The sequence below is a fragment of the Pontibacter sp. MBLB2868 genome (genome assembly GCF_051904785.1).
Lineage (GTDB): Bacteria > Bacteroidota > Bacteroidia > Cytophagales > Hymenobacteraceae > Pontibacter.
Window position 1 is genome coordinate 748,813 of the sequence record NZ_CP196710.1, and the last position, 230,686, is coordinate 979,498.

At 45.0% G+C, this 230,686-nt stretch carries 217 protein-coding genes, 2 tRNA genes and 1 pseudogene (2 of these 220 running past the window's edge); 103 read left to right on the forward strand and 117 right to left on the reverse strand.

The features are described from left to right. The 3 genes in view from pglX to brxL are tightly spaced (at most 2 nt apart) and all read left to right on the forward strand, a layout consistent with a single transcriptional unit that may run on beyond the window. Positions 1-2,605: the 3' portion of a BREX-1 system adenine-specific DNA-methyltransferase PglX gene (pglX, locus tag ACSX1A_RS03240; protein WP_439882179.1), read on the forward strand. The gene continues 893 nt to the left of window position 1, outside the view; 2,605 of the gene's 3,498 nt are visible here — the last part of the coding sequence; its start codon lies beyond the left edge, outside the window; its stop codon occupies positions 2,603-2,605. Next, positions 2,602-5,097, forward strand: coding sequence for a BREX-1 system phosphatase PglZ type A (gene pglZ, locus ACSX1A_RS03245; protein ID WP_439882180.1), 2,496 nt, complete (start codon positions 2,602-2,604; stop codon positions 5,095-5,097). The genes pglX and pglZ overlap by 4 nt, the downstream gene beginning before the upstream one ends. 2 nt (positions 5,098-5,099) lie before the next feature. Beyond that, positions 5,100-7,127, forward strand: a complete 2,028-nt coding sequence (gene brxL, locus ACSX1A_RS03250; RefSeq protein WP_439882181.1) for a BREX system Lon protease-like protein BrxL — start codon at positions 5,100-5,102, stop codon at positions 7,125-7,127. A 522-nt stretch (positions 7,128-7,649) separates the two neighbouring features. On the opposite strand, the gene ACSX1A_RS03255 is transcribed toward brxL, so the two are convergent. The 13 genes and pseudogenes from ACSX1A_RS03255 to ACSX1A_RS03315 form a co-directional block, all read right to left on the reverse strand. Next, complete coding sequence (locus ACSX1A_RS03255) at positions 7,650-8,129, reverse strand: DUF1643 domain-containing protein (protein ID WP_439882182.1); 480 nt, start codon at positions 8,127-8,129, stop codon at positions 7,650-7,652. 46 nt (positions 8,130-8,175) lie between these two features. Beyond that, a complete protein-coding gene (locus ACSX1A_RS03260; protein WP_439882183.1) occupies positions 8,176-8,613 on the reverse strand; it encodes a hypothetical protein in 438 nt (145 codons plus the stop codon). 22 nt (positions 8,614-8,635) lie between these two features. Beyond that, positions 8,636-9,133, reverse strand: coding sequence for a hypothetical protein (locus ACSX1A_RS03265; RefSeq protein WP_439882184.1), 498 nt, complete (start codon positions 9,131-9,133; stop codon positions 8,636-8,638). A 15-nt stretch (positions 9,134-9,148) separates the two neighbouring features. Then, positions 9,149-10,969, reverse strand: coding sequence for an AAA family ATPase (locus ACSX1A_RS03270; RefSeq protein WP_439882185.1), 1,821 nt, complete (start codon positions 10,967-10,969; stop codon positions 9,149-9,151). Position 10,970: 1 nt separating this feature from the next. Next, positions 10,971-11,297: a hypothetical protein gene (locus tag ACSX1A_RS03275; RefSeq protein ID WP_439882186.1), complete on the reverse strand. Its 327-nt coding sequence runs from the start codon at positions 11,295-11,297 to the stop codon at positions 10,971-10,973. After that, complete coding sequence (locus ACSX1A_RS03280; RefSeq protein ID WP_439882187.1) at positions 11,297-11,737, reverse strand: hypothetical protein; 441 nt, start codon at positions 11,735-11,737, stop codon at positions 11,297-11,299. The genes ACSX1A_RS03275 and ACSX1A_RS03280 overlap by 1 nt, the downstream gene beginning before the upstream one ends. 11 nt (positions 11,738-11,748) lie before the next feature. After that, positions 11,749-12,288, reverse strand: coding sequence for an SH3 domain-containing protein (locus tag ACSX1A_RS03285; RefSeq protein WP_439882188.1), 540 nt, complete (start codon positions 12,286-12,288; stop codon positions 11,749-11,751). A gap of 13 nt (positions 12,289-12,301) precedes the next feature. Further along, positions 12,302-14,833 carry an Hsp70 family protein gene (locus ACSX1A_RS03290; RefSeq protein ID WP_439882189.1) on the reverse strand — a complete coding sequence of 844 codons (2,532 nt, stop codon included), beginning with the start codon at positions 14,831-14,833 and terminating at the stop codon, positions 12,302-12,304. Positions 14,834-14,840: 7 nt separating this feature from the next. Continuing rightward, positions 14,841-15,788, reverse strand: a complete 948-nt coding sequence (locus tag ACSX1A_RS03295) for a hypothetical protein (RefSeq protein ID WP_439882190.1) — start codon at positions 15,786-15,788, stop codon at positions 14,841-14,843. A gap of 2 nt (positions 15,789-15,790) precedes the next feature. Beyond that, positions 15,791-17,524, reverse strand: coding sequence for a CFI-box-CTERM domain-containing protein (locus ACSX1A_RS03300; RefSeq protein ID WP_439882191.1), 1,734 nt, complete (start codon positions 17,522-17,524; stop codon positions 15,791-15,793). 161 nt (positions 17,525-17,685) lie between these two features. Further along, the gene (locus ACSX1A_RS03305; protein ID WP_439882192.1) at positions 17,686-18,333 is read right to left on the reverse strand and encodes an SIMPL domain-containing protein; all 648 of its coding nucleotides are present in this window, start codon (positions 18,331-18,333) and stop codon (positions 17,686-17,688) included. 38 nt (positions 18,334-18,371) lie between these two features. After that, positions 18,372-18,815, reverse strand: a pseudogene (locus ACSX1A_RS03310) (DUF3293 domain-containing protein). A 216-nt stretch (positions 18,816-19,031) separates the two neighbouring features. Next, positions 19,032-20,147, reverse strand: coding sequence for a hypothetical protein (locus tag ACSX1A_RS03315; RefSeq protein ID WP_439882193.1), 1,116 nt, complete (start codon positions 20,145-20,147; stop codon positions 19,032-19,034). Between the two features lie 587 nt (positions 20,148-20,734). Here ACSX1A_RS03315 and ACSX1A_RS03320 point away from each other — a divergent pair. The 4 genes from ACSX1A_RS03320 to qatD all read left to right on the forward strand — a co-directional run bounded on the left by ACSX1A_RS03320 (position 20,735) and on the right by qatD (position 25,546). Then, the gene (locus ACSX1A_RS03320) at positions 20,735-22,651 is read left to right on the forward strand and encodes a KAP family P-loop NTPase fold protein (RefSeq protein ID WP_439882194.1); all 1,917 of its coding nucleotides are present in this window, start codon (positions 20,735-20,737) and stop codon (positions 22,649-22,651) included. Positions 22,652-22,728: 77 nt separating this feature from the next. Continuing rightward, entirely contained in the window at positions 22,729-23,451 is a 723-nt protein-coding gene (locus tag ACSX1A_RS03325) for a hypothetical protein (RefSeq protein WP_439882195.1), read from the forward strand. After that, entirely contained in the window at positions 23,448-24,821 is a 1,374-nt protein-coding gene (gene qatC, locus ACSX1A_RS03330) for a Qat anti-phage system QueC-like protein QatC (RefSeq protein ID WP_439882196.1), read from the forward strand. Before ACSX1A_RS03325 ends, qatC begins: the two co-directional genes overlap by 4 nt. Further along, entirely contained in the window at positions 24,818-25,546 is a 729-nt protein-coding gene (gene qatD / locus ACSX1A_RS03335; RefSeq protein ID WP_439882197.1) for a Qat anti-phage system TatD family nuclease QatD, read from the forward strand. Before qatC ends, qatD begins: the two co-directional genes overlap by 4 nt. Positions 25,547-25,841: 295 nt before the next feature. Here the strand turns inward: qatD and ACSX1A_RS03340 are convergent. After that, positions 25,842-25,913 (reverse strand) — tRNA-Glu (locus ACSX1A_RS03340). A gap of 177 nt (positions 25,914-26,090) precedes the next feature. Between ACSX1A_RS03340 and gap (ACSX1A_RS03345) the strand changes: the two genes are divergently transcribed. The 4 genes from gap (ACSX1A_RS03345) to ACSX1A_RS03360 all read left to right on the forward strand — a co-directional run bounded on the left by gap (ACSX1A_RS03345) (position 26,091) and on the right by ACSX1A_RS03360 (position 29,526). Further along, on the forward strand, positions 26,091-27,083 hold the full coding sequence (gene gap, locus ACSX1A_RS03345; protein ID WP_439882198.1) for a type I glyceraldehyde-3-phosphate dehydrogenase: 993 nt from the start codon (positions 26,091-26,093) through the stop codon (positions 27,081-27,083). Positions 27,084-27,260: 177 nt separating this feature from the next. Continuing rightward, entirely contained in the window at positions 27,261-28,130 is an 870-nt protein-coding gene (locus ACSX1A_RS03350) for a universal stress protein (protein ID WP_439882199.1), read from the forward strand. Between the two features lie 102 nt (positions 28,131-28,232). Then, a complete protein-coding gene (locus tag ACSX1A_RS03355; protein WP_439882200.1) occupies positions 28,233-29,114 on the forward strand; it encodes a diacylglycerol/lipid kinase family protein in 882 nt (293 codons plus the stop codon). A 64-nt stretch (positions 29,115-29,178) separates the two neighbouring features. Continuing rightward, the gene (locus tag ACSX1A_RS03360; protein WP_439882201.1) at positions 29,179-29,526 is read left to right on the forward strand and encodes a translation initiation factor; all 348 of its coding nucleotides are present in this window, start codon (positions 29,179-29,181) and stop codon (positions 29,524-29,526) included. A 78-nt stretch (positions 29,527-29,604) separates the two neighbouring features. Here ACSX1A_RS03360 and kdsB read toward each other — a convergent pair whose 3' ends face one another. The 4 genes from kdsB to ACSX1A_RS03380 form a co-directional block, all read right to left on the reverse strand. Continuing rightward, on the reverse strand, positions 29,605-30,342 hold the full coding sequence (kdsB, locus tag ACSX1A_RS03365) for a 3-deoxy-manno-octulosonate cytidylyltransferase (RefSeq protein ID WP_439882202.1): 738 nt from the start codon (positions 30,340-30,342) through the stop codon (positions 29,605-29,607). 109 nt (positions 30,343-30,451) lie between these two features. Continuing rightward, positions 30,452-30,793, reverse strand: coding sequence for a hypothetical protein (locus ACSX1A_RS03370; RefSeq protein WP_439882203.1), 342 nt, complete (start codon positions 30,791-30,793; stop codon positions 30,452-30,454). A 63-nt stretch (positions 30,794-30,856) separates the two neighbouring features. After that, positions 30,857-31,195, reverse strand: a complete 339-nt coding sequence (locus tag ACSX1A_RS03375; protein WP_439882204.1) for a hypothetical protein — start codon at positions 31,193-31,195, stop codon at positions 30,857-30,859. Positions 31,196-31,258: 63 nt separating this feature from the next. After that, entirely contained in the window at positions 31,259-32,611 is a 1,353-nt protein-coding gene (locus ACSX1A_RS03380; RefSeq protein WP_439882205.1) for an NfeD family protein, read from the reverse strand. A 96-nt stretch (positions 32,612-32,707) separates the two neighbouring features. Here ACSX1A_RS03380 and ACSX1A_RS03385 point away from each other — a divergent pair, with 96 nt between their 5' ends. From ACSX1A_RS03385 to ACSX1A_RS03410, 6 genes are all read left to right on the forward strand, one after another. Further along, positions 32,708-33,484, forward strand: coding sequence for a DUF4905 domain-containing protein (locus tag ACSX1A_RS03385; RefSeq protein ID WP_439882206.1), 777 nt, complete (start codon positions 32,708-32,710; stop codon positions 33,482-33,484). Positions 33,485-33,497: 13 nt separating this feature from the next. Next, positions 33,498-34,457, forward strand: a complete 960-nt coding sequence (locus ACSX1A_RS03390; RefSeq protein WP_439882207.1) for a DPBB and LysM peptidoglycan-binding domain-containing protein — start codon at positions 33,498-33,500, stop codon at positions 34,455-34,457. Positions 34,458-34,619: 162 nt separating this feature from the next. Continuing rightward, complete coding sequence (locus tag ACSX1A_RS03395; RefSeq protein WP_439882208.1) at positions 34,620-35,396, forward strand: TIGR02757 family protein; 777 nt, start codon at positions 34,620-34,622, stop codon at positions 35,394-35,396. A 369-nt stretch (positions 35,397-35,765) separates the two neighbouring features. Continuing rightward, positions 35,766-36,596: a pyrroline-5-carboxylate reductase gene (proC, locus tag ACSX1A_RS03400; RefSeq protein ID WP_439882209.1), complete on the forward strand. Its 831-nt coding sequence runs from the start codon at positions 35,766-35,768 to the stop codon at positions 36,594-36,596. A 210-nt stretch (positions 36,597-36,806) separates the two neighbouring features. Further along, positions 36,807-37,898, forward strand: coding sequence for a glutamate 5-kinase (proB, locus tag ACSX1A_RS03405; protein WP_439882210.1), 1,092 nt, complete (start codon positions 36,807-36,809; stop codon positions 37,896-37,898). A 3-nt stretch (positions 37,899-37,901) separates the two neighbouring features. Further along, on the forward strand, positions 37,902-39,149 hold the full coding sequence (locus ACSX1A_RS03410; RefSeq protein ID WP_439882211.1) for a glutamate-5-semialdehyde dehydrogenase: 1,248 nt from the start codon (positions 37,902-37,904) through the stop codon (positions 39,147-39,149). 62 nt (positions 39,150-39,211) lie between these two features. Here ACSX1A_RS03410 and ACSX1A_RS03415 read toward each other — a convergent pair whose 3' ends face one another. From ACSX1A_RS03415 to ACSX1A_RS03425, 3 genes are read right to left on the reverse strand one after another with little or no spacing between them, the layout of a single operon-like run. Further along, a complete protein-coding gene (locus tag ACSX1A_RS03415; protein ID WP_439882212.1) occupies positions 39,212-39,595 on the reverse strand; it encodes a DUF3037 domain-containing protein in 384 nt (127 codons plus the stop codon). Next, positions 39,573-40,373, reverse strand: coding sequence for a HipA family kinase (locus ACSX1A_RS03420; RefSeq protein WP_439882213.1), 801 nt, complete (start codon positions 40,371-40,373; stop codon positions 39,573-39,575). Before ACSX1A_RS03420 ends, ACSX1A_RS03415 begins: the two co-directional genes overlap by 23 nt. 30 nt (positions 40,374-40,403) lie before the next feature. Then, the gene (locus ACSX1A_RS03425) at positions 40,404-40,874 is read right to left on the reverse strand and encodes a GNAT family N-acetyltransferase (protein ID WP_439882214.1); all 471 of its coding nucleotides are present in this window, start codon (positions 40,872-40,874) and stop codon (positions 40,404-40,406) included. A 211-nt stretch (positions 40,875-41,085) separates the two neighbouring features. Between ACSX1A_RS03425 and ACSX1A_RS03430 the strand changes: the two genes are divergently transcribed. Both ACSX1A_RS03430 and ACSX1A_RS03435 read left to right on the forward strand, forming a co-directional pair. Further along, positions 41,086-42,279 (forward strand): carboxypeptidase-like regulatory domain-containing protein, encoded by a 1,194-nt coding sequence (locus ACSX1A_RS03430; protein WP_439882215.1) that lies wholly within the window; start codon positions 41,086-41,088, stop codon positions 42,277-42,279. Between the two features lie 19 nt (positions 42,280-42,298). After that, the gene (locus ACSX1A_RS03435; protein WP_439882216.1) at positions 42,299-43,354 is read left to right on the forward strand and encodes a serine hydrolase domain-containing protein; all 1,056 of its coding nucleotides are present in this window, start codon (positions 42,299-42,301) and stop codon (positions 43,352-43,354) included. Between the two features lie 51 nt (positions 43,355-43,405). Here ACSX1A_RS03435 and ACSX1A_RS03440 read toward each other — a convergent pair whose 3' ends face one another. Together ACSX1A_RS03440 and ACSX1A_RS03445 are read right to left on the reverse strand one after the other, a co-directional pair. Continuing rightward, complete coding sequence (locus tag ACSX1A_RS03440) at positions 43,406-43,978, reverse strand: pentapeptide repeat-containing protein (RefSeq protein WP_439882217.1); 573 nt, start codon at positions 43,976-43,978, stop codon at positions 43,406-43,408. Positions 43,979-44,004: 26 nt separating this feature from the next. Then, complete coding sequence (locus tag ACSX1A_RS03445; RefSeq protein ID WP_439882218.1) at positions 44,005-44,454, reverse strand: YhcH/YjgK/YiaL family protein; 450 nt, start codon at positions 44,452-44,454, stop codon at positions 44,005-44,007. A 178-nt stretch (positions 44,455-44,632) separates the two neighbouring features. On the opposite strand from ACSX1A_RS03445, the gene ACSX1A_RS03450 reads away from it, so the two are divergent. After that, a complete protein-coding gene (locus ACSX1A_RS03450; RefSeq protein ID WP_439882219.1) occupies positions 44,633-47,029 on the forward strand; it encodes an endonuclease MutS2 in 2,397 nt (798 codons plus the stop codon). Positions 47,030-47,101: 72 nt separating this feature from the next. Here the strand turns inward: ACSX1A_RS03450 and ACSX1A_RS03455 are convergent, their stop codons facing one another. The 3 genes from ACSX1A_RS03455 to murB form a co-directional block, all read right to left on the reverse strand. Next, positions 47,102-47,512, reverse strand: coding sequence for a hypothetical protein (locus tag ACSX1A_RS03455; protein WP_439882220.1), 411 nt, complete (start codon positions 47,510-47,512; stop codon positions 47,102-47,104). 28 nt (positions 47,513-47,540) lie between these two features. After that, positions 47,541-47,975 carry a lipocalin family protein gene (locus tag ACSX1A_RS03460; RefSeq protein WP_439882221.1) on the reverse strand — a complete coding sequence of 145 codons (435 nt, stop codon included), beginning with the start codon at positions 47,973-47,975 and terminating at the stop codon, positions 47,541-47,543. A gap of 87 nt (positions 47,976-48,062) precedes the next feature. Beyond that, positions 48,063-49,079: a UDP-N-acetylmuramate dehydrogenase gene (gene murB / locus ACSX1A_RS03465; RefSeq protein WP_439882222.1), complete on the reverse strand. Its 1,017-nt coding sequence runs from the start codon at positions 49,077-49,079 to the stop codon at positions 48,063-48,065. Between the two features lie 152 nt (positions 49,080-49,231). Here murB and ACSX1A_RS03470 point away from each other — a divergent pair, with 152 nt between their 5' ends. After that, on the forward strand, positions 49,232-50,428 hold the full coding sequence (locus tag ACSX1A_RS03470; RefSeq protein ID WP_439882223.1) for a THUMP domain-containing class I SAM-dependent RNA methyltransferase: 1,197 nt from the start codon (positions 49,232-49,234) through the stop codon (positions 50,426-50,428). A 44-nt stretch (positions 50,429-50,472) separates the two neighbouring features. Here the strand turns inward: ACSX1A_RS03470 and ACSX1A_RS03475 are convergent, their stop codons facing one another. From ACSX1A_RS03475 to ACSX1A_RS03490, 4 genes are all read right to left on the reverse strand, one after another. After that, complete coding sequence (locus tag ACSX1A_RS03475) at positions 50,473-51,576, reverse strand: hypothetical protein (RefSeq protein WP_439882224.1); 1,104 nt, start codon at positions 51,574-51,576, stop codon at positions 50,473-50,475. Positions 51,577-51,757: 181 nt separating this feature from the next. After that, a complete protein-coding gene (murA, locus tag ACSX1A_RS03480; protein ID WP_439882225.1) occupies positions 51,758-53,062 on the reverse strand; it encodes a UDP-N-acetylglucosamine 1-carboxyvinyltransferase in 1,305 nt (434 codons plus the stop codon). A gap of 5 nt (positions 53,063-53,067) precedes the next feature. Next, positions 53,068-53,733: a DUF4290 domain-containing protein gene (locus ACSX1A_RS03485; RefSeq protein WP_439882226.1), complete on the reverse strand. Its 666-nt coding sequence runs from the start codon at positions 53,731-53,733 to the stop codon at positions 53,068-53,070. A 191-nt stretch (positions 53,734-53,924) separates the two neighbouring features. Further along, positions 53,925-56,171 carry an ATP-dependent helicase gene (locus ACSX1A_RS03490; protein WP_439882227.1) on the reverse strand — a complete coding sequence of 749 codons (2,247 nt, stop codon included), beginning with the start codon at positions 56,169-56,171 and terminating at the stop codon, positions 53,925-53,927. A 298-nt stretch (positions 56,172-56,469) separates the two neighbouring features. On the opposite strand from ACSX1A_RS03490, the gene ACSX1A_RS03495 reads away from it, so the two are divergent. Next, on the forward strand, positions 56,470-58,113 hold the full coding sequence (locus ACSX1A_RS03495; RefSeq protein ID WP_439882228.1) for an ankyrin repeat domain-containing protein: 1,644 nt from the start codon (positions 56,470-56,472) through the stop codon (positions 58,111-58,113). Positions 58,114-58,195: 82 nt separating this feature from the next. Further along, on the forward strand, positions 58,196-58,774 hold the full coding sequence (locus ACSX1A_RS03500; RefSeq protein ID WP_439882229.1) for a DUF3109 family protein: 579 nt from the start codon (positions 58,196-58,198) through the stop codon (positions 58,772-58,774). Positions 58,775-58,830: 56 nt separating this feature from the next. On the opposite strand, the gene ACSX1A_RS03505 is transcribed toward ACSX1A_RS03500, so the two are convergent. From ACSX1A_RS03505 to ACSX1A_RS03550, 10 genes are all read right to left on the reverse strand, one after another. After that, positions 58,831-59,787 carry a DUF6340 family protein gene (locus ACSX1A_RS03505; protein WP_439882230.1) on the reverse strand — a complete coding sequence of 319 codons (957 nt, stop codon included), beginning with the start codon at positions 59,785-59,787 and terminating at the stop codon, positions 58,831-58,833. Positions 59,788-59,888: 101 nt separating this feature from the next. Continuing rightward, the gene (gene accC / locus ACSX1A_RS03510; RefSeq protein ID WP_439882231.1) at positions 59,889-61,232 is read right to left on the reverse strand and encodes an acetyl-CoA carboxylase biotin carboxylase subunit; all 1,344 of its coding nucleotides are present in this window, start codon (positions 61,230-61,232) and stop codon (positions 59,889-59,891) included. 104 nt (positions 61,233-61,336) lie between these two features. Beyond that, complete coding sequence (accB, locus tag ACSX1A_RS03515) at positions 61,337-61,825, reverse strand: acetyl-CoA carboxylase biotin carboxyl carrier protein (protein ID WP_439882232.1); 489 nt, start codon at positions 61,823-61,825, stop codon at positions 61,337-61,339. A 3-nt stretch (positions 61,826-61,828) separates the two neighbouring features. Then, on the reverse strand, positions 61,829-62,392 hold the full coding sequence (gene efp, locus ACSX1A_RS03520) for an elongation factor P (protein WP_439882233.1): 564 nt from the start codon (positions 62,390-62,392) through the stop codon (positions 61,829-61,831). Between the two features lie 302 nt (positions 62,393-62,694). Further along, positions 62,695-63,693: a beta-ketoacyl-ACP synthase III gene (locus ACSX1A_RS03525; protein ID WP_439882234.1), complete on the reverse strand. Its 999-nt coding sequence runs from the start codon at positions 63,691-63,693 to the stop codon at positions 62,695-62,697. 144 nt (positions 63,694-63,837) lie between these two features. Continuing rightward, the gene (gene plsX, locus ACSX1A_RS03530; protein WP_439882235.1) at positions 63,838-64,779 is read right to left on the reverse strand and encodes a phosphate acyltransferase PlsX; all 942 of its coding nucleotides are present in this window, start codon (positions 64,777-64,779) and stop codon (positions 63,838-63,840) included. Between the two features lie 50 nt (positions 64,780-64,829). Continuing rightward, entirely contained in the window at positions 64,830-65,027 is a 198-nt protein-coding gene (rpmF, locus tag ACSX1A_RS03535; protein ID WP_377511541.1) for a 50S ribosomal protein L32, read from the reverse strand. A gap of 52 nt (positions 65,028-65,079) precedes the next feature. Further along, positions 65,080-65,628, reverse strand: coding sequence for a YceD family protein (locus ACSX1A_RS03540; RefSeq protein WP_439882236.1), 549 nt, complete (start codon positions 65,626-65,628; stop codon positions 65,080-65,082). 77 nt (positions 65,629-65,705) lie between these two features. Continuing rightward, a complete protein-coding gene (pdxA, locus tag ACSX1A_RS03545; protein WP_439882237.1) occupies positions 65,706-66,728 on the reverse strand; it encodes a 4-hydroxythreonine-4-phosphate dehydrogenase PdxA in 1,023 nt (340 codons plus the stop codon). 6 nt (positions 66,729-66,734) lie between these two features. Further along, positions 66,735-68,168: a leucyl aminopeptidase family protein gene (locus ACSX1A_RS03550; RefSeq protein ID WP_439882238.1), complete on the reverse strand. Its 1,434-nt coding sequence runs from the start codon at positions 68,166-68,168 to the stop codon at positions 66,735-66,737. Between the two features lie 157 nt (positions 68,169-68,325). Here ACSX1A_RS03550 and rsmA point away from each other — a divergent pair, with 157 nt between their 5' ends. The 5 genes from rsmA to ACSX1A_RS03575 all read left to right on the forward strand — a co-directional run bounded on the left by rsmA (position 68,326) and on the right by ACSX1A_RS03575 (position 72,657). After that, positions 68,326-69,108 (forward strand): 16S rRNA (adenine(1518)-N(6)/adenine(1519)-N(6))-dimethyltransferase RsmA, encoded by a 783-nt coding sequence (gene rsmA, locus ACSX1A_RS03555; protein ID WP_439882239.1) that lies wholly within the window; start codon positions 68,326-68,328, stop codon positions 69,106-69,108. Positions 69,109-69,112: 4 nt separating this feature from the next. Further along, positions 69,113-70,465 carry a magnesium transporter gene (mgtE, locus tag ACSX1A_RS03560; protein ID WP_439882240.1) on the forward strand — a complete coding sequence of 451 codons (1,353 nt, stop codon included), beginning with the start codon at positions 69,113-69,115 and terminating at the stop codon, positions 70,463-70,465. 102 nt (positions 70,466-70,567) lie between these two features. Beyond that, complete coding sequence (locus ACSX1A_RS03565; RefSeq protein WP_439882241.1) at positions 70,568-71,518, forward strand: NAD(P)-dependent oxidoreductase; 951 nt, start codon at positions 70,568-70,570, stop codon at positions 71,516-71,518. Positions 71,519-71,781: 263 nt separating this feature from the next. After that, positions 71,782-72,255, forward strand: coding sequence for a transcription elongation factor GreA (gene greA, locus ACSX1A_RS03570; protein ID WP_439882242.1), 474 nt, complete (start codon positions 71,782-71,784; stop codon positions 72,253-72,255). 3 nt (positions 72,256-72,258) lie between these two features. After that, complete coding sequence (locus tag ACSX1A_RS03575) at positions 72,259-72,657, forward strand: HIT family protein (protein ID WP_439882243.1); 399 nt, start codon at positions 72,259-72,261, stop codon at positions 72,655-72,657. A gap of 73 nt (positions 72,658-72,730) precedes the next feature. Here the strand turns inward: ACSX1A_RS03575 and ACSX1A_RS03580 are convergent, their stop codons facing one another. From ACSX1A_RS03580 to ruvC, 4 genes are all read right to left on the reverse strand, one after another. After that, on the reverse strand, positions 72,731-73,738 hold the full coding sequence (locus ACSX1A_RS03580) for an MlaD family protein (RefSeq protein WP_439882244.1): 1,008 nt from the start codon (positions 73,736-73,738) through the stop codon (positions 72,731-72,733). Continuing rightward, the gene (locus tag ACSX1A_RS03585) at positions 73,739-74,518 is read right to left on the reverse strand and encodes an ABC transporter ATP-binding protein (RefSeq protein ID WP_439882245.1); all 780 of its coding nucleotides are present in this window, start codon (positions 74,516-74,518) and stop codon (positions 73,739-73,741) included. 2 nt (positions 74,519-74,520) lie between these two features. Then, positions 74,521-75,336, reverse strand: a complete 816-nt coding sequence (locus ACSX1A_RS03590) for an MlaE family ABC transporter permease (protein WP_439882246.1) — start codon at positions 75,334-75,336, stop codon at positions 74,521-74,523. A 103-nt stretch (positions 75,337-75,439) separates the two neighbouring features. Then, positions 75,440-76,012 carry a crossover junction endodeoxyribonuclease RuvC gene (ruvC, locus tag ACSX1A_RS03595; protein ID WP_439882247.1) on the reverse strand — a complete coding sequence of 191 codons (573 nt, stop codon included), beginning with the start codon at positions 76,010-76,012 and terminating at the stop codon, positions 75,440-75,442. Between the two features lie 25 nt (positions 76,013-76,037). Between ruvC and ACSX1A_RS03600 the strand changes: the two genes are divergently transcribed. From ACSX1A_RS03600 to ACSX1A_RS03660, 13 genes are all read left to right on the forward strand, one after another. Then, positions 76,038-77,030 carry a lysylphosphatidylglycerol synthase domain-containing protein gene (locus ACSX1A_RS03600; protein WP_439882248.1) on the forward strand — a complete coding sequence of 331 codons (993 nt, stop codon included), beginning with the start codon at positions 76,038-76,040 and terminating at the stop codon, positions 77,028-77,030. Then, positions 77,027-78,160, forward strand: coding sequence for a glycosyltransferase (locus ACSX1A_RS03605; RefSeq protein ID WP_439882249.1), 1,134 nt, complete (start codon positions 77,027-77,029; stop codon positions 78,158-78,160). Before ACSX1A_RS03600 ends, ACSX1A_RS03605 begins: the two co-directional genes overlap by 4 nt. Next, the gene (locus ACSX1A_RS03610; protein WP_439882250.1) at positions 78,157-78,414 is read left to right on the forward strand and encodes a hypothetical protein; all 258 of its coding nucleotides are present in this window, start codon (positions 78,157-78,159) and stop codon (positions 78,412-78,414) included. The genes ACSX1A_RS03605 and ACSX1A_RS03610 overlap by 4 nt, the downstream gene beginning before the upstream one ends. A 198-nt stretch (positions 78,415-78,612) precedes the next feature. Further along, positions 78,613-79,836, forward strand: coding sequence for a PP2C family protein-serine/threonine phosphatase (locus tag ACSX1A_RS03615; protein WP_439882251.1), 1,224 nt, complete (start codon positions 78,613-78,615; stop codon positions 79,834-79,836). A gap of 85 nt (positions 79,837-79,921) precedes the next feature. Beyond that, positions 79,922-80,554 (forward strand): polysaccharide deacetylase family protein, encoded by a 633-nt coding sequence (locus tag ACSX1A_RS03620; protein ID WP_439882252.1) that lies wholly within the window; start codon positions 79,922-79,924, stop codon positions 80,552-80,554. Then, a complete protein-coding gene (locus tag ACSX1A_RS03625) occupies positions 80,551-81,645 on the forward strand; it encodes a glycosyltransferase (RefSeq protein WP_439882253.1) in 1,095 nt (364 codons plus the stop codon). Before ACSX1A_RS03620 ends, ACSX1A_RS03625 begins: the two co-directional genes overlap by 4 nt. A 154-nt stretch (positions 81,646-81,799) precedes the next feature. After that, the gene (locus tag ACSX1A_RS03630) at positions 81,800-82,567 is read left to right on the forward strand and encodes a TatD family hydrolase (protein WP_439882254.1); all 768 of its coding nucleotides are present in this window, start codon (positions 81,800-81,802) and stop codon (positions 82,565-82,567) included. A gap of 2 nt (positions 82,568-82,569) precedes the next feature. Further along, complete coding sequence (locus ACSX1A_RS03635; RefSeq protein WP_439882255.1) at positions 82,570-83,637, forward strand: asparaginase; 1,068 nt, start codon at positions 82,570-82,572, stop codon at positions 83,635-83,637. A 69-nt stretch (positions 83,638-83,706) separates the two neighbouring features. After that, positions 83,707-83,794 (forward strand) — tRNA-Ser (locus ACSX1A_RS03640). Positions 83,795-84,441: 647 nt separating this feature from the next. Continuing rightward, on the forward strand, positions 84,442-85,302 hold the full coding sequence (locus tag ACSX1A_RS03645) for an alpha/beta hydrolase family protein (RefSeq protein WP_439882256.1): 861 nt from the start codon (positions 84,442-84,444) through the stop codon (positions 85,300-85,302). 220 nt (positions 85,303-85,522) lie between these two features. Then, the gene (locus ACSX1A_RS03650; protein WP_439882257.1) at positions 85,523-85,981 is read left to right on the forward strand and encodes a hypothetical protein; all 459 of its coding nucleotides are present in this window, start codon (positions 85,523-85,525) and stop codon (positions 85,979-85,981) included. Positions 85,982-86,087: 106 nt separating this feature from the next. Further along, a complete protein-coding gene (locus ACSX1A_RS03655) occupies positions 86,088-86,483 on the forward strand; it encodes a hypothetical protein (RefSeq protein ID WP_439882258.1) in 396 nt (131 codons plus the stop codon). A gap of 412 nt (positions 86,484-86,895) precedes the next feature. Further along, positions 86,896-89,226, forward strand: a complete 2,331-nt coding sequence (locus tag ACSX1A_RS03660) for an ABC transporter permease (protein WP_439882259.1) — start codon at positions 86,896-86,898, stop codon at positions 89,224-89,226. A gap of 412 nt (positions 89,227-89,638) precedes the next feature. Here the strand turns inward: ACSX1A_RS03660 and ACSX1A_RS03665 are convergent, their stop codons facing one another. Beyond that, entirely contained in the window at positions 89,639-90,403 is a 765-nt protein-coding gene (locus ACSX1A_RS03665; RefSeq protein WP_439882260.1) for a hypothetical protein, read from the reverse strand. A 497-nt stretch (positions 90,404-90,900) separates the two neighbouring features. On the opposite strand from ACSX1A_RS03665, the gene ACSX1A_RS03670 reads away from it, so the two are divergent. Continuing rightward, complete coding sequence (locus ACSX1A_RS03670) at positions 90,901-91,578, forward strand: response regulator transcription factor (protein ID WP_439882261.1); 678 nt, start codon at positions 90,901-90,903, stop codon at positions 91,576-91,578. A gap of 89 nt (positions 91,579-91,667) precedes the next feature. On the opposite strand, the gene ACSX1A_RS03675 is transcribed toward ACSX1A_RS03670, so the two are convergent. Beyond that, complete coding sequence (locus ACSX1A_RS03675; RefSeq protein WP_439882262.1) at positions 91,668-95,639, reverse strand: CheR family methyltransferase; 3,972 nt, start codon at positions 95,637-95,639, stop codon at positions 91,668-91,670. Positions 95,640-96,210: 571 nt separating this feature from the next. On the opposite strand from ACSX1A_RS03675, the gene ACSX1A_RS03680 reads away from it, so the two are divergent. The 6 genes from ACSX1A_RS03680 (at position 96,211) to ACSX1A_RS03705 (ending at position 101,295) form a co-directional block, all read left to right on the forward strand. Further along, a complete protein-coding gene (locus ACSX1A_RS03680) occupies positions 96,211-96,528 on the forward strand; it encodes a hypothetical protein (protein WP_439882263.1) in 318 nt (105 codons plus the stop codon). Positions 96,529-96,871: 343 nt separating this feature from the next. Further along, complete coding sequence (locus ACSX1A_RS03685) at positions 96,872-97,765, forward strand: cyanophycinase (protein WP_439882264.1); 894 nt, start codon at positions 96,872-96,874, stop codon at positions 97,763-97,765. A gap of 112 nt (positions 97,766-97,877) precedes the next feature. Further along, on the forward strand, positions 97,878-98,366 hold the full coding sequence (locus tag ACSX1A_RS03690; protein ID WP_439882265.1) for a GAF domain-containing protein: 489 nt from the start codon (positions 97,878-97,880) through the stop codon (positions 98,364-98,366). A gap of 317 nt (positions 98,367-98,683) precedes the next feature. Further along, complete coding sequence (locus ACSX1A_RS03695) at positions 98,684-99,259, forward strand: DNA polymerase ligase N-terminal domain-containing protein (RefSeq protein ID WP_439882266.1); 576 nt, start codon at positions 98,684-98,686, stop codon at positions 99,257-99,259. Positions 99,260-99,379: 120 nt separating this feature from the next. Next, on the forward strand, positions 99,380-100,252 hold the full coding sequence (ligD, locus tag ACSX1A_RS03700) for a non-homologous end-joining DNA ligase (protein ID WP_439882267.1): 873 nt from the start codon (positions 99,380-99,382) through the stop codon (positions 100,250-100,252). Positions 100,253-100,347: 95 nt separating this feature from the next. Beyond that, positions 100,348-101,295, forward strand: coding sequence for a cation diffusion facilitator family transporter (locus ACSX1A_RS03705; protein WP_439882268.1), 948 nt, complete (start codon positions 100,348-100,350; stop codon positions 101,293-101,295). Positions 101,296-101,323: 28 nt separating this feature from the next. Here the strand turns inward: ACSX1A_RS03705 and ACSX1A_RS03710 are convergent, their stop codons facing one another. Both ACSX1A_RS03710 and ACSX1A_RS03715 read right to left on the reverse strand, forming a co-directional pair. Then, entirely contained in the window at positions 101,324-102,175 is an 852-nt protein-coding gene (locus tag ACSX1A_RS03710; RefSeq protein ID WP_439882269.1) for a metallophosphoesterase, read from the reverse strand. 219 nt (positions 102,176-102,394) lie between these two features. Continuing rightward, positions 102,395-102,664 (reverse strand): hypothetical protein, encoded by a 270-nt coding sequence (locus ACSX1A_RS03715; RefSeq protein ID WP_439882270.1) that lies wholly within the window; start codon positions 102,662-102,664, stop codon positions 102,395-102,397. Between the two features lie 256 nt (positions 102,665-102,920). Between ACSX1A_RS03715 and ACSX1A_RS03720 the strand changes: the two genes are divergently transcribed. Beyond that, on the forward strand, positions 102,921-103,325 hold the full coding sequence (locus ACSX1A_RS03720) for a hypothetical protein (RefSeq protein ID WP_439882271.1): 405 nt from the start codon (positions 102,921-102,923) through the stop codon (positions 103,323-103,325). Positions 103,326-103,440: 115 nt separating this feature from the next. On the opposite strand, the gene ACSX1A_RS03725 is transcribed toward ACSX1A_RS03720, so the two are convergent. The 5 genes from ACSX1A_RS03725 to ACSX1A_RS03745 form a co-directional block, all read right to left on the reverse strand. Next, positions 103,441-103,689: a hypothetical protein gene (locus ACSX1A_RS03725; RefSeq protein WP_439882272.1), complete on the reverse strand. Its 249-nt coding sequence runs from the start codon at positions 103,687-103,689 to the stop codon at positions 103,441-103,443. 246 nt (positions 103,690-103,935) lie between these two features. After that, positions 103,936-105,024, reverse strand: a complete 1,089-nt coding sequence (locus ACSX1A_RS03730) for an ABC transporter permease (RefSeq protein WP_439882273.1) — start codon at positions 105,022-105,024, stop codon at positions 103,936-103,938. Then, a complete protein-coding gene (locus ACSX1A_RS03735; protein WP_439882274.1) occupies positions 105,021-106,409 on the reverse strand; it encodes an ABC transporter permease in 1,389 nt (462 codons plus the stop codon). Before ACSX1A_RS03735 ends, ACSX1A_RS03730 begins: the two co-directional genes overlap by 4 nt. Before the next feature lie 9 nt (positions 106,410-106,418). After that, the gene (locus tag ACSX1A_RS03740) at positions 106,419-108,134 is read right to left on the reverse strand and encodes an ABC transporter substrate-binding protein (protein ID WP_439882275.1); all 1,716 of its coding nucleotides are present in this window, start codon (positions 108,132-108,134) and stop codon (positions 106,419-106,421) included. A gap of 65 nt (positions 108,135-108,199) precedes the next feature. After that, positions 108,200-108,376, reverse strand: coding sequence for a hypothetical protein (locus tag ACSX1A_RS03745; protein WP_439882276.1), 177 nt, complete (start codon positions 108,374-108,376; stop codon positions 108,200-108,202). A gap of 325 nt (positions 108,377-108,701) precedes the next feature. Here ACSX1A_RS03745 and ACSX1A_RS03750 point away from each other — a divergent pair, with 325 nt between their 5' ends. The 3 genes from ACSX1A_RS03750 (at position 108,702) to ACSX1A_RS03760 (ending at position 113,107) form a co-directional block, all read left to right on the forward strand. Further along, positions 108,702-110,183 carry a hypothetical protein gene (locus ACSX1A_RS03750; protein ID WP_439882277.1) on the forward strand — a complete coding sequence of 494 codons (1,482 nt, stop codon included), beginning with the start codon at positions 108,702-108,704 and terminating at the stop codon, positions 110,181-110,183. 31 nt (positions 110,184-110,214) lie between these two features. Next, positions 110,215-111,717, forward strand: a complete 1,503-nt coding sequence (locus tag ACSX1A_RS03755; RefSeq protein WP_439882278.1) for a hypothetical protein — start codon at positions 110,215-110,217, stop codon at positions 111,715-111,717. Positions 111,718-111,778: 61 nt separating this feature from the next. Beyond that, positions 111,779-113,107, forward strand: a complete 1,329-nt coding sequence (locus ACSX1A_RS03760; protein ID WP_439882279.1) for an MFS transporter — start codon at positions 111,779-111,781, stop codon at positions 113,105-113,107. Positions 113,108-113,196: 89 nt separating this feature from the next. Here ACSX1A_RS03760 and ACSX1A_RS03765 read toward each other — a convergent pair whose 3' ends face one another. Continuing rightward, positions 113,197-114,858 (reverse strand): amidohydrolase, encoded by a 1,662-nt coding sequence (locus ACSX1A_RS03765; RefSeq protein ID WP_439882280.1) that lies wholly within the window; start codon positions 114,856-114,858, stop codon positions 113,197-113,199. A gap of 12 nt (positions 114,859-114,870) precedes the next feature. Beyond that, on the reverse strand, positions 114,871-115,644 hold the full coding sequence (locus tag ACSX1A_RS03770) for an AMP nucleosidase (protein ID WP_439882281.1): 774 nt from the start codon (positions 115,642-115,644) through the stop codon (positions 114,871-114,873). Positions 115,645-115,734: 90 nt separating this feature from the next. On the opposite strand from ACSX1A_RS03770, the gene ACSX1A_RS03775 reads away from it, so the two are divergent. Next, a complete protein-coding gene (locus ACSX1A_RS03775) occupies positions 115,735-116,184 on the forward strand; it encodes a type I restriction enzyme HsdR N-terminal domain-containing protein (RefSeq protein ID WP_439882282.1) in 450 nt (149 codons plus the stop codon). Positions 116,185-116,262: 78 nt separating this feature from the next. On the opposite strand, the gene ACSX1A_RS03780 is transcribed toward ACSX1A_RS03775, so the two are convergent. The 3 genes from ACSX1A_RS03780 to ACSX1A_RS03790 all read right to left on the reverse strand — a co-directional run bounded on the left by ACSX1A_RS03780 (position 116,263) and on the right by ACSX1A_RS03790 (position 120,407). Next, positions 116,263-118,128, reverse strand: a complete 1,866-nt coding sequence (locus tag ACSX1A_RS03780; protein ID WP_439882283.1) for an LTA synthase family protein — start codon at positions 118,126-118,128, stop codon at positions 116,263-116,265. Between the two features lie 143 nt (positions 118,129-118,271). Beyond that, entirely contained in the window at positions 118,272-119,384 is a 1,113-nt protein-coding gene (gene ald, locus ACSX1A_RS03785; RefSeq protein ID WP_439882284.1) for an alanine dehydrogenase, read from the reverse strand. A gap of 240 nt (positions 119,385-119,624) precedes the next feature. Continuing rightward, the gene (locus ACSX1A_RS03790) at positions 119,625-120,407 is read right to left on the reverse strand and encodes a DUF1573 domain-containing protein (RefSeq protein ID WP_439882285.1); all 783 of its coding nucleotides are present in this window, start codon (positions 120,405-120,407) and stop codon (positions 119,625-119,627) included. A gap of 195 nt (positions 120,408-120,602) precedes the next feature. Here ACSX1A_RS03790 and ACSX1A_RS03795 point away from each other — a divergent pair, with 195 nt between their 5' ends. Continuing rightward, entirely contained in the window at positions 120,603-123,011 is a 2,409-nt protein-coding gene (locus ACSX1A_RS03795) for a thiamine pyrophosphate-dependent enzyme (RefSeq protein WP_439882286.1), read from the forward strand. Positions 123,012-123,083: 72 nt separating this feature from the next. Here ACSX1A_RS03795 and ACSX1A_RS03800 read toward each other — a convergent pair whose 3' ends face one another. Then, the gene (locus tag ACSX1A_RS03800) at positions 123,084-123,677 is read right to left on the reverse strand and encodes a hypothetical protein (protein WP_439882287.1); all 594 of its coding nucleotides are present in this window, start codon (positions 123,675-123,677) and stop codon (positions 123,084-123,086) included. A 76-nt stretch (positions 123,678-123,753) separates the two neighbouring features. On the opposite strand from ACSX1A_RS03800, the gene ACSX1A_RS03805 reads away from it, so the two are divergent. Together ACSX1A_RS03805 and ACSX1A_RS03810 are read left to right on the forward strand one after the other, a co-directional pair. Next, a complete protein-coding gene (locus ACSX1A_RS03805; RefSeq protein WP_439882288.1) occupies positions 123,754-124,749 on the forward strand; it encodes an acyl transferase in 996 nt (331 codons plus the stop codon). Positions 124,750-124,783: 34 nt separating this feature from the next. Continuing rightward, the gene (locus ACSX1A_RS03810; protein ID WP_439882289.1) at positions 124,784-125,701 is read left to right on the forward strand and encodes a zinc-dependent peptidase; all 918 of its coding nucleotides are present in this window, start codon (positions 124,784-124,786) and stop codon (positions 125,699-125,701) included. A gap of 106 nt (positions 125,702-125,807) precedes the next feature. On the opposite strand, the gene ACSX1A_RS03815 is transcribed toward ACSX1A_RS03810, so the two are convergent. After that, positions 125,808-126,974, reverse strand: a complete 1,167-nt coding sequence (locus ACSX1A_RS03815; RefSeq protein ID WP_439882290.1) for a sigma-54-dependent transcriptional regulator — start codon at positions 126,972-126,974, stop codon at positions 125,808-125,810. A gap of 284 nt (positions 126,975-127,258) precedes the next feature. Between ACSX1A_RS03815 and ACSX1A_RS03820 the strand changes: the two genes are divergently transcribed. Then, entirely contained in the window at positions 127,259-127,912 is a 654-nt protein-coding gene (locus tag ACSX1A_RS03820) for a 7-carboxy-7-deazaguanine synthase QueE (RefSeq protein WP_439882291.1), read from the forward strand. 7 nt (positions 127,913-127,919) lie between these two features. Beyond that, positions 127,920-129,848 (forward strand): OmpA family protein, encoded by a 1,929-nt coding sequence (locus ACSX1A_RS03825; protein ID WP_439882292.1) that lies wholly within the window; start codon positions 127,920-127,922, stop codon positions 129,846-129,848. A gap of 113 nt (positions 129,849-129,961) precedes the next feature. On the opposite strand, the gene ACSX1A_RS03830 is transcribed toward ACSX1A_RS03825, so the two are convergent. Next, positions 129,962-131,248, reverse strand: a complete 1,287-nt coding sequence (locus tag ACSX1A_RS03830; RefSeq protein WP_439882293.1) for a citrate synthase — start codon at positions 131,246-131,248, stop codon at positions 129,962-129,964. Between the two features lie 332 nt (positions 131,249-131,580). Here ACSX1A_RS03830 and yjjX point away from each other — a divergent pair, with 332 nt between their 5' ends. Further along, positions 131,581-132,147, forward strand: coding sequence for an inosine/xanthosine triphosphatase (gene yjjX / locus ACSX1A_RS03835; RefSeq protein ID WP_439882294.1), 567 nt, complete (start codon positions 131,581-131,583; stop codon positions 132,145-132,147). A 9-nt stretch (positions 132,148-132,156) separates the two neighbouring features. On the opposite strand, the gene ACSX1A_RS03840 is transcribed toward yjjX, so the two are convergent. Further along, the gene (locus ACSX1A_RS03840) at positions 132,157-132,483 is read right to left on the reverse strand and encodes a hypothetical protein (protein WP_439882295.1); all 327 of its coding nucleotides are present in this window, start codon (positions 132,481-132,483) and stop codon (positions 132,157-132,159) included. A gap of 477 nt (positions 132,484-132,960) precedes the next feature. Here ACSX1A_RS03840 and ACSX1A_RS03845 point away from each other — a divergent pair, with 477 nt between their 5' ends. Then, positions 132,961-137,319: a T9SS type A sorting domain-containing protein gene (locus ACSX1A_RS03845; RefSeq protein ID WP_439882296.1), complete on the forward strand. Its 4,359-nt coding sequence runs from the start codon at positions 132,961-132,963 to the stop codon at positions 137,317-137,319. A gap of 371 nt (positions 137,320-137,690) precedes the next feature. On the opposite strand, the gene ACSX1A_RS03850 is transcribed toward ACSX1A_RS03845, so the two are convergent. The 9 genes from ACSX1A_RS03850 to ACSX1A_RS03890 all read right to left on the reverse strand — a co-directional run bounded on the left by ACSX1A_RS03850 (position 137,691) and on the right by ACSX1A_RS03890 (position 145,234). Then, a complete protein-coding gene (locus tag ACSX1A_RS03850; RefSeq protein ID WP_439882297.1) occupies positions 137,691-138,146 on the reverse strand; it encodes a DsrE family protein in 456 nt (151 codons plus the stop codon). Positions 138,147-138,265: 119 nt separating this feature from the next. Then, positions 138,266-138,898, reverse strand: a complete 633-nt coding sequence (locus ACSX1A_RS03855) for a TlpA disulfide reductase family protein (protein ID WP_439882298.1) — start codon at positions 138,896-138,898, stop codon at positions 138,266-138,268. A 126-nt stretch (positions 138,899-139,024) separates the two neighbouring features. Then, on the reverse strand, positions 139,025-139,438 hold the full coding sequence (locus tag ACSX1A_RS03860; protein WP_439882299.1) for a DUF6691 family protein: 414 nt from the start codon (positions 139,436-139,438) through the stop codon (positions 139,025-139,027). 49 nt (positions 139,439-139,487) lie between these two features. Beyond that, positions 139,488-140,045, reverse strand: coding sequence for a YeeE/YedE family protein (locus ACSX1A_RS03865; protein WP_439882300.1), 558 nt, complete (start codon positions 140,043-140,045; stop codon positions 139,488-139,490). Between the two features lie 92 nt (positions 140,046-140,137). Further along, entirely contained in the window at positions 140,138-140,464 is a 327-nt protein-coding gene (locus tag ACSX1A_RS03870) for a rhodanese-like domain-containing protein (RefSeq protein WP_439882301.1), read from the reverse strand. Between the two features lie 209 nt (positions 140,465-140,673). Further along, entirely contained in the window at positions 140,674-142,086 is a 1,413-nt protein-coding gene (locus ACSX1A_RS03875) for an MBL fold metallo-hydrolase (RefSeq protein WP_439882302.1), read from the reverse strand. A 104-nt stretch (positions 142,087-142,190) separates the two neighbouring features. Next, on the reverse strand, positions 142,191-142,991 hold the full coding sequence (locus ACSX1A_RS03880; protein WP_439882303.1) for a sulfite exporter TauE/SafE family protein: 801 nt from the start codon (positions 142,989-142,991) through the stop codon (positions 142,191-142,193). Positions 142,992-143,143: 152 nt separating this feature from the next. After that, on the reverse strand, positions 143,144-143,794 hold the full coding sequence (locus ACSX1A_RS03885) for a Crp/Fnr family transcriptional regulator (protein WP_439882304.1): 651 nt from the start codon (positions 143,792-143,794) through the stop codon (positions 143,144-143,146). A 102-nt stretch (positions 143,795-143,896) separates the two neighbouring features. Next, positions 143,897-145,234, reverse strand: coding sequence for an MBL fold metallo-hydrolase (locus tag ACSX1A_RS03890; protein ID WP_439882305.1), 1,338 nt, complete (start codon positions 145,232-145,234; stop codon positions 143,897-143,899). Between the two features lie 397 nt (positions 145,235-145,631). On the opposite strand from ACSX1A_RS03890, the gene ACSX1A_RS03895 reads away from it, so the two are divergent. Further along, on the forward strand, positions 145,632-146,234 hold the full coding sequence (locus ACSX1A_RS03895; RefSeq protein ID WP_439882306.1) for a hypothetical protein: 603 nt from the start codon (positions 145,632-145,634) through the stop codon (positions 146,232-146,234). 17 nt (positions 146,235-146,251) lie between these two features. Here ACSX1A_RS03895 and ACSX1A_RS03900 read toward each other — a convergent pair whose 3' ends face one another. The 3 genes from ACSX1A_RS03900 to ACSX1A_RS03910 all read right to left on the reverse strand — a co-directional run bounded on the left by ACSX1A_RS03900 (position 146,252) and on the right by ACSX1A_RS03910 (position 148,743). Continuing rightward, positions 146,252-147,526, reverse strand: coding sequence for a Y-family DNA polymerase (locus tag ACSX1A_RS03900; RefSeq protein WP_439882307.1), 1,275 nt, complete (start codon positions 147,524-147,526; stop codon positions 146,252-146,254). After that, entirely contained in the window at positions 147,523-147,987 is a 465-nt protein-coding gene (locus ACSX1A_RS03905) for a LexA family protein (RefSeq protein WP_439882308.1), read from the reverse strand. The genes ACSX1A_RS03900 and ACSX1A_RS03905 overlap by 4 nt, the downstream gene beginning before the upstream one ends. Before the next feature lie 315 nt (positions 147,988-148,302). Further along, a complete protein-coding gene (locus tag ACSX1A_RS03910; protein WP_439882309.1) occupies positions 148,303-148,743 on the reverse strand; it encodes a hypothetical protein in 441 nt (146 codons plus the stop codon). Positions 148,744-149,636: 893 nt separating this feature from the next. Between ACSX1A_RS03910 and ACSX1A_RS03915 the strand changes: the two genes are divergently transcribed. The 4 genes from ACSX1A_RS03915 (at position 149,637) to ACSX1A_RS03930 (ending at position 156,923) form a co-directional block, all read left to right on the forward strand. After that, positions 149,637-151,565, forward strand: a complete 1,929-nt coding sequence (locus ACSX1A_RS03915) for a PrkA family serine protein kinase (RefSeq protein ID WP_439882310.1) — start codon at positions 149,637-149,639, stop codon at positions 151,563-151,565. A gap of 49 nt (positions 151,566-151,614) precedes the next feature. Further along, complete coding sequence (locus ACSX1A_RS03920) at positions 151,615-152,880, forward strand: YeaH/YhbH family protein (RefSeq protein ID WP_439882311.1); 1,266 nt, start codon at positions 151,615-151,617, stop codon at positions 152,878-152,880. 171 nt (positions 152,881-153,051) lie between these two features. Next, entirely contained in the window at positions 153,052-154,566 is a 1,515-nt protein-coding gene (locus tag ACSX1A_RS03925; protein ID WP_439882312.1) for a SpoVR family protein, read from the forward strand. Positions 154,567-154,787: 221 nt separating this feature from the next. Beyond that, positions 154,788-156,923 carry an elongation factor G gene (locus ACSX1A_RS03930; protein ID WP_439882313.1) on the forward strand — a complete coding sequence of 712 codons (2,136 nt, stop codon included), beginning with the start codon at positions 154,788-154,790 and terminating at the stop codon, positions 156,921-156,923. Positions 156,924-157,013: 90 nt separating this feature from the next. Here the strand turns inward: ACSX1A_RS03930 and ACSX1A_RS03935 are convergent, their stop codons facing one another. Beyond that, entirely contained in the window at positions 157,014-158,234 is a 1,221-nt protein-coding gene (locus tag ACSX1A_RS03935) for a GAF domain-containing sensor histidine kinase (RefSeq protein WP_439882314.1), read from the reverse strand. A 239-nt stretch (positions 158,235-158,473) separates the two neighbouring features. Between ACSX1A_RS03935 and ACSX1A_RS03940 the strand changes: the two genes are divergently transcribed. Continuing rightward, complete coding sequence (locus ACSX1A_RS03940; protein ID WP_439882315.1) at positions 158,474-159,037, forward strand: fasciclin domain-containing protein; 564 nt, start codon at positions 158,474-158,476, stop codon at positions 159,035-159,037. Positions 159,038-159,128: 91 nt separating this feature from the next. Here ACSX1A_RS03940 and ACSX1A_RS03945 read toward each other — a convergent pair whose 3' ends face one another. The 4 genes from ACSX1A_RS03945 to ACSX1A_RS03960 form a co-directional block, all read right to left on the reverse strand. Beyond that, complete coding sequence (locus ACSX1A_RS03945; protein ID WP_439882316.1) at positions 159,129-159,434, reverse strand: hypothetical protein; 306 nt, start codon at positions 159,432-159,434, stop codon at positions 159,129-159,131. Positions 159,435-159,476: 42 nt separating this feature from the next. Beyond that, positions 159,477-160,376 (reverse strand): phosphorothioated DNA-binding restriction endonuclease, encoded by a 900-nt coding sequence (locus tag ACSX1A_RS03950; protein ID WP_439882317.1) that lies wholly within the window; start codon positions 160,374-160,376, stop codon positions 159,477-159,479. 150 nt (positions 160,377-160,526) lie between these two features. Continuing rightward, a complete protein-coding gene (locus ACSX1A_RS03955; RefSeq protein ID WP_439882318.1) occupies positions 160,527-161,045 on the reverse strand; it encodes a transposase in 519 nt (172 codons plus the stop codon). Between the two features lie 676 nt (positions 161,046-161,721). Next, a complete protein-coding gene (locus ACSX1A_RS03960) occupies positions 161,722-162,279 on the reverse strand; it encodes a 3'-5' exonuclease (RefSeq protein WP_439882319.1) in 558 nt (185 codons plus the stop codon). Between the two features lie 348 nt (positions 162,280-162,627). Here ACSX1A_RS03960 and ACSX1A_RS03965 point away from each other — a divergent pair, with 348 nt between their 5' ends. The 5 genes from ACSX1A_RS03965 (at position 162,628) to ACSX1A_RS03985 (ending at position 166,157) form a co-directional block, all read left to right on the forward strand. Continuing rightward, positions 162,628-163,449, forward strand: a complete 822-nt coding sequence (locus ACSX1A_RS03965; RefSeq protein ID WP_439882320.1) for a hypothetical protein — start codon at positions 162,628-162,630, stop codon at positions 163,447-163,449. 155 nt (positions 163,450-163,604) lie between these two features. Further along, positions 163,605-164,045, forward strand: coding sequence for a hypothetical protein (locus ACSX1A_RS03970; RefSeq protein WP_439882321.1), 441 nt, complete (start codon positions 163,605-163,607; stop codon positions 164,043-164,045). A gap of 4 nt (positions 164,046-164,049) precedes the next feature. After that, the gene (locus ACSX1A_RS03975; RefSeq protein WP_439882322.1) at positions 164,050-165,132 is read left to right on the forward strand and encodes a toxic anion resistance protein; all 1,083 of its coding nucleotides are present in this window, start codon (positions 164,050-164,052) and stop codon (positions 165,130-165,132) included. Positions 165,133-165,135: 3 nt separating this feature from the next. Then, complete coding sequence (locus ACSX1A_RS03980; protein WP_439882323.1) at positions 165,136-165,312, forward strand: hypothetical protein; 177 nt, start codon at positions 165,136-165,138, stop codon at positions 165,310-165,312. Then, positions 165,309-166,157: a hypothetical protein gene (locus tag ACSX1A_RS03985; RefSeq protein WP_439882324.1), complete on the forward strand. Its 849-nt coding sequence runs from the start codon at positions 165,309-165,311 to the stop codon at positions 166,155-166,157. Before ACSX1A_RS03980 ends, ACSX1A_RS03985 begins: the two co-directional genes overlap by 4 nt. 19 nt (positions 166,158-166,176) lie before the next feature. Here the strand turns inward: ACSX1A_RS03985 and ACSX1A_RS03990 are convergent, their stop codons facing one another. Next, on the reverse strand, positions 166,177-166,788 hold the full coding sequence (locus ACSX1A_RS03990) for a hypothetical protein (protein ID WP_439882325.1): 612 nt from the start codon (positions 166,786-166,788) through the stop codon (positions 166,177-166,179). 138 nt (positions 166,789-166,926) lie between these two features. Between ACSX1A_RS03990 and gpmI the strand changes: the two genes are divergently transcribed. Then, entirely contained in the window at positions 166,927-168,468 is a 1,542-nt protein-coding gene (gene gpmI, locus ACSX1A_RS03995; RefSeq protein WP_439882326.1) for a 2,3-bisphosphoglycerate-independent phosphoglycerate mutase, read from the forward strand. Positions 168,469-168,483: 15 nt separating this feature from the next. Here gpmI and gap (ACSX1A_RS04000) read toward each other — a convergent pair whose 3' ends face one another. Further along, the gene (gene gap, locus ACSX1A_RS04000) at positions 168,484-169,494 is read right to left on the reverse strand and encodes a type I glyceraldehyde-3-phosphate dehydrogenase (protein WP_439882327.1); all 1,011 of its coding nucleotides are present in this window, start codon (positions 169,492-169,494) and stop codon (positions 168,484-168,486) included. A gap of 683 nt (positions 169,495-170,177) precedes the next feature. Between gap (ACSX1A_RS04000) and ACSX1A_RS04005 the strand changes: the two genes are divergently transcribed. The 14 genes from ACSX1A_RS04005 (at position 170,178) to ACSX1A_RS04070 (ending at position 185,178) form a co-directional block, all read left to right on the forward strand. After that, positions 170,178-170,849 carry a hypothetical protein gene (locus ACSX1A_RS04005; protein WP_439882328.1) on the forward strand — a complete coding sequence of 224 codons (672 nt, stop codon included), beginning with the start codon at positions 170,178-170,180 and terminating at the stop codon, positions 170,847-170,849. 150 nt (positions 170,850-170,999) lie between these two features. Then, a complete protein-coding gene (locus tag ACSX1A_RS04010) occupies positions 171,000-171,938 on the forward strand; it encodes a hypothetical protein (RefSeq protein ID WP_439882329.1) in 939 nt (312 codons plus the stop codon). A 111-nt stretch (positions 171,939-172,049) separates the two neighbouring features. Further along, positions 172,050-172,514 (forward strand): hypothetical protein, encoded by a 465-nt coding sequence (locus ACSX1A_RS04015; RefSeq protein ID WP_439882330.1) that lies wholly within the window; start codon positions 172,050-172,052, stop codon positions 172,512-172,514. A 54-nt stretch (positions 172,515-172,568) separates the two neighbouring features. Next, positions 172,569-173,576 (forward strand): hypothetical protein, encoded by a 1,008-nt coding sequence (locus ACSX1A_RS04020; protein ID WP_439882331.1) that lies wholly within the window; start codon positions 172,569-172,571, stop codon positions 173,574-173,576. 129 nt (positions 173,577-173,705) lie between these two features. After that, positions 173,706-174,110, forward strand: a complete 405-nt coding sequence (gene mutT, locus ACSX1A_RS04025) for an 8-oxo-dGTP diphosphatase MutT (RefSeq protein ID WP_439882332.1) — start codon at positions 173,706-173,708, stop codon at positions 174,108-174,110. Between the two features lie 166 nt (positions 174,111-174,276). Further along, positions 174,277-174,807 (forward strand): pentapeptide repeat-containing protein, encoded by a 531-nt coding sequence (locus ACSX1A_RS04030; RefSeq protein ID WP_439882333.1) that lies wholly within the window; start codon positions 174,277-174,279, stop codon positions 174,805-174,807. Positions 174,808-174,856: 49 nt separating this feature from the next. Then, the gene (locus tag ACSX1A_RS04035; protein ID WP_439882334.1) at positions 174,857-175,783 is read left to right on the forward strand and encodes a hypothetical protein; all 927 of its coding nucleotides are present in this window, start codon (positions 174,857-174,859) and stop codon (positions 175,781-175,783) included. A 159-nt stretch (positions 175,784-175,942) separates the two neighbouring features. Further along, positions 175,943-177,127: a hypothetical protein gene (locus ACSX1A_RS04040; protein WP_439882335.1), complete on the forward strand. Its 1,185-nt coding sequence runs from the start codon at positions 175,943-175,945 to the stop codon at positions 177,125-177,127. A gap of 124 nt (positions 177,128-177,251) precedes the next feature. Continuing rightward, positions 177,252-178,196 (forward strand): transglutaminase domain-containing protein, encoded by a 945-nt coding sequence (locus tag ACSX1A_RS04045; protein WP_439882336.1) that lies wholly within the window; start codon positions 177,252-177,254, stop codon positions 178,194-178,196. 228 nt (positions 178,197-178,424) lie between these two features. Next, the gene (locus ACSX1A_RS04050) at positions 178,425-179,510 is read left to right on the forward strand and encodes a hypothetical protein (protein ID WP_439882337.1); all 1,086 of its coding nucleotides are present in this window, start codon (positions 178,425-178,427) and stop codon (positions 179,508-179,510) included. Positions 179,511-179,658: 148 nt separating this feature from the next. Next, complete coding sequence (locus ACSX1A_RS04055) at positions 179,659-182,862, forward strand: ATP-dependent helicase (protein WP_439882338.1); 3,204 nt, start codon at positions 179,659-179,661, stop codon at positions 182,860-182,862. Between the two features lie 192 nt (positions 182,863-183,054). Further along, positions 183,055-183,882 (forward strand): hypothetical protein, encoded by an 828-nt coding sequence (locus ACSX1A_RS04060; RefSeq protein WP_439882339.1) that lies wholly within the window; start codon positions 183,055-183,057, stop codon positions 183,880-183,882. Positions 183,883-184,526: 644 nt separating this feature from the next. After that, complete coding sequence (locus tag ACSX1A_RS04065; protein WP_439882340.1) at positions 184,527-184,904, forward strand: hypothetical protein; 378 nt, start codon at positions 184,527-184,529, stop codon at positions 184,902-184,904. A gap of 13 nt (positions 184,905-184,917) precedes the next feature. After that, positions 184,918-185,178, forward strand: a complete 261-nt coding sequence (locus ACSX1A_RS04070; protein WP_439882341.1) for a hypothetical protein — start codon at positions 184,918-184,920, stop codon at positions 185,176-185,178. Positions 185,179-185,522: 344 nt separating this feature from the next. On the opposite strand, the gene ACSX1A_RS04075 is transcribed toward ACSX1A_RS04070, so the two are convergent. The 9 genes from ACSX1A_RS04075 to ACSX1A_RS04115 form a co-directional block, all read right to left on the reverse strand. Then, positions 185,523-186,281: an IS3 family transposase gene (locus ACSX1A_RS04075; protein ID WP_439882342.1), complete on the reverse strand. Its 759-nt coding sequence runs from the start codon at positions 186,279-186,281 to the stop codon at positions 185,523-185,525. Positions 186,282-186,336: 55 nt separating this feature from the next. Beyond that, the gene (locus tag ACSX1A_RS04080; protein ID WP_439882343.1) at positions 186,337-186,603 is read right to left on the reverse strand and encodes a transposase; all 267 of its coding nucleotides are present in this window, start codon (positions 186,601-186,603) and stop codon (positions 186,337-186,339) included. 45 nt (positions 186,604-186,648) lie between these two features. Then, positions 186,649-186,882, reverse strand: a complete 234-nt coding sequence (locus ACSX1A_RS04085) for an Arm DNA-binding domain-containing protein (RefSeq protein ID WP_439882344.1) — start codon at positions 186,880-186,882, stop codon at positions 186,649-186,651. A gap of 439 nt (positions 186,883-187,321) precedes the next feature. Continuing rightward, complete coding sequence (mnmE, locus tag ACSX1A_RS04090) at positions 187,322-188,704, reverse strand: tRNA uridine-5-carboxymethylaminomethyl(34) synthesis GTPase MnmE (protein ID WP_439883533.1); 1,383 nt, start codon at positions 188,702-188,704, stop codon at positions 187,322-187,324. 341 nt (positions 188,705-189,045) lie between these two features. Further along, positions 189,046-189,657 (reverse strand): thioredoxin family protein, encoded by a 612-nt coding sequence (locus ACSX1A_RS04095; protein ID WP_439882345.1) that lies wholly within the window; start codon positions 189,655-189,657, stop codon positions 189,046-189,048. Between the two features lie 60 nt (positions 189,658-189,717). After that, on the reverse strand, positions 189,718-191,601 hold the full coding sequence (locus tag ACSX1A_RS04100; protein ID WP_439882346.1) for an Nramp family divalent metal transporter: 1,884 nt from the start codon (positions 191,599-191,601) through the stop codon (positions 189,718-189,720). Between the two features lie 38 nt (positions 191,602-191,639). Beyond that, positions 191,640-192,296, reverse strand: coding sequence for a metal-dependent transcriptional regulator (locus ACSX1A_RS04105; RefSeq protein WP_439882347.1), 657 nt, complete (start codon positions 192,294-192,296; stop codon positions 191,640-191,642). A 93-nt stretch (positions 192,297-192,389) separates the two neighbouring features. Then, positions 192,390-193,388, reverse strand: a complete 999-nt coding sequence (locus ACSX1A_RS04110) for a 3-oxoacyl-ACP synthase III family protein (protein WP_439882348.1) — start codon at positions 193,386-193,388, stop codon at positions 192,390-192,392. A gap of 73 nt (positions 193,389-193,461) precedes the next feature. Further along, the gene (locus tag ACSX1A_RS04115; protein WP_439882349.1) at positions 193,462-194,598 is read right to left on the reverse strand and encodes a glycosyltransferase; all 1,137 of its coding nucleotides are present in this window, start codon (positions 194,596-194,598) and stop codon (positions 193,462-193,464) included. Between the two features lie 51 nt (positions 194,599-194,649). Here ACSX1A_RS04115 and ACSX1A_RS04120 point away from each other — a divergent pair, with 51 nt between their 5' ends. Continuing rightward, positions 194,650-195,462: a 2,3,4,5-tetrahydropyridine-2,6-dicarboxylate N-succinyltransferase gene (locus ACSX1A_RS04120; protein WP_439882350.1), complete on the forward strand. Its 813-nt coding sequence runs from the start codon at positions 194,650-194,652 to the stop codon at positions 195,460-195,462. Between the two features lie 65 nt (positions 195,463-195,527). On the opposite strand, the gene ACSX1A_RS04125 is transcribed toward ACSX1A_RS04120, so the two are convergent. Then, positions 195,528-196,421, reverse strand: coding sequence for a 3-hydroxyacyl-CoA dehydrogenase family protein (locus ACSX1A_RS04125; protein WP_439882351.1), 894 nt, complete (start codon positions 196,419-196,421; stop codon positions 195,528-195,530). Positions 196,422-196,858: 437 nt separating this feature from the next. Between ACSX1A_RS04125 and ACSX1A_RS04130 the strand changes: the two genes are divergently transcribed. Both ACSX1A_RS04130 and ACSX1A_RS04135 read left to right on the forward strand, forming a co-directional pair. Continuing rightward, positions 196,859-197,011, forward strand: a complete 153-nt coding sequence (locus ACSX1A_RS04130; protein ID WP_439882352.1) for a lmo0937 family membrane protein — start codon at positions 196,859-196,861, stop codon at positions 197,009-197,011. Positions 197,012-197,078: 67 nt separating this feature from the next. Beyond that, a complete protein-coding gene (locus tag ACSX1A_RS04135) occupies positions 197,079-197,228 on the forward strand; it encodes a lmo0937 family membrane protein (protein WP_439882353.1) in 150 nt (49 codons plus the stop codon). A gap of 92 nt (positions 197,229-197,320) precedes the next feature. On the opposite strand, the gene ACSX1A_RS04140 is transcribed toward ACSX1A_RS04135, so the two are convergent. Both ACSX1A_RS04140 and ACSX1A_RS04145 read right to left on the reverse strand, forming a co-directional pair. Further along, positions 197,321-198,022, reverse strand: coding sequence for a hypothetical protein (locus tag ACSX1A_RS04140; protein WP_439882354.1), 702 nt, complete (start codon positions 198,020-198,022; stop codon positions 197,321-197,323). Between the two features lie 31 nt (positions 198,023-198,053). Continuing rightward, the gene (locus ACSX1A_RS04145) at positions 198,054-199,679 is read right to left on the reverse strand and encodes an ABC-F family ATP-binding cassette domain-containing protein (RefSeq protein ID WP_439882355.1); all 1,626 of its coding nucleotides are present in this window, start codon (positions 199,677-199,679) and stop codon (positions 198,054-198,056) included. A 330-nt stretch (positions 199,680-200,009) separates the two neighbouring features. Here ACSX1A_RS04145 and ACSX1A_RS04150 point away from each other — a divergent pair, with 330 nt between their 5' ends. Both ACSX1A_RS04150 and ACSX1A_RS04155 read left to right on the forward strand, forming a co-directional pair. After that, positions 200,010-200,480, forward strand: a complete 471-nt coding sequence (locus ACSX1A_RS04150) for a DUF4199 domain-containing protein (RefSeq protein ID WP_439882356.1) — start codon at positions 200,010-200,012, stop codon at positions 200,478-200,480. An 18-nt stretch (positions 200,481-200,498) separates the two neighbouring features. Then, positions 200,499-200,957 (forward strand): hypothetical protein, encoded by a 459-nt coding sequence (locus ACSX1A_RS04155; RefSeq protein WP_439882357.1) that lies wholly within the window; start codon positions 200,499-200,501, stop codon positions 200,955-200,957. Between the two features lie 73 nt (positions 200,958-201,030). Here the strand turns inward: ACSX1A_RS04155 and ACSX1A_RS04160 are convergent, their stop codons facing one another. After that, positions 201,031-201,264 (reverse strand): hypothetical protein, encoded by a 234-nt coding sequence (locus tag ACSX1A_RS04160; protein ID WP_439882358.1) that lies wholly within the window; start codon positions 201,262-201,264, stop codon positions 201,031-201,033. 318 nt (positions 201,265-201,582) lie between these two features. On the opposite strand from ACSX1A_RS04160, the gene ACSX1A_RS04165 reads away from it, so the two are divergent. Beyond that, a complete protein-coding gene (locus ACSX1A_RS04165; RefSeq protein ID WP_439882359.1) occupies positions 201,583-201,978 on the forward strand; it encodes a hypothetical protein in 396 nt (131 codons plus the stop codon). Positions 201,979-202,009: 31 nt separating this feature from the next. Here ACSX1A_RS04165 and ACSX1A_RS04170 read toward each other — a convergent pair whose 3' ends face one another. Further along, on the reverse strand, positions 202,010-202,411 hold the full coding sequence (locus ACSX1A_RS04170) for a hypothetical protein (RefSeq protein WP_439882360.1): 402 nt from the start codon (positions 202,409-202,411) through the stop codon (positions 202,010-202,012). A gap of 264 nt (positions 202,412-202,675) precedes the next feature. Between ACSX1A_RS04170 and ACSX1A_RS04175 the strand changes: the two genes are divergently transcribed. Then, positions 202,676-203,488 (forward strand): murein L,D-transpeptidase catalytic domain family protein, encoded by an 813-nt coding sequence (locus ACSX1A_RS04175; protein ID WP_439882361.1) that lies wholly within the window; start codon positions 202,676-202,678, stop codon positions 203,486-203,488. A gap of 64 nt (positions 203,489-203,552) precedes the next feature. Here ACSX1A_RS04175 and ACSX1A_RS04180 read toward each other — a convergent pair whose 3' ends face one another. Continuing rightward, positions 203,553-203,744: a hypothetical protein gene (locus ACSX1A_RS04180; RefSeq protein ID WP_439882362.1), complete on the reverse strand. Its 192-nt coding sequence runs from the start codon at positions 203,742-203,744 to the stop codon at positions 203,553-203,555. 298 nt (positions 203,745-204,042) lie between these two features. Between ACSX1A_RS04180 and ACSX1A_RS04185 the strand changes: the two genes are divergently transcribed. Together ACSX1A_RS04185 and ACSX1A_RS04190 are read left to right on the forward strand one after the other, a co-directional pair. Then, positions 204,043-204,852, forward strand: a complete 810-nt coding sequence (locus ACSX1A_RS04185) for a M48 family metalloprotease (protein ID WP_439882363.1) — start codon at positions 204,043-204,045, stop codon at positions 204,850-204,852. Between the two features lie 459 nt (positions 204,853-205,311). Continuing rightward, entirely contained in the window at positions 205,312-206,220 is a 909-nt protein-coding gene (locus ACSX1A_RS04190) for a diacylglycerol/lipid kinase family protein (protein ID WP_439882364.1), read from the forward strand. A gap of 28 nt (positions 206,221-206,248) precedes the next feature. Here ACSX1A_RS04190 and ACSX1A_RS04195 read toward each other — a convergent pair whose 3' ends face one another. Both ACSX1A_RS04195 and ACSX1A_RS04200 read right to left on the reverse strand, forming a co-directional pair. Beyond that, entirely contained in the window at positions 206,249-207,463 is a 1,215-nt protein-coding gene (locus ACSX1A_RS04195; protein WP_439882365.1) for a metallophosphoesterase, read from the reverse strand. Positions 207,464-207,483: 20 nt separating this feature from the next. After that, complete coding sequence (locus tag ACSX1A_RS04200) at positions 207,484-208,119, reverse strand: LON peptidase substrate-binding domain-containing protein (protein WP_439882366.1); 636 nt, start codon at positions 208,117-208,119, stop codon at positions 207,484-207,486. A 112-nt stretch (positions 208,120-208,231) separates the two neighbouring features. Here ACSX1A_RS04200 and mtgA point away from each other — a divergent pair, with 112 nt between their 5' ends. Next, positions 208,232-208,972: a monofunctional biosynthetic peptidoglycan transglycosylase gene (mtgA, locus tag ACSX1A_RS04205; RefSeq protein ID WP_439882367.1), complete on the forward strand. Its 741-nt coding sequence runs from the start codon at positions 208,232-208,234 to the stop codon at positions 208,970-208,972. Continuing rightward, positions 208,959-209,444: a YybH family protein gene (locus ACSX1A_RS04210; protein WP_439882368.1), complete on the forward strand. Its 486-nt coding sequence runs from the start codon at positions 208,959-208,961 to the stop codon at positions 209,442-209,444. The genes mtgA and ACSX1A_RS04210 overlap by 14 nt, the downstream gene beginning before the upstream one ends. 102 nt (positions 209,445-209,546) lie before the next feature. On the opposite strand, the gene ACSX1A_RS04215 is transcribed toward ACSX1A_RS04210, so the two are convergent. From ACSX1A_RS04215 to ACSX1A_RS04235, 5 genes are all read right to left on the reverse strand, one after another. Beyond that, complete coding sequence (locus tag ACSX1A_RS04215) at positions 209,547-210,020, reverse strand: hypothetical protein (RefSeq protein WP_439882369.1); 474 nt, start codon at positions 210,018-210,020, stop codon at positions 209,547-209,549. 196 nt (positions 210,021-210,216) lie between these two features. Next, positions 210,217-211,359 carry an App1 family protein gene (locus ACSX1A_RS04220; RefSeq protein WP_439882370.1) on the reverse strand — a complete coding sequence of 381 codons (1,143 nt, stop codon included), beginning with the start codon at positions 211,357-211,359 and terminating at the stop codon, positions 210,217-210,219. A 42-nt stretch (positions 211,360-211,401) separates the two neighbouring features. Next, positions 211,402-212,235, reverse strand: a complete 834-nt coding sequence (locus ACSX1A_RS04225; RefSeq protein WP_439882371.1) for a M48 family metalloprotease — start codon at positions 212,233-212,235, stop codon at positions 211,402-211,404. A gap of 223 nt (positions 212,236-212,458) precedes the next feature. Beyond that, positions 212,459-215,308, reverse strand: a complete 2,850-nt coding sequence (locus ACSX1A_RS04230; protein WP_439882372.1) for a M16 family metallopeptidase — start codon at positions 215,306-215,308, stop codon at positions 212,459-212,461. A gap of 82 nt (positions 215,309-215,390) precedes the next feature. Then, on the reverse strand, positions 215,391-215,795 hold the full coding sequence (locus ACSX1A_RS04235; RefSeq protein WP_439882373.1) for a hypothetical protein: 405 nt from the start codon (positions 215,793-215,795) through the stop codon (positions 215,391-215,393). 156 nt (positions 215,796-215,951) lie between these two features. On the opposite strand from ACSX1A_RS04235, the gene ACSX1A_RS04240 reads away from it, so the two are divergent. Next, positions 215,952-217,040 (forward strand): DNA topoisomerase IB, encoded by a 1,089-nt coding sequence (locus ACSX1A_RS04240; RefSeq protein ID WP_439882374.1) that lies wholly within the window; start codon positions 215,952-215,954, stop codon positions 217,038-217,040. A gap of 9 nt (positions 217,041-217,049) precedes the next feature. On the opposite strand, the gene ACSX1A_RS04245 is transcribed toward ACSX1A_RS04240, so the two are convergent. Together ACSX1A_RS04245 and ACSX1A_RS04250 are read right to left on the reverse strand one after the other, a co-directional pair. Further along, positions 217,050-217,676, reverse strand: a complete 627-nt coding sequence (locus ACSX1A_RS04245) for a DNA-3-methyladenine glycosylase family protein (protein WP_439882375.1) — start codon at positions 217,674-217,676, stop codon at positions 217,050-217,052. A gap of 127 nt (positions 217,677-217,803) precedes the next feature. Continuing rightward, positions 217,804-218,847, reverse strand: coding sequence for a threonine aldolase family protein (locus tag ACSX1A_RS04250; protein ID WP_439882376.1), 1,044 nt, complete (start codon positions 218,845-218,847; stop codon positions 217,804-217,806). Positions 218,848-218,924: 77 nt separating this feature from the next. Between ACSX1A_RS04250 and ACSX1A_RS04255 the strand changes: the two genes are divergently transcribed. Next, a complete protein-coding gene (locus ACSX1A_RS04255) occupies positions 218,925-219,134 on the forward strand; it encodes a hypothetical protein (protein ID WP_439882377.1) in 210 nt (69 codons plus the stop codon). Between the two features lie 104 nt (positions 219,135-219,238). Here the strand turns inward: ACSX1A_RS04255 and ACSX1A_RS04260 are convergent, their stop codons facing one another. From ACSX1A_RS04260 to pyrE, 3 genes are all read right to left on the reverse strand, one after another. Further along, positions 219,239-219,736, reverse strand: a complete 498-nt coding sequence (locus tag ACSX1A_RS04260; protein ID WP_439882378.1) for a metallophosphoesterase family protein — start codon at positions 219,734-219,736, stop codon at positions 219,239-219,241. A 162-nt stretch (positions 219,737-219,898) separates the two neighbouring features. Continuing rightward, complete coding sequence (locus ACSX1A_RS04265; protein WP_439882379.1) at positions 219,899-220,426, reverse strand: hypothetical protein; 528 nt, start codon at positions 220,424-220,426, stop codon at positions 219,899-219,901. Positions 220,427-220,559: 133 nt separating this feature from the next. Further along, a complete protein-coding gene (gene pyrE / locus ACSX1A_RS04270) occupies positions 220,560-221,198 on the reverse strand; it encodes an orotate phosphoribosyltransferase (RefSeq protein ID WP_439882380.1) in 639 nt (212 codons plus the stop codon). Positions 221,199-221,307: 109 nt separating this feature from the next. Here pyrE and ACSX1A_RS04275 point away from each other — a divergent pair, with 109 nt between their 5' ends. After that, positions 221,308-221,988 carry an NUDIX hydrolase gene (locus tag ACSX1A_RS04275; RefSeq protein ID WP_439882381.1) on the forward strand — a complete coding sequence of 227 codons (681 nt, stop codon included), beginning with the start codon at positions 221,308-221,310 and terminating at the stop codon, positions 221,986-221,988. On the opposite strand, the gene coaD is transcribed toward ACSX1A_RS04275, so the two are convergent. The 3 genes from coaD to ACSX1A_RS04290 all read right to left on the reverse strand — a co-directional run bounded on the left by coaD (position 221,942) and on the right by ACSX1A_RS04290 (position 224,011). Further along, positions 221,942-222,421 carry a pantetheine-phosphate adenylyltransferase gene (gene coaD / locus ACSX1A_RS04280; RefSeq protein WP_439882382.1) on the reverse strand — a complete coding sequence of 160 codons (480 nt, stop codon included), beginning with the start codon at positions 222,419-222,421 and terminating at the stop codon, positions 221,942-221,944. The genes ACSX1A_RS04275 and coaD overlap by 47 nt on opposite strands. Before the next feature lie 129 nt (positions 222,422-222,550). Continuing rightward, positions 222,551-223,438 carry a DUF3822 family protein gene (locus tag ACSX1A_RS04285; protein ID WP_439882383.1) on the reverse strand — a complete coding sequence of 296 codons (888 nt, stop codon included), beginning with the start codon at positions 223,436-223,438 and terminating at the stop codon, positions 222,551-222,553. An 84-nt stretch (positions 223,439-223,522) separates the two neighbouring features. Continuing rightward, complete coding sequence (locus ACSX1A_RS04290) at positions 223,523-224,011, reverse strand: NUDIX domain-containing protein (RefSeq protein WP_439882384.1); 489 nt, start codon at positions 224,009-224,011, stop codon at positions 223,523-223,525. A 37-nt stretch (positions 224,012-224,048) separates the two neighbouring features. Here ACSX1A_RS04290 and ACSX1A_RS04295 point away from each other — a divergent pair, with 37 nt between their 5' ends. The 3 genes from ACSX1A_RS04295 (at position 224,049) to ACSX1A_RS04305 (ending at position 226,465) form a co-directional block, all read left to right on the forward strand. After that, on the forward strand, positions 224,049-224,504 hold the full coding sequence (locus ACSX1A_RS04295) for a PaaI family thioesterase (RefSeq protein WP_439882385.1): 456 nt from the start codon (positions 224,049-224,051) through the stop codon (positions 224,502-224,504). A 27-nt stretch (positions 224,505-224,531) separates the two neighbouring features. Continuing rightward, positions 224,532-225,938 carry an ATP-dependent DNA helicase gene (locus ACSX1A_RS04300; RefSeq protein WP_439882386.1) on the forward strand — a complete coding sequence of 469 codons (1,407 nt, stop codon included), beginning with the start codon at positions 224,532-224,534 and terminating at the stop codon, positions 225,936-225,938. Positions 225,939-226,018: 80 nt separating this feature from the next. After that, the gene (locus tag ACSX1A_RS04305) at positions 226,019-226,465 is read left to right on the forward strand and encodes a DUF1573 domain-containing protein (RefSeq protein WP_439882387.1); all 447 of its coding nucleotides are present in this window, start codon (positions 226,019-226,021) and stop codon (positions 226,463-226,465) included. Positions 226,466-226,564: 99 nt separating this feature from the next. Here ACSX1A_RS04305 and ACSX1A_RS04310 read toward each other — a convergent pair whose 3' ends face one another. The 6 genes from ACSX1A_RS04310 to ACSX1A_RS04335 all read right to left on the reverse strand — a co-directional run. After that, positions 226,565-226,942 carry a DUF423 domain-containing protein gene (locus ACSX1A_RS04310; RefSeq protein WP_439882388.1) on the reverse strand — a complete coding sequence of 126 codons (378 nt, stop codon included), beginning with the start codon at positions 226,940-226,942 and terminating at the stop codon, positions 226,565-226,567. Positions 226,943-226,955: 13 nt separating this feature from the next. Beyond that, positions 226,956-227,411, reverse strand: coding sequence for a DUF2750 domain-containing protein (locus ACSX1A_RS04315; RefSeq protein WP_439882389.1), 456 nt, complete (start codon positions 227,409-227,411; stop codon positions 226,956-226,958). A gap of 107 nt (positions 227,412-227,518) precedes the next feature. Next, on the reverse strand, positions 227,519-228,376 hold the full coding sequence (locus ACSX1A_RS04320; RefSeq protein WP_439882390.1) for a glycerophosphodiester phosphodiesterase: 858 nt from the start codon (positions 228,374-228,376) through the stop codon (positions 227,519-227,521). 25 nt (positions 228,377-228,401) lie between these two features. Next, positions 228,402-229,085: a YggS family pyridoxal phosphate-dependent enzyme gene (locus ACSX1A_RS04325; RefSeq protein ID WP_439882391.1), complete on the reverse strand. Its 684-nt coding sequence runs from the start codon at positions 229,083-229,085 to the stop codon at positions 228,402-228,404. 107 nt (positions 229,086-229,192) lie between these two features. Continuing rightward, the gene (locus ACSX1A_RS04330) at positions 229,193-230,245 is read right to left on the reverse strand and encodes a VWA domain-containing protein (protein WP_439882392.1); all 1,053 of its coding nucleotides are present in this window, start codon (positions 230,243-230,245) and stop codon (positions 229,193-229,195) included. Next, positions 230,226-230,686, reverse strand: partial view of a hypothetical protein gene (locus ACSX1A_RS04335; RefSeq protein WP_439882393.1) — the 3' portion only. The gene runs 454 nt beyond the window's last position; 461 of the gene's 915 nt are visible here — the last part of the coding sequence; the start codon falls outside the window, past its right edge; it ends in the stop codon at positions 230,226-230,228. The genes ACSX1A_RS04330 and ACSX1A_RS04335 overlap by 20 nt, the downstream gene beginning before the upstream one ends.

Consider the following 230,686-nt stretch of genomic DNA (forward strand, 5'->3'; position numbering starts at 1 on the left):
AGTGTATGGCTTTGAGTTGCTCACCAAAATTTACGAGGAGGAAGGGTATAGTGCCAGTGAGATCCCAAAGCTGATTATCGAGCGCAACCTCTTCGGTTTTGAGATCGACGAGCGGGCAGCGCAATTGGCGGCCATGGCCCTGATGATGAAGGCTCGCAGCTACCAACGCCGTTTTTTCAAGAAAGGCGAAGTGCCACAGCCCAACATCCTATGCTACCAGGACCTGATACTAGACGAGAAACAGACAGCAGCTGCACTGGCAGTTATAGGCACAAAGCCGTCTGACGAGTTACTGCACGACCTGAAGCACATGCTACAGGCCACCAACCTGGGCTCGCTGATTGTGCCGCATGCCGGGCTGCCGGAGATAGAGAACGTGCTGCGAAAAATAGAGGAGAAGCTGGTACAGGCTGATATGTACGAACAGTACGATTTACAGCAGCTGAAAACCACGATGGAGCAGCTGCGCTTGCTGGGACAGAAGTATACCTGTATAGTGGACAATCCACCATACATGGGGGGGAATATGAACACACTACTTGCTGATTTCGTGAAGCGCAACTATCCGGACAGCAAAGCTGACCTGATGGCTTGCTTCATAGAAAGCGGTTTAACAATGCTTCATCCAAAAGGCTACTTAGGCATGATCAATCAGCAAAGCTGGATGTTCTTAGGTAGTTATGATAAGCTTAGAGGCAAAATTATAAATGACTATTTTATAGATACTCTATTGCAAATAGGGTATAATAGTTTTCCGGAACTAAATTCTAAGGTAGTTCAAGCAACAACTTTTGTGATTCAAAAATTAAAAAGCTTAAACCGTTTTGGTGTATACTATAATTTGAATGATGCTGAACAGTCTGCGAATAAATGTTTAATCTTCGAAAGGAAGTTGAACAATAAATTATACTATAAAGCTAATCAAACAAACTTCAAAAAAATACCTGGAAGTCCCATTGGTTACTGGCTTAGCGAGAAAGTTACAAAGTTATTTGAGGATAGTAACCTACTGAAGGAGTACATTCAAATTGGCTCCCAAAACAAAACTGCAAACAATGATATATATGTAAAACAAATTTGGGAGGTAGCTAAAGATGATGTTAATAAGAACAAGTGGGCATTCTATTCAAAAGGTGGACCATTTCGTAGATGGTATGGAAATATTGACTGCGTAGTTCTTTGGACAGAGGAGGCTAAGGAATTTTATAGTAATAATGGCACCTCTAATCTAATGCAAAAGGCTTTCTGGTTTAAAGAGGGCATTTCTTGGTCGGATATTACAAGCTCTGGTCTTTCAATGAGGCTTAATAACAACCATATCTCAGATATGGCAGGTCCGACTTTTTTTATTTCTGAAGAACTTCTACACTATACTTTAGCTTTCTGCAACACGAAAATAGTAGCTAATATTTCAAACCTACTTAACCCTACTCTGCATTTTCAAATCAGCAATTTAAAATCGCTTCCATTTATTGTAGACAAAGTAGATGAAATTAGTACCATTAGTTCGCAGAATGCCTTAATCTCAAGATCAGATTGGGACACAAGTGAAAAATCTTGGGATTTCTCACAAAATGAAATTATCCGTATTAAGGGACAGAGCTCTTTAGAGCTTGAAGAAGCATTTGATTTCTACCAACAATACTGGAGCAATAAGTTCTTCCAACTTCATAAAAATGAGGAAGAGTTAAACCGCCAGTTCATTGAAATCTATGGTCTTCAGGATGAACTAACTCCAGACGTTGCTCTAAGAGATGTTACCATTCTCCAAGAAGAAACCAGCATTGAAAACGGCGAATTAGTCTTTCGCGCTGGTGAAGTGATGGCCCAGTTCGTGAGCTACGCCGTAGGCTGCATGTTCGGCCGCTATTCGCTGGACAAGCCGGGGCTTATACTGGCCAATCAAGGCGAGACGCTGCAGGGCTACCTGCAAAAAGTAGCGAAGCCGGAGCAGGAGGTTTCTTTCCTGCCCGACGCCGACAACATCATCCCGATACTCGACGACGAGTGGTTCGAAGACGACATCGTAGGCCGTTTCCACGAGTTCCTGAAGATGACTTTCGGCGAGGCAAACTTCGCCAAAAACCTGGCCTTTATAGAAGAGTGCCTGGGCAAAGACATGCGCAAGTATTTCGCCAAAGACTTCTACAACGACCATATTCGCAGGTATAAGAAGCGCCCCATCTACTGGATGTTCTCTTCGCCGCAGGGCTCCTTTAACGTGCTGATTTACATGCACCGCTATACCCCGGACACGGTCAACAACATCCTCAACAAGTACCTGCGCGAGTACCAGGAGAAGCTGCGCACCCGCCTAGAGCACCTGGCACGTGTAGTGGTAAGTGGTTCTGCCAGCGAACAGACCAAAGCCGCCAAAGAGCGCGAGCGTATAGAGAAGGTGTTGCTGGAGCTGCAGGAGTACGAGCGCGAAATCCTGTACCCGCTGGCCACCGAGCGCCTCCCCATCGACCTCGATAACGGCGTGCTGGTGAACTACAACCTCTTCGGCAAGGCCCTGAAGCTGGTGCCCGGCCTCAACGACCCGAAAACGAAGAAGAAAGTAGCCGAGTTTGACTGGGTGAAAATGCCGGAGGAAGCGGTATGAGCCAGATAGAGGAATCGCTACGCAAGCTTTTCGAGCAGCACCGGATTATTTTCTGGCACGACGAAAAGGAAGAACTAAAAGACCGCTTTGAGGAGATATACCTGCCGGGCGTGGAGCGCCTGCAGGTGCAGAACAACGAGTTCTACATCAAGCACAAGGTATCCAGAGAAGACACCGAAGGGCAGTACCTGATATACCGCAGCGGCCAGCGCCCGGCCTATGTCGACAACTGGCTGCAGGACCTGGAGCTGGCGCACTACGAGTTCCACACCAACCAGGAGGCCACCTTCCTGCAGGAGCTCGGGCTGGAGTACGGCTTCAAAGACCTGGTAACGGAGCACATCGAGTTCTTTAAGAGCAAGGACCGCCGTCAGCGACTGAAAGCGCTGTTAGGCAAAGACGACAGCTTCCGTGATATCCGCTTCAAAATGCTGTCTGTCCTGTTCGGCACGAACACAATCAGCCTGACGGCCTTTATACAGGCCCACGCCAGCGCCTACAACGACGGAAATGAGCGCCCAGACCGCGAGCTGGAAAGGTATAGCCTGAACACCTTCTACTGGAGCCTGATAAGCGACAGCTTTAAATACTACGCCGATTCACCGGGAATCTACGACTTCCTGTTAGAGGTGTTCAGCAACGTGTTCTCGCTCACCAAAAGCACCGGCCTCACCAAAGACGCCAGCCTGTTGCTGTCTGTCTGGAAAGACACCATCTCGTACCAGGAAGCCTTCAAAGATTTGTCAGCCAAAATAGCTGACGACCTGAATGTGAAGGCCCTGTTGGACGACGCCAACCTGGAGGAGGTGCTCGAAGACGACTTGTTCCGCATTGTGGACTACAAAATCATCTCCGACCTGATTCACCTGGTGATGTCGGAGAGCATTGGCAACGACAAAGCCAATCAGCTTATCAAGCGCCGCGAGAACAAGTACTGGTACCCGGGCTTCAGCGATTTCTACGACGCTATCGCCCACGCCATGGAGCTGATTTCGCTTACCCGCAAGTATGCCGGCACTTCTTTTACAGGTATAGAGGAAGGAGCCAAGCGCTACAGCCAGCAGCTATACCTGGTAGACTACCACTACCGCAAGTTTATCTGGCACTACCGCAGCAAGAGCCAGAACAAGGTGCTCGAGCCCCTGTTCGAAAAGGTGGAGAAGGTATATGCCAACGACTGGCTCCTGCAGCTCAACAACAACTGGCAGTCTGTAGTGGATGCCGCCACGGAATGGCCCCTGGTGCCGCGCGTGTCGCAGCAGCGTTTCTACAAAGACCATGTGGAGCCTGTGCTGGCCAAAGGGCAGCGGCAGTTCGTGATTGTGTCGGATGCTCTGCGCTACGAGTGCGGCTATGAGTACCTGCAACGCGTGAACGCCGAGAACCGCTACGAAGGCGAGCTGCAGTACATGCTCACGGCCATGCCTTCCTATACCCAACTGGGTATGGCAGCGCTCTTGCCACACCAGTCGCTCTCCATCGTGGACGGCTCCGACAAGGTATGCGTGGACGAAGTGCCTTGCTTGGGCTTGCAGGGCCGTAACAAAGTGCTGTCCGCACTGCAGGGATATAAAGCCATAGGTATACAGGCAGAGGAATTCATGAAGATGAATTCTTCTACCGAGGGCCGCGCCTTTGTGAAGCAGTACGACGTTATCTACATCTTCCATAACCAGATTGACAAAACCGGCGACGACAAGACCACTGAAGACAAGGTGTTTGAGGCCGTAGACCGGGAGCTGAACTTCCTGATGGAGGTCATCAAGCGCATTGCCAACATGAACGGCACCAACATGCTGATTACCTCCGACCATGGCTTTATTTACCAGCACACCGCCCTTGACGAATCTGATTTTTCGGCTGTGCAGGTGTATGGGCAGGTATGGAAGGAGAACCGACGTTTCATCATCGGCAAGGACCTGAAAGGCAATGCCAGCTCCCGCCATTTCAAGGCGCAGGAGCTGAACCTGAGCGGCGACTTTGACGTGCTGATACTGAAGTCCGTGAACAGGCACCGCGTGAAAGGTGCCGGCTCCCGCTTCGTGCACGGCGGCGCTACTTTGCAGGAAGTGGTGATTCCGCTGGTGAAGGTCACTAAGAAGCGTCAGGACACCACCAAACAGGTAGGCGTGGACGTGATTCAGCAAACGAACAAAATCACAACTAACCTCTTGTCCGTGTCTTTCCTGCAAACCGAACTGGTAACCGACGGCATACTGCCGCGCACCATCAAAGCCGCGCTTTATTCGAACGACGGCGAGCTGTTGAGCGACCAGTTCAGCTTTAATTTTGATATAGAGGAAGGGAGTGAGCGCCAGCGAGAGGTGAAGCACCGATTCCAGTTGAGCAGCAACGCCAGCGGCAAGTATAAGAACCAGACGGTGAAGCTGGTGCTGGAAGAGCCAGTGGAAGGTTCGTCGAAGTGGCGGCTTTACAAGGAGTATATGTACACGCTCAACATTTCCTTCTCCAACGACTTTGACGACTTTTAGACATGAGCACGATTAACCACCTTCTCAATACCCATTTCTCCGGCAAGGTTGTGCGCAAAGACCTAACCAAGCTGGTGAAGGGCAATGCCATTGTGCCTACCTATGTGCTGGAGTACCTGTTGGGCCAGTACTGCGCCACCGACGTGGAAGACACCATAGCGGAAGGCGTGGAGAACGTGAAGAACATCATCGCCAAGCACTTCGTGCACCGCGACGAGGCGCAGATGATAAAGTCCATGGTCCGGGAAAAAGGCACGCACCGTATCATCGACAAGGTAGCGGTGAAGCTCAATGACCGCAAGGACGTGTACGAGGCCGACTTCGCCAACCTGGGCCTGAACAAGGTGGTCATTAGCGACCTGATAGTAAAAGACCACAAAAAGCTCTTGTCCAGCGGGGTGTGGTGCATTGTCACCCTCGGCTACATGCCTTCCGACGAGCGTGACGTGTCGCCCTGGATTATCGACAATTTAAAGCCAATACAGATTGCCAACATTGATGTAGAAGAGTACAAGGCCTGCAGGAAGCACTTTAACAAAGAAGAGTGGATAGATGCTTTGTTGCAGTCTATAGGTCTCAACCCAAAAGAATTCTCCTTTCGCTCCAAACTTCTGCAACTATCCAGACTAATTCCTTTTGCCGAAAACAACTATAATCTAATTGAGCTGGGTCCGAAGGGTACGGGTAAGTCGCATATTTACTCCGAGATGTCGCCGCACGGCATGCTTATTTCGGGAGGGGAGGTGTCCAAAGCCAAGCTCTTCGTGAACAACACCACGGGCGACATTGGCCTGGTGGGCTATTGGGACGTGGTGGCCTATGACGAGTTCGCCGGCAAGGACAAACGCGCAGACCGTGGCTTGGTGGACATCCTGAAGAACTATATGGCCAACAAGTCCTTTTCGCGTGGCACGCAGGTATACGGCGCTTCCGCCTCCATGGTATTTGTCGGCAACACCGACCACTCCGTGCCCTACATGCTCAAGCACTCCGACCTGTTCGAGGCTCTGCCAAAAGACTACTACGACACCGCCTTCCTGGACAGAATACACGCTTACCTGCCGGGATGGGAAGTGCAGAAGCTGCGCAACGAGATGTTCACCTCCGACTACGGCTTTATTGTGGACTACCTGGCAGAGGTGCTCAAAGAGCTGCGCAAAGAAGATCATACCTACGCCTACACCGAGTTCTTCGAACTCTCCGACACCATTACTACCCGCGACAAAACAGCCATCTCCAAGACCTTCTCAGGCCTAGTGAAGGTGATTTACCCTGATGGCAACTTCACCAAAGAAGAAGCCCGCGAATTGCTGGAATTCTCCATTGAATGCCGCCGCCGCGTAAAAGAGCAGCTACGCATTATGGATGAGACATTTGAGAAAGTTGATTTCAGCTATACCTGCAAAGCCACTGGCACGAAGAAGGAAATCCAGACACTGGAGATAATCGAGTACGGTCCTAAAGAAGAAAGCCAGGAACCAGCTTTTGATACCACCACAGCTGAAAAGCCTGTAGTGGATAAGCCAGAAGCTCCGGTAGTAACTCAGCCAGAAGCCGGACAGAAAATCATCCGCGACAACCAGAGCGGTATCTCCTATGAGAAGCTCTTCGGCAAGCACTTGGTCGGCGCTACGGATATTCGCTTAACTGACCCCTACATTCGACTGCCCTACCAGCTGCGCAACTTCATGGAGTTCACCGCGCTTATTGCCAAAGTAAAAGAAGAAGGGCAGGAGGTAAAGCTACACTTGGTCACCAACAACAACGAAGACTACCTCGAGAACGCCCGCGAAGCTTTCAAGGAAATAATCGATTCACTGGAACCACTGGGTATCTTCTTCTCTTTTGAGTTTGACGACAACATACATGATAGGTCGATTGAAATGGACAATGGCTGGAAAATCGTGCTGGGCAGAGGGCTGGATATATTTCAGAAGACAAATGGGCGCTGTGATATAGCTGAGTACTACCAAGAGAAGCGGTTGTGTAAGGCTTGTGAGATTACTTATTTAGATGTGCAATTAGGTTAATACACCCGTTCTACTGTAGATCTTATGCCTACTGCGAAAGTAATATTTCAGGGGGGTGAGAGCAATTATTTGAATTAAGATATTTACATTGCAAGTAACATATAATCAAATAATTATGAATAGTATAGCCATTAAGTACGCAGAGTTTCAAAAACTACTATCCCAAATTTATCAAAAAACTAATGAGTCCTTCAAAGTAAGAGTATTAGAATATGATTTTGTAAATGCTTTTCCTATAATCTTCTCAAATGATACTGCTGAAATGGTAGACAAGCCAGATAATTTCGAGCTTAATGATGAGATATTCAGCCGAGTTCAGGATGCTTTTGTTATGGTATATAGGTAGCTCAAACTTACTGTAGTAGCTATTGCTGGAAGTAATTTAGTCTTTTTATGTCAAGAGAACCATTCCACAAAATGGTCGGACTGTGTTGAAAAGTGGCAAGTTAAAGTATCTTTACTTTTCTTCTTCTCATTGCTATTTAGTGGTAAGATAAAGAAGCCTGTAGGTAGAGCTTTATCTTATACACTATCTTGTTTTTGAAAATCTAGTAAAGGTGAATTTGATTTAAGATAAAGAGGATGTTTGGGAGTGCCATTTTTATTGTAGCCTATACAATATGGAGAATGAATCAAACCTAGAACTTCTTTATCCCTGTTTTTTAGTACACCATGATTACCCCACATCAATATAATTTTCGTTGCGGTCTCAGAATATTTTTTAATGTATTCATCATTGTCATTTCCAGTAGGGTTGGGGGAATGATATAAGGTATTGGGGTCAGTAGCTCTTAATGCAAATAAATTTACAATATAGAATCCTCCATAACCCCAAGACTTAGTCAGCTTTATCAGCTTTTTTATTGTAGGGTCATCTGTTCTGCCATCTGCATAACTAGGGTTAAGGCCAATAAAGGTTACGTGCTTCAATTCAGAATCCCAAATTCTCCAAAGTACATATCTATACCTCTCGTCTTTAGAAATGACAGCTGCTTTTTCCATCAATAAGCTTTAGTTAAAGCTAATATTATTTTAGCTGTATAAGCCTTTAGAATTGATAAAATCTATTAGAAGGATAATGAGAAAGAAACTCATCATAGTTGCGGGAATAAATTATATTTTTTCTAAGCCGTTTGTAATATTTCTTCTTATCAGATAAGAAATCATTGAATGATAAAAGAGTTTGATGACCAAACAATAAAGAAAAGAAGCTTAATCCAAGTGGTAAAAAACAAAAGCCAGCAACATCATCCCAGAAGCTTCCTGCTCTAGGTTCAAGTAAAATAATGATAATGCCTAAAGGAATTGTTACCATATTACTTTTGAAGATCCAAGATAATATAGGAAACTCATCACTAAATTTTGCTTTAGGTTCAAAAGCAAAGTTTGGATCTGCTTTTAGCCTTTCCTTTAACACATTGAAAACAGTTTCATCTATTAGGGTAGGTGGAGTAAAGTAGTATGTTGTTATAGTATGCGTTGCCATAAAATATCTTATAACTGGAAAATTAAATTCCATCTAGTAATTCAAATTGAGGGAAAGTGGATGTACTAAAAAACTGTGTTTTAAGATCCACAGAATAACTTTTTGAAATAACATCCTTCTCCAGGTACTCTTCTATATCAGGTAAAGCATCCAGTATGGTTTCATCAGATAAGCTAACTTTAGAGCGTATAAGCTTAAAAAAGCTTATTTCACTGTATTCAACGCTCTCATCTGCATTTATAGTCCTGACAGCAGTATTAATGATTGCCAGCTCTTCCTCATCATTTAATACAGTCTCGCTTAGTTCTTTTAAATACTGTTTAAGAAAATCATGACCTTGATTATTTAACTCATCGATTAACTTATTCAACTCATTTTGAACAGAATCTTCCTTAACTAACTCTTCTTCCTTGTTTATCTGTTTTATTATTTCTATTTCTCTTGTATCAATATGGCCATCACAAGCCGTACAGGAGAAGGCTGTCTTAAATAGCAGCTTTTTAAAGTTAAGATTGTTCATAACAATTGTGTTTACTTAAATAGATGATGTTTTAAATCCTATTGAGGACTGTGTAGGTTGAGATGCTGTATCTCCTTCTAATTTTTTTCGCATCTCCTCATGTTTCTTTATTTCAATCCATGAGACCGATGGTTTAACAGATTTGATTACATCGAGAACTATGCTTTGTGTAATTTTTGATCTTGCTTTCAAAGCAACTCTGGCTGCTTCGTTTATCAGGAATTCAATATCACTTGATACATAATTAGCTGTAGCATCAGCAAGCAACTCATAGTTTATCCCAAAATCTAATGGTCTGGATTTTAAGTAAAGTTCAAACATAGCCTTTCTTGCATCATGATCAGGAGGTGGCAAATAGATTATTCTATCTAATCTACCTGTCCTCAGAATTGCCGGATCTATTTTATCTGGTCTGTTTGTTGCTCCAATGACAAATATGCCATCCTTTGAGCAGTTTGACATTTGAGCAAGGAATTCATTAACTTCAGAAGCATAACTATGGCTCAAATCACCTTCTCTGTTAGGGAGCAAAGCATCTAGCTCATCAATGAAGATGATGGATGGAGCATTCTCTCTCGCTTCATTAAAAAGTTTTCCAATTTTCTCTTGAGATCCATGTACATAGATACTTGCAAGGTCTGAAGGTTTGATTGAGATAAAATTGAAACCTACCTCCTCAGCTAACTTCTCAGCAAAGAAAGTTTTTCCACATCCAGGAGGCCCATACAACAACATACCATTAGGTATTGTGAGTCCATATTCCTCATAAAGCTCTTTTTCCTGCAAAGCTTTGATAACAGAATCGTTAAGTAAGTCTTTCAACTCGTCCATGCCAGCAATTTGGGAAAATCCACAGTTTTCTTTTAATGGAGCTTCTTTACCTTTGGGATTAGAGTTGTCATTAAAGAATATTTTTTGTTCAGAAACGATTTCTTCACCCTCGGATTCCTGGCACAAAGCATCAATGAATTCTACAGCTGACTGGAATCTTTCATCGGTATCAGGATTCAAAGCTTTCTTTAGAACTCTAGGAATAACTTTATCTATTTTTGTTCCACTATCTCCTGATATGTTCAAAAGCTTTAAGGGCTTATTCCTCTCTGCTATTAATACATCTTCTAGTTTAACTCGATCTGCCTTATAGCTTGACAATTCTTTAAACCAAGGCGGTATGCCAAAGAGAAGATGGTAAAGTAGAACACCTATAGAATAGAGATCACTTTGAGGTGTAAATATTCCATTAAAGCATTCTGGGGCTAAATAGTAGGGGTTTAGATTTTCTCTTTCAACTTGCTGTTCCATTTTTCTAAACAACCTTGAAAAGCCAAAATCTATAATGACAGGTTTGGGTGCCGCTCCTGATAAATCGAGCATTATATTATGAACAGTAAGTTCATTGTGAATGATAGTATTCTTAGCATTATGGAGGCTCTTCAAGCCATTTAGAACTCCTAAACAGATTTGTATTGCGTCATAGCTACTTAAAGTATATTCTCTTTTAAGCTTATCTGCCAATGTTTCTCCACTTATGAATGGAGTTACAATGAAAGAGTACTTTTGGTTACCTTCACTTATTTGTCCACTATCAATATAGCTAATAAGATTAGGGTGTTTGATTTTCTTAACTATTACTTCTTCAAGGATCTTACCTTCTACATCAACTTGGCTTCTATCAAGTTTTGAGCAGTTGATAAGCTTTAAGAACAGGGTTTCACCATTGCTATTTTTTACCCGGTATGACTGTGCATATTTACCTTGCTTGAGAAAAAAGACAACAGTGTACTTATTATCAATTATAGCACCTTTAGGAAATACTACTTTCGTCGTCTGCTTCATTTCAACCTTTTAGTCTCTTAGTGATGGCGTAGTGGATTCTACTGGCTATTTGAATGTAAGTAGACATGTATTTCTGTAGAGAAGCTCTCTCTACTAATTTAACCAATGAGAAGGGGAGATGTAATAGCCACATTAAAACTCCAATAAGACTCATTACTATCATCGCTGCTATTCTAAAAGTAGAAGTAGCACCATAAGCATTTACTCCCGGCAATGATTTCAAAAGTTTTGAGCCTAAAAGGAGCCACAGGGTATTAGATATTATAACATAAGCAATAATAGCTAATACCCCGCCTCCAACATAGTTTACTATCCAGTCAGGTAGCATCAAGCGTACTGCTTTTCTCTAATTTCAGATAACATGAAATCCCTTGCTTCACCAGGCTGAAGCTGCATGATAAGTTTTTCAGCCTGATCAAGCTGATTGCTATTCATTTTCTTTACCGCTTGGTCTATATAAGTTGCCTCAGCCGTAGCTAGATCATATTTTGAAGGGTTAGATTTTATTCTTACAATAATCTCTGTAGCTGACATACTTCCAAATTCTCCAGATCCTATAGTTTGCATCGTCCCACCATTTGCGTTAGATTTAGCTTTTTCCCACTGGTCGTTCATCCATCCGATACCTTTAGCAGTCTTTTCCATGACCTTTCTGCTCTCATCCTGAAAGTCTACTTCCCGGCCAGTAACTTTACTTGCTCCTGCCTTCACTAAATAAATTATTCCGCTTATAAGCAGCATAACTATTACTAGTACTAATCTTCCCATTTGTAATTATTTTAATATGATGAAATATAAAATTCCCACTCGTAACTCATACTACTAGATAAGACTTCAGCACCATAATCTGGAATTACACCAGGTGCTGAAGCTCTATACTCATATTTACCGGATGGTACTGTTATACTTCTACTCTCTTGAGGAGAAAAGGAGTAAGTGTTGTTACCCATCTTTAAAGTAAGGGTTTTAGATGTATTGTTACGAATCTTTATTTCTGGATTTACAGAAGAACTTGTACCAGATGGAGTAAATATGCCTTCCGTATTTTTAGGAAGCATTTGGCCAACTCTTACATATGAGCTGTGTATATAGCCTTCCTTATTTGTCTCAACATCTATAGCATTATAGAACCCATCATGAGTAGATAAGGATACAATAAATAGCGTAGAGCCCTTTGGTAAAGACCTTATAACAGATGAATTTGTAGTAGCATCTGAACGGAAATTTACCTGGCTGGTAGCATATCCTATATAAGATTGTGCATATGCTGTTACCGTAACTATGGTAAGCAGGAAGACTAGTAGAATTAGTTTTTTCACCTTCTATTATTTGTTATAGAGTTAAAACATCATCATCCCCAGAAGGCTTCTCAGAAATTGGAAGTAAATCATAAAGATCCAATATAATTGGCCTTAAAGCTTCTTCTGATGGCTGATCTCCTATAATTTGTAGTCCTTGATTAATAAGCTGTCTTGCTCTTGATCTATCTTTCCAATGTAGGGTTTCAAAATCTCGGTTAAATGACCTGATCATACCCATCATTTGATAAATAAGAGTTAGATTAAAAAATAAGCCAGAAACTTCTTCAAGAACAGCTTGTCCATTTTTAACATTCTTATCTCTGATTACCTGATCAACTTGTTGACGGAGTTGATTTACTAGTAGGCTAGTTTTCTCATTGCCGAGCTCTTTATTGGCTTTTTCAAGCCTTTCAAACTCATCTTTAAGCTCTGCATCAAGTTTAGGCCATTCTGTTGCATCGTTCAGTTCATCGATTTTTTTAAGTGATTTACGCAAGCCTTCAAGAACTTCTTTTTTACGATCAGCATCTCCACGTCCTTGCTCAAACCTGGTTGTTAAGTAGGAGAGTTCTTCTTCTAGCTTTGTTAATTCGATAGAACTTGTGTGGTCATTACTTTCCAGTTCTCTGACACTGTTTTTGGCTTTTTTTATTTCCTTTTCCAGCCATTCAGCACTAATCTCTTTTTGTACAGTATCGGATGGTACTACAATTTCTATAGTATGGTCTAAATATGGGAAATAGGCTGTACCCGTTACTCTTTCAGAGTTGTCACAGGATAAGGTCAAGTCTACTTCGCTTCCTTCTGGGAGAAGACCAGGAATATCGTCGCCTGTTACAATTACGTCATAAACATGCTCGTTATAAATTGCTCGTGAACCTGCAGCCCCATGAGATCCTTGATAAATTGGAATCTTAATAGAGTCTGAAGAATTACCAGGTCGCAATTGTTTTTGAGTCTTTAATCCATTTGCAACACCAGTAACTGGTAAAGACTGATTTCTTTCAAGGTTTCTGATAGGGTGAAAAACTACTTTACCAGATGAACGCTGCTTAATCTCTATTCCTATATCGTATGGTAAAGTAGCACTGCCGATTTTAGATCCTTGAATAATCGTAAACTCTCCTGGTTCATTTGGAAGAAGAGTTCCTTGGTCATCATAAACGAAAACGGTGAAGGAATTGGACTTTCCTTCATTTAGCTTCACTTCTACAATTTCTCCTTTATCATTGATCTCTATTTTGCCACTAGACCAAGCTTTATCCCCTCTTACTACCTCTGCAAATAATCTTTCAGGAATCACACCTGCTGTTTTTTCTGTTAGAACTTTTATAGCTACAAATTCCTGCATCTCAACAGTAGTAGCCTCATAAGCTAAATTTAACTGTATCTTGGTTTTGTCCCTTGTCTCTTCGATGAGTTCATTGGAAATATTAATAGTTGAGGCATATAAAGCAGCTCCCTTAGCAACAGCCGTCATAGGATCTGTGGTAGTATCAAGCTTGCTTGTAATTTGCTCTTGAAGCATTTTTCTTAAAATAGGAGAGTAGGTAGGTCCTCCTATGAGAATTAAAGAGCTGAGATTGTTGCCTGTTAAATTATTCCTTTTTAAAAGACTTAGACATATATCAATTGATCTTTGGAAAATTGGAGTAAAAATTCTTTCTAAATCATTATGTGTAATTTTTACATCAAGTTCTAGAGGTTCACCATTATCATCCTCACCATAATCTTCTCCTAGATCTGTTAGTAGGTCATGAGATTCTTTAAATGATAGCTGGATCTTTGCTTCTTCAGCTTTGGCTTTCCAAGCATTTCTCAACTGTTCTTTTTTTTCTATATCACTAACTATGTTATCAAGATCAAAATTTTCTACTAAATAGGGCAGAATGAATTCATCAACTAATGCATAATCAAGGTTCTTACCTCCTAAATAGTTATCACCCTCGGTATCTATAACTTTCATAATACCATCTTCAACTTTTAGAAGAGCAGCATCAAAAGTGCCTCCACCGAAGTCGAAAACGAGCCAAAATCCATCTTTATTAGCATTACCTAACCCATATGCCATAGAAGCTGCTATGGGTTCTTGTAATAACTCGCAGTGTTTAAACCCAGCAAGTTTGGCAGCTCTAGTTGTAGCATCTTTTTGGTTAATTGTGAATTTTGCAGGTACAGTAATTACAATTGAATTTACCTCCTCGTCAGTAACAAAAGACTTTAATGTTTTAAGAACTTCAGCTGATAGCTCTTCTGAGTTTAAGTCTGTGCATAAATTTGAGCAATGGTACATTTTGTCTGTTCCCATTGTTCTTTTAAATTCTATGAAGGTGTTAGGTAAATAATTTCCTGTGCTGTACGCCGTACGCATATCTTTATCTAAAAGTGTATATGCACGGTCCCCTGCTATCAATGCTTGTTTCCTGTTATAGTGTATGCAGGAAGGCATTGTATCTTTTAATGTGTCTGTTTTTTTGATTATAGGCTCACCGTTTTCAATTCTAGCTATTGCAGAGTTAGTAGTTCCTAAATCAATACCGTAATCAATTTTTACTCTTCCCATTGTATTATTATTTGTTTTCAATTAATAACTCTTCACCGTATGCTACTACAACCTGTGCAGCCTGTATCATCTGACCTTTATAGTTAATTTGTGGTTTTATAACCCTTTTTATCAATTGCTGTCCTGGAGCAAGTTTTTCATCAAACTCCATAGTTGCAATAATTTTCATTCCTTCATCATAGGGCTTATTAAGCATCTCAATGATCTCATATCCATTAGCCTGGAAATTATTGGATATAGCTTTAACTGCTCTATCAAGCTGTTTTAAGCCTTTTGTAGTAGGATCCATGTGGCTTAAATTCATTTGAATTCTCGTAACCTCATCTGCAACTTTTAATGCTAAGGAGTGATCTAGTTCTTCGGTTTTATTAGTAGTGTTAGTTGATGAGGCGCGCTCTTCCTTCATGATATTTACTTGTGAAGCCAGAATCTCTACCAGTTTATTATCTAGCCTTACGCTCTCTTCTTCTAAGGATTTTTGAACACCAGCAATTTGTTGCTCAACATTAGTTTGCCCCGCTGATAGGCGCTTTCTTAATACTAAATAAAGCAATGCAGATAGGAGAGCAGTAGCAAATAAGCCTATAAACCAATAAAGAGTTTTCTGGCTAACTGAACTATTTAAATCTGCTAGATTTTTAACAGTGTTTGTTTCAGCCAGTATTATTTTATTATCTAATTCAGAAGATTTTGTATCAAGGGTAGAAGAGGTAATAACAATAGAAGCAGTATTGGCCTTCGTTATATCACTTAAACTATCTATTACTTGTTGTTGATTCTTTAAACCTTCATTCAAGCTTAGTATCCTTTGCTCTAGCTTCTGGTTGTTAACTTTAACAAATTGAACCTCTTTTTTTAAGGCAGGAATTTCCTTAATCAAGGTTGTGTCCATTTGGGACTGTGCTTCTACCTTTAAGCTTATTAAGGCTAGCGCAGTTATAAGTAATGCTTTCATTATTATTTTATTATTTTAATTAGTTGGTCAAGTGATGTCCTTATAATCTTGTTGATGGTATTACTATTCTGTAATCTATCGACAAGTTTAGGTGAGTAATGGTAATATGTCTTTATAAATTGCCGACCTGCCGCGCTTTGTGACAATACATTGTCTCTGAAACGTCTAAGTTCTATTACCTGCGGATGGTCGTAATCTCCGTAAGCCATTGTAGCAATATAGCAGCCACTACCACTACTTGTTTTTGACCGAGGTTTTGAAACTTGGTCCATTTGCGATTTAACACTTTGCAGAGTTTGCTTATTAGAATTATATCTTGTCCTGACTTCAGGTGTCATATCTAAGCTGCTCAATAAATTAAGAACAGTTAGTGATTCTTCAACAACAGTGCTATGGGCAAGCAATAATATGTATTTAGAAGATGGGTCGTAAGAAGAAGTAATTTTATCTTGGGACCTATTAACAATAGAAACCAGCATACCTTGAGCATTTCCAACAATAGTGCTACTAATCTGTAGATACAGCTTATCGTAGGCTCCTAAAACCTGCTTGATATTTAATAGTCTTGGTTTACATGATACTATAAGGTCTTTTGCATTTTCAATAGAGTCTGGTAAATCATTAAACCTCTTGAGCTTTGCTGTTATAAAAACTAAATCAGTTTCAATTTTTTTCTGCCTATCTCGTTCTGGCTTGTCATCAATCCATTCCTGGATGTTCTTCGTGTTTTCCTCAACTCGCTGTTTGGCCTGAGAACCTACCGCAATGGATTTTGCATAGCGACATAAGGTAATTGCACCCGGTCCTGAGTCTATTGTATCACTCTCAAAATAGGCGTTAAAGTAATCAATACCACATTGAAGTATTTCTTTTGCTAACTTATCAGCTAAGAGCTGATACTGCATGTTTGAAACTCCTAGAAGCTCCTTTAGTGTTGCTAACTCTTCTTTTGTTTCGGCAAATAATTTTTTGCCTAGTGTATCACCTCGTTCAGGACTTTTCGTTCTTGCCTTCTTTGTTTTATCAATTTTAGCTTCGACACTATGTATATGCTTAGATGTATAGATTGAAGCTACATATTGTTTGGTGTTTGTAGAACCTAAGCTAAATAGATTTGAAACTTCACTAATGTTTATTCCTCCTGGTTTGTTGATAAAGGGGGTAAGATAATTAGTAAGAGCATCTATAAAAGTTTTGACTTGCTCATGTGAATTTGGTTGATAGGTTTCATCAGCAACATGTGTTATGAAACTTGTTAATGCATCAGATTCAAGCAGACGTAGTTTATGGCCAATAGCATCTCTTAGTAGGTCATTATTTAGAGAACCACCAGAAAATGCCAAAGCAAGTTTTAGGGTGCCTAAGTTGTTAAAAGCAGAAAAATTTCGACTTGTTACTTCTCCATATATGGTTTTAGACCATATATCAATGGCTTTAGAGGTATCACCATCTTTGAGATGATTTAAAGCTGGCTCATCTAAGTGGCTTGCATTCGAAAACCAAAACAGCGCGTGCTCAACTTTGCCTTGGTTTTGAACAATCTTTGAGAAAGAGTCATTAATTAGGTTCTCATTTCTATTGATTGCACCAATTATAGGAAAGTCTGTGTCAAAAGAAATTTCCTTTCCAACATTTAGGTAAGCATTAATTTTTGATTTTTGTTTTTGAATCTCTTTTTCGTTAGATCCGGCAAGTATACCTGTGACTCTGTAAGGATTTGTTTGTATTGATAGCATGGAATGAAAATTTAATCTCAATTAAGAGAAAAATATCTATATATCCATACACTAATTTAAGTTTTTAGTGAATATTTTATACTAAAGATGTAGTGAACAATTATGCCTTACAAATAAGACTCTGATGGCTTATGAGTAACATGAGGAGCTGAAGACCTATCTTACTCAATTCTCCAAACTATATTTACAGTCTCCGCCATATCAATGTCATCCGGTTCAAAGTCTGGGGCAGCATCGTAAGTGGTCATCATCTCAGACTCGTAAACAGGGTAGTCATAGCGCTGGGAGCGGATTGTCAGTTCTCTGTAAGAATAGTCGATGTCGATGATCTCTTTCAGTTCTACGCCTGTAGCTTGTGCTATAAGCGCTGCGTTTTCCTTAGCCTTTTCGACGGCGTTAAGGATGAGTTGCTGTTGGTGCTGAGTCGCATCCCTAACTCCAAAGGCAATGCTAAAGTCCAGGTTATCCAGTTGCTTTGCGATCTTGTTGAGCAAGGTGTTGAGTAGCTTCTTTTCCAGGGGCAATTCTAGTTCCAGGTTATGATTGGCTTTATAGCCGTTGAACTCATACTCCTCCGTCTTTTTGTTCCGACTGGTGTCTTTGCGGATGCTGAAGTCTTTTGTCTTTAGGTTCTTCCGCTCAATCCCCTCTTTTTCGATAATAGTGCGGAGCTCTTCCACTTTCTCGTTCAGGGCAGTGACAGTCTTTTCGTATTCCCACTCATGCGCTGAGGCGTTGAAGGAGAGGAGGATAATGTCGGGTGTTATTGCTAGTTTCCCTTTGCCCGTGATCTGCAGTTTTCTTTCCATAGTTTGTAGAAATTAATTAGAAAGTGAAGCTTTGTTCTTTAGTAGCTTTCAGCTGGTGAGGGATACAGCACCGCTAGCTCTGGCTTCAGGTTTTCATTACTTACCACTATCGCAATTTGTCCAAAGTCAGTACCTAGTGCTTCAGCTTCCTCTTTGCTTATACCAGCGACAAAGTAACTCTCTTCACCTGGTCAATTCCCATCACGTTTCTTGCCTTCTCCTTTGCAGACTTTGTAACCTTTTAGCTGGGCTAGCAACTCCTGCTGCTGCGAGTGATTATACTCATCCTTCTGTGGGAATGAAAGCGGATTCCAGGCAGTGAGGTAGGCCCACGAAGTGATGTTCTGCTGCTTTAGGTAAGCGAGCAAAGTAGAGTTCTCTTCGTCTAAACGGATCACCACGGTTCTGTCGCCATCGGTGAAGCTGTAGTCGGTTTTCAGATAAAAAAAAAGCTCTGCAGATAGCTTGGGAGGGGCTGTCATTAATTTATAGATCAGGTAAAGAATTAAGTTTATATTAATTTACCTAAATGTACTATAATTTGAATGCAATTCAACACATAAAATGCTAGAATGACTGCAATTCAGCCGCAAAGGCTAAAATAAATCCTTTTAATCATTCTCTAAGGTGCTCTGCTGCCGACTAGGGCCTATTGAATCTAGATTGATAGTCTAACACAGAATGCTGTTAGTGGTAAGTTATTTCCTGAAGGTAAGCGTCTCCTTATCCACTTCACTCAAAAGTTCATCAGAACCATTAATTCTGGGATCAAACCAGTTTAGCTTATTCTGTGCCCATTTTAGCCAATCTTCAAGTTCTTTAGAGGGGGTGCCGGAAACTTTACTTTGCTGCTTAACCGCAGCTATATACTCCCGGAGCATCTGAGCCTTAAGCCATCTCTTGGCTTCTTTGAGCAGCTTCTTGAATTTCAGCAGTTCCTTTACTTTCAGCGCCTCTGTCTCTTTCTGAATTCTTTCCTTCTCAAGGCGAACTGCGTATTCTTTCTCTCGGATTATTTTCTTCTCTTCTTCCTGCTTAGTTACCAGTTCGAGATGCGCTAAAATACTTGAGAGCTTTTGCTCTAACGGAACTTTTCCGTCTTGCCACTCTTTTAAGTTCCAATACCTGCCTGTCTTGAGGATCAGCACACCGGTTGGGGTGTAGTCATAGTTGTACTCCCCGGGCCTGATTTCCTTTGAACGCTTAAGTTTTTCTCTGATAGAGACTTCGAATTTTTCACTGCCCATTATTGCAGAGGTGCCCCAGCTACTTACCTCAAGCTTATGGCCTCTTGCCTGGAGCGCCTTTATAAACGTGTCCATAATCCGTAAGGCGCGACTCAGGTTGCTCTTTGAAACGCGTATGTCAATGAAATCAAGCGAAGAACTTAGGAGCCCGGTCGAGCGATATGTCCAACTCTTTTGCTCCATATCTGCTTTTACCGCAGCGATGAGTTTGTCGGGGTTGGTTAGACGGGCAGGAACATGAAGCACATGTTGAAGGTCCTTTTCAATTTCCTTCTGTAATAGTGCAACAGGGGATAAATGCTCTGCCTCTGATGCCTTTTTCTGAGCTTCCTTATTCAGGTTTACTTCCTGTTCTCCTGAGTGGCTGGAGGGCAAAGGTGTTGGAAGTACAGTTTTTCCATTTCGGATCTTTTGCCAGTGACCAGCCTTTGGCAGTGGTATCCCCATCCTTTTACAGATCTTGCGAAGTTCATAGTCAGAAATGCCACACTTTTGAGAAAGAGTGGTCATTGGCTCTGACCATACCTGTACGTATAGGTCCTGCCTCTTAAGAACGATTGATTCCATCAGCTAAAGTATTTATTTCCCTCTTAAGATAAAGACTTTTTAAACAGAAGGATAGTTTAATATAATTTGGTGTACAGTAGGGAGTTACTGTTATTCTACAGGTGCTTTTCCTGCTTCCCGAGCTAACGCGTAGGAGGAGTGATGAACTGTTCTTGCTTGCTCTGAGGCCAAACATCATGATGAGCAAAGGGCCTTGCTAATGACTCCCCAAGTAGGCTTTAAAAACTGTAAGTCACTAGCGCTAACCCGATAGCCTGTATGTTGCCTCTGAACATACTCCTCTCTACACTAAAGCAAAAGCCCTGTCAAAGTGCAACTCAAACACGTAATTGGTTGGTGTGGGATATGGTGGAATGCTAGGGCAGGAGCTGTCGTGATGGTAGTCCAGAAATTAAAGCAGGTCCTGTACATATCTACATCTCCAGTGTCCCATCTTATTCAAAACGAAAAATGTAGCTCGTATTTTCATTTTTATAAACAGTATAAAGTTCTCTTATAGTGGCTAATTCAATATATAGTAAGATAATATTGAAAATTAATATATTATATTGTACGCGTCTTAAATATAAAATTTAACAGAATCAATTATGTGGTCAGATAGTGAAACCACCAATGATCTGCTAGGCTTTCGAGTGCATGCAGAGTTATTGGAGGCATTGGTAATGGATGACGCCATTTTGCCAGTAACCATAGGAGTATTCGGTGATTGGGGAAGTGGTAAGTCGAGCATCATGAGAATGATGGAAGCTCAGTTGAAGGATGTTGGAGATGACACCGTCTGCCTTTATTTCAACGGCTGGGTGTTCGAGGGATATGATGATGCCAAAGCCGCCTTGTTGGACTCTATCCTGAAGGTTTTCGATGATGAGCAGAGGTTTGGGATTACCGTCAAAAAGAAGGCTACCCAATTATTCAAATCCGTTAACTGGATGAGGGCTATGGGCTTAGGTTTCAAAAACGTAGCCATGCCTTTGATAATGGCATCAGTAGGCGGGCCTGTTGGGATGGCAACAGCATTTTCAAGCATGCTTCCATCAGGGTTTGGTGAAAGAGTTGCTGGGTTATTCAAATCAGGCGAAGGTGCCTCTGAGGATGGTAAGGAAGATGCATCCGCAGGCAGCGACTCATTGTTCAATGAGCCGCCAGAAGAAAAAGCTATGCTCGTGCGAGAGTTCCGAGATAGGTTTTCAGAGCTTATTGCGGAGACAAAGATCAAACGACTGGTCGTCCTGATAGATGATTTAGATCGGTGCAGCCCAGAGAGGCTGATTGAAAACTTAGAGGCCATAAAACTGTTTCTGAATGTGCCAAATACAGCCTTTGTCATAGGAGCTGATCCACGGATCGTGAAGCATGCAATTGAATACCGCTATAAGTCACGTTTAACCTCAGATGACCCAGCGAACGCTGATGCTAGAACAGAGCGGATAAGTGACCAGTTCGTAAAGGACTACCTAGAGAAACTGATCCAGATCCCATACTATCTGCCACGGCTGTCTGATCCAGAGGTAGAGACTTTCCTTTCACTCCTGTTCTGTGAAAAGCATCTTGAGAAAGAAGCATACCAGAAAGTGCTGGGAAATTTCAATGAGTATCGAACCACTAATCGATACGGAACCTTTGGGTTTGGTGAAGTCACAACTTTGCTAGGCCAAACAGACACTGGTGAGCTGTTGAATAACGCACCTTTGATTTCAACATTGTCTCCGGTAATCGCTGAAGGGTTGAAGGGTAATCCCCGCCAAATTAAAAGGTTCCTAAATTCATTCACGCTACGCACACGCTTAGCCAAGGTAGCCAAAATAGGCACTTTCAGGCTTGACGTCTTGGGTAAGCTCATGGTGCTTGAATATATTGAACCAGAACTATTCAGGAAGGTATATGATTGGCAAGCGGTGCAGCATGGAGAGCCTACCGAACTAGCCGAGCTTGAGCAGTTGGCGAGTGATTCAAATTATGAAGAAATGGGCACCAAACACGGAGCTATTTGGAAATCGAATCGATTAATACGCTGGCTGCTGGTAGAGCCTAGTTTGACTGGTGTTGACCTCCGTGACTACTTCTGGCTTTCCAGAGATCAGTTGTCTACTAGTATAAATGGAGCATCTTTAATCCCGGCACATATTAAAGATCTATCTGGGGAATTATTGGCATATGGCTCGAATTCAATTCTACGTACCATAGCACAGAAGGCCGTTTTATCACTTACAGAAGCAGAACAAAATCTCCTTTTAGGTATGCTTAAACAAGAGGTTATTAAACGGCCAGAGAATTTAAAGGGGCACCGAATTTTCTTTGAGTTGATAGATTTGAAAATGACTAATGCGTTGACTCAATATTTAAGTGCGTTGGAGAAAACCAGCCATCTTGAGATACCTTTCAGTCTCTACAACGATATAGAACTGATTGGAAAAAGAACGCAAGAGATTTTAGTACTAGAGTCTGCTTATGATCCTAAATCAAATATAGGCAAACGTATACTTAACAAGAATAAGAAGAGGTAATGGGAACTACACAACGTATAGTGCCTGGCGTTACAGGGGAGCCGAACTGGGGAAGTCTATCACACGGTGTCACAACGGTGGCGGGAACGGTCGAGAAAGAGAAGAACGAAGCCGACAAAGAAACCCCAGATGCAGCTAAACTTAATCAACTGAGTACGCGAAAAGCTGAGCAGATAAAGGTCGCCGCCTCACGGCTAATACTTGCCGCTGGTGGTAGAGCTTCTGTTAAGTCAGGTCGGTCTTCCACAGTTGGAAAGGCGGGAAGACGCGGAGCAAGCCGGTTGGCGTCCTTCTTTTCAATCGTAGGAACAGGGGGGGTGGCCGCAGCGATCTCCAATGTTAATTTACCATTGGCCAACCTTGCTGGCCTTTCTGTTGACGAGATAATCCAAAAGGTGATTCTTTACTGTTCTGACGGTAGCACTGGGATGGACGAGACTGCTGCGAATGCAGCATGCAACCACCTTATGCAGCAGTTAGCCGAGCAGGCGGCTACCCCTGAAGCTTTCGAAGTGGCCATTCAGGAAGCTATAACCGATAAAGGTGTGGAGTTCCTGCTGTGCGAATACTTCGGATTTTACATATTCGAGCACCTTTCCCAGAGGTTTCAGGAAAAGATAACACAGGCCAGAGGACAGGCGGTATCAGCGGCGACATTCAATGAGATAAAGCTTGACATTGTTGGACGGGTACACGTGATCGGTGCTAGCAGACCAGTATCTAGTATCAACTGGCAGAGTTCCCAAGGGCAGCAAATCATTGATGACATATTTGACAGTATATTAGGTATCTTCGAATGAGAGTAGAATTGAACATTACCTCGCCTACAGCCATTGATGTTGATGGTAACTTAAGTGCCAGTATTACATACAACGATCCTCGTTCCACACCACATCATCAGACACAGCGCGCGAATGTCTCCATGAGATGCTCTGAAATTTTGTCCTTTTGCGCCCATGCGCCTAGCAAAGCCTTCGATCTTTTCTTTCTGGCGGCATGTGCATATGGGATAGACAGATTAATCGAACGTCGACCGTATTCAACAGACGGCTGGTCTCGGGAGCTGAAGATGACGGTTCCTGTCATCGATTTGAGTGTTTGGAGTGGTAAAGAACAGGAAACAGGTAATATTCTCTCTTTCCTGACAGGTGATTATTGGGAAGTAGAATTCACACAAAGCTCCTTGGTGTTACCCTCTGCTGCTTCAACTCCACTGCCCAGCCCTAATATTGATCATGTGAACTTATTCTCAGGTGGCTTGGATTCTTTGATTGGCGCTGTTGACTTTCTTTCTAACGAACCTACAAAGAGGTTACTGCTTATCTCTCATTATGACGTCAACATGAATGGTCCTAAAGGCGATCAGATAAAGTTGTATGATGAGTTAACAAAGAAATATAGCCAGCCAATTGCTTGGAGTAAGTCAGTAGGTATTTATTTGGAGAATGCTACCAATGGCCAGCGTGAGAATACACTGCGGAGTCGCTCTTTGCTCTTCATCGCTCTTGCCGTGCTAGCCGCCAACTCCTACGGGAATGGCTTGCCAATTTGGGTACCAGAGAATGGTAGTGTCTCGTTAAACTACCCACTAAGCCCATCACGGCGGACGGCGTGCAGCACGAGAACAACCCATCCACGGTTGCTGAAGGACATCCGTCAACTGTTGACTAATTTAGGTTTGGCCAGTGACATCACAAATCCTTATGAACTAATGACTAAGGGTGAGATGGTAGAACAATGCGCAGACAGGCCATTTTTAATGGATGTCGTAAATCATTCAAATTCCTGCGGTAAGCGTGGTCACCGCAGAGGGTGGTTTCGCTCTGCCTCTCACTGCGGAGTTTGCATGCCGTGTGTCTACCGCCGAGCGGCACTTGTAGGCTACACTGACCCGACAACCTATGGAATTAATTTGGAAGAGTTGGAGTGGAATGCGACCCGCACACGTTTGGTTAAGAAACGCGGTCAGGATTTGGATGCCTGTTTGGAGTTTTTAGGTATGGATCTTAATAATAAACAAATACAAACAGAATTAATACTCAACGGGGTAAATGATCTGGATAGCCTGCCTGAATACTCACAAGTGGTAGAAAGAACCAGGGAAGAACTTAAGGATTTAATTAGGCAGAATCCTGATCAGGATATAAGGAAAAAGGCAGGTATTTTATGATAGATGCGCATTGTCATATTGACCTTTACCCTAACCCGATGGCTGTGGCGCACCGATGTGAGAGAGCAGGAGTTTTGACATTAGCCATGACTAACCTACCAAGTCATTTCGGCCAAGGTATGCGCCATTTGAAGGGATTTAAACATGTTAGGCTAGCTCTAGGCATGCACCCTCTTTATGTCGATCGACATAAAGAGGAATTTGCTCTATTTGAGAAATATGTTGACCTGACCTCTTACATAGGTGAAGTAGGACTTGATTTCAGTCGAGAAGGAATAGCAACTAAAGAAAAACAAAAACAAAGTTTTGAGTACGTTCTAAGAAAGGTGCACGGAAAAAAGAAAATACTTAGCCTTCACTCCCGTGGCGCCGAAAGGGAAACTTTGGACTTGTTAGTGCAGCACAAAATTGAATTTGCTATCTTCCATTGGTATTCTGGCTCTGCTTCTTTACTTCGAGAAGCTACAGAGAAAGGTTATTATTTTTCTGTGAACCCAGCAATGCTGCGTTCACAGAAATCAAAGTCTTTAATAGATCAAATTCCGCTTAATTTACTTTTGACGGAAACAGATGGCCCATTTATCCAGCATAACAACAAATTGTTGGAACCTTCAGATGTAGCTTTGGTAACTGAATATTTGGCGAAGCATTGGGAAATGCCCCTAGATAGAGTACAAGAACAGATTAGGAGGAATTTTGCTATGTTGATTGGGAATTTAAGGTAATTCTAAGAAGCCCTATAGTCGAGGTACGCTTTGTAAATGGCTTTTTAATAAAGAAGGTATTTTAGTACACCGGCAATTGCAACCTACTATAATATCGAGCTCATGTTACATATCTCCTGAATAGTATCATGACCTACTTTTTGTGATTAGAAATACTCAAACAGTATAAATTATGATAACAGGAGAGATGAAGAGAGTAAAAGCATTAAAAATCTTTTTTGTTACTTTTCTGTTACTCTGGAAATGAAAAAGCGGCTTAAACTGTAGTTTAAGCCGCTTTTTGCTGTTTACTCTGTAGCCCGTAGGGGAATCGAACCCCTGTTACCAGAATGAAAATCTGGCGTCCTAACCCCTAGACGAACGGGCCGTTCTGTCTAATTGTGGTGCAAATATACGGCTCTTTCATTAGATGCAAAACATACAGATAAATTTTTTTTGACTTAACCTATAAGTTGCTCACTGTCAGGTGAGAAAAAAATATTGGTTTTACACTATGGTAATTGTAACTTCGCACCATAAATCAAAACTCTCAAACTTAGATAATATGTCTAAAATAAAAGTTGCAATTAACGGTTTTGGCCGAATCGGCAGACTTACATTTAAGGCGCTGCTACAGAAGGAGAATGTAGAGGTTGTTGCTATCAACGACCTTACTGACACCAAAACACTGGCGCACCTGTTAAAGTACGACTCTGTGCACGGTCGTTTTAATGGCACTGTTGAGGCCACTGATAAGGGTATCGTGGTAAATGGCCAGGAAATCCAGATCACAGCTGAGCGTGAGCCTAAAAACTTGCCTTGGGGTGAACTAGGTATTGATGTAGTTTTAGAGTCTACTGGTCGATTTGTAGATGAGAAAGGTGCTGGCGGCCACTTAGAGGCTGGCGCTAGGAAAGTAGTTATTTCTGCTCCTGCTAAAGGGGATATTACAACTGTAGTACTTGGGGTGAACGAAGAAGTTCTTACAGGTGATGAGACAATAGTTTCTAACGCTTCCTGTACAACTAACTGCCTTGCTCCAATGGCGAAAGTACTGGATGATACTTTCGGAATAGAGAAAGGTTATATTACAACAGTACACGCCTATACTGCTGACCAGAACCTGCAGGATGCGCCGCACAGTGATCTAAGAAGAGCTCGTGCTGCTGCTTATTCTATCGTGCCTACATCTACGGGTGCGGCAAAGGCTGTTGGACTTGTGCTTCCACACCTGAAAGGTAAACTGGATGGTGTTGCAATGCGCGTTCCTATTCCGGATGGTTCACTTACAGACCTTACTGTTGTTCTGAAGAAGCCAGCTACGAAAGAAGAAATAAATGCTGCAATGAAGAAAGCTGCCGAAGGGGAAATGAAAGGTATCCTGGAATACACTGAAGACCCTATCGTATCTATCGACATTATCGGAAACACACACTCTTGTATCTTTGATGCAGAGATGACATCAGCTAACGAAACACTTGTGAAAGTTGTTGGCTGGTACGATAATGAGGCTGGTTACTCAAACAGAGCTGCTGACCTGATCACACGTATCGGTTAAGCAACAGCTTACACTTATAAGACAAAGCCCGTCCTGAAAAGGTCGGGCTTTTGTTTTTACTTTAAAAACAACTGCATTGGTAAAGTATAAGTATAAAGTGATAAAAGTCATCGTTTATATTCATAAATGACAATACTTTTATACTCATAACCGGCATTTATACTAAAAGCTAATCCAATGATAAGAAGAATTTTAGTCCCTACTGATTTTTCGGAGCACGCCAGAAACGCTTACGAAATTGCTTTAAGCATTGCCAGGCAAACAGGTGCGGCCATTAAACTACTGCATGTGGTAGAAATGCCTTATGCTACAAATTACAACATGTCTGGCAGCTTCAGTGCGACAGGTGATACAAGTTTGCCAAGCGATGGTATGGAGCAGGTGTATGTGATGCAAATGCTGGAAACGACAAAGCAAAACATGACAAGGCTGATCCGTTCTCTGGATCATGAAGGTATTGATGTAGTGGAGGAAGTGGTAGTAGACAGGCCGATCAGCAAAATAAAGCGAACAATAAAAGAGGATGAAGTAGACCTGGTGGTGATGGGGTCTAAAGGGGCAAGTGGGCTCGATGAGTTCCTGGTAGGTTCCAATACCGAAAAGGTGGTGCGCTCTGCCGACTGTCCGGTTCTAACCATAAAGCATCGTGATCCCGAGTTTATAGTTAAGGAGATCGTACTGGCCTCAGACTTTAAGCGTGAAGTGCGTTATGCAGTGGATCGCTTTATAGAGTTTCAGAAATTATTTGGAGCCAGGATTCACTTAGTATATATTAACACCCCCGGGGCTTTTGAGTCCAGCGGGAATCTGAGACAAAAATTAGAGCACGCCGCTCACAAGTATGGCCTGGAGAACTATACCATTAATGTGTACAACGATGTAATAGAGGAAGATGGCATCCTGCATTTCGCAAATGATATACAAGCGGACCTGATCATGATGGCAACACATGGCAGAACAGGCTTATCTCATTTACTAAGCGGAAGTATTGCCGAGGACCTTGTCAACCATACAAAAATACCGGTACTTACATTTCATTTAAAGTGAAGTGGCCTAAAGTACAGAAAAGCCCGGCATATGATGTGCCGGGCTTTTTTTATTGTCAGCCGGAAAAGGTAATTTTGCTACTTGGGTTTAAAACCTTTACCTATGAGCCTTCGTCCGCATATCCGCTTTATTGTAAATCCTGTTTCAGGGCCAAAGAGTCGTGTAGATGTGGCTGCACGTATTCAGTCTCTTTTAAACCACGAAAAGTTTAAACACGACATCGTTTACACTACGCATGCAGGTCACGCACCTGAACTTGCCAGGAAGGCGGCAGACAAAGGATATGAGATTGTAGTAGCTGTAGGAGGGGATGGTACAGTAAATGAAGTTGCCCAAGGCCTGCTGTATTCAGAAACTGCCCTGGCAATACTTCCGAAAGGCTCCGGAAATGGATTGGCGCGTCATCTGAAAATACCCATGGGTTTAGACGGGGCTTTGAAGGCACTGAACCGGGGGCAGATCTCCACTATAGACAGTGGAAGTATAAACGGACATGCTTTTTTTACTACTGCAGGTATAGGGTTTGATGCTTATATCAGTTCTGTTTTTGCAGGCAATAAAAAGCGGGGACTACAGACGTATGTTGAATTAGTAATGAAAGAAGTTCTCAGCTATAAGCACTTGCCTATAAAAGCCCGGATTAACGATAACTCATTTGATACCAACTGTTATGTAATGGCTTTTGCAAATGCCGCCCAGTATGGTAATAATGCCTACATAGCGCCCATGGCTGATATTCAGGATGGGCTGTTAGATGTTTGCCTTGTGCGTAAGCTGGATCTGGTGAAGGCTTTACACCTTAGTTACTGCATGATTACAAAGCAATTGGCGAATGTAGATAGTGCCGAGTATTTTAAAACAACGCACGTAAAAGTAGAAACAGAGGAGCCCATGATGTTTCACGCCGATGGTGATTACAAGGGTAAAGCAACAGATTTTGAAGTTGAGATGAAACCTCTGTCGCTGAAGGTGCTGGTGCCTTAAACTACTATACTTTGTAAGCGGTAAAGTGCAAGCAGGATCAATTGCAGGTTAAATAAAATAGAAAATGAAAGATAAGAATAAGAAAGGCCGTCAAGGTGTGGTATACTCCACCAGTACAGACTTTAATTATGAGTATGACCAGGAGCAGGAACAGGAGACCCTGCCTCCGCAGCAACAGAACCTGAAAGTAATGCTTGATAAAAAGTCCAGGGGGGGCAAGCAGGTAACGTTAGTGACCGGGTTTGTTGGCACCGAGGATGACCTTAAAGAACTTGGCAAGCTGTTAAAGAGCAAGTGTGGTGTAGGTGGCTCTGTTAAAGACGGCGAGATCCTGATCCAGGGCGATTTCCGAGACAAGGCATTGCAGGTGCTGCAAAGCGCAGGCTACAAAGTGAAAAAGGCCGGCGGATGATAAAAACAGCGGTATACCAGCAATTGAATGTAGCTGATCTCCCGCTGTTTGCAATATGAGTTTCTTTATACGAGGCGTCTAGTTCCAATACTCCCTGATTCTTTCCAGATCTTCAGGTGTATCAATGCCTATCGTTTCAAATTCGGTGATGGCGGTAGAGATGCGAAAGCCATTCTCAAGCCAGCGCAGCTGCTCCAGCGACTCTGCCAGTTCCAGCTCAGAAGGAGGGAGCTGTGTTATCTGTTCCAAGATGTCGGCTCTGTAGCCGTAAATACCGATGTGCTTGTAATATGTGTGCTGTTGGTGCCAGATATCATCAGGCACATTACGGCAGTAGGGTATAGGTTGACGGCTGAAGTATAAAGCCTCCTTTGCTTTGTTCAGCACCACTTTCGGAGCGTTAACATTAAACAATTCTTCGGCAGTTTCTATTTTTTTGATCAGGGTTGCCAACTGTGTTCGCGAGTCTTTAAAACAAGAAGCAACCAGGTCAATTTGCTCAGGACGTATAAAAGGCTCATCCCCCTGAATATTAATGATGTATTCAAAAGGGTGATCATACTGCTTATATGCCTCAAAACAGCGATCTGTACCACTCTGGTGATGCTCGGCAGTCATTACCGCTTTCCCCCCAAAACCTAATACATGTTCCAGTATGCGCTGGTCGTCTGTTGCCACTACAACATCCGTAAGGCTAGAGCTTTTGGCCTGCTCATATACCCGCCGGATCATAGTTTTACCTTTGATATCAGTTAATGGCTTACCCGGAAAGCGGGTGCTGGCATAGCGGGCAGGTATAATTCCAAGTACATCCATAGTGGTAGTGGGTTTAGTTGGTTTTTAAAGCGGTCATGTGTTAGTCAAAGTTACACAACTCATCCAATTTAACCACTATCACCTGCTTTAGTCTTATACTTTAGCAGGGTTACTTCCGCCGGATATCCAGGATCTTAATGCTATTCATGTCCAGGCCCGTCTGACATGCCTTTACATTTTTATGATAGTTTATCAGTTTTACTTCTACCTGAGTGGGAGTATTAGTTTTGTAAGAATTAGCTATATCAGCCTCATTAACAGGTTTTTGGTAAGCGCCATCAACAGTTAATGTAAAACCGCAACCGTCAACAGCGTAATCCCCGGACCAAAATAAAGTAGCCTCTACAGTTTCTAATGTGGCTCCATCTGTCTCAGTGTCTTTACTGCAGGAGATGAACCCTGGTGAACTGAAAAGTAGTGCAAAGGTGAATAATATAGTAGTTGTTTTCATGTGCTGTTCTTTTAACACATGATTCACGAATACGCTTTTTGGTTGCAGTCTATTAAAAATAAACTAAAGAGATTCAACAGAGATAATTCTGATAGCCTCCATTACCCTTGGCTGGGGCAACATGCCACATCGCCTGTCAATAGGTTCCGGTAGCGGCATATAGGTTAGTTTAACCTGCGTGCTATCACTTTCTTTATAAACGGCAGGTATGGCATCCTCATTTTGAGGAAGGAAATTTTTCCCGTCGATCATTACCTCAAAGCCGCAACCATCGGCCGCTATTTCACCTGTCCAGAAGAGAGTGGCATTGGTTGTTTTGGTACTTCCTTGTTGCTTTGCAGCTTGCTGGCACGATACCATGGCAACTGTCAGAACGGTTAAAATGAGAAAGGCAGATTTCATAAAGTGTTGCATTGGGTTTCTTTTTCTATTTTATATTTTGTTATGAGGTGCTTACACTACTTATCAGGAAACCCGCTTTACCCTTAAAGCAAATGTGCTTTGGTCTACTACTTCTACTGTTTCGCCTTTTTCAATAAATCCGTCACGTGCCTGCGCATCATAAAGCGTGTCATCTATCATCACACGTCCGGAGGGTGTCATGCGGGTATGGGCGACGCCGGTTTTGCCAACTAAATGCTCCGCTGTATTGGCAGATCGGTAGCCCTCTTTGCTGTTAAAAGTGTTGGTAAGTATAACACGTTGCGCGGCTTTACTGCTTATAATTCGATTCCAGGTGAGGGCAATGACCAGGGCAGCACCCAGCATTCCTGCCACTACAGACACCAGGCTTTTTGTCAGGTTCTCGGATGGTACAAAAGTGAAGTCAAAGCTCTGGTTGTTCACCATAATTAAAACCAGCGACACGCAAGTAAGAATGATGCCGCTGATACCGGCAATTCCAAAGCCAGGTATTACGAACACCTCCAACGCAATGAGAATCAGGCCAACCACGAAAAGAAGGATTTCCCAGTTCTCTGCCAGTCCGTTTAGGTAATAGGGTACCAGATAGAAAATAGCGGCCACAATTGCTGCTAACAACGGAAAGCCAATGCCTGGTGTCTGCAGTTCAAAATAAAGTCCGCCTACAATCACAAGAAGTAAAATTCCGCTGATGAACGGATTGAGAAAGAAAGAAACGATTTTATCGGTCGTGCTCAATTGATAGTTGATGATTTCTGCATCCTGCAGGTGAAGTTCTGCCAGCACACCCTTTACATCAACAGCCACTCCATCGCAAAAGCCATATTTTATTGCCTCTGTCGTTGTGAGGGTGAGTACCTGCCCTGCCGACAAGGTGCTGTCAACACTTGCTTCTACCATCGCCTCGGCTAAGTGAGGGTTACGGCCGTTTGCCTCTGCTGTAGAGCGCATAATAGAACGCATATAGCTCTGGTATTTACCCGGTGCAGCCTCCCCGTCCGCGCCTACCACTGTAGCTGCCCCAATGTTGGCACCCGGAGCCATGTAAATGCTGTCGCAGGCCAGGGAGATAAGCGCACCAGCCGAGGCCGCATTTTTGTTGATAAACACATAAACAGGCTTTGGATATTCCAGGATACGCTTCCGTATCTCATCCGCATCATTTAAGGCTCCCCCGAATGTATCAAGCACGAGCAAAACATGATCAGCGCCTGCTTCGGTTGCCTCTTCAAATGCTAACTCTGTGTAGCGGTTGGTACGCGGGTCTATCTCAGACGTCACCTCCATCACAAATACTTTAGGTTTTACTTCCTGAGAAAAAATAGAGAAGGGTAGCAGCAGCAGGAAGAACAGGTAAAGCAGCTTCAAATGCGAATGCTTTGGATAGGATTTCATAATTTAGGGCAGGTTTTAGGGCCAATGTGGCAATAAGATAACAAAAAAACACAAGCTATTTTTACACTACTATTTAAATACGACTTTCAGGCTCCGGTGTGGCGTATCCGCATTGATACTGCTGATGAGTTTCTTGCCCTTGAGGTGCGGGACGCTGACCTGTTGATTGCTACTTTTTACACCCTGAACACCAATAGCTTTGCGCTTAGTAAATTAAGTGTACAGCCATCTAAGGGCTGGTGGATGGGCCTGGAGGATGCGCAATTTGGCATGGTGTTCCTGCACGGCTACGGAGACCGTAAAATTGGCCAGCACAAGGGGATAACAGCCTTGGCAGCTGTGGGTGGTGAAGTGCAGTGGGAGCAGCCTGAATATACCTTTTATGGAATACTTCAGGATGGTATACTTGCTTATCCTGCGGAAAAGCCTGAAGGAGAATTCAAGGTGCTTCAACCCAAAACAGGACAGTTTCTGAACACTGGCATACAACAGCAGGAGGCCTCCTATCAACGTGAAACCTATAGCTATGACCGCTATGCAGCTTGCATATACCCGGCAGTTTACCTGGAAGGGGAGGAATATTTTGAGCAGGTGCGGGATTTTCTGAATGCGCAACACAGCATCATCCCTGTCAGGGCTATTGAGTATGCAGAGACACCTTTTGGCTTTGTTCTCAGCTATTATGAAAATAACGAAAGCGCTGGACTAACAAATTTTGTGGCTGCATTTACTTTAGATGGGGATTTGCAATTAAAAGCAAAACTTGGAAGCGGATTAAGTGGCATTGGTTCAGATACTTTTTTTATCTTTAACCTTAATTTATACTTCTTGCAGGATAAGCACATCCTGAAAGTATACCGACTTTTAGCTTAGTACAATTTTAATCATGCTTCGAACTTTACTAGTTACTCTTGCAGTAGCGCCCTTGCTCTCTTTTTCGGCAAATGCATTTGATATGTCGTCAGTTCGTGATTCGGTTGGTGTGGCGCGCAAAAACGGAAAGGTGTTTGTGCAACACAAAGTAGAGCCGAAAGAAACACTGTATGCTTTATCCAGAAAATACAGTATTCCGGTTTCACAGATCGTAGATGCTAACCCAAGTGTGGAAACGACTATCAAAATAGGGGAAATCGTGCTTATTCCCCGTAAGTATGTGACTTCTAACGCTGTAGCTTCAGCTGCTAAAACTGCACCTGCTGCCAGCAACAGAACTTATACGGTAAATGAAACGGGTAATAAGCTGCATACAGTCGAACTTAACCAAACACTTTATTCTATTTCAAGATTGCACGGCGTTGGTGTGGATGACATTAAACGCTGGAACGGTCTGAAAGACAATAGTATTAGTGTGGGGGCGCAGTTAATAGTTGGCAAAGGAATGGCAAACCCTACTAAAAAGCCAGTTTACATGCCGGAACCAGATGACGAAATGGTAAAGCCAAAAGCCTCTGAGTCTACTAGTTCTTCCGAAACCACAGCGTCAGCCTCTGTTCCTGCCTCTAAAACAGAATCAGCAACGGCAACACCTTCTAACGAACGTATCGAAGAAAAAGAGGAAGAAGATAATACGATCGTTAAACGCATTGTTGAAAACGGAATGGCCGAAATGATCGATCCTAAAACCGATACCAACAAATACCTGGCTTTACACAAAACAGCCCCTGTCGGGACTATCATGCAGGTAAAAAATGCGATGAACAACCAGGTGGTTTATGTTCGTGTGATCGGAAAACTTCCTGATACAGGTGCCAATGAAAAAGTGGTGGTGCGTGTTTCAAAGAAAGCCTATCAGAAACTCGGTGCCGTTGATCAGAAGTTCAGGGTAGAGCTTTCTTATATGCCGTAATTTAACTTATACACGATATTTCAGGAGCCTGGGCAGTAATGTTCAGGCTCCTGTTTTTTTAAGCTATTGCTTATAACGGGACTTGACCTGGAAGTATGAAGCCCATAAGGTCCTTGCAGGTAAACTAAAACAACTTACTATCAAATTCCCGTACTTTACCACATGACCAAAGATTATGCTGCCATTAAAGCCTTGCTCGACGACAGGGTAAAGAAGTATAACAGGCCGGATTTCATCCCGAACGATCCGGTGTCTATTCCTCATCGCTTTGCAAAAAAACAGGATATTGAGATCAGCGGTTTTTTCGCTGCGATTTTAGCGTGGGGTCAGCGAAAAACGATCATTAATAACTGTGTACGGCTGATGCAGCTGATGGACAATACACCGCACCAATTTATACTTGAGCACCAGGAACAGGACCTGCATCGTTTTCTGGGCTTTAAGCACCGTACCTTTAACGATACCGACCTGCTTTACCTCTTGCATTTCTTTAAGTGGTACTATACAAATAACGAAAGCCTTGAAACAGCTTTTACAGGTAAAAACCATGAACTGAAATCGCAGAAAGAGCGGCTTGAGCATTTCCATGATCTGGTTTTTAGCCTGGAAGATGCACCACACCGCACCCGGAAACACATTGCCACACCGGCCCGCAAATCTGCATGCAAGCGCCTGAACATGTACCTGCGCTGGATGGTGCGCAGCGACAATTGCGGTGTAGATTTCGGCATCTGGAATACCATGAAAATGAGCGACCTTATTTGTCCCTGCGATGTGCATGTGGAGCGGGTGGGGCGTAAGCTGGGTCTGATTACCCGGAAAGGAATGGATTGGCAGACGGCCGAAGAGCTGACAGCACATCTCAGGGCTTTTGACCCAACTGACCCCGTGAAATATGATTATGCCTTGTTTGGCCTCGGAGTAGAAGAGCGGTTCTAGCAGATAAAAAAATAAACTTTTTTGTATCTGCAGATATCACAAACTCCGATACCTGAAAAAGGAGTACCTTTTCATGCTCCGGTTCACTTAATTGAAATATGCACTAATTTACGGCTATCTGCCCAGTTATGCCTTAAAATACGGAACAGCAGCAACGGTTCTTAAGCAGGATAGAGTGCCTTTCAAGTATGATTTTTCTGTTCGTTGAAATGTGTAGATAATACTATTTTTAGATGATCAGAGAAAGAGGGCCAACCTGTGCCGCCTTTTATTCGCAGCTTAAATTTTGTACTTTTGCATTCTCATCAACGTATTTTAATGCAGTGCTTCCTTTAGAAGTGCTGTAAATCATAGTACAAAAAAAGAAGAATGCATACAGATAACGTAGCCATCCTGGGAGCAGGAAATCTCGGTAAAGCAATTGCAGAAGGACTATTAAGTAACGGGCAATACCAGCCGGAGAACATCTATGTGACCAGGAGAAACACGAAGTCATTACAACACCTGAAAGACAAAGGAATACAGGTAACCAGCGACAACAGTTTTGCTGTTAGAAACTGCCGTTACATCATGCTTTGCGTTCAGCCGGCACACCTCGAAACCGTGCTGAAGGACATTAAGCCTCACCTTGATCCGGAAAAACATGTGCTGCTCAGTGTGATTGCAGGTATTACTATCGATGGCATCAAGAAAATGGCAGGTGATTTTGCTATCGTAAGAAGTATGCCGAACACCGCTATTGCCGTTCATCAGTCCATGACGTGCCTTGCGTTTAATGAGAAAGCAGCGGTAGTTGAGGACGATGTGCAGGAGATTTTCAATTGCCTCGGCGAAACGCTGATAATTGAAGAAGAACTGATGGCAGGTGCTACAGTGTTGTGCTCAAGCGGCATCGCTTTTAACATGCGTTTTATACGTGCCGTAACACAGGGTGGAATACAGTTAGGGCTTGATGCCGAGGATGCCCAGAAAATTGCCGTACAGGTAAGTAAAGGAGCCTCAACCTTGCTTACTATTAACAAGTCTCATCCGGAGCAGGAAATTGATAAAGTAACCACACCGGAAGGATGCACCATTACCGGCTTAAACGAAATGGAACACCAGGGACTGAGCTCTGCGGTGATCAAGGGCCTGGTAGGCTCTTACAATAGAATATTAGACCTTAAGGAGCAGCGGGAGAAGGAAGCCGAAATGGCTTAAGCCGCTGCTTTTATATACATGCTGTTCTGGGGTAAGCACCGTAGCTTATAAACTATGCCCATGCTTTACCCTGGAGCAGCATTTGTTTTTCTGCCCATGTGCTACCTGATCGACCAGCGGTCTGCAAGATAACCGGCTCCTGGTTTACCTGCTCATGGTCAGCAGAAATGCTACATCACATTCGAAATCAAATTTTTTAGACATTACCAAATGGATAATCAGCCACAGCTAGTTGTTGTGAAAGTAGGTTCTAATGTTCTCACAAAAGACGATGGATCGCCTGACAGGCAACGCATGGCTTCGCTTGCCAAACAAATAGTTTTTTTAAAAGAAAAAGGCATTCAGGTGGTGCTTGTTTCTTCTGGTGCCGTAGCCTTTGCAAGAAACAAGATCAAGTTTGACGATAAAACTGAGTCGGTGGTACAAAAGCAGATACTTGCGTCAGTAGGTCAAATAGACATTGTACAGTCTTACAAGGAATTATTCCAGCAGGCTGGGCAGCAGATAGCTCAAATTGTAGTTACGCCCCAGGACTTCCTGTCACGGCGCCATTACCTCAACATCAAGGACTGCCTGCAGGGTTTGCTTAATCATAACATCATCCCAATCATAAATGAGAACGATGCCGTGGCTGTTACTGAACTGATGTTCACTGACAACGATGAGCTGGCAAGTATGACAGCCGCCATGATCGATGCGGATACGCTGATCCTGCTCACTAACGTGGACGGCATTTACCAGGGACATCCGGATGACCCGGATTCACGGCTCATTGAGCGTATCAGCCGCAAAACATCTGGCGTGAGCCGCTATATTTCTACCACAAAGTCTGCTTTCGGAAGGGGAGGGATGCGCAGTAAAATGAAAATGGCGAAGAAAGCTGCCTACCTGGGAATTCATGTGTACATCGCCAATGGTAACCGCGATGATGTACTGCTTGACTTTTATAACCGCAGGCTAAAGGCCACTTACTTTGAGCCGGAGTCATCCAAGCCAAATCCAAAAAAATGGGTAGCCCATAGCGATAACTACACCAAAGGGGAAGTGATAGTGAACGATGGAGCCCGTGTTGCTTTACATGCTGAAGATGCCGCCAGTTTATTGCCTGTTGGAGTAGTTGGCATTACAGGCAATTTCTCGAAAGGAGATATTGTCAGGATAAAGGATGAGAACGGTGAGAAACTAGGACTAGGAAAAGCAGAATACGGCTCCAGAAAAGCTGCCGAAAGAGTGGGAATGAGTAAGCAGAAACCCATCATCCATTACAATTATTTATACTTATTTAAATATCATAACCTATAATATATGGCTTTGCAACAAGTATTTACACGTGTAAAACAAGCGAGCAGGAAATTACCCATGCTTTCTGAAGATACAGTAACGAAGGTGCTGCAAGACCTTGCTGCAAATGCTGTGAAAGAAACAGATGCTATTCTGCTGGCGAACCAGCAGGACCTGGAGCGTATGGATGAAAATGATCCGAAGTATGATCGGTTAAAGCTGACCGGTGAACGCGTTGCTAGTATAGCAAACGATATACGCAACGTAGCTGAGTTGCCCTCTCCACTGGGTCGGGTGCTTACGGAGCGGCGCATGGAAAATGGGCTTGAAATGAAAAAAGTGTCGGTACCGCTAGGTGTGATCGGTGTGATTTATGAGGCGCGGCCTAACGTTACTTTTGATGTATTCAGCTTATGCCTGCGGTCTGGTAATGCTTTACTGTTAAAAGGTGGCAGTGATGCCAAATGCTCCAACGCTGCTATTGTGAAACTGATACACCAGGTGCTGGAGCAAAACGGCGTTGATAAAGACATTGTGCAGCTACTGCCCCCGGAAAGGGAGGCCACACACGAAATGCTACATGCCGTAGGATATGTTGATATTATTATTCCACGGGGCAGCCAGGGGCTGATCAATTATGTGCGTGAAAATTCGAAGGTGCCTGTTATTGAAACCGGTGCAGGAATAGTGCATACTTATTTTGATGCCTATGCCGACCTTACCACTGGAAAAGATATTATAATTAATGCAAAAACACGCCGTGTAAGTGTGTGCAATGCACTGGATTGCCTGGTAATACATGAGGATCGTTTACCTGACCTGGCCGAGATCGGAAAAGGGCTGGCAGCAGAAGGTGTAAAGCTATTTGCTGACGGAGCGGCCTTTGCTGCATTACAGGGGGCCTATCCTGCCGATCTGTTGCAAGAGGCCACGGAAGAACATTTTGGAACAGAATTCCTTTCGCTAAAGATGTCTGTTAAAACAGTTGCCGGTTTAACCGAAGCCATAGAGCATATTAATACCTATACTTCGCAGCATAGCGAGGCAATTATATCGGATAAGGAGGAACACATTGACCTGTTTCTGAAAGCCGTGGATGCCGCCGCAGTATATGCCAATACCTCCACAGCCTTCACAGACGGAGCCCAATTTGGGCTAGGTGCTGAGATCGGTATCAGCACTCAGAAATTACATGCCCGTGGACCAATGGCACTGGAAGAACTGACAAGTTATAAATGGATTATTAAAGGCAAAGGCCAAGTAAGAGCTTAAAGGTAAACCTAACGTATAAAAGCAGCAGCGGCCCGCAATATTATTGCGGGCCGCTGCTGCTTTTATACTACCAGTTGGTGGTAAAGCTTATCAAGGGTTTCCTGTGGGTCTGTGCACAGGCCCGGGTGCACCGGAGATGTTTGTATAACGGTACTGCGGGTGGCGGTAAGCCAACGGAAGCGTGAAGCAATTGGCAAATCGCCGATAGTACCCCCTTCCTTGTGGCCGGCACAGATCCTGTCGAAGGCATGTAACCTTTCTTTCAGTTCTTCCAGATCCGGTTTATCAGAAAAAGAGCATAGTCGCTGCTCGTTCAGTTCGCATTTCGTTTTCAGAAATCCTTTGGAGGAGCAATAAAGAATAACACCGACGTTGATAAATTCCTCCCGCTCAACGCACGGCACTACGCGTATTACAGCGTACTCAAATAAGTGCTTGTCTGGCATGTTGCGCTTCTTTTATAAATAGTTCGGTGTGTTTGAGTCTTGTTTCCAGAAACAGGGCATATACCGCTCGGTGCTCACTTACCGAATCGAATGGTGAGTCGATGGTTTGGAGCCACTCATCGGGTATCAGTTCGACAATGGACTGAATTCGCTCCGGCGTAAGTATACTTCTGAATTCAGCATCCACTGTTTCCAGTTCAGTAGCCTGTGGCAGAAGTACATGGTCTTTTACCTGCACAAATGGCCGCTTTGCCTGCTCTTCCCAATTATACCCCGCATGGTGAAAGTATAGTGAAGCCCCATGGTCGATCAGCCAAAGCTCCTTGTGCCACATCAGCATATTGGTGTTGCGAGGTGTGCGATCTACGTTCGTGATCAGGCAATCAAGCCAAACGATCTGAGAGGCAAGCCTGGCGTCGACAGTAGTTACCAGGGCATCGAAGGTGATGGCACCGGACAGGTAGTGCAGGGCCAGGTTCAGTCCTTCACTGGCCCTGAGCAGGTCCTGAATTTCTTCATCCGGTTCGGTGCGGCCAAATGCTTCGTCAAGGGTAGCAAAAACCAGTTCCGGTACTTTAAAACCCAGTGTACGGGCAATTTCGCCGGAAATAAGTTCTGCGATCAGTGCCTTAAGGCCCTGGCCAGCGCCACGAAACTTAAGCACGTACAAAAACTCATCATCGGCCTCTACCAGTGCTGGCAGTGAGCCTCCTTCACGCAAAGGGGTAACATAGCGGGTCACCTCTACGGTTCGGAGTTCAGTTGGGGTATACTTCATACGTTAGGTACTACTTGCCAATTGCTAAATTTAATGTGCAGCCGAAATCACTTTGATCTTTTTATGCATACACACGCTGCTTTCAACACCGGCATACTGTCCGAAGTTAGGAATAATATTGTAACCGCACTTTTGGTACAGCCCTATTGCCTCCGGCTGCCTGATACCTGTTTCCAGGATACAGGTTGTGTAGCCGGACTCTAAAGCCCACTTCTCCAGTTCGTGAAGTATGCGCATTGCAATGCCCTGGCCCCGGTAAAGTTCGTGCACAAACATCCGTTTTATTTCAGCAATACTTGTGGTATATGCCTTAAAAGCGCCGCAGCCTACAGGCTTGCCATCCTGGTAAGCCACTACCACGTGCCGGATCTTATCCAGCTTATTGAACTGAGCGAAAAAGGCATGCTCATCTCCATCCCTAAACTGCAGGTCATGGTCAAGTAAGGTCACAAGCTTCCTGAAATCCGTACTGTCCGAATCGGTTCGAATAAGTTCGCCCATTTCTGTATCCTTTAAGAAGAATCGTTTTTAAAGCACAAGTATAAACAAGAAAAAGGTGATTTTTTTAGAAATTTAACGCGGCAAAAAACCACTTGTATACTACGCTCAGAAGCGCAGGAGTTTAGCACACACTTTTCAGACAAAAAGCAATCAAACGTTTTATTTGCCAGTCCATATTTACTACCTTATCTTTTCAATAAGAAAGTGCCAGATGTTTAGAACTATACTGCTTTTACTGCTCATACTTGGCAGCATCACTGTTAATGCACAAAGTATTTTACGCGGAAAAGTAATAGATAATCAGACAAATGAGCCTCTTGAGTTTGTTTCTATTTACCTGAATAATACCACTACAGGCACTCATACCAACGAAAAGGGCGAGTTTACATTAGGTGTTGGGGTAGGCACGTATGAGGTCGTTGTTTCATTTATTGGTTATGAACCGGTTATTTACCAGGTAAAAGCCGATAGCCTGGCACCGAGTTACCTTATTAAGCTTGCCCCGAAGGCTTTTAACCTGGGCGAGGTGGAAATTACAGCCAAACGTGATAAAGAGTGGTACTATAACCTGGAGGTTTTTAAACAGAATTTTCTAGGAAGGAGCAAGCTAGGGCAGCAGTGTAAAATTCTTAACCCTGAAGTACTTATCATTGTGTATGATTCGCAGGAAGGGGTGCTCGATGTACAGGCAAAGGATGTGTTGCTGATAGATAATAAAGCTTTGGGCTATCGCATAGAATACCTGCTCACTGATTTTAAACTTTACTTCAGAGAGAACTACTGTTATTTTCTGGGTTATCCTAAATTCATACAGATGCAGGGAGGGAACAACAAGCTGCAGCGATGGAGTAAAAATCGGGAAAAGGCTTATAGTGGCTCCTTCATGCATTTTGTGAGAGCATTGCAAAAGAAGCAGTTGGCAGAACAGGGATTTAACCTGCGCCGCCTGTACCGCATACCCAACCCGAACCGACCTACTGATGAAGAAATAGCCCAAGCCCGGGCTGCGATTAGGCTGTCAGGTACAAGCAATGCTCCGGACAATGAAAATGAAAGTATACTTTCAAGGGCGAGGCTTCCCAAACTCATACAAAGCCTGGATATTAATCCTGTTCCTTATGAAGCGTACCTTACTACTGAAGCCGCTACAGCGACTTTAGCCTTTGCAGATTTCATGCAGGTAGTATATACTGGCGAGAAAGAAGAACTAGCATATCTGCTGCAGTTCAGCGATCGCAAGTCCGGTAAACCCAGTTACCAAACATCTGTTATATCGCTGCATTCAGGCAGTGTGCAACTAGAGCCTAATGGCAGTGTATCGGAGCCATTAGATGTGCTATTAGAAGGGTATTGGGGTTGGGAAAAAGTGGGCGAAATGCTTCCCCTGGACTACAAATTTCAATAATGAAGGTGCGCATTAAAATATGAAGACTACCCTTGCCGAGCACTTTGATAAACTGATGCAGCAGACCTATTGCAATGGTCAACCAGGTGCAGCCTTACTAATTGCTTCAGAGGGGGAGGTGCTGTATGAAAGAGGCTTCGGAGTGGCTGACATGGCTTCTGCAATGCCCATTACACCAACTACCAATTTCAGGTTAGCCTCTGTTTCAAAACAGTTTACTGCCATGGCCATTCAACTGCTGGTGCAGCAACGCCTGCTAAACTATGAGGATAGGCTGGATCGGTTTTTTTCTGGTTTCAGAATGACCGGCAAACCAATTACTTTACGACACTTGCTTACCCATACTTCAGGCTTACCGGATTATGAGGGACTTGTTGACGATAACAGGCAGGATCAAGTGAGTGACGATGAGGTGCTTCGGCTAATTTCATCCCAGGGGAGCAACCTCTTTGAACCAGGCAGCCAGTTCTATTACAGCAATACAGGTTTCGTTCTATTGGCATTGGTTGTGCAACAGGTAGCCTGTATGCCGTATGCGGTGTTCCTGAAGCAGTACATTTTTGAGCCTTTAGGTATGTCTGGTTCCAGGCTTTATGAGGCTGGGTTAGAGATACCGGAAAGGGCAATGGGATATGCTTCTGATGCAGCAGGGGAGACTATCTTCTCAGATCAAAGCATTTGCACAGCAACAAAAGGAGATGGTTGCATTTATACTTCGGTGCAGGATTATTTTAAATGGCACGAAGCTCTGGAGCAGAACAGTGCTTTTATGATAGAGCGTGTGCTGCAGGAGGTTAACGCAACTATTCCCGGCAGCCCTGGCTGGCACTACGGAATGGGGTGGTTCTTTGCCAGACGCAAAAACGGGAGCTTTGAAATGTACCACACTGGCAACACCTGTGGATTCAGCAATCTTGTCATCCGTATTCCTGAGAACAACTCACTGGTAGCATGCCTCTCAAATATAGCAGATAACCCGCACCTGCTTACAGGGCTTTTAGATGCCCTACAGCCATACCCTAAACTCAGGCCGGAGTCAGGGCTGGTAAGGCAACTTCTAAACCTGACACGTTAAGTACTAAAGTACAGGACTTGTATGAAGTGAACGGCCCGTTCACATAAAGGCTCACTGTATATCAATATCATACTTGCTGAGCAACCCCAACACCTCAGGTAAAGAGAATTTTGCATTCCTGATCTGAGACTTCTCTGGGTCTATGCTATAATTATAGGCTGTACGTAAGTCTGACTTTACCAGCACACTGAACTCAAATGTGGCCTCTGCCAAATCGCAATCACTAAACAAGGCGCTTGTCAGGTTAGCCTCATTAAAATCAACCTCTTTCAGGCTGCAATTAGTAAACTGTGTACCTTTCAGGTTTAGCTTAAAGAAGGACGACAAGTTTAACTGACAGTCTTTAAAACTAACGGAGAGGAGGAAGTTGTTGCAGTCCTCAAAGTGCAGGCCAAGTAGTTTGCAATCCTCAAAAGCAACATCTCTAAAGGCAGTGCCTTGCAAATTGGCCATGCTGAGGTCACAGTTCTTGAATTGGCAGTCTATGAAAGCTATACCTGCAAGGTCAGCATGTGCGAAGAGGCAGTTACTGAATGTGCAGTTCTCATACGCCCCTTTTTGTAGCTGCTTCTCAGTAAAATCAATACCTGAGAAATTACTGTCTGCTGTATCTGTCGTATTCATTTCTCCTGATAATCCCTCCGTAACAGCTAGTTTACAGCAATTTTCAGAACCACTTTTCTTACGTTTTCTTCCGTTACCATAGCGGCGTGGGCATCGTCGGGGTAGAAAATAGTAAATGACCCAGCCGGAACATCAAACCAGTTTTTTGTCTTATCCGGAAAGAATGCCGCTTCACGCTCTTCCGTATATGGTTCGCTTGGCTCACTGCACTGTGCCAGGTCTTTCCAACCCATATGGTCTGTGCCGGAAATCACATATTGAATATCTATGTATTTGCGGTGTACTTCAAGCTTCGCATTTTCTTCTGTTGTGCCGGTCCCTTCCGAGATGATGGCAAACAACTCTCGCCCTTTAATAGCCTGCTGCCCTAATGGCAGTGAACGCAGATCTGCCTCCTGCAAGAAGCGGAAAGCCTGCTCAAACAGGGGGTGCAAAGTATAATAGCGTGATGCGTTGGGTAGTTTATCTAAAATCATATTAGTTAAAAGTAGAGAAGTAAGCGTTTATAGTTTTTTAGTTCTAGAGGTATGAAAGATCATTTGTCACAAGGGCATAATACTTTTTACATAGTCAGTATTAGGTAGCATGAATCGAACGAAATACACCCCTTTACTTGTTATAAAATGCTATTTTTGCACAAATTAAGAGATAACATTGATCTATCCAGAGAATTTTGAAATAAAGATTGGGTTTGCGCAGATCCGTGAGATGCTTTCAGAGCTTTGCCTGAGTCCGCTGGGCCGCCAGTTCGTAAACCGCATGCAATTCCTGAACCGCCACGACCTGGTGGAACGGCTGCTTCAACAAACCGACGAGTTTAAAGAATTATTGGAATCTGACGCAGAGATTCCGCTGCAGCACTACTTTGACGTAACTCCTTACCTGGACCGTGCTGTGATCGAAGGTGCTTACCTGGATGTGGTACACTTTTTCGAGATAAAGATGTCGCTGCGCACCATACGCGACTCGCTGCGGTTTATATCCGGTTCTGAGGAAGGGAAGTTTGAAGCCTTGAAAGCACTTGGTGCCAACATAAGCGTAGAGCGTTCACTTATTGCAGCCCTGGATAAGGTGGTTGATGATGCAGGAGCCGTACGCGATGATGCCACACCAGAATTACAGCGCCTGAAGCGTGACCTTATAGCGCAGCAAGCTGTGCTTCGGAAGCAGATACAATCCATAATCAGGCATGCTAAAAATGAAGGCTGGACACCCTCTGATGTGGAGCCGACCATACGCGGCGGACGCCTGGTTATACCTGTTATAGCAGAATACAAGCGCCGGATCAAAGGCCTGATCCATGATGAGTCGAGCACAGGACAGACGGTTTATATAGAACCGGAATCCATTTTTGAGCTTAACAACGACATCAAAGACCTGGAGAACGCTTACCATCGTGAGCTGGTTCGTATCCTGATCGGTTTGACCAACACCTTGCGTCACCATGTGCCAGAGTTACGGAAAGCATACCAATACCTGGGGCTTCTGGACTTTATCCGGGCTAAAGCGGCTTTTGCGCGCCGGATAGAAGCCAGTAAGCCTGTTTTGCATAAATACCCGCATATCCTTTGGAAGCAGGCTATACACCCCTTGCTTTTTCTGGCGCACAGGCAGGCAGGGAAGCCAACCATACCCATGGACCTCGAGCTAAACAAGGAGCAACGCATGCTTATTATATCGGGCCCTAACGCCGGAGGTAAGTCAGTGAGCTTAAAAACAGTTGGCCTGGTGCAGTATATGCTGCAATGCGGCATGCTTATTCCTGCAGAAGGTGGTTCGGAAGCTGGTATATTCCATGATATCTTTATTGATATCGGGGATGAGCAGTCTATCGAGAACGACCTGAGTACCTATAGCTCGCACCTCACCAACATGAAGAAGTTTGTGACAGTGGCCGATAGCAAAAGCATGGTGCTGATAGATGAGTTTGGTACAGGTACCGAACCTATCCTTGGCGGCGCCATAGCCGAGGCGGTACTGCAAACCCTGAATGACAGCAAAGTATACGGTGTGATAACCACGCACTATACTAACCTGAAAAACTATGCAGAGCGCACACCGGGCATTGTGAACGGGGCAATGCGTTACGATCATAAAAACTTACAGCCACTGTATCAACTGGAGATCGGTAAACCCGGTTCTTCGTTTGCTATTGAAATTGCCCGAAAAATAGGGCTGCCAAAGCATATTGTAGATAAGGCCAGCAGCCTGGTTGGTAAGGACAAGATACGCTATGACCGCTTGCTGGAAGAACTGGAGACAGAGAAACAGGAACTGGAGAAGAAGCTGCAGGAAGCAAGTAAGCTGGAGCAAAAGCTGAAGCGCAATGTGAAAGACTATAATGACCTGAAGAACTTTCTGGAAGACAGCAAGCAGGATATTATGCGCGAGGCCAAAGGCAAAGCGAAGCTGCTGTTGAAGGATGCAAACCAGAAGATTGAGTCTACGATACAGCAGATCAAGCAGAGCCAGGCAGAGAAGGAGCAGACAAAGGAGGCACGCCGTGATCTTGAGGTGTTTGCGCAGGAAGTGCGCAAAGATGAGCCGCGCCCTGCACACAAACGTGTTGCCAACGGAAGTATAAAGCAAGGCGATAACGTTGCCTTGATAGGCCAGGATTCAGTGGGGCAGGTAGTAAGTATAAAAGGCAAAACAGCCGAGGTGCTTTTTGGCGGACTTAAGACGATCGTGAAAGTTGAAGGACTTGAAAAAATAGAAGGTCAGATCGCAACAAAGCCTAAAAAGGAGAAAACATCATCAGCTGGAGGATACACGCGTGGCATGAACATCACGCAACGTATGGCCGACTTTACTACAACCCTGGACATTAGAGGTGAGTATGCTGAGAATGCCTTAACAAGGGTAATGAACTTTACAGATGAGGCCATCATGTTAGGTATTCCTGAGATAAAGATCATCCATGGCCGTGGCAATGGTATACTTCGCCAGGTGGTGCGCGATTACCTGTATGCCGTGCCGGAAGTGGCCAGTCTGGGCAATGAGGCAGAAGAACGCGGAGGAAACGGCGCTACTGTAGCAGTTCTGAAGTAAAAAAACCTTATTTTCTATACCAAAAGAGGCCCCTTATTAAGGGGCCTCTTTTGGTATAGAATAGTGCTGATACTATTTAATAAATCTAACCTCAACGGTAAATGTTCCTGAAGTATCTTCCAGGTTAAATTTAAGGTTGAGATTAGATGCTGTCAGTAGTAGCAGATCTACAGTAGTTTCATCTTGTGAGCCCTTATCAAGAATTATTTTCTGTTCATCAGAAGAAAATTCCCAGTTGCCCTGGATCTGATCACCATCAAAAACGAACGTATATTCTCCGTTTTTATCGAATTTGATGGATGTATTATCCACATCAACAAAGCTTGTTGCATCCTGCCCGTCTACAAATACACGGTTCCCTTTCCAGGTAACAGAAGTCAGTAAATCTGTTTTAGTTGGCTCTTTATCTTCATCTTTATCGCAACCAACAAGTGCAATAGTGAAGAGTACAAGTAAAAAAGAGACGTATCGTAGCTGATGCATAGGACATGGCTTTATGTTGTACAATAGTTTATTTCACAAACTTTACCTCAGCATCGAACACAGCCCCCTGGAAAGGTATTTTTGCCATAAAGTCCAGGTTCCTGTCTGTTAGGCTTACCACGTTTACTTCTCCGTAAAGGTCAAAGGTCATCTTTGTTTCGTCTTCGTTAAACTCCCAGGTTCCGTTTTCTTCCTGCTGGCCATTATTGTTCTCATACGTAGCATGATACGTGCCATCTCGTTCAAACTTCATTCTGGCGGTCTTGATACGGCCAATTTCATTAATCACTTCTTCCCGCTCAGACACATCCATCCCATTAACCAGCACCTGGTCACCTTTCCATACTTCGGCGACCAGCATATCGGTTTTGGTTAGTTCAGGATCATCCTTTTTACCACAGGATGTCAGGATAGAAATAGTAAAGAGAAGGAGAAGTTGGGTGAGTAATATTTTCTTGTTCATAGCTGCATGTTAGATAAAGTCTATATATCGCAGCTATGAAAATTAAGTTGGGGCAAATGGCGCTTATTTTGCCTGAAAGGGAGAGAATTACATTATGTTTACTTCCGGGGTAAGCCTGATGCCGAATTTTTCTTCTACAGAAGCAATGATATCATATGCCAACTGTCTTACTTCTTCGCCCTTAGCTCCACCATAGTTCACTAACACCAGTGCCTGATTTTTGTGTACACCATAGTTCCCCAGCACTTTGCCTTTCCAGGCACACTGCTCGATCAGCCAGCCAGCAGGTACTTTAACAGTGGTTTCAGTAACACGGTAGGAGGGGATATCCGGGAACTGTGCCTTCAGGCGCTCAAACTGAGTTAAAGAAATCTCGGGGTTCTTAAAGAAGCTGCCGGCGTTCCCGATCTTTTTTGGGTCTGGTAATTTGCTGCTGCGGATATGGCAGACAGCAGCGCTTACATCCTGTATAGTTGGGTTTTGCACCCGCATTTCCTCAAGCGTAGTTTTAATAGCTCCGTAGCTCGTGTTAATATGATGCTCCTTGTGCAGCTTAAAAGTGACACCGGTAACTATGTACTGCCCCTTTAGCTTATTCTTGAACACGCTTTCACGGTAGCCAAACTGGCAGGTGTCATTATCAAAGGTGTGTAGCTCGCCTGTCTCCAGGTGTACTGCCTCCAGCTCATGGAACACATCTTTTAACTCTACACCATAAGCGCCAATGTTCTGCAAAGGAGCCGCTCCCACTGTGCCAGGTATCAGAGAAAGATTCTCAACTCCTCCCCAGTTATGCTGCAAAGTATAAATAACAAAGTCATGCCATACTTCTCCGCTACCAGCCTTCACATAAACATACTGTTCATCTTCACGAAGCACTTCAATTCCTTTGATAGCATTCAGCAATGCTACCCCATCGAAATCCTTGGTGAAAAGTACGTTACTGCCACCACCCAAAACCAGCTTCTGTTCCTGCTTTAACTCCGGCATCTGCAACAAATCCTGCAGTTCCTTAACTGAGCCAAAGCTAACAAAAAGCTTTGCTTTTACATCTATCCCAAATGTATTGTAAGGTTTAAGCGAGTAGTCGGACTGGATCTTCATGGGCAGTTATTTTATGCAAAGATAGGGGTAGTAGTTTAGAGTTGAAAGTATGGGAACGATGAGATGAGCTGGAATAACATCACCCATTTCACTTTTAATTCAGAACTCTTAACTCTTCAGGTTATCTTTGCACTTTATAAAATGTTGAGTACATGGCAAAGAAAATTCAGAACGACAATTTTAACATTATAGCCACTACATTAGCAGGCTTGGAAGAGGTGCTGGCAGAAGAGTTACGCGCCCTTGATATGGAGTTTGTTAAAGTAGGGAATCGTGTTGTAAGCTGTTCTGGCAACCTGCGCCAACTCTATGAGGCTAACCTCTGGTGCCGCACCGCCATCCGCATTTTAAAGCCTATCCGCAATTTTAAAGCCCGCGATGAAAAAGACCTGTACGCACAGGTGCAGAAAACAGATTGGTCGGAGTATTTTGGACTGGATCAAACCTTTGCCATTGATGCCGTTGTAAGCCACTCTACTTTTGAACACTCGCTTTTTGTGGCGCAGCTAACGAAGGATGCCATCGTGGATCAGTTCCGGAAAGCAACCGGTGAGCGCCCTTCTGTAGACAGGATCAGGCCACATATACGCCTTAATCTGCACATGCACGAGAACATGGTTACGCTGTCCCTTGATTCGTCCGGTGACTCATTGCACCGCCGTGGTTATAGGTTGCAGACAAACGTAGCGCCACTGAATGAAGTATTGGCGGCCGGTATTATAGGCCTGACTGGTTGGGATAAAACATCGTCTTTTGTTGACCCCATGTGCGGATCCGGTACTTTTTTGATCGAAGCGGCCATGATGGCACAAAACATAGCCCCAGGCCTTTATCGCCGCGACCCGTTCGGCTTTGAGAACTGGAAGGATTACGATGCTGGTTTACTGGAGATGATCTGGAAAACCGCTGAAGCAAAGGCTGTACTTGATAAGCCGCTGGCGCAGATAATTGGTTACGATATTGACGCAGACTATGTGGAAGCTGCCTTAAACAATATTGAAAATGCCGGCCTGGACCAGCTCATAAAAGTAGAGAAAGCCGATTTCTTTGAGACACAGGCTCCTGCCGCGCAGGGTGTTCTGGTGATGAACCCACCTTACAACGAGCGCATCCAATCCGACGACATTAACCTGCTTTATAAAAACATAGGCGATACGCTGAAAAATAATTACCAGGGCTTTGATGCTTTTGTATTTACGGGTAACCTCGAGGCTGCCAAAAGTATAGGACTCCGCACATCACGCAGAATTCCTTTGTATAACGGGGCTATAGACTGCCGCTTGCTGAAGTATGAACTCTACAGAGGCTCTCGAAGGGGCGGAGTAGAAGAAGAGACTAAGGAAGTATAAAGCAAAAAGAGCACCCAGTCAAGGTGCTCTTTTTGCTTTATCTGTTAAAGTTTTAGGTGTTCATTTGAAGTCTTACCCAACCTATAGTTCAAGCCTACGCTAAAGTTCTTTGGGATACTTCCCATGTATAACAAATCATTTATTTCGATAAAGAAAGATACTTTATCAGATGGCTTTGCTTCTATCCCAATACCAGGTCTAATACCAATGCCTAAACCACCAGATTTATAGTCTTTATGCCAACTATCTGTATAATCTATATCAGTTTTAGCGAATTCTAAGACTTGAGCAACAACGTAGGTTGTATAATTACTTTTTTTCAAAAACTCATATTGATATTTTGCAACTAAGCTTAGAGCTTTAACATTCGATTCTGAAAAACTGTAAGTTGATCTGTCAAGAGCAAGTTTTACGGAGCTTCTTGTGCCTTTTCCAAAGTGATATTGTAAGCCAATCTGATAACCAAAAGAAAAACCCTCTGTTTCTACATTTGCGTTCTTGCTACCATGGTTACTATACTGGGTGTATACAGACCAAAAGTTATTCTCGTTTGTTTCTTTGGCGTTCGGAGTATAGTAATATTTGATATCTCCATTCGCATACTCAGTCAGAACTTTTAATAGATCTTTTTCCTGCAGTTTAATCTGATTAAGATTGCTAACTAAATCCATGCGGTCTGACAACAGTTGGCTTAACACGCTTACATATTGATAATCATAAGACTTTAATTCTTTGCCTTGTTCCTTTATCAATTTAACGTTATTCTCCAGCTTGTAAATAGTGCCATCTTTTTCTACATAAAATTCTTTGTTAGTGCCCTCACGAACATAAAAGCTGATTTTATCTGTAATAAGAATTACCTTAAAAACTTGGTTGTTAATGGCTGAAGGAGATTTAAAGGGTTTAGATATAAATCGTTGGCCACTAAATAATCTGATCTCTGTTATTTGGTCCGGTGAAAAAATATGTTTCTCGTCCTGGGCATCCCAGTAGAATATTTCATCAGGGCTATCGAAAAAATAGGATATAAAACCTGTTAGTTCCTGGCCATCCTCCCTGATAATCCGGCCTTGTTCTTTCTGAATTTGTGCAGATGCGCAGAGCGAAAAGAAGAATAAAATTGAAAAGAGTAGAAGTTTTTGTTTCATAAGTAAAGGTTAGTAAGGGATGTACATAACCTAAAACTACTATAAATATTAGATATATATATAAATTATTATATACTTTACTGTATGTTTATTTGATTTTATTGAGTTACTTCTATAAACTTCTCCATAAAAAAAAGAGCACCCGGTTAAGGTGCTCTTTCTATTTTTATAGTTGTAAGCTTTATATTCTTTTTATCTGCGCACCAATGGCATTTAATCTTCCATCGATGTTCTGGTAACCCCGATCGATCTGCTCTACGTTATCTATAATACTTTTACCTTCTGCAGATAGTGCGGCAATAAGCAAGGCTACACCGGCACGAATGTCAGGGGAGGTCATTCGGATGCCTCTTAATGGCATCTGGTTATTAAGCCCGATCACTGTGGCACGGTGCGGATCGCAAAGGATGATCTGGGCACCCATATCAATCAGTTTATCTACAAAGAACAGGCGGCTCTCAAACATCTTCTGGTGCACCAGCACAGTACCTTTTGCTTGTGTGGCAACAACTAAGGCTACACTTAAAAGGTCTGGGGTTAAACCTGGCCAGGTGTGGTCAGAAATGTTCAGGATACTTCCATCAATATAAGTATCCACCATATAATGGTCTTGCTCCGGTATGTAAATGTCATCACCCCGGAATTCCATCTTTATGCCCAGGCGCTGGAAAGTGTCTGGTATAAGTCCTAGTTCAGGAATCTGGCAGTTTTTGATTGTGATCTCAGAACCTGTCATGGCGGCAAGTCCGATAAAAGAACCTATCTCAATCATGTCAGGCAGCATCCGGTGTTCGGTGCCTCCAAGCCTTTCCACACCCTCAATTACAAGCAGGTTAGAGCCAACACCACTTATCTTAGCACCCATGCGGTTCAGCATACGGCAAAGCTGCTGTACGTAAGGCTCGCATGCGGCATTGTAAATAGTAGTGGTTCCTTCGGCCAGTACAGCGGCCATCAGGATATTGGCAGTGCCCGTAACCGATGCCTCATCCAGCAGCATGTAAGCTCCTTTCAAACGGTCAGCCGATACATTGTAGAAACTGGCTTCTGAGTCGTACTCAAAATGAGCACCCAGTTTTTCAAAACCAATAAAGTGCGTGTCAAGCCTGCGGCGGCCAATTTTGTCACCACCCGGTTTAGGCATTTTCGCCTTTCCGAAGCGGGCAAGCATAGGCCCCACTATCATCACAGAGCCCCTGATAGCACGCCCTTGTTCTACAAAGGCCGCCGTGTCAAGGTAATCCAGGTTCACATTATCAGCCTGGAAAGTATAGGTGTCCGGGGCATTACGCTCCACTTTCACTCCTAATCCGCGAAGCAGGTCAATTAGTTTATTTACATCTCTGATATCAGGAATATTAGAGATGATAACAGGTTCAGAGGTTAAAAGTACGGCGCATAAAATCTGTAGAGCTTCATTTTTCGCTCCCTGTGGCTGTATATCGCCTTTCAGTTTATTGCCGCCTATTACTTCGAAAGAAGCCATTTATATTATTTATTTCTTTGATTGGAAGAGGATCTTGGATTTTTTCTGCCGCGGTTGTCGCCACGGTTTTGCTGACTACGTGGGTTGTCCTGCTGTGGTCTGCCGCTGCTGCCGCCATTGGATTCAAACAGGTTGTTGCTCTCGATGTAGCCCAGGTCCATGTTCAGTTTTCCTTTGGAGAGCTGACGGATATCATTTAGAATAACATCATCGGTAATGCTGTCTTTGTTATAAGACTTGTAAAGCGTTTTCATCAGTTTTCCGATAGAAACGATCGCTGCATCACGCTCTTTTTCATCGTCCAGCTCTGTAGCCTTTTGTATGAGGAGCTCCACATTCGTTCCGTAGTGCTTGTACCTTGGTGTTACTAATGAATATTCCATCGGCTGTGGCTTATCGTTTAGATATTCCATGGCGCTAAGCTGGTAAGGGGCATCAACATCCAGCGTTGAGCCCGACATCACGAACAGGTGGTTCCAGAGTTTCTGCTGGTAGTCCTGGGTGTCGCGCAGCTGGGGGTTAAGCTTTGCCATCAGGTTTATAAGCAACTGTGCCAGGCGGGTACGTTCCGAACGATCTTCTACTTTGGTAATATAGTTTACCAGGTCTTGTACATTACGGCCGTATTCACGCAGTAACAGGTCTTGTTTAAAAGAGGTACTAGCTTCCATTATATCGATTTAGAATATTCAAAATTAAGAATTTGAAATAAGAAGTGAATTAGAAATTCAAAATAAGAGATCAGAATTAACCTTTACGTTAAATATATAGCAAAAAGTTAATTACACTCCTCATTTGTTCAGCTCCAGGTTTACAAGCAGCCTTAATTAACCGGATCCTGGTTACAGATCTATTATTAACACTAGTTATGTATGCGCAATTTGGCAAAGCTTAATAACAGGGTTTTTTCGCCTACTTCCTCAAAATTGATGATGGCTTTTACACTGTTACCCTGAGAATCTATTTTAGATACTACGCCAAAACCAAACTTAGGGTGCTCTACTTTCATCCCCTCGGCCAGCTGGGAGGTATCGCTTGGCTTGAAGTCGGCTGGTGCTGTATAGGCTGTAGCGGCTTGTTTGCGTGGCGGCGGCGTTACCAGGCTGCTGATGCTGCTCTTGCGCTGCAGCACTCTGTCAAACACATTTCCTCCGGAAGCTGATTCGCCATATTTAAAGTTAAGATATTTTGGGTCGATCTCCTCCAAAAAGCGACTTTTTTCACAGGAACGCAGGTTGCCCCATTGGTAACGGCTGGTGGCATACGTTAAGTATAGCTTTTTCTCTGCTCGTGTGATAGCAACATAAAACAAACGGCGTTCCTCTTCCAGGTCTGCACGGGAGTTGAGCATCATCTGGCTCGGGAAAAGGTTTTCTTCCATGCCAACGATAAACACATTCTTAAACTCAAGACCTTTGGCCGAGTGAATGGTCATCAATGTTACAAACTCTCCGTCAAGGTCTGCTTTAGTATCTGCATCTGTGATCAGGGCAATATCCTGGAGAAATGCCGAAAGACTTTTGTCCTCCTTCTCCGGGTCGTCCACATACTCCTTTATACCGTTCAGGAGTTCCTGTATGTTTTCGTAGCGTGCAAGGCCTTCCACAGTTTTGTCTGAGTACAGGTCATCTACAATGCCTGAATGCTTGGCAATGTGTTTTGCAACCTCAAAGGCATCTGAATTCTCCGCGATCCGTGCAAAATCACGGATCATGATAGAGAAATTTTCGATGGCCGTTCCCACACGGTTACCCAAAAACTGCCCGGCATTTTGCACCACCTCCCACACGCTATGGTTGGTCTCGTTTGCAGTTACAAATATCTTTTGCTCGGTGGTCTCGCCAATGCCTCTCTTCGGGTAGTTTATAACGCGTCGCAATGCCTGTTCATCGTTCGGGTTTACCGTCAGGCGCAGGTAAGCGATCAGGTCCTTGATCTCTTTACGCTGGTAGAACGACAGGCCCCCGATGATCTTATACTTGATGTTCATGCGGCGCAGGGCTTCTTCCATCGCCCTTGACTGCGCATTGGTACGGTAAAGTATAGCGAAATCATCGTAGGAGAGGTGGTTGCTCATTTTCTCCTCGAAAATAGTTGTAGCCACCAGTTTGCCTTCCTCATTATCGGAATTGGCCTTTATCACCTCGATCAATGGTCCCTGCTCGTTATCAGTAAAAACATCTTTGCGCAGCTGCGCTGTGTTGTTCTTAATTACCGAGTTGGCCGCATTCACAATGTTTTTGGTAGAGCGGTAGTTCTGCTCCAGTTTAAATACCTGCAGCTCAGGGTAGTCGCGTTCAAAGTTCAGGATGTTCTGAATATCGGCCCCCCGGAAAGCATAAATAGACTGTGCATCATCACCTACTACAACAATATTACGGTTCTGAGCAGCTAGTTTACGCGTAATCAGGTACTGCGAATAGTTCGTATCCTGGTACTCATCCACCATCACGAACTTAAAAATATTCTGATACTTGTTCAGCGCATCCGGATGGTCTTTGAACAGCACATTGGTATTAAACAGCAGGTCATCAAAATCCATAGCCCCTGCCTTGAAACAGCGGTTCTGGTACATCTCATATATCTTGCCGATCTTCGGGCGCATAGCTGCATCATCATCGGCCTGTATCACAGGGTCGTTGAGGTACTGTTTTACCGAGATCAGTTTGTTTTTGGCAGAAGAGATGCGCCCCAACACCACATTTGGCTTGTACAGCTTGTCATCCAGGTTCATCTCTTTCACAATATTGCGAATGAGTGTCTTGGAGTCGTCGGTATCGTAGATGGTGAAACTCTTTGGGTAGCCAATTTTCTCAGCTTCAGCACGTAAAATTCGTGAGAAAACCGAGTGGAACGTGCCCATCCAGATATTCTTGGCCTCGTTTCCGATCACTTTTTCGATACGATGGCGCATTTCCTTTGCCGCCTTATTGGTAAAAGTGAGCGCTAGTATGTTGAAAGGATCTACTCCCAGGCTGATCAGGTGAGCGATCCGGTACGTTAAAACCCGTGTTTTTCCAGAGCCTGCACCTGCTATGATCATGGCGGGTCCTTCGGTGTGAAGCACTGCCGCACGTTGCGACTCGTTCAATAAGCTGATATAATCCATTTCTTCTCTTCCGCGTGCGTCTTAAAATCTATGCAAGTTACGAATACAATTCCTTTTTAATAACAAGGCTATCATCATCAGGTGTTCAAGATGAATAATTTTAAAAGATAAACCTCTAGTTATGAACAGGAAGTACCTTGAAAGCGTTTACCAGTTGAGTAAGAAATTGCTGTGGAGTAACATTTTGCCCGGTTTTTGATTTAAAGCGAGGATAGCTGTAGTTTTGTAGCTGTTTCGTAAACCAAACGATCTGATTTTGATATTTCAATTTATAAATAGAAGTACTGGAGCAGCTAATATGCTGCTGTTGGCCTTGCTGTTAACCACACAGGTAAGCATAGGGCAAACAAAGGTTCCTGCTAAACCTGCCGGTACAAGTAAGCCAGCCGCCGCAACAGCCAGAAAAACAGCTGCCAAACCTGTCACTGCAAAAACGGCTACAGCCAGTAACAAGAAAGTTTCAGCTAACTCCAGCCCTGCTCAGGTAAAGAAGAGTGTCTGGCGGACTTCTGCCATGGATGAGGCAATGAGCTATTATACTTCCTTAAAATACCGCGAAGCCTACCAGAAGTTCAGAGAGGCTATGGCCCAGGGTGACAAAGATGCTCTCTACTTTATTGGCAGAATGCACCAGTACCGTGAGTTAAAGTATGATTCTGTGAAAATAGATACGATCCGGCAGATTGAAGATACAGATGAATATTTTGAAGCTGATAGGGACTCTGCTACCTACTACTATAAAAAAGCTGTGGACGAAGGCAGTCTTCTGGGGCATTTAGGATTAGCTGAGCAAACTATTGTACGGTCCAATGATGATAAGCGCCGCTTTATGCAGCACATGCGCACGGCAGCAATCGTGATCCGTGAGAAAGCAGTGGAGGGGGATGCCTTTAGTAACAGAATATTGGGCAGTATGTACTATACTGGTTTTGGCGAGATGGTAGACAAAGGACTTGCCTTTAACTACCTGAGTAAAGCAGCAGAGGCGAATGATGTAAACTCCTATGCTTCGCTTGCAAACCTTTACCTGAATGGGGAGGGTGTAAAAAAGGATTACGATAAAGCTGTTTACTGGCTTAATAAAGGTGTTCAGGCAGGGGAGCGTGAGGCGTTGTATACCATGGGCCTGCTGAAGGAAGAAGGAACACTGGGAGAGGTGAAGATAGAGGAAGCGCGCGGACTATATCGTAAGGCAGTTTCAAAAGGCAGCGTACTGGCTTATGACCAGCTGAAGTACATCAACCAGACTCCTGACCAGAAAGTGGTAATAGCCGCTGTAACACGTGATCCGGACATGCTGAAACGTGCACTCAATGCCGGCGGCGATGTGAATACCCTTGCCATGCCAGACGATTTTGCTACCGACCTGCGGGGCAGAACACCGCTTATGCACACAATTTATATTCCGTTGTTGCTGGAAGATTATGGCGTTACTTATGAGCCGGAAGTTCGGGTTAAAACGGTGAGCATGCTGCTTAGCAAAGGAGCCAATATCAACGACAGAGATGTAGACGGTAAGACTGCGCTGCACTACCTGGTGAGCAGTGCCCGAATCAGGTCCGAGCTCTATGAGCAGGAACAGGTTGATCTACTGGATATGCTGTTGCGGAAGGGTGCCAACCCTAACATCCGCGATAATGAAGGTAATACCGTATTAGCTAAGGCGCTGCAAGCCACTATCGGGCAGCATATTGGGATCATGGAACTGGGGAGGCTTCTGGATGCAGGGGCTAAGCCCAATGCCCGTAATAACGAAGGTAAGACACCTTTGATACTTGCCTGTGAAATGAACGCAAACTCTGAAGTAATTGTCGCACTTATTCAAGCCGGGGCAGATCCGAAAATGCGGGATGTCAGTGGCAAAGCAGCGATTGATTACACCAGTCAGGAGAACGTGCAAAACGTGCTGATGGCTGCCGGATCGCCGGAGAAGCAGAAGTAAGCCTGATATTATTTACCTTTATATTTCTTGATGCGTGTGTAACGGTTAATGTTTACTGCGCTTCAATACTCTAATTCTTTTTATGATAGTTCTTCAGAATACAGTTATTAGTGATGATGTCCGGGACCAGTTTTTTGTGTGTAACCTGGAAAAATGTAAAGGTGCCTGCTGCGTTGAGGGAGACCTGGGTGCGCCTTTAGAAGAAGAGGAGTTAGCTATATTACAGGAGAGCTTTGCGCATGTTAAGCCTTATATGTCAGATGCCGGACAGAAGGCAGTAGAGGAGCAGGGGCTTTACATCAAAGATTGGGAAGGCGACTACTCAACGCCTACTATTGGCAACAGAGAGTGCGCTTATGCAATTTATGACGAAGATAATACACTAAAGTGCGCTATTGAGCAGGCCTATTATGACGGCAAGATAGGTTGGAAGAAACCGATTTCCTGTCACCTTTACCCTATTCGGATCACCAAGTACGATGGTTTTGAGGCGTTGAACTATGACCGCTGGGGTATTTGCAGCGCTGCATGTAGCTTCGGACAAGATCTGGGGGTGCGCGTATATCAGTTCCTGAAAGAGCCGCTAGTCCGTAAGTATGGCGAAGGCTGGTACACCGAACTGGAGCAGCTGATGGAAGAGGAACTTAGAAAGACTAAATAGAAATTTTATAAAGCAGAAGTCCCAGCCGTTAACGGCTGGGACTTCTGCTTTATAAGCTAAAAATCAGTTGAGTAGTTTTGCAGATTAGGCAGAAGGAGAGTAGCCAGTTTATTTCCATTGTCTGCAGCCTGCCGGGCCCATTTTTTAGCTCCTTTGATGTCGCCCTTCGCTTCATGCACTACAGCTAGGTTATAGGCTGCCTTTCCTGCATCCTTCCTTTTTTTACTGCCTGCAATTGGCTCCAGTAATGTGATTGCTTCATCCCAATTTCGGGCTGCCATCTGTATGGCAGCCGGTTGGAAGTTCTTCATGGAGTAATAAGGGCGTACGATACTTATTTGCTTCGGGGAAAGACGGCTCCAGTAGTTTCGGCCTGTTTGCCTGGCAAGGCTGTTCACCATTTCGCCAGCGTTACCCATCGAAGGACCGATAGCAAGTAACCCACTGAGCACGCTTCGGGAGTCATAAAGTTGTTTCTGCATTAATTGGATCTGGTCCAGCACAAGCCCTGTGCTATCATAGAAGGTCCAGTCGGAGGTAGTAATCAATGTATATAACGCCGTCTTGTTCACATTGCCATTGTCATCTTTTTCACGCACCGTTTCCTGCTCAAAGTAAGCGTCAAAATTATCAAGGGTCAGGAGCAGGTGGTGTGGGTATTTTGTGTAAACACTTTTAACCTGGTCTGGGTGGAACGGCTCTTTCAGAGAATTGTCTGAAAACTTAAATAAAGTATCAGCTGCAACCAGCTGGTATGTATCATCATGCTGTATAGCTTCCAAGGCGCCAGCAAAGGCTTGGTCGGCTCCTTGTCTGTATACTTCTTGTTTCTTTTCACGCTTGTAAGCTAGCAGGTCAGGGTTAAACCTATTAATTGCTACTACTTTCCATTGCTGGTTGGTAACTTCTACTGCGGGAGGCAAAGTCGCATCGATGAAAAGTTGCGATGTGCAACCAGTCAGGCATGTTGCTGCTCCTATGAACAGGGTGAATGCTATTGTTATCTTCCTCATACATCAGCAAGATAACCAAAATGTAAAATTGGTTGCACCACGTATAAAAAAAGCCACGGCTATATAGCCGTGGCTTTTTTTATACTATTAGAACAGCTTAATTACAAGCTGCTGAAATCAAAACCATCAAGGTAAGCTGTTGTGAAATTACCTTCTTTAAATCCAGGATCATCCATCAGCTTCAGGTGGAAAGGGATTGTTGTTTTAATACCTTCGATCACAAACTCACTCAGAGCACGTTTCATTTTCACCAGGGCCTCTTCACGGGTCTGCGCACTCACGATCAGTTTGGCGATCATGGAGTCGTAGTTTGACGGAATGGTATAGCCGGAGTAAACATGAGAATCTATACGTACACCGTGGCCGCCTGGCATGTGTAGCGTCGTTATCTTACCGGGAGAAGGGCGGAAACCGTTCTTAGGATCCTCGGCGTTGATACGGCACTCAATGGCATGCATTTTTGGGTAGTAGTTCTTCCCGGTTATCTTCTCACCGGCAGCAACTTTTATCTGCTCCTTGATCAGGTCGTAATCAATTACCTCTTCTGTGATAGGATGTTCCACCTGGATACGCGTGTTCATCTCCATGAAGTAGAAGTCACGGTTTTTATCTACCAGGAACTCAATGGTACCAACACCTTCGTAGTTGATCGCTTTGGCACCAGCAATAGCTGCCTGTCCCATTTTATCGCGCAACTCATCTGTGATGAATGGAGAAGGTGTTTCTTCTACCAGTTTCTGGTGACGGCGCTGAATTGAGCAGTCACGTTCAGAAAGGTGGGCTACCTGCCCATGCTGGTCGCCGATCAACTGAATTTCTATGTGACGCGGCTCTTCCACGAATTTCTCCAGGTAAATACCATCGTTTCCGAATGCAGCCTTAGACTCTGTACGGGCATCATTCCATGCCTTTTCAAACTCCATGTCGTTACGCACGATACGCATACCGCGGCCACCACCGCCGGCAGTAGCTTTAAGTATAACCGGGTACTTAACTTTGTTGGCAATCTTCTTACCTTCCTCGATAGACTTCAGAAGTCCTTCAGAACCAGGTATAGTTGGAACGCCGGCTTTCTTCATGGTTGCCTTGGCCGAGGCCTTATCACCCATCTGGTTGATCATCTCCGGGGAGGCACCAATGAATTTGATGTTGTTCTCAGCACAGATACGGGAGAATTCAGCATTCTCTGACAGGAAGCCATAACCAGGGTGAATAGCATCTGCGTTCGTAATTTCCGCTGCCGCTATGATATTTGGTATGTTAAGGTATGACTGCCCACTTGGTGGAGGTCCAATACAAACAGCTTCGTCAGCAAAGCGTACGTGCAGGCTTTCCTTATCGGCAGTAGAATATACCGCTACCGTTTTAACACCCATCTCTTTACAAGTACGGATGATGCGTAACGCAATTTCGCCACGGTTGGCGATCAATATCTTCTTGAACATTTTCTTTAATTAAAAATTAGAAATTAATAATTAGAAATTATAAAGCAGGGTACGCATCTAACTGGCACATCCGTGTTTTTTAATTTTTAATTTTTAATCTTTAATTAGCTTGGGTCAACCAAAAATAAAGGCTGATCATACTCTACCGGTGAAGCATTGTCTACCAGTACTTTTACAATCTTACCAGAAACTTCAGACTCGATCTCGTTGAACAGTTTCATTGCTTCGATGATGCAGATAACCTGACCCTTCTTTACCTCGTCGCCTACGTTTACAAAGGAAGGTGATTCCGGGCTTGAAGAGCGGTAGAACGTACCGATCATTGGCGCCTTAATGGCTACATACTTGCTGTCATCAGATGCAGGCGCTGCTGCGGCGGGAGCAGCAGGTGCTGGGGCAGCTGCTGGAGCTGCTGCCTGTGGAGCTGGAGCCTGTGGAGCAGGAGCTGCAGCAGCTGGCTGGCTCACATACTTCACTTTCTGATCCGGATCACGCTTTACTGAGATCTTGAATTCTTCTGTTTCAATGTTCACTTTATTCAAGCCGGATTTGGCGATAAAGTCGATCAGGTCCTGGATTTCTTTAGCTTTCATGTGTTATTTAACTCTCTCTGCGTATGAATATGTACGAGTGTCTACTTTGATTTTTTCGTCCTGGCCAATGAAAAGGGGCACCTGTATAGTTGCACCTGTTTCTACAATGGCTGGTTTTGAGGCGTTAGTGGCCGTGTCGCCCTTGATGCCTGGTTCTGTATAAGTAATGGTCAGTTCAACGAAAGGAGGGATCTCGCATGTTAGTGGAGTCTCTGTCTCAGCATGGAACAGGATGGTAACTTCCTGTCCTTCTTTCATCAGATCAGCAAATGGCACCATCGCCTCGTTCAGGGTTACCTGCTCAAAGGTGTTCATGTCCATAAAGTTGTAGCCCATGTCATCTTTGTAGATAAACTGGTGCGGACGCTGCTCAACGCGGGCAGTGGTGATCTTATGACCGGCAGAGAAGGTGTTATCCAGTACTTTGCCAGTTCTGATATTTCGAAGCTTAGTTCTTACAAATGCGGGGCCTTTGCCTGGCTTTACGTGCTGGAAGTCGGTTACCTGGTAAAGGTCGTTGTTGTATTCGATCACAACACCGTTTTTAATATCAGCTGTGGTTGCCATAGTTTATGGTTGTATCTTGATAGAAATATTAAAGGGTAAAAGTATAGCTCAAATTGCTGTGTTGCAAATAAAGTTGTTCAATCTGGTATAATTGTCCTGAAAAACCCAGCAATAGTTTGGTATAACCACATCTTTTATATAAGCGTTAGGCATGCATAATATTTTTTGCTCCGTTTTTTGCCTATCCACAGGTGGTCTCTTTGCAAATTGTTCTGCCTTATATAGTGAGGAATAATAGGAGACATAAAAAAAGCGGCCCTAAGACCGCTTTGTAAGTATATTTTTTATGTTCCTAAGCAGGATTATTTCGGGTCATATGCCCACTTCACGTAAATGGCACCCCAGGTAAATCCTCCCCCAAAAGCTGCCAGTACCACGTTATCACCTTTCTTCAACTGGCTCTCATACTCCCACAGGCAAAGCGGAATAGTGCCGCTGGTTGTGTTGCCATATTTCTGAATGTTCAACATTACTTTTTCGTTGCTCAGCCCCATACGGTTAGCTGTTGCCTCAATGATGCGCTTGTTAGCCTGGTGCGGTACCAGCCAGGCAACATCATCGCCTGTCAGTTTGTTACGCTCCATTACTTCTGCTGAAACATCAGCCATACCTTTAACGGCAAACTTAAACACCTGCTGCCCCTCCTGGTATGCATAATGCTCTCGTGCCAGAACAGTGTCTACTGTTGCAGGTTTGCGGCTACCACCTGCTTTCATGTGCAGGTATTGTGCGCCGGTTCCATCAGACTTCAATACCTCATCAATAACACCATAACCTTCTGTGTTAGGCTCCAGCATTACAGCGCCACCACCATCACCAAAAATGATGCAGGTAGTTCTATCAGTATAATCTACAATAGAAGACATTTTATCAGCGCCTACTACTACTACTTTCTTATAGCGTCCAGACTCGATGAATTTGGCCCCTGTTGCCAGCGCATAGAGGAAGCCTGAACAGGCAGCCTGCAAGTCGTACCCGAAAGCATTTACGGCGCCAATCTCAGCTGTGATCAGGTTAGCAGTAGCCGGAAACACCATGTCAGGGGTGGTCGTAGCACAGATAAGAAGGTCTATCTCTTCAGGCCTGGTATTCGTCTTTTCGAGTAAATCCCTAACTGCTGGTACAGCAATATGTGAAGTTCCTTTACCTTCCCCTTTCAGGATACGCCTCTCTTTGATACCCGTGCGCGAAGTGATCCACTCATCATTGGTATCAACCATTGTCTCAAGCTCTTTGTTAGTGAGCACGTATTCCGGAACATAGCCACTTACACCTGTAATAGCGGCAGTGATTTTACTCATGTTAAGAAAAGTCTTGTTGTTAAAATAAATGTGGTGGGCAATTTACTAAAAAAAAATTGGCATAACCTGCCAGTTTCTATAAAAAGAGTTACTGATGCAGATTATGCCAGCTAAATAACAGCTATTGCCCCTTTGGGCAACAATTTATTCAGTGAAATTTTTTCTGAAGCGTTCTGAAAGCTTTGATGCCACCATCTTATGGGCCTGTAACACCATGTTGCTGATCGCCTTCGGACTGGAAACTCCGTGCCCGATGACTGCGTTACCGTTTATACCCAGAATTGGACTACCACCAACAGCCTCGTAATTGAACTTGTCGAAGAACGGATCGTGAATGTTCTTCTCGTTGAGGATGTCATAGATATTCTCTGCCATCTTCAGTATGATGTTGCCTGTATAGCCATCACAAACGATCACATCTGCTTTATCATTAAAAAGGTCACGCCCTTCTATGTTACCGATAAAGTTAATGCTGCTGTTCGCTTTCAGGCGCTGGTGTGCAGCCTGTGTCACTACAGTACCTTTGCCTTCTTCTTCACCCAGGTTCATTAAGCCAACCTTTGGGTTAGGAATTTCCAGAACATACTTGGCATAGATAGAGCCTATCTCGCCAAACTGCTCCAGTACTTCAGGCTTGCAATCTGCATTTGCCCCTACATCCAGCATGATACCGAAACCGCCATTGACTTTAGGAACCAGGCCACCAATAGACGGCCTTAGTATTCCTTCAATTGCTTTTACGCTAAACATGGCACCTACCAGCATAGCACCGGTATTTCCTGCGCTACAAAAAGCATCAGCTTTCTGCATTTTAAGCAAGCCATACCCAACTGCAATACTGGAGTCGGTTTTTTGTGAGAGCGCCTTTGTTGGGTGCTCTCCCATTTCTATTACCTGGCTGGCATGTACAATCTGGATGTTATTGCCAGTATATCCGTTTTCGGTTAGCAGTGGTTGGATAACGTCTTCCTTGCCAATAAGCAAGATGACATCTTCCTGATCCAGCTGCTGAGCGGCTAACAGTGCACCTTTAACGACAGCCTCTGGTGCAAAGTCACCGCCCATAGCGTCTAAGGCGATCCTCATTTACTGGGTGTTGTTAAATTATACAGAACTTTAAAGTAGCAGGCTATTGCTTACTGTGCGTTCGTTGTATAATTCTTGATAGCCAGCTTGCCTTTATGGAACAGGTCGCCATCTACCACATAAGCGTGGTGAAACAGGTGGGGCGTGTCTGTAGTAGGGCAGATTGCGATGGCTTTTTCAGAAAGTTTATAATGAGTTCTTCTCTTATCTCTTCTGGTCTTCGAAATCTTACGTTTAGGATGTGCCATTTTTTATTAAAAATTTACTTACTAGTTTATACTTTTATTCTTCTAAAACTCTTTAGTTCAGGTTTCTGAGTGCGTCCCAGCGGGGATCTGAATCCTCGTCGCCTTCGTCCTCATCTTCGCTGTCGCTCTCGCTGCGCGAAGTATAAATCAGGAGATCCTCCTCTCTGTCATCTTCCTCGTCATCAAGCTCCTCCACAAAACGTGGGTGCAGCTTTTTCATAGGCAACGACAGAATAATGTAATCATACAGGTGTTGTGCAATGTTGATAGACTGTGTACTACTTGTGATCTGCCACAGGTCATCATCCAGTTCCATGGTTTCATCGCCATACTTCACTCTGAAAACCTCCTGCAAATCTACCGGATGGTCAAACTCATCCAGGCTTCTGTCACAGGTCAGGCGCACATGCCCTTGTATGTCAATCTTAAATGTAAGCAACGACTCTGTTTTGTCGAGCTCCACGGTAGCCAGCAGCTTCCCTCCTGATATTATTTCCGTCCCAAAAAGTTCAAAGAAGGAATCATCCATCTCAAACTCATAAGAATGTTTCTTATTGCTGAGTTTGGCAATGCCGATTTCATAATCTTTTAGCTTTTTCACAACCGACTTTTTATTGCAAGACGCAAAATTAGGAGATATTTCTGATAAAAAAAATACCTGACGTTATTAACACATTATTAAATAGCAGGCATTTGTTCTGTCTGCCGCTTTTTAATGATGTCACAGGCCAGGAACAAGGCTTCCCTGAAAGAGGTTTCATTTGCAATATGCTTACCAGCAATATCATAGGCAGTACCGTGGTCAGGCGAAGTTCGCACTACCGGTAAACCTGCGGTATAATTAATGCCGCTTTCAAAGGCTAAAGTTTTAAACGGAATAAGTCCCTGGTCGTGGTACATGGCCAGTACGGCATCTACCTGTTTGTACTGCCGCATACCAAAAAAGCCATCGGCAGGGTAGGGCCCGAATACCAGGTGACCGCGCTCTTTCATGTGCATCACTGCCGGACGTATTACTTCCTGCTCTTCAGTACCTAATAAGCCTTCTTCGCCAGCATGGGGGTTAAGTCCTAACACAGCAATGCGTGGCTTTAAAATGCCAAAGTCATTCTTGAGGGATTCCAGCAGGATCGTCATCTTACGAATAAGCAACTCTTCCGTCAGTTTAGGCGATACCTCTTTTAAGGGCAGGTGGCCTGTTACGGTAGCTACTCTCAGGTCTTCACTAACCAGCAGCATCAGGCTTTCTGGTGCATCAAAAAAGGAGGTAAGGAATTCAGTGTGGCCCGGAAAATTAAAGTTCTCGGCCTGTATGTTGTCCTTGTTTATCGGGGCTGTTACCAAACCATCCAGCAATCCTGCTTTCAGGTCGTTGCAGGCTGCCAGTAACGAGTCAAGCGATGCCTTGCCGGACTCTGGTGTTGGTGTACCCGGATTAACTTCCACTTCATTCTCCCAGCAGGTAACCAGGTTTACCTTTCGGGCTACCATATCACTAGCGTTGTCTATCTGCTGGTAAAAGAAGTGCTCTGCACTCAGGGCTTTGCGCACTCTGTTTAACAGGGCCGGTGAGGCATAGATGACAGGTGTGCAGAAATTAAGTATTCGCTGATCAGCCAGGGTCTTTACGATAACTTCCGGACCAATTCCGTTCGTGTCGCCTATGCTGATGCCTAGTTTTACTTTATATTTAGTATCCATTCTTATTTATCGGGCCAGGGAGCTAAGGTAGTTATAAACCAGGCGAACACCAGAACCTGTGGCCAGTTTGCCGCGGTAAGAGTCTTCGGCATGCAGGTATGCTGTACCGGCAATGTCAAAGTGCACCCATGGGTAATCTGTGAAAGCCTCCAGGAACTTGCCTGCTGTAATGTGCCCGGCGTCAGCCCCTCCAATGTTTTTAAGGTCGGCAATGTCCGAATCCAGCTGCTTTTTATACTCATCCCACAGCGGGAACTCAACGATACGCTCGTGTACGTTGTCACCGGCTTTTTTAAGGCCAGCCATCACGTCGTCACCCGCTGTGCCCATTACAGCTAATCCCTCCTTACCTACGGCACGCATAGCTGAACCTGTCAGGGTTGCCATGTCCAGCACCAGTTCCGGGTTGTATTTTTTAGCAAAGCTCAGGGCGTCAGCAAGTATAAGCCTGCCCTCAGCATCAGTGTTCAGCACCTCTACTGTCATGCCATTGTGCATGGTGATCACATCGCCAGGCGCAACAGCATTGCCTCCGGGCCTGTTATCCGTTGCTGGTATCAGTCCGATGATGTGCAATGGCAGTTTGTTCTTAGCGGCTGCGTAAATAACACCGGTTATGGCGGCGGCTCCTGCCATATCAGACTTCATGTAGTCCATGGACTGTGGTGTCGGCTTCAGGCTTAATCCGCCAGTGTCGTATACCACGCCTTTGCCTACCAACACGTAGGGTTTAGTGTTAGTAGCGTTATCAGGCTTCCACTCTAAAATGTTAAAAGTGGCAGGCTCTTCGCTTCCCTGGTTTACGGCTAAAAGTCCGCCCATTTTCAGCGACTGTATTTTAATCAGGTCCAGTACTTCCAGTTCAAAGCCTGCTTCATCTGCTAAGGTCTCCAGTTGTTCGCTTAGTTGCGTAGCCGACTGGTGGCTGTGCGGTTCATTGATCAGGTCACGCACCTTATAAACTGCCTCTAGTACAGTAGCCAGCTCCTGCACCTTTTTCTCATCTACCTGCGCATCAGCAATCGTGATGGTTTGCAGGGAGCTAGGTTTGGCATCTTTCGTTTTGTGCTTATTAAACTGGTAGTTGCTTAGGTACAAGCCTTCTGCTAAAGCTAAACTGGCGCTGGTATTTGTTTTATCAAGTATAGTGATGCGCTCTGCTTTGTCGGACTTCAGCTGCTGGAGCAACTTGTGGCCAGCCTGGCGGAGGGCTTCATTTTTAAGGTTTTCAGTTTTGGCATCAGGCGCCACCACTACATAAACCCGGTGCGAATAGCGATTCAGGAGAACAAACTTGGCATCCTGCTGTACCTGCTGTTGCACATATTTTTGCTCTTCAGGCTGAAGTTCCTGCGCCAGATCTACCTGACCTTTGGCTACTATTATAGCCAGATCGGTATTTTTAGCTAAGCTTGTGTCGTATTTAAGTTGTGTTGGCATCTGTCGTTTGTATCTTTGAGGCTGCAATATAGTAAGTATAATACGTAATGCGAAAGTCTGCCGCTATTGCATTGGCTGCAGCTAACACACAATATAGGTATAACGAGATTGGACGGAAAAGTATACTTTCACTCTGCCAGTCGCTAAATAAAGAAGCGTGGGTAACGTAAAACCAAAGAAACACCTGGGGCAACACTTTCTGGTAGACCAGAATATCGCCATTAAAATTGTGGAGCAGCTCAGCCTGCCCGGTGGCGTAAAAGACGTACTGGAGATTGGTCCGGGTATGGGTGTGCTCACACAGTACCTGATCAAGCAGCCAGAGTACAGGACCACGGTGGTGGATATTGACCGGGAATCGATTGCCTACCTGCAGGAACATTTTCCGCAACTCGGAGATCGCATTATTTCGGCAGACTTTCTCAAATCTGACCTAAGCCAGCTCTTCCCGGGTTCCTTTGCAATTATCGGCAATTTTCCGTACAACATTTCCAGCCAGATTTTCTTTAAAGTTCTGGAGCATCGCGATGTGGTGCCGGAGGTAGTGTGCATGATACAGAAAGAAGTGGCCGAGAGGCTGGCAGCCCCTCCCGGATCCAAAACTTACGGTATTCTGAGCGTTCTGCTGCAGGCTTATTACACCATAGATTACAAATTTACCGTAAGTGAGCATGTTTTCCACCCTAAGCCAAAGGTCAAGTCTGCTGTGATCAGTCTGGTACGAAATGAGGTGGAAAAACTGGATTGTGACGAGAAGCTGTTTAAGCAAGTGGTGAAATTAAGTTTCGGAACACGACGCAAAACCCTTCGTAACTCACTTCGAAGTTATAACTTGCCACCTGAAACCACAGCACTGCCTGTTTTTGACAAGCGTGCCGAGCAACTTTCGGTACAGGATTTTATAGAACTGACCCAACTGATAGAGCGCCATTTAGAATAAAGCGATGCAGATAGAGATAACACGTGAATTTATTGAGCAGGTAGAGGAAGCTATAGAACGCCAGGACAAGGAATTTCTCCTGCGTGAGATGGCAGAAATGCACCCTGCCGATATTACCACGGTGCTCTATGAGCTCGATACCAATGAGTCTAAGTACATCATGGACCTGTTGCCGCCGGAGGTGGGAGCAGAGATACTGAGTGACCTGGACTATGATATACGCGAAGATTTCCTGGATTATTTTACCAGTGCCGAGATTGCCCGCTATGTTAACCTGATGCACTCGGATGATGCCGTGGACATTCTGAACGAACAGTCTGTTCAGACACGCGAGGAGGTGCTGGCACTGATCGATAACGAGGAAAAGGCAGAAGACATACTGGACCTGCTGCACTACGAAGAAGATTGTGCGGGTGGTCTGATGGCAAAGGAGCTTATCAAAGTAAACCTGAACTGGCGTGTAACACAATGTATTGAAGAAATTCGCCGTCAGGCGGAAGATGTGTCACGGATCTATACCGTGTATGTGGTTGATAACCGGGATATACTGGTGGGCCGGGTCAGTGTGAAGGCCCTGTTGCTTTCAAAGGACGATAAGCTGGTGAAAGATATCTACAACCCGGATGTGATCTCGATCGAGTCTTTCAGGGATGAGAACGAGGTAGTGAATGTGATGCAGAAGTATGACCTGGAAGCTATACCCGTGGTAAACATACAGGGCAGGCTACTGGGCCGCATTACGATTGATGACGTTGTAGACGTGATGCAGGAGCAGGCAGAACTAAGCCGCCAGTTGATGACGGGTATCTCTGAGAATGTGGAGGAAGATGACAGCGTTTTCCGGATCTCCCGCTCCAGGTTACCCTGGCTTATTATTGGTATGGTGGGAGGTTTGCTGGCCGCGCATTTCATGGGTTTTTTTGAGAAAGACATCGCACTTTTACCCGCTCTGGCCTTATTTGTGCCACTTATAACGGCAACTGGCGGTAATGTAGGCATACAATCGTCCTCTATTATCATCCAGACCCTCTCATCAAATGCGGTAATGTTTGAGAACTTCGCACAGCGTATCTTTAAGCTTGTGCTGGTTGCCTTGTTAAACGCTGTGATCATCTCTATACTTGTGTTTAGCTTCACTTATCTTTTTCGCCAGGACCTGACCATTTCCACAGTTGTGGCTACAGCATTGTTCTCTGTCGTGATGCTTGCTTCAATGATGGGAACCATCACTCCAATGATACTGGATAAGTTTGGAATAAACCCAGCCGTAGCGGCTGGCCCTTTCATTACAACAGCAAACGACCTGCTGGGGATCACGATCTACTTCGGGGTTGCGCACCTGCTCTATAGTCTTTAAAGGCAAACAAGCCTGTTAGGGGGAGGTGCTAACGTAGCAACTGATCCGGAAAGATAAACCAGAGGGAGCACGTAATTACAGCTGTTTTTATACCCTAAAATCATGACTACATCAAACCATAAAAATCCAACCGCTCTAATTATAGATGAGATGCATCCCAGCATTATAGAAATGCTGGATAGTATAGGCGTTAAAGCGGTTTACATGCCAGCTATAAAGCCGGCACAGGTAGGGGAGGCGCTGGCAGGGTTCGACGGGCTGATCGTTCGGAGCAAGATGCGCATCACAGCCGAAACCCTGAAGCATGCGGACAGGCTAAAGTTTGTAGCGCGTGCAGGAGCAGGTGTCGATAACATTGATACAGAAGCGCTACAGGAACGTGGAATAGCCCTGGTTGCAGCGAATGAAGGCAACAGGCAGGCTGTTGGAGAGTTTGCGTTGGGATTGCTCCTGGCTCTGATGCGTAACATTGCCCTAGGCGATAATCAGGTACGCAACAAAGTATGGATGCGTGAAGAAAACAGGGGGGAGGAGCTCGGAGGCAAAACAGTAGGCATAATAGGCTTTGGAAATATGGGGCAAAGCTTCGCCCAGGTTTTAGGAGGCTTTGGCTGCCGCATTTTAGCCTACGACAAATTTGCTCCTGAAAAAATTTGTGACCCTTATGAGCGGGTTACCCTGGAGCAGTTAATGGCAGAAGCAGATGTCGTTAGCCTGCACATTCCGTACATACCGGAGAACCTTGGTTTTGCTGATGATACTTTTTTCGGGCTCTTGGCCAAGCCTGTCTGGTTTATGAATACCTCACGGGGTGATGTGGTGCAGCAGTCTGCTTTGGTGGCACACCTTAAAAGTGGTAAACTTAAAGGAGCCGCCCTGGACGTGCTGGAGAATGAAAAACTTGCTACCCTGACCGGCAGGCAGCAGGAGGAGTTTGATTATCTTGCCAAAGCTGAAAATGTTATACTTACGCCACATATAGCAGGCTGGACGCACGAATCTTACGTAAAGATAAACGAGGTACTGGTAGCTAAAATCAAGAGCTTGCTGTAAAAAATCGCAGCTTAAGTAAATTTAAACTTATTGCATCTTGTGTCGCTAAATTTGTATATTTGCCTTTGTCAAGAGCAGGGGGAGTAGCTCCTTGTTTCATAAAGCAGTTAATTACAGCGCGTATGCTATACTGGGCGGCTGAGCAGCTTATACCTGCCGTTGCCCTGAAAAAGAATTAAATAATTTACATATTTGGCAAAAAGAACGGTTATGCACGCCATAACCGTTCTTTTTGTTTTTGTGTTTTAAACGTGGAAACTAAAATGAGCAAGATTTCTTATTACACCGCAGAAGGTTTGCAAAAGCTAAAAGATGAATTAGCTGTGCTCAAAACGAAAGGCCGTTCGGAAGTGGCGCGTCAGCTGGCTGAGGCACGTGATAAAGGTGACTTGAGCGAGAACGCTGAGTACGATGCTGCAAAAGATGCCCAGGGCCACCTGGAACTGAAGATCGCCAAGATGGAGGAGATCGTAGGAAATGCCCGCCTGATAGATGAGTCGCACCTGGATGCAAGTAAGGCGCTGATCTTATCTAAAGTAAAGATCAAAAACCTAAAGAACAACATGGTAGTAAACTATACTTTGGTGGCTGAAGAGGAGGCGGACCTGGCAGCAGGAAAGATCTCCGTTAAGTCGCCGATCGGTAAGGGACTACTTGGCAAGTCAGTAGGTGATGTAGCTGAAATCACGGTTCCTGCCGGTAACATTAAGTTTGAGATACTGGAAATCAGCCGTTAAACTATGGAAGCTTCGATATTTACAAAGATTGTTAATGGGGATATTCCTGCTTACAAGATAGCAGAGAGTGACCGTTTTCTGGCCTTTTTAGATGTGTACCCAACCGCCTTGGGACACACCTTAGTTATACCGAAGCAGCAGATAGATTACATTTTTGACCTGGATGATGACCTCTACACCGGCCTGATGGCATTTGCAAAAGAGGTTGCCAAAGCCCTTGTAAAAGCAGTGCCTTGCAAGCGTGTAGGCATGGCTGTTGTTGGCCTGGAGGTGCCGCATGCGCATGTGCACCTTATTCCACTAAACAGTATGGCAGACATGAACTTTGCAAATAAGCAGGAGTTCAGTAAAAATGAGTTTGAGAAAGTAGCAGAAAAGATCAGGGCTGAATACCACAGCTAGGTTATATTGCATAAAAAAAGAGAGGGGGCAGCTAAACACAATTAGCTGCCCCCTCTCTTTTTTTATGCTTTCTTTATTGCTGCTGGATCTGCTTCAAAGAGTCTTCAATTGCCTCCTGCTGCTGCTTTTCCTGCTTCTTGAAAAATCCTCTTAACAGGATATTGCTTTGCAGCGCTTCCATGTTCTGGTCAAACTTACGGGAGCTTGTCTCAAGATTTTGCATGGTACTTTTCAATTGCTTTGCAAATTCCTGGTCCGAAAGCAGTACCCCCACAGCATTGCTGTCACTATCCAGTTTCTGGCTTGTCTGCTGCAGGTTTTCCATAAGGGCGGCGGCAGAATTGGTGGCCTCCTGTAGTTCGGCCATAGATTTTTTGAGCCTGCTATACACAACTGTATCAGTGGCAACCTGGTTTGCCAGTCCTCTTGGGTTATTGAGCTTCGAGGTAAAACGTGACAGTTCCTGGGATGCATTAACTGTACTTCTGGATGTTTTCTGCAGGTTAGCGACCATCGCCTTAAAATTATCAGCCATAGCAGTGTCAGTCAGTATGGCGCCGATGGTGCCCTCTCCGTCAACTAACCGGGAGGTGATCAGCTTGAAATCGCTGGTGATGGCAACCAGGTTCTTGTTGTTTTTCTGCAACGTTTCCATCAAGTCGTCAGTGTTCAGCGGGTTTATGGCCTTTATAACATCGCCGTCATCAACTACACTTGCTGCCTGTGTACCTCCTTCAATTACAATGTTCTTGTTACCAATAAAGCTCTCGGAACTGATGCGTGCTACCGAGTTTTCTCTGATATATTGCTGTGCGCTTTCCTCAATGCGCATGGTAACTTCTACCTGTGAGTCGCCATAAAAGCTGATCTTTTTGATCGTACCGATCTTTACTCCTGAAAACCACACGTTATTGCCGGTCTTTAGCCCTGCCACATCATCAAAAATAGCTTTTACATCAATCGTACTGATAAGGCGCTTCTGCTGCCCGGCCAAAGTAAATATACCTGCAACCAGTATAACGATAGCCAAAAAAACAAAAATGCCCACAATCACAGTGGGTTTATTACTTGTTGTACTCATTTAGTCAATAAAGTTATAATTGTAAAAAGCTTGTACCCGCTCATCGTTCGAGTCGAATACTTCCTCAAATGTGCCTTGTCGCTGGAACTGTCCGTCGAGTAGCATTACCACCCTGTCTCCTACGGCACGGGCGCAGGTCAGGTCGTGGGTAATGATGATAGAAGATGTGTTAAACCGGCGCTGCACTTCATTTATCAGTTTGTTGATCTCTATACAGGTAATAGGGTCAAGTCCTGCTGTGGGTTCATCGTAAAGCATAATTTCAGGGCGCAGGATCAGGGTTCTGGCAATACCGATACGCTTGCGCTGCCCCCCGGATAATTCAGAAGGCATCTGGTGTAGTGCCTGCGACAGCCCCACCGCTTCCAGTACTATGTCAATGATCCTGTCACGGTCTTTCTGCGTCATCTCTTTTGAGTGCCTGACCAAAGGGAACTCCAGGTTTTCCTTAACGGTCATACTATCGTAGAGGGCGCTGTTCTGGAAAGAGAAGCCGATCTTCAGGCGCAACTCGTCCAGTTGCCTGGAGGTAAGGTTGCCTACCTCTTTGCCTAACACGTTAACAGTGCCTTCATCCGCCCGTAAAAGACCGGAAATTATTTTGATCAAAACTGATTTACCTGTTCCCGAACGGCCCAGTACAACCAGGTTCTCACCTTTGTACAGGTCCAGGTCTACACCCTTCAGTACCTCAAAATCATCGAATGCTTTTTTGAGTCCCCTGATCGTAATTACTTTCTCGCTTCTGTCTATCCGCGGGTTTATTTCTTTCTCCTGCATGCCTACATTACTCTTAAAGCGTTCACGATCTGCATAATGAGCAGCTCCTCTATAAAGATGAGGAACATGGCCGTAACTACAGAGGAGTTGGCAGCCTTGCCTACACCTTCCGTACCCTTAGATGAATTGTAGCCTTTATAACAGCCAACCATGCCAATTGTAAAGCCAAACACAACAGATTTTACAGATGATGATATAATATCCAGGAAAGTGATTGCTTCAAACACTTGGTAAAAGAACGTGGTGATAGTGGTTTGTTCGTTCTGGTGTACATTCAGGTAACCCCCAAGCAGGGATACCAAAGTGGTGTACATGGTAAGGGCCGGAATCATAAAGGTAGATGCCAGTACCCGTGTAACAACCAGAAATTTAAAAGGCTTTGTAGCAGATACCTCCATGGCATCGATCTGTTCGGTAACGCGCATCGAACCTAATTCGGCTCCGATATTCGAGCCAACCCTTCCGGATGCGATCAGTGCCGTAACCAGTGGCCCCATTGCCCTCACAATAGCCACAGAGATCAGGGCTGGCAAGAGTGCCGTGGCGCCAAACCCTGCCAACGATGGCCTGGACTGGTTGGTAAACACGATACCAATGATAAAGCCTGTCAGGGAAATAAGCGGTAAAGAACGCACCCCTATTTCATAGCATTGCCTGATAACTTCTTTAATTTCATAGGGAGGAAAGAAAACCTCGCGGAAGAATCTTGCTATAAAACGGTAAACACTGGCCAGCTCCACAAACATTCTGTCGAGCCTCCTGGTGGTTACATAGGTGCGGGTGCGGGTATTTTTCGTGTTATTATCGTTTTGATTCATTAAAGCCGGTTGAGTACCAATCAATGTGCAAAGCTACTATATAATTGGTAATGGAGTATCTAAAACAGGTACAACCTCATACGGTTTATGAGAGGCATGAGGTTTATTTACTTGCCAGCCTGTCAGGGTTGTCTGTCAAAAAGCTTTTCCAGGACTTACCACCTTGTTTGGCGTTATTTCCTTTCTGGTAATGATGGCAGAGCGCAACCCCCAGCGCATCAGTAGCATCGTGCAGTTTTGGGTCAGGTTGTATGTTCAGTATCTGCACCAGCATGGCTGCCACCTGTTCTTTGGAGGCATTTCCGTTTCCGGTTACTGACTGCTTTACCTTTTTTGGGGCATACTCAACATAAGGGATGTCACGGGACAAAGCGGCTGCTATGGCTACACCCTGCGCACGACCCAGTTTCAGCATACTTTGCACGTTAACGCCAAAGAAGGGGGATTCAATTGCAAGCTCATCCGGAAGGTATTCATCGATTAGCTGTATCATCCGGTCAAAAATTTTCTTTAACTTGACGGCGTGGTTACTGTAACTTTTGAGGTGAATTACCCCATACTGCACCACCTTTACCTTAGAACCAGTTACTTCGATAAGGCCATACCCCATAACCTGGGTGCCAGGGTCAATACCAAGAATAAGTTTGTGAGGAGGGAGTGCAGAAGAGTAAACCATAGGCTACAAAATTAAGACAATAATTTTGAACATTACGCGCAATACAAAATTCCTTTTGCTCTCCGGCAAATTACTGGTGCTGCTACTTACGCTTTACCTGCTTTATAAAACCATTTATGTGGCTCCTGATACCTTCCTGACCTGGGGGGGCATCTTCCGGAAGGCACTGGAGAGTCCGCTGCTGATCCTGGTCCTTTACACTGCCTTGCTCATTCCTGTTAACTGGGGCTTTGAGGCCCGTAAATGGCATTTGCTGGGGCAAAAGCTAGAGCCGATGTCTTATGTGCGGGCCTACAGGGCGGTAATGGTGGGCTTAACATTGGGCTTTATTACCCCGAACCGGCTTGGCGACTATGCAGGCAGGGTTTTGGAGTTAAAATGCAAGCAAAGGCTGGAAGCTATCGGCGCTATTTTTATAGGCAGGTATTGCCAGTTGGTGGCAACCATCTTGGTTGGTACTGTGGGGCTTTCTTATTTCATACTTAGGTTTAACTGGGTACAATACCCTGCTGTAACCATGAGTTTGTTGCTTTTGCTGCTGGTGCTCTGCGGCGCCTCGCTACTCTTGCTGTATCATGCCAGGGCCATGGTGGCAGTTGTGGCCGCCATTAAACCACTGAAGCCGCTGGTACGCTACCTGGCAATAATGGGTGCTTACAGCAAAACAGAAATCAGCCAGCTTCTATGGCTCTCACTGGGGCGTTACCTTGTTTTTCTGGTGCAGTTTATTCTGTTGCTCATACTATATGGCGTAAAGCTTAACCCAATGGAGTATATAAGCGGGGTGTCGGGTACTTTCTTCCTGAAATCTGTAGTGCCATCGGTCAGCCTGCTTTCAGACCTGGGGGTTCGGGAACTGTCGGCCATGTACCTGTTCGGTTTATTGGGGCAGGCACGCTTGCAGGTGCTTAGCGCCAGCCTAAGTCTGTGGCTGCTGAATATAGCTGTGCCAAGCGCTATCGGGCTTGTTTTTGTACTGCGGCTGCGCATTGCAGCACGTAAAAGTGTGGTTGTATGATATGGTTCCTGGCATTATCCCTGTTTGCCTATGGCTGGGTGGTGATCCCGCGCTGGCTTGCTTGGGTGAAACTTCCGGATGCAGATGCCCCGGCAGATTTTGAGCCTTCTACCAATTTGTCGGTGATCATTGCTGTCCGGAATGAAGCAAAGCATATTATTCCCTTGTTGCAGGATCTGGAGAACCAACGGTACCCCACGCATCTCTATGAAGTAATAATTGTAGATGATCATTCAACAGACGAAACAGTAGAGCTGATACAGACTTTTCGTTCAGGTTCAGCAATGAGGCTGAAGGTATTAGAGCTAAAACGGCACTCCAATGTAAGTATGAAGAAGGGGGCAGTGCAGAAAGGAGTCGCGCTAGCAGATGGGGAGCTGCTGGTGCTGACTGACGGTGATTGCCGGGTGGGTGCTGAATGGCTCCTGCAGTATGCCTATACTTACGAAACCAAACAGCCTTACTTTATAAGTGGCCCTGTTTGTTTCCATAATACTACCTCAGCTTTTGAGAAGATGCAGATGGTGGAGTTTGCCAGCCTGATAGGGGTGGGAGGGGCATCATTGGCGTTGTCTAAACCCAACATGTGCAATGGGGCAAACCTGGCCTACACAAAATCTGTTTTTGAAAAAGTTGGAGGCTTTGCTGGCAATGAAAATATTGCCAGCGGCGACGATGAATTCCTGTTGCACAAGGTGAGCAAGCATTTTCCGGGTAAAGCAGTATTCCTGAAAACCGAGAAAGCGATCGTTTACACAGAAGCACGCAAAACATTGTCCTCTTTTTTATCCCAGCGGGTAAGGTGGGCAAGCAAATGGAAAGCTTATCAGAGCCTGCATGTACAATTGGTAGCCCTGTCAGTGTTTGCTGTTAATTTCCTGCTTTTTCTTTGTGTTCCGCTATTCCTGATAGGGCAGTTGCCGCTCCTGGTTTTAGTTACGGCTTATGTTGCCAAATTTGTAATAGATTTTTTATTTTTAGAACGTATACTGAACTTCCTGAACAGGAAACAGTATTTATGGCACATACTTCCGTTGCAGTTAGTATACGTGCCTTATGTAGTTAGCACCGGACTTATAGGGTTGTTTGGCCGCTATCAATGGAAGGGAAGATCAATACGAAACGCATGAGTGAGAATGAATTCGACATACTTGACGAGCTATACTTTGTAACGTCATACCCGGACCTTAAAAGTACTTTGTCGCTTACAGATAATGAGATTTGTGCAGCCCTGCAATCATTGATCAGGCATGGATATGTGAAAATACTTTATCCAGACCAGGATACGGAGCATGAGTATAATGAGGCTGAGTTTAGTAAAAATTGCCAGAAATACTTTTTCCTGGCTACAAAAGCCGGGCTGGTAGTGCATAACTCTGTTTAAGCGTACCAATTGGGCAGAAGCGCTTATATTTAAAATTACTTTTTAAGGGAGCGGACTGGGCTGGGGGTAGTTAAGACATTTCCCGGGTCATCATTTTTTAGTATTTTTACCTCATATTTACAATATCTGCCGGTAATTGCTTTGCCTATTGATAGTTATGAGGCGTGGTGTTGGAACTAATGAAATCAAAATTTTGGAATGTCTGATATAACTATACCCAATATACAGCAGGAGCTAAACCTGAAGAAGCTGGAGTTATCGGCATTGCTTGAGATTACACAGGCAATTAACGATAATCTTCCGGAGGGTGCGCTGTATAAAATCTATCGTTTTACGCTGCTGGCACAATTACAGATCAGCCGATTGGTGCTGTTTGTGCACGACGAAAAGTGGGAATGTAAGGTTTGTTTTGGTACAGAACAGGATTTTACAAAACATGAGCTTCCGGAAGCCATACTCAATCTGCAGGAGATCACCCGCACATCTAAACTAAGTGTAGAGAAAAAGTGGCGGGCTTTTGAGATTGTGATACCTATTTTGCACAACGGAAAAGTACTGGCCTTTGTGATGATAGGAAAAATTCAGCCCTACTACAACAATATGGAGGCTCTGAATTTTGTGCAGACGGTGAGTAATATCATGTTGGTTGCCATTGAGAATCATAAAATGGCGCGTCAGCGACTGGCCCAGGAGTCTATCAGACGTGAGATCGAGATTGCCCGTGAAGTGCAGTCAATGCTGTTCCCGAAGGCGTTGCCGAACGATAAGGATGTAACCATACATGCCAGTTATATACCACATTCATCCATTGGCGGTGACTACTACGATTTTATAGAGATAGACGCAGACACTTTTGTGTTTTGTGTGGCTGACGTTTCTGGGAAAGGCGTGCCAGCATCCTTGCTGATGTCTAATTTCCAGGCTGGCCTCAGAACCATTCTGCGGCAGACCTCGGACCTGAACACAGTGGTGGCAGAACTTAATACCCTGATCTACCGCAACGCGATTGCAGAAAAATTTATTACTATGTTCCTGGCGCTGTACAACAGAAAGACGCGGGAACTATGCTATGTGAATGCTGGTCATAACTCGCCTATTCTGTTGCATGAGAACAATACGCACCGCTTGCTAAATGAAGGATGCACCATGCTTGGTGTGTTTGATGTATTGCCTTTTATGTCGGTTACGAGAATTACAGTGCCTGAAAAATCTGTGTTGCTTTGCTATACGGATGGGTTAACCGAAGTATTTGATGAGGAAGAGGCTGAATTCGGCATTGAGGGTACCATCAGGTTTTTGCAGCGGAATAAATACCTGAGCTCTAAAATGCTACACCTACAGTTGCTGCGTGAAATAAACCTTTACAACGAAGAAGCCGCCCTGAACGACGATATTACATTGCTTTCCTGTCGTTTTAAATAGTTTTTATACTATTAGCCTGGAGATCAAAGTTGTTAAGGGTCATAATATTCATTCACTTATCATTAAATAGCAACCAACGCCTCAAGTGATCCACCTATTTAAGACTCCCTGGTTACTTAAAAAACTGTTGCCAGCTTATACCTGGCACAAGGAGGTGATTGGCCAGAAACTGTACCTCACTTTTGACGATGGACCTATTCCTGCTGTTACACCCTGGGTACTGGACCAGCTGGACAAGTATGGCGCAAGGGCTACTTTTTTTTGTGTAGGAGATAATCTTGTAAAATACCCGGATATAGCCGAACAGATCATAAAACAGGGACATGTGCTGGCAAACCATACCTTTAATCATCTGAAAGGGTGGCAAACCGATGAGGCCCGGTATGTACGGAATGTAGCGCTGTGCCAGAAAGAAGTGGAGAAATATGCTGCTGACAGGGTTCGTCCGCTTTTCAGACCACCCTATGGACGGATTACATCAAAACAGGCAAAACAGCTGCAGGACAGGTATGAGATCATCATGTGGGATGTACTTACCAATGATTACGATAGCTCCCTGGGGCAGAATAGGTGCCTGCAAAAGAGCATCAGTAGCACCCAGAGTGGCAGCATCATTGTTTTCCATGATAGCCTGAAAGCCCGGAAAAACATGATGTATGTGCTGCCCCGTTACCTGGAACATTTTACCAATTTAGGCTATACCTTCGACACCCTATGATCGTATCGGTATCCTATTTTATACTTTACTTCCTGCTTTTCCTGCTTTTGCTGAGCTTATTAGTCGCGAACCGGAAAAAATACAGCTTAAAACCAAACCGCTATCCCAGGGTAAGCATCCTTATTGCTGCCCGCAACGAAGAACACACTATTATCCGTTGTTTACAGGCTATAGAAAAGCTGGACTACCCAGCAGATAAGGTACAGGTGCTGATAGGAGACGATGGAAGTACAGATGCAACCCGCGCTGTTGTAGACGCTTTTATAAAGGATAAACCCACTTATACCTGTATCACGATCACTGAAAATATTGGCAAAGCGAAGGGCAAAGCCAATGTGCTGGCACAGTTGGCAAAGCTGGCCGACAGCAACTTTTTCTTTTACACAGACGCAGATATTGCTGTACCATCAAGCTGGATAGAGGCTATGCTGGCAGAAATGACACCGGAAGTAGGCGTTGTTACAGGCATTACCACTATAACAGGTACCAGTATCTTTACAAAGCTGCAGGCCATCGACTGGCTGTATGCACTTGGGCTGATGCAGGTAGTATCGGATCTGAAACTGCCAGTAACTGCCATGGGTAATAACATGCTTTTGCGCCGCGAAGCTTACGAGGCAGTAGGTGGTTTTGAGGGGATAGACTTTTCTATTACCGAAGACATTGCCATCTTTAACAGGATACTCAGGCAGGGGTGGAGCTTCCGGAATATCTACGACCGAAGTGTGCTGGCACTTTCTACGCCGGCAGCCAGTTTTGTGCTGTTCCTGCATCAACGCAAACGCTGGATGAAAGGCTCCATGCACTTACCTTTTTACATGGCGATCATCTTTATAATGCATGCGGCATATTACCCTGTGCTTTTGCCGTTCTTCGCTTATACTTCGGTTACGGTGATGTTGTCAATATTTGCTTTAAAGCTCCTGCTGCAAAGTACGTACCTGTTTCTGTGCCTGCGCCGGCTTGGTAGATCAGTGCCGTTTTGGCTCTATTTTATGTTCGAGCTATACCTGGTGGTCACATCCGTTATTCTGATCATATTCTTCTTTCTGCCCGTTAAAACGAATTGGAAGGGGAGAAGGTATTCGTAAAAGGGCTAAGTATGTTTTTACGATCGGAAGTATAACCAGCCCTGCATAAACAGCGAAAAGGGTTTCTCCTGCCCCATAATAAATTCCTAACTTGCAGTGTTAATCAGAAGTACCATAACGTTGGCCCGGGCCAGCGGTAAACGATAGTTTAGACATGAATTTAATTGATTCGCACGCACACATTTACAGCGAGGATTTTCAGGAGGACAGAGCAGCGGTAGTAGCTCGTGCCGTAGCTGATGGGGTGAGTAAGATCTATATGCCTAATATTGATCATACCTCGATTGATGCCATGCTGGAAGCGGAGGAAAAATACCCTGAAACCTGTATCCCGATGATGGGGTTGCACCCTACTTCTGTGGGCAAGGATTTTGAACGTGAACTCTACCTGGTGGAGGAGTGGCTTGAGAAGCGTGCCTTTGCAGCCGTAGGTGAATGTGGGATTGACCTGTATTGGGATAAAACTTTTCTGCCGCAGCAGCAGGAAGCCCTGAAGGTGCAGGTTGCGTTAGCCAGAAAACATAATTTACCAATTATACTGCATACCCGCGACTCGTTCGATGAAACGTATGAGATTATTTCAGCGGCACAGGACGGGTCACTTAAAGGTATCTTTCATTGCTTTTCGGGCACTTTGGAGCAGGCTGAAAAAGTGAAGGAACTTGGTTTTTTAATGGGCATCGGAGGGGTTTCTACTTTCAAGAATGGCGGCATGGATAAAGTGCTGCCGCACCTGCATTTAGATGACCTTACCCTGGAAACGGATTGCCCATACCTGGCTCCAGTTCCTTATCGCGGAAAACGTAATGAGCCTTTATACCTGTCGTTGATAGCGAACAGAGTAGCAGAACTGATGCAAAAGCCTGTAGCGGAAGTGGCTGAAAAAACTACTGCCAATGCCCTGAATATTTTCAAACTATAAGCATGAAGGTAGTAAAAGTAGACATAGACACAGCTACTCCCCTGGATCCGGAAGCGTCCATACTTATCATCTACACAGGAGGTACGGTAGGCATGGTATTCGATAAGGTGGAGAAGCACCTGGTGCCCTTTAATTTTTCTCAGATTCTGGATCATGTACCGGAGATAAGCCAGTTTGATTACCTGCTAACGGTTATGAGCATAGAACCCGCCATCGATTCATCGAATGTGGCGATGGCAGACTGGCTGATGCTGGCCGCATTGATAGAAGAGAATTACGGGCAGTATGATGGCTTTGTGATCTTGCACGGAACAGACACAATGGCCTACAGTGCATCGGCATTAAGCTTTCTGTTAGAGAACCTTCAAAAGCCTGTGATCTTTACGGGTGCACAGGTACCAATAGGACGCTTACGGACAGATGCACGTGAAAACCTGATCACAGCCTTGCAAATAGCGGCCACGAAACAAAATGGTAAAAGTATGGTGCCAGAGGTATGTATTTACTTCCGTAACCTGTTGCTGCGTGGTAACCGCGCCAAAAAAGTGGAGAGCAGCCATTTCGATGCTTTTAAATCAGACAACTATCCGCCACTGGCCGAAACAGGGATAGACATTGAGTACAGTTATGAAGATATTCTGCCACACCCTGTACACAGCTTGCGGGTGCATAAGCAGATGAGCGACAAGGTAGCGATACTTAAATTGTTTCCTGGAATTACGCAGGCTGTGGTGCAAAGTATACTTCAAGCCCCTGGCCTGCAGGGAATAGTGCTCGAAACCTTCGGATCTGGCAATGCTCCTTCCACACCCTGGTTCCTTGATCTGCTACAGGATGCACTGGATAGAGGTGTCCATATCCTGAATGTATCGCAGTGCGATGAAGGTAGAGTAATTCAGGGGCAATACGAAACAAGTACGCACCTGCTGCAGATGGGTGTAATTGGAGGTGCCGATATTACGACAGAGGCCGCAATCACGAAGCTTATGTTTGTGCTCGGCCAGGGGCTGGACCACGAGCAGACCCAGACGCAGCTATGCCAGAACCTGCGTGGCGAGATAACTTTATAAGATTAGTGTAAGTATAAACGGTGCAGATTTGCAGAAGTGATGCAGAATAGCCTATATTTGCACCACCATAGAGAGTTGTCCGAGTGGTCGAAGGAGCACGCCTGGAAAGTGTGTATACCCCAAAAGGGTATCAAGGGTTCGAATCCCTTACTCTCTGCTGGTAGCAATACCAAAATCAATTAAAAGCCTGCAAATAAGATATTTGCAGGCTTTTTGTTTTCCAGATCTATCAGGTAATTTAGTTTCTGTCGCTCCTGCCCACGATGCCTTTGCTGCACTGGGGGCATGTTCTGCTTTGTTCCATAACTTATGTGCGTTATTACCCGCGTAATAACGCGGGTAGGGCCTGGAAAGGTTTTACTTTTAGGGCTTAATAGTCTCTAAAGCCATGGCTTACCCATCTGACTATCCTATTCTTTTCCTCAACCCCCTGGAGCACGAGGGCAAATCGTTTATCCGCCTCGGGCACATGCCAGACCACTTCGTCCGTAAACGATTATAGGAGGCTGACTGGCCACAGGAGCAGCAAGACCACCGAGATCTATACCCACATCACCAGCCACGGTTTGGATAAAATCGTGAGCCCACTTGATAATTTATAGAAGTTGCCTATATTAGCTAAAGAATATACAATCATGCACCAAATGTTACGAACGTACACCCCCATAACAAGTAGCCGTTTTACAGCAGCCCTGGAAACCTTCGTACATAGTGCAGATAAACGTATGTTTACGCATATACGCTAGTTAGCGGCAAGCATAGACCAACCAGATAGACAGAACAGCAGTAAACGTATTTTATAAGATGATAGAAATTTTTGTAGGTAGCAAACAATTGACGATTAAAGATGAAATCAAAAATATCTCATTCCCTGTTTTAGTCCATTACCCGACCTACGAAACATCAAGACCTATTGCATTTGGGCCTTATACAATGAATGTAAGTCCTGACGCAGAAATTATTGACGGCAGATTTCCACTTATAATAATCTCACACGGCAACGGAGGTTCACATCTTTTGTACAGGACAATTAGTGCACATTTGGCAAAAAATGGTTACATCGTTGCAATGCTTGAACATTATGGGAATAATCGTAACAACAATACATTAGAAAACACAACTGAAAATCTTGAAACACGACCAAGACACGTTAGTTTGACAATTGATTTTTTACTTACAGACAGTTGGTTCAATAAAAATATTGCACAAAACAAAATTGGAGTTATAGGACACTCAATGGGAGGTTATACTGCTTTGGCGTTGGCAGGTGGTGTGCCAAGAACAAAAGAAGGTGTTGTTGTAGAAGTTGTACCAGACTTCCGAATTAAAGCAATTGTATTACTTGCACCAGGAGCAGGTTGGTTTATGAATTCGTTGGACAAAGTAACAATTCCAATTCTTATGTTTACTGCTGAACACGACCCTATTACCCCAAAATGGAATGGAGAAATTGTTCTAAATTATGTTCCCGACAAATCCAAAGTAACATTTAAGGAAATTAAAAATGCAGGGCACTTTTCTTTTTTAAGTCCATTTCCAGCAACAATGAAAAGCCCTAATTTTCATCCATCGACAGACCCAGTTGGATTTGACAGAGAAATATTTCATAGCAAACTTCCAACAGAAATACTTGACTTTTTAAACGACAAACTAAATGAAAATTAAATCCGTGGACAAAATGCCTGCCGCTAACAGGGGTTTTGCAATAGTGGGGCTGACGAACATAGGCTCAACTTTTGTTTTCCAATTTAACTTTTGTACAAGGGTTGGGCTGACGGAATTCTATTGCCCCACCATCGCAAAGCCCTAAACCGTTGTGTGCAATGGGAAGTAATAAAAAAGCGTCTCAACAAACACCTACAGAATAAGATACTACAGGCCGAGCATGAAAAGTAAAGTAGGATTTGTAAAAACAACAGGTTGGTTCTCTCTGGCTGGGTTGTTTATACCTGGTTTTACAGCAATTGAAATTATAGGTTGCCAATCGCTAATTACCTTGTTTGGAGTTGAGTGTGCCAACTCTTGGACTTTGCTCTGGAGTATTACTATTGCTGGAAGTATAGTATTGCCTTGGGTGTTTTTACGGTTCATACAAAGAACATCTATAGAAACTGAGTCGCTAAGGAAGTGGCTAATTTTCTTCAATATCATAGAATATACGCTATTGCAAGCGAGCCTTGATTCGCTCTTTACAAATGGTCAGACGCTGTGTTATGTATCGGACGGACAGAATGGATTAGAATTTGCCTTTACTGGTTGGTTTGCTATACCTATTATACTTTTATTGAGCATCTTGTTTCAGCAGGTACAAAAAGCAAAATTGGAGCAAGCAGAACTTGAGTAAGGGCAAAAAAGAAGAATCACTTCACATAACAAAATGCAGCACTTAGGCTCAGCTACGCTTCGGGCTTCGGCTGTACAAACACGTTGGGAGGTATAAGAATTAAGAAATGAAGAAAATATACACCATCTTCTTTGTGTTGCTTTTGATAAGCTGTAGTGTAAAAGAGACTGAGAAAGAATCTGGTGTCCAACATCAAGATAGCACTACTTCACCAGCAGTTAAGCCAAAGCACTCAGGTAATCAGCTTTTATTTACTAAAGAAGATATAAAAGGTATATGGACTTCAGGAGAATCTGAAAACGCAAGCATTAGTATCGAGGAGGACTCAATATTGTTTGTAGACACATTCGAATACTTGAAATATGAATTCAGAAATGATACTCTAATTTACATTGAAGAAGGTGTTCCCTTTTTTAAAACAAGAGTAATAAAAGCGGACAAAGATTCTTTAGTAACTTCCAACGAGGATGGAATCCGTAGATTGTGGAGATTTAAAGATTAGGACGTTGGCACGAAAATTCCCAACACAACCTACAAGGTAGCTATGCCACAGCAAAGCAAGTACGTTAGCAACAATGCCCTCCGTGTAACCCGACAAAGGTTCCCAGTCAACAAAGAAACGTTTGACAATCCTACCAATAAGCTTCTCCACGGCAAACACCCACTGAGATAAAAGTAAGTCCCCCAGTCTCATTTGGGTGTGAAATATTTTGTGCTTGACTGTATCAAATTGATACAACAAGTGTTCGAAATCGAACAGGTTTTAATAAACAGTTGTCTAGAATTTTGATAAATATCTGCATAAAGTGTTGATAATTAATTTTTTATGTTTTGGTCTCAACTTTGCCAATAGAATTGTGAGAGATCCCCTCATTGCCTGGCCTCTTTTTCATTAAAAATCTACACTTGAAGTCATGATAAAGAATAATCTAAAAATCGCCATACGGATACTCTGGAAAAACAAAATTTTTTCAGTAGTCAATGTACTGAGCTTGTCATTGAGTATGGCGGTTGGTGTAATTCTTTTTACCTTCATAAAAGCCACTCACGATACAGACCATTTCCATCCAAAATTAAATCAAATAGTACGGATACTCACGTTGGAAACAAGTGAGGGGGAACAAACCAAATGGGCAACAGCGCCATTGCCGTTGGCGAGTCAAGTGGAAAGCGTCTCTTTTGTTGAAAAAACGGTAAAAGTACGCCTGGCAGGAAAATATAACTTGCAAACAGACAAAGGTGATATACCTATTGACATAAAATTTTCAGAGCCTTCTTTTTTTGATGTTTTTGGCTTTAAAGTATTGTCAGGTAATGCACAAAGCCTTACAGATAATCCCACTTCCCTTTTTTTAACTGAAAGAACAGCAGAAAAGATATTCGGCGACGCCAATGCATTAGGAAAAACGGTTCAGTTTGAAAAATTAGGTTCTTATACCGTTGAGGGAATTATCCAAGACCCGCCTTTAGAAACACACCTACCCATTGAGGCAATGCTTTCTATTAAATCTGCTGTAATGCTTGAAAAAAAAGGAGCCATCAGTAGTGTATCACAGAATTGGGGAGACTTCAAGAGTTCAGCAATTTACGCACGTTTAAAATCAGAAGATAATTTAAAGCAGCTCAATACAACGCTCCAAAACTATAGTAGGAACCTGGGTAAGAGCAATCTTCAATTTTTGGCGCAACCCCTAGAAGACATTACCCCTCGAAACAAAGACATTAAAAATGACCACAATGCAGGCGTCGATTGGACGGGCATAAATACACAGCTGTTTTTGATTCTAGCCTTAACCCTTTTATCTGCTTTTAACTATATCAGTCTGGCATTGGCGCGTGCCTTCTCTCGAGCAAAAGAAGTAGGTATTCGCAAAACGATAGGCGCAACAAGAAGGCAAATTATTGGTCAGTTTTTAATGGAATCGACCTTGGTTTCCCTGTTTGCTTTGTTGTTTACAGTGCCATGTGTTGAGATTTTGATGGACTATATACCCGATATGGATATCGCCTTTTCTTATGATCCAACATTAATTTTAGGCTTGTTAATATACGCAGTTATCACAGGCTTAGTCGCAGGGGCATTTCCGTCATGGCTGTTGTCAGCGTTTCAGCCCATACAGGTTTTGCGTAAAATGAAGAATATAAAGCTGTTCCGGAGTGTTGCTATTTACAAAGCTCTGATTGTCGTACAGTTTTCAGTAACTATTATGCTGATGATATTCTTTGTCATACTGGCCGATTATGAAGGAAAGAACAATGCGATCATTAGCTCAACTGTGCCACCCAATGTGTTGACACTTGAATTGAAAGGGGAGAATTATGAAAACCTGCAAAACGACATAAGCCAGTTAAGTCAGGTAGAAACGACTTTAGCGACTAACTGGTATTATGATGTTTTTAAACTGGGTAAATCTTCTGTACAATTAAATGATAAAACGCTGAGAATAAATTACGTAAGTATTGACCCAAAAACAATTGAAACAGAAGGGATCAGCTTAAAATCCGGGCAAAATTTTCCTGAAATTATGCCCCAAAGTACTGAGCAATATGTGTTGGTGAATGAAGCTGCCGCAAAATTATTGGAATCTGAATCGGAGACTTTAGTGGGGCAAACGCTATTACTGGACTCTGCCTATGTACAAGTCATTGGCATCATGCCCAATCAAGTTTTTGACGAACCAATCCCTTTACTATATCGCTATTTGCCAAATGAAATAGCCATCTTGATCATAAAATTAAAGCCAAATACAGAATTGGAGGCGACGAATGCCATTCAATCCTTATGGAAAAACCATTTTCCTGAAAAAACAGCAAATCTTTACAACTTAAAAGACGATTATACAGGAGAGGGCAGTAGAGAAAGAATAGGTTTTTTTGGATTCTTTGCCCTTATAGTCATGATAATCGCTGCTTTGGGCATTTTAGGCATAGCCAGTTACTCCGTAGAAACACGCACTAAAGAACTGGGTATCAGAAAAGTATTGGGAGCAAGCAACACAGAATTAGTATGGACAGTTACCCGTAATTTTGGCATTCTTATCCTAATTGCCGGACTAATTGGTGTTCCGGCAGGCTTGTTTTGCGGTGATTTATTAAGAAAAGAAATGGGCAATCGTGTTGATTTGAGTCTTATAAATGTGAGTATAGGCTTTGGTTTAGTTGCCATAGTCGGGCTACTGACCGTCCTATCCCAAACCATTCGAGCGGCACAAATTGAACCTGTAAAAGTTTTAAAAGCAGAGTAAAGAAGATAAAACATTCATTGGCAGGTTATGACAATGGCGAGACAATTATTTCTATTCCGCGACACCATGACGACAAAGTAACGATTGACTACATTTACCAGAACAAGGACAAATGTTGCTAACAAAATGTATCTTCAATGGTGCGGTGAGGTGTAAGCTATAAGTTATTTATCTTCGTTCTACGTTTGGTTTAGTGGGACAGGACGCGGCTTCGAAAGCGCATCACTGCAGACACACAAACGTTAAGCGTCTTGAAAGTCTGGAAATGATTCACACTAAACTTATTGTATCTCTTAGGACATCTCTTGTAGAGAATGAAGCCCCTTCTTGAGCGTAAAACTTACTACTGTCTAATCTGTTGTAAATACACTCTACATTTGTTTTGCTTGTCTTGACATAAAGGTAATCGCTTTTAATCATGCGTGATCTTGACGAGCACTTCGCGCTCTTTACCACCTTTTATGGCTTGGGCAAGCACCATTCCGATTCCTTTGGCATAAGATTTTCTTTCCAGTACATCGGGCTCAAGTGCTGTGAATTCTTCTGTGGTCAGGCACTTATGGAATATGCCATAGGGAACTTTAACTGATCTTTTACTAGGTAGTACCTTCGCCTGGTCTTCCGCCTCTCCTGGGTAAAATTCCTGGTAGTACGTCTGGCCTATATGATCACGCGGGTTTGCCCACATAATGATCCCGGGCTTTGCCCCGTCAACTCCAGCTTGCCAGGAGCCTTCAGTGCTTACCTCCCCGTCTTCATATGCTTTGGTGTATTCGCCGAAGTACCACACATTGCCTTTTTTATCCTGTGCATACCAATCATAGGTGTCTTCTATTACAGTGCCATCTTTTTCTGTGGCCACATCATGTACCACGCGGCAGGTAACACCTAAAATTTCTTTTGTCTGGTGGGTAACATAAACCTTTATGTACTCAGTTGTTTTTTCTCCTTTTTCAGAACTCGTATTTATATAAAAGTAAGTATAGCCGGGTTTTAACGGGAAATAGGGATTGTCTATGACTGTTACAAAATTAGCAGGGTTGATGCTTCCATTTAAAACATTGCCTGTATTATCTTCAGCGCTTACAGGAGCGGGGTTTATAGCCTCATCTTGACTACAGGCAGTAACCAGAACGATAAAACAAGCGATCGATAATCTTAAAAAATTAGTTTTCATACATAGAATGTTTTAGCTGTATCTAACACGGGGGTGATGAAAGGTGGCCTTGCTTACTGTAAATAGCAACGGCCGAAGAATGGGGAGGCATAATACTTAGGAACGACTTAATTGAATTAAAGTTATTTAAAGTATAACTAAAAGGAATGATTTTAAGTCCTACTAGTAGTTTTAAACTGATTACACTTAATAGATTATAAAAATCCAGGCTGTGTTGTTGGTAAGCAAGCAAAAAAACAGGATGCGAATGTGAATGAGGTGTAGATCTGCAAAAGCAATTTGCTCATAGCCTGGATTTTACCTCTTCCAGCTCCGGGCTTTTACATGTACTAAATGAGATTTGAAACGTAAAAAAGTGTAAAGCGAAGGTGCATATCACATCAAAAGGTGGGGTTTTTAACGTTTTTCAGCCTGCTGATATCAACCTAAGCTTAGTACTTAACCTGGTAAAAGGGTAAGTAATTTATTGGTAGACACACCATATATACTAACTATCAATGTCAACTGAAAGTACCATTCGGCTTATCATCACAGACGACCACAGAATTATTCGGGAAGGGCTTATGTCGCTTCTGGAGCATTACCCCGAAATTAAGGTAGTGGGGGAGGCCTCGAACGGCCAGGAACTACTCGACCTTTTAGCAACTACACCTGCTCATGTAGTTTTAATGGATATAAACATGCCTGTGATGGATGGTTTTGAGGCAACAAAGCAGGTAAAAACTAAATTTCCAGAAACAAAGGTAATTGCGTTATCCATGCTGGCCAACATTCCTTATGTGCAAAAGATACTTACCTGCGGGGCCTCTGGCTATTTGTTAAAGACCACAGACAGGGAGGAGTTAAGGGCCGCCATTAAACTGGTAGCAGCTGACACCAATTACATAAGTGGCGATCTTTCCATCTCTATGCTGGGCAAGGCCATGAATCAGGAGGTGCCAGCGGTAACAACAGCAGCGGATAAAGCCGGGCTTTCGAAGCGGGAGATAGAGGTACTTTCGTTGATTGCGGAGGGGTTTACAAATGCTGAAATCGCAGATAAGTTATTTACAAGTAAACGCACCATCGAAACGCACAGACAGCATATTCTGGAGAAAACAAATGCAAAGAACACAGCCAACCTGATCAAGTTCGCGATAGAAAACAAAATACTGAAGATCGGGAAAGAAGACTGATCGCTACCTGACTTACAGCACCGTGTTGCACCAGTAAGTATACCAATCACAAGGTGTTTTTTTGAAAACTAACATTCCTGCTTCAGCTGCTAAACCTGGCAGGTGATTCTGAAAATGCACCCATTGCCCTCAGAGCAATTGATCTCCATTTTCCCTTCCAGCAATTTAATACGGTTCTGGATACTGCTTAACCCTCTGCCTTTAATAAGATTCAGCTCATCTTTGTTAATGCCTATTCCATTATCCTGTACAAGTAACAAAATAGAGTTCTTTTTCAGGTTGAGCTTTACTGTTGCTTTGGTTGCATGGGAATGTTTTACAATATTATTCAGCAACTCTTGGATAATTCTGTATAAAGACAAAGAAGTGGTATAGTCTACTTCACCATCATCGAACCCGGTTATTTCTGACGTTATAGCTAGGTTCATGTTACTAAACCGGGAGATGATCTCCTCCACAGCAGTCCTGATACCGAATTCCTTTAAAACAGAAGGGGTTAGCTCAAAGGATATATCACGTGTGATCTTAATGCCCTGTGTGAGCAGTTGGTCAATATTATCCTTAACCTTATTTCGGTTTGAGTTATTAGGGCACAGGTTGTCAAGGTTTAACTTTGCAGCGTATAATACTTGTCCCAAGCCATTGTGCAATGCCTCCGAAATGCGGCTGCGCTCTTCCTCCTGTGCCTGAAGTATAGCATATAGTATGGTGCGCTGTTGAGAAAGATGAAGCCGTATATTTGCTTCTTCCGCATCTTTCTGATCCTGGATATCGGTTGCAGTGCCTATCCAGAGTACTATTTCACCTTCCTCATTACGTATCGGGACATCTTTGATAAGGTGCATGCGGTACTCTTGCTCTTCTTTGCAGTAGATCCTGGCCTGGGCTGTGTGAACCTCCCCAGATTCAAGGGCAGCATGGTACGTCGGAATTATGATCTTCAGATCATCCGGGTGAAACGCTTTTTCCCAACCCCAGCCCTTTGATTCTTTCTCAGTTAATCCGGTGTAGTCGTACCAAAGTTTATTAAATGTATTGCTTTCGCCATTAGGTTTGTTTGTCCAGGTAATATGAGGTATAGCCTCTATCAGGGTTCTGAAGCGCTCCTCACTTGCCTTTATTGCCTGTTGCTGTTGCTTTAGTGCTTTATCGTAAAGCTTTCGGTCTGTAATGTCTTGCTGCGTTATAACTAAACCATCGTCAAATTTAACGGCAACGATATGTATCCAGCGTTTTTTCCGGTTGTGAGTCTGCCAGAGTTCAGTTACTAGCTGCTCACCCGTTTCCACAACATGCACAAACTGCTCAAATAAATTATGGTCTGGCAGATCAGGATAGGCATTCCAGAGGGTTTTACCGATCATGCTGCCTTCTGCCTGTCCAAATAGTTTCTGCGCATTGTTATTCGCGATCTTCAACATGAAGTCGGTGATAACATTTGATCTGTTACGGACCGCTTTTACTGCCAGAATAGCATTTGGGGAGCTTTCGAGTATGCCCGTGTGGAGCAAATGGAGGTTCTTTAGTTCATTTATCTCAATAAAAATAATGATCGCCCCATCTATCTTTTGCTCCTGCGTAATATAAGGAAGCACCCGCATCTGGTACCAAACCCCCTTCTTATCCTGCACCACTTTTTCAAGTACTTTGTTGCTGGCAATCACAAACCTGACATCCTCCACCAGGTAATCATAGCGCAGGTTGTTTGATATGTGATCAATTGTACGTCCGATGTCACTTTCTATCAGGTTAATAAGATTTGTAGCAGCAGGGGTGTATTTGCGAATTATGAGTTTGCGGTCCACAAAAATCTGCCCGATTTCGGTACTCCTGAAATAGTTGTTCAGGTCATTATCCAGCTCTACCAGCGCCTTGATCTTATACTGATGTTCAGCGTTTATGGTGTGTAATTCCTCGTTTAAAGACTGAAGCTCCTCGTTGGTACTTTGGAGTTCTTCGTTCGATGAGAGCAATTCTTCGTTTGTGCTCTGAAGTTCTTCATTCGATGTCTCGAGTTCTTCTACTACTGTTTGCAGGTCCTCTTTTGTATACTGTAACTCCTGCTCCAACTCCTTTACTCTTTTTTCATAAAAGTTGTCTTTCGGTATGTGGTTGGTTTTTAGCGGGATGCGTGGCTGTTCCTCCGAAAAGAGAACCAGCATATACTGCTGATAATGTTTAGTATCAGAGCTGAGTGGTTTAATTAAGATATTTATATGCCGCAGTGTTTTACCATCCCGTACCTGTACATTATTTGCACTTACTTTTTCATTATGTAGCAAAGCCTTCCGTAACAAGGTACCGAGCGTAACAGCCAGGTCCTGCGGAACAAGTTTGAGCAAGTTAAAGGTGAAATTATTTTCCGGCAGGTCCAGGTAATTTTTATACTTACCTGCGCCATGTAGCACTTCATTGTTTTCGTCTATGTAAACGGCGGCATAGCCGTATTCTTCTAAGATCGTCTCGTTAAGGAGTTCATTAAAATTTTGGTGCAGCAGCTGCCTTGTAGACAGTTCACGCTTATAGCTGGGCATAGGTGTTTTTGAACGCTTGGATAGGGGTGTGTTAACGAACGTGTCCGCTACACCTTGTGGGTTAACAGGGTCTGTGTTACGGTATATTTTCCATTTTTTACTAACCTCTGTAAGTCCCTTCTGATCACCGATGCTTTCACTGGAGCCTAGAAATAAATAACCCCCGATCAATAAAGAGTAATGGAATTTATTGATGACCCTCTTCTGGAGTACAGGGTTAAGGTAAATAAGCATATTTCGGCAACTTACCAGGTCTATACTACTAAAGGGCGGGTCGTTGATAATATTATGAGGAGCAAAGATCACCTGGCGGCGCACGCGGGGTGACACCAGGAACTTGTCATCTTTTTTAACAAAATAATCTTTAATGTATTCCTGCGGCACCCCGGTCAGGCAACCAGCTTCGTAAAGCCCTTTCCCGGCAAAGTCAAGCGCTTCACGGTCAATGTCAGAGGCGAAGATCTTTACTTCCAGCTCTTTTTTAACTTTGTCCAGGTATTCCCGGATCAGGATCGCAATAGAATAAGCCTCTTCACCTGTCGAGCAGCCAGCTACCCAGACCCGTAGTTGTTCTGATACCTTTTTCTTGTCTACCAGGTCTGGTATCACTTTGGTGGCCAGTAAATGAAACGCTTCGGGGTCGCGGAAGAATTTGGTGACACCGATCAGAAACTCTTTACTAAGCGTTTCTACCTCTTCAGGGTGTAGGTTCAGGTAGTCGTGGTAGTCTACCAGGTTTTTTATCTCTTTAGCGGCCATGCGCCTGCTGATGCGCCGTATGATAGTGGGCCGTTTGTAATTATTAAAATCAATGCCTGTTCGCTCGTGCACCATTTCCAGGATCAGGAAAAAAGATGACTCGGTTTCACTGTTCACCAGTTCTGTTACATTCTGCGTGATGGGTGCAACTTTAACAAAATTAAATATTTCGTTAGGCATCAGTTCCGGGGCAATAACAAAGTCAGCCTTGCCGGTGCTGATCGCATTACGGGGCATGCTGTCGAATTTAGCAGTAGACGGGTCCTGCACTAATACCAGGCCTCCTGCTTCTTTAATGGCGGTTACACCCTCTGTGCCGTCGTTGCCGGTGCCAGATAGAATAATGCCTACTGAACGGTTCTTCTTGTCAGCTGCCAGGGAATTAAAAAAGGTATCAACAGTTTTAGAGCGCCCCACACTGGTTTTATCGAGTAACTGCAGGTGGTTGTCTTTTATGATAAGCTCCTTGTTGTTAGGTATCACATATACCTTATTCAGTTCAACAGGCATGTTGTCTCCCGCCTCCATTACTTCCAGTTTGGAATATTGGGCAAGGATCTCCTTAAGCATGCTCCGGTGTTCAGAGGAAATATGTTGCACTATAACGTAAGCTACGCTATCCTGCGGCACGCTGCTAAACAAAGCCTGCAGTGCCATTAGTCCGCCGGCAGAGGCTCCGATACCGATCACAAATACCTCCTGATCTGCTATCTCCTTTGCCTCTGAACCTGCATCCTTAACAATTTCCCTTTTAGTTGATTTTGCCATGCATTTTGCTTTTAACACCAGGTGCTCTTATTTTCACTCTTACTGGCCAATTTACCACTTTTAGACAATTATTTGTGATTTTGAGCCTGATGTTACGTGGCAGAACAGCTTTATTAAGTACTTATACGTAAAAATTGCCTTCTTAAAGTAAACATCTACAAGGTTTAAAAAACAGGTTGTTTTCACATCAATTGCTTTATTTGTTACACCCCGAATTTTGAGAAAAAACAATAGGGAGCAGAGATGCGATTAAAAGCAGATTTGTTACCGAAGCCGGAATTAATACTTATAATAAAATAATAAATTGGTATTTAAGTGCAATTTGTTTGTATTTAAAGCCACCTTCGGCTTTTGTTTAACTGTAGGTCCGTAAACCAAGAATAGATATAGCCTGGAGGATGTGCCGATTGCAGGTATGTTTTCCAGACTTTAGAGCAATTGGAGTGGCCATACCTTTTTGGGTGCTGAGGATGACCCTCCTTTTGTTCCTTCTTTTCCAGCCTTCTATCAACATACCTGTATGCCTTAGTATATGATCTCACAATATTAAACTAACTCATAATAAAAAGTTGTGGCTAAAAGAATAAGTATTATCAAAAGTGAAGGGAGGCATAAAAAGCTACGCTTGCCCTCTACCAGCTCAAAATTGTTAGTTGCCCGCAAAGATGCATACTGCCGCCATTTAGATCAGACGAGTTGCCAGGTGAAAGGAGACAAAAGCGAGTTGAGTTTTTTTAAAGTGGTTCGTGCTTTTCAGGCACCGGAACCTAAAATTGAGTTAAACAATGAACATAAGTCATACAACAACTTTGTGGTGTATAATTATGGGCAAAAACATGAACGGCAGCATAAAACTGCTATGAAAAAAGTATCACCGAAATACCTATGAAAATAGGAAAAGCAGGTTTTAGATACTACAAAATTTACAAGCTATGAAAGCTGAAAGAGGTGCCGGTCATTTTCCGACACCTTTTTTATATCCATCAGCCAAAGAGCCTTATCCGTAGCAGCAGCAGAAGCTTAGAGTCACCAGCTTCTCCACTCGTTAGTTCATTGGCCTCCTGCTTTCACTGTCTTTTTACAAAAGTTAACCAATAGATTTAAGTCCTCCGTAATAAGCACTAATCGGGTATTTGGCATTTTTAAAAGCAGCTATTGGAAGCATGTATTGCCTGGGCTTTTAAAAGTAGTAACGACCCGGAAAATTTCCTGGTATTACAACGCAATGAACGATGGCGATAAAAAAGGTAACAGAGAAGTATAAGCATCACAAAGAAGCTCCTGTACCCAAAGGCCGCTTGTTGGCTATCGGGGGCCATGAGAGCAAAGGAGAAGGCAACAAAAGTAAAGAGCAGGAGCGCAACGTAGAGTTTGAGAGTGAGGAGATTTTAAAATTTTTTGTATCTGAGATCAAGGGCAGCAACCCAACTGTAGTCGTAATACCAACAGCCTCTACCATTCCTGATAAAATGGCTAAGGAGTATGTGAAGGTATTCAGTGAACTTGGAGTTACAAATATTGAGGTGCTGGACATTAGAAGCCGGGATGATGTGAATGATAAGAAGCACTGGGAAAAGATTGAAAAGGCGGCAGGTATCTATTTCTCGGGCGGAGATCAGCTACGGTTGTCTTCCATACTTGGTGGCACTGATCTGTTGCAACTGATGAAGGAGCGATACACCTATGATGACATACTTATTGCCGGAACAAGTGCCGGTGCTGTTGCCTTATCTACCCCGATGATTTATGAAGTGATGACGCAAGGGGGGTATATAAAGGGTGATGTGCGCATAACCACCGGGCTCGAGTTCCTGAAAAATGTAGCATTCGATACACATTTTATACAAAGGGGGCGAATGGTGCGCATGGCACAATGTATAATAACCAATCCGGGCTGTATTGGCATTGGCCTGGAAGAAGACACAGCCGTATATGTAACCGAAGGGAGAGAGATGCTGGTGGTGGGTAGCGGCCTGATGACAGTTGTAGACGGGATGAACCTTGACAGTACGGACATCTACGAAATAGGAACCGGTGAACCCTTCTCCGTTCGTGGCTTGCGCGTGCATTTACTTGCCGCTGACCAAAAGTATACCTTGCCAACATTTGATAAACTGCACCTGTAACTTATCGGTACGCATGCTGAAATAATACCTATCTGGTGTAACATTAACATGTTTTCTATCGATACTTTCTCAAATAAATTTAACGAACCTCACTAACTCAAAAGAAATTTATATGCAAGCTTCTACTACTTCCATACTTCAGGATCTGCAGCAAAGCAACTCACCGATTGACTGGCAACAACTATTAGCTAAGATCACAGCTGCTTTTGACTGTACAACGGGCACCATCCATACTTTAGACAAGGAAACCGGGTTATTACACCTGCAGGCGCACCAGGGAATACCTTCGTTTTTATTACCTAAAATGGAAAAAATTCCTGTTGGTAAAGGCATGGCTGGCATTGCTGCAGAGCGCAGGAAACCCGTAGAGATGTGTAACCTGCAAACAGATGAATCCGGGGTGGCAAGGCCTGCTGCTAAAGAAACAAAAGTAGAAGGGTCTCTTGCCGCGCCTATGCTGCTTGATGGTGAGCTATTCGGCACCCTGGGTGTTGCCAAACCCGTTTCGTATGACTTTACTGAAAATGAAAAGAACGATCTGATGAAGATCGGGGAGGAAATAAGCCGCCATTTAAACCAAAAAACTGCTGATGCAAAATAAGCCCTTTCTATACTTCTGAATTAACCGATTTATCCTCTATAAAACCGCTGGCAAAGGGCATCCGGATGCTGCCAGACTCATGACGTTCAGCTTATTTTGTGCGTAGGACAGTTTAAATCCGGGCAGCAGCCCTTTCACCTTTATATTGCTATTGCGGAGTGAGGGTGTTTAAGGGGATAAGAATTGCCTGTAATGGAATATGTAAGCACTGCTTTTTATGCCTGCTGGTATTGAACCTTAACATATTGCCAGAGAAGCCATGTACTTATTTTCGTAGTTTTCCAGGCAACGCCTGGCCTAATAATTATTCAGGAACTATGGCACTTGAACCATACAATGAGAAGCGCAATTTTAGCCATACACCAGAGCCGAAGGGAGTGGTAGCGAAAAATAGCGGGCAACTGCATTTTGTAGTTCAGCGGCACCTGGCCTCAAAATTACACTATGATTTCAGGCTCGAGATGGCTGGTGTACTCAAAAGCTGGGCCATTCCCAAAGGGCCAAGTATGAATCCGGCTGATAAGCGCCTGGCAGTAGAGGTGGAAGATCATCCGATAGCTTACGGAGCTTTTGAAGGCGACATACCCGCAGGCCACTACGGTGCTGGGCACGTGGATATATGGGATAACGGTTTCTACCGTGCTGTTGAAACAGACGACCCGATTGAGGGTGAGAAGCTTTTACTGCAGGGGTTGCAGGAGGGAAGCTTTAGTTTTGTGCTGGAGGGGAAAAAGCTGCAGGGTGAATTTTCGCTGATCAGGATGAAGGGACGGCAGAAGGGGGCCTGGCTTCTGATCAAGAAAAAAGATGCCGCTGCTGTAGAAGAGGATTACGACAGTGAGGCTCACCTGGAGGATATCAGGGATGACATTCCTAAGCAGTCAACAGAATGACACCCGAAAAGTGAAGGTAAAGCTAAGCCCGCCAAAGGGAAGCTAGAAGGCAAAGGTGTGAAAACCGACAGGGAAAGTAGCCAAAAGTCACGGACGGAAAGGGAAATAGCTGGCCAAACAGTGTCACTGACTAATCTGGATAAAGTATACTGGCCTGCGGAGCACATCACTAAAGGCGATCTGATAGATTATTACCAGCACATTTCCGATGTGCTTCTGCCGTACCTGCAGGACCGCCCGCAGTCACTTTTTCGTTACCCGGATGGTATCACCAGGCCCGGTTTTGTGCAGAAGGATGTTCCGCATACACCGGATTGGGTAAGAACTGTTAAACTCAAAGCCGAATCAACAGGGGAGGAGGTGGAGTACCTGGTGGTGGATAACAAGGCTACCCTTGCGTACATGAACAACCTGGGCTGTATTCAGCTTAACCCCTGGAATGCTCGTACTGCCAGCCTGCAGAAGCCAGACTATATGGTTCTGGACCTGGATCCGGGAAATAATACCTTTGATGAGGTGATAGAAGTTGCCCTGGCAGCGAAGGAGGTACTGCACCAGGTGGGGGCAACAGCTTATGTAAAAACTTCAGGGGCTACAGGCATGCATGTGTTTGTGCCTTTGGCTGCAAGGTATGAATTTGAACAGGTAAGGCGATTTGCACTCAGTGTGGCGCGCCACGTGCACAAAAAGCTTCCGGCCCTCACCAGCCTCGAGCGGAAGCCTAAGGAACGAAAGGATAAGATATACCTGGATTTTCTGCAGAATGCCATCGGGCAGACCATCGCATCGGTTTATTCTGCCCGACCTAAACCAGGCGCACCTGTATCCACCCCTCTGGAGTGGGAAGAACTGAAGCCAGGCCTTTCACCAGAAATGTTTACGATCCAAAATATCCCGGATCGGATAAAGGAAAAAGGCGATCTGTTTAAGGGTGTGCTGGGTAAAGGCCCTGACCTGTTGCAGTGCCTGGAAAAGCTGGAGGAAGCACCTTAAATAACCATCCAGGGCTAAAAAAGATAGTTCTTGTAAATCTGTAGGCTGTTGCACCGTAAGGTATACCATATCTTTTCAAATCAACAAAGTATAGCATGAATGTAAATGCATCTAAACTTCCGCTTTATGGGGCACTTGCTGCCAATCTTGCGATAGCCATTATCAAATTTATTGCAGCTGCACTTAGCGGAAGCTCTGCCATGTTATCGGAAGGCATACACTCGATGGTGGACACAGGAAACTCGCTGCTGCTGCTTTTAGGCTTGAGCAAAAGCAAGAAGCCTGCAGATGCCTCACACCCTTTCGGGCACGGCAAGGAGCTTTATTTCTGGTCACTGATCGTGGCAATTTTGATCTTTGCTATTGGTGGGGGGATGTCTATCTATGAGGGAATCATGCATATTCGCCAGCCTAACCCTTTAGAAGACCCGACACTAAGTTATATCATACTGCTTGTGGCCATGGTTTTTGAGAGCATCGCCTGGTATATTGCTTACAGAAACTTTTCAAAAACAAGGGTGGAGAAGAATTTTCTCAAAGCTTTACGCGCCAGCAAAGACCCCGCTACCTTCACCGTACTCTTCGAAGATTCTGCAGCCATAACAGGTCTTGCAGTAGCATTTTTAGGAGTGTTCCTGAGCCACCAGTTCAACAATCCCTATTTTGATGGCATCGCCTCTGTTGTAATTGGTTTCTTACTAGCCGGTGTGGCCGTTTTACTTGCCTCCGAAAGTAAAGATCTGCTAATTGGGGAAGGTGCCAATGCTCGCACAGTGGAAAGTATAAGCGAAATAGCGACTGCAGATCCGGCCGTGGAAAAGATCGCAACACCACTCACTATGCACATGGGGCCTTATGAGATCTTACTTGCCATGGACATAAAGTTTAAAAGCAACCTGAGCTCAAGCGAGATCGAGTCAGCTATTGTAAGATTAGAGCGAAACCTACTGGAGCGCCATCCGGAGATAAAGCGGATCTATATTGAAGCAAAGTCTATCACAGCCAAGGAAACATCACAATCTGACGCTAAGTATTTAAACTAAAATTAGCTACGAAACCTGTCTCAGGTTCTTAAACATGATAGTTGAGGACGATCATTTCTGATTTTGCAAAAAAGCGGAATGGTATCGTGGAGGTGCCAAAACCCTTTGAAACATACAGGTAGGGGGCATGTTCGTTGTACCATCCGTTTACATAGTTGCCAGACTTACCAGGTAGTATGGGTACATATCCTGGCAAACGCACCTGTCCGCCGTGGGTATGGCCTGCAAAAATGTAGGAGATATTAAGTTGTCTGTCCGGGCTTCTGCTGCTGTTGATACGTTTTATCTGCTCCTTTACGTGTTTCTGCTGTAGCGGACTATGGATAAGCAGCAGGTGGTTCTCTTCGTACCCGACGTCTTTTACTGCTTTTGCAAAATGATCCTCACTCTCTATAAAATCATCCAGGCCGGTTATCATGATGCTGTTCCCGCGCACCTCATACGCTTTAGATTTATTTAAAAGGAAATCGCAATTATACTTTTCAAGTGCCTTTTGAAGTTCAGGTATCTGTATGTCCGCCTTATAGTCGTTGTTACCGGGTATTGCTACGATCCGGATTGCAGGGTTGAGGAGATCAAAGAATGCATCAGCAGGCTGTATATGACCACTTGAGTCCAGAATGTCACCCGCAATAAGGAGAAGGTCCGGCTGAATTTCGTTTAATTTTTGTGCCAGTTTAGTAAAGTGAGGCAGTAAGAGGTCCTTAAAGTGAAGATCTGTTAGCAAAACTATTCTGACCATGTCTTTGCCTTCCTCTTTGCCTATTTCAAATTCCTTTACCTCAAAAAAGTATTTCTCAAGTATCAGGGAATCGAGCAGGAGTCCCGCAGCAGTTGTTGCAATCGCTGCGATGCCCCATTTTATATATTTGTTTTTCATTTACACTGTGTTGGTATCATTACCCTATACCGACAAGGCAGTATGCATGTTATTAATCCTGCTTAAAAGGACACAATGTTTGCAGATGGAAGAAATGTTTAGGATGATACTGAGCGGTTGATTTTACCGTTTTCCAGACTATAAAGTATGGTAGCTACTAAAACAGGAAAAGCGGCACTAGCCGCTTTTCCTGTTTTAGTAGCTTATTTTCAACAAGCCCTAATCGTGACCTTGCTGTTTCACAAGTTTGTTATACACACCGAGTAATAAAAATGGTGCTGCCCATTGACCAACAAATAAGGCTTCTTCATCTTTCCGCAAAACTTTTAAAGTAGCAGAAACGGCCATTGAGCCTAATGCTGACCACAGGTATACATCTGATGGTAGCTTTGCAGTATACTTTTCAATGTTTTTGGCTACAGGCCCCTCTTTATGGGTGGGGTTATACGCATCTGCTTTTGTCTTCAGGTCTCTTACGTTTGTTTCCATAGTGTTATAAAATTTAGTTTAAACGATTTTAATCAAAACGGATAATTAGCTGTATTGTTTATTTGAACTAGCTGAAGGTAGTGTTTGCAAGGGAATATCTATGAGGAAAGTCTGCTAACAAGAGATTAAGCAGTTTTTTGTTGTGGATCACCGGCACACTACAGGCGCTTGTATATTAATTATCCGGGGCTATAACATTAGTTAAACTTTTTCGGATAACTAGCGTAGTTAAAAGATTGTGTATAATTTTTAGCTTATGAATATTACTGAATCTGCCCATCAGTTTGCTATTAAATATAATGAGGCGTTATGTCTTTTGGAAGTAGTTTGGTATGGTTGCATGTCGGAGGAGAGGTTGCAAAAAGCACATGATAACATATCGGAGGTGCTCACAACGAAACAGGTGAAGCTTTTCGTGTCGGATATAAGCTTATCAACTACCAACAGGGTGAAGGAAGAACTCTGGCTTATGAATTACTGTTTTCCGCTGCTGGAGAACATTGGTATTTTGCGTATTGCCCGTATCGCTAATCCTGATGCTCTTGGCCATATGGTGGTCAGTAACCTTATTGAAGTTGTAAACAGGGAAGAGCAGTACGATTTCAGAATAGAAACTTTCTCTGCGCGCGACAGGGCCCTGGACTGGTTGCTTACTGCCTGAAATAATAACAAAAGCCCTGCAGAGGGAACTACAGGGCTTAAGCCTAATAAACACAAACAACTAACAAATTAACTAACCAATTATCTCAAAATTATTACTCCGTTTCAGTTTCCTGCTAATAGCGCACAAAAGGCAAATTGCTTATGGACTGGTAGCTATCACTGATGCCAACAAAGTAGTCTCCTATAAAAATACCCGAACCATTGCTGATCGCCTGTGATCCTGCATTGTGGTTCACCATCCCCCCATCTATGGTAGAATAATCAAAAACCTCTTCACGTTGCAACTGGCCTTTGCCAGATTTCCTTCGCTTATTAAAGTTCTCAGCGGCCTCGGCCAGAAATGATTTGATTATTAAGCTCATGTTTCAGTAGGTTTAGGTAGTTACTTGTTACAATGATAATAAGAAGAATGCTTCAGGAACAGGAAAACTTATGGCTAAAAGTAACATGGCCAAAAGGAAGGTGCATTTTTAATTTTTGCATTATTGTGAGTCTGAAAAGCGTTATTATTTAATATATCTAATATATTGCTTCTCTAATATTAAAAATGTAAGCCTAAAACTTATAATTATCAGGAAGAAATTTTGTAAAAAGTAACAAGAATTCCTTTATTTTTTTTGCTCGAAGGAATGAAGCAAATAATTGCTGATCATTTGAAGTGCCAATACCGTTAGAGCAAGCGCCCCCCCCGGAAAAACCACCAGCCACCACGCAGATGTATTGGCCCTTATTCCTGCAATAGTTCTTCCCCAGCTTACAAATGAGGCTGGTACGCCTATTCCCAGAAATGATAATGTTGACTCAAGGGCCAGCAAGCCAGCCACCCCAAAAGTAAACGTAATGATAATCGGGCCAAGCATGTTCGGAAGCGCATGTCTTAACAAGAGTTGCTTTTGTGTCAGGCCTATACTTCTGGCTGCCTCAAAATATGTAAGGCTACGGATCTTTAGCATTTCGGCCCTTGCCAGTCGCGCTGTAGATGTCCAGGTTACAGCAATAATAACAAAAGACAGCAGGAAGATAGAAGGTGGTAAAAATGAAGCGATGACCAGGATAAGTAACAGGTTTGGGATACTGTTCAGCGATTCGATTATTCTGAGTGTTAGGTAATCGAGTGGCAATGAAACTGTTTTAAGAAACAATTCCCACTTTTTGAGTAGGGGCAATACTACTTTATATAGTAGTGCATAGGTTATGATAAGTATAATGTAGCACAACCCAAGGCTGAGCCAGGAAAATTCAAGGTTCAGGAGCTGCAAGGGGAGGTATAGTCCAAAATAAAAGAACAGGAAAACGAAGATACCACCAACCAACATTGCGGCCCTGCTTATCTTTATACCTTTGTTTCCGAAGAAACCTGCACAAATTCCAATAAGTACACCTGCTGCAGTTGAGAGTAACATGACCGGGAAACTAATAAGAAAGGCTGAACGGGTACCATAAAGTACGTTTGCCAGCACATCCCGCCCCAGTGCATCAGTGCCCAACCAATGCTGGCCATAAGCTCCCAGGCTATGTTGCCAGGCAAACGGCATTTGATAGATGTGGTTCAGGTCAAGCTCGTTGGGTTGGTAGGGCAGGGGAAGCCAGGGCAGCATTAGAATAATGAGCAGCAGCAGTGCCAGGTAAAGCAGTGCAAACCTGAACCCGGCCTTGTTGTGCCAGAGATAGGAAATATTACTTAGCAACTGCTTCATTCGTATTGCTGCTTAACACGCGGATCTGCAAGTCCATAGCCAATGTCTGCCACTAAATAAGCTACTACTCTCACAATGGCCACAAAGATTACAATTGCAACTATGATCGGGTAGTCTCTGGCCATAACTGAATTTACTAAAAGGCGCCCCAGGCCAGGTATGGCAAATATAGTTTCTATTACAACTGTACCAGCCAGCAAAGCCGGAAAAGCATCTGTGAGTATTGTTATGACCGGAAGCAGGGAATTCCGAAGCACATGCCGCCTGATCACCTGCTGTTCTGATAAGCCTTTCGCTCTGGCTGTTCTGGCATAGCCAGCTGTTTTCTCTGTTCTTAAAGTTTTGTATATAAGGTTAGTAAGGTAAGGGATGTTGGTGAGGGTCAGGCACAACACAGGCAGTGCCATGTATTGCATCCGTACACTTAGTTGCTGAAACGCACTTAAACCGGAATTCATGTTTAACCCTAAACCAAAAACAGGGAACCACTGAAGAAATTCAGGCGTAGCAAACAGCACCAACAGAAGCAGAGCCAACAGGAACAGCGGGATACTATCCAATATAAATAGAAGGGGTAAGAAAAACTTTCTGAACATCTTTCCTTTACGCATCACCAGGAACAGGCTAAGTTCCAGAGAAACAGTAAAAGCTATAAGAATACTACTAACTATAAGCCAGAAAGTATTGCTGAAGCTTTCTATGATAACTTCGGAAACAGGTCGCTGGTCCCGGTAAGAATTACCTGCATTCCCTTTTACAAGTTCAGCTATCCAACGGTGATATTGGTTGTTTAACCCATGCCAGTGAAAAGAGGGAAACATATAAGCAAACTTGTTTTGCTTTTCTATGAGCTGATTAGCTGCTTGTTCGAGTTTTCGGACTGCTTGTTCAGAAGGTGTCCCGGCGGCGCGCATAACAAGTACAGACATACTGGTTCTGAGCTGTTCCGGGGTTGCGGCGGTAAGGAGGTTTTCGAAAGCAGCCTGTTGTCTGGGGTTGGCATGCAGCAGAACTGCAACTTCTGTTTCCTTTAAACTTTGATTGTATTGCCATACAGCAGGCCAGTTGCCGTAGCGCCAGTTTAAAAGCTGTAAACGTTGCCGCTCTGCCTCTGGAAAAATTAAGCTAAGCGTGTCGGGCTCTGTGCCAGCCTTAACAGAAAAGTAAAATAGTGGTAGATCCTGGCCTGTTCGTTTTATGTATGCTTTGTAAGCATCTTGCCTGCTGTTAGCATTGCCTTTGCTGTAAAAGCCGCCATTTTCCTGTAATATCTGTTCAGAACCTGCGGCGCCAGGTAATAATCTGCTTAATATAAACACAAATGTTGCCAGTAGCCATAAGGCCGGCAACGTGGTGATCAGTCGCTTAAACAGGTAATGCAGCATCAGGAGCTGTTAATCTTTCAGGGTAAAAGAGCTTACATCATAATTTGGGCTTAGCCCTGAGATCTTGATGTTTTTAAAACGCCTGTGCACAGCCAGCTTATCTTTATGGTAGTAAAGAGAGATAAAAGTAGCCTCATCGTAAAGTATGCGTTGGAGTTCTTTCAGCAGCCTGGCCTTCTCCTCTTTTGTGGAGGCACTGTTTATTGCGTCTAAAAGTTCATCGCTATTGCTGTTGCCAAAACCAGTATAGTTCATTCCACCAATGCCACTAAACGAAGTATGAAAAAGCGGTTTAAAGTTCAGAACAAAGGGGTTACCGGAAAGTGTACGGAAGAACATTTCAAACTCATGTGCTTTTGACTTCTGACCAAACAAACTCCCCTCCATTGCTTGAATGGTAACAGGGATGTCTGCTTTAGCTGCATTTTGCTGAAAAATAAGGGAGGCATTCTCAAAGGCAGTATTACCGGCGCGGTAATTTACATCAATGGTTAGCTTTGTTTTTTGCCCGTCTAGCACTTTAAACCAGCCTTCAGAAGTATGCTGCCATCCGGCCGCTTCAAGTAATTTCCGGGCTTTTGCTAAGCTAAAATCAATTGGCTTTAAGCTTGTGTTATAAAAGTCTGTTAAAGATGGCGGTACTGGGCCAACTGTTGGGGTAGCATAGTTTTGCTGTGAGGCCTTGATAAGACTGTTCACATCCAGTAGGTGAGCAATGGCCTGGCGTGTTCTTTTATCTTCAAATTTTGGAAGGCGACTATTCAGGCCCACATAAGCGAACTCATATGAGTTAGGGGTATAGAGGGCATAGTCCTTTGTGAAGGCTTTGTCTTCCCGGAGCTGGTTAAATTCAGCAGCATCAATTTTCTCCAGTACATCCAGCTGTCTGTTCTTGATGGCAAACAGGGCCGTTGTGTTATCAGGGATAACGTAAAAGCTGATCTGTTCCGGGTTGGCTGTAATGTAATCCACGTCCAGTGCACTGCCCCACCAGTTTTCCTTGCGGCGAAGCGTAATGGATTGACCAGATACCCAGTTTTCAATCAGGTAGCCTCCACTTCCTTGCAACAGATCTTTGCTCCGGTTAAAGTCGGGGCCGTTGAACCTGCTGGCAAAGGTTTCTAAGTTTGTTTTGTTTTCTAGCTTGGAAAGATCGTCCTGTAACGCTGAAAGTTTGTAGTCTTTCAGAAGACCCTGAGGGTCAATTAAATAAGCTGGGAGTATAAAAAAGTCTCCAGTTAAAAGTTCCATCTCCGGAGCATATCCCTTACACACAAAAGTGAATTTTTTAGGATTGGCCTCATCCGGCACTATATCCTTAATAAACTCTACCTGGGGCTTTAAACGCTCATTATTAAGCAAAGGGGCATTTAAAACCTTAAGTGTAAAGGCAACATCAGCTGCTGTTACCGGCGAACCGTTTGTCCAGGTAGCCCCTTCTCTGATCTCATATGTAAAGAGAGTCGTAGAGTCGGTTTTTATTACCTCGGGCATACGAGCAGCCAGTACCGGACTTATCTGATCTTTGCCAAGGTCTGCGCCAAGCAGACTTTGGTAAAGCAGGTTCACTATTTGTAAAGCTCCCGCATCACCATAATTTATCGGACTGAGAGTTTCAGGCTCAATTGCCAACCTGACTTTTACACTGTCAGGTTGGTTATTAGGCTGGCTGCAAAAGCTTAAAAGAAATATGAAAGCAAATGAAAGTAGATTTATCTTCCGCATAAGATTACCCTTTGGCTGTACTCTTTACAAGGGCAAGTTATGGAAAAATAGCTGTATAATATAGCTTAACCTTCAGTCCAGTGACCTACGCCACCCATTGTAGATAAAGTCGGGTCAGCAGCTTTGCTCTTATCGTTTCCTTTAGTTTCAGTATTATTTCCTGTGTTAGGAGTTTGAGTTGGCTGGCTAGTAGTTGTTCCAACTGTTAAATTCACCAAGATCGCAATGACAAGTGATAACATATAATTTCCGTTTAGAGGTTTATGGTATGACAAATATGGGATATAGAAAGATCACTAAAAATGAATATTTATATAAAAAGGTAACATTAAAAAAAATAAGTGTTATTATTGTTGATGTAAGTTAATGTCTCTTGATATTCTTTAATAGTGGTTTCGTTGTGTCATAAGTTAACCGTTTTGTTAAAAAGGTAACTTTCGTTTTCTAAATCTATGAAAATACTTTTTAAAGCAATTTAAATTTCTGTAGCTGATAAAAGTAAAACGCAAATTAGCATTGTTTTTTGAAGCGGGAAAACTCTATTTCTAATCACCCTTATTTTATCCGATGTACGAATTAAATGCATTAGCAAGATTATTGAAGTACTGCAACAGTCCTTCCTGTTCTTTACCTGAAATGAATATGAAGGGTAAGGAAGGGATGTTTGTCAGCAAGTTAATTGATAATGGCTTTGACTCAGATGAAGGGGCAGCACTTGATTTGTATAATGCTTCACCAAATGATGTGAGGTATAAAATGTTAAAGCATAGGGTAAAGAAAAAATTCTATAACAGTCTCTTCTTGCTTAACTATCAAAAACTAAAGCTTAAGCCTTATGTACAAAGCGAGCAGGAATGTTACCTGCTGTTACATCATGCTAACCTTTTTTTAAAGCAGAGTGATTTTAAGTTAGCTGAGATCAATGTTAAGAAAGTAATTGCCATTGCCAGTGAATACCAACTAATCAATTTAGAGATTGCAGCTTTAGAAATTATCCTTTTCTGTAACTCTGAGCTTGGAGCATTAAAAAGCTATAAGAGTAACAAGCAAAAATTGGATGAGCTCCTGAAGAAGAAAGTGATTGATAGAGAAGCTGTAAGCTTGTTTCAGCTCATAAAGATCCAGTTAAATAAATCTGTTAAGTCCAGAAGAGAATACCTTCCACAATTGCAGAATGATGTATTGCATTTAGAATCGTTATGGCAACAGAGTAAAACGTTTGACGCTTTTAATGCCTATTACAAAGTTTACCTTTGGTACTACGAACTTATCGGTGATTTCTCCAAAATTGTAGAACTGACTGTTTTATCTGAAGACCTAGTAAAAAATGGGGATGTTTCGATTTTACGTTTCGATGCCAGCTTTAATAAGTATGTTCTTGTATATGCTCACCTAAGGTCCTCAAAACATAAAATGGGGCTTTATTATGCAGAAAAATATGTACAGGATTTCAATAAAAACTCCTTTAACTGGTTTGCATTTTTTGAAAATTATTTTCTTCTGGCGCTGCATTCTAAGGAGTATAATTTGGCTGAGGTATTGCTTGATCAGGTGTTCAGGAACAGTTACTATAACAGAATTACCCCGGTTGCTAAAGAACGTTGGCAGCTGTATCAGGCATATCTTTTTATTATCAAGGGTGATGATTTATTGAAGCATAAGGCTACGAACCCTTATTTGATTTCGCTACCTGAACATAGTAAAGACAAGCAAGGGTCCAATGTTGCAATTTTGATTCTGCAGTTCTATTATTTTCTACAAAAGAAAGATATCGAGGCACTCATATACAGGATTGAGAGTCTCAAAAAATATATCCATACACATTTAAAAGATGCTTTTAGCTTAAGAAGTAAGCTTTTTCTGAAGTTGTTGGTTCTTACTGTTACAGAGGATTTTAATCCAGATGTTTGTCGAAAAAGGGGACAGAAGAATTATGAAAAGTTGCTTGCTACTCCACCCCCTGGCGATGCTTATTCAGAAATCGAGATTGTGCCTTACGAACATTTATGGCAGTCTATTCTGACGGTTTTAGAAACGAAGGAAGTTTAAATCAAGCTGTTACACTCTAAATGCTGTATGAATGGATGAATTGGAAAGATTAGTTAGGCTGGTAAAAAAATATAATACCAAATCTAGTCCACTTATCAACTTTCAGGATGATAAGAATTTGGACGCACGGCTTTTTGATCTTCTAAAGAGTGGAAAAGTTTCATCAGACGAACAGGTAGCTCAATTACTATATGGGAATGAAAAGCTGTCAGTAAACTACCGGATGCTGAAGTCCCGTGTAAGGAAAAAGCTAATTAATCATATCCATTTTCTGGAGTTGCCTGAAAATAAGTTTTCAGCTATTAATGTGGTTAAATCGAAATGTGCCTCCATGCTGTTTGAAGCAGAGAGGCTGAAAACGATGAGTGAGCCTAGAATGGCAGGTAAAATTCTGGATCAGGCGCTAAGTCTGGCCAAGAAAAATGAGGTAAACGATTATATAGTTATTCTTTTAGAACAGAAACAGTGGGTAAACCAGATGCTTTTTGATGAGAAAAAATATGATCAACAAGCAAAAGAACTAGCCTGTTACTATGAATTGGAAGCTGCTGAGAGAAAAGCCTCAATTATTTTTCAAAAGCTTTTAATTGTTGTGAAAACTAAATTTGACCAGCGATCTCAAATGCTTTCCCAATTTCCAAATGAACTACATAAACTTAAGTTATTATGGAAAAAGTCAAAGTCGTCTAAGATATATTTTTACTATCATTTTTTGAATATACAGTTCCAGGAGCAACAGGGGAATTACCATTTGATTTTGGATTTAATAAGTGAAGCGGAAAATTTATTAAATAGAAAAAAAGTACATCCTAACTGGTTTAATTATAGGTTTAACAGTTACATGAGAGTGTATGCTCTTTTACAAACAGGACAGCATGAGATAGGTTTGAAGCAGTCAAAAGAGTATATAGGTTATTTTGAAACTGGTTCTCTTAATTGGTTTGCTTTCATGGAAAACTACCTGATGTTGGCAGTCCACTCTCAAAAGTATGATCAATTTAAAAGCTTATATCAGACAGTCGTTAGTACTGATAGCATTACTCGACTACCCAGAGCGCAACAGGAAAGATGGGAGCTTAACGAACGGTATTTCTCGCTGCTGTTTCACTACCGCCTAGGAGGTGCAAAGCGAACATCAGTTTTAACTACGGACTATCCATCGTTGACTATTCCGGCTAAAGAAAAGGATGGCCTTAACGTTGGAATCATAATTATAGAAACCATAGACATGCTGTCTGATGCATCCATAGATGATTATGAGGCACAAGTGGAGAGGCTTAAGAAGTATATCCAAAAACATCTGCGGGGTGATAAAGCTGTGAGGGCGCGGCTATTTTTACGGTTACTGATCTTGGTATTCAGAGAGGAGTTTAACCTGAAAAGCATCAAAGAAAAAGGGGACAGTATGTTGCTGAAATTAACCAGAACTCCTTTCCCCGGCGATGCTTTTGCTGAGGTTGAGATCATACCTTATGAGCACCTGTGGGAAATAGTGCTGGAGGTGGTGGAACAACGCCAGGCGCTGCTACATTAAATCTGCACCTCTCAGGGTAATTAGAACAGGTTGTATTATATTTTTTGCTATTTTTCCAACTATGGAAAAGAACAACCCAACCGTTACCCGTGCCTGGTGTTTTTACGACTGGGCCAACTCTGTTTACTCGTTGGTAATCACATCAACCATTTTCCCGATTTATTATAGTGCTGTTGCTAAAAACACAGATGGCTCCAGTATAATTGATTTCCTGGGGTTCAAGCTGGAAAGCTCCGTGTTGTTTTCGTATGCAGTTTCTGCGTCTTTCCTGATCATAGCAATGCTAAGTCCATTCCTGACAGCCATAGCAGATTATAGTGGCAGGAAAAAGTTATTCATGCAGTTATTCTGCTATATCGGTTCTCTTTCATGCGCAGGGCTATTCTTTTTTACCCGGGATACCTTTACAGCTTCCGTTATTCTTTTCGTATTGGCATCTATTGGGTTTAGCGGCAGCATCGTCTTCTACAATGCTTACCTCCCGGAAATAGCGACAGAGGATCAATATGACAAATTAAGCGCAAAAGGGTTCTCGATGGGTTACATCGGCAGCGTGCTCCTGTTAATCTTCAACCTGGCCATGATACTGCAGCCTGAGTGGTTCGGGATCGCTGCAGAAAATACTTCACTGCCCCCCCGGATCGCCTTTCTGACCACAGGCCTTTGGTGGTTCGGATTTGCACAATATACATTCTACCACTTACCCGGCAACGTATACCACCGCAAACCTAAGGGCAGCTGGATCCTGAACGGTTTTATAGAGCTTAAAAAGGTGCTGGCACAGGTGCAAAGGCTGCCTATGTTAAAGCGTTACCTGCTGGCTTACTTCTTTTATAACATGGGGGTGCAGACAGTTATGTATGTGGCTACCATATTTGGTATCGAAGTGCTTAACCTACCCAGTGAGGCCCTTATCATTACTATTCTGATCATACAACTGGTAGCCATAGCGGGTGCATATGTATTTGCCCTGCTTTCGGGGAGGTTTGGTAATATACGGGCCCTGATCGTGGCTGTGATCATTTGGATCGGTATCTGTATCGGAGCTTATTTTATACGTGGCGAAACTGACTTTTATGTTCTGGCAGCAATTGTTGGCTCAGTAATGGGAGGTATTCAGTCGTTGTCACGCTCCACTTATTCTAAACTGATACCAGCTACTACCGTGGACCATGCCTCCTACTTTAGTTTTTATGATGTAACCGAGAAGGTCTCAATTGTATTGGGTACACTTGCTTATGGTGCCATTGCACAGGCTACAGGGTCGATGCGCAACAGTATACTTGCTTTGATAATTTTCTTTGGGTTAGGCTTGATATTCCTGCTCATGGTGAAGGGTAAGAAAGTAATGGAGCCAAACATGGAGGAAAAGGAACAGGTAAAGATCTAACTGATTTAGTGTATAAAATTAAAAAAGCCGCTGCAGATATTCTGCAGCGGCTTTTTTAATTAACGTATTTTATAGAGTATCCTGCCGGTTTACTTTTTGTATACTTCGCGGCCATTTATAAATGTACGAAGTACCTGTGTCCCTCGCATCTCTTCCGGCTTTATAGTCATCAGGTCACGGTCTACAAGTATAAAGTCTGCAAACTTACCAGGCTCCAGGCTACCTTTTTCGTTTTCTTCAAATGCTGCTTTCGCCGCCCAAATGGTCATGCCACGTAGTGCTTCTTCGCGGGAGAGGGCATTTTCCATTTGGAACCCTCCCGCAGGCCAGTTCTTGGCATCCTGACGGGCAACTGCTGCATGAAAAGTATAGAATGGGTTAATGCTTTCTACAGGAAAGTCTGTGCCAAGCGGTATCCAGCCATTTTGCTGCATTAACTCTTTAAAAGGGTAGGCATGTTTCAAACGCTCCTTGCCAAGCCTGTCGCCGGCCCAGTACATGTCCGAAGTGGCATGTGTTGGCTGCACCGAAGGCACAATGTTATACTTGCCAAACTTCGGCATGTCCTCAGGATTTACGATCTGGGCATGCTCTATTCGCCAGCGCTTATCATTTTTGCCACCAAGCACTTCTCCATAAATATCGAGCAGTAAACGGTTAGCCGAGTCACCGATCGCATGCGTATTCATCTGGAAGCCGTGTTCGTTCAAGAGCCTGGCTATAGTGCGGAATTCCTGCTCAGAGGCAAGCAAAAAACCAAAGTGGCCGTGTTTATCGGCATATGGCTTCAGCAGGTTAGCCCCTCTGGAGCCAAGAGCGCCGTCGGCATAAACTTTAAAGGAGCGTACATTTAACCTGTCCGTTTTATAGGGCCCCTGCGCAAGGTAGTAGTCAATATTCGCCTTAGAAGGGGTTAGCATGGCGTATACTCGCGTTTGCAGTTCCCCTTGCTTTTGCATATCATCGATCAGGGCAACAGTAGCCTTATCCAGCCCCGCGTCATGCACTGATGTTAAGCCTACTGCAAAGGTGTTGGCTTCAGCATTACGCAGGGCCTGTCGCATTTCTGCTTCAGAGGGCTCAGGCAATTTGCTGTAAACCATATCTACGGCATTGTCTATCAATATACCGGTTAGCTTACCATTCTCGACTTCTACCAGGCCACCCACCATTTTAGTTGTGGGGGTTACGCCTGCCAGCTCCAGTGCTTTCTGATTAGCCAGCGCCGCATGCCCATCAATACGGGTAAGAATGACCGGTGTGTCCGGGAAGAGCAGGTCCAGCGTGTCCTTTGTCGGAAACTCCTTTACTGCCCAATCATTCTGGTCCCAGCCACGTCCTGTAATCCATGGGGTGTTAGGGTATTTTGCACGCTGCGCTACAACTTTGTCTACTACTTCTTCAAACGATTTCGTTTCAACCAGGTCAGCAGATTGAAGGCCTAGCCCATACCGGTAAAAATGAGCATGTGCATCAATTATACCCGGGTATATGGTTTTACCCTCGGCATCCAATTCCTGGCTTGCCTTATACTTGCTCCTGATCTCTTCACTGGTTCCAACGGCAACTATCTTCCCGTCTTTCACTGCAAAAGCTTCTGCTTTATCAAAGGCACTGTTTACAGTATAAACCTGGCCATTATAAACGATCAGGTCAGCTGCTTCAGCGCCAGGTTTTGAGCTGGTGCAGCTGCCCAGGAGAGCACTGCATAAACATAGTGTGGCGGTTAAGGCGCGTAAGGTTTTGGTCATACCTGTCAGGGCTTATTCGAAGCGCATGTGTTTAACAGAGTCACCTGTATTGATCAACTCCAGTAAGGAGTCAATGCCAATGCTCAGGTGTTTCTCTACATAATTAGTAGTTACCAGTTTATCACTCTCTGAGGTCTTAACACCTTCCGGTATCATCGGGTTATCAGAAACTAACAGGAGTGCGCCATGAGGGATTTCGTTAATGAAACCAACTGTAAAGATCGTGGCTGTCTCCATGTCAATACCCATTGCCCTGATCTGGCGCAGGTATTCTTTAAACTCCTCGTCGTGCTCCCAAACGCGGCGGTTTGTAGTATAAACAGTGCCTGTCCAGTAGTCCATCTCATGTTTCTTGATCATCGACGAAACAGAACGCTGCAGACGGAAAGAAGGAAGCGCCGGAATTTCAGGTGGCAGGTAGTCATCAGAAGTACCCTCGCCACGGATGGCGGCAATCGGAAGTATAAGGTCACCGATTTGAGTCTTTCTCTTAAGTCCACCGCACTTGCCCAGGAAAAGGGCTGCCTTTGGCTTTACAGCAGATAATAGGTCCATAACAGTAGCTGCCATGGCGCTGCCCATACCAAAGTTAATGATGGTGATGTTGTTTGCTGTAGCCGTTTGCATCGGTTTATCTAAACCACGTATCTCAACGCCGAATCTATCAGCAAACATGCGTACATAATTTATAAAATTGGTAAGCAGTATATACTCGCCAAATTCGTCGAGAGGAACTCCGGTGTACCGGGGTAACCAATCGTTAACAATTTCTTCTTTGGTCTTCATGTCGACAATATAAACAATTATGATATAAAAAAACCGCCTTGGCAGCAGCAGCTACTAGGGCGGAGGATAGGAAAATGGCTAAATTGCAGCATGGATGCACTTAATTTGCCACCGTTTGATCACAAAATTACTAAATCTGGTGCTAATTACCTGATTTTTGATGCACTACGCCGAAAATATATAGTATTAACACCAGAAGAATGGGTAAGACAGCACTTTGCTCATTACCTTATCAACCACCTGAACTATCCAAAAAGCCTGATCAGCGTTGAACGTGGCACGCATTATAACAAGCTACAAAAGCGGACCGACCTGTGTGTTTATAACAAGGAAGGGAAGCCGCATGTGCTTGTAGAGTGTAAGGCTGCCTACTTGCCTATCACGCAAGAGGTTGTAAAGCAGGTTTCAGTTTATAATCAGACCATACAGGCCAAGTACGTAATCATTACCAATGGTCTACAGCATTTTTGCTGGCAGGTCGATTTTGAACAGAGGAAGTTTGAGCCGCTGCAGGAAATACCAATGTATAGCGGTGAATAAATTTAATTGAGCTCCAGCTTCTTTAGAAGTTTAAGAACTGGCACGTTTCACAACATACTCATTGACAGTACTTCCCTTTTAGAAAAATAGCTTGTTATTCACCATTGCGCTTCTGAAATACTGTACATAAGCCTTAAGCTTTCCGGCTGATGAAGCGTCTGCCGTTTGCACCGGTGAAAATGCAGGGAAAGTATAAAACTTTACCTGGTCATCTGCAGTAAGCTCAGTTACCTGGTCCTGCTGCACCAGGTAATAGGAATTGTCATTGAACAGGATCGCTTCCCCCTTATCTTTTGCTGAAAACATTGATTTTCCGAACGGAAGCATGTGATCTGCACGGAGGTTCAGGTAGTCTACAACACTTGGCATTATATCCGCATGTTGTACAACCTGATCAGGACGTACAGCTTGGAAAGTCTTGTCTGGATGAAAAAGGATAAGCGGCACCCGGAAATGTCCGAGCTCGTTCTGATACGCCGGGGCTATACTTTTCTGGGTATGGTCGGCAGTAAGTATAAACAGGGTATTCTGGTACCAGGGCTGCTTAGAGGCAGTTTTAAAAAACTCCTGCAAGGCGTGGTCAGCGTAGCCTATTGACTCGTGTATCTCGAGGTCACCTTTCGGGAAACGCCCTTTATACTTTTGAGGAACAGTATACGGGTGGTGAGAACTGAGCGTAAAGAGCGTGGCCAGAAATGGCTTATCAAACTCCGTCAGCTTTGTTGCTACATACTGCAGGTAGGGTTCATCAAAAATGCCCCATTGCCCGTCAAAATCTTTGTCTTTCAGAGATTCAGGGTATTCATCCAAGCCATAATATTCCTGTACTCCCGCAATTTTAGAGAAATTATTAAAGCCCATGGTGCCGTTGGCAGCTCCATGAAAGAAAGCCGTGCGATAACCGGCATGCTGCAGCACTGTGCCCAAGCCTTCAAGTTTATTTGCCTGGTAGGCGGAGGTAATATAGGGCTCCTGCATCAGAGAGGGTACACCTGCCAGAATAGATGGCAGAGCCTCTATGGATTTGCGCCCATTAGCAAAAGCATTACTGAACAATATGCCTTTTGTAGCCAGGGAGTCCAGAAAAGGGGTATAACCGCGGCCCTCATTTAGTGCTCCCACATATTCTGCGGCAAAACTTTCGAGTATAATGATCACAACGTTTTCCCTTTGCTGCGCCCCGGTTTGGTGGCGGTATTGTGCAGGGTTATACGACATTGCACGGAGCATACTTTCCTGGTCCGGGAAATAATGCTTCTGTTCAAGTTGCGGCTGCCCTATACCCTTGATAAAAGTAAAAGGGCTGTTAAGGGATAAATGCCCAAGTGATGCCGGCTCCAGTACAAATGCATGGCTGACCCGAAGCGGCTTTAGCTGCATACCTCCTCGTATGGCCACCACTGCCAGGGCAGCAACTACTAACAACCGGATGGACCGAAGCAGGATGCTCTGCTGCAGCCTGTATGGTTTTCTGAGCGCTGGGTATACTTTGTTGAGCAGATAGACAAGGAGCACAAAAGCCACTACCAGGTACCAGTAATACTGCACCAGCTGTCCTAACTGATCTGCAATGTCGCCGGTTATGGTCGCTAGCTCATTACTTGATCTTTTACCTATGAACTTAAAAAATTCGATATCAACCAAGGCCAGCGCAATGAACGGGGCATTGCTCAATAAAAACCAAACTTTAAGAGATCGCTGGTAAATAGGATGCAATACATTACCCCAGGGAAAAAGCGATAGCAGAATGAACGGGGCATTTACCGCCGTGATGGCAGCCAGGTCGAAGCGGAGGCCATATATAAAAGCCAGCAGCGTTTGAGCAGACGACGCATCGGCAAACGAACTGTAGTTAAAAACATAAAATATAAACCGCAGCAACATGTAGAGGCACAGCATCAGGCCCAGTCGGCGCAGCAATATGTTTAAAGCACTGTCAAACATTTCTTAAGTTTATTGAGATTGGGGCAGTAGGTAGATGCCACCATTAGTTCCGGTGCAAAGATACAGCTAAAACTTTGCCGGAAAGCAAAACGCCTTCCCGACATCTGTCAGAAAGGCGTTTTAGTAATTTAAAAGCTTAAAGCTTACAGTACGTTCTCAACCGGTACATAATCAAGGTTGAATGCTTCTGCAACACCTTTGTACACTACTTTGCCTTGTACTACGTTTAAGCCAAGCTTCAGCTCATTGCTGTCGGCACAGGCTTTTTTCCAGCCTTTGTTAGCTAACTGAATAGCAAATGGCAGGGTAGCGTTTGTAAGCGCAAGCGTAGAAGTATAAGGCACAGCACCTGGCATGTTAGCAACGCAATAATGCAGTACATCATCAATAATGTAAGTTGGATCCTGGTGTGTTGTAGGACGGCAGGTTTCAATGCAACCACCCTGGTCAACGGCTACGTCTACTACTACAGTACCCGGACGCATTTCCTTCAACATGTCTCTTGTGATCAGGTGAGGGGCTTTAGCGCCAGGGATAAGCACTGCACCGATAATAAGGTCATGCGTAGGAAGTAACTCACGGATGTTATATTCATTTGACATGAACGTGTTCACGTTAGCTGGCATAATATCATCCAGGTAACGCAGACGCTGCAGGTTATTATCCATGATCGTTACGTCTGCACCCATACCAGCCGCCATTTTAGCAGCATTGGTACCAACTACACCACCACCGATGATCAATACTTTAGCCGGACGAACGCCTGGTACGCCACCTAATAGGATTCCACGGCCCTGAAGTGGTTTCTCCAGGTATTTAGCACCTTCCTGAACGGCCATACGACCAGCAACTTCAGACATAGGTACAAGCAATGGAAGGCTTCTGTCAGCTTTCTCAACAGTCTCATATGCTAAGCAAACAGCTTTCTGCTTGATCATCGCGTGCGTAAGCGGCTCGTAAGAAGCAAAGTGGAAATAAGTGAACAGTAACTGGTCTTCCTTGATCAGGCTGTACTCAGATTCGATAGGCTCTTTAACTTTAATGATCATTTCAGCAACGCCGTACACTTCTTCAATGCTAGGAAGTATAGACGCACCAGCTGCTATATAATCATCATCCATAAATCCGCTGCCTTCTCCCGCGGTAGATTGCACATAAACCGTATGGCCATTGCGCACAAGTTCAATTACACCAGCAGGAGTAGCACCTACACGGTTTTCGTTATTCTTAATTTCCTTAGGAACACCAATGATCATGTCGTTCTTAAATTAGGTATGTTGTGATTCTGTTTGGTAAAGTTGCGCAAATATACCACAACTTACCTGAAATAAAAGGGGTGCAGGCGTAAGCTTGCTAAGTGTATGATTTTTAGGCAGGAAAAGCAACAGAATGGCGTGTTGTGCTATTACCGGCAAGTAGGAATGTAAAGGGCTATAAATGAAAAAAGGCAGCGATAAAATCACTGCCATTAGTACAAAATAAAACTATGAAAAAAACTATCTGAAAGGTACCGGCTGTTTGCCCTCCCTTAACATATTCTGTGTTGCCAGGCTCTCGACCACGTTTGCTTTAAGCGTTAGCCTGTTATCTGGCATTATGATATCATTCGAAAGAATGTTTACTGTCTCAATTTGCTCCTTTAACACCGCAGGAACGTATGTTAGTTCCAAAGTTGCTGTCTGCCCCGGTTTTAAGGATGGCTCCGAAACCCTGTATGTTACACAGTTACAGGCCGATCTTACACCTTGTACAACCAGTGGCTGTCGTCCGGTGTTTTTGATCGTGAACTTAGCCACAGCTTTTTGGCCTTTTTCAAGTTTGCCAAAGTTATACGTTGTGCTTCCAAGTGCCAAACGCGGCGACATAGTCTTTTGTTCCTGGGTGTAAATATTTTTTAAATCTTTAGGGCCAACTTCTCCTTGGATATATAAAACCTGCGTTGCCGTGGCAGCGTTAGAAGTAACCGTTATTGATTTATGAAACGGGCCCGGCCGGCCCGTACTGTTATACATAGCTTTAATCATGCCAATTTTTCCCGGCAGTATCGGTTCTTTCGTCCAATCGGGTGTCGTACACCCGCAGGATGGCTGAACGGTAGAGATAATCAGGGGCTGATTGCCTGTATTTTTTACTCTAAACTCATAAGCTGCCTGCGTTCCTTCGGCTATAGTGCCGAAATCATGGGTATCTTTTTCAAACTTAATCTCTGCCTGGGCTAAAGCTATGTTAGCTGCTAATACAAAGCAAATTATTAAAAAAAAGTTTAGACGTTGTACCATGTGCTCAAAAGAAGCGAAAAAGTTATAAAAAAGTTCTGTTATCACCAGAGCAAAACAAATATACAAAAATAATTTTTCAAAATAACAGTTTCTACTATTGTGCCAGTACCATGCAAAACCGCTCTAAATTTGAAATTAGGCGAATCTTCTGTACTTTTGATGGGAAAAAATACTTTTAGCTTATAAAGAGAGAACATGCAAACTGCTGAAGCATCTATAACTCAAAAAATAACAGCTGAAGAAATCCTTAATGACTACCGGATCGGGTGGGAGAGCCGCCAGGCAAGCCTTGCCGGACGCAAGGAAGTGTTCATGGGAAAGGCCAAGTTCGGCATCTTCGGAGATGGAAAAGAAGTAGCCCAATTAGCAATGGCTAAGTATTTCCAGAATGGAGATTTCCGCTCCGGCTATTACCGTGACCAGACATTTATGTTTGCCATCGGTGAACTCACGCTGCAGCAATACTTTGCCCAATTATATGCACACACTGATGTAGAGGCTGAGCCTTCTACGGCAGGTCGTGCCATGAACGGCCACTTCGGTACACGCTCACTCGATGATGAAGGCCAATGGAAGAACCTGATGGAGCAGAAGAACTCCAGTTCGGACATCTCACCAACAGCTGCACAAATGCCGCGCCTGGTGGGCCTGGCCTATGCTTCCAAGCTCTACAGACAGAATCCTGATCTCCAAAATCTGAAAAACTTTTCCGTAAATGGGAATGAAGTAGCCTTTGGTACCATCGGAAACGCTTCTACATCTGAAGGGATGTTTTTTGAAGCGATAAATGCTGGTGGTGTCTTACAGATACCTATGCTGGTATCGGTTTGGGACGATGGGTATGGTATTTCCGTGCCTGCTGAGTACCAGACTACCAAAGGAAGTATTTCTGAGATTCTGGCAGGCTTCCAGCGTAACAGCGAGGGCGAGCAGGGCTATGAGATATTTAAAGTAAAGGGCTGGGACTACACTGCACTTTGCGAAGCTTATGAAGCTGCTGTGCGTGTTTGCCGCGAGCAACACGTTCCGGTACTGGTGCACGTGGAGGAAGTAACGCAGCCACAGGGCCACTCTACTTCAGGCTCACATGAACGATACAAATCCAAAGAGCGCCTGGAGTGGGAAGCGGAGTTTGACTGTCTCAAGAAAATGCGTGAGTGGATCATTGATAGTGAGATTGCCACAGCGGAACAACTTGACCAGATAGAGGCAGATGCAAAGGAAACCGTGCGCGCTGCGCGTAGCAACGCATGGAGCGAGTTTTCCGCTGCAATCAAAGAAGATCATGAAGAGGCTCTAAAGCTGTTGGATGAGTTAGCCGCAGCAAGTGATCATATAACAGAGGTAGCGACTATTGCAGAAGAATTGCGCAAAACGTCCACACCGATCAGAAGCGATGCTGTTAGGGCAGTGCGTAAAGCACTCCGCTATGTACGCGATGAGAATAATGCTGCAAAACGTGACCTAATTGGTTGGCTGGAGCAAGCAATGGGGGAGAATGCTGATCGCTTTAACTCTTACTTATTCAGCCAGTCCGATGAATCGGTGCTGCAGGTAGAGGAGGTGAAACCAGAGTTTGATGAAAACTCTCCTGTTGTGGATGGCCGTGAGGTGCTGCAGGCATGCTTTGATGCCATGCTTGCCCGTGACCCGCGTGTATTTGCCATCGGGGAAGATGTTGGCTTTATCGGCGACGTGAACCAGGCATTTGCAGGCCTTCAGGAAAAATACGGCGAGCTGCGTGTAACGGATACCGGCATACGTGAGTGCACTATTATCGGACAGGGAATTGGAGCGGCCCTTCGCGGATTGCGTCCTATTACCGAGATCCAGTATCTTGACTATTTGCTATACGCTATTCAGATCCTGTCTGATGACGTGGCCTGCTTGCAATACCGTACCAAAGGTGGTCAGAAAGCACCGTTGATCGTGCGTACGCGTGGTCACCGCCTGGAAGGTATTTGGCATTCAGGTTCCCCGATCGGGATGATCCTGAACAGCATCCGTGGAATGCACGTGCTGGTGCCGCGCGATATGACCCAGGCAGCAGGGTTCTATAATACTTTGCTGAAGTCTGATGAGCCTGCGCTGGTAATTGAGTGCCTGAACGGGTATAGATTAAAAGAACGCATTCCGAATAACATTGCAGAATTTACTGTGCCGCTCGGGCAGCCGGAAATACTGAAGCAGGGTACTGACATCACTGTAGTTACGTATGGTTCAATGTGCCGCATTGTGCTGGAAGCAGTAAAGCAACTGGAGGAGTTTGGTATTTCTGTTGAAGTGATAGACGTGCAGACGTTGCTGCCATTTGACATCGATCATGTAATCACAGACTCGATCCGTAAAACGAACCGCGTATTGTTTGCTGACGAAGATGTGCCAGGTGGGGCTACAGCCTACATGATGCAACAGGTAGTGGATGGGCAGGGAGCCTGGAGATGGCTTGATTCCAAGCCGCAGTGCCTGTCGGCGCACGCACATCGTCCTCCGTACTCTTCTGACGGAGACTACTTCTCTAAACCGAATGCAGAGGATGTATTCGAGGCCGTTTATGAGATTATGAACGAAGCTGATCCAAAGTCATACCCAACGATTTATTAAGAAGAGTTTAAGTATAAAAAAGAACCCCGGCAGCCTGAGCTGCCGGGGTTCTTTTTTTAGGACCGGGCAATGTCAAAAAAGCTTGATCGGGGAAGTTTCTATTACGTTACTCTTATTAGGAACAGGCGTTTCCCGGTCATAGATAAATATTTCAAATTTGATGATAGTGCCTGGTTTAAAAATATCTGACGTGAAGCCATTCTTGCCATTCACGGTATATTTTATTTCACCTTCCAGGGGCTCTTCGCGATCATCGTTAGATAATCTTGGGAAACGTCCGCTAAAACTGGAGCCGGCAACAGGAAACTGGAACTTTACAAAAGAAGAATCCGGAGAACCCGGAAACAGTGGTTTCTTAATGTAGAGATCTGTAATAAAGTTGTTGTTATAATCTGAGGATGCATCGAAGGGGGCCTTGCTATCAGGATCTGTAGTCTGTGGATTCTGGTCAATAGGTCTAAGCCCCAGATTGCCGTCCCCATCCTGGTAGCCTACTACTACTACAATGGAGTCGCGTTTTATGTTGTTCCCATTATTAAAATGGAACTGCTCAACCCTTTTAAACTCAATTGTAGGTGCATCAGGGTAATGCGGTTCTTTGCGGCAGGAGCTGAGCAATACTGTTAGCAACAGCAGCGCTACACTATACTTTAGCAGATAATTCATGTATGATTTACGGAAAATGAAGCTAAATTTACTAAATCAAACGCAGAGAATACAGGATTTGTTGTAAATTCTTTAGATGAACTTTAAAGCCCAATTCAAGCACCAACTGCACCACAATCAGCCGCTTAACTTTACTGGTTGTGCGTTAGAGTTGTTCCGGTATCAGTCTGAGCATAACCCGGTTTATAAGCACTACCTGCAGCAGCTGGGTATAAAGCCGGAGGAGGTTAAGACACTGACTCAGATACCGTTCTTACCCATTGAGTTTTTCAAAACGCATGAGGTAAAAACGGACATGTACGAGCCTGCGGTTACCTTTTACAGCAGTGGTACCACAAAACAAAGCCGGAGCAGGCACTTAGTTGCCGATCTTGATTGGTATACCGCAACTACCAGGTTTATTTTTGAGAAGTTTTACGGGCCATTAACTGATCATGTGGTGCTGGCGCTCCTGCCGTCTTACCTGGAGCAGGGCGGCTCGTCGTTAGTAGCTATGGTCGATTACTTTGTGGAGCAGACCGGTCAGCAGGAGCAGGGCTTTTACCTGCGTGAGCACGATAAACTCTTAGAAGCAATAAAGCACGCAAGGCAGCGCGGGAAAAAGGTGCTGCTGATCGGGGTATCTTACGCTTTGCTCGATTGGGCAGTGAAGTTACAGGGGCAGGAGGATTTTAGCGACGTGACCATTATGGAGACCGGGGGCATGAAAGGCCGCCGTCGCGAAATGATACGCGAAGAACTTCATGCACATCTGAAGCGCGGATTTGGTGTGGATACCATTCATTCGGAGTACGGCATGACGGAATTGCTTTCACAGGGTTATTCAAAAGGCGGAGGCATTTTCTGGCCGGGCTTCACCATGCAGGTTCTGCTCCGTGACCTAAATGACCCTTTCGATATAAGCCCTACCCACCGTTCTGGTGGCATAAACGTTATTGACCTGGCCAATGTCGATTCCTGTGGTTTTATCGAAACAAAAGATATCGGCCGGATGCACGATGATGGTAGCTTTGAGGTACTGGGCCGTTTCGACAATTCGGATATACGAGGGTGTAATTTGCTTATTGGTTAAAATCTTTCTGTAACATCCTGCGTTTAAGGCTGCCATGGGTTATATAGTATTTAGTATAGTAGTGGCAGGCGTTATCCTGCTTTTTTATAGATGGGCTACCCGCAAAGGCCGCAGAAGGAGAGCGGTGCTGAAAGAGGAGTTCCCTGCAGAATGGCGTAAGCTTTTGATTGACAGGGTAGGTTTTTACCACACCCTGAAGTCAGAGGAAGAGAAGCGCCGTTTCGAGAAGATGCTACAGCTTTTCTTGTCTGAGAAACGCATTACAGGGATAGATGTCGAAATCGATGACCTTACGAGAATACTGGTTGCTTCCAGTGCGATCATCCCTATTTTTGGATTCCGCGATTGGGAGTACCCTAACCTGGGAGAGGTGCTGGTTTTTCCGGGCAGTATCAAGAAGTATAAAAATAAGGACAATGAAGCCGTTTCTGAGATCTTAGGACGTGTAAATCCATTCCAGAACGATCATTACGTAACACTGTCAAAGCCTGCCCTCGAACGCGGCTTTAACGACATGGCTGACCGGAAGAATGTAGGGATCCATGAGTTTGCGCACATGCTCGACCAGGCCGATGGTGAAATAGACGGAACACCTGCTGCCTACCTGCCGCAAGAGCTTGTACAACCCTGGCAGGAGCTGATGTACCGCAAGATTCAGAAGATCAGAAAAGGGGAGTCTGATATTAATAGCTACGGAGCCACCAGCGAGGCTGAATTTTTTGCCGTGGTAACGGAATACTTCTTTGAGCGGCCGGAACAACTGTCCGAAAAACACCCGGAGCTTTACAAGCTACTGACCAAAGTTTTTGAACAGAATCCTAAAAGACGTTTTCGTATCGATTTCAAGGCACTGCTCAACCCTTACGGTAAACGTGTGGGGCGCAATGAGCCCTGCCCTTGTGGGAGTGGCGAGAAGTATAAAAAATGCTGCATGCTCAAGAAAAAATCGTAAGCACAATAATACCGTCTATCCGTTTTTACAAGTAATTATAACACAAAGCCCCTGCAGCAAAGGATGCAGGGGCTTTGTGTTATAATGCATCTGGCGCAGCTATGGATTACGCCACAACAGGTCTTGCATATGCTTTGGCATCTTCTAAGGTTATCTCTGATCCGCTCATGATTACCAGGCGCTCAACCACGTTGCGCAGCTCCCGCACATTGCCTCTCCAGTCCAGCCCCTGCAAGTACTCTAAAGCATCCTGCGTGATTGATTTCGGCTTGTTGCCATAATCATTGGCAATGTCGTTAAGAAATTTGGTTACCAGATCAGGAATATCTTCCCTGCGTTCATTCAGCGGCGGCACATGAATCAGTATCACCCCTAGTCGATGGTACAAGTCCTCCCGGAAGGTTTTGGCCTCAATCTCCTCCAGCAGGTTCTTGTTGGTTGCAGCCAGCACGCGCACGTCCACCTGTATGTCTTTGTCTCCTCCTACACGCGTAATCTTATGTTCCTGCAACGCACGTAGTACCTTGGCCTGCGCCGATAAGCTCATGTCGCCTACCTCATCCAGGAATAGCGTACCACCGTTTGCCTGCTCAAACTTACCAATGCGCTGTTTCACCGCCGAAGTAAAGGAGCCTTTTTCGTGGCCGAACAACTCACTCTCAATCAGCTCACTCGGAATGGCAGCGCAGTTAACTTCTATCAAAGGGCCATTGCTACGGTTGCTATGCTCGTGAATGGCACGTGCAACGAGTTCCTTACCAGAGCCGTTCGGGCCCGTGATCAGCACACGTGCATCTGTAGGGGCTACTTTCTCAATTGCCTGTTTTACCCGCCCCAGTGCTACAGAAGAACCCACCATTTCGTAGGTTTTGGATATTTTCTTCTTCAGGATCTTCGTTTCAGTCACCAGGTTAGACTTATCAAGGGCATTGCGTACTGTAACCAGCAAGCGGTTCAGATCCGGTGGTTTCTGAAGAAAGTCATAAGCTCCTTTTTTTGTGGCTTCCACGGCAGTGTCTATGGTTCCGTGAGCAGAGATCATGATAAAAGGCGTATCAGGAGTTATTTCCATTGCTTTTTCCAGAACCTCAATGCCATCCATGCCAGGCATTTTAATATCGCATAGCACTACATCATACTTCGATTTGGCGAGTTGCTGCAGGCCCTTTTCTCCATCCTCGGCTTCGTCAACAGTATAGTCTTCAAACTCGAGAATCTCCTTCAGAGTGCTGCGGATGGCACGCTCATCATCTATTATCAGAATTTTGGGCATATTATATTTTAAAATCTTTCTAAGTATAGGAAATAAACTACAGCCAGTCAAGGCGGCGGCTGTTTGTAATTAATTTCATTTTAACTGAATTGTCAAAGAGGAGGTTGCAGGTGCTGTTGATTCGCTTTTAGTTTATAACGGAACAGAAGCTATTACTTACCTGTTTGTTTTTTAGCTACCTTTGCAAGTTCTGCACAGAAACAGGTTTTAAACCTGCAGAGATAAATAGCATACGTGTACATTTAGTTAGTTCCTTAACCGGGCCTGGCTGTAGAAATAACGGTTTGGAAGATATCAAAGCATATAAAACTGCCTCCATACACACAGTACCTAAAGATGGAAGCGAATTGCCTCTAATGGAGGCTTTTTATACTATTCAGGGAGAAGGGGCAAATACCGGAACTGCCGCATACTTTATCAGGTTAGGTGGTTGCGATGTGGGCTGCCACTGGTGCGATGTAAAAGAAAGCTGGGACGCTGAGCAACACCCCCTGACTACCATTGGGGATATTGTGAATGCTGCCGCTGAGTTTCCTGGTAAGGCCGTGGTCATTACAGGAGGGGAGCCACTGCTCTATAACCTGAACCCGCTTACCTCCTCCTTACAGGAGCAGGGCATACAAACATACATCGAAACATCTGGTGCTTATCCCCTAAGTGGCTCATGGGACTGGATCTGCCTTTCGCCGAAGAAGTTTAAAGCGCCTGACGCGTCTGTGTACCCTTTTGCGAATGAGCTGAAAGTGATTATATTTAACAAAAGCGACTTTAAGTGGGCTGAGGAGCATGCGGCCAGGGTTGGAGCGCACTGTAAGCTTTACCTGCAACCGGAATGGGGCAAAGCGAACGAAATTACGCCACTTATAGTAGAATACGTCAAAAGTAATCCAAAATGGCGTGTGTCGCTGCAGACACACAAGTACATGGACATTCCATAACATATATATGATCAGATCACTGCTTTCCGCCTTATTTCTCACCTTGTGCCTGTCACTTACAGCACAGGCACAAAATCAGAAATTAACAACTACCAACGCTAAAGCGGAAAAGCTGTACTATAAGGCTGATGACTACATCAGGGCACGGGATTTTAACCGCGCCCTGGACCTGCTGGCTGAAGCAGTGCAAAAGGACCCGAACTTTGCGGAGGCCTATGTGCGTGCTGCCAACCTGTTCAAGATGATGGGGAATAAATCAGCCTCTTTTGAAAACCTTGAGAAGGGGCTTGCGCTGATGCCCTTTACACCATCTTACGCCAATTATTACTTCGATCTGGCTGACCTGTACATGGAGCAGGGAAAGTATGCGGAAGCAAAGGCTAACTTTGAGCTCTACCTGAAAGCTCACCCTAAGAATGCGAAGTTAGTAGAATGGGCTAAAAACCAGATAAAGTCTGCTGACTATGCCATGGAGGCCATCAAAAGCCCTGTGGAGTTTAACCCTGTACAGCTGCCTGGCACTTTGAACAAATTTGGGTTGCAGTACTTCCCTTATACTACAGCTGACCAGCGTAACTTTATATTTACAGCCCGCACCAGTTCAAGACCTGATCACGACGAAAATATCTATTTAAGCGAGCTGAAGGAAGGGGTGTGGCAGGCTCCTGTTTCTATCTCTGACAACATTAACTCTCCGGCTAACGAAGGGGCTGCTACTATTTCCGGCGATGGTAAAACGCTTGTTTTTACATCCTGCAACCGTCCGGATGGCATCGGTGATTGCGATCTTTACATTTCTACCAGAACAGGAAATGCCTGGAGTAAGCCCAGAAATATGGGTACAGCTGTTAACTCCAAGGCCTGGGACTCGCAGCCAAGTCTATCAGCAGATGGACGTACAATCTATTTCAGCTCGAACAGGGGTGGTGGTTTAGGCAAAGAGGACCTGTGGGTTACCTACCAACAAGAAGACGGAAACTGGTCGAAGCCTGTCAACATGGGCAAAACGATCAATTCTTCAGGACGCGATATGGCCCCATCCATGCACATGAGCGGCTCTACTTTATACTTTGTAAGTGATGGCCGGTTAGGCATGGGAGGATTGGATGTATTTAAAACCAGCCTCGACAATGCCTCCAAGTGGACTGAACCGCAGAACCTGGGTTATCCATTGAACACATCAGCGGATGAAGGATCCCTGTTTATTGCCCCTGATAATGAAACTGGCTACTATTCGAGGCAGGTACACACAGATACAGGAGCGCCTGCCATACAGCTATTTAGCTTTAAGGTGCCCAAAGAGGTGCGCAGCAGGGTGAACAGTACGTATGCGCAGGGGCGGGTTTTTGATGCCACCACCAAAAAGCCTTTAGGTGCACAGGTGCAGCTTTATAATGTGCAGTCGGATTCCCTTGTGCAGCAGGTACGTTCTGATGAGGTGTCCGGTGAGTATACGGTTGTATTGACACAAGGCAAGCCCTACGCGCTATATGTAAGTGCCCCCGGTTACCTGATCAACAGCCTTCGGTTTGATTATACATCCCCGAAGAACTTAAGCCCGGTGGCATTGGATGTTTACCTGGAGCCTATTAAAGCAGGGGCAGCAGTCGTACTCAACAATCTATTTTTTGATACGGGAAAGTATGAACTGGAAAAAGAATCGAAAACGGAGCTGAATAAGCTTATTAAGTTCATGCAGCAAAATGAGAAGGTTAGTATAGAGATCTCTGGCCATACAGATGATGTTGGCGCGGACAAGGATAACCAGGTGCTTTCTGAGAAAAGGGCTAAATCTGTTGCAGACTATTTAAGTAGCCACGGCATTAGTAAGAACCGTATCCGCTTTAAAGGCTATGGCGAAACGAAACCGGTAAAACCAAATACTTCAGAGGAAAACCGCCAGTTTAACCGCCGAATCGAGATGCAAGTGCTGTAGCTTGCTGTTTATGGCGTTTTGCTGGACTGAATGATACTTCTTGAAATCCTATAAAACAATTAAGGCTGATCCTCGGATCAGCCTTAATTTGTTTTATAGGGTAGAAGCTAAAACTAGCGCTGCTCCAGAGGAACGTAGTTACGCTCAGTTTCACCAGTATAGATCTGACGCGGACGGCCGATAGGCTCTTTGTTCTCACGCATCTCTTTCCACTGTGCGATCCAGCCTGGCAGACGACCAAGGGCAAACATTACAGTAAACATATCGGTAGGGATACCAATAGCACGGTAAATGATACCAGAATAGAAGTCTACGTTCGGGTAAAGCTTACGCTCTACAAAGTATGGATCGTTCAGGGCAGCCTCTTCCAGTTCTTTTGCGATATCCAGGATTGGGTCTTTCACGCCAAGCGCAGATAATACCTCGTCAGCCGCTTTCTTGATGATAGTAGCACGCGGGTCAAAGTTTTTGTACACACGGTGGCCAAATCCCATCAAACGGAAAGGATCGTCTTTGTCTTTTGCTTTTGCAAGGTATTTCTTAGAATCGCCGCCGTCAGCTTTAATGGCCTCCAGCATTTCGATCACAGCCTGGTTAGCACCTCCGTGTAGTGGTCCCCAAAGTGCGCCGGCACCTGCAGATACAGAAGAATAAAGGCTTGCGTTAGCAGAACCTACCAGGCGCACAGTAGACGTAGAGCAGTTTTGCTCGTGGTCAGCGTGCAGGATCAACAGTTTATTTAAAGCATCAACAACAACCGGGTTCACTTCATAATCCTCTGTCGGGAAGGCAAACATCATATGAAGGAAGTTTGACACGTAGTCGAGGTTATTTTTAGGGTAGTTTACCGGATGCCCTACAGAGTTCTTATAAGACCAGGCAGCAATCGTAGAGATTTTGGCAATCAAACGAATTATAGAAAGGTCTACTTCTTCTTTCTGCTGGTTCGGGTTAAGCGATTCAGGGTAGAAAGCTGTAAGGGAGCTTACCAGTGCAGAAAGAACGCCCATTGGATGCGCAGTTGATGGGAAACCATCAAATATCTTGCGCATGTCTTCGTGCACCAGCGTATGATTTTTAATCTTATTGCTAAAATCAGAGAGTTCCTCAGCCGTTGGTAAAGAGCCATAGATCAGCAGGTAAGCAACCTCAATAAAGCTGGATTTTTCAGCCAGCTGCTCTATCGGATAGCCTCTGTAGCGGAGTATTCCCAACTCGCCATCCAAAAAAGTGATGGCACTAGTGGTAGCACCTGTATTTTTATAACCTGAGTCTAGTGTGATGTAGCCTGACTTAGCACGCAGAGATGAAATATCAATAGCTTTTTCATTCTCAGTGCCTTCCACGATAGGCATTTGATAAGACTTACCGTCTAAAATTATTTCAGCAAATTCTGACATGTGTTTGTTCGTTTATGTCCGTTGTTGTGTCTCTTAGAGAGCGAAATTATGGAATAATTGTTATAAAAAGAAATAGTGTGTATGCATAATATTCTAATTTAAGAATGTTTTGCAGGCGTACTTCCAATCAATCTTCCTAATAAACGAGAATTCCTGAAAATGTTTTACCTCAGCCTACAATTCTGCTATTCGGACTTGAATTTTATTTTCTGATATTTTATCTCAACAAGCTGGCGCCGGTTTTTGGACCGGCAAACAAAGCAGAATTTAGCTGGCGGAACCTGGTAAAGGCTCACAAATATTTTTGTATCCTTGTGTTAAGAATCTCGCTTATGATGAAGAAAGTATTTACTGTGGTTGTTGCATCAAAGAACCCGGTTAAAATGGCTGCCGCTAAAGCCGGACTGCAACGCATGTTCCCGGAGCAGCAGTTTAAGCTGGTACCAGTTTCTGTGCCCTCAGGGGTGGCAGATCAGCCTATGTCAGATGAGGAGACACTGCAGGGTGCTTTAAACAGGGTGCAAAATGCTGCAGCAGCAATGCCCGAGGCTGATTATTGGATAGGGCTGGAGGGTGGAGTGTCAGCGATGTACGATGAACTGGCAGCTTTTGCCTGGATTGTGGTTTGGTCACCAAATTGCAAGGGCCGGGCGCGTTCTGGTACTTTTTTCCTTCCCAAAGCTGTGAGTGTGTTGGTAGAGCAGGGGGTAGAGTTAGGAGTAGCCGACGATATGGTGTTCAGCAGAAAAAACTCGAAACAGGCAGGTGGGGCCATTGGCCTTCTGACAGATAATGTCCTGGACAGGAAAGCGCTGTATGAACAGGCGGTAATGCTGGCACTTGTTCCATTTAAGAATGCTGATTTATATGCTGGTGCAACCCAGCCGGCTTCAACGTAAAAGCAGTGCCTACCACGGCTGCTGTTCATCCTCCTCCCCGGATGTGCTGCTGCCGAAGCCATACCCTGGCTTATAGGGTGTACCACGACCTTCCAGGTGGTTGTGCATGTCCCTGTGCAACTTTATCCGGTCCAAGAGTATAAACTCATCCCACAACACCTTGTCTCTGTCCGCCATCCTGTCGATCAGGTCCTGTAACTCAAGTCCCCTTTCTTGCCGCACCAACTCCTTCAGATAGGGATCTCCATCCATTAAACCCTGTATCTTAACTCTGAAGTAGGTGTTAAGATACAGGTATCTTTCCTCGTCCCAATCAGCTGCGTTAATATCTTCCACAGTTATAAAGTTATGTTAAGTAATGTTGCTGTGTATCCCTTGTTCTACCTTCTGGTAGTACAGGTAGAGTACGTAAAATCAGGACCAGGGATTGCTTTTGAACAGAGGCGTTGGCTCAGGCCTTGCTCACCTGAATTTCTCTGGCTTCCGGAAGTGAAAATAGAATATAGTATTAGTATAATGATACTAGATTAATGATGGAAGAGGGTGTTTGGGTGTTATTTAATTAGTATAATTTTAAATTCTGCTGTATTTTCTATGATTGTTTAAGTATTGGAACAATTATCCTACAAAAATGCTTTGGTAAAGGCAATAGTAGTGTATATTCGAATCTTAATCAGCTTTATACTTCAGGCTGAATTGAGAAAACAGAAACTCGTATAGTGCAAATAAATAATTTATTTTAATTATAAATATACCAATATGACTTAGGTGTAAATACGCATCCGAAATTTATCAGCTCCAATCCGCCCTTATATGAAAACACTTTACACAACAGTAACACTATTTACCGTGCTGTTTTTTCTATGCCTTTCTCAGGCATTAGCACAAACCCCTGGCTTAATTACTAAGCCCGCTAACAATGGAGGGCAAGCCATTCTGGATCCTAACGGAGACGGCTATGTTTCCAAAACCGCCTCAGGCTTCTTAACCAGGGAGGATGAAGGTGCGGCTTACAGCGAGATCCCCTATCGTTATTTCCCGGCAATGAGCAACGAAGTGCTCGGGGACCTGAACACAGGAACCATCGGTGGCCATACGGACTATGCTCCTTCAGAATCCTCCATAAATACCGGATCACCTGCAGCCACTTATTTCGACGGTAAGAATTTTATGTACCGCATGAGGATGGGAGGGCAATCATCCGCATCCAAAGGTTACAGCGTTCTGATCGATACGGACGGACAATTTCCGGGGGGCGCTCCTAATCCGGGTTTTGAGTATGAGGTGGTACTGGCATCTAACTTTGGTGTTCAGATCATCAAGCATTCTGCAACAGGGCAGGAGGTAATTTTCAGCGGCTCAACAGATCAGTATTCTCAAAAATCAGTAGCCGCATCCAGGGCAGGGGGAGATATTGACTACTTCTACGATTTTTATGTTCCGCTTTCAGCCTTCCAGGGGGGCATAACAACTTCAACACCGCTGCGTATGTCGGCAGTTACCATCTCAAGTGCGCAGAGTGGTTTGTCGGGCACTATTTCGGATGTGGCAGGCCTTAACTTCAAAGATTATGGCTTCGATCCCTTTAAAGCATGGCTGGATATCATAAACGCTTTTCCGCCAACCTCCCTGGTGGATATTCAAACAGGAGAATTCGACAAACAGACAGCAGTTCCTCCTGTTGTTAATGATCCGATCTATACAACCAGTACAGTTATATCAGGTACTTCTGTAGAAGCGCCTGGCTCGGTGATAGATGTTTATGACACAAGAACGGTTAATGGAGTAGTTACCACAACCAAGATCGGGCAAACTGTCGTGAAAGCCGACGGAACCTGGGTGCTGACAGGTGTTGCACCCGGTACGCTGCTGGTTAACGACGTAATAACGGCTACCGTAACCCCATCAAACAAAAACACATCTGGTATTTCTAACAAGGTGATCGTGCTGCAAGGCGCCTGCTTTTCCGTTGTTCCACCCGTTATAACCGGAATCTATAATCCTTCGGGTACCGGATTGAAAGGCATTTCAGGTACCTCTACCTATAATGGTACCCAAACGATCAATATTTACCATAGCTCCAATACGAGCCAGGTTTATTACACGATACAATTTACCCCTGCGGCAGGTGCCAGTTTCCCTTACACCTGGAACCTGCTGTTTAATTCAAATGATAAAACACTCACTTCAGGGCTCTATACGGCTACGATCACCCCAAAAGGAGGATGCGAGTCTACACCGTCCAACCAGATATGCTATAAGAGTGGTAACAGCGGAACCCTGAACGATTATAAGCCTACCATCACGCAGGTTACACTTAAAGACAACACCGTTCTCGCCACTGACCCGACCACCACTACCTTTGTGCCGGCGCAGTTGAAGCTGTTAACCGGAAAGCTAAATAGTTATATCGCGGGCATAACCATAGAGGTGTTGGTGGATGGAGTTGTTCAAACGAATGTTACTACTGTGCAGAGTCCTGGTTCGATCAGTCCTTACGAATGGGTCATGAATATCAGCAACCTGGTTCTCACACCCGGAAATCTGATCTCTGTCCGGTCTAAAATTTCGAGCAGCGAGTGTGACGCCATTCAGTCAAGTGCGTCTAATTTTTTAGTGGTTACTCCTGTTACAGAGGCTCCTGCCATTAACGTTGGTCCTTACTGCGGGTTAGTTTCCTACATTTCCGGTACTTCTACGGCGCAGGCAGGTACTGTCATTGAGATATATGCCAATGGAGTGGCAACAGGCAAAAAGGGTAGCGTATCCTTAGGAGGGAAGTGGGCTGTAGACCTGTCTTCTTTGGCTGGTGGTGGTATAGCACCGGGTGTGCAGATCACAGCCAGGGCTAAGGCAGTAGATAAATTGGTCAGTCCAGCTTCGAATGTAGTGGTGTCATCGTCAGAGCCAACAGGTACCGTTACCATCAATACCGTAACAGAGGGGCAGAATTTTATTGCGGGCACTGCGCCTGCAAGCACCACCGCCACTCCATACTATATCACGGTTAATGTGGACGGCAAGGCTTACCCGGAGGTACTTTCTGACTCTAATGGCAACTGGAAAGTAAGTGGCATCGATCCTTTCGATGTTTATCCAGGCGCTCAGGTGACAGCATCTTACAGAGTGGGCGGCTACACCTGCCCAAGCAGGCCGGTGAGCACAAATGTGGTTTGTAAACAACCCTTAAAATACAACATTGGCACTAACAATACCTCTATCTGTAGCGGCGAGGTGGTTCAGATCACGTTGCCGTATTCTGAGGCTGATGTCTTTTACAACATCATGAACGGAAGCCAGCAGACAGGTAATTCGGTGATGGGTACTGGCGGAGCTATCACCCTGACAACTGACAAACTGTACGCTTCAACTACGCTAACAGTAGTGGGTATGAAAATTGGCAGTGGCTGTTCTACAACTATGGGCGGCAGTACCGCTGTTACAGTTAACCCACTGCCTGCTACCTCCGGTCTTGCCTTTAACCCGGTTTCCGCCAGTGCAAGCTGCCCAGGGTCATTTTCCGCTACGCTTTCAGGCACTAAAAGCGCTTATACCTATCAGTTGATTGACAAAACAGGTAATTTGGTGGGTACGCCTGTGCAAGGTGTAACAGGGGCGAATATTTCACTGTCTACCGGCTATATTTCTTCCTCAGGCACATTTACCGTCCGGGTTTCAGATAATATAACGGGGTGTGGCGCAACGGCTACCGGCCCAACGTTTACCGTAACGATAAATGGCCCTGCACTTACGGCAACGGTTACGCCTGATCACCAGTCCGTATGTATCAACACAACGGCATCGGTTATAGTAAGCACTACGCAGCTAGGGTATACTTATCAGCTAAAACGTGTCAGTGATAACAGTATCGTCAGTAATGCCGTGGCCGGAACAGGGGCACAGATCACCATCGGCACTTACCCCTTTACAAAAGCAGGAGTTGGTACATATTACGTGGCCGTGAGGGCTGTTGGGAGTGTATGCACGAACGATTTCAGATTGATGAACGAAGTAACCATAGACGTTATCGCAAGTGCTGTGTCTACAGCTTCAGCATCATCTGACCTGTTGTGTGGTGAGAATCTTTCAGTTACGTTGCAGGGCAACGCACCTCCGGCGGGCGGCTCTGGTGTGTGGCGCCTGAGCAGCACCCGGTATACCAGTGGCGCAGGTGTCGTGATCGCATCGCCTAACAGCCCTGCTACAGAAGTGTCCGGACTTAATTCAGGTACTTATACTTTTACCTGGACTGTAACCTCCAGCTGTGGTACAACGAGTACCAGCAGCACGTCCAGCATAACCATAACAGTTAATTGCCCGGCGTATTATCAAATCTACCCCTCCAAATACGTTGAACAGTATAAGAACGGAGAAGTGCTGGCGGTGCCAACAGACCAGGATAATGGGGTGGTTAGTGCTAGTCTGGTTTCAGGGCAATTACTGCCGCCGGGCACTGTTCTGGATCCAGCTACCGGAGTTATAAGAGTATCAAACCCGTCGGCGCTGATGCCCGGTACTTATACTTTTATGGTAGATCTGATGGACGGAAACGGCTTCCCGACCAGGCTTCCTGTAACACTGCGTTTTTACGGTACTAGCAGTTACACTACTCCATTGCCAGTTGAACTTCTTTATTTCACGGCGAAGCTAACGAACGATAAGCCTGTTTTAGAATGGGCCACTGCCACTGTAGCCGGCAACGTCCGGTTCGATGTGGAGCGTAGCAATGACGGCAGGAATTTTGAGAAAGCAGGAAGCATATACGAAGGAAATGAAAGCAGTTTACAAAGGAAATATACTTTAACTGATCCGAAGCCTCTCTACGGACAAGCTTATTACCGCCTTTACCAGGAAGATACAGAAGGAAAGTATAGCTATAGCAAGATCATATCTTTAGTTAACAGAGAAAGCGTAGCTGCAAACCTGACTGTGTTTCCCAATCCATTTACCTCCAGTTTAAACATTGCTGTTGTAGCAGAAGTAGCAGGAGAGGCCACCATACAAATAATTGACATGCAAGGAAAGGTGGTGTACCATCAGGAAACCTACCTTACGTTTGGCACACAGGATATAGTAGTTACTCCTGACGTTCTAAAACAGGGGATTTATATCCTGAAGCTGAGCAGTGCAGGTACAAATGCGACAGTTAAAATTGTAAAAGGATCAAACTGATACCAGGCATAGAATCAACACGAGCAATTGCCTATAACAAAAGAAGAATTTCTGTTATAGGCAATTGCTCGTGTTGATTCTACTTATTTCCTGTAAGGCAGTATTTTAAGAAGGTATCAATCTATTTTATTGAAGTATTCAGCCAAGCCTGTATTTTAGCTAGCTACCTTGGAGGCTTTGGTAAAGAGTTGACAGATGCATCTAAATCCCGAAGCTGCTTACCTATAAAGCAGCTTCGGGATGAATTATAGTTTTAATTGGCTGTCTTTATACTTGTTAAGCAAAAGTACTACTGCCCCTCAAAACCGCCAGATTACTAACGGTGATCTGTGTTGACAGCATTAGGAGCACAACTTTAGTTAAGGTGCCTCTTAAAGCTTAATGTAGCTATAGCCTTCTTCTTGTTTTTCGATGATCTCTACCACGCCCATCGGAACCGTGATGACACCGGGCAGCAACTGCTCTTTTTTCACGTTGTGAGCACGCATTGCATTCTCGCAGGCTGCAAAAACCACGCCTTTCGCTTGTAGTGCTTTCAGTTCCCCAGCGTTGGCGGCTTTATTTATCATCAGCATTTCAAGACCACTGCCGTGCACCACAACCTCTAACTTAGCCTCAGGCCAGTGGTTTATCATTTTTTCCAGGTGCTGCATGATCTTGCCCTGCCGCGCACTGTCTGCCGATACCAAATCATACACGACGCGGTGTTGCCTGATAGTTTGGGTTGTTTCAGCGTTTGCCGGTTTTGCTTTGGTTTTTACCTGGGCAAGAGCTAACTGCGTTCCGAAGAGAACAAAGGCTGCAAAAAGGATCAGTTTCAGTTTCATACTTTTAAAGTTAAGTTTAAATAGTTATCCGGCGGGCACCCCTGCGTTGCTAAAGAGCGAGAATTATTTACTTCTTATAGTATATACCTGTAAAGGCACTTGCGTATGGTACACTATTTTTAGTTTACCATGCCCTGCAGGAAATCCCGCACTTCCTGGTTGTCATAGTCGGCCATACCTTCCTGCTTTGCCACAATCTTACCTTCCGGGGAGATGATGAACGTAGTAGGAATGGCGTTGCTGTAAAACTCCTGAGGTAACTGGCCTACAGGCATGTATACCGGAAAAGTGAATCCTTTTTTATCAATAAACTTCTTCACTTTCTCCTGGCCTCCCTCATCTACCGACAGCATCACAAAGGCAATTTTGTCGGATCCTACTTTATCGTACAGCTTTTGGATGTTCGGCATCTCAGCAATACAGGGCGGACACCAGGTGGCCCACATGTTCATAAACACTACTTTCCCTTTCAGACTTTCGAAGTTCACCGTCTGGCCGTCCAGAGTTTGCATTTTAAATCCGGCACCTGCCATGGTGTTTGTATTAAAGCTTGCTGTTTCAGTCATCTCTACAGCCTTACTTGTATGCAAATCGTCTGGCAGATCAGCGTTTTTAATACCAGTAGCAAGCAGCAGACGCTGCACCTGCCCGATAACCTCGGTATGGAGGCCAGTGAGGTATAGCACCCCGAAAATGGCCAGCATGATAGCCCATCCAGGAATATCTTTCAAGGAAAATTTCTTCTTACTCATTTTATTAAAGTTCGTTTTTTCTGTGGTTTTCTTCTCAGGTTTGCGCCAATTTAGTTCCTGCAACAGCCTATAAGCACAAAACCGATGGCCTTTACCTGCTCATCGGTTCTGTGCTTTAGTTGTTACTTAATGGGGCAGTTTGTCGCGGACTACGCCATACAGGTATGTGCCCAGAATAGCGCCGGCGATGGCAATCAGGATGGCCCAGTAACCATAGCCCACGTTCACGAACATAGGTCCCGGGCAGGCGCCTGTCAATGCCCAACCCAACCCGAAGATGGTACCGCCGATCAGGTAACGCGGAACTGACTTTTCCTTTGGCGTGAAGATGATCGGGTTGCCCTGATAATCCTTCATGTTAAACTTCTTGATCAGGTAAGTGGCAATAACTCCCAGTACAACGGCTGTTCCGATGATGCCATACATGTGGAAGGCCTGGAAACGGAACATTTCCTGAATTCTGTACCACGAGATCGCCTCTGACTTACTCATCACGACGCCGAACAGAATGCCGGCTATAATATATTTTAATCCTTTCACGGTAGTGCTGTCTCTTGTTTATAGTTATACTTTTAATGCGCTGCTGCTCTTATAAAATGAACGGCAGCAGGAGGTGTGTCATGATCAGGCCACCGATAAAGAAGCCGATAACGGCAATCAAAGACGGCAGCTGCAGGTTAGACAGACCGCTGATGGCGTGGCCCGACGTACAACCACCTGCGTAGCGTGACCCGAATCCGATCATAAAACCACCAAGTAACATGATCAGGAAGCCTTTTACAGTAAAGATGGCCTCTAAACTGAAAAGTTTATCTGGCTGTAAACTGTCTGGTGCTGCTATTCCTAATGCGCGTAAATCCTGGATGGTAGCCTGTGAGATCTGTACGGCTTCGCCGTTAGATAAAAACTCAGAGGATATCCACCCACCCAAAACAGCACCCACAACAAACAGCAGGTTCCAGGATTGGGCGCGCCAGTCGAAATCGAAGAATTTAGTGTGCTTACCGGCACCACAGGCGGCGCATATCACACGAAGGTTAGACGAGAAGCCAAACGATTTCCCGAAAAACAGGAGGAGCACCATAACAAGTGCGATCAATATTCCGGATGTGTACCAAGGCCATGGCTGGCTAAGTAGCTCTAACATTTTACTTATTTTAAATTAATGAGTGCTTATGGTTAACGCAGGTATGGACAGGTTACTTATTGTTTTGTTCATACCCGATTGGTTCAGGTGAATTATTTTGGCCAGGAGCCAATGCCTCCGATCAGGTTATGTGCTTTATACCCCTGATCAGCTAGTAGCTTGCAGGCGGAACCACTGCGGTTGCCGCTGCGGCAGAATACGTAATACTCTTTGTCTTTGTCGAGCTGGTTTAAAGCAGCCTGAAACTGGCCGGATAGAAAATCCAGGTTTTTTGCACCGGGAATAGTGCCAGAGGCAAACTCACCAGCGGTGCGCACATCCAGCAATTCAGCCTTAGGCGCCTTCTCAAACGCTGCTTTAAAAGCCTTTCCGTCAAGGTCAGAATAATTCTTTGGAGTTGATTTAAATATATTAAACATGACTTTATTTCTTTAGATGGTTCTTTAACACTTTAACACTACAAAGATCCGCATTTCGCAGACCCCGTTCAGTGACTTAGGTCACGTAAAGCGGAAATGATGAAAATATTGAAAGGGGTTCTGAATCTTGTGTTGCTCTTGTTAAGAAAGACATCCGCCTGCCCCCTTCAAAAGGGGACAGGCGGATGATTTAACTCTCAAGATATGATTTACTGCAGGGTAGAAGGGCAAACGAAAGCCGTTTTAGGCACTGCTGTTTCAGCAATAGCTTTAAAACCGCCTTCCACATTCACCACTTTCTCAAAGCCTCTTGCCTTTAGAATAGAGGCAGCGATCATGGAGCGGTAGCCGCCGGCGCAATGCAGGTACATGTTTTCGTTCTTCGGTAACGCTGCCAGGTAGTCGTTCAGGAAGTCTAGCGGCGCATTTTCGGCTGTTTCCACGTGTTCCGCCTGGAACTCACCCGGCTTACGCACATCTACTACCTTTATGTCCTTATCCTGGCCATACACAGCAGCAAACTCATCTGCCGTGATCGAACTGATCGTGTCAACTTCCTTGCCTGAATCTTTCCAGCTTGTAAAGCCGCCTTTCAGATAACCGATCGCATGGTCGTATCCCACGCGGGCCAGTCGGGTTACTACTTCTTCTTCACGGCCTTCCTCCGCTACAAATAGAATGGGCTGCGCAATGTCCGGGATCAGGGCACCTACCCATGGGGCAAAGTTGCCATCTATCCCGATGTTGATGGCGTTCGGGATAAAGCCCTTTGCAAACTCCTCCGGCTTGCGGGTATCCAGTACCAACGCGCCAGTTTCATTCACGGCGGCTTCAAAAGCCTCAGGCGATAAAGCCTGCAGCCCCTGTTGCATCACCTCGTCAATGTTGGCGTAGCCTTCCTTGTTCATCTTTACATTGAGCGGGAAGTAGCCTGGAGGCGGAGCCAGGCCGGCTGTTACTTCTTTCACAAACTCCTCTACCGTCATGTCGGCACGCAGAGCGTAATTGGTAGCTTTCTGGTTGCCAAGCGTGTCAGAGGTCTCCTTGCTCATGTTTTTGCCACAGGCAGAGCCAGCACCATGTGCCGGGTAAACGATCACATCGTCAGCAAGCGGCATGATCTTGTTGCGAAGCGAGTTAAATAAATGCACTGCCAGCTGCTCCTGCGTCAGATCCGATTTCACGGCCAGGTCCGGACGGCCAACGTCACCGATAAACAAGGTGTCGCCGGTGAATATGGCGTAGTCTTTACCCTGCTCGTCTTTCAGCAAATAGCTGGTTGACTCCATGGTATGGCCCGGCGTGTGTAGCACCTTAATTGTAAGATCACCTACCGTAAGTTCTTCACCGTCTTCGGCAATGTAGGCGTCAAAAGTGGTCTTGGCATTAGGTCCGAACACGATCTGAGCACCTGTGGCCTTTGCCAGGTCCACGTGGCCAGAAACGAAGTCTGCGTGGAAGTGCGTCTCCAGTACATACTTGATCTTTGCGCCGTTCTTCTCGGCTTGCTCTATGTATGGTTTCACCTCCCGAAGCGGGTCAATAATGGCAGCTTCACCATTGCTCTCGATGTAATATGCGCCTTGTGCAAGGCAACCGGTATATATTTGTTCTACTTTCATGGTATGTGCTTTTTATTCTTTTATTGTCGTGTCATTATCTCCTGATAACACTACAAATATCGGTAGTTACTAAGCCAATGTCTGTGACAAAGGTCACCCTGGGCTTAAGCGAATAAAATTTCTCTTGTAAGGATGTAGACACCCATGGCAAGTACAAACCAGCCAAACCCTTTTTTTAGTTTTTCGCCCTGTATTTTGCTTGAAAGCGCTGTTCCGATATAAATGCCAGCCACAGAAAGCGAGGAGAAGGTTAGCAGGAAGGTCCAGTCTATATTGTAGTGGAAGATATCGCCTAAAAAGCCTATCAGAGAGTTAGCCGCAATAATGAAAAGCGAAGTTCCTACAGCCAGCTTCATATCCAGCCCGGTAAACAGTACCAACGCCGGTATGATCAGAAAACCGCCTCCGGCACCTACCAGCCCGGATACAAGCCCTACTAAAGTGCCTTGTATCATGACGGCTGCATAATGAATTCGGTGCGCTTCATCTTCCTCGGCATCCGGCTTTAGCGAGGTCTTACGGATCATGCTGAAAGAGGCCGCTACCATCAGGATAGCAAACAGTACCATCAGCAATATGTTCTTTGTCAGGTCAAACCCGAAAATGTTCACTATATGATCGGGTATGGCAGGCACAAGAAAGGTACGCGTAAGAAAAACGGTAATAAGCGAAGGGGCACCAAATATCATCGCTGTGTTAAAGCTCACCAGGTCTTTTCTGTAAAACTTAACACTGCCAACGAGGCTGGTTATACCAACGATAAACAAAGAATAGGCTGTTGAAATGACCGGGCTGAGGCGCATCAGGTACACTAGTATAGGCACTGTAAGTATAGAGCCTCCACTTCCGGTCAATCCTAAAGAAAGGCCGATCAATAAGGCTGCAAAGTATCCAAGTATTTCCATTTTGTACTTCCTAATTATTTATAATACAAAGGTAGGTGCTGAATGATCGGGTTACTGTGACTGTTGTCACACTCGATAAATTCAATTGGGAATCTGAGATCATAAGGTAGAGATGCTTCAGGATTAGATCTGCACCTGTCTCTTATTCCTGATTAATCCAGAATGTCCAGGTCATGCACTTCTATGTAGTTTCGGTGCAGGGTAATAGCGCCTGTTTGCTCCAGCTTTTTGAGTAGCCGTGAGATTACTTCGCGGGAGCTGTTCAACTCATAGGCTATCTGCTGATGGGATAACCTGATCTCTTTGCCACTTACTTTTACATGACGCTTCAGGTAAAACAACAGCCTTTCATCCAGTCCTTTAAACGCAATGCTGTCCAGGGTCTGTAAAAGTTCTTCGAAACGCTGGCGGTAAGAGGCAATCACGAAGCTGTGCCAGCTGTTATACTTTTTAAGTAACTCTTCCGATAAATGAGAGGGGATGAGCAACACCTCAGCAGAATTAACGGCTTTAGCCATTATCTGGCTCTTTTCGTCGCGGGCAGTACACATCATAGACATAGCACAGGCATTGCCAGGCTCTAAATAATACATCAGGAACTCATTGCCCTCGTCATCTTCGCGGTATACTTTTAACAGTCCGTCTAAAAGAAGAATAGTTGACTTTATATACTGCCCGGTCCGCATCGCTTCTTCGCTATCATCGAGGTGTTTGATAGTGCTTTGGCTCAATATCTCTTTTAACAGTGGTTCTTCGAACTGCGGGAAGATTTTATGTAGTTTTTCTTGGTCAATAGTGTCCATTGTGCGGTAGAAAGTGATACTTAAATATACATGTTAAAAAAACAAAACCAGTGCAGGAGCTATACTTCCTGCACTGGCCTGCAAGTTCAGCCTAAAAAGACCTTACTTAAAGTCATTAATAGCTTCACTCAGGTCAAATACTTTTGCTTCAGGTAAAGCCGACTCTACTATACTGCTGCCTGCTGCGGAACGATACCCACCGGCACAATGCACCACCACAGGTTTATCGGCAGGTATCTCGTCTGCCCGTTCGCGTAACTCAGGTAACGGAATGTTGATAGCGTTCTCAAAGAGTTTCTGATCTTTAACCTCTGACTTGTTCCGGATATCAACTATGGTATACTTGTCCTGGTGTTGTTTGAAATCCTGCAGGTCAATTTCCGGAGATCTTACCTCAGCGGCACTATCCATTACAAATGCACCTTTTATCAGCGCCTCATACCCAATTTTGGCTGCTTTTGAGATCACCGTATCCAGTTGCTGCTCATCTGCAGCGATCAGGTAAAACTGCTCATCAGGCCCTACAATGCTGCCCAGCCAGGTTTCAAATTTGCCGCCTTCCTGAATGTTGATGGCTCCTTCCAAATGCCCTTTTTTGAATACCTCCTGTGGACGGGTATCTACTATAATGCTACCCTTTTCAGGTGTGTAGTTCTTGTCCAGTTTTTTAACGCCTTTTATGCTTGGCTTATAAGCAGGGGCACCTTTTTTATTGAGTGCCACATCATACCCGAAATACTTAGGTATAAAAGGCTGCTCTTCTGTGATAAGTTTTACAAACTCCTCCTCGCTCATTTTCTGCAGCGCATAATTCCCATTCTTTTCCGCCCCGATGGTGCTGCTGTTCGCTTCGCTCAGGGCTTTACCGCAAAGTGTTCCGGCACCGTGGGCCGGGTACACGAGCACGTCGTCGTTCAGCTTCATCAGTTTATCGCGCGTACTGTGGTACATCTCACGGGCCAACTCCTCACGCTTTGCGGTAATATTTCCGGCGCTCTCGCGCAGGTCCGGGCGGCCTACATCCCCGATAAACAGGGTGTCGCCGGTAAATACGGCTTTGTCTTTGCCTTCATGCTCCAGCAGAATGCTGATACCATCCGGTGAGTGCCCGGGCGTGTGCAGCGACTTCAGTTTTATATCTCCTACCTGCAGTACTTCGCCTTCGTCAAAAGCCTTGTACGGGTAGTCAGCGCCTACCGTGCTGTGGGCATAAATAGTGGCTCCTGTTGTTTGGTGTATTTCCAGGTGTGAGCTTACAAAGTCAGCATGCGGGTGTGTTTCTATCACGCCTACAATAGTGGCGTTGTTTTCCTTTGCAAAATCATAGTATAGCTGTGGATCGCGGGCAGGATCTACTAATACAATTTCTCCTGTATCCTCACTCAGTATGGCATATGCATAATGCGACAGACCTTTGTCCTCAAATTGTTTTATTTTCATATGATGATATGTTATAGTATTAGAATGTACCTCCTGATACTGTTTACATTACGAACTTCTCAGGGGTTTATACCTGCAAAGGTAGATTATAGTTAAGCCAGATACAGTGACGAAAGTCACACAAGTATAGCAGGTCTCACAAGCGTTTACTGCTTTAAATTCCCTCTTATCATGCGCATAACCCGGTTAGTTCAGTATTTCGGGGAACTATAGAACTGGCCTGCCCCGGTTGCCTGGTAGTTTTGATTCAGTGGCCTGGATCATTTCGGGATGGCCATACTTTTTATCCCCGAAATCTCTCATATCGCTATAAAACCCACCTTTAAACTTATTTCCGTATAAGGTAAAATGCCATGTATAAAGCATGTAAATGTGTGTGTAGTTTAGCGATCTTTTTATGAAAAACATCTTTGTTATTTTGTTCTTCGCCTTTACGGCGCTGCATGTTCAGGCCCAGACTTCGGTGCCGACTCCTGAAGCACAGATCAAGGCAGCTGTACTGGCTGCCCCAACCGACAAGCGAGAAGGGGCTGCTGTGTATGGGTTTAACGAGAAGGGGGAGCTGGTACTGTTGCGGAAAGGCACCAACGAGATGATATGCCTGGCGGATGACCCAAACCTGAAAGGCTTTTCTGCGGCCTGCTACCATAAAGACCTGGAGCCATTTATGGCCCGGGGCCGGGAGCTGAAAAAGCAGGGGAAAATGTCAAAAGAGATCTTTGATACACGGGAGGCGGAGGTGAAGAGCGGCAAGCTGCAGATGCCGGGGCAGGCCACGTCGCTTTTCGTTTACACGGCCTCTGACGAGAACTATAACCAGGCTACCGGCGAAGTGAAGGATGGCTACCTGCGCTATGTGGTCTACATACCATATGCCACTTCGGAAAGCACCGGCTTACCCCTGAAGCCAGATGCTGCAGGCATGCCCTGGATCATGTACCCCGGCACCCACGGCGCCCACATCATGATCAGCCCTCCGATGGAGAAAAAAGAGCAGTGAGGATCACAGCCACGGGGCTAGCTGATGTTTACTGTTTGAAGTTCGCTGATCCGGGTAGTATAGCTGGGTGATTTATACTCGCTCTTTAATTGCCAGGAGCCATCTACACCTTGGGTGGCCACTTTTACCGCGCTTCTGCCAAACCTGTTGGTGAGGCCGTCGAGGGTAGACATCAGTTTCCGGTGCTTCTGCCTGTCCACGGTATCCAGGAGGCCGAGCTGCACCTGGTTTTCCGGTATGATCTCCGTTACGATCACCCCCGACTTTTTATAAAAGTAACCGTCCTTGTAAATAGCTTTGAGGGCAAGGTTGGTATAGTGGATCAGCTCCAGGTCGGAGTTGGTGGCAACGGGCATACAAAGGGTTTTGCTGTTATAATACTGCCTGTCGTTTTCGGAGAAGGTATTGGTCGTGACAAATACCGTAACAAGCCTGGCACAGCTTTTCTGGGCCCTCAGTTTGCGGGCGCATTTGGCGGCATAGGAGGCGGTGGCCTCTTGTACGTCGTTAAAAGTGCTTACCCGTTTACCAAAGCTCCTGGAGGTGCAGATGCCTTTTTTGGGCGGAGCCACCTCTTCCAGTTCCAGGCAGGATTCCCCACGCAACTCCTTTAACAGCCTGACGCCTACCACAGTCAGATGCTTCCGTACCCAGCTCTCCGACAGGTTGGCAAAGTCGAGGGCAGTAAATACCTGGTGCTTTTTCAGAAATTTAGCATAGCGTCCGCCAATGCCCCATACATCTTCTATTTTTGTTGCTTCCAGCGCTTTCCGGATATGGTGCGGGTCTGTGAGCACCAGAACGCCCTTTGCCTTATCCGACTTTTTGGCCAGCCTGTTGGCAATCTTGGCGAGGGCTTTTGTGGGGGCTACCCCCAGGCTCACCGGAATACCCGTCCAGCGCTGCACGGTTTGCTTTATCTCCCAGCCATACGAGAGCAGATCTTTGTTGTAGAAGTTGCCCAGGTCCAGGAAACACTCATCTATAGAGTATACTTCCACATTCGGGGTAAACTGCGCGAGTGTCTGCATTACCCTGTCCGACATGTCGCCGTAGAGCACGTAGTTTGACGAAAACACATGCAGCTGGCCGGTTTCCGCCAATGTACGGATCTTAAAGAAAGGCTCTCCCATAGGTATGCCCAATGCTTTGGCTTCGTTGCTCCGGGCAATCACGCAGCCATCGTTGTTCGAGAGCACCACCACAGGCCTGCCGTTCAGGGCAGGGTTAAACACGCGCTCACAGGAGGCATAAAAGTTATTGCAGTCGCAGAGGGCGTAGAGTGTCGTCATTGTTTTGTGGGTTTATGCAGTATCCATACTACCACGCCCCATACCCGCATGTCCATCTCATCGGTTATCTCGATGGCTTTATAGGCGGGGTTGGCCGGTACCAGGTACGCTTTGCCATCGGTCAGTTTAAACGTCTTCACGGTAAACTCCCCGTCCAGGAAACAAACCACCGGATAGCCATCGGCAGGCTTCAGCGCTTTGTCTATCACCAGCATGTCACCGTCATTTATCTGGGCATCCATCATGGAGTTGCCCTTTACCCGCATCATAAACGTGGACGTAGGGTTCTGGATAAGGTACTTGCTCAGGTCTATTCTGTCTTCCAGGTAATCGTCGGCAGGGGACGGGAAGCCTGCCGAGACGTAGGAGGCATAGACCGGAATTTCTACGCCCGGCAAATCTGTAATGCTATAAGTCTCTAAAAGCCGCGAACGGATGGGAATTACTTTTGTGCTGTACATATAGCTGCTTAATTCTTTGTTTTGCTATTATATTTAGCAAATACGGAGAAAAGAATAATAAAAGCTAAATATATTAGTTTTATTTATTCACAGCGGCTTGTGAATAAAGGTGTTTTTGAGGTGGAGCAACGTACTTTTCATTTCCCGTTTTGTTGCCCTGCCAGCAGCCTGGTAGCTGGTTGTATGTGTTTACCAGCACGATAGTAATTTTTGATATTGCTTTGGTAAACTGAAACGACCCTGCGCTACAGAGAGGCAGAGGGGTACGGGCATAAAAAAACCTCTTAACGGGTTAAGAGGTTTTTTTATGCTTTTTTAGTTACTGCCGCCTGGCCAGGCGTTCCAAGGAATACGGATGAGTATCAGGAGCAGGGCAAGGCCGTAAAATATGGCGATGTTCTTAAAGCCTTTGTTTTCCCCGATCATGCGCTTGGCACGGGCATAGCCAATGGTAATTAATATCACAGCAATGATCATCGTGAGCGGGTGTTCCAGCACATAAAGCCTGGTAACCGGGTCTTTCATCGCGGCGCCTGATAAGCTATCGGCCCCTAGCGGCGAAGTGAAGTATAAAATAACCCCGATCACCCATTGCAGGTGCGTCGGGATCAGGCCAAGTAAACTTAGTTTTCTGTCCTTGTCTGTAAACAGCTTATTACCAAATAAGCCGGCCAGCGCAATCACCAGGCTTATCAGTACTCCCAGAAGTACCAGGTAGGCCATGTAAGAGTGTGCGTGCTTTATTATTGTATCCATACGTTTGCGTGGTTATGTTGTCGGGTGTAAATATAGGAATTAATAGATAAGTAGCGGACATCCTGGCCCAGAAAATCAAAAGCAGCAAACGTGGTGGTTTGCTGCTTTTGCTGGGAACATACGGTTTTTATATGTGCCGCACTTCCGGGTTAAGATGCTTTAATCGTAGCTATTTTTTTTCTTTTCCTGTTTAGCGGCCTGCTTCTCCTTCGCGGTTTTAGCTGGCTTTTTCTTAACGTCCTTTTTCGCGTCCTGTGACTTTGCCATGGGTTTTAGGTTTATGGTTTATCTAAAGGTACAAGATTATTTTAAAAACATAGCAGGTACAGGTATAACATATCAGGTATGGCTTATCCGGCTCAACAAGTAAAGCCGGGTGTGTGAATGCAAATCGATATGAACTTTTTATTATAAAATATAATCAATTTTGAATCTATAAAAACAAATATCTGTTTCTAGTAATAATAGCCATCTGCAGCCAAAAGGTTGGCGCTGTTCCCGCCTTGTTTCGGAAAGCAGACAGCGTTATACCTTGTGTAATTAATAACATAGGGTGTATGTGTTGCGTTTTTAGAGCGATAATTTAAGAAAAAGCTGTTTCATTATACTTCGCTATGCTTGTTAAAACTTTTGCTTTAGCTCTTACTTATAAAGGACTATTAAAAGGCATGAGAGTTAAAAACACTAACACAAAAACATTTGTTGTTAAAGTATAACACAAGAAAAAAGCGAGTTTTTTGTTATTAAAATTAAAATTAAACGTTTAAAGACTTACCATATCTCTAATGATCAGACCGAAAGCTTGGCAGTAGTTAAATTTTAAGACATTTAAGTTGAAGTACTGCTTTTTGCTCTAAAAGTGATTCTGACAATGTTGTAAAGCCAGACCTGATATGAACATTTTAGAAAAAATTAAGACCAATTACAGCGCCTCAATGAACGAGATGACAGTTGCTGCCTATCTCGAGGAATGTAAAAAAGATCCGAAAGTGTATGCCAAGCCTGCTGAAAGGATCCTGGATGCCATCGGAGAGCCAGAGATCCTGGACACCCGACAGGACCCGGTGTTAAGCCGCATCTTCTCTAACAAGAAGATCAAGATCTATCCTGCCTTTAAAGAGTTCTATGGCATGGAGAGCACCATCGAACAGATCGTGTCTTACTTCCGGCACTCTGCGCAGGGCCTGGAAGAGAAAAAGCAGATACTGTACCTGATGGGGCCTGTTGGCGGAGGCAAGAGCTCGCTGGCAGAAAAACTGAAGCACCTGATGCAGCAGAACCCGATCTATGTGCTGAAGGCCGGGGATGAGGTAAGCCCGGTATTTGAGAGCCCGCTAGGGCTGTTTGCCGATTATACCGATGAGCTGGAGGAAGAATACAGCATTCCGTCCCGGTATGTGCCAAGCTGTATGAGCCCCTGGGCCTCTAAAAGGCTGCGCGAATTCGACGGTGACATCAACCGCTTTAAAGTGATCCGGCTGTTCCCATCCATACAAGAGCAGATCGCCATATCCAAAACGGAGCCCGGCGATGAGAACAACCAGGACATTTCGACACTGGTGGGCAAAGTAGATATCCGCAAGCTGGCCGATTACCAGCAAAGCGACCCGGATGCATACTCCTACACTGGCGGCCTTTGCCTTGCCAACCAGGGCCTGCTGGAGTTTGTGGAGATGTTTAAGGCGCCTATCAAAGTGCTGAACCCATTGCTGACCGCCACCCAGGAAAAGAACTACAAAGGTACCGAGCCCATAGGGGCCATCCCGTTTGATGGCATTATCCTGGCGCACTCCAATGAGTCGGAGTGGGCAAAGTTCCTGAACGATAAAAAGAACGAGGCCTTCCTGGACCGTATCTACAAAGTGCAGGTGCCTTACTGCCTGCGCGTGAGCGAAGAGATAAAGATATACGAGAAGCTTATCCGAGAAAGCTCCCTGAAAGATGCGCCCTGCGCCCCGAAAACCATTGAGCTGCTGGCCGAATTCTCTGTCATGTCACGGTTAAAGGAGCCGGAGAACTCCACCATTTACTCTAAGATGCGCGTGTACAACGGCGAAACCCTGAAAGACACGGATCCCAATGCCAAGTCGATACAGGAGTACCGCGATGATGCCGGTATAAACGAGGGAATGCAGGGTATCTCTACCCGGTTTGCCTTTAAGATACTTTCTAAGGTCTTTAACTTCGACAGCGAGGAGATCGCCGCTAACCCGGTACACTTACTATATGTGCTGGAGCAGGAGGTGATAAAAATGATGCTGCCGCCTGAAACAGAAACCAAGTACCTGCACCTGATCAAATCGGTGCTGGCCAGCAAGTATGCCGAGTTCATTGCCGATGAGATACAGAAAGCCTATATCGAATCCTACAGCTCTTATGGCCAGAACATTTTTGAGAAGTATGTGATCTATGCCGACCACTGGATGCAGAACAACGACTACCGCGATCCGGACTCAGGTGAGATCTTCGACAGGAGTATTTTAAATGCAGAGCTGGAAAAGATAGAGAAGCCTGCCGGTATCGCTAATCCGAAAGATTTCCGGGCCGAGGTAACCAACTTTACGCTACGCTACAAGGCCAACCATGGCGGCGAAAATCCGAGATGGGACTCTTACGAGAAGATCAAGAACGTGATCGAGAAGAAGATCTTCACCAATACCGAAGACCTGCTGCCGGTAGTTTCCTTTAATGCCAAATCGAATGCCGAAGACGAGAAGAAACATAAGGACTTCACCCGCAGGATGAAGGAGAGGGGCTATACCAACAAGCAGATCAGAATACTTGTAGACTGGTTTATGCGCGTTAGAAAAACAATGGCCTAGGGTTGATCCGGGATCCGGTTATACATGCATTCAAAATTCCACACTTGCCATGAGCCATATAATTGACAGGAGAAAAAATGATAAGGGTAAATCTACCGGCAACAGGCAGAAATTCCTGAAGCGGGTGGAAAGCCAGATCAAAAAGGCCATACCGGACATAATCAGCCAGGAAAGCATTACTGACAGCAAGAAGGGCGGCAGCGTGAAAGTGCCTGTTCGCGGACTGGATGAACCCTCTTTTCATCATGACCCTAAAACCGGAAAAAAGCAGATCGTGAAGCCGGGCAACGACCGGTTTAACGAAGGCGACCGGGTGCCTAAGCCGAAGGAGGGCGGTGGCAAAGGCAGGGGGAAAGGATCTAACAGCCCCGGAACTACGGAAGATGAGTTTACCGTGGTTCTCTCGAGGGAAGAATTTCTGAAGTACTTCTTCGATGACCTGGCCCTGCCCAATATGGTGAAGAAGCTGATGGACAGCACGGAAAACTTTGAGATGAAACGTGCTGGCTATACTAAGGACAGTGTGCCCTCACGCTTAAATGTAAAAACAAGCTACCAGCAATCCCTGGGCCGCCGCCTGGCACTCAAAGGCGTATTCGATAAAAAGCTGCAGGCCCTGGAGGAGCAGCTGAAGACCACTAAAAATAAAGCTGAAAAAACAACCCTGCAGGAGGAGATAGAAAAAGTAAAACGGCAGGCAGGTACGGTACCTTTCTTCGAGGACATTGACCTGCGCTACAACAACTTTGAGCGTGTGCCCGTGCCAATAACCTCTGCCGTGATGTTCTGCATCATGGACGTGTCTGCCTCCATGGGGATGCATGAGAAAGATATTGCCAAACGGTTCTTCACACTGCTGTACATCTTCCTGACCCGGCAATACAAGAATGTGGAGCTGGTTTTTATCCGGCACCATACCGAAGCCAAGGAGGTGGACGAGGAAGAATTCTTCCACTCCCGGGAAAGCGGCGGTACGGTAGTTGCCCCTTCCCTGAAATTAATGGATAAGATCATGCGTGAGCGTTACGATGAAAGCTGGAACGTGTACTGCTGCCAGGCATCGGACGGTGACGTGTGGTCGAAACAGGATGCTGTAGAGTGTAAGAACCTGGTGCAGGAAACGATCTTACCGGCCATCCAATACATGGCCTACCTGGAGATAAGTAACAGGTCAAGGGAAAGCGATCTCTGGCAGGCCTATAACAGGATCAGCAACGACGAAGACTTCTCGATAAGGCAGGTGTATGAAGTGTATGAGATATGGCCTGTATTCCAGGGGCTTTTCAGGAAAAGAAGCGAGACTGCCGGAGTCTGAATTATGCCCTGTAGAGACAGGTTACACCTATACCGCCAGTTTTAGCGCAGCGGTAACGGGTGGTTTAAGGTAGTCAGTTATAAACTGACATCATGTACAGCCGCAAGTTGCGCTGATGCTAAACTTGCGGCATGATCAGTTCTGGCTACCTGAATCTTAAATCATTAGCAAATGACAGATAAAGAAAAATACAGAGCGATGTTTTGTGATCCCAACTGGGGCTACGAAACGCTGGAGGCAGCAGATGAGGTGATCAGCAGGATAGGCCGGGAGTACCTGAAACTGAAGACCTATCCGAACCAGATAGAGGTCGTGACCTCGGAGCAGATGCTGGATGCTTATGCCCTGACCGGTTTGCCAACGTCTTACCCGCACTGGAAATTCGGGAAGGACTTTGTGCTGAACCAGAACAACTATACCAAGGGCCGCATGGGGCTGTCCTATGAGCTGGTGATCAACTCTAACCCCTGCATCAGCTATAACATGGAAAACAATTCTACCTGCATGATGCTGCTGGTGATTGCCCATGCCTGCCAGGGCCATAATGCCTTTTTTGCCAATAACTACATGTTCCTGGACTGGACCTCTGCGGAGTCTATTGTAGACTACATGGTGTTTGCGCGCGATTTTATACTTAAGTGCGAGGAAGAGTATGGCGAAGAGGAGGTGGAGCGGGTACTCGATGCCGCCCATGCCCTGATGAACCATGGCGTTGACAAGTATAAAAAGCCCTCCCGGCTATCGGCCCGTGAAGAGAACGAAAGGCTGAAGAAGCTTACCCACATTAGAAGGGAAAACTATAACGAGATCTGGCGTACGCTTCCAAACGCCCCCGAAATGCCGGAGGCACTGACAGGGGAAGAGCACAAATTTCCGAAAGAGCCTGAAGAGAACATCCTGTATTTCATAGAAAAGTATGCGCCAACCTTACCGGTCTGGAAGAGGGAGATCATCCGGATCGTGCGCAAGGTGGCGCAGTATTTTTACCCGCAGGGCGCAACCAAGGTCATGAACGAGGGTTTTGCCACTTTTACACACTACCACATCATCAATAAAATGTTTGATGAAGGCTACGTGAACGATGGCTTTATGCTGGAATTTATAAAGAGCCATAGCGGCGTGCTCTACCAGCCCGAGTACAACAGCAAGTTCTATTCAGGATTAAACCCTTATACCTTGGGCTTTAATATTTTCATGGACATCAAGCGCATGTGCCAGGAGCCTACCGCCGAGGACAGGCAGTGGTTCCCGGACCTGGTGGGCAAAGACTGGCTGGAGCAGGTGCATTACGTGATGGAAAACTTCCGCGACGACAGCTTTATTCTGCAGTACCTGTCTCCGAAGGTTATCCGCGATATGAAACTGTTTACCATCCTGGACGATGAGGACGAGGACGAGTATGAGATAGGGGCTATCCACAACGAACGGGGCTATAGAAAGGTGCGCGAACAACTCAGCCACCAGTACGACCGCTCGTTTCATGTGCCTAACATACAGGTAACAAAAGTAGACCTGCACCAGACAAGTAAGCTATCCCTGACACACTACATCCAGAAAGACCGCCGCCTGGATGCCGACAGCACCCTGTCCACGCTGGAGCATATCCAGTATTTATGGGGTTTTCCGGTAGAGCTCCATTCCCGGAACAAGCTGGGGATAAACGAAAACTCTTTTGAAGTGAAGTAAGCGCTGCAGCACCTGCCTTTGCAGCATAAAATGCCACGCATTTCCTAAAAAGTAGTGCGTGGCATTTTATTGATGTTAAAAAGAACCTTTTTGTGTTTGTTCTCGATAAGTAAAATATAGATTCCTGAGGCACAGGCTTTAGTGGATGTGTCTCCCGTTTACCCCTTCTTTCTGAACTGTAGTTTTATCGGGCGATAAGCCATAACCTGAATGCTGTCCTTATGAAGACGTACGACGAAAAACACATCAAGAACATTGCGCTTATAGGCCCTGCTAAAAGCGGCAAGACCACCCTGGCCGAAACCATGCTGTTTGAAGCAGGCATCATCAACAGACGTGGTGCAGTGGAGGAGAACAACACCGTATCCGATTACCATGAGGTAGAGCATGACCGGGGTAACTCGGTATATGCCACCAGCCTGCACACCGAGTGGCGGGACTATAAGATCAATATCATGGATACCCCGGGCCTCGACGATTTTGTTGGGGAGGTGATCTCCTCGATAAGGGTATGCGATACGGCAGTGCTGCTCCTGAATGCCCAGAACGGTGTGGAGGTAGGCACCGAGTTGCTCTGGAACTACGTGGACCGCTATAAAAAACCTACCATACTGGCTGTGAACCAGCTGGATTCAGGCCGGTCTAATTTCGCGCAGACCATAGAGGAAGCCAAGGCCTTCTTCGGCTCTGCAGTTACCATCATGCAGTACCCTTTAAACCAGGGCGTAGGCTTCGATAGCATTGTGGACCTGCTTAAAATGGTACTCTATAAGTTTCCGGAGGAAGGGGGCAGGCCGGAGAAGCTCCCGATACCTGACAGTGAGCGGGAGCGTGCCAATACCCTGCACAACGAGCTGGTAGAAAAAGCTGCGGAGAATGATGAAGGGCTGATGGAGAAGTATTTTGAAAAAGGAACCCTGGATGAGGATGAGTTGCGGCAGGGGCTGAAGATAGGTATGATGAAGCATGAGGTGTTCCCGGTTTTTTGCCTGTCAGCCAAAAAAGACATGGGGTCGGGCCGCATGATGGGCTTTATTGATAACGTAGCGCCCTCCGCCATCGAAATGCCTGCTGAACATACAGAGGAGGGCCAGGAAGTGCCCTGCAAAGTAGAAGCCCCTACACGTTTGTTCATGTTTAAAACACTCATAGAACCACGGCTGGGCCGTTTGTCTTTCTTTAAAGTGCTTGCCGGGGAGGTGGCGATCGGTACGGAACTGCAGAACGAGAAGACCAATGTAACAGAGCGCATCGGCCACCTGTTTATTACCGACGGTAAAAACCGCAACCCGGTGGAGCGCCTGAAAGCAGGTGACATCGGGTGTACCTTAAAACTGAAAAATACCTATACCAACCAAACCCTCAGTGGCAAAGGGGCAACCGGCAGCATACAGCCAATTGAGTTTCCGGACCCTAAAATGCGGGTAGCCGTTGAAGCCGTTAACAAGCAGGACGAGGAGAAGCTGGGCGAGGTGCTTCATGAGATACACATAGAAGACCCGACCGTGGAAGTGACCTACAACCCGGAGCTGAAGCAGCTTATACTTGCCACCCAGGGAGAGCTGCACCTGATGGTAACCCGCTGGAGGCTGGAGCACGTGTACAAAATGCAGGTAGAATTCCAGAAAGTGAAGATCCCGTACCGCGAAACCATCCAGAAAGCCGCCGTGTCCTCTTACCGCCATAAAAAGCAATCGGGTGGTGCCGGCCAGTTCGGGGAAGTGTCTATGAAGGTGGAGCCATACTACGAGGGCATGCCACCGATGAAGGAGTACCCGGTGCGGGGCACGGAAACCATTGAGCTGCCTTGGGGTGGCAAACTGGTGTTTAACAACTGCATTGTAGGTGGTGTGATAGATGCCCGCTTCCTGCCCTCCATCCTGAAAGGGGTGATGGAAAAGATGGAGCAGGGGCCCCTGACAGGTTCTTACGTACGCGATGTGCAGGTAAGCGTTTTTGATGGCAAGATGCACCCCGTAGACAGCAACGATATTTCATTTAAAATAGCGGGCATGATGGCTTTCCGGGAGGCGTTCCTGCAGGCCGAGCCGCAACTGCTGGAGCCAGTACATGAGATAGAGGTGCTGGTGCCGACCTCCTTACTGGGCGATGTGATGACGGAACTGCAGATACGCAGAAGCATCATCCTGAACATGGAAATGGAAGAAGAATACCAGGTGATCAAGGCCCGCACGCCGCAGGCCGAACTTGACCAGCTGCTGTCGTCGTTACGGAACCTGAGCCAGGGCCGCGCCATTGTACGCAGCCATTTCTCCGAATACGCCCCTGTGCCTGCCGAAATGCAGAAACAGATAAGCGAGGAATACAGCAAGGCAGAAATGGCTGAGATGCATTAATGCCTATACTTTTTGTATCGGTTGTATAAAAAAATACCCGGCCCGGTACCTACGAAAAAGGGTACCGGGCCGGGTATTTTTATGCCAGCACTAGTCTTTTGGCACAGGTAGTTTTATATCAAAGGTAGTTCCCTGGCCGGGGGTAGAAATAATGTCCATGGAACCCTTTAGTCCGTCGACCAGGTATTTTACCAACGGCAGGCCAAAGCCGTAGCCCTGCTCACCCTTTGTGCCATCGGTAGATGTTGCAGACTGCCCGCTCAGGATGTCCTCCAGCTTCTGTTTATCCAGCCCAACCCCTGAGTCGCTTACCTGTATGTGCAGCGTTCTTGATTTTTCTGCTACTAACAGATCCAGGTTTACAGAAACAACCCCGTTGGCGGGGGTAAACTTTATGGCATTCGAGATCAGGTTGCCCGTTATCTGCAGTAGCTTGTTTTTAGGGAAAGGGGCAACGCCATGATCCGGGTTAATATTCACTTTAAAGTTAATGCCCTTGTTCACAGCCTGCGGCTGGTAAAGTTTCTCCAGTTTATCCTTGAACAGGAGCAGGTTAAGCTCATGCTCTTTCAGTTCCGGATTTTTTTGGGATGCTTTCAGTTCGGAGTTCAATATCTCGTCTGCGAGTTCGAGCAGCGAAGTGCCGCTCTTCTGAATCAGGCGGATAAACTCCAGCACCTCCTCCAGTTTATTCTGGTCGCCCTGGCTGCTGATCAGTTCGGCTAAACCGATGATGCCGCCAATGGGACCACGAATATCATGGGCTACGCGTTTCTTAACTTCTTTGGCTTCGTTTAGCTCGTTGCTGAGGGAGTTGATCGCCTGCAACATTACCAGGCGGTTCACGATCTCATCGGCAATGATCTTGAGCAGCTCGATCTTCTCGGGGTTTAATGCCCTTGCTTCCTTATCCAGCACACACAAGGCCCCTATATTATTACCTTTTTTGGTGGTAAGCGGAATGCCGAAGTAATACCTGAAGTTGGGGTCGTTCTTTACATAAGGCTTATCCTTAAAACGATCATCCAGGGATAGGTCCAGAACCTGGAACTGCTCTTCCTCCATAATAGTGTACTGGCAAACAGAATCTTCACGAGGCATCTGCTCCAGCTGGTAACCATGGCATGATATTGTCCATTGGGTAAACGAATCGATCAGGTTTACCAGCGAAATATCGGTGCCAGCTACGCGCGCGGCTAACTTGGTCAGGTCTTTAAACCGTTCATTCAGATTGCTGTAATCCAGGTCAAGTTCAGAGAGGTCTATAACCCGGCTAAACTCGTTGTTAGGGATAGGAGGGTTCTGGTGCATGGTTAATATAATTTATGAAACATAAAGTTGTGAGGATAATCTGAGAATTACTAATACTTGCAGCATAGCACACTTAATACTTTTGCTTTGCTGCGCGATGAGAAAGATCCGGCCCGGGGATGGGGCAAATAAGGGTACTGGCAGGTATTTATCGTGGGAGTAATCTATAAGTTATTGAACAATAAGATGTTTACCTGGTTAATGTCGTATAAATCTAATTTGAACTTAAACAACAAACTATGAAAAAGGTAAGCATGTATGTTTGTGCGGCATTCCTGTTCTTCGGGTGCAGCAGCAACGAGCAAACAGCAGAGACATCGGAGACGATGACCGCTGAAACAGAGACCATGGCTACAGAAGAGCCAATGGAGCAAACGGATATGGCTAAGCCTGATATTGTGGCGCTGGCATCCAACACTCCTTCCTTATCCACGCTGGTGAAGGCCCTGCAGGCCGCTGACCTGGCCGGTACGCTGCAGCAAGGTGGCCCTTATACCGTGTTTGCGCCAACTGACGAAGCTTTTGCCGCATTGCCAGCCGGTACCCTGGATAATTTATTGAAGCCTGAAAACAAGCAGCAACTCGTAGACATCCTTACTTACCATGTAGCAGAGGGCAATGTGATGGCCTCTGATCTTTCGGACGGAATGATGGTAAAAACCCTGAATGGTAAGGACCTGAAGGTAATGATGAGCGGTGATAAAGTGATGATCAACGATGCCACTGTTACCATGCCTAATGTGGAAGCATCTAAGGGTGTGGTACACGTTATCGACAAAGTGATGTTGCCGCCAGGTATGTAAAAGCAGTAAACTTAATTCCTATAGTAAGGCACCAGCCAGGGCATAGTACGCCGGGCTGGTGTTTTTTTTGTAGATGACACTCCAAATGCGATCAGGAATAATGTACCTCCAGCTCGTTAGCGTCGAGGCCATAGGCAATGCCGCGTTTCAGAATCACTCCACCCGGATGGGCAGGATCGCGAAGGTCTTTTTCAATCTCGTCAATAGTTGTTTTCAGGGTATCGCCCTCAAAAAAGCGGAACCATACTTTCCTGTCCGATTCTTCCTCCTCCTCAGACTGTACCTGCAGCTCTACATACCTTAGCCGCTCTATCAGTTCGTCGAGGTCGATCTTGTTGTCCAGGTACAGGTTAAAAGCTTCCCGGACAATGGTGGTGTATTGTGGTTGATGAGACATGAGGTGCTGGTGAAGTATGAGCTGCAAGATAACAAGTATAAACTACAGATCGCGGTAGCTGCCTTTGAAAACTTCGTTTACGTGCCAGCTGGTGAATTCTGGTTCGGGATAAAAGGATTTTTTTTGAGGTGCTTGTATCGATTTGCCATGGTGCTGCAACAGCCATTCGTTTGAGCCAACACCATTTACTTCGTCAGATACCAACATACGCAGGTCGGCATTAATGGTAAATGCCCCGAGGTCAAACAGCTTATGATGCGTGGCGCAAAGGGCTAAGCCGTTTACCTCTACATCAGGTCCGCCAGCCTGGTGCCACATGATGTGCGCAGCTTCCAGGGCTAAAATTTTATGTTTAAGCCGAACCCCAAAACCACATACAGCACATTTATACTCATAGGCTTTCAATATACTTTCCCTGAAAAGCGGGTCCCGTCTTCGGCTTTGCTTCGTTCCGGATGTTGCAGGCCCTGCTGTAATATCAAGTCCTACTGCATCTAGTATATCCTGGTGGAGTGTGTCCGGAAAATTCTGCTCCAGAATAGATTCAGCAACACTTTTTAGCAGTTCCGGGTTTTGCTTTAGCTGCTGCGTTACGGCATCCGGAAATTTACCCTGCAGGTCGTGGTCACGTAGAAATTTGGAGCTATAATCCTGCTTCGTATCCAGCAGTTCCGGTTTATTGAACTGCCAAAGGTTATCATTCGCCAGTTTAGTAAAAGGCAAGTTAGGATATAGCGTTTTACGTTGTGGCCCAAAATCAAGTAACAGGTCCTTAAGCTTCGGTTCTATACTTGTGTAAGGTATAAAACCGGTGTTTCCTCGCTGTATTTCTCCTAAAGCCAGTAGCATGAGGAGCGGCTTGTGTGGCGCTCTGGTGCCTTTACTTTTCCAGGTGTTGATGTTCTGGAAGTGGGAGAGGAGGTCTTGTGATGTCGCTGTCAAATGATTAGAGCTATGGCTTTATAGAAAGGTTATTGTGGCGTTTTTAAATATAATCACTTTAGTCATCTAAAAGTAGTGAATTATCGCCGTTGTTGGTGTTTATTGCCGTTGTTGGTGTTATCACCAACAACTTAGCTGCCAGCAAGCGCTTTAGTCCCTATAGTGCGTTAGAAAGCCGAATTCATCCACATTATCAAAATAGTATCGAGCTGATGAGTAGTGATAATCCTCCGGCAGAGCCGCCAAGTGCCACTTCTCCTGTATAGGGTTGTTATGTATATAGTCCATTTTCTGTTCTGTAACAGCTGTAGAGTAGCAGTAAACTGACAGTGTGTTTCGCTCCCATAGTTGGTACTGCCGGTCTTTAGCTCCAACACGGAACTTCTCTAGCACTGCAGGGTACTGCTGCTTCAGGTCGAACTTTATCTGTTGCGCCGTATACTTCAGAAAATCTCGCTGCACATCTTCTCGCTTGTATAGTTCTTCCATCTTCCAGAGCAAGTGGATGTGGTTCGGCATGATCACGAATCCATAAATTTTCACGCGCTTGTTCTCAACCAAAAACCGCAGGCTGCTCAGGATGATAGCTTTGTATTTATCTGGCTTCAGCAGGTGCTTCCACTCAAGTATTGTGGCGGTGAAGAAGGCTATGTGCTGCTGCTCGTGCATCCCGGGCTATCGTAGTTTAATTGTTGGTGATAACACCAACAATGGCGGAAACATGCCGCGCATTTAGTCGGCGGCATACCAGAAATCGTTTTCAACATCTATATCCGCATTTGCCTTGGCGGTGGGGATATAGTCGTTGGACACCTATACTTATACTCGTTTTTAAAACAGCCTTCAAGGTACGGAATATAGTAGGATGTTGAGTAGAAAAATATAGTTTAATATTAATATTATTGAGCTAAGTATAAAGCGTAGCCCATGGGTGATACTGCCGGGAGATGGCTTTTGGGTGTACCTGGTACTAAAATGGATAGGGGAATCAAGTAAAGAACCAACACATCCACCTGCCTTTAAAAGGGATCCTTTTACAAGTCCCTAGCTACAGTTACCTCATATTGCTTTGGTACAGTAAAAAACAACAAACAATCCTGTATTATAGGTAGTTACATACTTAAAAGCTACAGGCTTTATCTTCTAATTTAAACTTATTCGCCTATGACTCCCAATACTGCACTTGCTTTACTACTTGTTGGCTCACTGGCTTATTTCGCTATTGAACTGGTAGTGGAGAAGCAAAACTTATAGGGTAAAGCTGCTGTGTTGCTGCAGGCAAACCGGAAGCTATGTAAAGTTGGTTATCGTTTTACCCCGATGCTATAGCTTTGTTATATAGCTATCAGACCCGGCTGATCTTACTTCCCATCTTAACGGTAAACTCCGCCTCCGATGCCGTACCCGTCAGTTCAATTGCTTTCAGCGACAAAGCGGCGCAGGCATGGGCGTCAGAAGCGGCACGGTGATGCAGGAAACTGATGCGGTGCATGTTGCAGAGCGTTTTCAGGTCATACTTGTGCATGCCTTTCCAGATGTTTTTTGAAAATTGCAGGCTGCAGGAATAGCGTGTTTCCTGGGGCAGCGGAATGTTATAAGTTGCCAGGGTTTTGCGAAGCACGCTCATATCAAAGCTCGCATTGTGCGCGATCAGAAACTGCCCCTCCAGGTACGGCTTCAGCACCGGCCACAGCTCCCGGAAATCCGGCTGGTCTTTCACATCGGAAGGCAGAATGCCATGCACGGCCACATTAAATGAGTTGAAGTGGGGGTAATACAAAGGCTTGATCAGCCAGGAACGCGTTTCAATAATTTGCTTGTTCCGGACTACAGTTAAACCAATCTCACAAGGGCTGTCTCTTTGCGGCGTTGCCGTCTCAAAATCTATCGTCACAAAATCCATAGCGCAATTTAAGGATTATTGCAGATAGGTTACCGGAAATTCTGCCCCGCGACGCCTCTACATAGACACAGTGTTTATACCTGGCCCACAGAGAAAGAAACAGCATTCTGAGCTCCTTAAGCCACCAGTTCTACCTAGGCAGGAAGGAGCTAGTTCCTGTAGCAGCGTGTATTTTGTGTTCATAACCGGACGCATTTGTACAGTTCTGGACAGCCAGCTAGTCCCTAGTAGCCAGAATTAACCCTTTAAACTACTGTTTTTTATTAAGAATTAGGAATATCTAATTCTGGCATAAAAATTGTCTGCTAAAAATTAATAAAGTACAAATAAACCTATGAAAAAATCATTATGAGTGCAAAACGACTATTTCTGATTGCCGGACTAAGCTTGTCTGTCATCACGTTCTCTTCCTGTACAAAAGAAGAAGTTCTGCCTGCTTCTACGGGCATTCCTACCACAGGAAATCCTTCGACGCCACCGCCGGTTACGCCGCCTCCCACCAACCAGACACCCCCACCTGTTTCTAACAGTAGTATGCTGAAGCAGATGGGCACGCGGGTTTTTAAATACGATACACAGAACCGCCTGACAGAAGTGGATTACACAGATCAAATAACATTGGGCTATACTGTTGTGTATGAAGGTGATAAACCTGCAAAACTGATTTTTAAGAACGGCAACTACCTGCTTTATACTTATTCCGGCGATAAAGTGGTGGAGGCTGTACGGTATTACAGAGAGAACAAAGTAAACTATCGCTACACCTTTGCCTATACCGGTGACAAGCTGGTAAAAATGACAACGCTAAGTTATGCGACTTCCGATGAAGGACGGCTGGGCATAACGGAGTATAAGTACAACGCCAGTGGCAACATGACAGAGCTGGCCACGAGCTGGTCAACCAGCAACCGCATCCAGGATCTGGGGCCGGCATCCATAATCAGGTGGGGAAGTTTTGATTCTAATCCGAATCCGGTGCCTTTTGCCGAAAGCTCATATTATCTGCCTGGTGTAAAGCTCTTCAGCAATAACCCGGGCTTTAGGGACGCAGGCTCCGGCAAAGAATTTTATACCTATGCCTACCACAGTTCCGGCATGCCCGTAGAGCGCTCCACCAGGCTGGAGGCATACCCAGGTGCCGGGCCATTTATTGAAAGATACGCGTACTAAGGCTTGCAAAACCCTTTCACCTGTTTCGAAACAGCCGTTTTACCTGAAGGTAAGGCGGCTGTTTTGCTTTTAAGGTCATATTCCTCGACTCCATCGGAGCAATACGCGTATAGGAAGTATAGTATATCTTATCGACTAAATAGTACAATCTGACTATGTTAATTTTTTGGACCTTAGTGATAGGGGCAGTACTGGGCTACATGTACGGCCACTATATAAAACCTAATCTCCGCCTGCGCAAAGCCATAAAGGCTGCCCGGGAAACCTGCGAAACAGCCCTGCAGGAGGGAAACAAAGGTGTTTACCGCACCATCATAACAGATCATAACCAATCGTCGGAGCTTACGGTAGAGGTACAGGAGCTCGCCGTAACGCAGGCCGGACAAGTGAAAGTAGCCTATATCAACGCATTTTATAAAAACCCGGACTTCAGGAACAGGAAAGGGGAGGCGCTGCTGCGCGAGGTGCGCGAGTTGCTGGGTGACTACCTGCCCCGCAACGAAATTGAGTGGTATGAGAACAGCGAACGCCGGGAGCAGGTAAAAGAACAGATCAAGAACTTAGACAACCTTCATAAACAATACTTCGGAACCTGAAAAAATGGAAAACACCAACATTACGTTAGTAGAAGATAAAGAGCTGATACAGCAGAGAGCCCAGGATATTTCAAAAACCCTGGACCCGGAAAAACCCGAGACACTCACCAACTTCGGCGTCGAGACGCAACGCAAGTTAGGATACTACTCAAATGAGCTGCTCACTAAAGTAAGGGCAAAGGACTCCGGTGATGCCGGTACCGCCATTCACGAACTGCTCTCCCAGATCAACATGATCAAAATAGACGAGCAGGAAAAGCGTGGCCTCCTGTCGCGTTTGCCTTTCGGTAAAAAGATACAGGACAGATCGAAGCGTATCGCCTCGCAGTACAATACCATTGCCGAAAATGTGGATGATGTGGTGGTAAAGCTGGAGAAGACCCGTCAGAGCATCCTGAAAGATTCCACGAGCCTGGATGTGATGTTTAAACAAGCCGTGGAGTATATCCATGAGGTGCGATCGGTGATCTCTGCAGGCAAGATAAAAATAGAGGAGATAGAGAACGAAACCATTCCGAAGCTGCAGGAAGAGGTGGAGCGCAGCAACCAGGACGAACTGGCCGTGCAGCGCCTGAGCGATATGGTAGCTTTTAAGGAGCGACTCGAAAAGAAAGTGCACGACCTGACCCTATCGCATACCATTGCCACGCAGGCGATGCCCCAGATCCGGATGATCCAGAATACCAATGAGGTACTTGCCCAAAAGATACAGGACTCCATCGTGACGGTGATACCTGTCTGGCGCCAGCAGGTGGCTATTGCCCTGGGCCTGGAGAAACAGCGCAAGGCACTGGAGATACAGAAAAAGGTGACCGACACGACCAACGAAATGCTGCTCAAGAACTCACAGTTGCTGAAGACAAACGTGGTGAACGCCGCCAAAGAAAATGAACGCGGCATTGTAGATGTGGAAACCCTGAAAAAGGTGAACCGCGACATGGTGGAAACCCTCGATGCCGTGCTGAAGATATCCGAAGAGGGTAGCCGCAAGCGCGAGGAGGCTGTTAAAGAGCTTGCCGAAGTGCAGGAAGAGCTCAACAACAAGATCCTCAGCACGTTCAGTAAATCGAAACAAATTGAGTCGTAACCCATGGCTACAGATAAAACCAGGCACCTGACACCCCATGCGCTCCTGAGCCGTGAGCAGGAGGAGCTTTTAGACAGGTATATTCAAAAGCTGGACAGCTATTTTGAGGAGCTGAAGGCAGCGGAAAAGCTACGGGTAGAAATTGAAACGGAACACCTTAAAAAGATTCTTTCCAGATGATCGGGTTCCTGCGTCAGTTGTTCGGGCTCCGGGGGGTAACGGGCAACAGAACGGTAGTGGGTAGCCCGGAAAACCTGGCCGTGAAGGACCTGCCGTATATCCGGGAGTCGAATAGAAGGCTGGAGGAACTGCAGGAGCTGTATTCCAGTTACAAAGGTACGCCGCACGCACAGAAGATATTTACTGTTTACGAAAAGTCTAAGCGCATCCATGCTTACCTGGTAAGCCGGAACAGGGCACACGAGCTCGAGCTTTTTCATCTGAAGCATACCGATCATTTTCTGAGCACCTTTACCGCCATCATAGATGTGCACCAGCACCGCTACCCGCACGTGCAGCACCAGGACAAAGCACCGGCTCCTCCCAAACCGGCACAGCGTCCGGAGGTGGTGGGCAGGACATTTGTGCTGGGCCCTTTCAGGAGGGAAAGCAAGGAGGTGAAAGCGGTGCAGATGCAGAGCCGCGAAACCAACCAGCGCATTTTTGTGGAAGCAAGGCAGGTAAAAGCGGATGTGACCCACCTGCCTGTTCCCGATATTTCCATAGACACTTTTTCCCGAATCGTGTACATGCGGGAGGATATTTCAGACGGATTTACAACCAATGAGATCGGCTATACTTCGTCGGCGGAAGAAAAGGAGGCTTTTGTGAATTATGTATCTGCCCTGATGGGCATAACAGGGGTGGACTATGTTGGCAATGCCATGGTTTACCTGCCGGTGCCTGCTGCTGCATCAGAACCTGCCGAAATGGTGCCGGTCATACACTGGAACGGTTCCCCATATGCGCTGAGCCTGGAAGAGAAGCGGCTGTATGCGGTAAACACCTTCAGGAAGAGCAGGTAAGCGCAGGCAAATGCCCTGCTTAGCCGAAATTTTTCTCTGCTGCCTCTCGTATTGCCTTGTCAAGCTGCAGGCTGCTTTCAACTAGCATGTTGCAAATATTTTTCAGGTTCTGGTCCAGTTCCATGCGGTCAAGTACTTTGGCAAGGCCCATTATATTTGCCAGTGGCCTCCTGATAATGTGCGACTGATGGAAAGAGATTTCGCGCAGCACGCTCTCTTTCTGGCTTAACTGCGAACGAACACTCCGGAGCTGTTCATCATAGGCCACGTATGCCGTAATGTCGTAGCCGAGGCAGAACATACCTGCCGGCTGGTTAGCCTCGTCAAAAAGCGCTTTATACTCCCACTGTGTAATAATATACCCACCTTTTCCGTCGTGTTTGCGAATAGTGGCCGGGAAGGTGCTCTCAGGGTTTGCAAAGCACTTAACCGCTACTTCCTCACACACCTTTGTATCGTCGGCGTGCATGGTTATCCAATACGGTTTACCTACTACTGGCCCATGGATATGATCAAAAGCCTTAGAATAGCAGTTATTCACATAAGAATAGTTGCCATCCATGCTGGTAGCGATAACATAGTAAAAGGTGGAGTCCTCCAGTAGCTTCTTGGTTTCCTCAAAGTTCGTCATAAAGCAAAATTAAGCGAAGCTGTAAATAATTATACATAGCGGGGCCTGAGAATTTAATATTTTTAGTGGGATGGTGCAGGCAGGGCATAGTTATGCACTGCAAATAACAGAAGTATAAGGAACAGACGTATAAAAGTAATGGCTAAGAAAATACTACTGATGATCCTGGATGGATGGGGCATCTCAAAAGAAGGAGAAGAAGGTGTGTCGGCTATTGCGCAGGCCAATACACCTTTTATGGATAAAGTATGGAAAGAGCAGCCGCATTGCCGTTTGCATGCGCATGGCGTAGACGTGGGCTTGCCGGAAGGGCAGATGGGTAACTCAGAGGTCGGGCATATTAACATCGGTGCGGGACGCGTGGTATACCAGGAGCTTATGAAGATAAACCTGGCCATTGAAGACCGCAGCCTGCACAAGAACAAACTGCTGCTCGACAACCTGGCTTATGCCAGGCAACATAACAGGAAAGTGCATTACATGGGGCTGGTATCGGATGGCGGTATTCATGCGCACATTGCTCACCTGGAAGCACTTTGTACCATTGCCCGGGAGCAGGAAGTGAAGGAGCTGTATGTGCATGCCTTTACCGACGGCAGAGATGCCGACCCTAAAAGCGGCATCGGTTTCCTGGAGGACCTGGAAGGACACCTGCAAAAGACCACCGGTAAGCTGGCCAGTATTACAGGGCGCTACTATGCCATGGACCGTGGCAGGAACTGGGGGCGTACCGCTATCGCCTACCAGGCACTCGTGAACGGGAAAGCAGATACCTACGTAGTGGCTGACGCTTGGCAGGAGGCAGTGCTGAAGAAGTATAAAAACGGGGAAACAGATGAGTTCATAAAACCTATTGTGTTAACCGAGCAGGGAAAGCCGGTGGCAACCATACAGGAAGGTGATGTGGTGGTCTGCTTTAACTTCCGGACCGACAGGGCACGGCAGATCACGGAGGCGCTAACGCAGCGCGATTTCCCGGAATTTCAAATGCACACGCTCAAGCTCCACTACCTGACCATGACCCGCTACGATGAGACTTATAAAAATGTGGGGGTGCTGTTTGAACGCGAGAACCTGAAAAATACGCTGGGGGAGGTGCTGGCCAAAGCAGGGAAGAAACAACTCCGGATAGCTGAATCAATTAAATACCCGCATGTCACTTACTTTTTCAATGGCGGCCAGGAAAAGGAATTTAAAGGCGAAGAGCGGATCCTGGTAGACTCGCCGGATGTAGCCACCTTTGATGAGAAGCCGGAGATGAGTGCCGCAGGTATCCGCGATGCCGTTATACCTGAGCTAAAGCAACAGGCCTATGATTTTGTATGCCTCAACTTTGCCAATGCCGATATGGTTGGCCACACCGGCGACATGCAGGCAGCTATTATCGCCTGCGAAACCGTGGACAGCTGTACACAGGCTGTTGCTGAAGCAGCACTGGAGGCAGGCTATGCCGTTATCATACTTGCGGACCATGGGAATGCCGAAAAAATGAAGAATCCGGATGGCTCCCCGTTCACGGCGCATACCAGTAACCCGGTGCCTTGTATTTTGCTTGGAGCAGGCAAAGGAGTAAAACTTAATGACGGACGGCTGGGCGATGTAGCTCCCACCATACTATCTCTCATGCACATTCCTGTACCGGAAGAGATGACCGGGCGCGTGCTGATCGAAAAGAGCTGATATAAAGCCCCGACCTTAAGAAGCCATTACCATGCTTGCCACATGCTTGGCTTCCCGAACCATCTGGGAGGCATAGCCCCATTCATTGTCGTACCAGCTCATGATCTTGACCAGGTCGCCGCCCACTACCTGCGTCATGCTCAGGTCTACAATGGAGCAGCGTGAGTCCTGGATTATATCTGATGATACCAGTTCATCATCTGTAGCCCCCAATACTCCCTTGTAGCGGTCGCTGCCGGCCTCCTCCCGCAGTATAGAGTTGATCTCATCTACAGTAGTTTCGCGGGCTGTTACCATGTTCATGTCGGCAATAGAGCCGGCAGGTACGGGTCCCCGGATAGCTGCCCCGTCAAACTTACCCTCCATTTCCGGTAGCGCCCTTGCCGTTGCTTTGGCGGCTCCGGTAGAAGTAGGTACAAAGTTGGCGGCTGCAGCCCGGCCTCTCCTGATCTTTTTGTTTGGTCCGTCAACCAGGCTTTGGCTGGAAGTATAGGCATGGATGGTGGTCATGTTCGCTTTTCGGATGCCAATGCGTCGATTGATGATCTCCACAACAGGTGTGATGCAGTTGGTTGTGCAGCTGGCACAGGATATGATCGTTTCGTTGTTCTCCTCACCGGAGTTCACCCCGAACACGATGGTCTTGATGTCTTCGCTCTTTGCGGGTGCCGAAAGTATAACCCGTTTAGCACCGGCCTCCAGGTGCTTTTGCAGATCCTCCCGTTTCGTGAAAACACCGGAGCACTCAAATACCAGGTCAACACCCAGGTCTTTCCAGGGGAGTTTTGCCGGATCTTTCTCATGCAGTACTTTATAGGCTTGCCCGTCAATGGTCAGCTTATCATCTGCCGCTTCCACTGTTTTATGATAACGGCCATATACCGTATCATACCTGAGCAGGTAAGCCAGGTTGTCGGCTGGCACCAGGTCATTTATGGCTACCAGTTTAAAGTCGGTACTATCCAGGATTATCTTTAAAGTAGCGCGGCCTATGCGCCCCAAACCATTTATTGCCACATTCACCATAATTATTCAATTTAGATGTTTTAAAGCTCATGTAACAGCCTCACTAACAAGTAGGTGTTACGTTCAGAATACTTTCTATGGTTATACTGCTTTGAGTGAAATCAGTTAATAGAATAACTGCAGTATGTTGTGGGTTAAAATGCTTGCTAGCTGACCTTTACAATTTCACATGATCCGTTTATATGCAGGAGCGTGATACCAGAATCTTGCAACAGCGAAACCGTGGGCCGATGGCCTGGCTCCATCAGCCACCGCCCGACAGACGGGGCAAATGGAGCCAGGTTTATAAATTGTATCAGGCAGGCACAGGAGGCCCTATGAAGCTATTTTAGGGGAATGTGAGATGGTGGAGAGAAGTATGGGTTTACTTTCCGATGCAGAATTTGAAATATCAATGGCTGTCAATTAGTTACATGGTTTGAGTAACAACAGGGTAACAAAAACACAGGGTGTACAAAAAGTGCATATTTCCTGTCAATAATTCCTAGAATCAATGCTCATCCACTGGATATCATGTGTCATCTCAGTTCAACAGTGTAGACTTTACAAGCTTGTAATGATTGTAGTTTCATCAATATAAAACATACTTTTGATCATAATGCTTTCCCGGTAAGCTTATAAAAGAGTTTTGAATTTCCATGTTATGTCCAGGTAAATGTAAACTACAATATAAAGGTGTATATATGAATTTATTAGACGGTAGCCAATTCAATAAAGATGGCCTCAATTCTTTACTTGAGCAGTTTGGAAACGATGAAGAAGCATTTTTAAAGTTTGCTATTCGAAACGTTTACTATATTAATCCTGCTAAAGTAAATACTCGCTGGATACAGTTAAAGGGAATGATTGATAAAACTGGTGAAGGAGTCATTCGGCATACTTCAACGGTTTTTGAAACTGATAAGAAAACGGCTACAAAGGAATACTCGAAACTTTGTCTAGAGGAAAACGGAATCGAGTTGCTTGTTAGAGCAGACAGAGATGGGAATGCAGAAGTAAGAAAGATTTTCAAAGAGCTTACTGGCATACTTTCATCAAACGGAAAGAGATCCAATGTTTCGAATTATACATTGACCCACATTTGGGGCATTACAGATAACCCATACACTTTCACAGCCCCATGGAATATTGCGTTAACCTCCACCTTCATTGCACCCCTAACAGACGGTAAGCCAGATCAAGCGCATATAAGATATTTATTTCAATCTACTTTCAGGGCGATCGCATGGCTTCTGTATGATGGGGTAGAGGGATGGCAAGAAATCATTCTTAGGAAAAAACTCAAGCCAACTGATGAGTACTTTACTCTTGCAGAAAAACTTATAAAAAATGGAAGTGTAAAGGTAATTGAATAAAAAAGCCAGTACACCTACATTTTGGGCAGCATATGTACAGAACTTTAGGTGTACTGGAGCCTTTCCGTAATCTGACTCCCTATTTTGTAATCCATTTCTACTGATAGGATCTATCATCGTTTTCAATATTTTCTGAATCCACAGCTAACTATGAATACAGGCGATTCACACACAATCAAAATAGTAGGAGTGGGAGATGTAGGCTATGATACTATCAGCTACATTTCAAAATATCTAATTGTTGATCAACAAGAGCACGTGAGCAATGTAAAAGCCTTTTTTGTCTCTTCGACCGGTGTTCCTGTAGTGGCTTTAGGTAGCGACATCTCTGTGGGGAGGCACATTGAAATAAAAGGAGGTGCAGAAAATAGAGAAGTGCTTACAAGTGATCAGGAGTTAACCGATTCTTTGTGCAGGGCAACTGCCATCATGTTTATTGTGGTGGAAGCGGATAGGAGAGAAGCTATGGGTGCAGCATCTTTCATTACCCAGGCAGCAAGAAGTGTGGGTGTCATTACGATAGGAATTGTTGTAGCTCAATCCGATCTTATAGAGAACTCCGCTAAAGATGATACTAAAAAGCTCCTTAGTTTATCGGACTCTCTCATCGTCTTACTAAGAGACAAGTTGCTTAGCAGAGCTCCTACATCAAACACTAAAGGTGCCTATATAGGCCAATTATCAAATTTTACCTTCAAGACAGGGTATGCTTTAATGGATAGTCTTACAACAAGAGCTGAAGTGAACATTAGTATAGCAGATGTGCGAAAGGTACTGGGGAAGGCTGGGATGGCTGTGGTAGGCACAGCAGTCACTACAGGTGAACGTCGCGCGTTGACAGCTGCACAGCAAGTTACTTCTATTGCTCTTCAACAAAAAGACAATATACAGGGTGCCCGCAGAGTGCTGCTCTCCATTATGACAGGAGTAGAGGCAGGACTTGAAATAGAAGAACTGTCTTTGATTACTGACTATATTCAAGAAAGAGCTGGCGTTAATGGCGAGATCATTTTCGGCTATGGTACTAGAACTGACCTAAAAGGCAGCATTTCATTGACGCTTATTGCAACTGACTTCTCTCCGCTTTGATAAGTCAAGGCACTTCGTCCACAAGAACATGGCGAAATGTTACAAGCTTGCAGAAAATCCTTAAGAAGGATACCTTAGGTTACTTTTGTAGCAACTAATATTTGTTATGCTATGATCAGTCATCCTTATCCCTTTTTGACTCCCGGTAGTGCTGAGGATAAACTCTATGTTGCTTTTAACCGCTTTATAGCCAAAGGTGCTTTTTCCTATGGAGCCGATGAAGATACTGCCTTGAACCTACTCCGGGAAGAGTGTGCACAAAAGTGGTCAGCACAGATTGCTCCGGGTATGGCAAATAGCTATCTAGATACTTTGAGAATGGGATATAAAGATGGGTTGACACTTATTGAAGCTTCGGGTTCTCCGTCAACTTTGCTTGATGATATAGCACGAGCTTATTATGGAGAAACAGAGCTCATGGGGCCAGATGTATCCTTCACTTGGCCAGATGGCCGGATCTCCCGTGTCATTCGCTTGCTTGGCACTTACACCTTCACTGAGTCAAATGTAATGTACGTGCGTCATGAGTTCATTAGCTGTCCAGGTAAAATCAATCATGTGTTGAAATACAAGTAACCTTTATAGCTCTTCAAATTAACTAACACCATTCTTTATAATAATTCCTTCTAAATGAAAAAGAATAGAATTGTCACCTTTTATATGGAACAGCAAGTGGATGATCAAAATGGAGAAGGCCTATACACGAAGAGCGCAGCAAAACCACGTTTACTGTTAAACAAGCTTAAAGCAGAAGGATATGCAGCATGTTTGGATATAAGAGAGTTTGCTCCTTTTGAGCAGGAAACTTTTTACCTCGCACACACCCGGGAGTATGTCGATAAATTCTTTCAAGGAGCGGAGCTGCCACTGAAGAGCGGCCTTGCGTGGAGTGAGAACTTAGCAACATCTGTCAGGTACACGAACGCCAGCCTGTACCATGCCATCTTACATGCTGTGCTGCATCCGGATGAGCTTACTTTTAGCCCAACCAGCGGGTTTCATCATGCTAGGCCTGAAAGCGGTGCAGGTTTCTGCACATTCAGTGGGCAAGTCATTGTATCCGTAAAGATATACCGAGAGTTTGGGCTTTGTGGAGCATACCTGGATCTGGACCAACACTTTGGTAATTCGATCGAAGACAGCAGAGCCTTTGTGACAGACCTGGATGTTGCTATCCCAAAAATGGCAAACATCAATGTTAGGGGTACCAATGAAGGATACATCTCCCACCTGGGGCAGAGTTTATCAATGCTAAAGCAATGCATACTGGCAGGCAAGATCCATTATGTTGTGTGGTGCCATGGTGCCGACTCCCATGTGTTTGACCACATGGGCGGAAGCGTCAACACGGAATATTGGATGATGGCTGCAGAAATGTTTTACAAATGGGTGCTTGAGGTAGAACAAGAGCTCGGACAACCCTTACCTGTGATCATGTCGCTGTTTGGAGGATACAGGCCCGATGACTATGACTCCGTTCTCTCCCTGCACATGGCAGACTTGTTATTAGCGAATAGGATATTGCTAGGAAAAGATACCATCTATAAACCCCACGTAAAGGAGAGTGACAGAAAGTTAATGGATCCCATTACGTTAGCCATTGCCAACGGTGAAACAATACTTGGGTGCGTGCCTTAAGCAGCGCCATAAGCTTTGGGTTAGATAAAAGGATGGTAGGCTTTTACCCGAAGCAAGATGGCAAAAGACTTGAAGCTTGATAACATAAGCTAGAGGGCTTATCTTAACTTTAAACCAATAAAACAATCTATGATAGAGGTTACAGCAGGTGTGATTGAAAACAATGAGAAGTACCTGATTGCGCGTCGGGCACCAGGCAAGCACTTAGCAGGCCTTTGGGAGTTTCCCGGGGGTAAATTGGAGGCCGGAGAAACGTATGAAGAATGTTTAACGCGCGAACTAAAAGAAGAGCTAAACTTAGATGTAACCGTGCAGGACCACATTGCAGATTCCATATTTAAGTACGGCGATAAGCAAATACATCTTCGGGCATACTTTGCCAAATCAGAAAGCTCGGAGGTCATTTCCATAGACCATGACGAGGTCAGATGGGTGGGATTGGGTGAACTAGCGGAATATGATTTTGCACCAGCTGATTTACCTATCATCAACGCCATGCTTATTAAAAGAGAAGGCTACCTGAGTAATCCTTAAGGTTCTCGTTTCCTATAGGTGTTATTAGATATAGCGCTTGCTTTATATAGTAAATTTGCTTATAATTGTACTATTAAATCCCATTATTTCCCGGTAAGTGATGAAAGCACCAAAAGGGTGCTTTATGTTCAGTTGTGTCCACCTTATAACTTTAGACTATTAATAAATGGAAATAGAACTTATTGTCCGTCAAATTGAGGAAGCGAGACTTTCAAATGAGTCGCTTGTTTTAAATGTGTCCGATGTAGATTTGAGCGGCTTAGATTTCTCGAAACTGAATATGGCTGGTTCTACTTTTCAGGGCACAGACCTAAAAGGTGCTAATTTTTTTGGTGCTAACTTGGATGGTGCCTCCTTTATAGGAGTAGATTTGACAGGCTCAAGTTTCGAAGGCGCCACTCTGGTGGAAGTAAAGCTTCGCGATTCCGAAGTGAGTAAAGCTAATTTCAGAAAAGTGGAGTTAAGGGGAAGTGACCTTTATGCTACGGACTTTTCGCATACGGATTTTACCGGAGCAGACCTTTCCGGGTGCTATCTTGCAGATGCATTTTTCACCCATGCCATTCTAAATGATGTTAACCTTACTGGGGCTGACATCTGTTTAGCTGATACTTTTGCCTTCGCCTCCATGTATGGTGCCACCTTCAACTCACCAGGGGCGGAGGCTTATCTTTTAGAAGAGCAGGCTGAGTTCTAATTTCCTATAAAAGCAATCATTAATTATTATCACAACATATTTATCCTTTATGGAAAATACTATCGCCGGATTTCTAGAGTACTTTGAAAGTACCTTTAGCAAGTATGGTATAAGTCTTGAGAAAATTTCAATTGAAGATAAAATCACTGGTCCACGTAAACTATACAGTTCTACGTTAAATGAAGTGAAAGATGGTAAAATAGCCTTTTATTTTATTGAGTCTTCCCAAGAGCGGGAATCAGTTTGGTTTGATATTTCTGTAGATAATTTTGAATTGCTACACCAATCGAATGGCAATGAAAAGCCGTATGATAAAGTTTTCTTGGTTCTTTTGATTGACAGCAAACCTTTTTTAGGTACGTACATCATAGACACTCGTGCTTTGAATTATAAGCTAACCTTGAACGGTAGATCTAAAACAAGTATTTTGGAATGGTATCTACCTGAAATTGACTTTGATCTGAAAGCAAGAAAATGGCGTTGCGATGTACATTTTGATCAAAGCAACAAATACTACTTTACTGTTGGAAGTGCGAAGTCTGGCAATACAGTTCCTATAAAAAAAGATAATTTCGATTTTTTAGAAGCGCGTGTAAAGTCTCTGTACGAAGTAGGTTCTAAGGAAAGCGAAGAAGTGTCAGCGGGAAATATTTATGCCCAAATAATTGATGACCTTGAAGCTGGTACACTGAAAGTGGGCGCATCAGCAAAAAAGGTGTTCTTAAACATAGATCAGGACCCGGCTTTATTTAAGAAGGTGCTCCAGTACATCAACTCTGACGAGAGCGGGTTTCGAACCATCTATGGCGCTAAAATACTTAGGCCGCTAGAGGAAGGGGACAAGGACCGCTTAGGAAAACAACGTTACTATAAAGAACCGCTGCCAAAGCATAACTACCTGCTTTCTAATCATTGGTTTTTAGGATATGATGATATTCATCTTAAAAAGATGTTGACAGATCTCGAATTAGTTTAGCCAAGACCTCAATTAGCTACGCACAGTAATTTTATACTACTCAATTGCATATCTTCTCAAGGACGGCTCATTGGTACGACATCAGTGGGCCGTCTACATTTACCATAAACTTCATTCTTTTTTGTCTTATCCTAATACCTAAAACAACATTCGTATAATATGAAGGTCCATGTCATCCGCTCGTTTGATTACTCAAAAGTTGAATACGAGAAAGTGGTTAAGTTGCTTCAGGGACAAGCAGGGCCATTGCAATTCGTGAAGGGTACAGCAGCTGGCCATGCGCAGGTATGGAGTCAGGAGAAAAAGTTATTTGACAGGTATGTGGCTGCTGCTTTTAGGTACAAGAAGGATTTCGACTTTGCCAACCACACCATGTCTCTAGGCTGGAATGAGTTCTTTGATCTAGCAGACATGTACAGGGAAACGAATCGCCTTCTTGCGGATGATTTCATTGTGCTGTTAACGCCGGTGTCTAATTCTAACAATTGGTTTACTTCTTTCAGTAAGGAGTCCAACACAATATTTATTCATACAGAAGATTGGGGCAGGTATTTGCCATGTGACCCAGCATATCCGATTGCTTATTTAGCAATGTCTCAGGTAGTAGAGAAAATTTACTACAAAGACATACAGGAGAAGGTACATCATGCTCATCCCACTCCTGTAGGATGTATGAGTGACTTCTGTCAAAAGAAATCTGATATAATTTTTAAGCTTCGCACTGCCGACATCTGCCCTGATTGCATCGATGACATGGTCGGGGCAGGTGTTCGTGGGGATGTGATCAATCAGGCGATCATGCTGTTTGAGAAAACAAGAAACGAGATGCTTTTCAGGCAGCGCTTTAAGCAACTTCCAAGTAGGTTGCACATTTCACGAGGCAACGTCATTCAACTTTTAGATTACCAAGGCAAGGTCATTGATCTTGCCCCTTTAGAGAAAACGGTATTTTTCCTATTTCTAAAGCATCCTGAAGGAATTCTTCTTAAGAACAGAGCCCAATATAGGCAAGAAGTCGAAGCAATTTACAGGAAGCTAACCATTTACACACCTGGTGATGAGGTACAGCAAGCGGAGTTGGAAAAAGAACTGTCTGAAAGCGCCAGGGCACTCACAGACCCCTTGGATAACTCTATGAGTGAAAAAATAACCAGAATCAAATCAAAATTCACCAAAGAACTAGGCGCAGAAACGGCCAAATACTACTCAATTCAAGGCGAGCGGGGTCAACTTAGAAAAATACTGTTAAACCGAACAATGGTGTCTTGTGAAAGTAGTATTTTTACAGAGGATATCTTCCCCAGCGTTCCTCTTGAAGATGCTGTCTTTCAGGAAGTGCAGTAGGATGTCTATCTTGTGATTTTAAAAACCATTCTCAGCGCAGGCTAAATTTTTCCCACTTCATTACGATGCTATGGTTCTGTTCTGTCTCACGCCACGGGTATGGCCGTTAATTCCCTTTCTGTTGATGTGTCAAAGCTTGTTTGCCAAGCCATCAATAGCAGCTCGATATGAGAAGATAGGCAAGTTGTATAAAGACGGAAAATATGCGCATGTGCTCAGGCAAATCAGGACACTAGAGCTGGATAGGTTCGGTAAAGATGGTCGGCTTGCCTACACCCTCCGCCACGATGTGCTTTACTACCATTACAAACTATCCGCCAAGATAAAGCTGAATCGCATTGCCCCTTTAACTGAATCAGTAGGTTTGTACGAAAGACTTCGTGTAATAGACAGCGCCAATCACTATACGTCTCAGCCGCAGTATGCTGTTTTCCGCAAGCACCTCAAACAGGCAGCAGAGAGCACATTTGCCAGAAGTCAGCTCTCCGCCACCAGGAAGATTACGGACGCACTAGCGCGCCAGGGAGACACTACCTGGGTTTATGCCCGCGTCTACCCGACTAAAGAAACGCTTCACCTGGCCCATGCTGATGCAGTAAGAGAGTACTTGAAGCAGTATGATTATACATTCATTGACAGAAGAGCCCTTGCTGTAGAAAAGCAGCCCTCTATCAATGAGCAAGTGTTGGCCTTGACGCAACCCTATTCCCATGATTTCGAGAAAGCCAGAGCGATCTATATCTGGATCGTGCATCACATAGCCTATGACTATACATATTCCACTTATAACGCTCAAAATACTTTTATAAAGAACTCAGGTGTTTGCGATGGCTTTAGCAAGCTTTTCAAGGAAATGTGCCTATTGGCCGGCATAAAAGCAGAACGTGTTACAGGATATGTTCATAAGAGCCTTACAGTCAACCATGCGTGGAATACAATTGAGCTGAAAGGAAAGCAATTCCTGGTAGAGAGCACATGGGCATCCTGTGTTAAACCTAAAGTGGAGTATTATTACTTGATATCAGAGAAAGAGCTAGGAAAGACACACCGGCCCGCTGACAGCAAGTAGCTTCCTTATGACTGCTGAAGGTGAAATTAAAACATCCTGAGCGGTCTAGAAGGGAAGCAAAAGACCAGTGATTTAACTTCGCAAGCTTGTAGCAATTACGTTCTTTAAGCCACACCCTGTATCTTGCATTAGCATAAAGAAAAAGAGACCGGCAACTAAGTCACCCCTAAATATTTCTGTTCTCTGGAGTGAAAGTTTGTGCCTAGAAACAACAACTTTAGCAAGCATATGTCTTCCCAAAAATACTCCATCATGGGCTCTAAGTATAGTTTTATACAGCATATGCTATTGTCCTTACTAGGTGCTTTCATTCGGTATTTTCCTAAGCCTAAGCTTCAAAGGAAACAACCAAGGTACAAAGTAAAAGGGGATGGGCGTTTCTATGGTTTACTGCGCAATGGTGCTGTTGTCTTGCCTTGTAACAATGACTGGATATGGTCTCTTACGCCCACTTTAGTTGGGTTTAGGCAAGGCGATTACTTTGGAATCTACTCTGCTCTTGAGGCACGGGTCATCTACGCGCCTGAATTAGTTGCCGCTATTCCTTTCTTTAAGGAACAGGACGCATGCAACAGAAAACGCATGACGCAAGCCCGCTTTAAATTCAAAAACAAACTTTTTGTAGAAACGAAAGCATACATGGAGTCCCATATGGGTTTGCTGTGGCAAGGGGACCGCTTGTTTGTTAAGGGGCCATCAGGCGTGCTGGTGGTATATCGCTGGGGAGAAGTAAGGGAGTACCAAGGTGAAAACCCAGCATTAGCGGCATACAAGCTCGATCAACTATGCCTTTATGAGGATACGAACAAGCAGGTAAAGAAGTCTCAACTTAAAGCCTTTCCCTTTCTAACGCGAGTTGACGAAGAAATTGCTGGGCAGCGCACCTTTAGGGCCCTTAGCCCACAGAATTTCAGGTATAGCGCTACAAGTAATCCAGTAAAGGTAAAAGCAGCTTTAACAGAAAGTAAGTGGTTGGAAACGGAGTGCAAAAAGTTTAATTATCACGCTATCCCAGCCGGGATAAAGGAGAAGTTCTTATCCCACTTAAGCCATTACTTTAAATGCAGTAAGAATGAGTGGCTCGTGGAAGTCTTGATCTACATCACGTGGTGCCATGCCAATGGCTATGTTAGGTATGATGCCCAAGGCTATTGTACACTTCATCCATTGTATGCACTTCAACCGGAAATAGCAGAAAGGATCCGGTGTGTCACCACACTGTATGTAACACATGAGCTGGATGCGCTGGAGTACCTACTTTATTTGCCATCTAGCATCAATTCCTATTTAGAGGTGCTAGCACAGCAAAATTAACTAGGTGATGATAGGGGTATTCTCTAACCAATAAACAAGTTTACAAGCTTGTAAAGAAATACACCTGGGGTAGCTTCTACTGTATCTTTACTTTAAACAATAAAAAGTTTTCACTTATCTTTAACTTCTCCTAAACATAACCACCGACATGGGCCAAAACGCTTTACGCATCTCGTTTCTAAAAGAGTTAGATAAGTTGAACCTGGCACAGCGCAGAGCCGTGGAAACTACGCAAGGACCGGTCCTGGTGGTGGCCGGCCCCGGCACGGGTAAAACACAGATATTAGCTGCGCGCATCGGCTACATTCTCAGCAAGCCAGAATTGCAGGCTACACCTTATGAAATCCTATGCCTGACTTATACAGAAGCTGGCGTAACCGCCATGCGGGAGCGACTGATCAAGTTCATCGGTCCTGATGCCCACAAAGTACCAATCCATACATTCCACTCTTTCTGTAACTTGGTCATACAGGATAACCCTTCTTATTTTGGGTTGCATGAACTGGAGCCCATCTCTAAGTTGGAAACAAGAGAGATTCTACGCGAGATCATAGACGGCTTACCCACTGGACACATCCTTAAGCGACAAAGCGGGGCTCCTTATTATGATGAGGTCAGAATGGCAAGCCTGTTTACCGTTATGAAAAAAGAGAATTGGGATGCTCGCTACATATCAAAAAAAGCGGATGAATACATTGCGTCTCTCTATACTAATCCCGCTTTCATATATGATAATAAAAGTGGAGAAAACAAAAAAGGTGATTTAAAAATAGGTAAGATAAACGAGCAAAAGCAAAAAATGCAACGGCTGAAGGCAGCTGCGGCTCTCTTTGACACATACCAGCAGAAAATGCAGGCCCGTGGGCGCTACGATTATGAGGATATGATTCTGTGGGTATTGCGTGCATTCAAAGCACACCCACACTTATTACTTCAGTATCAGGAGCAGTTTCATTATTTGCTAGTAGATGAGTACCAAGATACAAACAACTCTCAAAATGAGCTGCTGCAGTTAATTTGCAGATTCTGGGAGCAGCCTAATGTTTTTGCGGTAGGGGATGACGACCAGTCAATCTACCGTTTCCAAGGGGCTAACTTGAAGAATATCTTAGACTTCACTGACATGTGTGGCCCTGCCACCAAGACAATTGTCTTGACAGACAATTACCGTTCTTCTCAAACCATATTAAACGCTGCTCATAATTTAATAAACAATAACACTGAGCGCCTGTCAAAGAAACTCGAGGGGCTAAGTAAAGAACTGTGGGCTAAGAATGACACTTATAGCAAGATAACTACCCTTCCTGAGCTCTGGGAATATGCCAACCCGCTCCAAGAAAGCATCGGCTTAGCGCAAGAGATAGAGCGAATGGCCCACGCTGGTGTTGATCTTAGTAAGGTTGCCGTGCTGTACCGCAGCCACAGGGATGCAGAGGACATCATCCGGTACTTACGTGCAAAGAATATACCTGTAAATCAAAAAAAGCGCTTAGACATCCTGCAAGAACCACTCATTAAGAATTTCATAACATTACTGCGATTCTTGCACGCAGAAACAAATGCGCCGAACTCTGGAGAGGCACTGCTTTTTCAGATCCTGCATTTTGATTTTCTGAACTTACCTCCCCAAGCAATAGCAAAGTTAGCTGCAGAGAGCACGACCCATGACACAGATAAAGGCTTTATTTCCTGGCGTGATTTACTGCTCTATGCAGCTCAACATGATTGGAAGCACTTATTTAAACCAGATGAAGCTGTCGTGCAGCGCATGGTGCAACTAGGGGAGCTCTTTGAACGATGGATCACAGCCGTTCACAATACCACCTTGCCGGGACTACTGGAGCAAATCCTGACCGAAAGCGGTATGCTGGTGCATATGTTGAAGCAGCCCCACAACAAGTGGCATTTAGAAGTCCTGCACACGTTCTTCAGTTTTGTGAAAGAGGAGTGCCAACGGAAAGGGGATATTTGCCTTTCAGACCTTGTCAGCACTATAGAGTTAATGCAAGACAGCGAGATTGATATTCCGATTGAGAAAGTGTTGTGTGAGGATGGGGGGGTGAACTTTGGAACCGCGCACGCTGCCAAGGGCTTAGAGTTCGAGTATGTGTTCTTAATGGGCTGTAGCAAAAGCAATTGGCAGGTCGATAAAAGCAAGCGCTTCAACTATCCAATGCCTGATACACTGGTGCAATCCAATACAGGGGATGAGCTGGAAGAGGGACGACGGTTGTTCTTTGTAGCCCTCACGAGAGCCAAGAAACAGCTTGTCGTTAGCTATCCGGCAGCAGATAACAAGGGCAAACAGCTCGTGACTTGCAGCTATGTATCTGAATTAGAGGCAAGCGGATTTGTAAAACATGTGCAGATTACGCTAAATGAAATCGACCTTCTAGAATATCATTTGGCTCGTTACAACCAGCTGGATGAGAAGACAAGCATTGAGCTGCTGGAGAAGGAGTCTCTGGACATGCTGTTGAAAGACTATAGCCTGAGTGCGACTCATTTTAATAAATACCTGCGCTGCCCGATCAGTTTTTACTATGAAGATGTGTTGCGCGTGCCCATGGCTAAGAATGAACATGCCTGCTTTGGCACAGCGGTGCATGATGCTTTGCAACGGCAACTGGAGTATATAAGAGAAACCGGCTCTGAGCCAAATAAAGAAGTATTGCTACATGATTTCGAGCGAAGCATGAAACGGCAGCGAGCTTATTTTTCTTCAACCCAGTATGACCGCAAGCTAGCTTTTGGCAAGTACTGCCTGCAGGCTTACTTCGACCATCACAGCAGTACATGGGATGCGAACTCATTCACAGAAAAGAAATTAAAGCAAGTCGTATGGAACGGGGTTCCATTGAACGGTAAAATAGATGTACTAATACCTGTTGATGGTCACTATAATGTAGTTGACTATAAGACCGGGGACCCTGGTAATGCCGATAAAAAAATCAAAGGGCCTAGTAAGCCTAAAGATCCTGCCAAACCAACATTTGAGAACCTTTACGGTGGAGATCTGTGGAGGCAGGCAATTTTCTATAAAATTCTGATTGATAATGAAACGTCTGGCAGGTTTAAGTTTAACTCCTTCTTCTTCGACTTTGTGCAGCCAAATGAACAGGGAGAGCTTTTGAAGAAGAAAGTCGTAGTCACACCGGAAAAGGAGACATTTGTAAAGAATCTGATACAATCAGTTTATGCAAAGATCAAGAGCCATGAATTCTCTGAGGGTTGTGGTGATGCGCAGTGTAAGTGGTGCAGCTTTACTCGTGACCACAAGTTTGTTAAACAGGTAAATTTCCAGGAAGGGAATAAAGATTTAGACTTAAATCAAAGCCTATATCCGGTGTAGGCTTTACTGTATCAGTGCCCCTCCATCAACAATCTTGCTGCCGAAAGCCAGAAGCAATGATCAGTATCAGGAAGAAGCATCTTCTCAAGGTATCTCAGGATTTTATGAGGAAACCGAAAGAGGATAACCTTGACATCAGGTATGCATGCTTCCTGCACGAATACAACACTTTGAATGAACCATAAGCCGCTAATGAACCAATCGATAGACAACCAAGCCTTTACAATCATTCAAAACGCCCTGCAAACAGTTCAACTGGCAGAAAACCAAGAAGAGTCAAAATCCTTATTGGATGAATTAGCCCTGAAAACCAATGGCTTAATCGCTTTAATCCTTAGCTACACTTTCCTAGAAGGCACTGCAGACATAAAAACTGATGACGAGATTGTACTCTGGACGCTACCTGACGTGTCGTCAGACTTCTGTGCGTCGCTATGGAATCTCCCAGGAGGTTTTTACAAAACAGCAGCTTCCAGTCAAAGAGGAGCAATTGAGATGGCCGTTGCTTCCTTATATTTTCAAGTACTGCAAAATGAATTCTCAGGTGATAGCGACAACCTGGAATTTGCTCAATGGGACGCAGGCGATATTCCCACGCCTGACTGGAAAACAATGAAGCCAAAACTGAAAGAGAGCCAACATGTCGGAGAATTTGTAGCGGAGTACGATTATTGCCCCATACAGGAAACACATGACTATTATAATTTCTTGCTAAGTTTCACGCACAGTCGAAGTAGATCTCCTGAAGACGGTGGGGCAACAAATACAATGAATATGAAAGATCAAGTCGGTCTTCATAATGGCGAAGACTTTAGGAGAATTTGCAAAACAATGGATACGGCTATTTCAACTATTGCCGCCATCTGGACTGTTGTTTTCCCTCAAATTATCGGAGAGTACAAAAACAGCAGCCAAAACTCACCTGTTTGTGAGTTAGATGCATTGTACGCTACTGATCATGCAAAACGTGTTCTTAAGTTCGCAAAGAAAAAAGTATTTAATGAGAGTAAAGCTTTATAGGCACTTGAGCAGATCCAAAATGTGACTCATAATTCACAAGTAATTATATCAACTAACAGTATCAAAAACAGATACGAAGTTAAACTTAATATACAAGTAGCCCGCTTTGGCTATGCTCAGCAACCTTTATACTCCAGCCACGTCAGCTGTATCCCTAGTGTATCGGTAAAATATTGCTGTATTCTATCAGATTTGTGCAGAAGTTTTAGAATCAAGCTTGCATCAGTTGAACAAACAGGTCGCTTTCTTCAATGGGTTCAAAGGCACCAGTTCAAAAGAATGCGACTTCTATAATAGCTTAAATAAAGCCAGTAAAATGTTTGGAAGTTAAAAATTAATTTTATATACTAGATATAATCCGATCCTGAAGAAAGGTTCATTCGGCAGATTCCACATCTTTATTGTTTTACCTATTGTGTAACAGAGAGAGTTACATTAATCTATTAATATTCTTTCGAATGAAGTGTCGCTGTGGAAAGCTTTAAATAGTTCAGAAACGGAGTCCATTCTACTGTGTTAAGAAGAATTCGCAGTAAATGCATTTTATGCCTACAAATAAGTCTTCAAAATATAACATTTACACACTTTGTATGCTGACACGATCAGAACTAATGGACATCTTTAAACGGAAAAAGCAGAGAGTTGTGAGGAAGAAAGACAAGCGAGGGAACATTAAAGAAAAAACAATTCCAGGTTTTGTAAACACGTCTTTCAATCAATTTGAAGAGTGGTTTGATGGGGCTATTTTTATGCAGGGGTGTTACTACTGCGGCACTACCAATGAGAGAAGCTTTGAGATTTATCAGAAACAGAGGAATGGCCTTAGACCTGATGCAACAAGAGCAGGGAGACGTGGCAAGAGATTAGAGCTAGATAGGAAAGATCCCAACCAGCCATATGATAATTTAAACAATGTAGTGTGGTGTTGCTATTGGTGTAACAATGCCAAAACTAACTTCTTTACGGAGGAAGAGTTTAAACCGATTGCAGTAGCAATAGGCTTATCATTGTCAACTATCTAGTAAATATAAAACTATGCCGATCCCGAACAATATTGAAAGACAGCACATTCTTTCTGCTATTCATCAAGTCCAGCGTGAAGGTATACCAGCTAGACGTAGTTCAAGGAAGTTTAAAATATACTTTGAAGGGGAAACATACCCCTGTAAACTTCTTATCTCATGGGCGAATATTTACGCCAATGGGCAAGAGCTCAGTTCTCATCCCAATGTGTTTCAAACAAACATGGCAGTGAGCTATCTACGAGATTTAGGCTTTACCATCACTCAAGCTTAAGCCATCGATATAGAATTAAGAAAAGCATGGAAATTAATTAGTTGAGTTTTTTGAGCATCAAAAAGCCAGAGCTCTCAATGAAGATATGCCTCACTTAGGTTACAATGTTTCTAACCTTTAACTCCTTTGCCAGTAGTTTCTTTGCTTTTTTTAAGAGCTGCCTATTACTTTCATCGTTAAGCCATCTAGAGCTACCTGATGTATGCGGGAAAAATATGACAGTTGAACCATTCCAGTCTTCTGATTTTCCGACATAATCGGCCAGAAAGCCACTGTACCAAAGCCCACGAATTTGCAGATATTGTAAGCTTCCCCGCTTTTTGGGCCATTGTAAAGTTGGTTTTTCAAGTTACGATTTCCTCTAGTAATTCCACAGGTGTTCTTAAATTTAGCGCTTGATGCGGGCGGTGGTGGTTGTAGTCCTGCATCCACTCCTCGGCTTTCTGACGCACCTCTGAAAGGGTCCTGAACACATACGTATTGAGCAGTTCTCTCCTGATACTACCGTTGCAGCACTCGATGTAGGCGTTCTGCATGGGCTTACCAGGTTGAATAAACACCAGCCTCACCTTGTTCTCTTTGCACCAGCCCTCGAGCTTGTGGGAGATGAACTCCGGCCCGTTGTCCACCCGGATCATCTCTGGCAATCCACTGAACTCCTTGAGGTATTCCAGCACCCGGATCAGCCGCAGGGCCGGGATGGAGAGATCCGCCTCCATGGAGAGAATCTCACGGTTGTAGTCATCGACAATGTTTAAGAGCCTGAACTTTCTGCCATCCCACAGGCTGTCACTCATGAAGTCCACTGACCACACCTGATTGATCCTCTCCGGCTGGAAGAGGGCCTGCTTCACGCGTGCCGGCAACCTTTTCCTGTGTCTCCTCTGATGTTGTGCTTCAGTTGGCTGTAGACCCTGTAGACGCGTTTGTGGTTCCACCCGTGACCCATTCCTGATCCTATGGAAGCATTCCCAGAAGCCGATGGCCGGTTGCTTCTCTACCAACAGCTGCAGCTGCTCTTCAATAAGAAGGTCGTCTTTCTCTACTGGCTTGTACTCATAGGTGCTTCTGGCTACACCCGCTGCCTTGCAGGCCTGACGCACGCTACCCCATGCTCCTCCACCATAAACTCTACCAGCGCCTTTTTCTCGTCAGGCCCTAAAGCTTTTTTTCAACCGCATCCTTTAAAGCATGGTGTACCAGGGATAGCTCAGCGAACATCTTCTTGAGGCGGGCGTTCTCTTCCTCCAGCTCCTTCATCCGCTTGAGCTCCTTTACCTCCAGCCCCGCGTAGCACTGGCACCACTTGTAGAAGGCGGCGGTGGTGATGCCCAGCTCCCGGCAGAGTTCCTGAGCGTTGCTGCCGTTCTCGTGTTCCTTGATGGCCTTGATGATCTGGGATTCTGTAAAACATGTCTTTTTCATTCCATTATAAAGTTATAGGTTTTGTAACTTTACAATGGCCGGATTTCAGGGAAGTCTACAGTGCCCGTACTCACCCGTCTGTAGCTCCACCAGCTGTTTGGCGGCGATACTTTCCGCCAGCAGGAGGGTCTCCTTGTTTCGCTGGCGGACAGTTACTGTCTTCGTCTCGACCAGGTACAGCTTCAGGAACTCGTAGTTCCTCTCTTGCCTGTAGTACACGTCTAGGAATAGGCTTCTCGTGCCGTCATTCATCTTTTTTTTCCGCAGTGCTACCTTCATATTCTATCCTAGAATTTGAAATAAAAGTAACCAAACGGGCAGACACGGTAAAATAATTATCTGTAAATCAGGTGTTTAATTGCCTGTAGTTGCCTTGGTTTGCCTGTAGAAGTAAGCAGGATTAAGCGTGTTCGGGTAACAAAATCTTGAGATATGAGGCTCTTTTTCCGAGTGTGTTGAAGAGGTTTTGTTACGATAGTTTGTTCCGGGCTTGCCTGAAAAGCACTCTCAGAAAGTGCAGGCAGTATTTCTGATAGATGGGAGAGGAGGTTGTGAGATATTTTTGTTACCCAGTTGTTACTCGGGCTTCGGGTAACAACTGGGTAACAAAAAGTTGGGAATCATAGGCCAATAACGGCAAACTATGGTAATGGTGTTTTGATGTAGGTGTTTGATTTACTTGCTTTTGTGTGCCTTGGGTTGCCGTGGCTTGCCAAGCCTATTTCCCGATGCAGAACTTAGTAAAAATATTATCCAGAAGATCATCCGTTGTGATCTCACCGGTGATCTCTCCTAAGCTATACAGAGCCCTGCGGATATCGGCAGCAACCAAATCTCCGCTCACACCGAGTGCTAACCCGTTCAGTACATCATCCAGGGAAGCATAGGTTTTGTTCAGGCTATCAACGTGGCGGAGGTTCGTTACAATTGTCTGACTTTGTGTATTGAGTTTACCCAAGTTCACTTTCTCGACCAGCGCTTGCTTCAGGTCATCAAGATTGGCACCTTCGGCGGCAGATATCTGTACAAGGTTTTCTATACTTGAAAAGGCAGCCAATTTCTCAGGTGATGCCTGGTCGATTTTATTGGCCACAGCTACCATTGGTAACTTCTTCGGGTTCAGCCTGTCCAGTTCGGCCTGTACTTCCTCAGCAGTTACTTCTGTTATGTCAAAAAGGTAAATGATCAGCGAAGACTGGCTAAGCTTCTGCATAGTACGCTCTACGCCAATGGCTTCTACTTTATCTGTGGTTTCGCGCAGTCCGGCCGTGTCGATGAAGCGGAAGGTGATACCTTCTAAGTTGATCTCATCTTCAATAAAGTCGCGGGTAGTGCCAGGTACATCAGACACAATGGCTTTTTCCTCATTCAGGAGCTTGTTAAGCAGGGTAGACTTACCAGCATTCGGTTTGCCTACGATCACAGTTGGTACTCCGTTTTTGATCACGTTACCCAGCTCAAAGGACTTTAGCAGCTCCCGGATTATACTTTGAATGTTAAGTATAAGCGTGCGCAATTGTTCACGGTCAGCAAACTCCACGTCTTCCTCGCCAAAATCCAGCTCCAGTTCGATCATGGATGCAAAATGTACCAGCTCGGCACGCAGGCGCTTGATCTCCTGCGAAAAGCCTCCGCGCATCTGTTTCATCGCTACTTCATGGGAGAGGGCGGAGTCGGAAGAGATCAGGTCAGCCACCGCCTCGGCCTGAGCTAAGTCGAACTGGCCGTTAAGAAAAGCGCGTTTGGTAAACTCACCTGCGTTTGCAAGTCTAGCACCATGCTTCAGCAACAGCTTCACGATCTGCTGCACAATGAAGTCGGACCCATGGCAGGAGATCTCCACCACATTCTCCTTGGTGTAAGAGTGTGGCCCTACAAACAGCGAAACCAGCACCTCGTCCAGTATCTTCTCTTCGTCGCGGATGGTGCCGAAGTGAATGGTATGGCTGGCTTGTTTCGTGAGGTCTTTGCCTTTAAAAACAGCGTTTGTGATATGGATGGCATCTGGCCCCGATAGCCTGATGACAGCAATAGCGCCCACACCTGGGGCAGTTGCTACGGCTACTATGGTATCGTTAGATATGTTCAGGTTGATCAAAATCTGGTATTAATAGTACTGATGCAAATTTACGGATTAATTGTCAGAATCAGGTTTCTTAGATAACCGGGACCTTTAGAGTGCAGTTATGATGCAGGGGAAAACTAAGGCCGTTCCTAAAGCTGCAGCCATTTACCCACTCGTGGCACCTCATACTAGGTATATTTTCGGAGCAGAGGCATTTGGATCCAATTTAATAGCGGGGGGGGCAGCTATAGGGCGGCAACTGTAGTAAGTATCGGGGAAGATAGCCTAAAGTAAAAATGGAACTGCATAGGAGCTTGCTCAAAACCGGAGGGCAAATGGTTCAGGTGACAAAACTTAACTATAATACAGGGTCGATATTACATCTTCTCAAACTCCTGGAAGTTCATGCTTTTGTGGTGGTTTTCACCGAAATAGCGTAAGATCTTAGCGAAGTTTTTGGCATCGAGGTAACCAGGCACTGGAGCCAACATATTGAAATTCTCGTCGAGATATACCGTCGTTGGGAAACTCATCTGCCCCTGTAGCAGAGCAACTGCTAACTCGTGTGATTTATACTCCGGCTTAAAAGTATAGGTGTGGCCGTTTAAAGTGATGGGCACTTTGCCCTCTGCATCCAGCTTTACAGGGTAATAGTATTTATTGATGAGTGCCGCTACCTTAGGGTCGGTAAAAGTGTCTTTGTCCATTTTCTTGCACCAGCCGCACCAGTCTGTATAAACATCGATCACTACCTTCCGCTTTTCAGTCTTCATAAGCGCTGCGGCTTGCTCTATAGTTAGCCATTCAACTTTTTCTGCGGGTTTATCAGTAGCTGAAGCTGCTGGCTCTGTGTTTGCGGAAGCCGTTATCTCTTGTTGCGCACCCGTGTTGGTAGCTGTACTGGAAGTAGGAGGCGTATTTTTATTACATGCTGAGAGAAAAAGCGTCAGCACGACAAAAGAGGTAAGCGATCCGAAGCAGTTTTTCATTTTCAAGGTATTTATAAGCGCTCAACATACCCGGGAGTAGCTAAAGTTCAGCGCAGTTTTCTATACTATAAGCATTGGTATTTTAACGGTGTGGCGCACAGCATCTATCGTAGTTCCGAGAATAAGGTCTTTCATCATTTTATGCCCATGCGACCCCATTACCAGCAAGTCTGCATGGAAGCTGTGTACGATCTTCGGAATGCGTTGTTTCGGGTTGCCGAAGCCAAGTTGTATCCGAACCTGATACCCCTGCTCACGCAGGTCATTTGCATAACGCTGTAGATTTTCCCAGTCCGAGGTTGTCTCCATGTCTTTGATGTCCTGCCCGAATACCATGGCTCCAGCTGTTTCCACAATATGAATAAGCAGGTACTCGGCAGCAGGCGTACCTATGGCGATGGCATTGTCAAGTACGGTTCTGTCAACGTCCGTAAAATCGAGGGTGATCGCAATGCGTTTGTAAGCAGGTTTCACCTCTGCCTGGTAGCTGACAGGCAACTGGTGTCTGGATGGCTTATAATGCGCCACTGCCCCTGTTATCATGGGTTGTACGGTTATGTAAAGCAGCAGCAGGGCACAGGCAACGGCCACCGGCACTACCAGCAGCCAGATCAGGATAGGGCGTTCCACAACATCCAGCCACACGATTATCTCGTCTATGACCAGTTTCGCATTCAGCACGACAATTATTGAGGCAATGAGCCAGGCACCTGTTTTAAGCCAGAAGCCAATAGCAAATTCGCCCATTGCTTTTTTATTGCTTACAAAGTGGATGAGCGGGACCACGGCAAAACCTAACTGTAAACTCAGGATCACCTGGCTAAGCACAAGCAGTTCTCCTGTCTTGTCTTCGCCGTAATAGAGAATCACGAAAAGCGCAGGCCCTACAGCAAGTAAGCGGGTGATCATCCTTCGTAGCCAGGGCTGGATGCGCAGGTTCAGGTAGCCTTCCATCACGATCTGGCCGGCTAAGGTACCGGTTAAGGTGGAGCTCTGGCCAGCAGCAATAAGGGCGACTGCAAAGAGTATAGGAGCCCATTTGGTACCAAGCAGTGGCGCCAGGAACTCATGTGCATCCTGAATCTCTGTTACATTGTAGATGCCGTTGCGGTAGAAAGCGGCTGCCGCAAGTATAAGGATGGCGGCGTTCACAAAAAGTGCCAGGTTCAGGGCCACCGCAGAATCCACAACGTTATACTTAATGGCGCGCCAAATACCGGTTGGTGTACGGTCTATTTTGCGCGATTGCACCAGGGAAGAGTGCAGGTAAAGGTTATGCGGCATTACAGTAGCACCAATAATACCAATGGCAATGTAGAGTGCATCACTGTTCGGAATGGTAGGGACAAAGCCCGCAACAAGATCGCCAACATCCGGCTTGGCAAAGAACATCTCCATTATGAAGGCACCGCCAATGATGGTAACCAAAGCAAGTACAAATGCTTCCATTTTACGCATCCCTTTGTTTATCAGGAAAAGCAGTAGGAACGTGTCCAGCACTGTCAGGCAAACGCCCCACACCAGGGGCATACCAAAGAGCAGCTGCAGACCGATGGCCATACCTAATACTTCTGCCAGGTCGCAGGCAGCTATGGCTACCTCTGCCAGAATATAAAGCGGTATGTTAATAAAGGATGGATAGGTTTCGCGGGAAGCCTGCGCCAGGTCTTTCCCTCGTACTACCCCAAGGCGTGCACTAAGACTCTGCAGCAGAATAGCCATCAGGTTGGACATCAGCAGCACCCACACCAACTTATAGCCGAACTGGCTGCCGCCGGCAATATCTGTGGCCCAGTTGCCGGGGTCCATGTAGCCTACGCTAACCAGGTAAGCAGGCCCCAGAAATGCCATTAGCCGCCTCCAGAAACTAGTAGGGGTGGTAGTGTCTATGGAGGAGTGAACCTCTTCCAGTGATTTTCCAGTATGTTGCTTCGGCAGGGACATGTTTTAGTGAGTTTAATAGGCGATCTGGAAATTCATTCTCAGGCAGATAAGTAAACGTTTTTAGAGACCTCGCTCGAGATCAGGAGCAGCTTCTGGCCGTCAAGTTCTATTTCCAGGGAGTTATCGTAAAGTATTTTATCAGAGACCCGGATATGAGAGCCCAGCCCAATGCCTAACTTGTCAAGATACTGCAGGAAAAGTGGTTGTGAATCACTGACGCCCACTACTTTGCCTTCATCGCCAATGTTCATTTCACCTAACAGCTGCTGCTTTTTCAGCTTCATATCGCCGTTTTCTGTCGGGATAGGGTCGCCGTGAGGATCAAAAGTGGGGTAGCCCAGAAACTCGTCGAGGCGGTTGGTGAGCAGGGTAGAGGAGATGTGCTCCAGTTCCTCTGCTACTTCGTGTACCTCATCCCAGTTAAATTTCAGCTTTGCCACCAGAAAAGTTTCCCAGAGGCGGTGCTTCCGAATGATCTGTAAGGCCACACGCTCACCCTGCTCTGTGAGCGTCACACCTTTATACTTTATATAATTGACAATATTCTTGCTGCTTAGTTTGCGAAGCATATCCGTAACCGAGGCAGCTTTGGTATCTAAAGCTTCTGCTATGGCATTGGTATTTACCTCCTGGTTGCCGTTAGCTGAAAGCTTGTAAATCGTCTTTATATAATTCTCTTCGGCGAAACTATGCACAGTGACGAGTTTTGTTTGAGTGATTGGATGTAAGTATGAGTGATTGAATGAGGGCATTATTAGCTTACACCCAATCACTCATGCAAAAAAGATTTACCAACGGATCAGTGCAGATGCCCATGTAAAGCCACTGCCAAATGCGGCAAGGCAAATAAGATCACCTTCTTTTACACGGCCTTCTTCCACTGCCTCGCTTAATGCGATCGGAACAGAGGCTGCCGTGGTATTGCCATACTTTTGTATGTTGCTCATGACCTTTTCAGCCGGAAGCCCCATTTTCTGCTGAATAAACGATGTAATACGCAGGTTAGCCTGGTGCGGAACAAGCAGGTCAATATCTTCCGGCTTGTATCCGTTCTTGTTCAGCGCCTCTTCAATCACCTCAGGGAAGCGTGTAACTGCATGCTTAAACACCAGGTTACCGTTCATGTGCGGGTAAATACTGCCTGAATCGATCATTTCGTGGGTCAAGCGGTCCTTTTTATTACTGCCCGGGTCTAACACGGCTAATTCTTCTGCAAATTCACCATCAGAGTGCAGGTGAGTAGAAAGGATGCCTCTTTCGTTACTCTCTGAGGGTGTTAGCACTGCGGCACCGGCACCATCCCCAAAAATAACGGACACCCCACGACCACGCGTACTGAAATCCAGTCCGCTGGAATGTATCTCGGAACCTACCACCAGTACATTGTTGTACATGCCTGTTTTAATGAACTGGTCTGCTACTGAAAGCGCGTATATAAAACCGGAACACTGGTTTCGTACATCCAGGGCAGGTATTTCCTTGATGCCCAGTTCACGTTGCAACAACACTCCTGAACCCGGGAAAAAGTAATCCGGGCTTAACGTGGCAAACACGATCATGTCCAGGTCAGAGGGTTCTAACCCAGCCATTTGTAAAGCTTTTCTGGCTGCTTTTGCGGCCATATTAGCAGTTGTGTCAACCCCTTCTTCAAAGTACCGACGTTCTACAATACCTGTTCTTTCACGGATCCACTCATCAGAGGTATCCATGATCTTCTCCAGATCTTTGTTTGATACAACATTATCAGGCACATAATGGCCAACACCAGCTATTTTTGAATTACGCATAGAAAAATGTCTTATATGTTACAAATATACTACTTTGTTATGAATTTAGATTCGTCTAAAAATAAATTTAAATTTACAAGAAGCAGCTTCCGCTATTTTTGAAAAGTGAAAGCAACTTATCTTCTTCCTGTACCCAGAAAATATCTTTCGGTATACCTGAAGTATAAAAAAGGTTTTGCCTTAAAAAGGACTGTATCTCCCTAAGGTCTGTTTGTCTGAAATCAATAGAAAAGCCTGCCTGATTCTGCCTTACCAGTTTATCCCACAGTGGATTTTGCTGCACCAGCACCGGAAGCCCATGGGCCATATACTCATTTAATTTAGTGGGGATACAGCGGAAAGTGCTTTCATTTGGCTGGTATGGCAGCAGGCCAACATTACTGCTGCTTATCTCCTTGATTATCTGTTGATGAGGCACCAGTTTATTACCACCAATCAGGCGAATGTAGCTTTTACCTGTTATACGCTGATTCACATCCCGGAGTGTGGTTGTGTTGGCACAGTAGCCTATTATTGTAAGGGAAGTGGTGCGGTCAGCGCTATAAAGTTTGTCTGCCAGCGCAATAGCCTCGAAAATGCCATTGTTTTCGGCAATGGTGCCGGAGTAGATCAGGCGGAGTGGCTCCTTTCCTAACTGCACAGGCGTAACAGGTTTTGTATAAGATGCATGTGGCTGATACTTGTTTTCGAGAATGGTGTAACGATTGCCAATAAAGGGCAGTTCATCCGCATAACTCGTTTCGGCAAGTATAAAATGATCGATGCAAGGGGCAAGGCTGGTTTCAATGCGTCGTACTAACTTTGCCAGGAGCTGCCTGAGTAAAGGCGGGTAGTTGTTTTGCGCCCTCAGGTTCAGGGCATAATTTTCCTGCACGTCATAAATTAACCGAACAGGATGCTTTTTGCTGTACTGGTAGCAGGGTAGAAGCAGTTCATGTGTTGCCACAATAATGACCTGCGGCTTTATTTTTAGCAGGAACCGGTAGAATTTATATTGAGCACGAATTCGGTCTAAACTCAATCGGTAAAAGAAAAAAAGAGGGTAGAAACTGATATTGCCTGGCACATTGGCAGGAATAGGAGCTCTGAATCCGCATATAGCCAGCTGTGTATCAGCTAATTTGCTTAACGATAGCGCCAGTTTTTCATACAGGCGGGTATCGTTAACAGGTTTCAGGAGCGAGGCTAACAGAATTCTCTTTTCAGACATCCGCTAAATTTAATACTTTTACGCTTTATTCTTACTTAACTATAAGCAGACATGGCGCTAAGAGAAATAATTGAGCAGGCCTGGGATAACAGAGAGCTTTTAAAAGATAGTAATACAGTAGAAGCTATTCGTGCTGTAATTGATGAGCTGGATAAAGGGCTTATACGCGTTGCAGAACCAAACGGGGACGAATGGCTGGTAAACGAGTGGGTGAAAAAGGCTGTCCTGATGTATTTCCCTATTCAGTCGATGAAGACGATTGAAGTTGGACCTTTTGAATTTCATGATAAAATTGCCCTGAAGCGTAACTATGAGCAGTTAGGCGTTAGAGTAGTACCTCATGCTGTGGCACGTTACGGCGCATACCTGGCAAAGGGTGTTGTGATGATGCCGTCTTATGTCAATATTGGCGCTTACGTGGATTCAGGCACGATGGTGGACACATGGGCTACTGTTGGGAGCTGCGCACAGGTAGGTAAAAATGTGCATTTGAGTGGTGGTGTAGGCCTTGGTGGAGTGCTGGAACCAGTTCAGGCTGCCCCGGTAATTATTGAAGATGGCGCTTTTATCGGTTCAAGAAGTATACTGGTAGAAGGATGCCGGATTGGCAAAGAGGCCGTGATCGGTGCTGGTGTAACCATTACAGGCAGCTCTAAAATATTTGATGTTACCGGCAATGAAGAGAAAATATACAAGGGCTATGTGCCACCACGCTCTGTAGTTATTCCTGGTTCTTATACCAAGAAGTTTCCGGCAGGTGAGTTCCAGGTGCCATGCGCACTGATCATCGGTCAGCGTAAGGAAAGCACAGATCTTAAAACATCATTAAACGATGCACTGCGTGACAATGCTGTTGCTGTTTAAGTAACAAAGCCATAAAAAAAGCCTCTGCTGGAACACAGCAGAGGCTTTTTTTATGGCTGTTCATGTTATTTCTTCTTGAACCTGTCAGCTACGATAAGCTCTTTTGTGCCGTGCGTCCAGGAGTAAAAGCCATTGCCGGATTTCACACCTTTATGTCCTGCCTGCACCATATTTACTAACAAAGGGCACGGCGCGTATTTCGGATTGCCAAATCCATCATGCAGTACGTTCAGGATAGAAAGGCATACATCAAGGCCAATGAAGTCAGCTAGTTGCAGTGGGCCCATCTGGTGAGCCATGCCAAGCTTCATGATCGTATCGATCTCTTCTACGCCGGCCACGCCTTCGTATAGGCTGTAAATAGCCTCGTTGATCATGGGCATCAGGATGCGGTTTGCGATAAAGCCCGGGTAGTCGTTACACTCTGTCGGTACTTTGCCCAGTTCCAGGGAGATATCCATCACTTCGCGTGTTACCTCATCAGAGGTAGAATATCCGCGGATGATCTCTACCAGTTTCATTACCGGCACAGGGTTCATAAAGTGCATACCAATTACCTTTTCAGGACGATCTGTTACAGAGGCAATCTTGGTAATGGAAATGGATGATGTATTGGAGGCCAGGATGGCTTCAGGTTTGGCGAAATTGCTCAGGTCCCGGAAAATCTTCAACTTCAGATCCACGTTCTCAGTGGCCGCTTCAACAACCAGGTCAGCATCTTTCACACCTTCCTGCATGCTGGTATAGGTTGTGATGTTATTTAACGTGCGCTCCTTCTGTTCTTCCGTCAGGTTTCCTTTTGCAATAATCCGGTCGAGGTTCTTGGTGATTGTTGCGAGTGCTTTCTGCAAAGCTTCCCCTGAAATGTCTATAAGTGAAACAGGAAATCCATTCTGTGCAAACACATGTGCGATACCGTTGCCCATTGTGCCAGAGCCAATAACTGCTACTTTTTTCATAGGTCGAGTTAATGTAATTGTTGATTGTTTTATACAAAACTAATATAAATATGCTTACGGTTTGGCTAATTCTACCAGGTATTGGAAGACTTCAATTTTTAAAATTGAAGATGTGTTGCTGAAATGTGCTAAAGAAACTGCAGCACGAAGATAAGTTCCAGGGTTAAAAAAAGGAGTAATTTGTTGGTTTAATGGTTTAAAGTGTTGACCAATAGATAGGTAAGGTGTTGAGTTGGCTGTTTTACGTAGATGCTATTACAAATTATTGAAGAAAAAGCCTATAAAAAAATGCTATTATATAAATCCTTTAAAATATAGTTCCGTAAAAGCAATAAACAAAAAAATGCAAATGTTAGCTGTTGTAACATTTAATAAACGGAGGGTTCTCCAGATTTATAACAATGGCTGGTTTGCATATATAAACTGAAAAATAAACTATGGGAAATTTATTGTATATAATAGCAGTCGTACTGGTGATTTTCTGGCTGATCGGCTTCCTGGGATTCCCGGATGCAGTAGGTGGAATTATTCACGTACTTTTGGTTCTGGCAGTTATAGCTGTTGTGTTACGCCTAATTAGGCAGGCCTAACCTGTTAAGAATAATTACGTTATAAATATTAAATATTAAATCAGGAACACACTAAATAAACAAAACTATGGGAAATATATTGTATATTATAGCAGTGATACTTGTTATCTTCTGGCTGATCGGCTTCCTGGGATTCCCGGATGCTGTAGGTGGTTTGATCCACATATTATTAGTAATCGCGATCATTATTGTGTTGCTACGACTCATACGTGGTTGATGCATGATGAATTAAATACAAATACATAAATAAAAATGGCTGCCAGATAACTCTGGCAGCCATTTTTATTTATAGCATTATAAATGTGATACCTAACGCCTGAACGGTATATTAAAACCGGCTCTGATAACAGGATTAGAGTACGGTGAATCGATATCATTGAAATTATATAACACCAGGAAATCAAAAGAAGCTCTGCCAGCGCTCTGACGGTAACCTAAACCGGCCATTGGCATGGAAACTATACGGCGTTCCAGCTCATACCCGTTGGTGTTCGTAGGCCAGTACTTTTCAACCCCTAATACTTCGTACTCGCCATGCAGCACCAAAGATCCATCGCCGATCAGGTTTGATAAAACCTCCTGTTGCAGAAATGCACGCCCTCCAAAATTCTGAAAAGTAGTGTTATTCGTCCGGATGAAATGATACACTGCACCAGTGCCGACACTAAATTTATCAGTTACCTTGTATCCGAGGATTGGCAGTAACGAGATATTAGTGTAACTCCCAAACTGCAATCCAAAGCTTCCGCCCCAGTACAGCCGATCCATAAAAGCGACAGCCTCTTCGTCTGCCTCCTCCTGTTTTGCCACAGGTATTGGCTGCTGCACACTAGGCTTATCCTGTACGCGCTGCTGCGGCCTTGGGCTGTTTTGCTCCACAGGAGCAGGAGGGCCTGTAGGTAAAGCTGGCTTATGCTGTGTTGTATCCGGCACCTGCGCAAAAGCAGGCTTGCAGATGAAAAGCAGCAGCGTTAAACATAGCCATCCGGCTAAACGACAGGCAGGTGTCATAGGTATCCCGATCTTTTAGTAGTGATTAAAATTAAACCAGCACATTGGCGTACATTTTCTTACGAAGCTCCTTGATGGTATCATCAGAAAGATACTCTTCGTAAGTCATACGCTTATCAATGATTCCGTTTGGCGTTAACTCAATAATACGGTTAGCGATAGTATCTACAAACTGTAAGTCATGAGAAGAAAACAGGATAGTGCCGTCGAATTCCTGCAGCGAGTTGTTAAGTGCTGTAATAGACTCCAGATCCAGGTGATTGGTCGGCTCATCGAACACTAAAACATTACCTGACTGGAGCATCATTCTGGAGAACATGCAACGCACTTTCTCACCACCTGACAATACGTTTGCTTTCTTAAGCGATTCCTCGCCAGAGAACAGCATTCGGCCCAAGAAACCACGAATGAAACTTTCGTCCTTTTCTACTGAGAACTGACGCAGCCAGTCTACCAGGTTCAGGTCGGTATCAAAGAACTCCTGGTTATCTTTCGGGAAGAAGGAAGAGGTAATGGTAGTACCCCATTTGAATTCTCCGCTATCGGCTTTCTCTTCATCAAACAGAATTTTAAAGAAAGTGGATGCGGCAATATCGTTACGTCCGATTACGGCGATCTTATCTCCCTTATCCATCATAAAAGTGATGTCGGTAAATATAGGTTGCCCGTCAACAGACTTGCTCAGGTTTTCTACATGTAAAATTTGATTTCCGGCCTCACGTTCTGGTTTGAATGCGATGTACGGATACTTTCTTGACGAAGGCTTAATGTCTTCCACAGTAAGCTTTTCGAGCAGTTTAGCACGTGAAGTAGCTTGCTTCGATTTAGAAGCATTGGCACTGAAACGGCGGATGAATTCCTCCAGTTCCTTACGCTTATCTTCCGTCTTTTTGTTAGCATCGGAGCGCTGTTTCACGGCCAGCTGGCTGGACTGGTACCAGAAGGAATAGTTACCGGCAAACATTTGTATTTTGCCAAAATCAATATCCGCTACGTGCGTGCACACAGCATCCAGGAAGTGACGGTCGTGCGACACCACGATCACTGTGTTGGCAAAATTATCGAGGAAGTTCTCCAGCCACATGATCGATTCAGCGTCCAGGTGGTTGGTAGGCTCATCCAGTAGCAGGATATCCGGGTTTCCAAAAAGGGCCTGTGCCAATAATACGCGTACCTTTTCGCTACCACTCAGGTCCTTCATGAGCTGGTAATGCAGGTCTTCAGTAATACCTAGTCCGCTCAGGAGTTCAGCAGCTTCATAGTCGGCGTTCCAGCCTTCCATATCGGCAAACTCGCCTTCGAGCTCAGCGGCACGTAAGCCGTCTTCCTCGTTGAAATCAGGCTTGGCATAAATAGCGTCTTTCTCCTGCATGATATCCCAAAGGCGCTTATGACCCATCATCACAGTTTGCAGGGCAGGAAATTCATCGTATTCAAAATGGTTCTGCTTCAATACGGCTAAACGAGCGTTTGCCGGAATATCTACAGTACCCGTATTCGGGTCGATTTCACCAGATAATATCTTAAGAAAAGTTGACTTACCCGCACCATTGGCACCAATCAGCCCGTAGCAGTTACCAGGTACAAATTTTATCGTTACATCTTCAAATAATGTGCGCTTACCATAACCTAAGCTGACATTGTTGGTACTAATCATAAAGAATTATGTATGGGGTTAATTTAATCTTAATGCAAAACTACAAAATAAAAATCGGGATTGGCGCAAGCAGCATGAATCCTGTTGTTAAAACAGGATTTAACAACATTTTAAACTGTTTTAAATCAGCTGTTTCTATGGGACTATCTGAAAATTTATAGCGTAAAGCACAACGCCACTCGTCTTTCTTTAGTATATAGTTTTAGTAATATTGAGTTGGATACGCCTGTGATAGTGGCTTTTATCCTTTATTTTGCTATTCCTTAACCAAATGCATAGCTAAACTGTTCATTTTGAAATGATTAATTATAAAATATAAACTAACATCAAATGGCATCTTCTAACGTAACTTATCAGAAGGTATCTACTAAATATGGAATAATTGTAGGCATCGTGCATATGTTTTATTTCCTGCTTATGTGGGCACTTGGGCTGACTAACATAGTAGAACTATCTTTTATAAGTGGTATTTTTCTGGTAATAGGAATTGTAATGGCAATCTCAAGTTTCAAACGTGCCAAAAACGGTGTGATCGAATACTTTCAGGGCTTGGCGATAGGGGCCACAGTAGGCGTGGTTTCCTCCGTTATACTGGCTATTTTCCTGATGATCTTTGTGAACCTGCTCGACACGCATTACCTGGAATCACTACAGGCAAGTTCCCTGTTCCCGGAGAGCCTCTCTAAGCTATCACTCTTTGTACTTACTATTGTATATGGCACTGTGCCAGGAGTGATCATTGGCTTCATTGCGATGCAGTGGTATAAAAACCCTGATCATACCATGTCTGAACGGATATAATTAAAGCAGATAATTAAAATGGAAAAAGTAGGTCTAAAATATGGCATACTTACAGCGCTGGGACTCATCTCATACTTCCTGATCATGAGGCTGCTTGGCCTGGCGCATATCGTTGAACTACGATTTTTGAACGGGGTTATAATGGCTATAGGTGTAACTATGGCTATCAGGGCCTACAAGATCAGCGTACACGGTGAAATCGGCTATTTTCAGGGCTTTGGCGTTGGCGCTATAACAGCGGTGACAGCAACCACTATTTTTTCGGCGCTGATGGTGCTTTACATAAAGATAGCGGGGGAGTCGTTGGTGCATACGTTATCCATGCAGCGGTACTTAGGCGAAAGTGTGGTGGAAACACCAGGCGTGGTTGTGTTTATTGTACTGATGATGGAGGGGGTTATTTCAGGTGTTATGATCTCGTTTATTGCCATGCAGTGGTTTAAGCGCAGTGAGCATAAAGTGCCTAACAGTCCTTGATAAGTGAGAAATCTGATCTATAACCAAAAGCCCCGCTACATTTCTGCAGCGGGGCTTTTGGTTATAGAGTTCGTTATTTAACAATTGTATCGGGCCGTTGTATGATTTGTACAACCACCTCATGCAGATCGCCTTCTTTGTCTTTTAGTTTAAATATGACCATCGGATTGTCAGCGTTGTGTACTGATTCTATATCTACCACTTGCTCACCTTCATCCAGTTTATCTTCCAGTTGCGGTGATAGGTCTTCAAATGCTTTTGCAAAACTCACCTCCAACTTACTCGGGTTGTAATATCTTGTTCTCATGCTGCTGCTTTTTCGAAAACCTGAATCTGTAGTAGGTTCTCCGGTTACACTAATAAAAATACTATTTAAGGTACTTATTAAGGTTATACCAGTTCTAAAATATAGAGTTTCATATAACTGATTTTCTCGATAAGTTCTTTATTAAGCTATGGGCAAAAGTAGTATAGTTATATTTATGCCTGATGAGGCTGAGAATGGTTTATTAGAAAAGTATAAGAATATTTTCGTTTGAGCTTAACTAAGTTTTTTGTTTTTCGTTCTAATGAAACAAATGCTTCCGGGTAATATAGTTTTAGGGAAGCAACCTATTTCTGAGTCATGAAAAAAATTATACTTTTACTATTCGCTGTTTCATTGTCAACACTTTCGCAGGCGCAACGCATGAAGGTGACAGATGAACCTCTTGATACACATGTTCTTGCCATGAACCTGGATGGGCCTGCAATGGCTACTAAGGAACTGCTAAAAGAACTGAACCTGGATGAGCAACAATACAGGCAAGTGCAGCTGCTAAACGATAAGAGGTACCAGCAAATGGAGGAGGCAGATATACTTTATAAAGATAATGCCATCCAACGATCAAAGGCAATTTATGCCATAAACCAGGAAATTGATAAAGCGGTTACGCTTATGCTGAAGCCGGAGCAAATGCGGTTGTATCTGAAGCTGGAGAACAGGCAAAGTGACCGTTACGCTTCCGAAAGCGATAAGTAGAAGATGTATAGCATAAAACAAAAAAGCCCGGTTATTCGGGCTTTTTTGTTTGAATAGGTTCTGCAAAAGATACTTCCGAAACTTTACCAGTAGGGTTAATGTGCACTTCCACACGGTTCGCTTCTGAAAGTTTACCCCGCTCCGTGCATTGGGTACCAGGCTCTATATAATAATAGTAAATGCGTTGGCTTCTTTCAAGTAAGGTTTCGCTGTCAGGCTTACCCAATACATTCCGAACAACATACTCCTTTTTGCCATACAGGCCTGAGCGCACATTTTCCAATTCGCCAACTAATTTTTGTCTTTCCCCTTTACAACCATAGCGATCCTCCTTCCAGGTGGCGCTATCGAAATTTTTTAAGCTATCAGGAGTGCCGCAAGAACTTAATAGCAGGAGCAACAATAATTGAAGCGGTATTAATCGTTTTATCATGTGTAAGCATTTAGGTCATAAAGTTGCAAGTTGTATGAATACAATCCAACGCAATTCAAAAATTTAAACTTTATTCCGAATATAATATTATAACCGAATTATTTTATAAATCGTTGATACATAGTAGGTTTTGCTACATAAAGAAGGGGCTCCAACTGGCGTGGCAAAACAGATTCTCCGGTGTTTTGCTTTTTTTGAGGAACAATTGTTACTGCTGTGCCTGTTGGTTTAATTGATTGCGTAACCTGAAGCTTAAAGAAATTTATGTTAAGAATAATCCTTACCTCGCTAACACTTGGTCTATTATCCTTTATTTCACCTGTATCTACTACCTTTACAAACACGCCACAACCGCTCGATGAGCATGCAAATGCTGTAGTGGCAAATGCGAATACATTATCTTTTATTGAGAAAAAACAAGCCTTTGATGAGCATCTCGATGAGATCTATTCAAATGCCGGCCTGAAAAGCAAAGGTTTATCGAAAGAAGTATTCAGAAAAGCTTTTGTAGGATATCAGAACTTTTTGCTGCGCAAGCAGGGGGTACCAACCAAACCTATCCTGACAGTAGTTGATTTCACAAAGCCAAGCCGCGATAAGCGCATGTGGATCATTGATCTGAAAGAGCAGAAGCTATTATTTAATACGCTGGTTGCTCACGGAAGAAATACGGGCGAGGACAAAGCCACCAAGTTTTCAAATAAGCCTAACTCTTACATGAGCAGCATTGGTTTCTATCTGACTGATGCAACCTATTATGGCAAGCACGGACTGTCGCTGAGACTTTCCGGAATGGATGGAAAATATAACTCCAATGCCATGTCGAGGGCAATAGTAGTACATGGTGCAGAGTACGTAAGTGAATCTTTTGTGAAGCAGTATGGCCGTTTAGGCCGGAGCCTTGGATGTCCTTCGGTACCTCTCGAGATCTCTAAAGATGTGATTGAAACGATCAAAAATAAAACCGTGATCTATGTGCACGGGAATGATACCGGCTACACTTCTAATTATCTGGACCAGGATAAAGCCATTGAAGCATATGCTATGGAGACCCTGAGTCAGACGCTAAGTGTATAAGCTCATATCAAAGACATTATAAAAAGCCCCGGCCGAATTTAGTTCGGCCGGGGCTTTTGTCTTTTCAGGCCTGATCCCTGGTTGTTTTAACAAGGCTTATACCTGAAAAGAAGAAAATTAGTCCAACGACAAACGGTACAGCAGCTGTAAATTTGCCTACTGCTACGCCGTCGCCTCCCATCAGAAAAGCGTAAGCTCCCCAGATGATACCGATAATGCCCAATATGAGCAATACCGCGCCAAATGTTCTTTTCATATTCATTATCTTATTTGCTTTAATTTGATTGAGCTGCTTTTTGCAGCAAATTACCTTTATTACGATAGTTATATAAATAGGGCTAAAAACAGCTGAATTGTATAGCAATAGTTCAATTAGTAATGCTTTTAATTATGCCTGTGCCTTCTACTGGTATCAAGGGGTTATGGAGGTATCTTTATCACTTAAAATATTGACCCATTTATCAATTTAAGTGATAAAAATACCGTACATGTTTTCAGGTCACCTGACACAGGTGAAATGTACATTGTATAATCTTAAGTAAGATACACGCAAAATGAGAGGAGTTATTAAGTATGTTATTGCACTGCTAATTGCTGCTATATCTTTAGTTACCTATTGGTGCAATACAGATAAAAATGAGTTTACCGGTGAAGAACAGCACGTTGACATGACGGTAGAGCAGGAGATCGCGCTTGGCTTGCAGGCCGCACCGGAAATGGCCCAGCAATACGGAGGCCTGCACCCCGATAGAGAAGCGGCTGCACAATTAAAGGCGCTCGGTCAGAAACTGGTACAAAATACCCGCGTTAGTGAAACCCCCTATGAATTTGATTTTCATTTATTGGCCGACGAAAACACTGTTAATGCCTTTGCGCTTCCTGGTGGCCAGGTATTTGTGACTGCGGGCTTGCTCAAGCAATTAGAAACAGAAGGACAACTGGCAGGCGTTCTGGCGCATGAAATAGGCCATGTGGTAGCAAGGCATTCAGCACAGCAGCTGGCAAAGGCTAAACTAACACAGGGCTTAACAGGTGCAGCTGCCATTGCCACTTATGATCCTGATAACCCAGCCAGTCGCACAGGTGCGGTTGCTGCAGCCATGGTGGCTAAATTGCTGAATATGAGTTATGGCAGAGAGGATGAGCTGGAATCGGATAAGTTGGCTGTACAATTGACCGGGGAATCAGGTTATGACCCGCGCGCCATGATAGAAGTAATGCGGATCCTGGAGCAGGCAGGTGGGGGAGCACGCGGCCCTGAGTTTTTGCAAACACATCCCAACCCAGGAAACAGAATTGCAGAAATTCAGCGCGCTATTGATGAAGAGTATCCAAATGGAGTTCCCGCCGGTTTAATTCCATAGCAGGAGCAATAATTTAATGCAATTTCCACAACTAAAATGAACAGGCACTGTATAAAAATAAGTGCAACGATTATACTCGTGCACCTTACTCCTCCTGTGCATTACTTTGGTAATGCGGCAATTGCTGAAATGTATAATTAACTATGAAAGCATACCATTATGCCTACTAAAAATCAAGATCAGAATAAAAAAAGCGACATGAAGCACACACCTTCATCAAGCTCTGCCAAAACAGATGCAAACAAAAATACATCTGCTAAAAGCAGTGGATCTACTAGTGGTTCTTCGAAGTCTTCAGGGTCTTCTAAATCACATAAGTAGTAACTAATTAGACACACACAATCCGATCAGATCGGAAGCAAAAACTAATCTCATATACCGGGATTAGTTTTTGCTTTTATATACCAAATGCCAACGGTTTTGCGTATCAGAGGCAAAACAGAATGTAGAAAGCACCCTATGGAAGAAGAGTTAACGAAGCGCCATTTATTGTTTGTAATTAACCCTATTGCGGGAGACGTGGAGAAAGAGGAACTGGAAGAGGAGATCCGTGAAAAATGTAACGAGCATGACATTACCTGTGATATTTATAAAACGACAGGCGAGAGTGATAAAGAAGAAATAAAAAGCCTCCTTGATACGACCACGTACAACGGCGTTTTTGCCATAGGTGGCGACGGCACAGTTAATATTGTTGGCACACTGTTGATCGGCACACAGATACCCCTTGGTATTATTCCCCTTGGGTCTGGTAATGGATTATCAAAAGACCTTAATATTCCACAGGATGTAGAGGAGGCCTTAGAGTTGATTCACCGCTTTGTTGTCCGTAACATAGATACCATCACCTTAAACGGGGTGCCGTCCATCCATCTAAGCGATTTAGGTTTTAATGCGTTAGTTGTGAAGCGCTTCTGTGACGGTGATACGCGTGGGCCGGGCTCTTATGCCTGGATCGCCCTGCAGGAATACCTCAGCTATACGCCAAAATTTTATAAGATAGAAACAGATACAGAAAACTTCGAGGGGGAAGCATTTATGGTTACGATAGCCAATGCGAATGCCTTCGGTACAAATGCCAACATCAATCCTAAAGGTATTCTAAATGATGGGCGTTTTGAAATATGCCTGATAGAGCCATTCCCGAAAGCAGCAGGTATTGGTATACTTTATAAGTTGTACACAGACAGCATTGATGATTCCGTTTTTACAAGAAAAATAAGCTGCAAAAAGGCCACCATTTATAACATTGATCACGAATTGATACATATAGACGGTGAACCTGTGGACTTGGGGGATATAATAAAAGTGGAAATGCACCCGAAAAGCCTGAAGGTAATACTTCCGTTACCGGAAGATCAGCTTTAAACATTTGGGTGAAATAGGATTAGTTTAATTAAACTGCCTGCTGCTGTGGGACCAGTACACTCTCGAGTTTTTTTCTGAAAGCGATGGCTGCTGTGCTTCCCTCTTCAGGTACTGTTCTGGCTTCCATCCATACTTCTCCATTGGTGTAATAGTTAAAAACCATAAACCCCAACCTCTCTAAGGTAAAAGTTGCCCTTCCTCCCTTTTTTACAAACGCAGTCTTACTTCCGGACCCGCTCACGAGGTAGTGGTTCTTCTGGATTTCAAAATGCTGCAGGTTATGGTCGTGCCCTGCCACATAAATAATGTTACTGTACCTGTTTAAAATGCGGAGAAGCCTTTTTCGCATTTTCTTATACTTCCGGTGAGCCATGTCTTCGTTTGCCCCGAATAGTTGCCTGTAAAACGGGTAAAGAGAGCCAAAAATAGGGAGCGGGATGTAAAAGCGTTTATGAGCTGCCGTTAACGGGAAGATATGTTGCTTGATAGTGAATTTGCCGCCATGCAGGGCATTGCTGTAGAGTGGGTGGTGGGCTGCAACAACAATGCGCTGGTGTCTGTTCTCGCGTAGCACCTTATGTAGTGCCACATAAAAGTCTTCTATACTATCATAAAGGCAGCCATACGCTTCGCCCAGTGGCTTTTCACCCCGCTGTACCCACCATTGAGTATTGATAACCAGTAACAGCAGCCCTTCCGTCAGTTGCAAAGCTACCGGTCCGGGGCATCCGTTTGGTGGCAGGTAGCTTTTGGGATCGTTGGTATTGGTCAGCACATAGTTCTGCTGACGCAGCATTTGCTGGTACCCGCCGGGCCTGCCTTTTAGCCAGTCGTGGTTGCCGCTGATAAAAATTCCCCTGCCTTTAAAGTTGTTTATACTTTCCAAAAAAATGTTGAGTCGTGCTTCTGCCAGTTTGCGGTGTCGGTTTTCGGTTTCAGGTAAACCAATAGGGTAGAGGTTATCACCCAGAAATACGACAGTCCCTGCCTCACCTGCTTCTTGCTGCCACTCATGCAGCAGCCTGATCACAGGGTCTGTACCGTCAGTTGCTATTGCCCCAGCATCGCCGATCGTAGCAATGGAGTACACTAAAGTGGTGCTATCAGGAGGAGCGGAACGTTGCCATCCGATATCTGAAAGTTTATAATATGGCTTGCGCTTAAACTTGATTTCCTGCCAGTAGCTAAAAAGGATAAAGGCAAGGAACAAGGTAGGAAGTATGATCAGGAAATATGTGAGCATGATCAGATGTAGGCTGAGCGTTAAAAGTTGGGTGGAGTGAGGTTTTTAAAATGGCCATTTAGCCGTACACGCTCTTTCAGACGCTCCGTTTCCAGCACTATCGGTACCACCTGTTGCAGGTGGTGAAGAATGGCTTCCTGCCGTTCGGTTTCAGTTGTAATTTGCAGCAAGGTATACTCCTGCTCCGTATTCAGCCCAAGATGGTGGGCAACGTCGTAGCTGGTAAAATCTTCAGGCAGATCAACGTAAAAGTTTTCCAGGCCAAGTGACTCATACAGTTTTTTAAGGTATTCCTTTATCTTGAGCTTGGTAAGCACATCCTCCTCAAAGTTATTTTCGATTAGCTCTACTTCACCGCCGGCATATAGCCTGCCCGGAGCCATTTTATCAAATTGCAGTACTTTAAAAATACCAATCCCTTTGGTGCGGATATCCATCTCGCCATTGGCATGTTCTTTCTCGACTTCCAGAATCTCTACTTCCGTGCCGAACACACCTACGGCATTCTGAATAAAAGCGGGAATACCAAATGTCTTTTTCTGCTCCAGGCAATCATGCACAAGTTGCTTGTAACGGGGTTCGAAAACGTGCAAGTTCAGTTTTTCGCCCGGAAATACTACGATACTAAGCGGGAACAGCGGGAGATATTTAGACATAAGGAAAGTTCATGTATGTTAATATACTTTACGGGCTTAGATAAAGCAGCGTTGGTACAAAAAAAATCTCTTAATCTATTTACCTTTGCCTATCGAAACCGGAAGTGCATAAATGAACAGAAAACGAATTGGGTTAAAGCACGTGAAGCTGCTTTTTATAAAGCTGGTGCTTAGCCTTTTCCTGCTTAGTGTGGCGTGGGTATTGTTATACAAATGGGTGGCTCCACCTGCTACGCTGCATATGCTGCAGCGCAGAGCTGAGGCCGGCGCAGCAGCGAAAGAAGACCCCTACATAAAGTATGAATTTGTAGCGCTGGAAGAGATATCGGCCCAGCTTCCTTTGGCTGTAGTGGCATCGGAAGATCAGCTTTTCCTGGAGCATAATGGGTTTGATTTTGAGGCCATCATGGATGCTTTTAAACGTAATCAGAAAGGGGGAAACATCAGGGGAGGCAGCACGATCAGTCAACAGGTGGCAAAGAACGTGTTTCTGTGGCATGGGAGAAGCTACCTGCGCAAAGCTGTGGAGGCATACTTCACTTTCCTGATTGAAGTTATCTGGGGGAAAGAACGCATCATGGAAGTTTACTTGAATATAGCTGAAATGGGAGATGGGGTATTTGGTGTTGAGGCGGCCTCACAGAAATATTTTAATAAACCAGCGAAAGATGTTGGCAGGCAGCAGGCTGCTTTACTGGCAGCCGTACTACCTAACCCAATTAAATTTTCTGCCAAAAGACCCTCAGGCTATACTTTAAGGCGCCGTGTTCGCATTGCCAGAGCTATGGGGCGCTTAGGTGGTACAACTTATATCAACGACATTCTTCCGGAGAAAGACAATGAAAAGAACTAAGACCATTCTGTTGGCCGTGGCTTTTACGCAGCTTATTTTATCCTGCAGGCCACAAGAGGAGCAGAGCCAGGAAAAGCAGCCGGACCAGCAGTTACTTACCGAAAACCCGGATAAACAGATCAGGCAGGTGCTACAAGATCAGAGCGAGTGCTGGAATCGGGGCAACCTGGAATGCTACATGCAGGGTTACTGGAAATCAGATTCGTTGCTTTTCATCGGCTCTCGCGGACTAACCTACGGCTGGCAGCAAACTCTGGATAATTACCGTAAAAGTTACCCGGACCCTTCCGCTATGGGGCAACTGACTTTCGACCTGAAAGAGATGCGGCCGTTAGCACCGGATGCTGTACTTGTAGTTGGCAAATGGCACCTGGAGCGTGAAGCTTCAAAAGGAAACCTGGAGGGGTATTTTTCTGTGATCTTCAAGAAGCTCGCTGCTGGATGGAAGGTCATAGCAGATCATTCAAGTTAATTGCACCAACAAATTTTAACTGCTGTAGTGTACGATATAAAAATAGCCCGCCGGAAATTTCCGGCGGGCTATTTTTATATCGTAAGAATTTATTGTCAGTGCTTATTTATTCTTGTCCCATTTTTCAAACGAACCTTCTGCCAGGTCAAATCCAAATGTTTTCTCCAGCTTCAGGGTCTCACCTTCTTTTATTGTAAAGTAAGTATATGTGTATGCAAGGCTGCCATTACCTGAAGATTTAGGAAGCAGTATGTAAATAAAATATCTGCCTGGTTCTACTTTCTCACTCATTCGGGAACCGATTGCACCATACTCCAGGGTTTTAAATGTTTCAGAAGTTTTGTCATATATATTACCCAGGTAAATGTCTGGAGAGGCCGCTACGTCAAATTCTCTGTTTTCGGCTTCCCAAACATGAATGATTGCCTGCGATTTTTCTGTAGTAATGCTGCCGGAAGATGATTGCTGTTGTTTTTTGACCTCAACGATCATTCTTGTTTCTGGATCAGGTTCATCATCTTTACAGGCCGAAAGGAGGAGAAGAAAAAAAAGTGGAAGTATAAACGACTTTTTCATAGGCTTTCTGTTTTAGGAGGCAACTCTGAAATAATATAACTCTGTGTTACATTATTACATTTTATACTATAAGATTTAAGAATTGTTTTGTAATTCTATAGTTATCAATGTAATAGATGCCCCAGAAGTTATCTGCTGTTATAGGCGCAGGCATTTAGCTGCCTTTTTTCAGTATTCCATCCTTTAAAGACGTGCTTTATGCATCACCTGCCTCATCAACCTCAACTTCCTGCTTCACTTCTTTTACTTCTTCATTGTAGATAAAGCCACAGTCAGCGGCATGCTCTGCCGCAGCAGTGGTATTTTTAACTAAAAGCAACTCAACCTCACCACCGGATTTCAGATCATCCCTGATCTTCTCAACTTTTCGGGTGTGTTTTTCGATAGCTACATCCCTGATGTAAATTGCCATTACGCGCCCCGGGTGATTTTTTACTACTTCGCTGTAAATTGCAGCATCTGCCTGGCCACTGTCCCCGATCAATATGAAATTAAGCTTTGGGTAAGTGATCAGAATATTCTCGATCTCCTTATACTTGTGGCTCATGTGGTCTGAGTGCATGAACTTCTGTTCGTCGATACCAAAATCGCGCAGCAGGAGTGGGCCTTGCGGAATTTCGTTCAGCTCCAGGAAGTGATAGAGCAGGTCATAGTTATTCCAGGGGCTGCTGGATACATAAAAGAACGGGTTGTTCCGCTTTCCATTCCGGCCTAATTGTAATGATTTGTAAAACTGCGAAACACCATGAAAAGGAATGCGGGTGTGGGCATTATTCAGGAGAATGTTTTTGCCTGACTCTAATAAACTGGTAGCACCTGTGCGTACAATGGTGTCGTCTATATCCGAAATGATACCATACTCTGCATCTGGCGGTGGTACCAGTACATGAGCCTCTGCGGTTACTTCTTCATGTATTTTAACAGGTGCATCTACCAGTTTAACCTGTATGGTGTGCCATATATCTTCAAGTTCTAGTGGCGTGCGTGGTTCCAGGTTCAATACAAAGTATCCTTCTACATCTGTTGTGATTTCGTGCTTTTCGCCCTGTAACGTAAGCTGTACGCGTGCATTCGGGATCTCATCGCTTTCAAAACGGCGGTACATGTTCAGAAGGTTCTCCCAGGTGGTGTCGGTTTCTTCTGACTGGCGTATGCCTTTGTCCACCAGCACTCTTCCTTTTACATACAGCCTGGTAGGGGTGCCATAGCTGCGGTACGTTACAATCTGAAGCGGATTATTAAGGCCTAACTTGCTTTTCAGCTTAAAGGTCAGGAAGTCGACTTTCTCCTCAGCCTTGAGGATTGTTTTGGCGGCGGCGTTCTTTATCTTTTTTTTCATAACTCATAAAAAAGGCCTGCTACAAGTATAGCAGGCCTTTCATTACAGGTTTAAAGCGCTTTTTAATTGGTTAAAGTCATTGTCCGGGGCAGATGCTGTGCTGCAACCTTTCTGCTGGGCAAGCTGCTGTATATGCTGTATACGATTGTCCGGGTTAGGATGGGTGCTGAGGAACTCAGGGGGTGTGCCTTGCTGCGATTCCTGCTCCATTTTTATAAAAAAACCTGCCGCCCCGTCGCAGGCGTAGTAACTGGAGCCTGATAAGTAAGAGACTGATTTCTCATCTGCTTCTGTCTCAGCGGTGCGGCTGAATTTAAGGCCTGCCAGTGAGCCGGCCAACTGGGCTGCAATCTGCGTCAGGGTGCCCGGGTCATTGCCCAGCGCCACGGATAACAGTATGGCTATACCGTAATCGCGCTGCAGCTGTTTTACGCTATGCCTGAGATCAGCATGGGCGATCTCGTGCGCTAAAACCCCGGCAAAATGATCTTCATCCTGTAAAAACTTGATCAGGCCGGTGTACACGTAAATGTGTCCTCCGGGAGTAGCAAAGGCGTTCAATGTTTTATCATCTTTGATGATCTTCACGGTCCAGGGGAATTCATTTCTGTACTTTACCTCACCAGAACTTAATACGCGGTTAATGATACGGTCCAGGTTCTGGTAAGCCTTTTGTACGTTGGCGTTGCTGCTCGTACGCTCTATAAGTATGCCCTGGGCACGGTAAGTGGAGTCTATTTCGTGAGATACCTGTTCGCCAAGTTTAATATCATCCTGGATCGAAAAAATAACGCCGTCGTTGTCTTCGCAGCTGCTCAGAAACACGAGACAAAATAAGGTAAGCACCCATACAGGTGTGTAAGCTAATCTTTGCATAAGTTGAAATAAGTAATTAATTGTGCAACGCAGACTGCCGGTAAATATTTAATAAATGTGGAGTATTAACTCAAAAAACCTTTACAGTTGTCGCAACCGTGCTTTACGTTGAGAAGCATATACTTTGTTGCGGCACATAGCAGGAGAAGGCATAAAAAACAGTACAAAAAGAAAGAGCCCTCGAACGAATTCGAGGGCTCTTCACTAAAGTGTAGTATGTACCTTATTTAACGGATGAGCTACCAATTGAGTTGCCATCTGTGTCTAATTCTACTACTTCATACTCGAGTGCTTCCAGTTTAGGCAGCACAGTTTTCTTATCACCTACTACCACAATGTGCATGTTGCTAACTGGCAGGTATTTAGCAGCCAGTGCGTCGATGTCTTGCTTCGTGATATTGTTAAGAATATCGGTCTGCTTTTTCACAAAATCCTTGTTCAGGTTGTACTCAATAATACGGCCTAAGAATCCTGCTTTCTGACCTGGAGTTTCATACTTACGCGCATCAGACTGACCGATGGAGCTTTTCATGAATTTCACCTCATCCTCTGTGATGCCATTCTTCTGGAAGCTGTTTAGTTCTTTCATAAACTCTACCACAGATTCTGCAGAAGCATCTGCACGTACGCCGGCTGATGCCGTGAACGGACCTGCAAACTCATCACCGCCAAAGTATGAACGGGCACCATACGTATAGCCTTTGTCTTCACGCAGGTTAAGGTTGATACGGCTGTTGAACGCTCCACCTAAAGCGTAGTTCATTAAACCTGCTTTGTAGTATTCACCGGTAGCATCGTATGGCATGGCAACATAACCGATCCTGATCTCAGACTGAGCTGCATCTGGCTTGTCAACAAAGTAGATACGTGTCTTTTCGATGGCAGGTGCTTTGGTGTCAGCTACCAGTTTTACATCTTTCTTTTTCCAGTTCTTCAGGAAGTTAAGCTTACCCACGATCTCTTTCTCTGAGATGTCGCCAACTACTACAAGGTTAGCAACAGAAGGAGAGTAGTTGTTCTGGTAGAACTTCTTCACATCTTCCAGCGTGATGTTGCTTACAGTTTCAGTAGTTCCTGAAGTAGGCATGGCTTCAATGTTACCTGCTCCGTAAAGCAGTTTGTTGTATACATTGTTAGCGATTGCTGTTGGCTGTGTAGCCTGGTTGGCAATTCCTTCCAGCTGCTGCTTCTTCAGGCGGTCAAAATCATCCTGGTTAAATTTAGGTCTGAACATGCGCTCTTCAACCAAAGCAAGCGTTTTATCCAGGTTTTTCTTCAGCGATTGCACATAAACCACTGTCTCATTAGAACCAGAGTAAATACCAATAGAGCTACCCAGTTTGTTCAGTTCATTTGCAAACTCCTCTGAAGTATAGTTCTCTGTGTCTTCGTTTAGCATAGAGGCAGTAAGCGAACTGATACCGGCTTTATTCATATCAGTAGCTGAAAGTCTGTGCCCACCTTTAATAGAGAGCTGCAGTGTTACAGTCGGGATCTCATCCGACTTGGCACCTATTACTTTCAGGCCATTCTTGAATTTGGTAGTATAGTAGTTCGGCACCTGTACTACTGGGTTTGCACCAGCGGCAGGGCGTTTGCTACGGTCAAATGTATCAACAGCTTTAGTATACTTCAGGCCGCTGTATTCATCCGGGCCGGCAGTATAACCTTTTGAGTCGATGGTGTAGTTATCCGCTTTTGCAACCAGGTCGGTTTTGCCTTTTGGCACAACGCTAAGTATAACAGCGTTTTTGCCTTTGATGTACTGGTTGTAAACACGCATTACATCTTCTTTTGTAACAGCGTTAATACGTTTCAGCTCTTCCTGGATGTAGTTAGGGTTGTTACGGAATGTTTCGTAAGCAGCTAATTGAGAAACTTTACCGCTTACGCTGGCCATTCTGTTTATAAGGCTGGATTCAGCAGATGCTTTGAAACGCACCAGGTCATCTTCTGAAATGCCACGGGTTTCAAACTCAGCAATTGATTTACGAACAAGGTCTTCCATGTCAGAAAGCTTGTTGGTTGGGAACGTAACTACAGTAATGCCGAATTCACCGGACAACTCAGACGTAGAGTTGAAGGTAGAAGCCTGCAACGCTTTCTGCTCTTTCACAAAATTCTTGTAGAAGATAGAGTTCTTGCCCTGGCCTAATACTTCAGCTAATACATCCAGTGCAGGCTCATCTTTATGACCAGCTTCCGGTGTTGGGTAGGTAATGCGCAGCATCGGGAAACGTACGTTGTCTTCGTAAGACACATAACGGTCTTTGTCCAGCTTTGCTACCATTGGTTTCATATCCTGCACGGCAGGGCCTGCAGGGATAGAGCCGAAATACTGCTCAACCAGCTTCACCACTTCTTCAGGCTTTACATCACCACCTACTGTAACAGTAGCGTTGTTTGGTCCATACCAGCGCAGGAAGAAGTTCTTCAGGTCGTTAACATTTACACGGTTCAGGTCTTCCAGGTAACCGATAGTTGTCCAGGAGTAAGGGTGGCCATACTGGTAAAGGTTCTTTGAGGTCATCTCATAAACCAAGCCATACGGGCGGTTATCATAGTTCTGGCCACGCTCGTTCTTTACAGTTTCGCGCTGTACCTCAAATTTTTTCTGAGTTACGGCATCCAGCAAGAAGCCCATACGGTCAGCCTCCAGCCAAAGGGCCGTTGCCAGTTGGTTGCTTGGTACGGTTTCGTAGTAGTTGGTGCGGTCACGGTTAGTAGAGCCGTTCAGGGTACCACCAGACTCAGAAACGACCTTGAAGTGTTCCTCATCTGCTACGTTGTCGGAGCCCTGGAACATCATGTGCTCAAAGAAGTGAGCAAAGCCGGATTTTCCAACTTCTTCACGGGCGGAACCTACGTGATAGGTTACATCCACATGCACCACCGGGTCAGAGTGGTCTTCGTGTACGATAAGCGTAAGGCCGTTAGCCAGCTTATACTTTGCATAAGGTATAACCAGCTCGCTTCCTTGCTTGGTTACCTTTTCAACGAGCTTCGTCTGAGCTTCTGCTGCACCAATGATGCTGGCAGTAAGTACAATGCTCATCCCGATCTGTTTGATCATGTTTGTTAATTTAAGGTAGAAGTTAAATCAATAAACAAGATAACACAAGATATCAAGGTTATAAAATAATATAGACGAACTCCTATTTTGTCTCTCTTAACACCTGCTTTGCGAACATGACAGATACCGTAAGGGTAAGCAGAGCGATCACAAGCATGGCTGTTGTCAGCAAAAATGCCATACCTGCAGTCTCGGTGGTGGCACTTTCATTACTTTGCTGCATCATGCCGAGCAGTCTGATAAAATAGGTAGCTGATCTCCAGCCAAGCAATAAAGTTAGTAAACCGGCTTCTGCCGCGCCAAGCACAAAGCCCCAGCGCTTGCCCTGGTTAAGAAAGTGCCCTGCGGTAAGCCCGATCAGTCCGCCTGCAGCTCCTGTAAATAAAGCCGTGTTGGCCTGCTCACCTGCCAGGTCAACGGCAACAACTCCGCAGGCTATTAAAAAGAAGCCGAAGAAGGCGTATAAGTAGGATATGTTTTTGTGCATGATAAATGCCTTTTGTTGAATTACTGATGCGTAAATATAGCCCGGAATCTGCAAATTAACCGCTCAGTACACTACAAAGTACAGTTCAATTGTACAACTTTTGCCTGCTACTAAAGTATGTAGTGCAGGAGGTTAAAGACTTAGAAGCCTCAGTTAATGGTAAACAAGAACAAACTGCACGAACTGTACGCAGACCCAAGCCTGTCTGCGGAGTGGGCCGGACTGCGCTATACATCAGACGATAAACCTGGCTATACCCGTAAGGGTGCCGGAAAGGGATACTTTTACCTGGATCAGAACGGCAAAAAGGTAGAGGACGAGAAAACGCTGGAACGAATAAAAGCACTTGTCATTCCACCTGCCTGGACAGAAGTATGGATATCGAAGTCACCGAAAGGGCACTTACAAGCTACCGGGCGTGATGATAAGGGTCGCAAACAATACATCTATCACCCGGAGTGGCAGAAAGCCAGGAGCCTGACCAAGTTTGGCCGTATGATCTCTTTTGGTAAATCCTTACCAGCTTTGCGGGAGCGCATCCAAAAAGACATAGCTACCCGTAAGCTTGACCGAAGAAAAGTAACAGCACTCGTACTCTCTATAATGGATAATGCCCTGATCCGGATCGGTAACCGGCATTATGCCAAGTCAAACAATTCCTATGGGCTCACAACATTACGCGATAAGCATGTTACGTTTAACGGTAGCAGTGTAAAGTTCGCGTTCAGGGGTAAGAAAGGAGTGGAGCAGGAAGTGGACCTGAAGGACCGGCGGCTGGCACGCCTGGTAAAGCAGTGTCGCGATATTCCGGGGTATGACCTGTTCCAGTACTACAACGAGGATGGGGAACGACAGACCCTGGAATCCGGGGATGTGAACGAGTACCTGCGGGAGGTCACCACCCATGACTTCACCGCAAAAGACTTCCGGACCTGGGGGGGTACCGTGCGCATGGTAGAGTGCCTGGAAACTGTACTGGATGAGCAGCCTGAACTGGACAAAGAGAAAAGTATAAAAGAGGCCATAAAAGAAGTAGCCAGAGGATTGGGCAATACCCCCAGTGTTTGTAGTAAATATTACATTCACCCGGAGGTGATCAACCTTTTCCGGGAAGACAGACTTGTCCGATACCTGCAGCGACATGATGCCTCCAATCCTAAAAGCGAATATTTATCAGGGATAGAAGAGCTGGTACTTAAAATGCTTGAGCGGGTAGCGAAGGAAAAGAAAGTAAAAGATATGTAAACAGCCTTGCTACTTTGGCATGTTGTCCAGCGACTGCCAGAGGTATTTACTGGCGATAGTGCGGTAGGGGCGCCACGCTTCTGCTACTTCCTGCATTTTCAGACGCAGCTGTTTACCGGTTTCATCAATACCGTAATGGCGTTTCATGGCATTTTGTATACCCAGGTCGTCTACAGGTAGTATATCTGGACGTTCAAGGGCAAACATCAGCAGCATCTCTACTGTCCAGCGGCCAACCCCTTTTATTTGAGTCAGGTGCTTGATCAGGTCTTCATCTGCCAGGGCATTGATTGTGGCATGTTCCAGGTTACCGGCAGCAGCAAAAGTGGCTACGTTGCGTACATACCCAATTTTCTGAAACGAAAGCCCTGCGCTGCGTAACACCTCATCCGTAGATTCCAGAACAAGATGCGGGTGCGGGTAATTTTCCGGAAACAGCTCATTGAACCGTTTAAAGATAACAGCTGCTACTTTCGTGCTGAGCTGCTGCGACACAATGGAACCGAGCAATTTAAAATACAGATCTTCTGATTTTGAAGACTTCAGGGGAGTGCCTTTTTCTATAATTGCGGCCATGATAGGGTCTTGTGTCAAAACAGTCAGTGCCTCAGGCGTAAAGGAGTGGGGCTGGTGCATAGTTTTAGGGAAGGAGGTTAAAAAGAACTATTTCGACAGCAGGAGGGGTATTACAGAAAATTAATTCTGAAGATCTCTCCTGCTGTCGGGTTGCAAATACTAGTTGATCAAGAAGCAGAATATCAGATTATACTTCTACTTCTTTCTGATTCAAAGCTTTCAGAACACTGATAGTATGCTGAAGCATCTCTTCTGTTACATCCAGGTGCGTTACAAAACGCACCATCTGTGGTCCGAAGCTGGAGGCTTTTATACCTTCTTTGGCCAATGCAGCTACAAAAGCAGCATCCGTATACTTTTCATTAAGCTTAAAGATGATAATATTTGTTTCCACCGGAAAAACACTCTCCACATAATCGGCCTGCAATAAAGCCTGTTCCATGGCCTTTGCTTTGCGGTGATCCTCCTGAAGTCGTTCTATGTTGTTTTCCAGAGCGTATATACAGGCTGCTGCTAAATAACCAGCCTGGCGCATGCCGCCACCCAACACTTTTCTCACACGGCGGGCTCGTTTAATGAAATCCTTGCTGCCCAGTAATACCGAGCCAACCGGTGCGCCTAACCCTTTAGAGAGGCAGACAGAGATGCTGTCGAAGTAATTGCCATAGGCTTTTGCATCATCTCCGGAGGCTACTAACGCATTAAATACACGGGCTCCATCCAGGTGCAGAGCCAGGTCGTGGCGTTTGCAAACCTCAGAAATGGCTGCGATCTCTTCAATAGTATAAAAGTTGCCGCCGCCCCTGTTGCACGTGTTTTCCAGCGCTACAAGTTTTGTTTCCGGGTAGTGTACATTATCCAGCGGACGGATATGCGCTTCCACCTGTGTGGGAGTCATTTTGCCGCGAGTACCATGCACCAGCGCCATGGAGGCACCGGAGTTAAATGCGATACCGCCACCTTCGTACTGGTAAATGTGCGCCGAAACATCACAAATAACCTCTGTAAGCGGCTGCGTGTGCACTTTAATGGCGATCTGGTTGGTCATGGTGCCGGAAGGGCAGAAGAGCCCTGCTTCCAGGCCAAACATGGCGGCAGCTTTTTCTTCGAGCTGATTTATTGTCGGATCTTCACCGTATACATCGTCGCCAACAGGGGCGGCAAACATAGCCTGAAGCATTTCAGGGGTTGGTTTTGTAACGGTATCGGAACGTAGGTCTGTTATTTGCATAGGAATTAGATTCTGGAAATACTTTACTTTGTAAAAATAATAACTTAGTTTTGCCGTTCAAATTAAATATTGCAACGATGGGAGTTACTAGATTAAAAAGAAAAGACCGTAAGAATAAAGCAAGAGCTAATAACAAGGTGGCTAGAATAAAGCAATTGTTAATCACACCTGTTATTAAGAACGTTGACATGGATGAGCTTCGTGCTCAGTTCGGTGAAGCTCCAAAGAACAAAAAGGAAAACACTGAGACGGCAACAGAGCAGAAAGAGGAGACTTCTGCTGAGTAATTACGGGTAAGTAAGCCCATCTGCCTGCCGCTGCTATTTCAGCAAATGGCGGCGGCTTACTCAATAAGATCTCAAAGTGTGTTTGCATCGCAGGCACACTTTTTTTATGCCCTTTTCCCAAGCTCAATTACCTGCAGGTCACGTACCTGCCCCTCTTCAATAGCAAAGCGTACCATGGTCCTGATCTTATGAAAGCCATGCTTGCCGGCTGCCCCCGGGTTTATATGCAGCAGGTTGTTAAGGTTCTTGTCCGTCATGATCTTCAGGATGTGGGAGTGGCCGGTGATATAAAGCTGAGGCGGATTCTCTTGTATGGTTTGCCTGATATCCGGATGGTACTTGCCCGGGTAGCCACCAATGTGCGTCATCAGCACATCCAGGCCATTGGCCTCAAAGCGTAGCACCTTGGGGTGTACCTGCCGGACATCGGCACCGTCTATATTGCCATACACGCCCCGTAGCGGCGCGATCTCATGGAGGCGGTCTGATACCTCCAGTGTTCCAAAATCGCCGGCATGCCAGATCTCATCCCTGTCAGAGAGCAGACGGATGATCTGCTCGTCGAGGTAAGAGTGGGTGTCGGAGAGGAGGCCTATTTTCATATGCGTTTAATTTGAAACTCAAGATACGGTTTTTAGTCCGGTTGCGATACGAAACAGGCATGCATTGGCGGATTGCTCTGTTCCTGATTTTTTTATTGGAACGTAGTGGGCTGTTGAAGCTCGATAAAATTGAAACCTGAAAAGTGTTGTTTCCGGGAAACCTCAGGAGGCCTCTTCATCACTGAAACGGTCACCGTTGGAGAACATATCCTGGGAAAGCGTATTCCATAGGTAAGGGACCTGTGGCAGCCGGTAAAGGAGTAATAAGCCTATGGCCATGACAATGGTGGCCGGAAGAGCTGAGGCCATCCCTAAGGGCACTGTAGCTACCATGAAAATAATTCCTCCCACCACACCTGCTTTAAAAACCCAGCCCCTGGCCCACATGCTGAAGGCTATCAGTAGCTGCAGGGTGGCTATAACACTTACAAAAGAAACGATGTGCTCAGCGAACCAGCCAAGTATAAAATCCTTGTAGGCTTGTAACAGGGCAAAATCAGCGTAAACCAGGTACTCTTCCGGCACACCGGAAACTTTGTAGAAATTGAAGATAGCTGCCCAGCCAAAAAGCAGAAAGTATAGAAAGCGCGCTGTGGACGGTTTTTTCCAGCTGGCCAGCCAGATAAGCAGGGCCATCAGGTTAGAAGTAGTATAGGCAACCCAAAAAGTGGCAGGAGAGCTGAAATCCATAACAATAGAATGCGTGGTTAACCTGTAAATAACCAGTTTGCAAGGCTCACCTGTTACCAGGAGCTAGAAGTATAGCTGCGTGAAGCGCAGTAACCCCGGCCCTTATAGCCGGAGTTACTGCTATTCTTATGTTTTACGCTCCCCAGGTCTCCGGGGATTTTCTCCATTCAGCTAAAGTGTCCATGGCCGATGCCGGAATGTATCCGTTTGCCAGGGCGGCCTGAGTCAGGGCATTGTAATCGCTGAGGCAATGCAAAGGGATACCGGCTTTTCTGAAGTTATCTTCTGCCACTGCAAAGCCATACGTGAAAATGGCTGCCATACCTACTACCTCAGCACCGGCGGCCTTTACGGCCTCTGCCGCTTTCAGCGAGCTACCACCGGTAGAGATCAGATCCTCTACAAGCACTACTTTCTGGCCCTCCAGCAGGCGTCCTTCAATCTGGTTGCCCATACCGTGCTTCTTCGGCTCCGGCCTGACATACAGAAAAGGCATTTCCAGGCAATCGGCTACCAGTGCGCCCTGTGCAATACCAGCTGTGGCAACACCAGCTATCGCCTCTGCCTCAGGGTACTGCTGTCTGATCAGTTCGGCGAGCTGCTGCTTAATATAACTACGGATGTAGGGGAAAGAAAGTGTAACGCGGTTATCGCAGTAGATGGGCGAGTTCCAGCCGCTGCTCCACTTAAATGGCTGCTCCGGCCTTAGTTTCACGGCCTCTGTTTCCAACAGGAAAGAGGCTACCTGATGTGCTGTGTTCGTAGATTCCATAGCCCGAATTTACGTAAATAATATTCCTTTTTAAGTTACGGGGTTTTGATTAAGCCGAATTATTTATCTATTTGTGGAAATTTCGTTTTTATCTGAAGCTACGAACCGCATGAACGTTTTTATTAACGATATTCCCCTGATCTTAAAAAAGGCTACTGAAAAGGTGTATAAGCATGAGTATGACCTCATTCTAAAAGCCTCTGACCACTTTACCTCGAAAGATCTTGTAGGGGACGTACTCATAAAAGAAGCTGATGCCGCTCTGATTGACAGGCTGGTTCGACTGATGGAAGTGAAAAAACTTAAAAAGCTTCGCTCACTGACATTAGTAACCGACAGGAAGACAAAGCTGATAGCTCATCTGAAAGATCAGTTTAAAATAGTAAAAGCTGCCGGCGGCCTGGTGCTGAAGGAAGGGAAAATACTGATGATCTACCGCCTGGGCGTGTGGGACCTGCCAAAAGGCAAGCTGGAGAAAAAAGAGAAAGTGCAAGCTGGTGCCCTGCGTGAAGTAGAGGAGGAATGCAACATTAAAGTAGAGGTGATCGACAAACTGCCTAAAACCTGGCACTCCTATGCCTATAAAGGCAATAAGATACTAAAGAAAACCAGCTGGTACCTGATGAACTGTACTGATGACAGCCTGATCAAACCGCAGGCCGAGGAGTTTATCGAAGAAGTGCGCTGGATGACTCCCGAAGAAGCCTTGCAGGTACTACCAAAGGCTTATACTTCTATCTCATTTATAGTGAAGCACTATCTGCAATCTCTGAAAACCGGAAAGGTATAAACTCATCCACATTGCCCCCGAAACGGTGAATCTCCCTGATAATGGATGAACTGATAGCCGCCAGGTGAGGAGCCGTAATCAGGAAAACGCTTTCCAGGTCGTGGTTCACGTGGCGGTTTGCCTGGGCAATCGTGTTTTCATACTCAAAATCAGTGGTGTTACGCAGCCCTCTGAGTAAGAATTGCGCCCCTACTTCGCGGGCAAATTCAGCGGTCAGCCCTTTAAAAGTTTGCACCTGGATTGTAGGCTGATCGGCAAAAATATTTTTCATAACATCAAACATCTTGTCTACCGGAATATAGCGCTGCTTGCTGCTATTGTTACCGATAGCCACGATCACCTCATCAAAAAGTTTAGCCCCCCGCATCACTACATCGTAGTGGCCGTTTGTAAAAGGGTCAAAGGATCCGGGAAATAAGGCAATTCTTTTCATGGTAGTAAGTTGCGTAACTGAAAACTATTGACTGCTAAACAAGTGGTTTTAATAAATGACTGATCTTTTAGCTAAAATGGGCAAGTACATGTAAGCTACAATTCTAAACGTAGTCATTCTCTTCAACACCTATTCGCACAGGTGAAGGCTGTAAAGCTCAAAGTACCGATGTTCGAACAGGTCGTGAAACTTATAGCTGTACTCCACATCGGAGGGCTTTTTGCCGAGTTTTATATTTCTGATATACTTCTGAAGGGTGCTGAAAAGGGTGGAGTCATGGGTAATATCACCCCAAACCGTGATCGCATCCCGGTCAGGGTTCAGCTTTTGCTCCTGCATCACAAAAATAATATAGTAGATAAAGTCCTCCGGGCTCAGGTAATGGAAGGTATTACAGAATTCCAGACCGGAAGGGCTCACGACCAGCACAGTTACATAGTTTCGCTCTACAAAGGCGCATAGCTGGCGCTCTGTGTTTCTGCCCACCTGGTGGAGCACAGAGCGGATCAGGGCACTGGTAAGGTGCACGAAATGGACAGGCTGCTCCGGGAATATATCCTGCAATGCCTGCCAGAGCACAACATCTACTGAGAAAATATTGACTGCCTCTATACCGCTGTGGCTATAAGCCAGCACCACATCGCGTTGCTGATCTACCTGGCTGTGCAGGCGCAGGTAATCTGCTTTGTGGGCAGCATCATAGAGTGTTTCGGGCACCAGGGTAAAATGAGTATTGCTGACAGAAACGCGCACAGAGTTCCAGCGCACGGCCTTGAACAGCGGGTTATCAGAGGCAATCAGGCGTAGCTGCTCTGCTACCTGTACTGCCGAGAAAACGGTGATAAGCTCATAATCTTCGAGCACTACAAACTTATTGCGCTTCAGGTCCACGATTGCCAGGCGGATAGACTTCTGCCCCAGCGAAAGGTATAAATTGCAATCACCGGCCTGCGAAAGCTCAAAAGCCTCATCCTGTATCTTATGTGACAGCCGGAAATGGGTATGTATTGTGTTCAAAGTATGTTGTGCTTATGCGAACAGGGTAAAATGCTTCCTGCGCTATGCAAGTATAAAAAAAATATGCCAAACGACAGCAGTGCTTTATCCCTGCACAAAATAATGGTCCTGCCCCAGCAAGTCATCCAGGGAGATAAGGTACTGCAGTGAGCGGTGTTTGTCTTTAACAGGCAATGCCAGGATCTCTTTGATGGTCAGCCACTGCACCTGCTCTATCAGTTGCTGATCTGGCGCAGCTTCAGGATCAGTACCTGTTGTTAAACTACCTTCCGCTACCTGTACTTCAAAAAAGAACTCTATGGCATGCAGGGGCTTCTGCAGAAACTCATTTACAAACAGGAACCTGCCCACCTTTACCTGCAGTCCGGTTTCTTCGAGCATCTCTCTTTTAAGGCATTGCTCCATACTCTCCCCAAATAATAAACCTCCACCGGGGGGAGCCCAGAAAGCATCGTTGCCCAGCGTATGGCCGTGGCGCACTAACAGCAGCTTGTCATTTTTGATGCAAACGCCGCACACACGAACGCGTAGGTTTTGGGCGTACGCAGCGGCTTTGGGATTAAGTTCTGTCATGTTTGGCTACAAGTATGATTGGTCGTAAATTTACAGAATGATCCAAACATTTAACCCTGATTTTGAGCAGGACATACGCGAAAAGCTCGGGCGGCAGGAATTTATGAAGCTTCTGGGCTTTACAATAACTAAAGTTGAGGTTGGCAGGGTAGAAGGTGAACTCCCTTTGGAGCAGAAACATAAGCAGCACAAAGGCTTTGCCCACGGGGGCGTGATTGCCACTCTGGCTGACATCGTGGCTGGCTTTGCTGCCGTTAGCCTGGTACCAAAAGGGCATCATGTGGTAACAGCCGAAATAAAAGTGTCTTACTTTCATCCGGGTGTGGGAGACAAGCTCATCGCCAAAGGATATGTTTTAAAACAGGGCCGTAAACTGAACTTTTGCGAGGCCGAGGTTTTTGTAGTAAAAGGTGATGCTGCACCATTGCTTATTGCCAAGGCCAGCGCCAGTATGGCTAACATAACACCAGAGGATGTGCTGCGAGCTAATTAACCATCCACTCATCCAAAATTTAATTATATGCGTCCGGTAGAAGCGTTACGAAACAGTTTTCCATTTGAACCCACAGAGGATCAGGCGCGCCTGTTTGCCAAACTGGATGAGTTTATATTATCGAAGCAGGAAGAAAAGCAGGTTTTTTTACTGAAAGGCTATGCCGGTACGGGTAAAACCACGGTCGTGACATCCCTGGTTAAAATATTGAATAAGTTTGGTTACAAGTATGTTTTGATGGCACCCACTGGCCGTGCAGCCAAAGTAATGTCGAGCTACAGCGGACGCCCTGCCTTTACGATACACAAGAAGATCTACCGCCAAACGGCAAACCCTTACTCAGAGGGCCTTACATTTACCCGCATGCCGAATAAATCGGACAATACGGTGTACATCGTGGATGAGTCTTCGATGATCTCAGATGAGAGTGGTTTTGGGGAGAATGGGCTGCTGCGCGACCTGCTGCAGTATGTTTTTGATAAAAAGAATAATAAGTTGCTTCTGATCGGCGACACGGCGCAGCTGCCACCGGTAGGCCAGACCTTAAGTCCATCACTGGATGCCGAATACCTGAAGCAGAACTTCCGGTGCCATGTGCAGCAACTGGAGCTGAAACAGGTGATGCGGCAGGCGGAGTCGTCGGGGATACTGATGAATGCCACCCAGCTGCGCGACCAGATGAAGCAGGAGAACATGGAGATCAAGCTTTTTACTAAAGGCTGGCGCGACATTTACAGAATGACCGGCGAAAAGCTGGAGGATGGGCTGCGGTACGCCTATGATAAGTATGGTATAGAGAATACGATCGTTATCTGCCGCTCCAACAAAATGGCTAACCTGTATAACCAACACGTGCGGCGGCAGATTTTTTTTGCCGAAGACGAAATAGGGGTGGGGGATTACCTGATGATCGTGCGTAATAACTATTTCTGGCTGCCCAAGGATTCAGACATCGGCTTTATGGCTAACGGTGACTTTGTGGAGGTTACAAAGATAATCCGGGACGAGGAGATGTATGGCTTCCGTTTTGCGGATGTACGCCTCCGGTTCGTGGATTACCCGGATGCGCAGGAGGAGGAAATGAAGATCATGCTGGACACCCTGCATACAGATGCTCCTGCTTTGCCCGCTGATCAGAACAAAAAGCTGTATGAGGCCGTGCTGCAGGATTACATGGATATTCCTAACAAACGGGATCGTAACAAAGAAGTAAAGAAAAATCCTTATCTTAATGCCCTGCAAGTGAAGTTTGCCTATGCCTTGACCTGCCATAAAGCGCAGGGTGGTCAGTGGAAAGCGGTATTTGTGGATCAGGGATTTTTAAAGGATGATATGGTGAACGAAGAGTTTGCGCGCTGGCTTTACACAGCCCTTACCAGATCGTCGGAGGAGCTGTATCTGCTGAACTTTAACGAACAATTATTAGTTACCTGACAAAAGAAAATCTTATTTTGTATCGTTTTTGAGACAAAACAAGTATATATCATATCGCTATAACTTTAATCCTTTACAAAATGAAAAAAGTACTTCTTTCTTTTGCATTTGCCGCATTCGTTGCCGGTGGTGCAATGGCACAAGAACAGCCTAAAGCCAAGGCTTCTGCCCCACAGGAGCAAGCAGTTAATGGCCCTGCCCTTACATTTGAAGAAACAGAGTATAACTTCGGCGACATTGCCCAGGGTGATGTAGTGGAGCATACTTTCAAATTTAAGAACACGGGTACGCAGCCGCTTGTGATAGAGCGTGTGGATGTATCGTGTGGCTGTACGACGCCAGCGTGGACAAAGGAGCCTGTAATGCCTGGTAAAACTGGTATTGTTACAGCTAAGTTTAACAGCGCCGGCAAAATGGGACAGCAGAAGAAGGCGATAACTGTACACTCAAACGCCGCTGATGGTGATAAGTATGTGTACATCGTTACCAACATCAAAGAAAAAGGAGCAGCCAGCGCTAAAAACTAGTTTTTAGCACCTGGTACACTATAAAAAGCGAAAGGCTTCCGTTTCCGGAAGCCTTTCGCTTTTTAATTCACTTTGTAGAGTGCATTTGAAGATTTTAGCTTATAATGCTTTCAGAATGGCGTAAAACATAGCACCCCAGCCAACAATTAACAGCGTACCACCAATTGGTGTAATGGCGCCAAGCCAGGTAATGCCCGTAGCACACAAAGTATACAGGGAGCCGGAGAAAACCACAATGCCCAGAAAAAAGCACCAGGCAGCTACCTGCAAAGCCGGCTGCTCTACTCTGAATAAGAGCAAGCCCACAGCCAGAAGTGCCAGTGTATGGTACATCTGGTATTTTACAGCGGTTTCAAAAGTGTCAGTGCGCCCCGTGGCCTGTAACATTGGGGCCAGGGCATGTGCCCCGAATGCTCCGATGGCAACAGACAAAGCACCCAGTGCAGTGGCTATCAGAAGAATGGCTTTCTGAGTCATCTTGATTTATAGCTTACTGGCCTTCTTCTGCTTCCAGCGCTTCGATCACCTGCTCCTCAAACTCCTGCTGGCTATCGTACTGGCTAAATTCTAACGTTTTACCTGTCGCTTTAAGCTCCTGCACTACATCAAGGGCTACTACCAGTGGCTCAATTTCTTTTCCGTTCAGTTCAGCATCCCAGTTAGCGCCTACAAGCAGGGCATCAGAGTACATGCCTACGCACCAGTTCTCCAGGAACTCTACTACCGAAATAGACTCTGCCTTATATCCTTCCCAGTCGTCTTCGGCACAGGCAGCCGCGCCGGACTCTTCTGACCAGAAAAGAATAACTTCTGTGTCTTCGAATTCCGATGAGCTTGAAGTAGCCCAGGTATCGTTATGCGTTAAGCCCCAGACTTTATCTGATTCTACTATTTTACTTATGAATGAACGATAGTTTTTTTCGATGTCTGCTGCACTTGTTGCCATGATCGTTGTGTTTAATATGATTGTTGCTTTGATACAAAGGTATACTTTTAGCTTAAAGAAAAGATATGGAATGTATACTTTACCAAAATTGCGACTGAACTGTTAGCCTATTCTTTACCTAATTCCTTGTACAGGTTCGGGTAATCTGATATCAATCCATCAACGCCCATGCGTTTCAGCGCTTCCATCTCGTCAAGGCTGTTCACCGTCCAGGGAATCACTTTTATACCTTTACTGTGCGCCGCTTGCACCAGTTCCGGTGTCACCAGTGCGTGGTCCGGACTATAGATTACAGGCGTAAAGCCAAGCGCTACCAGGTGCTGCTCCAGGGTATTTGTATCCTCAACAAGCAGCGAAGTTCTCACCTCCGGCAACGTTCTGTGTAATACCTGCAGTGTACGTACATCAAAAGACTGGATGATGACATAGGGCAGTAGCTCCTTTTCCTTTATAACATCTGTCAGTCGTTCCACAAATTCTTCCGGTTCAGGATGATAAATGCCGTCTCCTGCAGGTGTGGATTTTGTTTCGATGTTGTAAAATACCTGGGGGAGCTTGTGGCTTTTAATAAAGGCCTGCACTGTGTCTATTACTTCTGCCAGTAGTGGCTTATGCGTATGTACCAGCTGTTGCTCCGGGAAACGGGCATAAAATTTAGATCCGGCATCAAACTGACGGATCTGTGCATAAGGCAGTTGGTACAAAGCATACTTCTGAGCATCTGCGGCAGGTATTTCTTCACCGCCTGGCTGCAGTTCATGCTCCGGGTTTATGCATGGATCATGTGACAGAAGTACCTTTCCATCTTTGCTGATATGTACATCCATCTCCAGGGTGGTAACCCCAAGTTCAAGGGCCTTCAGCATAGCCGGAATCGTGTTTTCCGGCATCAGACCGCGTGCCCCCCTGTGGCCTTCCAGGTCAAAGGCAGGGAGGGGTGGGTATACTTTAGCTGATGGAGACATTGTATAACTTAATCGTGCTAATACGTTATTTCCTGTAATTTCTACTCCCAAAAATTCCGCTGCCTACCCTGATCATGGTGCTGCCCTCCTCCAGGGCCAGCTTCCAGTCAGAAGTCATGCCCATCGATATCTCTTTAAAGTCATCGTTAGCAAAAAAGAAAGTCTCTTTCAGGTTCATAAAGCAGTTCCGTAGGTACCGAAACTCATGGCGTAGCTTGGTTTCGTCTTCTGTGTTAGTGGCAATACCCATCACACCTGTTATCCGGATATAATTCATGGTTCTGTATTCTTCTGACTGCAGCAGTGCCACGGCCTCATCATAGGTCATGCCATATTTTGTTGCTTCGTCGGCGATGGAGATCTGCAGCATACAGTTTATAGGAACTGTGCGGTTAACTAACTCAGCGCGCTTATTTATCTCTATCAGTAGCTTCAGGCTGTCAACGGATTGTATGGTATCTATGAAATCTGAAATATACTTTACCTTATTTGTCTGCAGGTGGCCGATGAGGTGCCAGGCTATATCGTGGGGTAGCTGGGTGTGTTTCTCTACAAGCTCCTGCACTTTGTTCTCCCCGAAAAGGCGATGGCCGGCATCGTAAGCTTCTTTCACTATTTCAGCCGGATGTGTTTTACTTACTGCCACCAGGCGGCAGGGGGTACTCTTTAGTTGTTCATCGAAGTATAGAATATTCTCTTTGATGCTCATAGTTTTATAGCTCGGTTATTTTCTCTTTAGTTTTATTAAGCTGGTGGCTTTATTCTGCTGCACTAGAATTATGCGGGTGAATAGGCTTGTGCCAGCATTAAGCCGGTTCAATCTTCCAACACGTTTGTGATAAATGTGTTTTTCAGCAACATCCAGGTCAGGAGCAGGAGCAGGGCCCACTTAAGGTATACCTGGTAGTAATCACGGGCATCCCGGAACCGCTTTTCCGACACTTCTGTTTTTTCCATTCTGTTGATATTCCGGAATATCTCCTGCAGGGTACTTTTACTGTCAGCCCTGAAAAATTGTCCCTGGCCGATCTCAGCAATTTTCCTTAAGTTAGATTCATCCATCTGCGTCTCCACGTAGAGCGTATTGCCTGCGTCATCCACATCGTAAGCCACCTGACCATCTTTACCAATTCCTATAGTATAAAGTTTTATTCCGTAGGCATAGGCCAGTTGGGCTGCCAGTTCAGGGTCGAGGCTGCCGGCTGTGTTTTCGCCATCGCTGATAAGTATGATCACCTTGCTCTTGGCCTCTGAATCGCGCATGCGGTTAATGGCTACGGCAAGTGCACTTCCGATGGCGGTACCATCGTTCGGGATCATTTTGAAACTGATCGAGTTGATATTTTCACGGAGCAGCTGATAGTCGGTGGTAAGCGGGGCTAAAGAATAGGCATCGCCGGCAAAAACTACCATGCCGATCCTGTCCTGTACGCGGCCCTTTACAAAATCCTGGGCTACTTCTTTGGCCGCTGCCAACCTGCTCGGGGCTATGTCGCTCAGCTCCATGGAACCCGACACGTCCATTACAAGCACAATGTCTATCCCTTCTGCCAGTTGCTCTATTTGCTCGTTTACACGCTGCGGCCTGGCCAGTGCTACCAGTATCAGCAACATGAAAAGCAGGTAAATTATTCTGGGCACAAAGCGCAGCAGGCTGCTCCACTGCCATCGGAGTTTCCCGTCAAAAAGGGCCAGGTCCAGCTTGTTTTTTGTGTTTAACGATAAAAGCCACCTCATCAGGAAAATAAGGGGCACGAGTGGCAGCGCATAAAGTACGAGCGGGTACACCCAGTCAAAAGAGCGCAGGGTGCTGTAGCTGAACCACTCCAGGCTTAGCCAATCCCAGAAATCATCGGGTATTCTTAGCATTTCGGATCATTTCTCTTTGGGCCTTATAACGGGACTTGGCAAACCGGCGAAGCATACTCAGCGCCTGGTTAGTTTCGGGATCTGCCTCTGCCACTACGGTACCGTAAATAGCTCTGTCGCAGAGGCGCAGGGCAGTGTTCACACTTTCGTCGTCGTGGTAATACTCCACAATTTCTTTGGTGGTAAAGGAGTTAATGGCGCTTCGCTCCAGCTTTGTAAGGTAGTTTTTCCAAAGCGAGACAGCTTTCTCCATGCTCTGCGACGATCCGGACTTCACAAAGCGGTCCAGGTGCGAATTATAGCGCGTGGCAAAGTACATGTGGTCTTTCCGGAGGCGGTACAGTTTATACTTGCTTTTGATAGTCTTACCAAATATAAACCAGATGAGGCTAAGGAAAACCGCGCTTGCCACTATCCAGAGTACGACCATGGGCCAGTTGA

Coding starts and splice junctions, on each gene's coding strand:
- ACSX1A_RS04290 (WP_439882384.1), bottom strand. CDS start 224,011: ATGACAGAACTTAATCCCAAAGCCGCTGCGTACGCCCAAAACCTACGC.
- ACSX1A_RS03320 (WP_439882194.1), top strand. CDS start 20,735: ATGTGGTCAGATAGTGAAACCACCAATGATCTGCTAGGCTTTCGAGTG.
- ACSX1A_RS03590 (WP_439882246.1), bottom strand. CDS start 75,336: ATGAATCAAAACGATAATAACACGAAAAATACCCGCACCCGCACCTAT.
- ACSX1A_RS04265 (WP_439882379.1), bottom strand. CDS start 220,426: ATGGATTTCAGCTCTCCTGCCACTTTTTGGGTTGCCTATACTACTTCT.
- ACSX1A_RS03375 (WP_439882204.1), bottom strand. CDS start 31,195: ATGAAATCTGCCTTTCTCATTTTAACCGTTCTGACAGTTGCCATGGTA.
- ACSX1A_RS04015 (WP_439882330.1), top strand. CDS start 172,050: ATGATCAGTCATCCTTATCCCTTTTTGACTCCCGGTAGTGCTGAGGAT.
- ACSX1A_RS03415 (WP_439882212.1), bottom strand. CDS start 39,595: ATGCCAGACAAGCACTTATTTGAGTACGCTGTAATACGCGTAGTGCCG.
- ACSX1A_RS04010 (WP_439882329.1), top strand. CDS start 171,000: ATGAATACAGGCGATTCACACACAATCAAAATAGTAGGAGTGGGAGAT.
- ACSX1A_RS03550 (WP_439882238.1), bottom strand. CDS start 68,168: ATGCCAACACAACTTAAATACGACACAAGCTTAGCTAAAAATACCGAT.
- ACSX1A_RS03615 (WP_439882251.1), top strand. CDS start 78,613: ATGTCTGATATAACTATACCCAATATACAGCAGGAGCTAAACCTGAAG.
- ACSX1A_RS03765 (WP_439882280.1), bottom strand. CDS start 114,858: ATGACCAAAACCTTACGCGCCTTAACCGCCACACTATGTTTATGCAGT.
- ACSX1A_RS03905 (WP_439882308.1), bottom strand. CDS start 147,987: ATGTACAGCACAAAAGTAATTCCCATCCGTTCGCGGCTTTTAGAGACT.
- ACSX1A_RS04215 (WP_439882369.1), bottom strand. CDS start 210,020: ATGAAAAAGTCGTTTATACTTCCACTTTTTTTTCTTCTCCTCCTTTCG.
- ACSX1A_RS03980 (WP_439882323.1), top strand. CDS start 165,136: ATGGCTACAGATAAAACCAGGCACCTGACACCCCATGCGCTCCTGAGC.
- ACSX1A_RS03585 (WP_439882245.1), bottom strand. CDS start 74,518: ATGCAGGAGAAAGAAATAAACCCGCGGATAGACAGAAGCGAGAAAGTA.
- ACSX1A_RS03730 (WP_439882273.1), bottom strand. CDS start 105,024: ATGAAGCAGTTGCTAAGTAATATTTCCTATCTCTGGCACAACAAGGCC.
- ACSX1A_RS03490 (WP_439882227.1), bottom strand. CDS start 56,171: ATGGATTATATCAGCTTATTGAACGAGTCGCAACGTGCGGCAGTGCTT.
- ACSX1A_RS03800 (WP_439882287.1), bottom strand. CDS start 123,677: ATGAATTATCTGCTAAAGTATAGTGTAGCGCTGCTGTTGCTAACAGTA.
- ACSX1A_RS03610 (WP_439882250.1), top strand. CDS start 78,157: ATGAGTGAGAATGAATTCGACATACTTGACGAGCTATACTTTGTAACG.
- ACSX1A_RS04240 (WP_439882374.1), top strand. CDS start 215,952: ATGGTAAACAAGAACAAACTGCACGAACTGTACGCAGACCCAAGCCTG.
- ACSX1A_RS03425 (WP_439882214.1), bottom strand. CDS start 40,874: ATGGGCGAACTTATTCGAACCGATTCGGACAGTACGGATTTCAGGAAG.
- ACSX1A_RS04185 (WP_439882363.1), top strand. CDS start 204,043: ATGAGAGGAGTTATTAAGTATGTTATTGCACTGCTAATTGCTGCTATA.
- ACSX1A_RS03295 (WP_439882190.1), bottom strand. CDS start 15,788: ATGAAAGCATTACTTATAACTGCGCTAGCCTTAATAAGCTTAAAGGTA.
- ACSX1A_RS04295 (WP_439882385.1), top strand. CDS start 224,049: ATGATCCAAACATTTAACCCTGATTTTGAGCAGGACATACGCGAAAAG.
- ACSX1A_RS04180 (WP_439882362.1), bottom strand. CDS start 203,744: ATGAAAAGAACATTTGGCGCGGTATTGCTCATATTGGGCATTATCGGT.
- ACSX1A_RS03645 (WP_439882256.1), top strand. CDS start 84,442: ATGATAGAAATTTTTGTAGGTAGCAAACAATTGACGATTAAAGATGAA.
- qatD (WP_439882197.1), top strand. CDS start 24,818: ATGATAGATGCGCATTGTCATATTGACCTTTACCCTAACCCGATGGCT.
- ACSX1A_RS03815 (WP_439882290.1), bottom strand. CDS start 126,974: ATGCCCAAAATTCTGATAATAGATGATGAGCGTGCCATCCGCAGCACT.
- ACSX1A_RS04160 (WP_439882358.1), bottom strand. CDS start 201,264: ATGAGAACAAGATATTACAACCCGAGTAAGTTGGAGGTGAGTTTTGCA.
- ACSX1A_RS03830 (WP_439882293.1), bottom strand. CDS start 131,248: ATGTCAGAATTTGCTGAAATAATTTTAGACGGTAAGTCTTATCAAATG.
- ACSX1A_RS03445 (WP_439882218.1), bottom strand. CDS start 44,454: ATGATTTTAGATAAACTACCCAACGCATCACGCTATTATACTTTGCAC.
- ACSX1A_RS03855 (WP_439882298.1), bottom strand. CDS start 138,898: ATGAGTAAGAAGAAATTTTCCTTGAAAGATATTCCTGGATGGGCTATC.
- ACSX1A_RS03975 (WP_439882322.1), top strand. CDS start 164,050: ATGGAAAACACCAACATTACGTTAGTAGAAGATAAAGAGCTGATACAG.
- ACSX1A_RS04020 (WP_439882331.1), top strand. CDS start 172,569: ATGAAAAAGAATAGAATTGTCACCTTTTATATGGAACAGCAAGTGGAT.
- ACSX1A_RS04040 (WP_439882335.1), top strand. CDS start 175,943: ATGAAGGTCCATGTCATCCGCTCGTTTGATTACTCAAAAGTTGAATAC.
- ACSX1A_RS03270 (WP_439882185.1), bottom strand. CDS start 10,969: ATGAAGCAGACGACGAAAGTAGTATTTCCTAAAGGTGCTATAATTGAT.
- ACSX1A_RS04235 (WP_439882373.1), bottom strand. CDS start 215,795: ATGCACAAAAACATATCCTACTTATACGCCTTCTTCGGCTTCTTTTTA.
- gap (WP_439882198.1), top strand. CDS start 26,091: ATGTCTAAAATAAAAGTTGCAATTAACGGTTTTGGCCGAATCGGCAGA.
- ACSX1A_RS03735 (WP_439882274.1), bottom strand. CDS start 106,409: ATGCTGCATTACCTGTTTAAGCGACTGATCACCACGTTGCCGGCCTTA.
- ACSX1A_RS03690 (WP_439882265.1), top strand. CDS start 97,878: ATGCAAGCTTCTACTACTTCCATACTTCAGGATCTGCAGCAAAGCAAC.
- ACSX1A_RS03795 (WP_439882286.1), top strand. CDS start 120,603: ATGCAAACTGCTGAAGCATCTATAACTCAAAAAATAACAGCTGAAGAA.
- ACSX1A_RS03370 (WP_439882203.1), bottom strand. CDS start 30,793: ATGAAAACAACTACTATATTATTCACCTTTGCACTACTTTTCAGTTCA.
- ACSX1A_RS03580 (WP_439882244.1), bottom strand. CDS start 73,738: ATGAGTACAACAAGTAATAAACCCACTGTGATTGTGGGCATTTTTGTT.
- pdxA (WP_439882237.1), bottom strand. CDS start 66,728: ATGGATACTAAATATAAAGTAAAACTAGGCATCAGCATAGGCGACACG.
- coaD (WP_439882382.1), bottom strand. CDS start 222,421: ATGAAAAGAATTGCCTTATTTCCCGGATCCTTTGACCCTTTTACAAAC.
- ACSX1A_RS03275 (WP_439882186.1), bottom strand. CDS start 11,297: ATGCTACCTGACTGGATAGTAAACTATGTTGGAGGCGGGGTATTAGCT.
- ACSX1A_RS03725 (WP_439882272.1), bottom strand. CDS start 103,689: ATGAGCTTAATAATCAAATCATTTCTGGCCGAGGCCGCTGAGAACTTT.
- ACSX1A_RS03850 (WP_439882297.1), bottom strand. CDS start 138,146: ATGAAACTGAAACTGATCCTTTTTGCAGCCTTTGTTCTCTTCGGAACG.
- ACSX1A_RS03300 (WP_439882191.1), bottom strand. CDS start 17,524: ATGCTATCAATACAAACAAATCCTTACAGAGTCACAGGTATACTTGCC.
- ACSX1A_RS03710 (WP_439882269.1), bottom strand. CDS start 102,175: ATGAAAAACAAATATATAAAATGGGGCATCGCAGCGATTGCAACAACT.
- murA (WP_439882225.1), bottom strand. CDS start 53,062: ATGGCTTCTTTCGAAGTAATAGGCGGCAATAAACTGAAAGGCGATATA.
- ACSX1A_RS03395 (WP_439882208.1), top strand. CDS start 34,620: ATGACCAAAGATTATGCTGCCATTAAAGCCTTGCTCGACGACAGGGTA.
- ACSX1A_RS04165 (WP_439882359.1), top strand. CDS start 201,583: ATGAAAAAAATTATACTTTTACTATTCGCTGTTTCATTGTCAACACTT.
- mtgA (WP_439882367.1), top strand. CDS start 208,232: ATGAACAGAAAACGAATTGGGTTAAAGCACGTGAAGCTGCTTTTTATA.
- ACSX1A_RS04245 (WP_439882375.1), bottom strand. CDS start 217,676: ATGCACCAGCCCCACTCCTTTACGCCTGAGGCACTGACTGTTTTGACA.
- ACSX1A_RS04305 (WP_439882387.1), top strand. CDS start 226,019: ATGAAAAAAGTACTTCTTTCTTTTGCATTTGCCGCATTCGTTGCCGGT.
- ACSX1A_RS04170 (WP_439882360.1), bottom strand. CDS start 202,411: ATGATAAAACGATTAATACCGCTTCAATTATTGTTGCTCCTGCTATTA.
- ACSX1A_RS03455 (WP_439882220.1), bottom strand. CDS start 47,512: ATGCATCAGCTACGATACGTCTCTTTTTTACTTGTACTCTTCACTATT.
- ACSX1A_RS04155 (WP_439882357.1), top strand. CDS start 200,499: ATGGAAAAAGTAGGTCTAAAATATGGCATACTTACAGCGCTGGGACTC.
- ACSX1A_RS03290 (WP_439882189.1), bottom strand. CDS start 14,833: ATGGGAAGAGTAAAAATTGATTACGGTATTGATTTAGGAACTACTAAC.
- ruvC (WP_439882247.1), bottom strand. CDS start 76,012: ATGGTTTACTCTTCTGCACTCCCTCCTCACAAACTTATTCTTGGTATT.
- ACSX1A_RS04210 (WP_439882368.1), top strand. CDS start 208,959: ATGAAAAGAACTAAGACCATTCTGTTGGCCGTGGCTTTTACGCAGCTT.
- accB (WP_439882232.1), bottom strand. CDS start 61,825: ATGAAAGCTAAAGAAATCCAGGACCTGATCGACTTTATCGCCAAATCC.
- ACSX1A_RS03775 (WP_439882282.1), top strand. CDS start 115,735: ATGGATGCACTTAATTTGCCACCGTTTGATCACAAAATTACTAAATCT.
- ACSX1A_RS03505 (WP_439882230.1), bottom strand. CDS start 59,787: ATGAGGAAGATAACAATAGCATTCACCCTGTTCATAGGAGCAGCAACA.
- ACSX1A_RS03355 (WP_439882200.1), top strand. CDS start 28,233: ATGAGCCTTCGTCCGCATATCCGCTTTATTGTAAATCCTGTTTCAGGG.
- ACSX1A_RS03315 (WP_439882193.1), bottom strand. CDS start 20,147: ATGGAATCAATCGTTCTTAAGAGGCAGGACCTATACGTACAGGTATGG.
- ACSX1A_RS04315 (WP_439882389.1), bottom strand. CDS start 227,411: ATGGCAACAAGTGCAGCAGACATCGAAAAAAACTATCGTTCATTCATA.
- ACSX1A_RS04045 (WP_439882336.1), top strand. CDS start 177,252: ATGTGTCAAAGCTTGTTTGCCAAGCCATCAATAGCAGCTCGATATGAG.
- ACSX1A_RS04220 (WP_439882370.1), bottom strand. CDS start 211,359: ATGAAAAAAAAGATAAAGAACGCCGCCGCCAAAACAATCCTCAAGGCT.
- ACSX1A_RS03900 (WP_439882307.1), bottom strand. CDS start 147,526: ATGACGACACTCTACGCCCTCTGCGACTGCAATAACTTTTATGCCTCC.
- ACSX1A_RS03260 (WP_439882183.1), bottom strand. CDS start 8,613: ATGGCAACGCATACTATAACAACATACTACTTTACTCCACCTACCCTA.
- ACSX1A_RS04255 (WP_439882377.1), top strand. CDS start 218,925: ATGGGAGTTACTAGATTAAAAAGAAAAGACCGTAAGAATAAAGCAAGA.
- yjjX (WP_439882294.1), top strand. CDS start 131,581: ATGATGAAGAAAGTATTTACTGTGGTTGTTGCATCAAAGAACCCGGTT.
- ACSX1A_RS03430 (WP_439882215.1), top strand. CDS start 41,086: ATGTTTAGAACTATACTGCTTTTACTGCTCATACTTGGCAGCATCACT.
- ACSX1A_RS03525 (WP_439882234.1), bottom strand. CDS start 63,693: ATGAGTAAAATCACTGCCGCTATTACAGGTGTAAGTGGCTATGTTCCG.
- ACSX1A_RS04320 (WP_439882390.1), bottom strand. CDS start 228,376: ATGTCTCCATCAGCTAAAGTATACCCACCCCTCCCTGCCTTTGACCTG.
- rpmF (WP_377511541.1), bottom strand. CDS start 65,027: ATGGCACATCCTAAACGTAAGATTTCGAAGACCAGAAGAGATAAGAGA.
- ald (WP_439882284.1), bottom strand. CDS start 119,384: ATGATCATTGGTGTTCCTAAGGAAATTAAGAATAACGAAAACCGTGTA.
- ACSX1A_RS03575 (WP_439882243.1), top strand. CDS start 72,259: ATGGAAGCTTCGATATTTACAAAGATTGTTAATGGGGATATTCCTGCT.
- ACSX1A_RS04225 (WP_439882371.1), bottom strand. CDS start 212,235: ATGCAAAGATTAGCTTACACACCTGTATGGGTGCTTACCTTATTTTGT.
- ACSX1A_RS03805 (WP_439882288.1), top strand. CDS start 123,754: ATGAACTTTAAAGCCCAATTCAAGCACCAACTGCACCACAATCAGCCG.
- pglZ (WP_439882180.1), top strand. CDS start 2,602: ATGAGCCAGATAGAGGAATCGCTACGCAAGCTTTTCGAGCAGCACCGG.
- ACSX1A_RS03485 (WP_439882226.1), bottom strand. CDS start 53,733: ATGGAAGCTAGTACCTCTTTTAAACAAGACCTGTTACTGCGTGAATAC.
- ACSX1A_RS03985 (WP_439882324.1), top strand. CDS start 165,309: ATGATCGGGTTCCTGCGTCAGTTGTTCGGGCTCCGGGGGGTAACGGGC.
- kdsB (WP_439882202.1), bottom strand. CDS start 30,342: ATGGATGTACTTGGAATTATACCTGCCCGCTATGCCAGCACCCGCTTT.
- ACSX1A_RS03925 (WP_439882312.1), top strand. CDS start 153,052: ATGACAGATAAAGAAAAATACAGAGCGATGTTTTGTGATCCCAACTGG.
- ACSX1A_RS04125 (WP_439882351.1), bottom strand. CDS start 196,421: ATGAAAAAAGTAGCAGTTATTGGCTCTGGCACAATGGGCAACGGTATC.
- ACSX1A_RS03410 (WP_439882211.1), top strand. CDS start 37,902: ATGGCTTTGCAACAAGTATTTACACGTGTAAAACAAGCGAGCAGGAAA.
- ACSX1A_RS04260 (WP_439882378.1), bottom strand. CDS start 219,736: ATGAAAATAGGCCTCCTCTCCGACACCCACTCTTACCTCGACGAGCAG.
- ACSX1A_RS03990 (WP_439882325.1), bottom strand. CDS start 166,788: ATGACGAACTTTGAGGAAACCAAGAAGCTACTGGAGGACTCCACCTTT.
- ACSX1A_RS03420 (WP_439882213.1), bottom strand. CDS start 40,373: ATGAAGTATACCCCAACTGAACTCCGAACCGTAGAGGTGACCCGCTAT.
- ACSX1A_RS03500 (WP_439882229.1), top strand. CDS start 58,196: ATGATAGTTCTTCAGAATACAGTTATTAGTGATGATGTCCGGGACCAG.
- ACSX1A_RS03390 (WP_439882207.1), top strand. CDS start 33,498: ATGCTTCGAACTTTACTAGTTACTCTTGCAGTAGCGCCCTTGCTCTCT.
- ACSX1A_RS03305 (WP_439882192.1), bottom strand. CDS start 18,333: ATGGAAAGAAAACTGCAGATCACGGGCAAAGGGAAACTAGCAATAACA.
- ACSX1A_RS03955 (WP_439882318.1), bottom strand. CDS start 161,045: ATGCACGAGCAGCAGCACATAGCCTTCTTCACCGCCACAATACTTGAG.
- ACSX1A_RS03810 (WP_439882289.1), top strand. CDS start 124,784: ATGGGTTATATAGTATTTAGTATAGTAGTGGCAGGCGTTATCCTGCTT.
- greA (WP_439882242.1), top strand. CDS start 71,782: ATGAGCAAGATTTCTTATTACACCGCAGAAGGTTTGCAAAAGCTAAAA.
- ACSX1A_RS03740 (WP_439882275.1), bottom strand. CDS start 108,134: ATGCGGAAGATAAATCTACTTTCATTTGCTTTCATATTTCTTTTAAGC.
- ACSX1A_RS03825 (WP_439882292.1), top strand. CDS start 127,920: ATGATCAGATCACTGCTTTCCGCCTTATTTCTCACCTTGTGCCTGTCA.
- ACSX1A_RS03655 (WP_439882258.1), top strand. CDS start 86,088: ATGAAGAAAATATACACCATCTTCTTTGTGTTGCTTTTGATAAGCTGT.
- ACSX1A_RS03665 (WP_439882260.1), bottom strand. CDS start 90,403: ATGAAAACTAATTTTTTAAGATTATCGATCGCTTGTTTTATCGTTCTG.
- efp (WP_439882233.1), bottom strand. CDS start 62,392: ATGGCAACCACAGCTGATATTAAAAACGGTGTTGTGATCGAATACAAC.
- ACSX1A_RS03745 (WP_439882276.1), bottom strand. CDS start 108,376: ATGTTATCACTTGTCATTGCGATCTTGGTGAATTTAACAGTTGGAACA.
- ACSX1A_RS03675 (WP_439882262.1), bottom strand. CDS start 95,639: ATGGCAAAATCAACTAAAAGGGAAATTGTTAAGGATGCAGGTTCAGAG.
- ACSX1A_RS03565 (WP_439882241.1), top strand. CDS start 70,568: ATGACTACATCAAACCATAAAAATCCAACCGCTCTAATTATAGATGAG.
- ACSX1A_RS04030 (WP_439882333.1), top strand. CDS start 174,277: ATGGAAATAGAACTTATTGTCCGTCAAATTGAGGAAGCGAGACTTTCA.
- murB (WP_439882222.1), bottom strand. CDS start 49,079: ATGAAGATCCAGTCCGACTACTCGCTTAAACCTTACAATACATTTGGG.
- ACSX1A_RS03940 (WP_439882315.1), top strand. CDS start 158,474: ATGAAAAAGGTAAGCATGTATGTTTGTGCGGCATTCCTGTTCTTCGGG.
- ACSX1A_RS04145 (WP_439882355.1), bottom strand. CDS start 199,679: ATGATTAGTACCAACAATGTCAGCTTAGGTTATGGTAAGCGCACATTA.
- accC (WP_439882231.1), bottom strand. CDS start 61,232: ATGTTCAAGAAGATATTGATCGCCAACCGTGGCGAAATTGCGTTACGC.
- ACSX1A_RS03685 (WP_439882264.1), top strand. CDS start 96,872: ATGGCGATAAAAAAGGTAACAGAGAAGTATAAGCATCACAAAGAAGCT.
- ACSX1A_RS03960 (WP_439882319.1), bottom strand. CDS start 162,279: ATGGATTTTGTGACGATAGATTTTGAGACGGCAACGCCGCAAAGAGAC.
- ACSX1A_RS03460 (WP_439882221.1), bottom strand. CDS start 47,975: ATGAACAAGAAAATATTACTCACCCAACTTCTCCTTCTCTTTACTATT.
- ACSX1A_RS03495 (WP_439882228.1), top strand. CDS start 56,470: ATGCTGCTGTTGGCCTTGCTGTTAACCACACAGGTAAGCATAGGGCAA.
- ACSX1A_RS04190 (WP_439882364.1), top strand. CDS start 205,312: ATGGAAGAAGAGTTAACGAAGCGCCATTTATTGTTTGTAATTAACCCT.
- ACSX1A_RS04135 (WP_439882353.1), top strand. CDS start 197,079: ATGGGAAATATATTGTATATTATAGCAGTGATACTTGTTATCTTCTGG.
- ACSX1A_RS04115 (WP_439882349.1), bottom strand. CDS start 194,598: ATGTCTGAAAAGAGAATTCTGTTAGCCTCGCTCCTGAAACCTGTTAAC.
- ACSX1A_RS04325 (WP_439882391.1), bottom strand. CDS start 229,085: ATGAGCATCAAAGAGAATATTCTATACTTCGATGAACAACTAAAGAGT.
- ACSX1A_RS03965 (WP_439882320.1), top strand. CDS start 162,628: ATGAGTGCAAAACGACTATTTCTGATTGCCGGACTAAGCTTGTCTGTC.
- ACSX1A_RS03435 (WP_439882216.1), top strand. CDS start 42,299: ATGAAGACTACCCTTGCCGAGCACTTTGATAAACTGATGCAGCAGACC.
- ACSX1A_RS04070 (WP_439882341.1), top strand. CDS start 184,918: ATGCCGATCCCGAACAATATTGAAAGACAGCACATTCTTTCTGCTATT.
- ACSX1A_RS03770 (WP_439882281.1), bottom strand. CDS start 115,644: ATGAAGACCAAAGAAGAAATTGTTAACGATTGGTTACCCCGGTACACC.
- ACSX1A_RS03760 (WP_439882279.1), top strand. CDS start 111,779: ATGGAAAAGAACAACCCAACCGTTACCCGTGCCTGGTGTTTTTACGAC.
- ACSX1A_RS03945 (WP_439882316.1), bottom strand. CDS start 159,434: ATGTCTCATCAACCACAATACACCACCATTGTCCGGGAAGCTTTTAAC.
- ACSX1A_RS03750 (WP_439882277.1), top strand. CDS start 108,702: ATGTACGAATTAAATGCATTAGCAAGATTATTGAAGTACTGCAACAGT.
- proC (WP_439882209.1), top strand. CDS start 35,766: ATGCATACAGATAACGTAGCCATCCTGGGAGCAGGAAATCTCGGTAAA.
- ACSX1A_RS04250 (WP_439882376.1), bottom strand. CDS start 218,847: ATGCAAATAACAGACCTACGTTCCGATACCGTTACAAAACCAACCCCT.
- ACSX1A_RS03625 (WP_439882253.1), top strand. CDS start 80,551: ATGATCGTATCGGTATCCTATTTTATACTTTACTTCCTGCTTTTCCTG.
- ACSX1A_RS03470 (WP_439882223.1), top strand. CDS start 49,232: ATGGCAAAGAAAATTCAGAACGACAATTTTAACATTATAGCCACTACA.
- plsX (WP_439882235.1), bottom strand. CDS start 64,779: ATGAGGATCGCCTTAGACGCTATGGGCGGTGACTTTGCACCAGAGGCT.
- ACSX1A_RS04330 (WP_439882392.1), bottom strand. CDS start 230,245: ATGCTAAGAATACCCGATGATTTCTGGGATTGGCTAAGCCTGGAGTGG.
- ACSX1A_RS04195 (WP_439882365.1), bottom strand. CDS start 207,463: ATGCTCACATATTTCCTGATCATACTTCCTACCTTGTTCCTTGCCTTT.
- ACSX1A_RS04230 (WP_439882372.1), bottom strand. CDS start 215,308: ATGATCAAACAGATCGGGATGAGCATTGTACTTACTGCCAGCATCATT.
- ACSX1A_RS04130 (WP_439882352.1), top strand. CDS start 196,859: ATGGGAAATTTATTGTATATAATAGCAGTCGTACTGGTGATTTTCTGG.
- ACSX1A_RS03755 (WP_439882278.1), top strand. CDS start 110,215: ATGGATGAATTGGAAAGATTAGTTAGGCTGGTAAAAAAATATAATACC.
- ACSX1A_RS04060 (WP_439882339.1), top strand. CDS start 183,055: ATGAACCAATCGATAGACAACCAAGCCTTTACAATCATTCAAAACGCC.
- ACSX1A_RS04100 (WP_439882346.1), bottom strand. CDS start 191,601: ATGTCCCTGCCGAAGCAACATACTGGAAAATCACTGGAAGAGGTTCAC.
- ACSX1A_RS04140 (WP_439882354.1), bottom strand. CDS start 198,022: ATGACACCTGCCTGTCGTTTAGCCGGATGGCTATGTTTAACGCTGCTG.
- ACSX1A_RS03880 (WP_439882303.1), bottom strand. CDS start 142,991: ATGGAAATACTTGGATACTTTGCAGCCTTATTGATCGGCCTTTCTTTA.
- ACSX1A_RS03695 (WP_439882266.1), top strand. CDS start 98,684: ATGGCACTTGAACCATACAATGAGAAGCGCAATTTTAGCCATACACCA.
- ACSX1A_RS04120 (WP_439882350.1), top strand. CDS start 194,650: ATGGCGCTAAGAGAAATAATTGAGCAGGCCTGGGATAACAGAGAGCTT.
- gap (WP_439882327.1), bottom strand. CDS start 169,494: ATGGTGAATGTGGCAATAAATGGTTTGGGGCGCATAGGCCGCGCTACT.
- ACSX1A_RS03605 (WP_439882249.1), top strand. CDS start 77,027: ATGATATGGTTCCTGGCATTATCCCTGTTTGCCTATGGCTGGGTGGTG.
- qatC (WP_439882196.1), top strand. CDS start 23,448: ATGAGAGTAGAATTGAACATTACCTCGCCTACAGCCATTGATGTTGAT.
- ACSX1A_RS04005 (WP_439882328.1), top strand. CDS start 170,178: ATGAATTTATTAGACGGTAGCCAATTCAATAAAGATGGCCTCAATTCT.
- ACSX1A_RS04035 (WP_439882334.1), top strand. CDS start 174,857: ATGGAAAATACTATCGCCGGATTTCTAGAGTACTTTGAAAGTACCTTT.
- mutT (WP_439882332.1), top strand. CDS start 173,706: ATGATAGAGGTTACAGCAGGTGTGATTGAAAACAATGAGAAGTACCTG.
- ACSX1A_RS03350 (WP_439882199.1), top strand. CDS start 27,261: ATGATAAGAAGAATTTTAGTCCCTACTGATTTTTCGGAGCACGCCAGA.
- ACSX1A_RS03970 (WP_439882321.1), top strand. CDS start 163,605: ATGTTAATTTTTTGGACCTTAGTGATAGGGGCAGTACTGGGCTACATG.
- ACSX1A_RS04175 (WP_439882361.1), top strand. CDS start 202,676: ATGTTAAGAATAATCCTTACCTCGCTAACACTTGGTCTATTATCCTTT.
- ACSX1A_RS04110 (WP_439882348.1), bottom strand. CDS start 193,388: ATGCGTAATTCAAAAATAGCTGGTGTTGGCCATTATGTGCCTGATAAT.
- ACSX1A_RS04150 (WP_439882356.1), top strand. CDS start 200,010: ATGGCATCTTCTAACGTAACTTATCAGAAGGTATCTACTAAATATGGA.
- ACSX1A_RS04050 (WP_439882337.1), top strand. CDS start 178,425: ATGTCTTCCCAAAAATACTCCATCATGGGCTCTAAGTATAGTTTTATA.
- ACSX1A_RS04085 (WP_439882344.1), bottom strand. CDS start 186,882: ATGAAGGTAGCACTGCGGAAAAAAAAGATGAATGACGGCACGAGAAGC.
- ACSX1A_RS03265 (WP_439882184.1), bottom strand. CDS start 9,133: ATGAACAATCTTAACTTTAAAAAGCTGCTATTTAAGACAGCCTTCTCC.
- gpmI (WP_439882326.1), top strand. CDS start 166,927: ATGGCTAAGAAAATACTACTGATGATCCTGGATGGATGGGGCATCTCA.
- ACSX1A_RS03280 (WP_439882187.1), bottom strand. CDS start 11,737: ATGGGAAGATTAGTACTAGTAATAGTTATGCTGCTTATAAGCGGAATA.
- ACSX1A_RS03380 (WP_439882205.1), bottom strand. CDS start 32,611: ATGAAATCCTATCCAAAGCATTCGCATTTGAAGCTGCTTTACCTGTTC.
- ACSX1A_RS04310 (WP_439882388.1), bottom strand. CDS start 226,942: ATGACTCAGAAAGCCATTCTTCTGATAGCCACTGCACTGGGTGCTTTG.
- ACSX1A_RS03635 (WP_439882255.1), top strand. CDS start 82,570: ATGAAGGTAGTAAAAGTAGACATAGACACAGCTACTCCCCTGGATCCG.
- ACSX1A_RS03890 (WP_439882305.1), bottom strand. CDS start 145,234: ATGAAAATAAAACAATTTGAGGACAAAGGTCTGTCGCATTATGCATAT.
- brxL (WP_439882181.1), top strand. CDS start 5,100: ATGAGCACGATTAACCACCTTCTCAATACCCATTTCTCCGGCAAGGTT.
- ACSX1A_RS03915 (WP_439882310.1), top strand. CDS start 149,637: ATGAACATTTTAGAAAAAATTAAGACCAATTACAGCGCCTCAATGAAC.
- ACSX1A_RS03895 (WP_439882306.1), top strand. CDS start 145,632: ATGAAAAACATCTTTGTTATTTTGTTCTTCGCCTTTACGGCGCTGCAT.
- ACSX1A_RS03910 (WP_439882309.1), bottom strand. CDS start 148,743: ATGGATACAATAATAAAGCACGCACACTCTTACATGGCCTACCTGGTA.
- ACSX1A_RS04275 (WP_439882381.1), top strand. CDS start 221,308: ATGAACGTTTTTATTAACGATATTCCCCTGATCTTAAAAAAGGCTACT.
- ACSX1A_RS03780 (WP_439882283.1), bottom strand. CDS start 118,128: ATGTTTGACAGTGCTTTAAACATATTGCTGCGCCGACTGGGCCTGATG.
- ACSX1A_RS04080 (WP_439882343.1), bottom strand. CDS start 186,603: ATGAAAAAGACATGTTTTACAGAATCCCAGATCATCAAGGCCATCAAG.
- ACSX1A_RS04055 (WP_439882338.1), top strand. CDS start 179,659: ATGGGCCAAAACGCTTTACGCATCTCGTTTCTAAAAGAGTTAGATAAG.
- ACSX1A_RS03875 (WP_439882302.1), bottom strand. CDS start 142,086: ATGAAAGTAGAACAAATATATACCGGTTGCCTTGCACAAGGCGCATAT.
- ACSX1A_RS03360 (WP_439882201.1), top strand. CDS start 29,179: ATGAAAGATAAGAATAAGAAAGGCCGTCAAGGTGTGGTATACTCCACC.
- mgtE (WP_439882240.1), top strand. CDS start 69,113: ATGCAGATAGAGATAACACGTGAATTTATTGAGCAGGTAGAGGAAGCT.
- ACSX1A_RS03790 (WP_439882285.1), bottom strand. CDS start 120,407: ATGGTACAACGTCTAAACTTTTTTTTAATAATTTGCTTTGTATTAGCA.
- ACSX1A_RS03885 (WP_439882304.1), bottom strand. CDS start 143,794: ATGGACACTATTGACCAAGAAAAACTACATAAAATCTTCCCGCAGTTC.
- ACSX1A_RS03475 (WP_439882224.1), bottom strand. CDS start 51,576: ATGAAACAAAAACTTCTACTCTTTTCAATTTTATTCTTCTTTTCGCTC.
- ACSX1A_RS03630 (WP_439882254.1), top strand. CDS start 81,800: ATGAATTTAATTGATTCGCACGCACACATTTACAGCGAGGATTTTCAG.
- ACSX1A_RS03670 (WP_439882261.1), top strand. CDS start 90,901: ATGTCAACTGAAAGTACCATTCGGCTTATCATCACAGACGACCACAGA.
- ACSX1A_RS03920 (WP_439882311.1), top strand. CDS start 151,615: ATGAGCCATATAATTGACAGGAGAAAAAATGATAAGGGTAAATCTACC.
- ACSX1A_RS03255 (WP_439882182.1), bottom strand. CDS start 8,129: ATGGAAAAAGCAGCTGTCATTTCTAAAGACGAGAGGTATAGATATGTA.
- ACSX1A_RS03440 (WP_439882217.1), bottom strand. CDS start 43,978: ATGAATACGACAGATACAGCAGACAGTAATTTCTCAGGTATTGATTTT.
- ACSX1A_RS03845 (WP_439882296.1), top strand. CDS start 132,961: ATGAAAACACTTTACACAACAGTAACACTATTTACCGTGCTGTTTTTT.
- ACSX1A_RS03705 (WP_439882268.1), top strand. CDS start 100,348: ATGAATGTAAATGCATCTAAACTTCCGCTTTATGGGGCACTTGCTGCC.
- pyrE (WP_439882380.1), bottom strand. CDS start 221,198: ATGGAATCTACGAACACAGCACATCAGGTAGCCTCTTTCCTGTTGGAA.
- ACSX1A_RS04300 (WP_439882386.1), top strand. CDS start 224,532: ATGCGTCCGGTAGAAGCGTTACGAAACAGTTTTCCATTTGAACCCACA.
- ACSX1A_RS03720 (WP_439882271.1), top strand. CDS start 102,921: ATGAATATTACTGAATCTGCCCATCAGTTTGCTATTAAATATAATGAG.
- ACSX1A_RS03650 (WP_439882257.1), top strand. CDS start 85,523: ATGAAAAGTAAAGTAGGATTTGTAAAAACAACAGGTTGGTTCTCTCTG.
- proB (WP_439882210.1), top strand. CDS start 36,807: ATGGATAATCAGCCACAGCTAGTTGTTGTGAAAGTAGGTTCTAATGTT.
- ACSX1A_RS03660 (WP_439882259.1), top strand. CDS start 86,896: ATGATAAAGAATAATCTAAAAATCGCCATACGGATACTCTGGAAAAAC.
- ACSX1A_RS03715 (WP_439882270.1), bottom strand. CDS start 102,664: ATGGAAACAAACGTAAGAGACCTGAAGACAAAAGCAGATGCGTATAAC.
- ACSX1A_RS03865 (WP_439882300.1), bottom strand. CDS start 140,045: ATGTTAGAGCTACTTAGCCAGCCATGGCCTTGGTACACATCCGGAATA.
- ACSX1A_RS04095 (WP_439882345.1), bottom strand. CDS start 189,657: ATGAAAAACTGCTTCGGATCGCTTACCTCTTTTGTCGTGCTGACGCTT.
- ACSX1A_RS03870 (WP_439882301.1), bottom strand. CDS start 140,464: ATGTTTAATATATTTAAATCAACTCCAAAGAATTATTCTGACCTTGAC.
- ACSX1A_RS03935 (WP_439882314.1), bottom strand. CDS start 158,234: ATGCACCAGAACCCTCCTATCCCTAACAACGAGTTTAGCCGGGTTATA.
- ACSX1A_RS04200 (WP_439882366.1), bottom strand. CDS start 208,119: ATGTCTAAATATCTCCCGCTGTTCCCGCTTAGTATCGTAGTATTTCCG.
- ACSX1A_RS03930 (WP_439882313.1), top strand. CDS start 154,788: ATGAAGACGTACGACGAAAAACACATCAAGAACATTGCGCTTATAGGC.